The 172,917-nt window shown below is 64.7% G+C and carries 161 protein-coding genes, 4 pseudogenes and 1 riboswitch; of the genes and pseudogenes, 56 read left to right on the top strand and 109 right to left on the bottom strand.

Features of this window, described 5'->3' with window-relative positions:
- Positions 1-364: 364 nt before the first annotated feature.
- Positions 365-1,768 (bottom strand): NAD(P)H-quinone dehydrogenase, encoded by a 1,404-nt coding sequence (locus ACZI8Q_RS15760; protein ID WP_463374502.1) that lies wholly within the window; start codon positions 1,766-1,768, stop codon positions 365-367.
- Positions 1,769-1,992: 224 nt separating this feature from the next.
- On the opposite strand from ACZI8Q_RS15760, the gene ACZI8Q_RS15765 reads away from it, so the two are divergent.
- A complete protein-coding gene (locus tag ACZI8Q_RS15765; RefSeq protein ID WP_463374503.1) occupies positions 1,993-2,454 on the top strand; it encodes a gamma-glutamylcyclotransferase in 462 nt (153 codons plus the stop codon).
- Here the strand turns inward: ACZI8Q_RS15765 and ACZI8Q_RS15770 are convergent, their stop codons facing one another.
- From ACZI8Q_RS15770 to ACZI8Q_RS15780, 3 genes are read right to left on the bottom strand one after another with little or no spacing between them, the layout of a single operon-like run.
- Positions 2,455-3,618, bottom strand: a complete 1,164-nt coding sequence (locus tag ACZI8Q_RS15770; protein WP_463374504.1) for a M20 family metallopeptidase — start codon at positions 3,616-3,618, stop codon at positions 2,455-2,457. It abuts the gene before it with no gap.
- Positions 3,615-4,775 (bottom strand): M20 family metallopeptidase, encoded by a 1,161-nt coding sequence (locus ACZI8Q_RS15775; protein WP_463374505.1) that lies wholly within the window; start codon positions 4,773-4,775, stop codon positions 3,615-3,617. The genes ACZI8Q_RS15770 and ACZI8Q_RS15775 overlap by 4 nt, the downstream gene beginning before the upstream one ends.
- A gap of 12 nt (positions 4,776-4,787) precedes the next feature.
- A complete protein-coding gene (locus ACZI8Q_RS15780) occupies positions 4,788-5,486 on the bottom strand; it encodes an enoyl-CoA hydratase/isomerase family protein (protein WP_463374506.1) in 699 nt (232 codons plus the stop codon).
- 20 nt (positions 5,487-5,506) lie between these two features.
- Between ACZI8Q_RS15780 and ACZI8Q_RS15785 the strand changes: the two genes are divergently transcribed.
- The 4 genes from ACZI8Q_RS15785 to ACZI8Q_RS15800 all read left to right on the top strand — a co-directional run bounded on the left by ACZI8Q_RS15785 (position 5,507) and on the right by ACZI8Q_RS15800 (position 10,451).
- Positions 5,507-6,289 carry a purine-nucleoside phosphorylase gene (locus tag ACZI8Q_RS15785; RefSeq protein WP_463374507.1) on the top strand — a complete coding sequence of 261 codons (783 nt, stop codon included), beginning with the start codon at positions 5,507-5,509 and terminating at the stop codon, positions 6,287-6,289.
- A gap of 14 nt (positions 6,290-6,303) precedes the next feature.
- Complete coding sequence (locus ACZI8Q_RS15790) at positions 6,304-7,911, top strand: phospho-sugar mutase (protein ID WP_463374656.1); 1,608 nt, start codon at positions 6,304-6,306, stop codon at positions 7,909-7,911.
- A 114-nt stretch (positions 7,912-8,025) separates the two neighbouring features.
- Positions 8,026-8,568 (top strand): TetR/AcrR family transcriptional regulator, encoded by a 543-nt coding sequence (locus tag ACZI8Q_RS15795; protein WP_463374508.1) that lies wholly within the window; start codon positions 8,026-8,028, stop codon positions 8,566-8,568.
- A 287-nt stretch (positions 8,569-8,855) separates the two neighbouring features.
- Positions 8,856-10,451 (top strand): GMC oxidoreductase, encoded by a 1,596-nt coding sequence (locus ACZI8Q_RS15800; RefSeq protein ID WP_463374509.1) that lies wholly within the window; start codon positions 8,856-8,858, stop codon positions 10,449-10,451.
- A gap of 41 nt (positions 10,452-10,492) precedes the next feature.
- On the opposite strand, the gene upp is transcribed toward ACZI8Q_RS15800, so the two are convergent.
- Entirely contained in the window at positions 10,493-11,116 is a 624-nt protein-coding gene (gene upp / locus ACZI8Q_RS15805) for a uracil phosphoribosyltransferase (protein ID WP_463374510.1), read from the bottom strand.
- 138 nt (positions 11,117-11,254) lie between these two features.
- On the opposite strand from upp, the gene ACZI8Q_RS15810 reads away from it, so the two are divergent.
- Genes ACZI8Q_RS15810 through ACZI8Q_RS15830 form a run of 5 tightly spaced genes read left to right on the top strand, consistent with a single transcriptional unit; the run spans position 11,255 to position 14,748 of the window.
- Positions 11,255-11,575: a type VII secretion target gene (locus tag ACZI8Q_RS15810; RefSeq protein WP_463374511.1), complete on the top strand. Its 321-nt coding sequence runs from the start codon at positions 11,255-11,257 to the stop codon at positions 11,573-11,575.
- 2 nt (positions 11,576-11,577) lie between these two features.
- Positions 11,578-12,756, top strand: coding sequence for a C40 family peptidase (locus ACZI8Q_RS15815; protein ID WP_463374512.1), 1,179 nt, complete (start codon positions 11,578-11,580; stop codon positions 12,754-12,756).
- Between the two features lie 40 nt (positions 12,757-12,796).
- Positions 12,797-13,141, top strand: a complete 345-nt coding sequence (locus ACZI8Q_RS15820; protein WP_463374513.1) for a hypothetical protein — start codon at positions 12,797-12,799, stop codon at positions 13,139-13,141.
- Positions 13,138-13,449 carry a YbaB/EbfC family nucleoid-associated protein gene (locus ACZI8Q_RS15825; protein WP_463374514.1) on the top strand — a complete coding sequence of 104 codons (312 nt, stop codon included), beginning with the start codon at positions 13,138-13,140 and terminating at the stop codon, positions 13,447-13,449. Before ACZI8Q_RS15820 ends, ACZI8Q_RS15825 begins: the two co-directional genes overlap by 4 nt.
- Before the next feature lie 42 nt (positions 13,450-13,491).
- Complete coding sequence (locus ACZI8Q_RS15830) at positions 13,492-14,748, top strand: primosomal protein (protein WP_463374515.1); 1,257 nt, start codon at positions 13,492-13,494, stop codon at positions 14,746-14,748.
- 1 nt (position 14,749) lies between these two features.
- On the opposite strand, the gene ACZI8Q_RS15835 is transcribed toward ACZI8Q_RS15830, so the two are convergent.
- From ACZI8Q_RS15835 to ACZI8Q_RS15845, 3 genes are read right to left on the bottom strand one after another with little or no spacing between them, the layout of a single operon-like run.
- On the bottom strand, positions 14,750-15,832 hold the full coding sequence (locus ACZI8Q_RS15835) for an adenosine deaminase (RefSeq protein ID WP_463374516.1): 1,083 nt from the start codon (positions 15,830-15,832) through the stop codon (positions 14,750-14,752).
- On the bottom strand, positions 15,829-17,184 hold the full coding sequence (locus ACZI8Q_RS15840; protein ID WP_463374517.1) for a thymidine phosphorylase: 1,356 nt from the start codon (positions 17,182-17,184) through the stop codon (positions 15,829-15,831). The genes ACZI8Q_RS15835 and ACZI8Q_RS15840 overlap by 4 nt, the downstream gene beginning before the upstream one ends.
- Positions 17,141-17,545, bottom strand: coding sequence for a cytidine deaminase (locus ACZI8Q_RS15845; RefSeq protein WP_463374518.1), 405 nt, complete (start codon positions 17,543-17,545; stop codon positions 17,141-17,143). The genes ACZI8Q_RS15840 and ACZI8Q_RS15845 overlap by 44 nt, the downstream gene beginning before the upstream one ends.
- A 254-nt stretch (positions 17,546-17,799) precedes the next feature.
- Here ACZI8Q_RS15845 and sdhC point away from each other — a divergent pair, with 254 nt between their 5' ends.
- The 5 genes from sdhC (at position 17,800) to ACZI8Q_RS15870 (ending at position 22,837) form a co-directional block, all read left to right on the top strand.
- Positions 17,800-18,204, top strand: a complete 405-nt coding sequence (gene sdhC, locus ACZI8Q_RS15850; protein ID WP_463374519.1) for a succinate dehydrogenase, cytochrome b556 subunit — start codon at positions 17,800-17,802, stop codon at positions 18,202-18,204.
- A 1-nt stretch (position 18,205) separates the two neighbouring features.
- The gene (locus ACZI8Q_RS15855; RefSeq protein WP_463374520.1) at positions 18,206-18,661 is read left to right on the top strand and encodes a succinate dehydrogenase hydrophobic membrane anchor subunit; all 456 of its coding nucleotides are present in this window, start codon (positions 18,206-18,208) and stop codon (positions 18,659-18,661) included.
- 15 nt (positions 18,662-18,676) lie between these two features.
- Positions 18,677-20,428 carry a succinate dehydrogenase flavoprotein subunit gene (gene sdhA / locus ACZI8Q_RS15860; RefSeq protein WP_463374521.1) on the top strand — a complete coding sequence of 584 codons (1,752 nt, stop codon included), beginning with the start codon at positions 18,677-18,679 and terminating at the stop codon, positions 20,426-20,428.
- Complete coding sequence (locus tag ACZI8Q_RS15865; protein ID WP_463374522.1) at positions 20,428-21,207, top strand: succinate dehydrogenase iron-sulfur subunit; 780 nt, start codon at positions 20,428-20,430, stop codon at positions 21,205-21,207. The genes sdhA and ACZI8Q_RS15865 overlap by 1 nt, the downstream gene beginning before the upstream one ends.
- Positions 21,208-21,424: 217 nt before the next feature.
- Positions 21,425-22,837, top strand: coding sequence for a threonine/serine exporter family protein (locus tag ACZI8Q_RS15870; RefSeq protein ID WP_463374523.1), 1,413 nt, complete (start codon positions 21,425-21,427; stop codon positions 22,835-22,837).
- 77 nt (positions 22,838-22,914) lie between these two features.
- On the opposite strand, the gene ACZI8Q_RS15875 is transcribed toward ACZI8Q_RS15870, so the two are convergent.
- On the bottom strand, positions 22,915-23,403 hold the full coding sequence (locus ACZI8Q_RS15875) for an HXXEE domain-containing protein (protein ID WP_463374524.1): 489 nt from the start codon (positions 23,401-23,403) through the stop codon (positions 22,915-22,917).
- Positions 23,404-23,448: 45 nt separating this feature from the next.
- On the opposite strand from ACZI8Q_RS15875, the gene ACZI8Q_RS15880 reads away from it, so the two are divergent.
- Together ACZI8Q_RS15880 and ACZI8Q_RS15885 are read left to right on the top strand one after the other, a co-directional pair.
- Positions 23,449-24,033 carry a TetR/AcrR family transcriptional regulator gene (locus tag ACZI8Q_RS15880; protein ID WP_463374525.1) on the top strand — a complete coding sequence of 195 codons (585 nt, stop codon included), beginning with the start codon at positions 23,449-23,451 and terminating at the stop codon, positions 24,031-24,033.
- Positions 24,034-24,192: 159 nt separating this feature from the next.
- Positions 24,193-24,390: a hypothetical protein gene (locus ACZI8Q_RS15885; RefSeq protein ID WP_463374526.1), complete on the top strand. Its 198-nt coding sequence runs from the start codon at positions 24,193-24,195 to the stop codon at positions 24,388-24,390.
- Positions 24,391-24,409: 19 nt separating this feature from the next.
- Here ACZI8Q_RS15885 and ACZI8Q_RS15890 read toward each other — a convergent pair whose 3' ends face one another.
- From ACZI8Q_RS15890 to mdlC, 3 genes are all read right to left on the bottom strand, one after another.
- Positions 24,410-26,188, bottom strand: coding sequence for a molybdopterin-dependent oxidoreductase (locus tag ACZI8Q_RS15890; protein WP_463374527.1), 1,779 nt, complete (start codon positions 26,186-26,188; stop codon positions 24,410-24,412).
- A 24-nt stretch (positions 26,189-26,212) separates the two neighbouring features.
- Entirely contained in the window at positions 26,213-27,865 is a 1,653-nt protein-coding gene (locus tag ACZI8Q_RS15895; RefSeq protein WP_463374528.1) for an FMN-binding glutamate synthase family protein, read from the bottom strand.
- A 122-nt stretch (positions 27,866-27,987) separates the two neighbouring features.
- Entirely contained in the window at positions 27,988-29,610 is a 1,623-nt protein-coding gene (mdlC, locus tag ACZI8Q_RS15900) for a benzoylformate decarboxylase (RefSeq protein WP_463374529.1), read from the bottom strand.
- Positions 29,611-29,815: 205 nt separating this feature from the next.
- Between mdlC and ACZI8Q_RS15905 the strand changes: the two genes are divergently transcribed.
- Positions 29,816-31,111: a D-alanyl-D-alanine carboxypeptidase family protein gene (locus ACZI8Q_RS15905; protein ID WP_463374530.1), complete on the top strand. Its 1,296-nt coding sequence runs from the start codon at positions 29,816-29,818 to the stop codon at positions 31,109-31,111.
- An 18-nt stretch (positions 31,112-31,129) separates the two neighbouring features.
- Here the strand turns inward: ACZI8Q_RS15905 and yhjD are convergent, their stop codons facing one another.
- The 5 genes from yhjD to ACZI8Q_RS15930 all read right to left on the bottom strand — a co-directional run bounded on the left by yhjD (position 31,130) and on the right by ACZI8Q_RS15930 (position 36,314).
- Positions 31,130-32,158, bottom strand: a complete 1,029-nt coding sequence (yhjD, locus tag ACZI8Q_RS15910) for an inner membrane protein YhjD (protein ID WP_463374531.1) — start codon at positions 32,156-32,158, stop codon at positions 31,130-31,132.
- A 7-nt stretch (positions 32,159-32,165) separates the two neighbouring features.
- Positions 32,166-33,200, bottom strand: coding sequence for a tryptophan--tRNA ligase (trpS, locus tag ACZI8Q_RS15915; protein WP_463374532.1), 1,035 nt, complete (start codon positions 33,198-33,200; stop codon positions 32,166-32,168).
- A 61-nt stretch (positions 33,201-33,261) separates the two neighbouring features.
- A complete protein-coding gene (locus tag ACZI8Q_RS15920; protein WP_463374533.1) occupies positions 33,262-34,068 on the bottom strand; it encodes an exodeoxyribonuclease III in 807 nt (268 codons plus the stop codon).
- Positions 34,069-34,097: 29 nt separating this feature from the next.
- Positions 34,098-35,078 carry an esterase/lipase family protein gene (locus ACZI8Q_RS15925; protein WP_463374534.1) on the bottom strand — a complete coding sequence of 327 codons (981 nt, stop codon included), beginning with the start codon at positions 35,076-35,078 and terminating at the stop codon, positions 34,098-34,100.
- A gap of 93 nt (positions 35,079-35,171) precedes the next feature.
- A complete protein-coding gene (locus ACZI8Q_RS15930) occupies positions 35,172-36,314 on the bottom strand; it encodes an MFS transporter (RefSeq protein WP_463374657.1) in 1,143 nt (380 codons plus the stop codon).
- A 208-nt stretch (positions 36,315-36,522) separates the two neighbouring features.
- Between ACZI8Q_RS15930 and ACZI8Q_RS15935 the strand changes: the two genes are divergently transcribed.
- The gene (locus ACZI8Q_RS15935) at positions 36,523-37,191 is read left to right on the top strand and encodes a DUF427 domain-containing protein (protein WP_463374535.1); all 669 of its coding nucleotides are present in this window, start codon (positions 36,523-36,525) and stop codon (positions 37,189-37,191) included.
- Positions 37,192-37,242: 51 nt separating this feature from the next.
- Here the strand turns inward: ACZI8Q_RS15935 and ACZI8Q_RS15940 are convergent, their stop codons facing one another.
- Positions 37,243-38,466 carry an NADP-dependent isocitrate dehydrogenase gene (locus ACZI8Q_RS15940; protein ID WP_463374536.1) on the bottom strand — a complete coding sequence of 408 codons (1,224 nt, stop codon included), beginning with the start codon at positions 38,464-38,466 and terminating at the stop codon, positions 37,243-37,245.
- 428 nt (positions 38,467-38,894) lie between these two features.
- Between ACZI8Q_RS15940 and ACZI8Q_RS15945 the strand changes: the two genes are divergently transcribed.
- Entirely contained in the window at positions 38,895-40,211 is a 1,317-nt protein-coding gene (locus ACZI8Q_RS15945; protein ID WP_463374537.1) for a bifunctional o-acetylhomoserine/o-acetylserine sulfhydrylase, read from the top strand.
- Positions 40,208-41,332, top strand: coding sequence for a homoserine O-acetyltransferase MetX (gene metX, locus ACZI8Q_RS15950; protein WP_463374538.1), 1,125 nt, complete (start codon positions 40,208-40,210; stop codon positions 41,330-41,332). The genes ACZI8Q_RS15945 and metX overlap by 4 nt, the downstream gene beginning before the upstream one ends.
- A gap of 37 nt (positions 41,333-41,369) precedes the next feature.
- Here metX and ACZI8Q_RS15955 read toward each other — a convergent pair whose 3' ends face one another.
- The 5 genes from ACZI8Q_RS15955 to ACZI8Q_RS15975 are packed head-to-tail and all read right to left on the bottom strand — an operon-like array spanning position 41,370 to position 45,947.
- Positions 41,370-42,476 carry a transposase gene (locus ACZI8Q_RS15955; protein WP_463374539.1) on the bottom strand — a complete coding sequence of 369 codons (1,107 nt, stop codon included), beginning with the start codon at positions 42,474-42,476 and terminating at the stop codon, positions 41,370-41,372.
- Positions 42,477-42,533: 57 nt separating this feature from the next.
- The gene (locus ACZI8Q_RS15960) at positions 42,534-42,818 is read right to left on the bottom strand and encodes a DUF3017 domain-containing protein (protein ID WP_463374540.1); all 285 of its coding nucleotides are present in this window, start codon (positions 42,816-42,818) and stop codon (positions 42,534-42,536) included.
- Position 42,819: 1 nt separating this feature from the next.
- Positions 42,820-43,677 carry a bifunctional methylenetetrahydrofolate dehydrogenase/methenyltetrahydrofolate cyclohydrolase gene (locus ACZI8Q_RS15965; RefSeq protein WP_463374541.1) on the bottom strand — a complete coding sequence of 286 codons (858 nt, stop codon included), beginning with the start codon at positions 43,675-43,677 and terminating at the stop codon, positions 42,820-42,822.
- A 32-nt stretch (positions 43,678-43,709) separates the two neighbouring features.
- Positions 43,710-44,312, bottom strand: a complete 603-nt coding sequence (locus ACZI8Q_RS15970; protein WP_463374542.1) for a pentapeptide repeat-containing protein — start codon at positions 44,310-44,312, stop codon at positions 43,710-43,712.
- A gap of 33 nt (positions 44,313-44,345) precedes the next feature.
- Positions 44,346-45,947, bottom strand: coding sequence for a GMC family oxidoreductase (locus ACZI8Q_RS15975; protein ID WP_463374543.1), 1,602 nt, complete (start codon positions 45,945-45,947; stop codon positions 44,346-44,348).
- Positions 45,948-46,043: 96 nt separating this feature from the next.
- Here ACZI8Q_RS15975 and ACZI8Q_RS15980 point away from each other — a divergent pair, with 96 nt between their 5' ends.
- Positions 46,044-46,508 (top strand): tRNA (cytidine(34)-2'-O)-methyltransferase, encoded by a 465-nt coding sequence (locus ACZI8Q_RS15980; protein WP_463374544.1) that lies wholly within the window; start codon positions 46,044-46,046, stop codon positions 46,506-46,508.
- On the opposite strand, the gene ACZI8Q_RS15985 is transcribed toward ACZI8Q_RS15980, so the two are convergent.
- Positions 46,481-47,404 (bottom strand): LysR family transcriptional regulator, encoded by a 924-nt coding sequence (locus ACZI8Q_RS15985; RefSeq protein ID WP_463374545.1) that lies wholly within the window; start codon positions 47,402-47,404, stop codon positions 46,481-46,483. The genes ACZI8Q_RS15980 and ACZI8Q_RS15985 overlap by 28 nt on opposite strands.
- A gap of 84 nt (positions 47,405-47,488) precedes the next feature.
- Between ACZI8Q_RS15985 and ACZI8Q_RS15990 the strand changes: the two genes are divergently transcribed.
- On the top strand, positions 47,489-48,493 hold the full coding sequence (locus ACZI8Q_RS15990) for a TDT family transporter (protein WP_463374546.1): 1,005 nt from the start codon (positions 47,489-47,491) through the stop codon (positions 48,491-48,493).
- On the opposite strand, the gene ACZI8Q_RS15995 is transcribed toward ACZI8Q_RS15990, so the two are convergent.
- Genes ACZI8Q_RS15995 through ACZI8Q_RS16005 form a run of 3 tightly spaced genes read right to left on the bottom strand, consistent with a single transcriptional unit; the run spans position 48,453 to position 50,037 of the window.
- Positions 48,453-48,848 carry a DUF302 domain-containing protein gene (locus tag ACZI8Q_RS15995; RefSeq protein WP_463374547.1) on the bottom strand — a complete coding sequence of 132 codons (396 nt, stop codon included), beginning with the start codon at positions 48,846-48,848 and terminating at the stop codon, positions 48,453-48,455. The genes ACZI8Q_RS15990 and ACZI8Q_RS15995 overlap by 41 nt on opposite strands.
- A 2-nt stretch (positions 48,849-48,850) precedes the next feature.
- Positions 48,851-49,156, bottom strand: coding sequence for a rhodanese-like domain-containing protein (locus ACZI8Q_RS16000; protein WP_463374548.1), 306 nt, complete (start codon positions 49,154-49,156; stop codon positions 48,851-48,853).
- Positions 49,157-49,164: 8 nt separating this feature from the next.
- On the bottom strand, positions 49,165-50,037 hold the full coding sequence (locus ACZI8Q_RS16005) for a DUF4349 domain-containing protein (protein WP_463374549.1): 873 nt from the start codon (positions 50,035-50,037) through the stop codon (positions 49,165-49,167).
- A 69-nt stretch (positions 50,038-50,106) separates the two neighbouring features.
- Here ACZI8Q_RS16005 and ACZI8Q_RS16010 point away from each other — a divergent pair, with 69 nt between their 5' ends.
- Complete coding sequence (locus ACZI8Q_RS16010) at positions 50,107-50,733, top strand: maleylpyruvate isomerase family mycothiol-dependent enzyme (RefSeq protein WP_463374550.1); 627 nt, start codon at positions 50,107-50,109, stop codon at positions 50,731-50,733.
- 8 nt (positions 50,734-50,741) lie between these two features.
- On the opposite strand, the gene ACZI8Q_RS16015 is transcribed toward ACZI8Q_RS16010, so the two are convergent.
- Positions 50,742-54,026, bottom strand: a complete 3,285-nt coding sequence (locus tag ACZI8Q_RS16015; RefSeq protein WP_463374551.1) for an error-prone DNA polymerase — start codon at positions 54,024-54,026, stop codon at positions 50,742-50,744.
- A gap of 219 nt (positions 54,027-54,245) precedes the next feature.
- On the bottom strand, positions 54,246-54,623 hold the full coding sequence (locus ACZI8Q_RS16020) for a hypothetical protein (protein ID WP_463374552.1): 378 nt from the start codon (positions 54,621-54,623) through the stop codon (positions 54,246-54,248).
- A gap of 6 nt (positions 54,624-54,629) precedes the next feature.
- On the opposite strand from ACZI8Q_RS16020, the gene ACZI8Q_RS16025 reads away from it, so the two are divergent.
- From ACZI8Q_RS16025 to ACZI8Q_RS16060, 8 genes are read left to right on the top strand one after another with little or no spacing between them, the layout of a single operon-like run.
- Positions 54,630-61,310, top strand: coding sequence for a non-ribosomal peptide synthetase (locus ACZI8Q_RS16025; protein WP_463374553.1), 6,681 nt, complete (start codon positions 54,630-54,632; stop codon positions 61,308-61,310).
- Positions 61,307-65,152 (top strand): methyltransferase, encoded by a 3,846-nt coding sequence (locus tag ACZI8Q_RS16030; protein ID WP_463374554.1) that lies wholly within the window; start codon positions 61,307-61,309, stop codon positions 65,150-65,152. The genes ACZI8Q_RS16025 and ACZI8Q_RS16030 overlap by 4 nt, the downstream gene beginning before the upstream one ends.
- A complete protein-coding gene (locus tag ACZI8Q_RS16035) occupies positions 65,149-67,092 on the top strand; it encodes a Gfo/Idh/MocA family oxidoreductase (RefSeq protein WP_463374555.1) in 1,944 nt (647 codons plus the stop codon). Before ACZI8Q_RS16030 ends, ACZI8Q_RS16035 begins: the two co-directional genes overlap by 4 nt.
- Entirely contained in the window at positions 67,035-68,810 is a 1,776-nt protein-coding gene (locus ACZI8Q_RS16040) for an ABC transporter ATP-binding protein (protein ID WP_463374556.1), read from the top strand. Before ACZI8Q_RS16035 ends, ACZI8Q_RS16040 begins: the two co-directional genes overlap by 58 nt.
- Complete coding sequence (locus tag ACZI8Q_RS16045) at positions 68,807-70,576, top strand: ABC transporter ATP-binding protein (protein WP_463374557.1); 1,770 nt, start codon at positions 68,807-68,809, stop codon at positions 70,574-70,576. The genes ACZI8Q_RS16040 and ACZI8Q_RS16045 overlap by 4 nt, the downstream gene beginning before the upstream one ends.
- A complete protein-coding gene (locus tag ACZI8Q_RS16050; protein WP_463374558.1) occupies positions 70,573-71,205 on the top strand; it encodes an MptD family putative ECF transporter S component in 633 nt (210 codons plus the stop codon). The genes ACZI8Q_RS16045 and ACZI8Q_RS16050 overlap by 4 nt, the downstream gene beginning before the upstream one ends.
- Positions 71,202-71,894, top strand: coding sequence for an energy-coupling factor transporter transmembrane component T (locus ACZI8Q_RS16055; RefSeq protein ID WP_463374559.1), 693 nt, complete (start codon positions 71,202-71,204; stop codon positions 71,892-71,894). Before ACZI8Q_RS16050 ends, ACZI8Q_RS16055 begins: the two co-directional genes overlap by 4 nt.
- 11 nt (positions 71,895-71,905) lie before the next feature.
- Positions 71,906-73,333 carry an ABC transporter ATP-binding protein gene (locus tag ACZI8Q_RS16060; protein ID WP_463374560.1) on the top strand — a complete coding sequence of 476 codons (1,428 nt, stop codon included), beginning with the start codon at positions 71,906-71,908 and terminating at the stop codon, positions 73,331-73,333.
- A 17-nt stretch (positions 73,334-73,350) separates the two neighbouring features.
- On the opposite strand, the gene ACZI8Q_RS16065 is transcribed toward ACZI8Q_RS16060, so the two are convergent.
- On the bottom strand, positions 73,351-73,722 hold the full coding sequence (locus tag ACZI8Q_RS16065) for an Rv2640c family ArsR-like transcriptional regulator (RefSeq protein ID WP_463374561.1): 372 nt from the start codon (positions 73,720-73,722) through the stop codon (positions 73,351-73,353).
- Between the two features lie 89 nt (positions 73,723-73,811).
- Between ACZI8Q_RS16065 and ACZI8Q_RS16070 the strand changes: the two genes are divergently transcribed.
- On the top strand, positions 73,812-74,300 hold the full coding sequence (locus ACZI8Q_RS16070) for an ArsI/CadI family heavy metal resistance metalloenzyme (protein WP_463374562.1): 489 nt from the start codon (positions 73,812-73,814) through the stop codon (positions 74,298-74,300).
- Positions 74,301-74,351: 51 nt separating this feature from the next.
- Here the strand turns inward: ACZI8Q_RS16070 and ACZI8Q_RS16075 are convergent, their stop codons facing one another.
- From ACZI8Q_RS16075 to ACZI8Q_RS16110, 8 genes and pseudogenes are all read right to left on the bottom strand, one after another.
- Positions 74,352-74,753 carry an arsenate reductase ArsC gene (locus ACZI8Q_RS16075; protein WP_463374563.1) on the bottom strand — a complete coding sequence of 134 codons (402 nt, stop codon included), beginning with the start codon at positions 74,751-74,753 and terminating at the stop codon, positions 74,352-74,354.
- 14 nt (positions 74,754-74,767) lie between these two features.
- A complete protein-coding gene (arsB, locus tag ACZI8Q_RS16080) occupies positions 74,768-75,868 on the bottom strand; it encodes an ACR3 family arsenite efflux transporter (RefSeq protein WP_463374564.1) in 1,101 nt (366 codons plus the stop codon).
- Positions 75,865-76,248 (bottom strand): ArsR/SmtB family transcription factor, encoded by a 384-nt coding sequence (locus ACZI8Q_RS16085; protein WP_463374565.1) that lies wholly within the window; start codon positions 76,246-76,248, stop codon positions 75,865-75,867. The genes arsB and ACZI8Q_RS16085 overlap by 4 nt, the downstream gene beginning before the upstream one ends.
- A gap of 57 nt (positions 76,249-76,305) precedes the next feature.
- Positions 76,306-76,830 (bottom strand): annotated as a pseudogene (locus ACZI8Q_RS16090) (N-acetyltransferase family protein); the annotation flags it as partial.
- 90 nt (positions 76,831-76,920) lie between these two features.
- A complete protein-coding gene (locus ACZI8Q_RS16095) occupies positions 76,921-77,418 on the bottom strand; it encodes a DUF6069 family protein (protein ID WP_463374567.1) in 498 nt (165 codons plus the stop codon).
- A gap of 76 nt (positions 77,419-77,494) precedes the next feature.
- On the bottom strand, positions 77,495-77,854 hold the full coding sequence (locus ACZI8Q_RS16100) for a VOC family protein (RefSeq protein ID WP_463374568.1): 360 nt from the start codon (positions 77,852-77,854) through the stop codon (positions 77,495-77,497).
- Between the two features lie 62 nt (positions 77,855-77,916).
- The gene (locus ACZI8Q_RS16105; protein WP_463374569.1) at positions 77,917-78,333 is read right to left on the bottom strand and encodes a type II toxin-antitoxin system VapC family toxin; all 417 of its coding nucleotides are present in this window, start codon (positions 78,331-78,333) and stop codon (positions 77,917-77,919) included.
- Positions 78,330-78,566 carry a type II toxin-antitoxin system Phd/YefM family antitoxin gene (locus tag ACZI8Q_RS16110; RefSeq protein ID WP_463374570.1) on the bottom strand — a complete coding sequence of 79 codons (237 nt, stop codon included), beginning with the start codon at positions 78,564-78,566 and terminating at the stop codon, positions 78,330-78,332. The genes ACZI8Q_RS16105 and ACZI8Q_RS16110 overlap by 4 nt, the downstream gene beginning before the upstream one ends.
- 349 nt (positions 78,567-78,915) lie before the next feature.
- Here ACZI8Q_RS16110 and ACZI8Q_RS16115 point away from each other — a divergent pair, with 349 nt between their 5' ends.
- Entirely contained in the window at positions 78,916-79,095 is a 180-nt protein-coding gene (locus ACZI8Q_RS16115) for a hypothetical protein (RefSeq protein ID WP_463374571.1), read from the top strand.
- Positions 79,096-79,102: 7 nt separating this feature from the next.
- Here the strand turns inward: ACZI8Q_RS16115 and ACZI8Q_RS16120 are convergent, their stop codons facing one another.
- From ACZI8Q_RS16120 to ACZI8Q_RS16135, 4 genes are all read right to left on the bottom strand, one after another.
- On the bottom strand, positions 79,103-79,834 hold the full coding sequence (locus ACZI8Q_RS16120) for a (2Fe-2S)-binding protein (protein ID WP_463374572.1): 732 nt from the start codon (positions 79,832-79,834) through the stop codon (positions 79,103-79,105).
- Positions 79,827-80,612 (bottom strand): ABC transporter ATP-binding protein, encoded by a 786-nt coding sequence (locus tag ACZI8Q_RS16125; protein ID WP_463374658.1) that lies wholly within the window; start codon positions 80,610-80,612, stop codon positions 79,827-79,829. Before ACZI8Q_RS16125 ends, ACZI8Q_RS16120 begins: the two co-directional genes overlap by 8 nt.
- Before the next feature lie 44 nt (positions 80,613-80,656).
- Positions 80,657-81,667 carry a FecCD family ABC transporter permease gene (locus tag ACZI8Q_RS16130; RefSeq protein WP_463374659.1) on the bottom strand — a complete coding sequence of 337 codons (1,011 nt, stop codon included), beginning with the start codon at positions 81,665-81,667 and terminating at the stop codon, positions 80,657-80,659.
- Between the two features lie 101 nt (positions 81,668-81,768).
- On the bottom strand, positions 81,769-82,761 hold the full coding sequence (locus tag ACZI8Q_RS16135) for an ABC transporter substrate-binding protein (RefSeq protein ID WP_463374573.1): 993 nt from the start codon (positions 82,759-82,761) through the stop codon (positions 81,769-81,771).
- Between the two features lie 104 nt (positions 82,762-82,865).
- Positions 82,866-83,003: riboswitch (cobalamin riboswitch) on the bottom strand.
- A gap of 107 nt (positions 83,004-83,110) precedes the next feature.
- Here ACZI8Q_RS16135 and ACZI8Q_RS16140 point away from each other — a divergent pair.
- Together ACZI8Q_RS16140 and ACZI8Q_RS16145 are read left to right on the top strand one after the other, a co-directional pair.
- Complete coding sequence (locus ACZI8Q_RS16140; RefSeq protein ID WP_463374574.1) at positions 83,111-85,231, top strand: MMPL family transporter; 2,121 nt, start codon at positions 83,111-83,113, stop codon at positions 85,229-85,231.
- A gap of 32 nt (positions 85,232-85,263) precedes the next feature.
- On the top strand, positions 85,264-87,255 hold the full coding sequence (locus ACZI8Q_RS16145; RefSeq protein ID WP_463374575.1) for an SDR family oxidoreductase: 1,992 nt from the start codon (positions 85,264-85,266) through the stop codon (positions 87,253-87,255).
- A gap of 4 nt (positions 87,256-87,259) precedes the next feature.
- Here the strand turns inward: ACZI8Q_RS16145 and ACZI8Q_RS16150 are convergent, their stop codons facing one another.
- From ACZI8Q_RS16150 to ACZI8Q_RS16165, 4 genes are all read right to left on the bottom strand, one after another.
- Positions 87,260-88,168 carry a sucrase ferredoxin gene (locus tag ACZI8Q_RS16150; RefSeq protein WP_463374660.1) on the bottom strand — a complete coding sequence of 303 codons (909 nt, stop codon included), beginning with the start codon at positions 88,166-88,168 and terminating at the stop codon, positions 87,260-87,262.
- 15 nt (positions 88,169-88,183) lie between these two features.
- Entirely contained in the window at positions 88,184-88,510 is a 327-nt protein-coding gene (locus ACZI8Q_RS16155) for a YdeI/OmpD-associated family protein (RefSeq protein WP_463374576.1), read from the bottom strand.
- A 147-nt stretch (positions 88,511-88,657) separates the two neighbouring features.
- Entirely contained in the window at positions 88,658-89,380 is a 723-nt protein-coding gene (locus ACZI8Q_RS16160; protein ID WP_463374577.1) for an ABC transporter permease, read from the bottom strand.
- Positions 89,381-89,420: 40 nt separating this feature from the next.
- Positions 89,421-90,314 carry an ABC transporter ATP-binding protein gene (locus ACZI8Q_RS16165; RefSeq protein ID WP_463374578.1) on the bottom strand — a complete coding sequence of 298 codons (894 nt, stop codon included), beginning with the start codon at positions 90,312-90,314 and terminating at the stop codon, positions 89,421-89,423.
- Between the two features lie 193 nt (positions 90,315-90,507).
- Here ACZI8Q_RS16165 and ACZI8Q_RS16170 point away from each other — a divergent pair, with 193 nt between their 5' ends.
- Both ACZI8Q_RS16170 and ACZI8Q_RS16175 read left to right on the top strand, forming a co-directional pair.
- A complete protein-coding gene (locus ACZI8Q_RS16170; protein ID WP_463374579.1) occupies positions 90,508-91,641 on the top strand; it encodes a sensor histidine kinase in 1,134 nt (377 codons plus the stop codon).
- Positions 91,638-92,240, top strand: coding sequence for a response regulator transcription factor (locus ACZI8Q_RS16175; RefSeq protein ID WP_463374580.1), 603 nt, complete (start codon positions 91,638-91,640; stop codon positions 92,238-92,240). The genes ACZI8Q_RS16170 and ACZI8Q_RS16175 overlap by 4 nt, the downstream gene beginning before the upstream one ends.
- A gap of 165 nt (positions 92,241-92,405) precedes the next feature.
- Here the strand turns inward: ACZI8Q_RS16175 and ACZI8Q_RS16180 are convergent, their stop codons facing one another.
- The 4 genes from ACZI8Q_RS16180 to ACZI8Q_RS16195 all read right to left on the bottom strand — a co-directional run bounded on the left by ACZI8Q_RS16180 (position 92,406) and on the right by ACZI8Q_RS16195 (position 95,207).
- A complete protein-coding gene (locus ACZI8Q_RS16180; RefSeq protein WP_463374581.1) occupies positions 92,406-92,924 on the bottom strand; it encodes a hypothetical protein in 519 nt (172 codons plus the stop codon).
- Between the two features lie 36 nt (positions 92,925-92,960).
- Complete coding sequence (locus ACZI8Q_RS16185; RefSeq protein WP_463374582.1) at positions 92,961-93,932, bottom strand: R2-like ligand-binding oxidase; 972 nt, start codon at positions 93,930-93,932, stop codon at positions 92,961-92,963.
- A 62-nt stretch (positions 93,933-93,994) separates the two neighbouring features.
- The gene (locus tag ACZI8Q_RS16190) at positions 93,995-94,762 is read right to left on the bottom strand and encodes an alpha/beta fold hydrolase (RefSeq protein ID WP_463374661.1); all 768 of its coding nucleotides are present in this window, start codon (positions 94,760-94,762) and stop codon (positions 93,995-93,997) included.
- 58 nt (positions 94,763-94,820) lie between these two features.
- Positions 94,821-95,207, bottom strand: coding sequence for a VOC family protein (locus ACZI8Q_RS16195; RefSeq protein ID WP_463374583.1), 387 nt, complete (start codon positions 95,205-95,207; stop codon positions 94,821-94,823).
- A 321-nt stretch (positions 95,208-95,528) separates the two neighbouring features.
- Here ACZI8Q_RS16195 and ACZI8Q_RS16200 point away from each other — a divergent pair, with 321 nt between their 5' ends.
- Positions 95,529-96,515, top strand: a complete 987-nt coding sequence (locus ACZI8Q_RS16200; protein ID WP_463374584.1) for an ABC transporter substrate-binding protein — start codon at positions 95,529-95,531, stop codon at positions 96,513-96,515.
- A gap of 18 nt (positions 96,516-96,533) precedes the next feature.
- Here ACZI8Q_RS16200 and ACZI8Q_RS16205 read toward each other — a convergent pair whose 3' ends face one another.
- Both ACZI8Q_RS16205 and ACZI8Q_RS16210 read right to left on the bottom strand, forming a co-directional pair.
- Entirely contained in the window at positions 96,534-98,102 is a 1,569-nt protein-coding gene (locus ACZI8Q_RS16205) for a DNA polymerase Y family protein (RefSeq protein ID WP_463374585.1), read from the bottom strand.
- Positions 98,099-98,911 carry a hypothetical protein gene (locus tag ACZI8Q_RS16210; protein WP_463374662.1) on the bottom strand — a complete coding sequence of 271 codons (813 nt, stop codon included), beginning with the start codon at positions 98,909-98,911 and terminating at the stop codon, positions 98,099-98,101. Before ACZI8Q_RS16210 ends, ACZI8Q_RS16205 begins: the two co-directional genes overlap by 4 nt.
- A gap of 263 nt (positions 98,912-99,174) precedes the next feature.
- On the opposite strand from ACZI8Q_RS16210, the gene ACZI8Q_RS16215 reads away from it, so the two are divergent.
- Both ACZI8Q_RS16215 and ACZI8Q_RS16220 read left to right on the top strand, forming a co-directional pair.
- Complete coding sequence (locus ACZI8Q_RS16215) at positions 99,175-100,152, top strand: ERCC4 domain-containing protein (RefSeq protein ID WP_463374586.1); 978 nt, start codon at positions 99,175-99,177, stop codon at positions 100,150-100,152.
- 9 nt (positions 100,153-100,161) lie between these two features.
- Entirely contained in the window at positions 100,162-101,385 is a 1,224-nt protein-coding gene (locus ACZI8Q_RS16220) for a serine/threonine-protein kinase (RefSeq protein ID WP_463374587.1), read from the top strand.
- Positions 101,386-101,419: 34 nt separating this feature from the next.
- On the opposite strand, the gene ACZI8Q_RS16225 is transcribed toward ACZI8Q_RS16220, so the two are convergent.
- The 3 genes from ACZI8Q_RS16225 to ACZI8Q_RS16235 all read right to left on the bottom strand — a co-directional run bounded on the left by ACZI8Q_RS16225 (position 101,420) and on the right by ACZI8Q_RS16235 (position 105,028).
- Complete coding sequence (locus ACZI8Q_RS16225; RefSeq protein WP_463374588.1) at positions 101,420-102,079, bottom strand: LuxR C-terminal-related transcriptional regulator; 660 nt, start codon at positions 102,077-102,079, stop codon at positions 101,420-101,422.
- Between the two features lie 4 nt (positions 102,080-102,083).
- Positions 102,084-103,109: an alpha/beta hydrolase gene (locus ACZI8Q_RS16230; protein ID WP_463374589.1), complete on the bottom strand. Its 1,026-nt coding sequence runs from the start codon at positions 103,107-103,109 to the stop codon at positions 102,084-102,086.
- A gap of 542 nt (positions 103,110-103,651) precedes the next feature.
- Positions 103,652-105,028 carry an ATP-binding protein gene (locus tag ACZI8Q_RS16235; protein ID WP_463374590.1) on the bottom strand — a complete coding sequence of 459 codons (1,377 nt, stop codon included), beginning with the start codon at positions 105,026-105,028 and terminating at the stop codon, positions 103,652-103,654.
- A gap of 173 nt (positions 105,029-105,201) precedes the next feature.
- Between ACZI8Q_RS16235 and ACZI8Q_RS16240 the strand changes: the two genes are divergently transcribed.
- Together ACZI8Q_RS16240 and ACZI8Q_RS16245 are read left to right on the top strand one after the other, a co-directional pair.
- Positions 105,202-106,569 carry a PspC domain-containing protein gene (locus tag ACZI8Q_RS16240; protein ID WP_463374591.1) on the top strand — a complete coding sequence of 456 codons (1,368 nt, stop codon included), beginning with the start codon at positions 105,202-105,204 and terminating at the stop codon, positions 106,567-106,569.
- A complete protein-coding gene (locus tag ACZI8Q_RS16245; RefSeq protein ID WP_463374592.1) occupies positions 106,562-106,816 on the top strand; it encodes a hypothetical protein in 255 nt (84 codons plus the stop codon). The genes ACZI8Q_RS16240 and ACZI8Q_RS16245 overlap by 8 nt, the downstream gene beginning before the upstream one ends.
- A 34-nt stretch (positions 106,817-106,850) precedes the next feature.
- Here ACZI8Q_RS16245 and guaA read toward each other — a convergent pair whose 3' ends face one another.
- The 4 genes from guaA to guaB all read right to left on the bottom strand — a co-directional run bounded on the left by guaA (position 106,851) and on the right by guaB (position 113,117).
- Positions 106,851-108,422: a glutamine-hydrolyzing GMP synthase gene (gene guaA / locus ACZI8Q_RS16250; protein ID WP_463374593.1), complete on the bottom strand. Its 1,572-nt coding sequence runs from the start codon at positions 108,420-108,422 to the stop codon at positions 106,851-106,853.
- A gap of 57 nt (positions 108,423-108,479) precedes the next feature.
- Complete coding sequence (locus ACZI8Q_RS16255) at positions 108,480-110,228, bottom strand: GMC family oxidoreductase N-terminal domain-containing protein (RefSeq protein WP_463374595.1); 1,749 nt, start codon at positions 110,226-110,228, stop codon at positions 108,480-108,482.
- A 171-nt stretch (positions 110,229-110,399) separates the two neighbouring features.
- Complete coding sequence (locus tag ACZI8Q_RS16260; RefSeq protein WP_463374596.1) at positions 110,400-111,542, bottom strand: GuaB3 family IMP dehydrogenase-related protein; 1,143 nt, start codon at positions 111,540-111,542, stop codon at positions 110,400-110,402.
- A 51-nt stretch (positions 111,543-111,593) separates the two neighbouring features.
- On the bottom strand, positions 111,594-113,117 hold the full coding sequence (gene guaB / locus ACZI8Q_RS16265) for an IMP dehydrogenase (RefSeq protein ID WP_463374597.1): 1,524 nt from the start codon (positions 113,115-113,117) through the stop codon (positions 111,594-111,596).
- A gap of 276 nt (positions 113,118-113,393) precedes the next feature.
- Here guaB and ACZI8Q_RS16270 point away from each other — a divergent pair, with 276 nt between their 5' ends.
- A complete protein-coding gene (locus tag ACZI8Q_RS16270) occupies positions 113,394-113,798 on the top strand; it encodes a DUF5319 domain-containing protein (RefSeq protein WP_463374598.1) in 405 nt (134 codons plus the stop codon).
- A 102-nt stretch (positions 113,799-113,900) separates the two neighbouring features.
- Here ACZI8Q_RS16270 and ACZI8Q_RS16275 read toward each other — a convergent pair whose 3' ends face one another.
- The 3 genes from ACZI8Q_RS16275 to ACZI8Q_RS16285 all read right to left on the bottom strand — a co-directional run bounded on the left by ACZI8Q_RS16275 (position 113,901) and on the right by ACZI8Q_RS16285 (position 116,367).
- Positions 113,901-114,929, bottom strand: coding sequence for an anti-sigma-D factor RsdA (locus ACZI8Q_RS16275; RefSeq protein WP_463374599.1), 1,029 nt, complete (start codon positions 114,927-114,929; stop codon positions 113,901-113,903).
- Positions 114,913-115,491 carry a sigma-70 family RNA polymerase sigma factor gene (locus ACZI8Q_RS16280; protein WP_463374600.1) on the bottom strand — a complete coding sequence of 193 codons (579 nt, stop codon included), beginning with the start codon at positions 115,489-115,491 and terminating at the stop codon, positions 114,913-114,915. Before ACZI8Q_RS16280 ends, ACZI8Q_RS16275 begins: the two co-directional genes overlap by 17 nt.
- A 147-nt stretch (positions 115,492-115,638) precedes the next feature.
- Complete coding sequence (locus ACZI8Q_RS16285; RefSeq protein ID WP_463374601.1) at positions 115,639-116,367, bottom strand: hypothetical protein; 729 nt, start codon at positions 116,365-116,367, stop codon at positions 115,639-115,641.
- 199 nt (positions 116,368-116,566) lie between these two features.
- Between ACZI8Q_RS16285 and ACZI8Q_RS16290 the strand changes: the two genes are divergently transcribed.
- From ACZI8Q_RS16290 to ACZI8Q_RS16300, 3 genes are all read left to right on the top strand, one after another.
- Positions 116,567-117,178 (top strand): TetR/AcrR family transcriptional regulator, encoded by a 612-nt coding sequence (locus ACZI8Q_RS16290; RefSeq protein ID WP_463374602.1) that lies wholly within the window; start codon positions 116,567-116,569, stop codon positions 117,176-117,178.
- Positions 117,171-117,848, top strand: coding sequence for a YqeB family protein (locus tag ACZI8Q_RS16295; RefSeq protein ID WP_463374663.1), 678 nt, complete (start codon positions 117,171-117,173; stop codon positions 117,846-117,848). The genes ACZI8Q_RS16290 and ACZI8Q_RS16295 overlap by 8 nt, the downstream gene beginning before the upstream one ends.
- A gap of 583 nt (positions 117,849-118,431) precedes the next feature.
- Positions 118,432-118,725 (top strand): WhiB family transcriptional regulator, encoded by a 294-nt coding sequence (locus ACZI8Q_RS16300; protein ID WP_463374603.1) that lies wholly within the window; start codon positions 118,432-118,434, stop codon positions 118,723-118,725.
- Between the two features lie 123 nt (positions 118,726-118,848).
- Here ACZI8Q_RS16300 and groL read toward each other — a convergent pair whose 3' ends face one another.
- Together groL and groES are read right to left on the bottom strand one after the other, a co-directional pair.
- Positions 118,849-120,459 carry a chaperonin GroEL gene (groL, locus tag ACZI8Q_RS16305; RefSeq protein WP_463374604.1) on the bottom strand — a complete coding sequence of 537 codons (1,611 nt, stop codon included), beginning with the start codon at positions 120,457-120,459 and terminating at the stop codon, positions 118,849-118,851.
- Between the two features lie 111 nt (positions 120,460-120,570).
- Entirely contained in the window at positions 120,571-120,873 is a 303-nt protein-coding gene (gene groES / locus ACZI8Q_RS16310; protein ID WP_463374605.1) for a co-chaperone GroES, read from the bottom strand.
- Positions 120,874-121,451: 578 nt separating this feature from the next.
- Between groES and ACZI8Q_RS16315 the strand changes: the two genes are divergently transcribed.
- On the top strand, positions 121,452-123,011 hold the full coding sequence (locus tag ACZI8Q_RS16315; RefSeq protein WP_463374606.1) for an Hsp70 family protein: 1,560 nt from the start codon (positions 121,452-121,454) through the stop codon (positions 123,009-123,011).
- A gap of 28 nt (positions 123,012-123,039) precedes the next feature.
- Here the strand turns inward: ACZI8Q_RS16315 and tsaD are convergent, their stop codons facing one another.
- Genes tsaD through ACZI8Q_RS16345 form a run of 6 tightly spaced genes read right to left on the bottom strand, consistent with a single transcriptional unit; the run spans position 123,040 to position 128,458 of the window.
- The gene (gene tsaD / locus ACZI8Q_RS16320) at positions 123,040-124,074 is read right to left on the bottom strand and encodes a tRNA (adenosine(37)-N6)-threonylcarbamoyltransferase complex transferase subunit TsaD (RefSeq protein WP_463374607.1); all 1,035 of its coding nucleotides are present in this window, start codon (positions 124,072-124,074) and stop codon (positions 123,040-123,042) included.
- Entirely contained in the window at positions 124,071-124,550 is a 480-nt protein-coding gene (rimI, locus tag ACZI8Q_RS16325; RefSeq protein WP_463374608.1) for a ribosomal protein S18-alanine N-acetyltransferase, read from the bottom strand. Before rimI ends, tsaD begins: the two co-directional genes overlap by 4 nt.
- Positions 124,547-125,191: a tRNA (adenosine(37)-N6)-threonylcarbamoyltransferase complex dimerization subunit type 1 TsaB gene (tsaB, locus tag ACZI8Q_RS16330; RefSeq protein ID WP_463374609.1), complete on the bottom strand. Its 645-nt coding sequence runs from the start codon at positions 125,189-125,191 to the stop codon at positions 124,547-124,549. The genes rimI and tsaB overlap by 4 nt, the downstream gene beginning before the upstream one ends.
- A 50-nt stretch (positions 125,192-125,241) precedes the next feature.
- Positions 125,242-125,730, bottom strand: a complete 489-nt coding sequence (tsaE, locus tag ACZI8Q_RS16335; RefSeq protein ID WP_463374610.1) for a tRNA (adenosine(37)-N6)-threonylcarbamoyltransferase complex ATPase subunit type 1 TsaE — start codon at positions 125,728-125,730, stop codon at positions 125,242-125,244.
- Complete coding sequence (gene alr / locus ACZI8Q_RS16340; protein WP_463374611.1) at positions 125,730-126,932, bottom strand: alanine racemase; 1,203 nt, start codon at positions 126,930-126,932, stop codon at positions 125,730-125,732. The genes tsaE and alr overlap by 1 nt, the downstream gene beginning before the upstream one ends.
- Entirely contained in the window at positions 126,929-128,458 is a 1,530-nt protein-coding gene (locus ACZI8Q_RS16345; RefSeq protein WP_463374612.1) for an NAD(P)H-hydrate dehydratase, read from the bottom strand. Before ACZI8Q_RS16345 ends, alr begins: the two co-directional genes overlap by 4 nt.
- Before the next feature lie 59 nt (positions 128,459-128,517).
- Here ACZI8Q_RS16345 and ACZI8Q_RS16350 point away from each other — a divergent pair, with 59 nt between their 5' ends.
- The gene (locus tag ACZI8Q_RS16350; RefSeq protein ID WP_463374613.1) at positions 128,518-128,892 is read left to right on the top strand and encodes a cupredoxin domain-containing protein; all 375 of its coding nucleotides are present in this window, start codon (positions 128,518-128,520) and stop codon (positions 128,890-128,892) included.
- Positions 128,893-128,921: 29 nt separating this feature from the next.
- On the opposite strand, the gene glmS is transcribed toward ACZI8Q_RS16350, so the two are convergent.
- Complete coding sequence (glmS, locus tag ACZI8Q_RS16355) at positions 128,922-130,784, bottom strand: glutamine--fructose-6-phosphate transaminase (isomerizing) (protein WP_463374614.1); 1,863 nt, start codon at positions 130,782-130,784, stop codon at positions 128,922-128,924.
- Between the two features lie 110 nt (positions 130,785-130,894).
- Between glmS and ACZI8Q_RS16360 the strand changes: the two genes are divergently transcribed.
- A complete protein-coding gene (locus tag ACZI8Q_RS16360) occupies positions 130,895-131,740 on the top strand; it encodes a dienelactone hydrolase family protein (RefSeq protein WP_463374615.1) in 846 nt (281 codons plus the stop codon).
- A gap of 5 nt (positions 131,741-131,745) precedes the next feature.
- Here the strand turns inward: ACZI8Q_RS16360 and ACZI8Q_RS16365 are convergent, their stop codons facing one another.
- From ACZI8Q_RS16365 to ACZI8Q_RS16415, 11 genes and pseudogenes are all read right to left on the bottom strand, one after another.
- Positions 131,746-131,979, bottom strand: coding sequence for a hypothetical protein (locus tag ACZI8Q_RS16365; RefSeq protein WP_463374616.1), 234 nt, complete (start codon positions 131,977-131,979; stop codon positions 131,746-131,748).
- Entirely contained in the window at positions 131,976-133,940 is a 1,965-nt protein-coding gene (locus tag ACZI8Q_RS16370) for a hypothetical protein (protein WP_463374617.1), read from the bottom strand. The genes ACZI8Q_RS16365 and ACZI8Q_RS16370 overlap by 4 nt, the downstream gene beginning before the upstream one ends.
- Positions 133,937-134,233, bottom strand: a complete 297-nt coding sequence (locus ACZI8Q_RS16375; RefSeq protein ID WP_463374618.1) for a hypothetical protein — start codon at positions 134,231-134,233, stop codon at positions 133,937-133,939. The genes ACZI8Q_RS16370 and ACZI8Q_RS16375 overlap by 4 nt, the downstream gene beginning before the upstream one ends.
- Positions 134,234-134,322: 89 nt before the next feature.
- Positions 134,323-135,654, bottom strand: coding sequence for a phosphoglucosamine mutase (glmM, locus tag ACZI8Q_RS16380; protein ID WP_463374619.1), 1,332 nt, complete (start codon positions 135,652-135,654; stop codon positions 134,323-134,325).
- 147 nt (positions 135,655-135,801) lie between these two features.
- Complete coding sequence (gene rpsI / locus ACZI8Q_RS16385) at positions 135,802-136,335, bottom strand: 30S ribosomal protein S9 (RefSeq protein ID WP_463374620.1); 534 nt, start codon at positions 136,333-136,335, stop codon at positions 135,802-135,804.
- Positions 136,332-136,775: a 50S ribosomal protein L13 gene (gene rplM / locus ACZI8Q_RS16390; RefSeq protein ID WP_463374621.1), complete on the bottom strand. Its 444-nt coding sequence runs from the start codon at positions 136,773-136,775 to the stop codon at positions 136,332-136,334. Before rplM ends, rpsI begins: the two co-directional genes overlap by 4 nt.
- A gap of 524 nt (positions 136,776-137,299) precedes the next feature.
- Positions 137,300-137,827, bottom strand: a complete 528-nt coding sequence (locus tag ACZI8Q_RS16395) for a transposase (protein ID WP_463374622.1) — start codon at positions 137,825-137,827, stop codon at positions 137,300-137,302.
- A 31-nt stretch (positions 137,828-137,858) separates the two neighbouring features.
- Positions 137,859-138,659, bottom strand: a pseudogene (locus ACZI8Q_RS16400) (IS1380 family transposase); the annotation flags it as partial.
- Positions 138,660-139,278: 619 nt separating this feature from the next.
- Positions 139,279-140,664: a TPR repeat domain-containing protein gene (locus ACZI8Q_RS16405; RefSeq protein WP_463374623.1), complete on the bottom strand. Its 1,386-nt coding sequence runs from the start codon at positions 140,662-140,664 to the stop codon at positions 139,279-139,281.
- A 97-nt stretch (positions 140,665-140,761) separates the two neighbouring features.
- Positions 140,762-141,172, bottom strand: a pseudogene (locus ACZI8Q_RS16410) (TPR repeat domain-containing protein); the annotation flags it as partial.
- A 386-nt stretch (positions 141,173-141,558) separates the two neighbouring features.
- Positions 141,559-141,765, bottom strand: a complete 207-nt coding sequence (locus ACZI8Q_RS16415; protein WP_463374624.1) for a hypothetical protein — start codon at positions 141,763-141,765, stop codon at positions 141,559-141,561.
- 248 nt (positions 141,766-142,013) lie between these two features.
- Here ACZI8Q_RS16415 and ACZI8Q_RS16420 point away from each other — a divergent pair.
- A pseudogene (locus tag ACZI8Q_RS16420) lies at positions 142,014-143,366 on the top strand (ISL3 family transposase); the annotation flags it as partial.
- Between the two features lie 825 nt (positions 143,367-144,191).
- On the opposite strand, the gene ACZI8Q_RS16425 reads toward ACZI8Q_RS16420, so the two are convergent.
- The 4 genes from ACZI8Q_RS16425 to eccCa form a co-directional block, all read right to left on the bottom strand.
- Positions 144,192-144,494: a WXG100 family type VII secretion target gene (locus tag ACZI8Q_RS16425; RefSeq protein WP_463374625.1), complete on the bottom strand. Its 303-nt coding sequence runs from the start codon at positions 144,492-144,494 to the stop codon at positions 144,192-144,194.
- A 66-nt stretch (positions 144,495-144,560) separates the two neighbouring features.
- Positions 144,561-144,875 carry a WXG100 family type VII secretion target gene (locus tag ACZI8Q_RS16430; RefSeq protein ID WP_463374626.1) on the bottom strand — a complete coding sequence of 105 codons (315 nt, stop codon included), beginning with the start codon at positions 144,873-144,875 and terminating at the stop codon, positions 144,561-144,563.
- A gap of 132 nt (positions 144,876-145,007) precedes the next feature.
- Positions 145,008-146,459, bottom strand: a complete 1,452-nt coding sequence (locus tag ACZI8Q_RS16435; RefSeq protein WP_463374627.1) for a type VII secretion-associated protein — start codon at positions 146,457-146,459, stop codon at positions 145,008-145,010.
- Positions 146,456-150,448 (bottom strand): type VII secretion protein EccCa, encoded by a 3,993-nt coding sequence (gene eccCa / locus ACZI8Q_RS16440; protein ID WP_463374628.1) that lies wholly within the window; start codon positions 150,446-150,448, stop codon positions 146,456-146,458. Before eccCa ends, ACZI8Q_RS16435 begins: the two co-directional genes overlap by 4 nt.
- 273 nt (positions 150,449-150,721) lie before the next feature.
- On the opposite strand from eccCa, the gene eccD reads away from it, so the two are divergent.
- Positions 150,722-152,188, top strand: coding sequence for a type VII secretion integral membrane protein EccD (gene eccD / locus ACZI8Q_RS16445; protein ID WP_463374629.1), 1,467 nt, complete (start codon positions 150,722-150,724; stop codon positions 152,186-152,188).
- Positions 152,185-153,591, top strand: coding sequence for a type VII secretion-associated serine protease mycosin (gene mycP, locus ACZI8Q_RS16450; protein WP_463374631.1), 1,407 nt, complete (start codon positions 152,185-152,187; stop codon positions 153,589-153,591). The genes eccD and mycP overlap by 4 nt, the downstream gene beginning before the upstream one ends.
- A gap of 47 nt (positions 153,592-153,638) precedes the next feature.
- On the opposite strand, the gene ACZI8Q_RS16455 is transcribed toward mycP, so the two are convergent.
- The gene (locus ACZI8Q_RS16455; protein WP_463374632.1) at positions 153,639-154,319 is read right to left on the bottom strand and encodes a cysteine hydrolase family protein; all 681 of its coding nucleotides are present in this window, start codon (positions 154,317-154,319) and stop codon (positions 153,639-153,641) included.
- 172 nt (positions 154,320-154,491) lie between these two features.
- Positions 154,492-155,958 (bottom strand): type VII secretion protein EccB, encoded by a 1,467-nt coding sequence (gene eccB / locus ACZI8Q_RS16460; protein WP_463374633.1) that lies wholly within the window; start codon positions 155,956-155,958, stop codon positions 154,492-154,494.
- 115 nt (positions 155,959-156,073) lie between these two features.
- Between eccB and eccE the strand changes: the two genes are divergently transcribed.
- Positions 156,074-157,714 carry a type VII secretion protein EccE gene (gene eccE, locus ACZI8Q_RS16465; protein ID WP_463374634.1) on the top strand — a complete coding sequence of 547 codons (1,641 nt, stop codon included), beginning with the start codon at positions 156,074-156,076 and terminating at the stop codon, positions 157,712-157,714.
- A gap of 7 nt (positions 157,715-157,721) precedes the next feature.
- Here eccE and ACZI8Q_RS16470 read toward each other — a convergent pair whose 3' ends face one another.
- A complete protein-coding gene (locus tag ACZI8Q_RS16470) occupies positions 157,722-158,279 on the bottom strand; it encodes an NADPH-dependent FMN reductase (protein WP_463374635.1) in 558 nt (185 codons plus the stop codon).
- Positions 158,280-158,302: 23 nt separating this feature from the next.
- Positions 158,303-158,890, bottom strand: a complete 588-nt coding sequence (locus tag ACZI8Q_RS16475; RefSeq protein ID WP_463374636.1) for a TetR/AcrR family transcriptional regulator — start codon at positions 158,888-158,890, stop codon at positions 158,303-158,305.
- Positions 158,891-158,950: 60 nt separating this feature from the next.
- On the opposite strand from ACZI8Q_RS16475, the gene ACZI8Q_RS16480 reads away from it, so the two are divergent.
- Positions 158,951-160,090, top strand: coding sequence for an acyl-CoA dehydrogenase family protein (locus ACZI8Q_RS16480; RefSeq protein WP_463374638.1), 1,140 nt, complete (start codon positions 158,951-158,953; stop codon positions 160,088-160,090).
- On the opposite strand, the gene ACZI8Q_RS16485 is transcribed toward ACZI8Q_RS16480, so the two are convergent.
- The 10 genes from ACZI8Q_RS16485 to infA form a co-directional block, all read right to left on the bottom strand.
- Positions 160,076-160,627: an NADPH-dependent FMN reductase gene (locus ACZI8Q_RS16485; RefSeq protein WP_463374639.1), complete on the bottom strand. Its 552-nt coding sequence runs from the start codon at positions 160,625-160,627 to the stop codon at positions 160,076-160,078. The two genes, ACZI8Q_RS16480 and ACZI8Q_RS16485, sit on opposite strands and share 15 nt — an antisense overlap.
- Positions 160,628-160,722: 95 nt before the next feature.
- Positions 160,723-161,559, bottom strand: a complete 837-nt coding sequence (locus ACZI8Q_RS16490; RefSeq protein WP_463374640.1) for a TIGR03620 family F420-dependent LLM class oxidoreductase — start codon at positions 161,557-161,559, stop codon at positions 160,723-160,725.
- A gap of 79 nt (positions 161,560-161,638) precedes the next feature.
- Positions 161,639-162,529 carry a tRNA pseudouridine(38-40) synthase TruA gene (truA, locus tag ACZI8Q_RS16495; RefSeq protein ID WP_463374641.1) on the bottom strand — a complete coding sequence of 297 codons (891 nt, stop codon included), beginning with the start codon at positions 162,527-162,529 and terminating at the stop codon, positions 161,639-161,641.
- A gap of 5 nt (positions 162,530-162,534) precedes the next feature.
- A complete protein-coding gene (gene rplQ / locus ACZI8Q_RS16500) occupies positions 162,535-163,104 on the bottom strand; it encodes a 50S ribosomal protein L17 (protein WP_463374642.1) in 570 nt (189 codons plus the stop codon).
- Positions 163,105-163,136: 32 nt separating this feature from the next.
- Positions 163,137-164,198, bottom strand: a complete 1,062-nt coding sequence (locus tag ACZI8Q_RS16505; RefSeq protein ID WP_463374643.1) for a DNA-directed RNA polymerase subunit alpha — start codon at positions 164,196-164,198, stop codon at positions 163,137-163,139.
- A 116-nt stretch (positions 164,199-164,314) separates the two neighbouring features.
- Positions 164,315-164,920, bottom strand: a complete 606-nt coding sequence (gene rpsD / locus ACZI8Q_RS16510) for a 30S ribosomal protein S4 (protein WP_463374644.1) — start codon at positions 164,918-164,920, stop codon at positions 164,315-164,317.
- A gap of 22 nt (positions 164,921-164,942) precedes the next feature.
- Positions 164,943-165,356: a 30S ribosomal protein S11 gene (gene rpsK, locus ACZI8Q_RS16515; RefSeq protein WP_463374645.1), complete on the bottom strand. Its 414-nt coding sequence runs from the start codon at positions 165,354-165,356 to the stop codon at positions 164,943-164,945.
- Positions 165,356-165,730 (bottom strand): 30S ribosomal protein S13, encoded by a 375-nt coding sequence (rpsM, locus tag ACZI8Q_RS16520; RefSeq protein WP_463374646.1) that lies wholly within the window; start codon positions 165,728-165,730, stop codon positions 165,356-165,358. The genes rpsK and rpsM overlap by 1 nt, the downstream gene beginning before the upstream one ends.
- A gap of 236 nt (positions 165,731-165,966) precedes the next feature.
- Positions 165,967-166,080, bottom strand: a complete 114-nt coding sequence (gene rpmJ / locus ACZI8Q_RS16525) for a 50S ribosomal protein L36 (RefSeq protein ID WP_025347279.1) — start codon at positions 166,078-166,080, stop codon at positions 165,967-165,969.
- 89 nt (positions 166,081-166,169) lie between these two features.
- Positions 166,170-166,391 carry a translation initiation factor IF-1 gene (gene infA / locus ACZI8Q_RS16530; RefSeq protein ID WP_006554587.1) on the bottom strand — a complete coding sequence of 74 codons (222 nt, stop codon included), beginning with the start codon at positions 166,389-166,391 and terminating at the stop codon, positions 166,170-166,172.
- Positions 166,392-166,570: 179 nt separating this feature from the next.
- On the opposite strand from infA, the gene dtd reads away from it, so the two are divergent.
- Positions 166,571-167,008 carry a D-aminoacyl-tRNA deacylase gene (gene dtd, locus ACZI8Q_RS16535; protein WP_463374647.1) on the top strand — a complete coding sequence of 146 codons (438 nt, stop codon included), beginning with the start codon at positions 166,571-166,573 and terminating at the stop codon, positions 167,006-167,008.
- Between the two features lie 6 nt (positions 167,009-167,014).
- On the opposite strand, the gene map is transcribed toward dtd, so the two are convergent.
- The 9 genes from map to rpsH form a co-directional block, all read right to left on the bottom strand.
- A complete protein-coding gene (map, locus tag ACZI8Q_RS16540) occupies positions 167,015-167,812 on the bottom strand; it encodes a type I methionyl aminopeptidase (protein ID WP_463374648.1) in 798 nt (265 codons plus the stop codon).
- Positions 167,812-168,357, bottom strand: coding sequence for an adenylate kinase (locus tag ACZI8Q_RS16545; RefSeq protein WP_463374649.1), 546 nt, complete (start codon positions 168,355-168,357; stop codon positions 167,812-167,814). The genes map and ACZI8Q_RS16545 overlap by 1 nt, the downstream gene beginning before the upstream one ends.
- Positions 168,354-169,667: a preprotein translocase subunit SecY gene (gene secY / locus ACZI8Q_RS16550; protein ID WP_463374650.1), complete on the bottom strand. Its 1,314-nt coding sequence runs from the start codon at positions 169,665-169,667 to the stop codon at positions 168,354-168,356. Before secY ends, ACZI8Q_RS16545 begins: the two co-directional genes overlap by 4 nt.
- 194 nt (positions 169,668-169,861) lie before the next feature.
- Positions 169,862-170,302: a 50S ribosomal protein L15 gene (gene rplO / locus ACZI8Q_RS16555; RefSeq protein ID WP_463374651.1), complete on the bottom strand. Its 441-nt coding sequence runs from the start codon at positions 170,300-170,302 to the stop codon at positions 169,862-169,864.
- A 2-nt stretch (positions 170,303-170,304) separates the two neighbouring features.
- The gene (rpmD, locus tag ACZI8Q_RS16560) at positions 170,305-170,484 is read right to left on the bottom strand and encodes a 50S ribosomal protein L30 (RefSeq protein ID WP_463374652.1); all 180 of its coding nucleotides are present in this window, start codon (positions 170,482-170,484) and stop codon (positions 170,305-170,307) included.
- On the bottom strand, positions 170,484-171,137 hold the full coding sequence (rpsE, locus tag ACZI8Q_RS16565) for a 30S ribosomal protein S5 (RefSeq protein WP_463374653.1): 654 nt from the start codon (positions 171,135-171,137) through the stop codon (positions 170,484-170,486). The genes rpmD and rpsE overlap by 1 nt, the downstream gene beginning before the upstream one ends.
- A 37-nt stretch (positions 171,138-171,174) precedes the next feature.
- On the bottom strand, positions 171,175-171,582 hold the full coding sequence (rplR, locus tag ACZI8Q_RS16570; protein ID WP_463374654.1) for a 50S ribosomal protein L18: 408 nt from the start codon (positions 171,580-171,582) through the stop codon (positions 171,175-171,177).
- A 1-nt stretch (position 171,583) separates the two neighbouring features.
- Positions 171,584-172,123, bottom strand: coding sequence for a 50S ribosomal protein L6 (gene rplF / locus ACZI8Q_RS16575; RefSeq protein WP_463374655.1), 540 nt, complete (start codon positions 172,121-172,123; stop codon positions 171,584-171,586).
- A 14-nt stretch (positions 172,124-172,137) separates the two neighbouring features.
- Positions 172,138-172,536: a 30S ribosomal protein S8 gene (gene rpsH / locus ACZI8Q_RS16580; RefSeq protein ID WP_378572949.1), complete on the bottom strand. Its 399-nt coding sequence runs from the start codon at positions 172,534-172,536 to the stop codon at positions 172,138-172,140.
- Positions 172,537-172,917 lie beyond the last annotated feature (381 nt).

A 172,917-nucleotide genomic window follows, 5' to 3' on the forward strand; every position in this document is an offset into this window, starting at 1 on the left:
CAGGAGGCTGTGAAGCGTCAACCCGGCACAACCCGACCCGGGTTGATCGGACCGGGACCGTCGCCCCGCAAGAGGCGACTGCCTGATGGACGAGCATGCTCACGTTTGCTCACCACAAGGCAACGGTGAGCAGATCGCGAATCGCGGAACTGCGCATCCCGTCCATGCGGCGCGACAGACGAACAGAATTCATGGAAGCTCCCAGGACGACAGACAGAGGCGAAGAACACCCTGGCCGTCCTGGGTCTGCGGGGCGGATAGAGCGCCTGGCTGGGCGTTGATATCGCCCGTCACTCGACTATGGCACGACTCAGACCATTATGTGAACCATCCATCCCAGATAACGAGATCTGGACATGGCCACTCAATCCAGATCGTCGTGCCGAATGAGCTGGCGCGCGGCCTCGGTGATCGACCCCGTCAACGACGGGTACACCGAGAAGGACTGGGCCAGATCGTTGACGGACAGATTGTTCTGCACAGCAATGGCAATCGGCAGTATCAGTTCCGACGCGGTGGGTGCCACCACCACACCACCGATCACGACACCCGTGGCGGGGCGGCAGAAGATCTTCACGAACCCGCGACGCAGACCCGACATCTTCGCGCGCGGATTGGTGTTGAGCGGAAGCATCACCGTACGTGCCGGGACTTCCCCTTCGTCGATCGCCGACTGGCTCACGCCGACCGTAGCGATCTCGGGTCTGGTGAAGACTGCGGAGGCAACCGTTTTCAACTTGATCGGGCTGACACCTTCGCCGAGCGCGTGGTACATCGCGATACGACCCTGCATCGCAGCAACCGACGCGAGCGGCAGCAGACCCGTGCAGTCACCGGCGGCGTACACGCCCGGGGCCGACGTCCGCGACACCCGGTCCACGCGCAGGTAACCACCCTTGTCGAGCTCGAGACCGACCTTGCCCAAACCGAGGTCGTCGGTGTTGGGTACGGATCCGACCGTCATCAGCGCATGGCTTCCCTCGACGGTGCGGCCGTCCGTCAGCTTGGCGACGATTCCGTCGGCCGTCCGCTCGACGGACTCGGCGCGAGCATGCTTGACGAGCGCCACACCGCGTTCGGCAAACGCGTCCTCGAGCACGAGTGCAGCATCGGCATCCTCGCCGGGCAATACCCGGTCACGACTCGAGACGAGGGTGACCTTCACACCCATCTCCGTATACGCGGAGACGAACTCGGCGCCGGTGACGCCGGACCCGATCACCACGAGGTGTTCGGGCAGTTCGTCCAGGTCGTAAAGGTCACGCCAGGTGAGAATCCGCTCCCCGTCGGGCTCCGCTCCCGGGATGATACGAGGGCTGGCGCCGGTCGCGATCAGCACCACATCGGCTGTCAACGTGCGCTTCTCACCGTTGCCGAGGGTGGCGCACACCTGGTGTGTAGCCATACCGACCTCAGGGTCGGTGAGTTCGGCTGTTCCGGAAAGCAGTTCCACGCCGACACTCTGCAGGCGTGCCCGAATGTCGGAGGACTGCGCCTGGGCGAGGCTCTTCACACGCGAGTGGATCTGCGGAAGTTCGATGGCCGCCTGAGACGGATCCAGGTTGATTCCCAGATCATTGGCGCGCCGCATGTCGGTGCGGACTCCCGTGGACGCGATGAACGTCTTGGACGGCACGCAGTCGAACAGGACGCACGCACCACCGATGCCGTCCGAATCGATCAGTGAGACGGTCGCTCCGTACTGTGCGGCCACCAGGGCCGCCTCATAACCGGCGGGTCCGCCACCAATGATCACGATTCGGGTCATCTGTCCTCCAAGTCGACGGGCCGACCGGGGTCTCCGGTCGATGCTCACGCTATTGCAGTACGCGGTGTCATGCACCGGTAGTTCGCTACAACACTGGTAGATGTTGCGAAGACCAGATTACTCGGCATGATTCGCCCCTACTGCCGCGTATATCTGTGTATCGGCCCACAACTGTCGACCAACGCTCGAACAGCCGACAAGTGCGACGGATGTAGGCTTTCGCCGTGTCGATCTACGCGGCTTACGGGTCCAACATGCACCCGGAGCAGATGTTGCAGCGCTGCCCCCATTCACCGATGGCCGGGACCGGCTGGCTGCACGGTTGGCGACTCACGTTCAGCGGCGAGGACATCGGGTGGGAAGGCGCTTTGGCCACTGTCGTCGAGGACGCGGGATCCAAGGTCTTCGTCGTGCTCTACGACGTTCCGGAAGAAGACGAGGCACGCCTGGACCGGTGGGAAGGGTCCGAACTCGGTATCCACCGCAAGATCCGTGTGCGGGTGGACACTACGGACGGCCCGGAACTCGCATGGCTGTACGTCATGGACGCCTACGAAGGCGGTCTTCCTTCGGCGCGGTATCTCGGAGTGATGGCCGACGCTGCCGAGATCGCTGGCGCACCGGCAGACTACCTCCGCGAACTGCGGACCCGAAACAGCCGGAACGTGGGCCCCGGAACGGGGTGACTACCGGCTTTCCTGGTCCAGCACCAAGCCGGTGAGTACCCGCACACCCACCGCGAGTGCGCGTTCGTCCAGATCGAATGTGGGCTGATGGATGTCGAGTTGGGTGCCCACCCCGGACCACACGCCCAGACGCGCCATGGCGCCGGGCACTTCCTCGAGATACCAGGAGAAGTCCTCTCCGCCACCGGACTGCGGTGTATCCGCCAGCGCGTCCGGCCCGACTGCCCGGATCGTGTCTTCGAACATGCGGGTGGAATGCTCGTCGTTGACGACCGGGGGCACTCCCCTTCGATAGTTGAGTTGATACCGGACACCTGTCGGTGCCAGGAGTCCGTCGACGATCTCTCGGACCAACGGTTCCAACAGTTCCCACGTCTCGTGGTCGCCGGTGCGGACGGTTCCGGCCAGCATTCCGGTCTGTGGGATCGCATTCGGGGCCTGCCCTGCGTTCACGGCACCCCACACCATCACGGTGCTGGTGCGCGGGTCGATGCGACGACTGAGCATCCCCGGCAGACCGGTCACGACGGTGCCGAGCGCGTACACCAGATCCGTCGTCAGGTGTGGCCTCGAGGTGTGCCCGCCTGGCGATTCGAGGATCAGCTCGACCGTATCTGCCGCCGACGTGATCGCACCCAGACGAACGCCGACTCGGCCGACCTCGAGCCGCGGATCGCAGTGCAGAGCAAAGATTCTCGACACACCCTCGATCCGGCGCGCCGCCACCACGTCGAGTGCGCCGCCGGGCATCACTTCCTCGGCGGGCTGAAACACCAGGCGCACGCCGACCGGAAGGTCGGGAATCTCGCACAACGCCAGAGCGGTTCCCAACAGGATGGTGGTGTGCGCATCGTGGCCGCAGGCATGGGACACACCTGCGACGGTCGAGGAGTAGGTGGCGCCGGTGAGTTCCTGCAACGGCAACGCATCGATATCGGCGCGCAAGGCGATACGCGGCCCGTGGGCAGGACCGAGATCACACGTCAGACCCGTTCCCTTGGGAAGGACCTGCGGTGACAGCCCGGCCGCAGCAAGTCGTGTCGCGACGAACTCGGTGGTCGCGTACTCGTGACGTGCGAGTTCCGGGTTGGCATGAATATGACGACGCCACGCGACGAGGTCGTCTCCGTGCGCCTCGAGCCATGTGTCGACTACGGCGTTCACCGACGATCGACTCCTTCCAGTAGCCGCGCTCGCTGCGCCCTGTCCGATGCTGCGCGGATCACCGTCCCCGCCAGTGCGCGGGCGCCGTCGAGCACCGCCAGATCGGCCGACTCGGTGATACAGGCGGCCGTGAACGCAGGCTGATGCGTTACGGATCCGTCCGAATCGAGACCGATGACCGGATGGATACCCGGAACCACTTTCGTGACGTTACCCATGTCGGTGCTGCCCAACGGCCGAACGGTCTCCCACTCGGGCGGAACAGGTGTGCGGCCCAAACCTGTCACCTCGTCGCGATAGGCCGCGGCCAGCCAGGGGTCGGGGGTGAGCTCCGCATAGGTCGGCGAGACCGTGCGAATGCTGTGCGTGCATCCGGTGGCGAGGGCGCCCGCAGCGAAGCAAGCCTCGGCGCGTTCGGTGAGATCGGACAGCTCTTCGGAGGTCTGCGCGCGCAGGTAATACAGCATTTCCGAGTGCGCAGGAACGATGTTCGGCACCGTCCCGCCTGCACTCACGATGCCGTGGATCTGCGAGCCCGGCGGCAGGTGCTGACGCAACAGGCCGATGCCCACCTGCGCGACGGTCGCCGCGTCGGCCGCGTTCCTACCGAACTCGGGGGCCGCCGATGCGTGCGCTTCTGTTCCCGTGAACGTGACGGCGATGTCGGACAACGCCAACGATGTTGCGCCGACGATGTCGACCGGCCCCGGGTGGACCATCACGACCGCCGCGACATCGTCGAACACCCCGCGCTCGAGCATGAGCACCTTCCCGCCGCCGGTCTCCTCTGCCGGAGTACCGACCACCCGCACGGTGATGCCCAGACGGTCCGCGACGGCCGCGAGCGCGATTCCCGCTCCCACCGCCGATGCCGCGATGATGTTGTGCCCACAGGCGTGCCCGATCTGCGGCAATGCGTCGTACTCCGCGCAGACGGCGATCACCAGCTCACCGCTGCCGTACGTCGCTTCGAACGCGGTCGGGAGACCGGCCGTACCGGTGTGCGCCTCGAACCCGCGTTGCTTCAGCAGGTCGACAACCTTCGCGGCACTGCGGAACTCTTCGAACGCCAGTTCCGGCTCACGGTGAATCGAATGCGACAGCTCGATCAGGTCTGCCTTCGCAGACCGAATCGCCGCATCGATATCCGCGTTCACGAGCTCATTCTCTCACCCGAAACTGAAGTTGCTCTTGTCGGTGACGGTGGCAAGAGCGTCGAGGGTGTCGGCATGAATGCCCTTCTTCATACCCACGAGGTTGTCGCCACGTGTCGAAGCCAACGCACCGGCCCGCTCCACAGCCGAGGCCAGAACCTGATCTCCGTCGACGGCGATGTCCGCGATTCCTGCGGCCACCGCATCGTGGCCCCCGAAACGCCTACCCGTCAGCATCGCCTCCACCGCCGTCTGCTTGGGCAGACGACTGTTGAGCAGGGCGGACATGCCCACGGTGAACGGCATGTTCAGCGTCACCTCGGGAAGGCAGTAGAAGCCGCGATCTCCGCGCATCACCCGGAAGTCGTGAGCGGACGCCAGCATGGCGCCGGCACCGAACGCGTGACCTTGCACCGCCGCCACGGTCGGCATCTGGAAGGTCAGCAGACGGGAGTACACCGTGTGGACCCGGTCCAGGTACGCGGGGAGTTCGTCCAGGTTCGCGAAGATGTACGTGGTGTCGAGCCCGTTGCTGTAGAACTTGCCGGTCGCAGTGGTGACGAGGGCTGCCTGACCCTCGTGCGCCTCGACCGTGTCGAGTTCGGCGTGGACCGCATCGATCCAGTCGGGATGGAAGCGGTTCTCGTTGTCCGTCTCCCCTTCGTTGCCGAGATACAGAATGAAAACGTCACCGTCGCGCTCGAGATAAGGCATGAATGGAAGACTAACGCCCCATGGGAACGTCTGATGCCGCGGCCACGGTAATTGCCGCCCACACCGACTGCCCGAAACATCCGATTGCGGTCGTTCTCGGTTCGGGCTGGCAGGCCGCGGCCGACCGGCTCGGCGCCCCGGTCGCCGAGATGCCGATGGGTGAACTGCCCGGATTTGTACCCCCGTCCGCGAGCGGGCACTCGGGTTCCGTGCGTTCGGTCCTCGTGGGAGAGCACCGCGTATTGGTATTACTGGGACGCACGCACGCCTACGAGGGCCACCCCTTGGAGCGGGTCGTCCACCCGATCCGCACTGCGATTGCGGCCGGCGCCGAAACCATGATCCTCACGAACGCCGCCGGCGGGATCAGGCCCGAGTTCGCGGTGGGCCAACCCGTACTGATCAGCGATCACCTCAACCTCACCGCCCGTTCCCCCCTCGTGGGCGCCGACTTCGTCGATCTCGTCGACGCCTACTCCCCCGAACTGCGTGCGTTGGCCCGCGACATCGACCCCACACTGGACGAGGGCGTGTACGCGGGACTTCCGGGCCCGCACTACGAGACCCCTGCCGAGATTCGTATGCTGCGCGCACTCGGGGCCGACCTGGTCGGGATGTCGACGGTTCACGAAACGATTGCCGCCCGTGCGCTCGGTGCCAGCGTCCTCGGACTCTCGCTCGTCACCAACGCCGCGGCCGGAATCACCGGCGAACCCCTGAGCCACGAGGAAGTCTTGGCGGCCGGACGTGACTCGGCGCAGCGAATGGGCGATCTGCTTCGGGAGTTGGTGGCCCGGCTGTGAACTCCGAGGCAGGCCTGCGCGCTGCGGTCCGGGAGTGGATTGCCGGCGACCCCGATCCGCAAGCGCGCGCGGAACTCGCCGCTGCAAGCCCCGACGCACTCGCCGAACGATTCGCTGCTCCACTGACCTTCGGCACCGCAGGGCTGCGGGGGCCACTGCGTGCGGGACCGAGCGGGATGAACATCGCCGTCGTCGTGCGGACCACGGCCGGGCTCGCGACGTGGTTGCAGAACCGCTGCCTCGGCGGCGGCACCGTCGTCGTGGGACGCGACGCCAGACACGGTTCCGAGGCCTTCGCAAGCGCGGCAGCGGAAGTACTCGGAGCCGCCGGTTTCGAGGTCGTGTTCCTTCCCCGGCCACTGCCCACGCCCGTCGTCGCCTTCGCGGTACGTCACCTGAGCGCCGTAGCCGGCATTCAGATCACCGCCTCGCACAACCCCGCGACGGACAACGGCTACAAGGTGTACGTGTCGGGTGGGGCCCAGTTGATCTCACCGGCGGATCGCGAAATCGAAGCAGCCGTCGCGAATGTCGGTCCTGCCGTCGGAGTGCCGCGTACCCCCGTCGCCCCCGCCGGCGACGAACTGGTCGACCGCTACATCCAGCGCATCTCGATGTTGCCCACCGGCACCGAACGGTCGATACGCATCGCACTCACTGCGATGCACGGCGTCGGCGGAGACACGTGCGTCGCCGCCCTGCGCGCTGCCGGTTTCTCCGATGTTCACGTCGTCACCTCGCAGTTCGCACCGAACCCGGACTTCCCCACGGCACCCTTCCCCAACCCGGAGGAACCAGGAACCACGGATGCGCTCCTCGAATTGGCGGCACACATCGACGCGGACCTGGCCATTGCCCTGGACCCCGATGCCGACCGGTGCGCCCTCGGCATTCGCGACGCCGACGGGTGGCGCATGCTGCGCGGCGACGAGACAGGTGTCCTGCTCGGCAACCACATCCTCGACTCGGCTCCGAAAGGCTCGCTGGTCGCCACAACCGTGGTGTCCTCGACTCTGCTCGAGAAGATCGCCGCAGATCGCGGTGCGCGGTTCGCACGGACCCTCACCGGATTCAAGTGGCTGGTCCGGGCCGGCGACGGGCTCGTCTACGCCTACGAGGAGGCGCTCGGACACTGCGTCGATCCCGAGTTCGTGCCCGACAAGGACGGTATATCCGCGGCCGTCGTGGCGGCGGATCTCGCGGCGACGCTGAAGGCTTCCACGCGTGCCTTCACCGACCTCCTCGACGAGTTCGCGATTCGATTCGGGGTCCATCAGGGCGATCAGGTGTCGCTGCGATTCGACAACGTCGCCGACATCGCCGCCGTCATGTCAGCGTTGCGCGCGAAGCCCCCTTTGGAACTGGCCGGTTGCCCCATTTTCCGAACCGAGGATCTCCTGCTGCGCCGCGGACGGACTCGTACCGATGCCCTCGTATTCGAGGGGGACGGCATCCGTGTGGTGGTCCGTCCGTCGGGCACCGAGCCGAAGCTCAAGTGCTACCTCGAGGTGGTGGTTCCGGTATCCGAACCACGTCACGTCGAGTCGGCCCGCGACAAGGCCCGAGAACAGGTTGCCGAGTTGCGCGAGTTCGCGACTGCACTGATGACTCGACAGCACTGATGTACTGATGTCTCGGGATTGCACCCGAGGTCGCGGCTGAACCTTGCCGGCAGCACCCACACACCATGGAGGGGTTCGGAATACACCCGCTCACGCGTTTCGCATAATGGCTACATGCGCTCGCGGGAAAAGATTGTGGACGCCACGCTGAAACTGATCGGCGAGGCAGGATTTTCCGGTGTCAGTATCGCCGCCGTAGCTGCGACCGCCAATGTCTCACGCCAGACCGTGTACTCCAATTTCGGCTCACGCGACGACGTCATCTCACAGGCGCTGGCAACGTTGCTGATGCGCGTGCTCGGCGACGTCCGCAAGCGCCTGGACGCCGCCGAGACGCCCTGCGAGTACGTAGTGGAACTCATCGTGGCCGGGCGCACGGCACTGCGCATGAACCCGGTGCTGGCGACGCTGCTGGAGACCGATCTACACAACCCTCTCTTCGACACCACGATGATGGAGCGTGCGAGGCCGATTGCCCGCGAGTTGTTGTGGCCGATGGTCGAACGCGACGCGGCGGCCGAAGAGTTTCTCGATGACATCGTCGACATCGGACTACATCTGGGCATTTCGGTGGTCATCTTCGATGATCCCGCTCATCGCCCGGACGCCGAACTGCGTGCGTTCCTCACCCGTTGGCTCGAACCTGCGATGCCCTGACCTACCACTGAAACCAGAGTTGTCGAACTCACCGGCCCGGAGTAAGCCCTTGACGCTTTGCGGTCGCCGAGCTGTCCGCAGGTGAGATCAGAAAGCCCGACAGCCCCTCGACACCACCATTTCTTGACACTATTCGGCAAAAGTGTCTAATCTGTGGCTCGCTCAGGAACTGTAGTTCACGTCACATTCCATTGCCGGTACTCGGGAGCGCCCATCACCAAGGGTGCGGCCCGGCAGCCACGCTGCGACCACCGAATCGCAGCGCCATAGAAATCTGGAGGAAACGGGTGTCACAGATCTCGCGTAGGAGTTTTCTTGCCGGGGCCGCAGTCTCAGGCGTGGGCCTGGCACTGGCGCCGACCGCGCACGCGGTCGACACCACGGCGGCAAGGGTTCGTGACATACCCCTGACACGCGAGGAGCATCGCGTGATCGTGGTCGGTTCGGGTTTCGGCGGCGGCGTGACCGCACTCCGGTTGGCGCAGGCAGGCGTGCCCGTAACGCTCCTGGAGCGAGGTCTGCGATGGCCGACGGGGCCGAACGCGGAGACCTTCCCGCACGCCAGTAGCCCCGACAAGCGGGTGCTCTGGCACGAGTCGAGCCCGCAACTGTTCGGCCGCCCGGTGGCGCTCGATCCCTATGCTGGGCTCATCGAGACCATTTCCGGAGAGAACATGACGATCATGTGCGCAGCAGGTGTGGGCGGGGGATCACTTGTTTACCAAGGGATGACACTCGAACCCACGGAGGAGCTGTTCTACACGCAGTTCCCGGCCGGACTCGAATGGGATCTACTGCACCGTGTGCACTACCCGAGGGTGGCGAAGATGCTGCAACTGGAGACCGCACCGGACGAGCTGATCCAATCCCCCAACTACCGGGCGGCACGACTGTTCGCCGAGCACGTGCGTCGCGCAGGCATGCCGCTGTCGAAGATCCCGATGCCCATCGACTGGGACTACGCGCTGGCCGAACTCGCCGGAAAAATGAAACCGTCCTACACGAACGGCGACGGGGCCCTGGGCGTGAACAACGGTGGCAAGCACTCCGTGGACACGACGTACATCGCCGCCGCCGAGAAGACCGGACTGGTGAACGTGCAGACCCTGCACCAGGTCCGCGATATCGAGCGGGCACACGACGGACGCTGGACCGTACACGTGGACCGGATCGACCGCTCCGGGCGAGTCGTGGAGAACAAGATGATGACCGCGGACACCCTCGTGATGGCGGCCGGCAGCCCCAACACCACGAAGATGCTGGTGCGCGCGAACGCAACCGGGACGATCCCCGATCTCCCGGACGGTCTCGGCGAGGGCTGGGGCACCAACGGCGACCGGATCTACGTGTGGACGGACCCCGACGAGGCCATGGGTGTCGAACAGGGCGGGCCCGTGGTGTACGGCAGCCTCAACTGGGACCATCCGGAGACTGCGTTCACGGTGATCCAGGCGTCGATCCCGCCGATGGGCCTCGACGCGCACAGCACCATGCTGGTGGGTTACGGAGTGAGCGACGGGCGCGGGCGCTTCGCCTACGACTCCGCCGCCGGAGAAGCGAAGCTGCATTGGCCGTTCGAGGGCGACCGCCGACTCCAGAACGGATACATCGATCCTGCGGTGCGCCGCATCGCCGGACCCGGGAGTATCCTCACCGACACCAATGCGGTGGTACCCAGCACCTGGCACCCGCTGGGCGGGGCGTGCATGGGAACGGTGTGTGACCCGGATGGCCGCGTACACGGCCAACGCGGGCTCTACGTGCTCGACGGTGCACTCATGCCAGGCAATACCGCGGCGTGTAATCCGTCCATGACGATTGCCGCCGTTGTGGAGCACGCGCTGGACCAGATCGTCGCTCACGACGTGGGGACGATCATCTGACGCTGCGCGCCCCCTGACCGGTCCTCGGCAAGGACGGTTCTTTATCGAGGACCGAACTGACGATCTCCCGCATCCCCGAGACCCGGCACGATGAAGGCGTTCTCGTCGAGCCCCTGATCCACCACTGCCGTGACGATTCGGACACGGTGATGCGCATTCTCTACTGCAATGATTCCCTCGGGCGCCGCCACCACGCACACGGCGGTGATGTCCGTCGCCCCGCGCGCGACCAGCAGGTCGAGGGTGTGCACCATCGAGCCGCCCGTCGCCAACATCGGATCGAGCACGTACACCGGAACTCCGGCGAGATCGGTGGGCAACGACTCCAGGTACGGGACCGGCCGATGGGTCTGCTCGTCGCGTGCCATACCCACGAAGCCCACGCGAGCCTGCGGGACGTGTGCGGCGGCCTGCTCGACCATGCCCAGACCCGCCCGCAGAACCGGGACGAGAAGCGGCGGATTCGCCAACCGGACACCGCCTGCCACCCCCACCGGTGTCGTCACATCGAAACGGTCGACAGGCGCCTCACGCAGGGCCTCGTACACGAGGATGTGCGTCAGTCTTCCGAGGGCGGCGCGGAACGTGGCATTGTCACTACGCTCGTCGCGCATGGTTGTCAGCAGTGCGGCCGCGAGCGGGTGGTCGACAACGTGCGTGTCCATGCTCGACAGAATAGGGGGGCGTGGGCGTCGGCGGTGCCCGCGAGGGGATATTGTCGGTGAGATCGCACATTCGGAACCTATTCGACGTCGGCGGCGTCGAATAGGGTGACACGATCAATTCGACCAGGGGGATTTACGATGACCGACCTTTCTGTGTCGACCGACGGCGTTGTCGCCTTCGGCGCTACTGCCGCGTCGATGGCGACCGAAATGAGTGCCGCCGCTGCAGGTGCGGTAGCGGCCGGCCCCATGCTTCTCGGGCCGGTGTTCGGACTCGTCGGCGGCGACTTCGTCGCGGCATTCGCCGCAGCACACGCAGCACACACGGCGGAGATCACCGAACTCGCGGGTGTGTTGACCAGCATCAGCACCGCAGCGGGCGCCAATGCCGCCGGCTACGCCGCCACCGAGGCAGGCAATGCTGCAGGTCTGGGTGCGATCGGGACGGAACTGGCCTGATCATGATCTCCATCGATCTGCTCACCCGTCCGATGATGAATCTCCTCGAGACGTTCGGCGACGGCGTCCTCCCGACAGGCAGCCCGGCGGACGCACTTCGCTACTCCTCCTCGGCCATCGACGCCGTACACACCACGGGCAGGGCCGGTATCAGTAGTGTGAGCGGCCTGTGGCAGTCCGCGGCCGGTACCGCCGCGGTGGAGAAGACACAAGCAGTGCAGAACGCTTCGGTTGCTGCATCCGACCGTGGCAACGACATCGCGACTGTCGTGGCAGAGGCATCCGAAATCGTGCGCGCGGGAATGGTCGAGCTTCGCGGAATTCTGCAGTCGTTCATCGAACTCGCGGTCGCAGCCGGCCCCACCTTGGCCACTCCGGCTGGACAGACGATGATCATCGCCGCCGCACTCGATCACCTCGGACGAGGCTTGGCTGTGGTGGGACGGGTGCGTGCCGAACTGAGCGCCGAAACCGCGAAGATGACGGCGCTCACCCCTGCCGAGCCCACACCGTCGACTGCTGCATCTGCCTCCACGGCTGCCGCCTCTGCCTCCACATCGGCTGCCGCCTCCACCGCTCCCGCTTCCACTGCTGCTGCCTCGGCCTCCACCGGCGGCGCGATCGACGCGGTCACCAAAGCGGTCGGTGCGGTGACGAACTCCGGCGCACAATCCATCTCCGGAATGATGGGTTCGATGCCGGGCAACGGCGGGGGCTCCGGCGCCTCCCGAGCCGACTCACTGATGGGTGACCGCGGCTCCGATCGTGATGCGTCCGGCAGCGGCGAGGGTGTAGAGGTCGTGCTTCCCGACGGCAGCACCGCGGTGGCACCCAACAAGGAAGCCGCCGAAGCGGTGCGCAACGCCCTGTCCCAGCAGGGTGTCCCCTACGTCTGGGGCGGCACCACGCCGAACGAGGGACTGGACTGCAGTGGTCTGACCCAGTGGGCCTATGGCCAATCCGGCGTCGATATTCCCCGTCTCGCCCAGGAACAGGACGTCGGCACCGCGGTCGGTGCCGGTGACCTCATGCCCGGCGACCTCGCTGTGTGGGACGGCCATGTTGCGATGGTGATCGGAAATGGTCAACTCGTCGAAGCGGGCGATCCGGTGCAAGTCGGCCCCATCCGCACCACCAACGCCGGCATGGGCTTCCAAGGTTTCTACCGCCCGACAGAGTGACCCCCACAGAATGAACTCCCCACCCCGAATGACAGGAAATATGTTCCCACCCCCTCCCTCTCCAGCCGGTGCCGCTGCGGCCGCCACCAACCGTGCGGGCACCGTCACCGTGCATGCCACCGAACAGGGCCTGCCGACCGATATTCGCATCGACCCGCGCGAGTTGCGCTACGGCGGCCAGCGTTTGGCAGACGAGATCCTCGAGCTGTGTAAGCGATCGGCCATGGAGGCCGGTGCCAGACGCCGCGCCGAACTCGAAAGTGACGGCATGCCCGCAAAGGTTCTCGATCAGCTGGGCTTGCCGACACGCGCACAAGTTGCGGATGCGCAGCTGCAGCAGGACGAAGAAGAGCCCGCCCCGACGAGTTGGATGCGACCGGTATGAGTGAACAGTCAATGGATGCGATCGTCGGACGCGCGTACGCGCAGGTCGAACTCCTCGAAGGGGCACTGTCGGGCCTGCAGGACATCAAGGCACGAGTCTCGAGCGAGAACGACGAGGTGACCGCCGAGGTCGACGGAAACGGAACACTCGTCGGCCTGTGGATGAACGATTCGATCACCTCACTCGATGCACGCACGGTCGCGAGTCTCGTCACCCGAACGGCGCAGGCTGCGGCGGCCCGGGCATCCGAGCAGCGCATGCAGGTTCTCACGCAACTACAAGACTCGTTCGAAGCAGCCCAGGGATGACCCGGGTATATCTTTGGGCTCGAGCTAGATAGGCTTCCGGCCATGGCTGGAGACATCGTGCCGATCGAACTCGGTCTCACCGACGGCGACCTCGTGACCTTGTGGGCACCACGGTGGCGTGAGGGTGACGACGAATGGGAAGCCTTCCTGGGTCACGGCGACGACCTGTACGGCTTCGAGACGGTCGCCGAGCTCGCTGCCTTCATCCGGACAGACACGGACAACGACCTGGTCGATCACCCGGCGTGGAAGGTGGTCGTCGGCCTGTCCGCAGCCGAACTCGAACCCGACGAGAACTTCTGCTTCGATCTGATCGGCGTCCCCGAACTCGCCGCAGGCGATCCGGAAACGCTCACCATCAGCGAGCTCGAAGAGACGCTGAACATGGTTCGCAACATCGGCGAGATCTGCGAGCTGAAGCCAGTTCTCGAATTCTTCGGCGACAACCCCTCACTCGGGGCGCTCCAGTCCGGCACAGTCGCATTTGCGGGTCGCGACGGCGAGGAACTGTGGAACGGGATCGGGTCCGCGATCGCCAAAAGCTGGGATGACGTCCTGGACGCCGTCGACGATGTGATCGCCTCCCCCGATGTGAACGCGGATGCCGTGGCAGTTGCCGAGGCCGAGCTTGTTGCCGCGGACGAGAACACGGTCGATGTCGACGACGCGGCCGAGGATTCGGACACCGACGAAGAGTTCGTTCCCCTGAGCCTGGACAGCGACGAGGACGACGAGGACGACGAGGAGGAGGAAACCTTCTGGACGTCGGTGGGTGTCGACCCGATCAAGATCATCACCTCGTCCGACACCTACTTCACGCTGCGCTGCTATCTGGATGACGACGCCATCTTCCTCGGTCGCAACGGCACGATCACGGTGTTCTCGTCCGAACGCGCGCTGGCCCGGTACCTGGCCGACAATTCCGATCACGACTTGTCGCAGATCAGCACCTACGACGCGATCAGCGTGGCGGCGGTCGACGGATCGTTGGACGTCGAGGTCACCGACGAGAACGTGTACGTGCTCCCCGGGATCGCAGACGACCTGACGGCGGGTCCGACAGAGGTGGACGCGGACCAGTTGGATCTCGCTGTCGAACTGTTCACGGACGCGGCCGATTTCGCCGACGACGACTCGGTGGACACCGCCCTGGCAGCATCCACTCCACTCGGTTGGTATGTCTCGTTCGTGTTGAACCCGGACCCCACCCGGATGGCGCCCTCGGCGCCGTTCGACTCCGAAGCGGAGTCGTGGCGGGTTCTCGAGCGCGACTTCGAGGCGCGACTGCGTCCCGAGTAGTTCAGCCGACGAGCACTGCGTAGCCCGGTTTGATCACGTCGTCGATGATGGCGAGGCGTTCGTCGAACGAAATGAACGCCGATTTCATGGCATTGATGGTGAAGCGTTCGAGGTCGGACCATCCGTAGCCGAAAGTCCGGACGAGGCGATGCATTTCCTCGCTCATGCTGGTGTCGCTCATCAGCCTGTTGTCGGTGTTGACCGTGACGCGGAACCGTAGCCGTGCGAGCAGGTCGAAGGGATGATTCTCCAACGCGTCCACAGCCCCGGTCTGGACGTTGGAACTCGGGCAGAGCTCGAGGGGAATTCGCTTGTCGCGCACGTAGTCTGCCAACCGTCCGAGAGTGGCCGATCCGTCGCTGTTCACCATGATGTCGTCAACGATGCGCACCCCGTGTCCGAGTCGGTCCGTTCCGCAGAATGCGAGAGCTTCGTGGATGGACGGAAGACCGAAGGCTTCGCCGGCATGAATGGTGAAGTGGGCGTTACGCTCTCGCATGTACTCGAACGCGTCCAGATGGCGACTCGGCGGATTGCCTGCCTCGGCGCCGGCAATGTCGAATCCGACGACGCCACGGTCTCGGAACCGTACGGCCAGTTCCGCGATCTCACGTGAGCGCGCTGCGTGCCGCATGGCGGTGAGCAGGATACCCGTCCGGATCTGCCGCCCCTCCACCTGTGCCGCTTCGCGACCCTCCTGGGCACCGGTCAAGACGTGTTCCACGACCTCGTCGAGTGTGAGGCCGCCGTCGAGGTGCTGTTCGGGGGCGAAGCGAATCTCGGCGTAGACAACCCCGTCCGCGGCCAGATCTTCCGCACATTCTCGCGCCACTCGCCGTAGCCCGGCCGGCGTCTGCATCACGGCGACGGTGTGCGCGAACGTTTCGAGGTACCGCTCGAGCGATCCGCTGTCCGCCGCTTCACGAAACCAGACGGCAACGCCCTCCTCCGTGGACGCAGGCAACTGGTGCCCACAGTGGTTCGCGAGGTCGAGAACCGTGGACGGCCTCAATCCCCCGTCGAGATGATCGTGCAGCAACACTTTGGGTGCCCGGCGCAGCGCCGGCAGATCCACAGCGGTCATGCATCGACGTTAACGCCGTCGGGCGCGATGCGCGCGATGACGGGAGAAGTGGATGTCACCGACTCGGAGCCGAGGGTCCAGGCGTCGACAAGTGCGTCGATCGCGCGACCGAACCGTTCCGGAGTGTCGGTGTGCAGCGTGGCCAGCGGCGTGCCTGAGTGCACCGTGTCACCGGGCTTGGCGTGGAGTTCCACTCCGGCAGCCGCTTGCACCGCTTCCCCCTGGGCCGCGCGGCCGGCGCCGAGCCTCCACGCGGCGACGCCGACGGACATGGCGTCGAGAGCGGCGACCACACCATCCGATTTCGCGGTCAGGGTTTCGGTGTGACGGGCCGCGGGTAGTGCGGCGTCGGGGTCACCGCACTGTGCCGAGATCATCGCGCGCCAACGATCCATCGCGCGGCCGTCTCGGAGTCGCTCTGCCGGGTCGACGTCGATCCCAGCGGCGTCGAGCATCTCGCGAGCGAGGGCCAGCGTCAGCTCCACGACGTCGGCGGGTCCACCGCCCGCCAGCACCTCGAGCGCTTCCCGCACCTCCAGGGCGTTACCCGCGGTCATGCCGAGCGGAGAATCCATCGCTGTCAGCAGGGCGACGGTGTGGACTCCGGCCCCGGCACCGATGTCGACCATCGTGTGCGCCAGCTCGTACGCGTCGTCGAGGTTCTTCATGAATGCCCCCGACCCGACCTTCACGTCGAGAACGAGCGCGCCGGTGCCTTCGGCGATCTTCTTGCTCATGATGGAGCTGGCAATGAGTGGAATCGATTCCACGGTTCCGGTGACGTCACGAAGCGCGTAGAGCTTCTTGTCGGCCGGTGCGAGTTGGTCCCCTGCCGCACACACCACCGCGCCGACGGCTGGATCGGAGAGTATGTCGACCATTTCGCCTGCGGCGAGGTCGGCACGCCACCCTTGGATCGACTCGAGTTTGTCCAGGGTGCCACCCGTGTGCCCGAGACCTCGTCCTGACAGTTGCGGTACCGCTGCCCCACACGCCGCGACGAGGGGCGCCAGCGGCAGGGTGATCTTGTCTCCCACACCGCCTGTCGAGTGTTTGTCGACCGTGGGGCGGCCCAGCGCGGAGAAGTCCATCCGGCGGCCAGAAGCGATCATTGCGTCAGTCCAGTGCCCGACTTCCCGGCGAGTCATTCCGCGGAAGTAGATCGCCATCGCAAGGGCAGACATCTGCTCGTCGGGCACGACGGAACGGGTGAACGCTTCGATCATCCAGTCGATCTCGGCCGACGAAAGCTCTCGACCGTCGCGCTTGGCGGAGATGATCGACACCGCGTCGTGACCCGTCGTCCGGTCAGCCACGAGCGATCCTTGCCGCCTCGGCGGGACCGAAGGCATCGGGGAGCAGTTGCGCGAGCGTTCTCACACCGGCGGGGTGGTCGATGGTGAGGTCGGCGCCCCCGTGTTCCAGAAGCAGTTGTCGGCATCGGCCGCACGGCATCAGAATCTCCCCTTCCGAATCGCAACATGTGAATGCCACGAGACGTCCCCCGCCGGAGGAAAACAAGTTACCCACCAGTACGCATTCGGCGCACAGCGTTAGCCCATATGAGACATTTTCCACATTGCATCCACGGACGATGCGCCCGTCATCGGCCAGTGCCGCGGCCCCGACCGCGAATCCGGAGTAGGGTGCGTAGGCACCCGTCGAAGCATCACGCGCGTTGGCGCGCAACAGTTTCCAATCGATCGCCGTCATGGTTCACCATCCAATCACGCTCACTGAATGGATGCAGTGCCACTCCATTGTTCACCACATTCACATTGGGCAGGCAAACCTAATTTCACCAAAACGCGCGCATACGATTCCGGAGCCGAATTAGTTCCCCAGATTCGAATGGGTTTAGAGTTCAGAGAAGTCGGTTCAGGATCTCGTCGGGTCCACAGAGGTACCCCCCGCAAGGCAATGCAGGCTCGACGCGTCCGCCAATGACGTTGGAGGCACAGCACTCGATGAGTAGCACGACTGAAGCCGCTCCGGAGAAGGAGCACACACGGTCGCTTTACCGGGGCGATCCCGGCATGTGGTCCTGGGTATTGCACCGGATCACAGGCGTAATGACGTTCTTCTTCCTCTTCGTCCACGTTCTGGATACCGCGCTGGTGCGCGTCAATCCCGAAACGTACGACGCCATCATAGACACGTACAAGACCCCCCTAGTGGGTCTCATGGAGCTCGGACTGGTCGCGGCGGTGCTCTACCACGCGCTCAACGGCGTACGTGTGATGCTCGTCGACTTCTGGTCGAAGGGGCCGCAGTACCAGCGCATCATGCTCTGGTCACTCCTTGCGATCTGGTTCGTGGTGATGATCCCCGCAGCCGGACGCATCTTCTACAACATGTTTGCGGGGCACTGACATGGCGACTACCCACGGAGCCGAAGCCAAGACACTCGGCACTTCGTACGACCGTCCGGCCAGCCTGGACAGCCCGCGTGCGCCGCGCAAGCCGGCCAAGACCAACTTCGAGCTCTACGCCTGGTTGTTCATGCGCTTCTCGGGCGTTGCGCTCATCGTGCTGGTGCTGGGCCACCTCTTCATCATGCTGATGCTCGACGACGGCGTGCACCGCATCAACTTCGCATTCGTCGCCGGTCGCTGGGCCAGCCCCTTCTGGCAGATCTGGGACCTGTCGATGCTCTGGCTCGCCCAGCTGCACGGCGGCAACGGTCTGCGCACCATCATCGCGGACTACTCCCGCAAGGACTCCACGCGTTTCTGGCTCAACACCATCCTGGTCGTTTCGATGATCCTGATAATGGGCCTCGGCACGTACGTCATCTTCACATTCGACCCCAACATCACGGCGAGCTAGGGGAGCACAGACTTCATGCAGGAACACCGTTATGACGTGGTCATCGTCGGCGCAGGCGGCGCAGGTATGCGTGCTGCCATCGAGGCCGGGCCGCAAGCCCGCACCGCTGTTCTGACCAAGCTCTACCCCACCCGTAGCCACACCGGTGCGGCCCAGGGCGGCATGTGCGCGGCGCTGGCGAACGTGGAGGAAGACAACTGGGAGTGGCACACCTTCGACACGGTCAAGGGCGGCGACTACCTCGCCGACCAGGACGCCGTCGAGATCATGGCCAAGGAGGCCATCGACGCGGTACTCGACCTGGAGAAGATGGGTCTACCGTTCAACCGCACACCCGAAGGCAGAATCGACCAGCGACGATTCGGTGGCCACACCCGCGACCACGGTAAAGCTCCCGTGCGCCGCGCGTGCTACGCCGCCGACCGCACCGGTCACATGATCCTCCAGACGCTCTACCAGAACTGCGTCAAGCACGACGTCGAGTTCTACAACGAGTTCTACGCCCTCGACATCGCGATCACCGAGACCGAGGACGGCCCGGTTGCGACCGGCGTCATCGCCTACGAGCTCGCGACCGGCGAGATCCACGTCTTCCACGCGAAGTCCATCGTGTTCGCCACCGGCGGCTCGGGCCGTATGTACAAGACGACGTCCAACGCGCACACCCTCACCGGTGACGGCATGGGCATCATCTTCCGCAAAGGCCTGCCCCTCGAGGACATGGAGTTCCACCAGTTCCACCCGACGGGGCTCGCAGGCCTCGGCATCCTCATCTCGGAGGCTGTGCGTGGTGAGGGCGGAATCCTCCGAAACGTCGACGGTGAGCGGTTCATGGAGCGCTACGCCCCCACCATCAAGGACCTCGCACCACGTGACATCGTGGCGCGGTCGATGGTCCTCGAGGTGCTCGAAGGCCGCGGCGCAGGCCCGAACAAGGATTACGTCTACATCGACGTGACCCACATTCCCGAGGAAGTCCTCGACGAGAAGCTGCCCGACATCATGGAGTTCTCGCGCACCTACCTCGGCGTGGACCCCGTCAAGGAGCCGGTGCCGGTCTACCCCACCTGCCACTACGTGATGGGCGGTATCCCCACCCGGATCAACGGCGAGGTGCTTCGCAACAACGACGAGGTCGTCAAGGGTCTGTATGCTGCCGGCGAGTGTGCCTGCGTGTCCGTGCACGGCGCCAACCGTCTCGGCACCAACTCGCTCCTCGACATCAACGTCTTCGGCCGTCGCGCCGGCATCGCCGCAGCGAAGTACGCGAACGAGACCACATTCGTGGACATGCCGGAAACCCCGGAGAAGATGGTCGACGACTGGATGGAACTCATCCTCTCCGACCACGGGCACGAGCGTGTCGCCGACATTCGCCGCGAACTGCAGCAGTCGATGGACAACAACGCGTCGGTCTTCCGCACCGAGGAGCGCCTCACCCAGGCACTGAAGGACGTGCGTGCTCTCAAGGAGCGCTACAACCACATCACAGTGCAGGACAAGGGCAAGCGCTACAACAGCGACCTGCTCGAAGCTGTCGAGCTCGGCTTCCTTCTCGAAATGGCAGAGGTCACCGTCGTCGGTGCACTGAACCGCAAGGAATCGCGTGGCGGTCACGCCCGCGAAGACTTCCCGGATCGCAATGACGCCGAGTACATGAAGCACACGATGGCCTACAAGGAGGGCGATGGTCTGCTCTCCGACATCCGTCTGGACTACAAGCCGGTGATCCAGACCCGCTACGAGCCGATGGAGCGTAAGTACTGATGAGCGCACCCACAGTCGACAAGACCGACAAGCCGTCGGATCTGCCTCCGGTTCCCGAGGGTGCCGTCATGGTCACCCTCAAGATCGCGCGGTTCAATCCGGAATCGGGTGACGGCCAACGGTGGGACAGCTTCCAGGTACCCGCGCTCCCCACCGACCGCATGCTCACCCTGCTTCTGTACGTGAAGGGCTACCTCGACGGCACCCTCACCTTCCGTCGCAGCTGCGCCCACGGCGTGTGCGGATCCGACGCGATGCGAATCAACGGCGTCAACCGTCTTGCCTGCAAGATCCTCATGAAGGACATGCTGCCCAAGGACGGCAAGCCGATCACCATCACGATCGAACCGATCAAGGGCCTGCCGGTCGAGAAGGATCTCGTCGTCGACATGGAGCCGTTCTTCGACGCGTTCCGTGCCGTCAAACCGTTCCTCATCAGCTCGGGCAACGAGCCCACTCGCGAGCGGATCCAGAGCCAGGCCGACCGTGCTCGTTTCGACGACACGACCAAGTGCATTCTGTGCGCCTGCTGCACCACATCGTGCCCGGTGTACTGGAGCGACGGCAGCTACTTCGGTCCGGCGGCGATCGTGAACGCGCACCGCTTCATCTTCGACAGCCGTGACGAGGGTGCGTCCGAGCGTCTGGACATCCTCAACGACAAGGACGGCGTGTGGCGTTGCCGCACCACCTTCAACTGCACCGACGCATGCCCTCGCGGCATTCAGGTGACGAAGGCCATCCAGGAGGTCAAGCGCGCACTGCTGTTCGCCCGCTGACCCACCACCGAAAGGGAACGCGCCCGACCCCATCCTGGGGCCGGGCGCGTTCCCTTTCGGTGGTGCGGAGTTGTTCGACATGAACACGATCGGCCAACGGCGCCCGCACAGGCGCGTACCGTGACAACGGTGGCGCGCCTGGAGGCACACCCCGCGCCCCGGGGATCGAGCATCCACCCCGAGAGGCGGGAGGGAGGGCAGGCGGGAAGGAGCAGTGGTGCCCGAGTCGTCAGACCGGCACGGCGACCAGGACCGTGACTACGTCCACCAGGTTCTGGACGCGGCTCTGCGCATCGGCTCACTGCTGCTCTCGTGCAATTCCGGCACGGCCGACGTGGCGGCAACGATATCGGCGATCACCGCTTCCTACGGTGTGCGGCACACCCAACTGGACGTGACCGCGTCGACGATCATTCTGTCGGTACCGCGCGGGGTGGAGGGCGCTCCGCTGACCGCGATGTGGCATGTGAAGGGACGCTCGCTCGACTACACCCGACTGCAAGCAACGCTGGATTTCGCGCAGAAGGTGGCCGACGACCGGCCCCCGCTGGACCAGGTGCATGCACAGATCGACCGAATCGAATCCGCGTCGCACCCATACCCGCGGTGGGTGTCGACGGTGGCGCTCGGGGTGATGGCCGCGAGCTTCTCGGTGCTGCTCGGCGCCGGCGTGTTCGTGGCAGCCGGGGCGGCGGCCACCACGTCGCTGATCGACCGCATCGGACGGTTCCTGAACGGTCGAAGGGTTCCAATACTGTTCCAGCAGGCGGTGGCCGGACTCGTGGCCACCGGCGTGACTCTTTCCCTCGATGCCACCGAGAAACTACCCCACGGCGCAGACCCGTCGCTGGTCGTCGCGGCGAACATCGTCGCCCTGTTGTCCGGGATGGCGATTGTCGCCTCCGTGCAGGACGCGATCACCGGATACCACCTGACGTCGGTGGGCCGGATCATGGAGATTCTGTTGTCGATGGTCGGGATCTTCCTCGGCGTGGCGGCGGCCCTGCGCATCGGAGCCTTGCTCCACATCGAGGATTCCATCAGCCCGGGAGCTGCGGCCGACTGGCTGAGTCTTCCGGTGATGCTCGCCGCGGGCACCATGGGCGCGGCGGCCGCCGCGGTGGCGAGTTATGCGCCCGTCCGGGCGGCCGGTGCCGCCGGCGCCGCGGGAGCATTGGGCACGCTGATCTATGTAGGAATGATGCAAGTGCACGGGGGCAACGTGGCCAGCTCGTTCGTCGCCGCCACCGCCATCGGCCTGACCGGCGCGCTCGGTGCGCAGCGATTACGGGTGCCGCCGCTGGTCATCGTGATGTCTGGGATCGTGCCGCTGGTCCCGGGCATGACCACCTACAACGGTTTCGTGACCCTCGTGGAGGGCAACGCCTCGCAAGGTGTCGGCACCCTCGTCATCGCCGCCGGAACCGCGCTCGCACTGGCGGGCGGAGTCGTCCTCGGCCCACTACTGGCGCCCACGACAAGAAAGGAGGTCCGGCACCTGCGGCGTCTGGGAACCGCACTGGGACCTCGCATCGATTCCAGATGGTCGCGGACGCCTGCACTGGCCAGCATCTACCTGCGCCGACGGCACTACGCGCGAGCTCCACAGGACGGAGAAGACGGCGACTGAGCATTCGTTCCAGCGGGGATGCGTGCCTCCTCGCCCCGCAAACTGCTCCGTCAGTTCACCGCGTTCGTACGTCCCGCTCAGGTGATGCGTCGAGCAACGAGGTAGCCGACCAGGTGCGAGACGCCCAGCGCCGCCATTGTCGCGACCGGAGCCCAACGGACCGCGCGGCCCCCGTCGGGTATTTCTTCACGACCGAACTCCCGCCAGGCCGCGGCGGCATAGGGAATCACGAGGGTCGGCGCGGTCACGACGCCGGGTGAGTAACCACCCACGGCCACACTCGCCGCCAGGTGTGTGAATCCGTGCAGCCCGTAACCCGCCACTGCCGAGCGGAAGAACAATGATTCACCGTTCGTTCGATGCCCACGCCAGGTGGCAGCGCCGACAATCAGCGCCATCACCACGATCGCGCTGCGCTCGTGCACTTCCAGATATCGCATCGACGGCGGGGTGATTCCCGCACGCCTCATCCTGTCGTCCATGAATGGTGCGACGGCGAACCACTCCTCCAGGTCGTGGATCACCCACGTGCCGAACAAACCCCAGATTGCCAGTCTTCTTCTCACGACACTCCTTTACGTTACGGATCGTAATGATAGTAAGATGGATGCATGCTCGAACGGAAGGCCCAGACCGGACGACCTCGCGATCACGAGATCGACCGACGAATCCATACCGCGACCACCGAACTCCTCGCGGAGCAGGGCTACGCAGCTCTGACGCTCGAATCCGTGGCACGGCGGGCCGGAACGACGAAGCCGTCGCTCTATCGCCGGTGGGCGAACAAGGCGGAACTCGTCACGGCGGTGCTCGGCATGGCGGCACCACCCTTGCAGGAGATTCCAGGAACCGATCCACTGAACACCCTTGCCCGTACTGCCGCCGGGTTCGTATCCGCTCTGGCGGCCTCCGCTTTCGGTCCGACGATCCTGGCCGTACATGCGGAGGCCCGCCGCGATCCACGGCTCGCCGAAAGACTCTTGGCTCACTATCTGGCGCCTCGCGCCGAGACGCTCGACACGGTGATCGGTCACGCCGTCGACGCCGGCCTGATCGCACACGACCTGGATACGAATGCCGTCCGCGACCTCGTCTTCGGACCGCTCGTCTATCGACTACTCGTCGTGGGAACCCCCATGACCCTTGAAGAATCACTGGCACTGGCCACTGCCGCCGTGCGGGGAATTGCCCGCTGATCTCGCCGGGTGCGCATCGACAGCATATCGAACACGAACCGAGGACCGATCGAATCCCGTCTCATCGAATCGACGTCATCGGCTGCACAGAACTCTTAAACTTTATGCAAGGCCCCGTGTGGGGTATCCGGGGTGCGGAACCCGGTGGAAGGGGTGAGCATGTCGTTGAAGCGTCATCGCCCCGACGACGGCGAGACCGCGGTCTACAACCGGTTGGACAAGGTGGTACTGCGGGTTTCCGGCGCCGAAGTGACACTGACTCCGGCGGACGCACGGGAGATTGCAGGCCTGCTGCAGGAGTGCGCGAACCGCGCCGAGCAGACGCCGCCGGACGAGTTTCTGGCCCGCCGCCCGTAGCCGCCGGCTGTGCACCGCGTCAGATCTCGTCGCGGTACCCGTAGAACTCGTGGTCCTCGTTGTACCCACCCATGCCTGCGCCGCTGTCGCGGAAGGTGCGGACGAACTCGATCTCCTTGATCCACTTGACCTGTTTGAAACCCAACTGGTTTTCCACGCGCAGCCGAAGTGGGGCGCCGTGCAACACCGGAAGCGGTTCGTCGTTCATCTCGTAGGCGAGAAGGCTTTGCGGATGCCGTAGGTCGGTCATCGAGTGCGAGTCGTAGTATTGGCCGCCCTCACCGCCTTCGCCGAACGAACGGAAGATCACCCACTCGGCTTCCGGTTTCGGTTGCACCAGGTCGATCAACGCGTCGAACGGCAGGCCGGACCATTTACCGATCGCCGACCAGCCCTGGATGCAGTTGTGCATGGTGATCTGGTCACGATGGGCGAGAGCTTTGATGTCGTCGAGTGAAAGCTCGGCCGGGTTCTCCACCAGGCCGGTGACGCGGAGTCGGTAGTCGCGAAATTCGTTGGTGTGCAGATCTTTCCATTCGTCGGACACGGGCACGAGGCCGTTGGGCCAGAAGAAGGGGCTGATGTCCTTCTCCTTGTACTCGGCCTTGGGTGCGTACTTGTCGAAGAGCAGGTCCATCACCTTGCCGACCGTGGCGTTGGAGATGCGTTGCAGCACCCGCGTGTGCGTCCAGGAGAAGCGAACGGCCCAGACGTTGAACAAGATCACCAAGAAGATCGCCAGGCCCGTCAGGGCGACCCCGTTGAGGTTGTCGCCGCCCGCGGGTGGGACGTCGAGCGTGATGGCGTTGAGATTCTCCGCGAATCCGGTGGACGCGACCATCAGCATGTGGACGGCGTAGAACAGCACGAAGACGACCATCACGAGGAAGTGCAGCGAGCGCGCGGTCTGCCGGTTGCCGAAAATCTTCTGGTACCAGGGGAAGTGGTTGTCCAATGCCGGTGACATCGCGATCCCGGTGAGGATCGCCAGTGGTGCGAAAACGAACACGATGGCGAAGTAGCTCAGCTGCTGGAGCGCATCGTAGGTGTAGTACCCCCCGAGCTCATGAGGCAGGCCCAGCGACGTGTACTGCACCAGGCAGGAGGCCGCATTCGGGAAGATCGACCAGTCGGTGGGCACCAGCTTGCGCCAGTGGCCGGTGGAGAAGGTCAGGACGACGAACACCAGGCCGTTGAGTACGAACAGGATGTCGAAGAGGAAGTGCCAATGGCGCGCCACTCCGATGGTGTGCCGTCCGCCCGGCATGCCGACCATCGGGCTGAGCGTGATCGCGTCGTCCTTGGCCGTCCACACACGATCCTTCGGCATAGGACCGCGGAACCGCAACCACTCGCGATCGGGTGTGCAGTGCATCTTCAGATACAGGCGCGGGTGGTCGGCGAGAATCTGCCAGCCCGCCCGAACCACCATGACCATGATGAAGAAATTCAGCGCGTGCGTGGCGATGCTCCAGGCCGGGGTGCCGAAGGAACGGCCCTGATCGCGCAGCTGGGTCATCGAGGGCTCGCACGGGTGGGTGGTGGTGAAGCCGCCGGGCCCACCCACAGCGTCGGTGCCCATGAGCAGTTTGGCAGCGATCACCGCCACGATGCCGGCGATCAGCACAGCTGGGAGCACCCACCACACGGAAACGAATCGTCGGCCGATTCGCACGTGTACGCGAGTGAGCGACATGCGTGGATGAACGCCCTCCTCCCGGAGAAGTGCCACGTTGTGGAACTCGTCCTGGAGTTCGGAGCTGTCCTTGGGCCTGTTGTCAGGGCCTTGGTGTGTCATTTCCACGCCTGCCGGTGACGACGCTCAGACTGCGAGGGGGCTGTCCGTGGTGTGGACCGGCCGCCGTTTGGACGGGTCCGGAGTGACCGCTGCAGTGAGTACGAACGCGTCCGCGCGAGCGCAATCCCAATCCTCGGACCAGGACGGCGGCGGGTCGTCGAGCAGCTGCCCGGGCCGGAGCCACTCGTACAGCTCGGCGTAGGTGCGCTGGTCGTTGAAGCCCACCGTGCGCATGAGCATCGACGGATGCAGATCGTCGAAGCTGTCCAGGCCCATCGAGGCGACGACCTGCTTGGCGTTGTCGACGATGTTGCGCTGCAGGTTGTAGACCCGAGTGGTTTTGTCCTGCACGTTCAATGCCCGGTACCGCTTGGGATCCTGAGTGGTCACCCCCACCGGGCAGGTGTTGGTGTGGCACTTCTGCGCCTGAATACAGCCGACGGCGAACATCATCGCGCGAGCGGCCAAAGTGAAATCGGCGCCCTGGGTGATCCGCTTGACGATGTCGATGCCGTTGGCGACCTTGCCGGAGGCGCCGACGCGGATCTGGTCCCGCAATCCGGTGCCCACCAAAGCGTTGTGCACGGTCATCACACCGTGAGTCAGCGGCATCCCCACATGGTCTTCGAATTCCAGGGGTGCGGCGCCGGTGCCGCCCTCGGCACCGTCGACGATGATGAAATCGGGGGCGATGCCAGTCTCGCGGATTGCCTTGCAGATGCCCAAGAACTCGCTGCGGGAGCCGACGCACAGCTTGAACCCGACGGGCTTGCCGCCGGACAACTCACGCAACCGGCCGATGAACTGGCACAGCTCGATCGGCGTGTGGAAGGCGTTGTGCGAGGGGGGTGAGACGACGGTCTTTCCCACCGGAACGCCGCGCGTCTGGGCTATCTCTTCGGTCACCTTCGGGCCGGGTAGCACGCCACCCAGGCCGGGCTTGGCGCCTTGTGAGAGCTTGATCGAGATGCATTTGACCTGTGGGTGTTGGGATTTCTTCCGGAAGGCGTCCGGATCGAAATGCCCGTCCTTGGTGCGGGTGCCGAAGTAGGCGGTGCCGAGCTCCCAGATCAGGTCTCCGCCCGCCTCGAGATGATATGGACTGAGCCCGCCTTCGCCGGTGTCGTGGGCGAAGCCGCCGCGGGCCGCGCCGCCGTTGAGCGCCAGGATCGCATTCGCCGAGATGGCGCCGAAACTCATTGCGGAGACGTTGTAGAGCGCCATGTCGTAGGACTGGGTGCAGTCCGGTCCACCGATGCGCACCCGCGGGGTCTCCTGCGGCGCCGGTTGCGCGGTGATCGAGTGACGGACGAACTCGTATCCGACCGCGTTGACATTGCGCTCGGTACCGAAGGGTTCGACGTCTTTGATGTCCTTGGCCCGCTGATAGACCGTGGATCGGGTGTCCCGGTCGTACGGGGTGCCGTCCGTGTTGCGTTCGATGAAGTATTGCTGGAGCTCAGGACGGATGAATTCGAGCATGAACCGCGCGTGCCCGAGGACGGGGTAGTTGCGCAGGATGCTGTGCCGTGTCTGCAGCAGGTCCCACGTGCCGATCAGTGCCAGCAGCAGGAGCGGCACCGTAAGGAAAAGCCACCACGGCGACACCAGGAAGACGAGGAGGCACGATAACCCTCCGATCAGCCATGCTGCTGCGATTGCCAACCATCTGATCATCGCTACTCCTATCGAAGACGGGGAAGTCGAAGAAAGTGGAAACGTCGGTTTGTCAGTACATGTATCCGAGCCGTACAGGTGTCGAGCGAGCCGGGGTCGCATGCCTTCCGGCGGCGAGCGGGTCACAACAGCGGCGGCACTTTGGCTTCGATCGGCACCTCCAGTACGGTCGGGCCTTCGCGTTCGAGAGCGCGGGCGACGGCGGCACGAACCTCCTCGGCAGTCTCCGCACGCTCGGCGGTGCATCCGTATCCCCGTGCCAGTGCCACGATGTCGAGTCCGGGTAGATCCAGGCCGGGGACGCCGGGGGAATCCTCGAGGTCGGCAAACGATTTGAGAATTGCGTACTCCTCGTTGCGCGGAATGACATAGATGACGGAGAGTTTCTCCTGGGCCGCCGTGTGCAGCCCCTGCACCGAATACTGCATGGAGCCGTCGCCGATCATCGCGATGACCGGGCGGTTGCGGCCGGAGTCGCGTTCGGCCAGTGCGAGGCCCACCGCCGCGGGTAGGTTCCACCCGAGACTGCCGGAGGCGAACGTGTAGAACGAGTCCGGTTGCACGATCGGCCAGGCCGAGTGGAACTCGCCGAGGTTCGACGGCGACTCTTCGACGACCACCGTGGTTTCCGGCATCGCGTCGTGGAGGGTGGCGAACAGTTCGTCCGCGCCCATGCGTGTGTCCTCGCGGACGGATTCGCCTGGACCGTGCGGCGCCATACGATGCGATTGCTTGACCACCGTCCGGTGGGGGCGCCTGGGGATGAGTTCGGTCAGCGCCTGCGTCGCGAGCACTGCGTCACTGATGAGGCTGTCGCCGACGGGCGCCCGTGCTGCCTGCGCCGGATCTTCGGTGATGTGCAGCAACCGGAGCCCGTCGGGAAGATACTCGCCCGCGACGTACGGGTAGTAGCGAAACACCGGAGCCCCGATGACGATCGCCACGTCGTGGCCAGCCAGCTTCTTCGACAGGGGCCTAATGGCGAACGGCAGACCGCCCACGTACAGCGGATGATCTTCCGGAAACGGCGGGCGCTCCGACGCGGGTGCCGCGTACACGTGCACACCGAGTTTCTCCGCCAGGGCCACGGCCTCGTTCCAGCCGTCGCCGCGGGCAATCGATGCGCCGAAGATCAGCGCCGGGTCCGAGGCCTCGGACAGTGCCCGCGCGAACTCGGCAATCCGGCCGGGATCGGGCCCGACGCGAGTGGCGACGGTGCGCGCGATCGGGTTCGAACCGGTTGCCGGCTGGTCCCAGTCGTCGAGCGGGATCGACAGGAACACCGGCCCCGCGGGCGGCTGCACCGCCGTCGCGTAGGCACGCATGAGCGCGGCCGGCACGTCCTGTGCCCGCACCGGTTCGTAGCTCCACTTGACCCACGGCTTCGGTAGATCTTCGGGCTGGACGTTCATCAGCCAGGGCTCCATGAGCAGCATGTCCCGCGTCTGATTTCCGGCGGTGACGATGAGGGGAGTCTGGTTCATCGCGGCGGTCATGATGTTGCTCATCGCGTTGGCCACTCCGGCCGCCGTGTGCACGTTGACCAGAGCCGGCCGACGTGTGGCCTGGGCATAGCCATCCGCGATACCCACGGCGGAAGCCTCCTGGAGCGCCCGAACGTAGCGGAAGTCATTCGGATATTCCTTGAGGAACGTCTCTTCCGTGGAACCCGGGTTTCCGAAGATGGTCGTCAGGTTCAGGTCGCGCATCAATCGATAGGTGACGTCTCGGATAGTCTGGGCCATGGTCGGTGCCTCCACGTGGGGGTTCCCTCGAGTGCGGTCCCATTTGACCGTATCCGAGACCGATTCGGAATACGGTCGTATTGCCGATTCTGGCCCGTTCGAAGAACCGATGCGGCCCTCGCGATGGGGCTTCCCTCGCTTCGTCACCGTGTCGCGGGCTCGGATTTCGCACGTCGTACGAATGATCGAATACGCTGCCTCTTCGATGAGGTGGCAACGAGCAAGTGCAGTGATGGCGTCGGGTGCGGTGCTGGCGGGGTTGTCGATAGGGTCGGCGGCCGCCGAGCCGGTACCACCACCGACCGCCACAACGCGGGCGCCGTTCACCACACCGAACACCGACTCGTGCCCCCACCGGTCGGTACCGGCCCCGGCGGTCGACCTGTCCGAGGTCCCGGAACCCGGCGAAACGACTCCCCGTCCCGTTCCCGTTCCGTCGCAGCCGATCGGCGGTGAACGGATGGGTGAATGCGGTGTGGTGTTACCCGAGAATGCGCCGCCGCTTCCGGCGCACATAGCCGCACCGGGGTGGGTGTTGGCCGATGTGGACACCGGCGAGGTGCTGGCCGCGAAGGATCCGCATGGTCGATACCGTCCGGCCAGCACCATCAAAATTCTGCTGTCGCTGGTGGCGTTGGACGAGCTCGATCTGAACAAGACGGTCACCGCCACTGCCGAGGATGCGGCGATGGAGGGCAGCGCGGTCGGAATCGGCCCGCACGGGCAATACACCAACATGCAGCTGATGCAGGGCTTGGTGATGGCGTCGGGCAACGACGCCGCTCACCTTCTCGCGAGGCAGCTCGGTGGCTCCGACGAAACGGTCGAGAAGATGAATGCTCTGGCCGAGGAATTGGGCGCACTCGATACCAGAACTGCCACGCCGTCGGGTCTCGACGGCCCCGGGATGAGCAGCTCGCCGTTCGACCTTGCCCTGATCTTTCACGAGGCCATGAAAAACCCCACCTTCGCGAAGCTGATTTCCACCGAGGTGGTCTCGTTCCCCGGCTATCCGAAAAATCCGGCCATCCCCGGCGACGAGGACAAGCCGTCGTTCGCACTCGGCAACGACAACAGGCTGCTCTACAACTACCCGGGCGCACTCGGAGGCAAGACCGGCTACACCGACGACGCGCGGCACACGTACGTCGGCGGCGCCGAGCGTGACGGCCGACGCCTGATGGTCACCCTGATGGGCGGCGAGGCGAAACCGTTGCGCCCGTGGGAACAGGCCGCACGCTTGCTCGATTACGGATTCGCGCTTGATGCGGAACCCGTGGGCTCGCTGACCGAACGCCCCGACGACGCCTCTGTAGACGAATCCGCACTGATCGCCGCCCCTCCGGGCACACCAGATCAGGTGGGCGCAGGTGTGATCGCTTCCGGTTCCGACAGCCCCAACAGTTCGCTCGCGGTGCGTGCCGGCGTCGGTGTGATCGGTACCGGCGTGGTGATCGGTCTCCTCGGCTGGGCCCGAAGACTCAACCGAGGACGCCGGTAGGACCTCCGGCAGTTCCGCTCAGCTGCGCGAGTTCCTACGAGCGAACACTCCGGACAGCCCAAGAGCCGTTGCGGCGCCGACACCGACGAGCGCGGCACTCCTGCGCGCCGACGGGCGTTCGTACACTTGTATCCGAGGCGAGATGATCGCCGGATCCGGGGGCGGAACGAATGCCAGGGCCATACTCTCCTCGCTGGTTGCGGCCCAGGCAGTGGCGAAGAACAGCATTCTGCACGTCATGAAAACGAAGACGAGCAGACCGACGATCGGCCCGAACGCGGCACCGGCAGGACCGCTGGTGACCGCAGCCAGGTAGATCGCCGCCACCTGCTTGAAGATCTCGAACGCGATCGCGCCGAGCAGTCCCGCCCTGACCGCGCTCCGGAGTGCGACGGTCTCGCGGGGAAGTCTGGAGATGATCCATGTGAAGATTGCCCAAGTCGCGGCAACCGCCAGGAACACCGACAGCACCCGCAGCGCGATGCCGATTCCTGGGATTGCGTCGAGGTGCAGCAGGTTCACCACCCAGTCCATGACCGGGCCGCTGCTCAGCGCAGAGATGCCGACTGACACGACAATCGCCAGCCCGAGCCCGAGAAGGTTGACACCGTCGTCGATCTTGGTTTTGACGAATCCGGCGGGTTCGCTCTTGCTGTCCCACATCGCAGTGAGGCCGTCTCTCAGTTTTGACATCCACCCGAGGCCCGCGTAAATGGCACCGAGCAGTCCGATGATGCCCACCTCGGCACGTGAGTCGATCGCCGAATCGATCGTCTTGTTCAGAGTCTCCCCCAATCCGCCGGGGGCCGATTCGGTTACGCTGTCCTGGATATCGGCCAGCAAGCCCGGGTTACCGGCGAGGACGAAACCGGCGATGGCGAACGCCACCATGAGGATCGGGACCAGCGCCAGGACGCTGAAGTACGTGACACCCGCAGCGTAGTAGTCACCTTTCTGCCCCTGATACCGCTTGGCTCCCCGCACCACATGATCGAGCCACGGGCGTACCGCCCGCTGACGCTCGAGAAAGCTCGGGCTTTCGGCCATGGATACTTCATCCTTTCGAAGTCAGGAATCCAACCTTGTCGTACACCGTGGCAAGTGTCTGCGACGACACTTCCCGCGCCCGGAGCGCACCGTTTGCGATGATCCGGTCCAGTTCTGCCTCGTCGGCGAGGAACTGGTTCACATGTTGCTGCAAGGGAGTCACGAAATCGGCCAGGACCTCCGCCGTGTCGGACTTCAGGTCGCCGTATCCCTTGCCCTCGTAGCCAGCCACGAGCTCGTCGACAGGGTTTCCGGACAACGCCGATTGGATGGTCAGGAGGTTGCTGACGCCCGGCTTGTTCTCCGGGTCGTAGCGGATCTCGCGCTCGTTGTCGGTGACGGCAGACTTGATCTTCTTCGCCGACACCTTGGGATCGTCGAGAAGACTGATCAGGCCGGCCGGGCTGGGCCCGGACTTGCTCATCTTCGATGTCGGATCCTGCAGGTCGTAGATCTTCGACGTGCCCTTGATGATTTGAGCTTCCGGCACCACGAACGCCTTGCCGAAGCGAGAGTTGAAGCGGCCTGCGAGGTCGCGCGCCAGCTCGAGATGCTGACGCTGATCCTCACCGACGGGCACCCGTTGCGGGCGATACAGAAGGATGTCCGCGGCCATCAGCACCGGGTAGGTGAACAGACCGACGCTGGCGTTGTCACTGCCCTGCTTCGCCGACTTGTCCTTGAACTGCGTCATTCGGCCGGCTTCACCGAAGCCGGTGATGCAGTTCAGCACCCACGCCAGCTGCGCGTGCTCCGGTACCTGACTCTGCACGAACAGCGTGGCCCGGTCGGGGTCGATACCCAGAGCCAGCAGCTGCGCGACGGCAATCTTCGTACGACGGCGTAGTTCCTTGGGATCCTGGGCGACGGTGATCGCGTGCAGATCCGGAATGAAGTAGAAGGCGTCGAAGTCGTCCTGCAGCGGAATCCACTGCTGCAACGCGCCCAGGAGGTTGCCGAGGTGGAACGAGTCGGCGGTGGGCTGGATACCGGACAGCACCCGAGGCTTGGCGGTGGGTTTCGTTTGTGCAGGAGACGACATGGTTACCGATCTTTTCATGCCGACCGAAGGCTCATCGAGGCGCTACCGGGTGGCGCGCCGTTCAGCGGTAATGCACCGTGACCGGAGCGTGGTCGGACCACCTCTGGTCGTACGAATCCGCACGCTCGACGACGGCCTGTTTCGCCCGGGTGGCCAACCGTGCTGTGGCCAGGTGATAGTCGATTCGCCATCCGGAATCGTTGTCGAACGCCTTGCCGCGATAGGACCACCACGAGTACGGCCCCGAAACGTCTGGATGAAGCTCACGTACCACGTCCACCCACTGTGGTTCGCCTGCCAGCAGGTTCCCGAACCATTCCCGCTCATTGGGCAGGAACCCGGATGACTTCTTGTTGGTCTTGAACGCTTTCAGATCACTCTCGGTGTGGGCGATATTCCAATCCCCGCACACCACCACGTCTCGATCGTTGCCGACGGCACTCGAAGCGAGTTCACCGAGACGCACGGCGAAGGAAGACATGAAACGCTCCTTCTCCTCCTGCTTCGGGGACTGGGCCTCCCCCGACGGCAGATAGAGACTGGCAACCGTCAGGTCACCGAAATCCGCCTCGATGTAGCGGCCGGCATCCGCGAACTCGGCGTCGCCGTGGCCGATGCGAACGGCATCAGGCCGCGTGCGCGACAGAATCGCCACCCCGTTTCGTCCCTTGGTGCCCGGCTCGGCCGACACGAGATGCCAATCCTGCTCGAGCGCCGGCGCCAGCGCGTCCTGGAGCTGCTCGTCCGAGGCGCGAGTCTCCTGCAGGCAGACGACGTCTGCAGGAGAGTTCGCGAGCCATTCGGCCATGCCTTTGCGTACTGCTGCGCGTACGCCGTTGACGTTGACTGTGGTGATGATGTGAGACACGCAGAGCACCGTAGCCGACGCCGGCGACGTCACCAGTTCCCGGGAAAGATGAACCCTTGAGGCATACACGGGACCGGTGTCGCATTCTCCGGATCGAGTGCGTTGAGCACGAAGCGCAACGACCGCTCGTTGTACATCGTCGAGACGTGGTCACTGCGGTCCTGCGGGCAGTCTTCCTGCAGCAAGATGTTGGTGACGTTCGGTCCCTCGAGGAACTGCTGGTCGTACGGTGTGACGATCTCGTCGTACTTCGTCACGATCGTCGTGTAGGTCACGCCAGGACGGGTATCACCGTTTCCGTAGACTATCTCGCTCAGCTCGTGGTCGAGCGCCTGCTGAATGAGAGCCGGGGTGGCCTGCTCGAGTCCGTCGTACACTGCCGGCCCCAACGGCGGGAACATGGTGCGCATGAACACGATTCCGTTGAGGTGCGTGCCGTGGTTGGACGGCGATATGCCGATCATCTTGTCGACGTACTCCGCGCCACCCAGCACGTTGATGTAGTAGAGGGGAACGATTCCGCCGCCCTGCGAGTGACCGACGATGTCGATCTCCTCTGCGCCGGTCAGCGCAAGTACTTCCTGGACCCTGGCAGCGACCTTCCTCGCGCTCGTAGGGATATCACCGAGGGCCTGGAACGGGATTTCGGACACCCACTCCGGGTTGCCGTAGTTCATCGTGAAGACGCAATATCCGTTGTTCTTCAGAAAGGGAGCGCCGGCCTGCCACGCCAACGACTGGTTGGTTGCCGTCGGGTGCAGCAGGAGGACCGGATTGGGATGTTCCTCCGACGGCTTGCAGTTCGGATCGTTTGCACCCGGTGGTGAAACCTCGGGCAACATGCCGATCCATATTCCCGAGCCCAGATCGAACGGAACCGGCAACGGCCCGAACTTCACCGGGCCGGCGGATGCCGTTCCCGCGCCGATTCCTGTTCCTGCTGCGACAGCCAACGCGGTGGCAAGAGTCCCCAACAGAAGACGGCGCACGATGCTCGATTTGATACTCACCAAAACCCCCAGAATGTGATCTGCGTAACCGGATGGCAACCTAGCATGCCCCTGCGGTACACGCCGCATTGGCACCCCGCCACGAAGGGTCGATCAGGCAATTCCGCGTCGCCGCTCCAGCAACACAGCGAACGTGAGAACCACGAGTCCGGCGACTGCGAGCACAGCACCTACTGCTGCGGGCGCGGTGTATCCGTAGCCGGCCGCGATGACGACACCACCGATCCAGGCACCGAAGGCATTCGCGATGTTGAGCGCCGCATGGTTGAGAGACGCCGCCAGAGTCTGTGCGTCGGCCGCCACGTCCATCAGCCGGGTCTGCAGCGCCGGCACCATGGACGATCCGGCGGCGCCGATCGCGAACACCAGCATCAATGCCGTGACCACGTTGTGGGAGGCGACCACGAACGCTGCCAGCACCACGACCAATGTGGTCATCGACGCGAACAGTCCGGGCATGAGTGCGCGATCCGCGAGCCATCCGCCGACGAAGTTGCCGACCACCATGCCGATTCCGTAGATCATCAACGCAACCGGCACCAACGACCGGGACAGTCCGGACACGTCCGTCAGGGTCGTGCTGATGTACGTGTATACGGCGAACATTCCGCCGAAACCGACCATGCCGACGATGAGCGTCATCCAAACCTGTCCCCGGCGCAATGCCCCCAACTCGGTGAGAGGGTTGGTGACCTGCATGGCACCCAGTTCGGGCACCCATCGCCAGATGGCGGCAACGGTGGCGACGCCGATCACAGCGACGAGCGTGAAGGCGCTGCGCCAGCCGAGGTGTTGCCCGAGCGCCGACGCCACAGGGACACCGACCACGTTGGCAACAGACAACCCCATCATGACGAGGGCGACCGCTTTGGCGCGCTGGCCGGGCGCCGCGAGATGTGCCGCCACCAGGGACGCAACACCGAAATACGCGCCGTGCGGAAGACCTGCAACGAACCGCGCAAGCATCAGGGTCTCGTAGTTGGGCGCGAACACCGACGCGGCGTTACCGACTGTGAACGCGGCCATCAAACCGAGTAGCAGGAACTTGCGCGGGACCCGCGCAGTCAGCGCCGCGATCAACGGCGCCCCCACGACGACGCCCAGTGCGTAGGCAGAGATGACATGACCGGCCGTGGGTTCCGAGATGTTCAGCCCCGCCGCCATCTCCGGGAGCAGACCCATCGCCACGAACTCGGTGGTGCCGATCCCGAATCCACCCAACGCCAGCGCGATCATCGCCGCACGCCTGATCGACGAATGGTGCGAGGCAGCCGTGGACGGCTGCGCGGTAGCAGTCACTATCGGTGCAGAAGTGGTCAACAGAGATTCTCACGATCGATCGGAAAGGTTCGGGCGACGGAACTACGAACAGTCGATTGTCCTCACCGCATTCCCGAATCGCCCACCTGGTGACAGTGAGCCGTCTCACGAGCAGAATCGAGGCATGGCAGTGCTGATGCAGGGATACCTGTCGACGGTCGCCGATCAGTTCCGCTACCAGCCGACCCCCAAGCGGGTGCGAGCGAATTCGGACGGCGCCACGGTGGCCGACTCGGTGGACGCGATCCTCGTATGGCAACCGGGTAGCCCGGTTCCCGAGTACGCGTTCCCGGTCGACGACGTCGAGCTTTCGCGAGTCGGCGATCACGCGGAAACACTGACCGACGAGGATCTGACAGGTTTCGTGATTCTCGATTCGGACGCGTTCACCTGGTGGGAGGAGGACGACCAGGTGATCGGTCACCCACGAGACCCTTTTCACCGGGTCGATGTCGTGCACAGTGTCCGGCGCATCACGATCCGATATGCCGACACGGTTTGCGCCGATTCACATCGGTCGGAGATGCTGTTCGAGACCGGGTTCGCTGGCGCTCGCCATTACCTGCCCCGCGGCGATGTGGCTGTCGAACTTCTGCCGAGCCGCACCCGGACGGTGTGCCCGTACAAGGGTGAGGCCACGTACTGGTCGGCGACCATCGGTGATCACCTACTCACCGACATCGCGTGGAGTTACGAGCACCCACTCCCGGAGGCCGTGCGCATCCGCAGCCTCGTCTCGTTCCACGACGAGAGGCTGGACCTCACGATCGCCGAACCGCAACCGCCCCTGTGAGGGGTTGAGGAGTCTCTGGACTCGCTCACCACTCACAGGGGTTTGCGCGTTCTACTTCTCCGAGATCGCCTTCTGGAGGTTGATATCCAGGGCGCCGAGGAATTCCTCGGTGGTCAGATAGCCCTGGTCGCCGCCGACCAGCATGGCGAGGTCCTTGGTCATCTGACCACCTTCGACGGTCTTGATGACGACGTCCTCGAGTTGCTGCGCGAAATCGATGACAGCGGGCGTGTTGTCCAGCTTGCCGCGGTGCTCGAGTCCGCGGGTCCACGCGAAGATCGAGGCGATGGGATTGGTGGACGTGGGCTTGCCCTGCTGGTGCTGACGGAAGTGACGCGTGACGGTGCCGTGCGCGGCCTCGGCCTCGCAGGTCTTTCCGTCCGGAGTCAGCAGCACGGAGGTCATGAGTCCCAGCGAACCGAAGCCCTGGGCCACTGTGTCGGACTGGACGTCACCGTCGTAGTTCTTGCACGCCCAGACGTAGCCGCCCTCCCATTTGAGAGCCGAGGCGACCATATCGTCGATGAGCCGGTGCTCGTAGGTGAGTCCGGCCGCGTCGAACTCCGGCTTGAACTCGGTCTCGTAGACGTGCTGGAAGATGTCCTTGAACGCGCCGTCGTAGGCCTTGAGGATCGTGTTCTTGGTGGACAGATACACCGGGTAGTTCTGCTGCAGGCCGTAGTTGAGGGAGGCCCGAGCGAAGTCTTCGATGGACTTGGTGAAGTTGTACTGCCCTTGAACGACACCGCCGCCCTCGGGGAAGTTCACCAACTCGTGCTCGATCGGCTCGCTGCCGTCCTCGGGTGTGTAGGTGATCATCACCTTGCCGGGGCCGGGAACCTTGAAGTCGGTGGCGCGGTACTGGTCACCGAACGCGTGGCGACCGATGATGATCGGCTTCGTCCAGCCGGGCACCAGGCGCGGAACGTTGGAGATGATGATGGGCGCGCGGAAGATGGTGCCACCGAGGATGTTGCGGATGGTCCCGTTCGGGGACCGCCACATCTTCTTGAGGCCGAATTCCTCGACACGCGCCTCGTCGGGGGTGATGGTCGCGCATTTGACGCCCACACCGTGCTTGTTGATCGCGTTCGCGGCGTCGACGGTGACTTGGTCGTCGGTCTGGTCCCGGTGTTCGACACCGAGGTCGTAGTACTCGAGATCGATATCGAGGTATGGATGGATCAGCTTGTCTTTGATGAACTGCCAAATGATGCGTGTCATCTCATCGCCGTCGAGTTCGACGACGGTGCCCTCAACCTTGATTTTGGACATGGGTGCTTCGCGTCCTCCTAGGAAGTTTCCCTGGTTACACGGTTGCGGGCGCACTTTGTGAGTGGTCCGCGAACGGTTCGCTTATTCAAACCTAGACGTTCCGAGCCGCTCTCGGGAGACCGGATCCAAACAAGACGAGCGTACTGCTACGCAGCACCGCCGCAACCGGCGGGCCGTGAAACACGTTCTTACCGCCGGGTAACTTTTTCCTGATAGGACCCTGGATCAGTGCCGCTTCGGGATGTTCGACGCCAGCCGCTAAGATTCACCGAGAGGTATTGGAAGATCATCGCGAGCAGGATCACCGCGACGGGATTACACGGAGGTTGCACATGCGTTGTTGTCGTAGGTGAGAGCGAACCGGTCGCAGGCACAGGTATTCCACCGACTGGCCGGCCCCATCACGCCATCTCTGATCGGAGACAACCATGACCGACAACACCGACGCAGCCGCTACCGACCCCACGGCGAACTGGTCGTTCGAAACCAAGCAGGTCCATGCCGGGCAGACCTCGGACGCCACCACCAAGGCCCGCGCGCTGCCGATCTACCAGACCACCAGCTACACCTTCGACAGCACCGATCACGCGGCCGCACTGTTCGGCCTCGCCGAACCGGGCAACATCTACACCCGCATCATGAATCCCACCCAGGATGCGGTGGAGCAGCGGATCGCCGCTCTCGAAGGCGGTGTCGCAGCCCTGCTCCTCGCTTCCGGTCAGTCCGCAGAGACTCTCGCGATTCTCAACCTCGCCGAGGCCGGCGATCACATCGTCTCCAGCCCGTACCTCTACGGCGGAACCTACAATCTCTACCACTACACGCTCCCCCGGCTCGGGATCGAGGTCTCGTTCGTCGACGACCCCGACGACCTCGAGCAGTGGCAGGCCGCAGTCCGTGACAACACCAAGGCGTTCTACGCGGAGACCATTTCCAACCCCAAGAACGACATCCTCGACATCGAGGGCATCTCCGGGGTCGCGCACCAGAACGGGTTGCCCCTGATCGTCGACAACACCGTCGCCACCCCGTACCTGATCAGGCCGTTCGAACACGGAGCCGACATCGTCGTGCACTCGGCCACCAAGTATCTCGGCGGTCACGGCACTTCGATCGCCGGCGCGATCGTGGACAGCGGCACCTTCGACTGGACGCAAGGCCGTCATCCGGGCTTCACCACCGCCGACCCGAGCTACCACGGCGTCGTGTACGCAGACCTCGGCGCGCCCGCCTACGCACTGAAGGCGCGCGTGCAGTTGCTTCGCGACCTCGGACCGGCTGTATCGCCGTTCAACGCGTTCCTGATCTCGCAGGGCATCGAGACGCTGAGCTTGCGCATGGAACGTCACGTGTCCAACGCGCAGAAGGTTGCCGAGTTCCTCGAGAACCGCGGCGACGTCACGTCCGTCGGCTATGCGGGCCTCCCCTCTTCACCGTGGCACGAGCGCGGACGTGCGGTGGCCCCGAGAGGTACCGGCGCGATCGTGACCTTCGAACTGTCCGGTGGACTCGAGGCCGGCAAGAAGTTCGTCAACGCGCTGACCTTACACAGCCACGTGGCGAACATCGGCGATGTGCGCTCCCTCGTGATCCACCCTGCATCCACCACCCACTCGCAGCTCAGCCCGGAGGAACAGACGGCTGCGGGCGTGACCCCCGGACTGGTTCGCCTCGCCGTGGGCATCGAAGGTATCGACGACATTCTTGCCGACATACAGGTCGGACTGAAGGCGGCAGCATCTTGACCACCAGCCCAGTGACTTCGCTACTGCGTCCGGACGGCCGGCTCGGCTACGTCGACATCGGCCCACTCGAGCTCGAAAACGGGGCGATTCTGCCGGCTGTGACCCTCGCCGTACAGAAGTGGGGTGAGCTCTCCCCCACTCGCGACAACGTCGTGCTGATCGAACACGCGCTCACCGGCGATTCTCATGTGTCCGGGGAGATCAGCGACGAGCATCCGTCGCCCGGTTGGTGGAACGGCATGGTGGGCCCCGGCAACCCGGTCGACACCGACGAGTGGTGCGTCGTCGCCACCAATGTGATCGGTGGCTGCCAGGGCAGCACCGGGCCGTCGTCGATCGCAGACGACGGTAAACCGTGGGGCAGCCGGTTCCCCGAGATTTCGATCCGAGACCAGATCGAGGCCGAGCGTAAGTTCGCCGACCTCCTCGGCATCGAGAAGTTGGCGTCGGTGATCGGCGGTTCCATGGGAGGGATGCGCGCTCTCGAGTGGGCGATCGCCTACCCCGACCGCGTCGCGTCCGCCCTCGTACTCGCGGTCGGTGCACGCGCCACCGCGGACCAGATCGGCACCCAGACCACGCAGATCGCGGCCATCAAGGGCGACCCCGACTGGCAGGGCGGCGACTACCACGGCACCGGACGCATCCCCCGCCACGGGTTGGGGATCGCCCGCCGTATCGCACACCTCACCTACCGGACCGAGGTCGAGTTGGATTCACGGTTCGCCAACACCGCCCAGACCGGCGAGGATCCCTGGAACGGCGGTCGCTATTCAGTGCAGAGCTACCTCGAGCATCAGGCTGACAAGCTGGTCAAACGGTTCGACCCGGCAACATACGTGCTGCTCAGTGAGGCCATGAACCGGCACGATGTGGGGCGTGGACGCGGCGGGATCGCCGCAGCTCTCGCCACGATCACCGCGCCGGTGGTCGTCGGCGGTGTCGATTCCGACCGGCTGTATCCCCTGCACCTGCAGGAGGAGCTCGCGGCCGGAATCCCCACCTGCGACGGACTGCGGGTCCTGGCGTCCAGGGACGGCCACGACGGCTTCCTCACCGAAGCCGACGCGGTGTCGAAGCTTCTCGTCGAGACAATGGACCTCGCCCGCGCCGGACGCTAGGACCGTGCTTGGAACCGGTCGCGAAAAGTGGACTCGGTCAGATCCACCGCTCGTATTTTTCCGCAGGCATCAGCTTCGGGAAGAACTCGTGCCGCAGATCCGCGATCAATGAGACATAGTTCGAGTCGTCGGTGGTCGCTGCGATGTCCAAACAATGGAACGCCGCATTCATCGGATCTTGCTGCACCGCTGTCGAAATGGCAGACATTGCACGCATCGCAGCAGGAACGACACGGTTCTCCACGTCACCGGTGACAGTGGTTTCGATGGCGGCATCCGCCTCGAATGCCTGCCACAACGCCTTGTGGTGCTGCTCGCCGAAAGGATGAGGTAGCGGTTCTCCTCGATCCAGAGCAGACAATGCCGGACGGATCCACTCGATAGTTGCGATCCCCGCCACCGTGTACGCGCGGCGAGCAGACCAGGCCGCGATGCGACGGAGCTTCGGCGCCCGGGTCCTGGTGATCGCGTCGGCAAGCGCCCGGTCCCGACCGGCGATACCGATCGCGTAGGAGTTCGCACGTAGCTTCTCCGAGGGTGGACGCCCGCCCCACCGGATCGCTTCTTCCTTGGCCCACTCGGCCATCTGCTCGTAGCCATATTTGAGGTACACGGTGGCATCGGCAGCCGGATCAGGATCCCACCAATTGCGTTTGGGATGGGTGACGATGCCCTGTTCCCAGGCGCTGTCGGTCTTGTGCAGCCGGACCATCTCTCGCGGTTGGGCTGACTTCCAAACCTGAAGCAGGTATTCCTCTGTAGGGGCAGGGACTGCCAGGTCCCCGTGGGTGTCACGTCCTCGCGCCGACACCCGAAATCGATGCAGGCCCCCTCTGATCGGCAACTTGTCGAAGTCCGGGGACTGCTCTCCCTCCAACGTCAGCACGTATGCGGGTTTGGTGATCCTCGTGGTGGCTTCCTCGATGATCTCCCACTCCGGAACCTCGCCGATCGTCGCCGGTTCACCATCGAGAACGACGACCGTCAATGCCACGGGACCGTGGGCAATGCCGGTAATGACCGTGACGAAGTCAGGGCCGACCTCGATCACGCTGCCGGTTTCGTCCGGTGAGTACGTTTCACCGGTGGATGAGCCCACCACGAATTGGTGATGGTCTGCGATTACCTCGCCGCGTTGGGTCACGACAGCGAACGTATCGCACAAGAATCGCTATTCCGGAGCGTTGCGGATAGCCGACTGTCAGTCAGTACCGAGGGGGTCGATCGACACCGCCAGCCACACGATCGATCCGCCGACCGCCAACATTGCGGCAACGTCGAAGGTTTTGCTGCGCACCACGAGCAGGCCCGCTCTGTCGTCACTGAGGATCAGCCGGAATCCGGCGGCAAGCAGCGCAGCCACACCGAACACGAAGGATCCACGCCGCCACCGCTCGGCCAGCACGAAGCCGACGGCGATCAAGATGACGAAGCCGATGGCCACCATCGGCAGGTTCCTCTTCGCGAAGCGCGCCAAATCGGCCATGTCAGAGCGATGCAGCCATACGCTCGGCCCGCTCGACGACGTTGGTGAGGAGGAAAGCGCGCGTCAACGGTCCGACGCCTCCGGGGTTCGGTGAGAGGAAGCCCGCCACATCGTCAACACCTGCAGCGATGTCGCCCCGGAGTCCCTCTTCGGTGCGGCTGACGCCCACGTCGAGCACCGCGGCACCGGGCTTGATCATGTCCGGAGTGATCAACCCGGGAACGCCTGCTGCGGCGATCACGATGTCGGCGCGAGAGACTTCGGCGGCCAGATCGCGCGTGCCGGTGTGGCAGAGGGTGACGGTGGCGTTCTCGCTGCGCCGAGTGAACAGCAGCCCGATGGGCCGTCCGACGGTGATACCGCGCCCGACGACGACCACGTGCGCACTCGCGATCGGCACCTCGTAGCGGCGCAGCAGGTGCAGGATCCCCCGCGGCGTGCAGGGCAGCGGTGCTTCCTTGCCCAGCACGAGGCGGCCCAGGTTGACCGGGTGCAGGCCGTCCGCATCCTTGTCGGGATCGATCCGCTCGAGGGCGGCGTTCTCGTCGAGTTGCTTCGGCACCGGAAGCTGCACTATGTAGCCGGTGCACTCGGGGTTGGCGTTGAGTTCGTCGATGGTGGCATCGAGCTGCTCCTGCGTGATGTCCGCAGGCAGGTCGCGCCGCAACGACGTGATGCCGACCTTCGCGCAGTCGTTGTGCTTGCCGCGCACGTAGGTGGCCGATCCCGGGTCGTCTCCAACCAGCACGGTGCCGAGGCCAGGGGTGATGCCCTTGGCCTTCAGTGCACTCACGCGAGTCTTCAGGTCTTCGAAGATCTCGTCACGGGTCGCTTTGCCATCGAGGATCGTTGCAGTCACCGCGCCATTGTTTCAGGTCGCGCCTTGCGGCGTCAGCTGCCCTCCACTGCGAGTCCGTGCGCAGTGGCGTAGGCAACAGCCTGAGTGAGCTCGATTTTAGTCTTGTTCACGGAGGCCGCCGTCCAGAGTGCGGCGTCGACGTGGGCGCCCCGCAGGTCGGCGCCGTCCAATTTCGCTCCCCCGGTGCGCGCCCCGAACAGATCGACCGAACGAAGCACACAGTCACGGAAGTCGGTGCGGACCAGATTCGCTTCGCGGAAGCGACAATCTGTGAAGTCGAGACCACGCAGATCCGACCCACTCAGCGAGGTGAGGGTGAAGTCGCATTCGTCGACGCGCATCGGACGCAGCCGCGAATTCTCGAACGTCGACCCGAGAAAGCTGCAGTTTCTGAACTCGCTGTGCCACAGAGTTGTTCGAGTGAACGTGCATGAGCGGAACGCGGTCGCGAGGTGGGCCGATTCACCGAGATCGGCGCCGGTGAAGTCGCAGTCGGTGAACACGACGTTCTCGGTGTGCAGTTCGGACAGATCCGCGTCGCGGAACGTGCAGTTGGTGAAGTGCCGGTGGGTCCAGCGTTGCCCCGGTAGTCGTGCATCTGAGTAGTCCTCGCCGACCACTTCTTCTGAATCCATCACTCCATTGTCTTCGATGCCACCGACATCCGCTCACCCCCTGATGAGGTCTGCCGCCCGCTCCCCGATCACGACACTGGGCGCGTGGGTGTGCCCGCGAATGATCGTCGGCATCACCGACGCGTCGGCAACCCGCAGCCCTTCGACGCCGCGAACCTTCAGCTCGGGGGTGACGACACTCGCCGGGTCCTTCCCCATCCGGCACGTACTCACCGGGTGATACAGGGTGTGCGAGTGTTCTGCCAGTGCCGTTTCGAACGTCTCCTCGAGAGAGGTCGACCCCGCGGACGGCTGGAGGAATGCGCCCAGCTTCGCCTGCAAGGACTGCGCCGACGCGATGCGATGGGTGATGCGCAACCCTTCCATCATTGCCGCGCGATCCACGCCGTCACTGTCGGACAGGTACTGGGGGTCGATCACCGCCTTGGCCTTCGGGTCGGCCGAGGCCAGCGTGACCGTGCCGCGACTGCGCGGACGCAGCAGAATCGGGCCCATCGCCACGCCTTCGCCGACCGGGTCGCCGAGACCCTCGTTGTAGAAGGGGGCGGGCGCGAAGATCAGCTCCAGGTCCGGCAGCTCGAGATCGGGTGCGCTGCGGACGAAGCCGTAGGCCTCGCCGACGTTCGATGTCAACATTCCCCGACGGCGCACCAGATAGTTCAGTAGTTGCAACGGCTTCTCGGCCGTGAACAAGGACCCCGATTCGACGCTGTATCCAAGGGGACAGACCAGGTGATCGGTCAGGTTCCGGCCGACTTCCGGCGCGTGGTGTACGACGGGAATTCCGTGCCGGACGAGATCGTCTGCGTTTCCGATTCCCGACAGCATGAGCAGTTGGGGCGAATTGATCGCACCCCCACTCAGCACGACTTCCTTCCGGGCCGTGACGGTGGTCCGACGACCGTCCTTCTCGAATTCGACCCCCACCGCACGGGTGCCCTCGAAGACCACGCGCGTGACCTGCGCTTCGGTGAGAACGTGCAGGTTGGGGCGCTTCCGGGCGGGAACGAGGTACGCGTCCGCGGTGCTCCAGCGGGAACCACGCTTCTGGGTCACGCGGGTTTCGGTGAAACCCTCCGGCCCGGGCAAATTAGCCCGTTCGCAGGTGAACCCGACCTGTTCCACCGCGGCCAGAAAGTCCGCGGTCAGCGGGCGCGGGCTGCGTTGACGGGAAATGTGCAAGGGCGTGGTGGCAATGCCTTTGGCTACCGGTATGTCTCCCACTTCGCGGAGGTCGCTGTTCTCCTCGATCCGCCGGAAGTAGTCGGCCACCCTGCCGGCGGACCAGTCGTCACCCGCAAGGGTCGCCCACTCGTCGTAGTCGGCGGCGAACCCGCGCACCCACATCATGGCGTTCATCGACGACGATCCGCCGAGCGTCTTGCCCCGAGGCCAGTAGATCTCGCGGTTGCCCAGCTGGGGCTGCGGAGTCGTGGAGTAGTCCCAGTCACGTTCGGTTTTGAACAGCTGCGCGAAGCCTGCCGGAATGTGGACGAATTTGTCCTTGTCCTCCGGGCCGGCTTCGAGCACCATGACCTGGTTCGGCGGGGCCGCACTGAGTCTGTTCGCAATGACGGATCCCGCGGAGCCGGCACCGACCACGACGTAGTCGACCACGGAAGGATGTGAATTCATTGAACAGCTCCACTTTTCGAGTAGTGCGACCTGCTGTCAAACTACAACTGCCGCCGAAATCTGTGGTGCATATGCGCGAGACGTATGCTCGTGCAGATGTTCAAGGTGATGTTCCACGAGCCCCGGATTCCGCCCAATACGGGGAATGCCATTCGCATGGTGGCGGGCACCGGCTGCGAACTGCACCTGGTCGGCCCTTTGGGGTTCGAATTGTCCGAGCCCAAGCTCAAGCGGGCGGGGCTCGACTACCACGATCTGGCGTCGGTGTTCGTACACGAGAACCTCGAGGCTGCCTGGGCTGCGATCGAACCCACCCGCGTGTTCGCCTTCACGGCACATGCCACGACGTCGTATGCGGACATCTCCTACGAACGAGACGACGTACTGATGTTCGGCCCGGAGCCGACGGGCCTGTCCGCCGAGACCCTCGCCGACCCACACGTCACCGAGCAGCTGCGCATCCCCATGCTGCCGGGGCGGCGGTCATTGAACCTGTCGAACGCAGCGGCCGTGGCCACGTACGAGGCGTGGCGTCAGTTCTCGTTCGACGGCGCCGTCTGACTGCGGCTACCGGCGAGCGCGATGTCGAGGAAATCGCGGGCAGCACCGTGCAGTCCCCGATCCGGATCCCACACCGCCGTCAACTTGCGTGGCAGTTCCAAACCGTCCACGCGCACGGACGCCAACCGCCCGTCCGTCAGATCGGCGGCGACGGCAAGTGACGACACCACGGCGGGGGCGTTGCCGGCGATCACGGCCGCCTTCACCGCGGTACACGACGTCAACTCCAGTAGCGGGGTGACCGACTGCGGTACTGCGTTCTCGAGGGTGGTCCGGGTTCCGGAACCGGACTCTCGTTGAATCAGCGGAGTTTCGGTGAACTCCTGCACCGAAATCGCCGATCGCCGCGCCCAGTCGTGATCGGGGGGCACGATGACCACCAGGTGATCGCGCGCAACCTCCCGCGATCGCAGTCGTGCGGGGATCTCCGGGCCTTCCACGAATCCCAGGTCGGCGTCACCGGACAGGACCGTCGCAGACACCTCGGTGGAGTTCAACAGCCGCACCGAGGTGACCACGTCCGGATACTTCCGTCGCATGGCCACGGTCCAGCTGGGAACCAAGTACTCCGCGATGGTCATGCTCGCGGCAACCGTGAGACCGGCCTGCCTCTCACCACGAAGCGCAGCGACACCCGAGGCGAGTTCGTTCGCCGTCTCGAGAATGTGGCTGGCCCACTCGAGAATGAGTGCACCTTCCCGTGTGGGGCGCACTCCCCCTGCACCGCGGTCGAACACCTTGATCCCGAGAAGGCGCTCCGCGGACCGGACGCGGGCGCTCACCGCCTGCTGACTCAGGCCGTGTTCGCGTCCTGCGGCACCCATGCTGCCCAGTCGCTCGACGGACAACAACACGTCGAGCGCCCCGAGTTCGGGCACGCGTGGAGAGATCGGCACACCTACAGGCTACAAACTGTATTTGTGGGCCGCCAAGCGCAAGCCGTCTACCGGCGCGTCGGCCGCCCAGACAAGCTGGTCACCATGACTCCGAACTGGTTCGCAGCGGTGATGGGCACAGGCATCATCTCGGTGGTCGCTGCGGCACTACCAGGCGACGTGACCGGCGCCCGGGCAATCTCCATCGCCTTCGCCGTCCTGTCGGCACTGTTGCTCGCTGCGCTGACCACGGCACTGATCGTCACGTGGGTCCGCGACCGTGAGCGAGCCGTCGCCGACGCACGCAGCCCCCAGATGTTCCCGTTCTATGGTGCGGTTTCGATGGCACTTCTCACGGTGGGCGCGGCTGTACATCACCTGGCCCCGGCCCCCGTCACTGTCGTGATGTGGAGCGTCGGAACAGCCCTCGGGCTCACCACCTACGTCGTGATGATCGTGCGTCTGCGCGGTGGCTATCCCACCGAGCCCACCATGGCATGGCTGCTGCCGATCGTGCCGCCGATGGTGTCGGCAACCGGAGCCGCGGCGCTCGTCGAACATCTTCCCCTTGGCGCGACCCGAGTGGCCGTTCTCGGCGCCGGCTACGGGTTCTTCGTGCTCGCATTGGTGGGGGCGCTTCCCCCGATGCTGCTCGTGGGCCGCCACTTCTTGCGAACGGGCCTGCCCACGGTTGCGGCAACCCCGACTCTGTGGATTCCGCTCGGCGTCGTCGGACAGTCGGTGGCGGCCGCCAACCTGCTTGGTGGTGCCAGCGGCAGCGCAATGCTGCGCGGATTCGGCGTCGCGTACGGGTGCACGGTCGGTGCGGTCGGAGCGTTGGCTCTCATCACTACCGTCGCGGTCACCGTTCGCGGGTTCGCCAACGGACTGGTGTTCGACCCCGGGTGGTGGAGCTTCACCTTCCCTCTCGGCGCCTGTGCCCTCGGGGCGAACAGCCTCGGTGTGAGCACCGATTCAACCGCGCTGCACTACGCCGCATTGGGCATGCTGTGCGCGCTGATCGTCATCTGGTCGGTGGTGGCACGAGGGTCGTTGTGCCACCTTCTGGCTACGCGAGCGAAGAGATCGCGGCTTTCAACAAGGCCGTAGCGTCGGCGACGACCGGTTCGAGGCCCGGAGCATCCGCAACGGACGACATGATCTCGGGATTCATGGCCTCGACAAGCACACCGCCCTGGTCTGCGGTGTCCGCCCGAACCACCACATTGCACGGCAACAACAGCCCGATCTGCCGTTCGACACCGAGAGCTCGATGGGCAAGACCAGGATTGCAGGAGCCCAGGATCAGATACGGCTCGATGTCTTCGCCGATCTTCGCCTTCAGTGTCGATTGCACATCGATCTCCGTGAGCACCCCGAACCCCTGCTCTTGCAGGGCGGCTCGTGTCTTCTCGATCGCTTCCTCGAACGGCACATTCAGACGCGTCGCGATACCGAGTTCCATGACTAACCTCTCTCGACGGCCTTCCCGGAATGCAGCCAGGCGTCCGTTCCGCCGGCCACCGAGACGGCATTGATTCCGCGGGCATTCAAGAACTGTGCGGCCTGCAGGCTTCTGCCGCCCACAGCGCAGATCAGGTAGAGAGTTTCGACGTCCGGCAGCTCGTCCATCCGGGCGACGAACTCACTGAGCGGCAGAAGGGTCGCACCGGGGACTCGAACCTGTGCGAACTCGTCGGCTTCACGCACATCGATCACCGGGGCGCCCCCGGCCATCGCATCATCCAGTGCGTGCACGTCAACTTCGATCATCACGGTTCCTACCTGTTCTTGTTCTTTCGCCTGCGCAACAATCGGTACGCACCGAAGACGATCGCAGCGATGACGCCGATGAAGACCAGCCAGGGAATCACTGCACCGATCACCACGATCGTACCGGCGAGAACGGACAACAGGGCATTCCAGCCGGAGACGATCCCGTCCCAGAAGCTTCCTGCGTCGCCTGACCCATCCGTCTCCCCCGTCGTGATGTCGATGGAGAGGGTGGCGAGTTCGATCTGGTCGTCGAGGTAGCGCTTGCGCGCCTCGAGGCTGTCCAACTCGCCCTGGCGGTCGGACAGCGCCGTCTCCGCCTCGATGAGGTCTGCCGTCGTGGTGGCCTCGGCGATCAACTCCTGCAACCTGTCGATGGACGCGGTCAGCGCGCCGATGCGTGCGTCGATGTCCTGCACCTGCATCGTCACGTCCCTGCGGGACACGCTGACGCTGGTGACCTCACCGAAGTCGCGCAACTCGTCCAACGTCTCGGTGAGCGTGGCTGCCGGGACGCGGACGGTGAGCGAAGTGCTCGGATCCTGATCGTCGGTTTCGGGCCGTTCCGTGATGTTGTCAACGCGGCCACCCTCCGCCTCCACCATGGCGACGATGCGCTGGCCGACGTCGATCGGGTCATCGGCCGTCATGCTCACACTGCCCGTGACGATCTCTTGCCGCTGCGCGGAACTCTGGTCCGGGGCCTGACGCCCGAAGGCAGCACCGGATTCGGCCGAGACCCCCGGCGGCGCCGGTTGGGGTGCCGAATCCGACAGTCCGCCGTCGTTCCCGCTGCACCCAGCCAGCACCAACCCGACGAGCGCGAATGCGGCCAGAACTTTCGCTCGTTGTGTGTGTCGCCCCAGTGTCTGTAACCCCATGGTCGAACCATAGCGCCCGATCGGGGCTTTCCGGTCCGGTCTATCGCTGCCGGGTGCTATCACAGAACCATGGGTACGAACGTGATGGCATTGGCGCGGGCAGAACGAAGCGACCTGGCCGACTTCCTCGACACGCTGACCCCGGAACAGTGGCGACAACAAAGCCTCTGTTCGGCATGGAGTGTCCACGACGTCGTCGCCCACATGATCAGCTACGAAGAACACAGCCAGGCAGAGGTGTTTCGGCGCATCCGTAAAGCAGGGTTCCGGCCGGGTCGAATCAACGACGTGGCCCTCGAAGGCTATCGAGACATGACCAACGAGCAGCTTGTCGCCTTTCTGCGGTCGCATCTCGACCCGAAGGGGTCGACGGCCAAGTTCGATGGACGCGTGGGGTTGGCCGATGCGGTAGTCCATCATCAGGACATTCGTCGGCCGCTGGGACTGCCGCGCGACATTCCGGAGGATCGGCTTCGCACCTCCCTCGACTTTTCGGTGTGGGCGCCGCCGTTGCGCGGTTTCTGGCATGCCCGGGGCGTTCGGATGGTGGCCACCGATCTGGACTGGGCGCATGGGCGCGGACCCGTCGCCGAGGGGCCGGCAGAGGCCGTTCTCATGGCGATGGTCGGTCGCGCCGGTGTGGCGCACGAACTTTCCGGGCCGGGTGCGGACATTCTGGCGCGACGGCTGGGCTGACCACAGTTCTATCGAAAGTCCCTCGACCGGCTGGCCATGCGCAGATCCATGAGTTGCATCCGGTCCGCCACCACGGTCACCGCGCCTTCGGCGTTCTGCACCTTCCCTCGGATGAGCAGGGCGGGCGCGCTGTGTGCGAGTTTGCGGTAGCGCGCCCACAAGCCCGCCGAGCACACCACGTTCACCATGCCTGTTTCGTCTTCGAGGTTGATGAACGTGACTCCCCCCGCCGTCGCGGGCCGCTGCCGATGAGTCACGGCCCCGCCGACGAGCACACGGTCGCCGTCCGGAACCTGCAACAGCCCCGACGCGGGGATCACCCCCAGATCGTCGAGTTGCGGACGCAGAAACTGGGTGGGATAGGTGTCCGGTGACACCCCGGTTGCCCATACGTCCGCTGCCGCCAACTCCACATCACTCATGCCCGGCAACGTCGGAGCCCGGGTCGATGCGCCCAGACCGGGCAGTCGATCCGGCCGTTCCTGCGCGGCGGCCCCTGCCGCCCACAACGCCTCGCGGCGGGTGAGACCGAAACAGGCGAGCGCGCCGGCGGTGGCCAACGATTCGGCCTGTGCCGTAGTGAGTTCCACCCGTCCGGTGAGATCGAGGAAGGAGGTGAACGGACCACCGAACTCGCGGGCGTCGACGATCTTCTCCGCGAGGGTCTGGCCGATGTGCCGAATCTCCGCGAGTCCGAGTCTGACCTCCATACCCTTCGCCTCGAGGGTCGCGTGGGCGAGGCTGGCGTTGACGTCCGCACCGTGCACTTGTACCCCGTGTCGGCGGGCGTCGGCCACCAGCGATTGCGGCGAATAGAACCCCATCGGCTGTGCCCGCAGCAAACCGGCACAGAAAGCCGCCGGGTGGTGCAGCTTGAACCACGAAGAATAGAAGACGAGTGATGCAAAACTTTGCGAGTGACTTTCGGGGAAGCCGAAATTGGCGAACGCATACAGCTTCTCGTAGATGCGATCGGCCACCTCCCCCTCGATGCCATGCAGCTCGCGCATCCCCTCGTACAGCCGTCCGCGAAGTCGTTCCATCTTCTCGGGCGAACGTTTCGAGCCCATCGCACGACGCAACTTGTCCGCCTCTGCCGGCGTGAACCCGGCGACGTCCACCGCCATCTGCATCAGTTGTTCCTGAAACAGCGGCACCCCGAGTGTCCGCTCCAAAGCATTCTCCAAGCTGGGGTGGTCGTAGACCACGGGCTCGAGCTTGTTGCGACGCCGAATGTACGGGTGCACCGAGCCACCCTGAATGGGTCCCGGCCGAATGAGGGCCACCTCCACCACCAGGTCGTAGAAGTTGCGTGGTTTCAGTCTGGGCAGTGTCGCCATCTGTGCTCGTGATTCCACCTGGAACACCCCGACCGAGTCGGCGCGCTGCAACATCTCGTAGACAGCTTTCTCGGTCAGGTCCAGCTCCCACAGATTCACGTCGAGGCCCTTGTGCTCTGCCACCAGATCGAGCATGTAGTGCAGGGCGGACAGCATCCCGAGACCGAGGAGGTCGAACTTGACCAAACCCACTGCCGCGCAGTCGTCCTTGTCCCATTGCAGAACGCTGCGGTTCTCCATTCGGGCCCATTCCACCGGGCACACGTCGGCGATCGGGCGATCGCAGATGACCATCCCGCCGGAGTGGATTCCGAGGTGTCTGGGGAAGCCTTCGATCTGCGACGCGAGTTCGAGCACCGGTGCCGGAATGTCGGTGCCGGTCTCCTTCCCGATACCAGTCCACCGGCTCACCTGTTTGCTCCACGCATCCTGTTGCCCTTGCGAGAACCCCAGGGCGCGAGCCATGTCCCGCACGGACGACTTACCACGGTAGGTGATGACGTTGGCCACCTGCGCCGCATACCTGCGGCCGTACTTGCTGTAGACGTGCTGGATCGCTTCTTCGCGGCGGTCGGATTCGATGTCCACATCGATGTCGGGTGGTCCGTCCCGCTCCGGCGAGAGGAAACGCTCGAACAGCAGTTTGTTGGTCACCGGATCGACATTGGTGATGCCAATGGCGAAGCACACCGCCGAGTTGGCCGCCGAACCACGCCCCTGACACAGGATGTCGTTGTTCTTGCAGAACGACACGATGTCGTGGACCACCAGGAAGTAGCCGGGGAAGTTCAGTTCGGTGATGATGCGCAGTTCGTGTTCGATCTGCCGATACGCATCCGGTCGCTGCTCCGGCGATCCATATCGGCGCTGCGCACCGTCCATCGTGAGCCGACGAAGCCAGCTCGCCTCGGTGTGGCCTTTCGGCACATCGAAGGGCGGTAGCTGCGGCGCAATCAGTTTCAGATCGAAGGCGCACTCTCGGCCCAGTTCGGCGGCGGCTGTCACCGCGTCCGGATACTGGGCGAACAGTCTGGACATCTCCTCACCTGAACGCAGGTGCCCTCCCCCGGTGGGCGCCAGCCATCCGGAGGTGTCGTCGAGGCTGCGGCGGGCACGAACAGATGCCATCGCCATGGCCAGGCGTCTGCGTTCCGGGTTCGCAAAGTGTGCCGCAGTGGAGGCGATCATCGGAAGGTTGTGCATCTCGGCCAGTTTCGCGAGCGAGGCGTTGCGTTCGTCGTCCTCTGGTATCCCGTGGTGGGTCAGTTCGACGGTGACCCGCTCGGCGCCGAAGAGCTCGATCAGTCGGCGTAGTTCGCGGTCCGCGGCCTCGATCCCGCCGGCTTCGAGAGCCCGTCGTACGTGCCCTTTGCGGCAGCCCGTCAAAATCTGCCAGTGCCCACCGGCTGCTTCCGCGAGTTCTTCGATGTCATAGTGGAGTTTGCCCTTCTCCCCGCCCACCATGTGCGCGTGTGCGATCTCTCTCGAAAGTCGCCGATACCCCTCCTGCCCCCGGGCCAGCACCAGCAGATGGGAGCCACCCGGGTCCGGTGAGCCGGCCCGCGGCACGGAGTCGAGTGACAGCTCGGACCCGAACACCGTGGGCATACCGAGCGCCTGCGCCGCCTCCGCGAATCGGACCACGCCGTAGAACCCGTCGTGGTCGGTGAGCGCAATGGCCTCGAGTCCGAGCCGGACCGCTTCTTCGACCATCTCCTCCGGTGACGAAGCGCCGTCGAGGAAGCTGAAGGCCGAATGCGCGTGCAGTTCTGCGTAGGGCACCGTCGCACGTCCGGCCTCGACGTCCGCTTGATATTCACCACGTTTACGGGACCAGGCCGGGCTGTCATTACCGTCGCCGGGAAACAACTGCTCCGCGGGAATCCTGCTCGGTTTACCCGAGAGCACCCGCTCCATCTCCGCCCACGTCGGCGGCCCGTTCTCCCAACCCATCTACCTGCACCTCTTCACACCAGACACGGGTCTGGTCGAGCCGAAGATGCCACCGGGGAAGACGCATCATCGAACTGATGTTCGATGCCCCAAGTGTGCCACCCGAAAGCTCAGCAGGTCAATCACTCCCTACCCCCAACCAGAGAACGAGGGTGTGTATTGTCAGTCAGCATAACGATAGTCATTTTCATTAAGATGACGGTTCGGACCACATGTTCCTCAGGAAGACAAGCCTGACCCCAGTTGCAGATCATGTCCCCCAGACGAATCGGGTGATCGACCATCAGCACCACGACCAGCGCCGACCACGACGAGGATAAGACGAAGAAGCTCACGCTTCCGACGACCCCGACCCAGTACGCCTACCTCACCGGGCGAGACCCTGCGCAGCCACTCGGCGGCATCGACTGCCTGGGCTACGTCGAATTCTCCGAGAGCGGTGTTACCGCCGAGCAGCTGCAGTCCGCCGTCGACGCAGCCTCCCGGCATCCCGCCCTGCGCTCGGCCATCCCTACTCCCGATGCGCTCGTCGACATCGACCGTCCAGCGCCGACGGTGCGGGTCCACGACCTCACCGACGAGGACGACGATGGCCAAGCCGCGATGACGCGGATCCGGGAGCGGATGGCGGGCATCTACTTCGACCTCGCCGACGGTCACACCTGGGAGGTCGAACTCTCCCTGCTGGATCCTGGACGTTCGGTGATCCATCTCGCGGTGGCCCTCTCGGTCGCCGACCTGGTCGGCATCACCGTGCTGTGCACCGAGATCGCCACTCACATCGCCGCGCTCCGCGCCTCCGACAGCGAACCCGAACCCGGACCGCGCATCGACTATGCCGACGTCCGCGCCGCGCTCGACGGCCGCACGCCGCACCTTCCGAGCGTGCCCGGACACGTCCTCGCCACGCGCGTAGACGAACTCCTCGACCCGCCGACCCTCCCAGCACCCACCGCGGGGACTGCCCCGCCCGATCCGAAGGTGACACGCCTGGCCACGACGATCGATGAGCAGGCGTGGACCAGACTGGGCGACCTCGCGGACGAACTCGGCGTCACCCGCGCCGCCATACTTCTCGCCGTATACGCCGAGGCGCTGCGCCGATGGACCGATGACGAGAACCGCGACTTCATCGTCACCGTGCCAGGCCTGTCCGTGGCAGGAACCGAGTGTCACATCCTCGATCGCACCCGTATCTACGCTGCCCGATGCCTCGACCGACCCGACCGCAACGCCGCCGAATCCTTCACCGACTCGGCCGCCGAACTGCGCTACCGGATCGCGAGAGGAGTCGATGCGGTGGACGAACTGCGGCACGCCGTCGCCACCGGGTCCGGCCATCGCGGCCTCGCCCCCTATGTCCTCACCTACAGCGCCGACCGTCCGGTCCTGCCCACCGCAGCAACCGAACTCCTCGGACACCCGACGATGATCCGATCGTCGACACCCCAGGTGATCATCGACTTCCAGGTCTACCGATTCGTTGCAGAGGAGGTGAGCCTGTCATTCGACGTGCGCGGCGGTGCGCTCGCCGACGGTGTCGCCGAGCAACTTTTCGCCACCACGGTCGAAGCCGTCACAGCACTCGCGGAGTGGACCCCGGAGCGGGCCCGCTCGACGAAGCTCACCGACCTGGTGGCCTTGCCGACCCGGGTGCGCCGGCACCGCGATCTACTGGCCGGCACCGAACGGCTGTCGCGCGGATTTCTGCACGAGGACGTCCGGGCGACAGTAGCCCGGCACCCGGACCGCGTGGCGCTCGTGTGCGCCGACCGGAACGGCGACCGGTTCACCGCAGTACACGAGCAGTTGACCTACGGGGAAGTCGACGCGCTCGCCAAAAACCTGGCCGCCGATCTGGTGCGGCGGACCGACGCCAACGACATCGTCGCGCTCGACTTGCCGAAAGGCCCTGCCCAGATCATCGCCGCGCTCGGCGTGCTGTACGCAGGATGCGCGTATTTGCCGATGCCGGAGGGGCTTCCGGCTCCGCGACGAACAGCGATCATGGAGGCTGCGCGGCCGGTCGTCGTGCTGGGTACCGACGATGTTCCCGGTCCTGACATTCCTGCCGTCTCGGACGAGTTCGTCGTTCGCGAGGTCGGGCTGGACGATCCGGCCTACGTCATCTTCACCTCCGGTTCTACCGGCACCCCCAAGGGCGTGGTGATGTCGCACGCGGCGGCCACCAACACGGTGCGCGATGTCCGTGGCCGCAACCGCATCGAGGAGGACGATGCCCTCATTCCGGTCGCCGCAATGGCCTTCGATCTCAGCGTCTTCGACGTCTTCGGCGTGCTGGGCGCCGGTGGTCGCCTGATCTGCGTGGGCGACCTGGACTCGCGGGACCCGTTCTCCTGGCTCCGTCTGATCGACGAGCACCAGGTGACGATCTGGAACAGCGCCCCGATGCTCGCCGAGATGCTGGTCGCGGCCGCCGGTCCGGAGACGCCGCCGCTACCGTTGCGCCGCGTACTGTGCTCCGGCGACCGCATCGATCGGGGGCTCTACGAAAGACTCGCAGCGATCGCCCCCGAGGCGACGCTGGTGGCAATGGGCGGCGCGACAGAGGGCGGCATCTGGTCCAACGAGTTCCTCGTCGACACCGACACGGTACTGCGGCCGGACTGGGTGTCAGTGCCGTACGGCGCGCCGCTGACCGGCCAGAGCTATCGGGTCGCCGACGCATCCGGCCGAGACTGTGGCGCCCACGTCGTCGGTGAATTGTGGATCGGCGGGGCGAGCCTGGCCAGCGGCTATCTCGGCGACCCGATACTGACCGCCGACCGATTCGTCGAGCACGACGATCGACGCTGGTACCGAACCGGCGACCTGGGCCACTGGGACGGCGACGACGTGCTCGTAATCCACGGTCGCAACGACGCGCAGGTGAAGATCCGTGGTCACCGCATCGAACTCGGTGACGTCGAGGCGCACCTGAGGAGGGTGCCGGAGGTCGCAGACTCCGTCGTCTTCCCGTTCCGCGACAACACCGCTCTCGGTGCCGGAGTGGTCCTCACCGACAACGCATCGCGACACCTCGACGGCGAGGATATCGTCGCAGCAGCGTCCGGCATGCTGCCCGCGCATATGGTGCCGACTCGAATCGATATCTGGGACAGCCTGCCGGTCACCGGCAACGGGAAGGTTGATCGGGCCGCGGTCGCCGCACACGCCGCCGACGCTCATCGTGTGACCGCCGACGAGGACCGGCCGACCAGCCCGGAGACCGTGCTGGTCGTCGGTGCGTTCGCAGATCTGCTGCCCGGCGATGTGAACGAGCAGACGAACTTCTTCGCCGCGGGCGGTGAGAGTCTGGCCGCGGCCCGGCTGTGCCGCGTCCTCGCCGACGTCGGCTACGCGGTGACGGTTGCCGATGTGCTCGAGGCACCCACCGCGGGTGGGCTGGCAGAGGTCCTGGCCGCCCGTGGCCCCGCAACCCCGAGCAGCAGCAGTCCGGTCACTTCCGCAGATTCGGTTGACGACTCCGTCGAACGCTTCCCGCTCGCACCCCTGCAGCGCGCTTACGCGCTCGGCCGCGACGGCCTCGACGGCCAGGTGCGGTCCGACACCCTGTTCGCGCTCGTCCTCGCACTCCCGGGTCACCTCCGCAGCGACGACGTGCATCGAGCCGTCACGCGGCTCACCGATGCCTGGGACGGACTCCGATGCCGACGAATCGGCGACGGCGAGCAAGGTGTCGCCCACGCCGCCGAGGTCCCACTCCTGCAGGTGACGACACCGTTGCGCGAGTATCTGCCACGACACCGACTGGACAGCGTCTGCTCGGTCGTCGTCTCCGACCTCGATCCGGACGAGGTGGGGCTGGCCGTCGACTACCTGGCACTGGACGCCCGCAGCCTGGCGACCTTCATCTCGGCCGTGCTCGAGGTGGCAGACGGCGGCGAGATCCCGCCCCACGTGGACCCTGGGCTGACCGCGTTCGCGACACACGCCCGTACCCTCCCGGCCAAGGCCGCCGCCGCCGACGCACCGAAGACCCCCGCAGACCTGCGGTTACCAGTCCACACCGTCTCGTCGGACACCACACCGTTCACCTCGCGACGCATGCTGGTGACCGATGTGGACGGGCTCAGCCACACCGCTGACCGTGCCGGGGTGACGACGAGCGTGCTGCTACTGCACACCTTCGGTGCGGCACTGGGCGATGCGCTCGGCGCCCCCCGCGTCCGGGTCACCGTCCCGGTCTCGTACCGGCCGCCGGAGAGCACCCCCGGCGCGGGTTCGGTGGAGCTACTCGGCAACTTCACCCACCTGGAAACAGTGACTGTCGGGGCCGACGACGTCCCGGAGCGAACCGGAGCGCAAGTGTGGGATCGGGTCGGCCAGGGCGCCGGAACCGCACCTGCGCCCGTCGCCGGGCGCGGTGACCACCGCATCGTATTCACTTCGACTCTGGGGCTGGACTATTCGACGACCGATGCCGCCCTCGAGCCGGTGTGGTCGCTGACCGCGACACCCGGAGTCCTGATCGACTGCCAGGTGCTCGACCATCCGGAGGGTATCGAGATCCGCTGGGATCACCCCGAATCCGTGCTCGACGAGGCGTTCCTGGACCACGCCGAGCGACGGTTCACAGAACGGCTGGGTTTGATCACTGCGCCCTCTGAGTCCCCTGCGCCCTCTGAGTCCCCTGCGCTCCCGGAGCCGCCGACGAGCGGTCTGCTGACCACCGACGAAGTGCTCGACGCTCTGCACCGACGCTTCGGCTCGGGGACGGCCGCCGACGGTGGGCCGAACACGACGCTGTTGCGCGTAATCGCGGATCGGCATCGCTCCGGTCTGTATCCGGACGACGGCAAGCCGCGCTGGACCACCGGTGACATCGTCGATCTGACAGCGATCCTCGACGGATCGGCACCGGAGACCTCCCTGCTCGAGCACCCACGTCTGGCTCCCGACGCCATGCTCGCCGCGATGGATGCCTTCGCGTCGTTCATCGAAGACGTCACCGGCGAGATCGTCGACCGTGCGCGGACTCTGGGTCGAGAGGTGCGGGTCGTCGAACTCGGCGCCTCGATCGGCGACACGGTGAGCCGCCTGCTCGTCGCGTCCGGAACGGACCACCGCTGGCAGTGCGTGGAACCGGACCGACTGCTCGCCCACATCGCCCATAGGCGCGGCCTGCCGGTGCGGACCGACACGCCCGCTACGGAGGCCGACGTCGTCGTGATCGGCGCGGCCGCACACCGCGACCCCCGGATCCTTCGGCTGCTCGCCCGCGTGCCGCGCAGTGCCGACACCGTGCTCTGGGTGTGCGAGCCGACGCTCGACAGCCGAGCGATCCTGCTCTCGGCGGCGATCCTGAACCCCGGTGTGCTGAATCAGCGCGTCGACGCGCCGCTCTGGCACTGGTGCTCAGCGCTACGGGAAAAGGGATTCACCCCGGTGCGCGCCGTCGAACAGGGCGGCCTGGTATCCGTTCGAGCACACGTCTGTGCGCCGTCGCCGCGCACACCGGAACCCACCATCGAACCTGTTGTGCCGCAGGTGAACGTGTCCTCGATCGACGCGACACGGATCGCCATCGCCTGGCGCGACTGCCTGGCGCTGCCGACCGACCCCGAACCGGACACCGACTTCTTCGAGGTCGGCGGCGACTCGTTGAATGGGACCCGGATGATCTCCCGGTTGACCGCCGACGGTTTCACCGACGCTCGGCTGGTGGATCTGTTCAATGCCCCGAGGTACGGCGACTTCTGCGCGAGACTGCTCACCGATCCGGCGGTCGACGACGTCAGGGGCGATGCGAACCGGTTTCCACTGACCGCAGTCCAGCGCGCCTACCTGGCAGGCCGCGACCCGGAGCAGATCCTCGGTGGCAACAGCGCCCACTGCTACTTCGAGTTGACGGTCGAACACCTCGACATGGCGGCCCTAACTCGTGCGGTGACGTTGGTCGTCGCACGTCATCCGTCACTGCGTTCGCGGGTGATCGAGGCCTGGACAGGCGAAGTGGTCGCTGGACACGCGAACTCGGCGCCGCAGTCGTGCACGGATCCGCGCGCGGCAACCGAATCCGAGTCGATCGACCCGACCGTGCCCGGTGCGCTGCGGGTTCGCGTCGGCCCCGCAGTCGACGGCACATCCGTGGTCGGCATCGGGATGGACAACCTCTGGCTCGACGGCCAGTCGATGTTCCTCGTGCTAGACGAGCTCAGCCGCTCTTACCGCGGCGAATCCCTCGCGCCGCCGGTCGAACTCACGCTGGCCGGCTACCTCGCCGACCACATGGAACTCGTGCGGCCGACGGTGCCGGATGCGCGGCTGGCCGCAGTCGTCGCGCAACTCCCGCCGCCGCCGAAAGTCTGGAGCAGACCATTGACCGACGTCGTCGCACCGCGCTTCGACCGCGTCGAGACACTCGTTCCGGCGGCTCAGTGGACCCGGATTCGACGCTGGGCAGCCAGTCGGCGAGTCTCGTCGAACGCCGTCGTCCTGGCGGCCTACGTCCGCGCCATCGGCCGGTGGGCGTCGACCGACGCGCTGACGGTCAACGTCACCCAGTTCGACCGCGACCCAGGGGTACCCACGGCTGCGGGCATCGCGGGCGACTTCACCCGCCTGTTCCTGGCTGGAATCGACGACGTTGCGGCCGACTTCCCCGTGCTGGTCCAGACCGTGCAGAGGGCGGTGGTCCAAGGGATGAGCGAGCCCGAGTACGCAACCACCGAGGTCTGCAGGCACCTGCTGGCGTCGCGCGGGACACCGGTCGAGGCACTCTTCCCGATCGTCTTCACGTCGGGCCTCGGCCTGTCCCCGACGGGCCGCGTCGACATCGAACAGCATCTGTTCGGACGGCTGGAACACGTGCGATCGCAGACCCCGCAGGTCGCGCTCGACCTGCAGGTCACCGACAACAGCGCGGGACTGCGCCTGACGGCCGATTTCGTCACCGAACTGTTCCTCGCCGACGATGTCTGTAGTTGCCTCGACGAACTGACCGCTACTCTGCGCGACTGCCGTGTCGACGACGCGTCCCCCGTCGCCGGTGAATCCGCGATCGCCGAACGAGTCGCACGCGCCTGGTCGTCGATTCTCGGGGTACCGGACGTCGTCTCCGATACGAACTTCTTCACTTCCGGCGGTGACTCGCTCAAGGCCACCGCACTGATGCGACGCCTCACCGAGGACGGCGTCGACGGTCTCTCGCTGCGCACGCTTCTGGAGAACCCTCGGTTCGGCGACTTCGTCGACTCGATGTCGACCGAATCGATCACGTCCGCTGGATCGTTCACGACATTCGAGGAGGGCGTCCTGTGACGATCGACCGTCTTCATCGACGACTCACCGCCGCGGGCATCGAGCTGTGGCGCGAATCAGGACGGCTGCACTACCGGGCGCCGTACGGGGCGTTGACGGACGAATTCCGGGCGGCGATCGTAGCCAACCGCGATGCACTGCTCACCGACCTGTCGCGAGAGAGCTTTCCTCTCACCGAAGTCCAGGCCGCCTACCTGGTAGGCCGGACCGCGGCGTACGCAGACGGCGGAGTCGGCTGCCAGGGCTACCACCAATTCGACCTGGATCTGACCGCGGCCGGAGTCCTGGCCGCCGACCGCGCCGGCGCGGTCCGTGCGGCGTGGAGCCATGTGGTCGATGCACACCCCATGCTGCGGATGCGCATCGACCCGGATCGCTTCGAACAGTGGGTGGACCCGACGTTGGACGTGCCATTGGAGGTGACCGAGTACCCCGACCAGACATCGGCCGACGAGGCCGGCGACCGCCTCGCAGACCGACTGGTGTGGCACATCTACGACCCGTCCGAGGACCGACCGCTGCTCGACGCCGCCGTAGTGCTCGGAGAGAACACTGCAGTGCTGCACCTGTCGGTAGATCTGCTCGTCACCGACTACGTCGGGATCCGGACCATCCTCGACGACTTCGACCGCGCTCTGGGCGGCGGAGCCGTCCGTCGGCCGGCAGCCACCTTCAGGGAGTATCTACAGGCGGACCGTCGCCATCGCGCGACGTGCGAGTATCGAGCGCTACGACGGAGCGCCGAGGAATACTGGTCCCACCGAATCCTCGATATGCTGGCGCCCCTGCGCTTTCCACCCGCACCGACACAAGAAGCGGTGCGCGACCGCCACATCCCACCGAGCTATTCACGACGCTCGCAGCAACTGTCCTCCGGCGAATGGGAACGCCTGTGCGGGAACGCCGCCCAACTCGAGGCGACGCCCGTCGCGCTGATCTTGGCCGAGCTCGGCGCGGTGGCGGCCGCGCACTCACCGAACGCTGCGTCGACTGTGATGATGACGCGGGTCGACCGTCAGCCGCTCGTCGCAGACGTCGAGCGGATCGTCGGTGACTTCACTTCCACCCTCGTGGTGAGCCTCCCATCGGGAAATGATCGGGACGCGGCCGTCCGAGCCGTCCGCGACGACGTCTTCGCAGCGTTGGAGTATTCCGCGTTCTCCGGGATGGAGGTGGCGCGCCGGTTGGCCGACGACGCTCGCACCGAAACCGTGATGCCCGTGGTGGTCACCTATACCGTCGACGCCGCCGGCTCGCGGGCCCCGCGCTACCTGACTCCGCGCCCCGGAACCGGACGCAGCCGAACCCCACAGGTTCTACTCGACATCCAAATCACCCCACTACCCGACGGCGTGGCTATCGCCTGGGACTCGCGCGACGACGGTTTCGACCCCGACGTGCTCGACGCCGCCTTCGTCGACTTCGTCGCGCGGCTGCGTCGTACGGCGGACCCCGGCGAGCCCGATGTCGTGACAGATGTCGAGACCGCGCTCGCCGCCGCCCACGCACGACTCGCCCCGACCGGCCGAGCGGTCGCGGAGCTGGCCGCTGACAGCGAACAGACGGTCCGGCAGATAATGGCCTGGCATCTCGCCCGCGCCGGGATGCACCGACCGCTGCCGGCGGAGGAAGTGGCCCGGCGCCTCGGCGCCGGGCGACACACCGCGTTGGTGCGGCGTTGGATCGACGAACTCACCGCCACGGGCATGGTCGCTCACGGTGACCGCGGCGTTTACCTGACCGGGTCGCCGCCACCGCTCGACGAGAGCTTCGAGCGGTGGCGGCACGTACGCCGACGGGCCGCCGACATCGACTACGGTGACCGCCAGCTCGCGTACGTGGAAGAGTGCCTGCGTTCCATGGAGGGCCTGCTGAACGGCAGCGTCGATCCGCTCGCGCTGCTCTTTCCCGACGGCGAGTTCGACGTCGCCCGCGCCGCGTACGACGACAACCTGGTCGCCCGCTACCTCAACGGACTCTGTGCGACCGGTATCCGCGCCGCCGCGGAATCTGCGCGGTCTCCCCTGCGGATCCTGGAAGTAGGCGGCGGGGTCGGTGGCACCACACGGACCGTGCTCGCCGAGCTGGCCGGGTACCGCGTCGACTATTTGTTCACCGACGTCTCCCGCTTCTTCCTCGACGCCGCGGCTCAGCGCTGGCCGCAGATCCGCACCGCTATATTCGACGTGAACGACGACGCGGGCCCTCCCGGCGAGACCGGCGACGGCTTCGATGTGATCCTGTGCGCCAATGTGCTGCACAACGCACGCGACATTCCGGCCGCCCTCGACCGGCTCCGCCGACTCCTGAACCCGGGCGGCGCGCTGGCAATAATCGACTCCACGGCACCGTCGGCGGCGCTGATGGCGACCATGGAGTTCAAAGAGGGTCTGGAAGACAGACGAGACGTCCGCGCCGAATCGTGGTCACCCTTCCTGCTGCTGTCTCAATGGCGCGAGGTCCTCGCCGGCGATCCGGTGATCGTCTATCCGCCGACCGGTCACGCCCTGGAGACCGCCGGCCAGCATCTGTTCTGGGTAACCGGGAACACGTCGCCGTCACCCAACGCATTGCGGCAGGTCGCCCAGATCTGGTCCGAGGTGCTCGACGTACCCGTCGACGAACTGCGGCCCGACTCCGACTTCGTAGAGCTCGGCGGCGACTCGCTCCTGTTGGCGCGATGCGTCGGGCGGTTGCGCCGTGAACTGGACTGGGCAGAGCCCTCGGCATGGGACCGGGTGTATCGCCAGATCGTGGCGGATCCCACCGTCGCGGGTTGCGTAGCCGCCCTCACCCGCCGGTTCACGGACCACCACGAGACATCGAACGCCGACCGATCCGACACCGAACCGGCTCGCCTGGACGCACCGCAGTGGGCCGCACCCGTCGAACCGGCGTCGGCCGACGCGGACGTTCGACTGATCGAACTCGTGGCGCCGGTCGACTCTTCGGCTACGCCGATCGTGCTCTTCCATGACGGCTCCGGAGGGCTGGGCCCATATCGGGATCTCATCGGTCAGCTGACCGAGCACGTCGACGGCGGGGTCTACGGCATCGAGCGATCACCCGGCGACGGCTATCTCGATATCCCCGTCGAACAGCTCTTCACCGTCCTGCAGCGACGCTATGCCAGGACCCTGCTCGACCTCGGTCCCTCGTCGTTCCACCTGGTCGGATTCTGCATGGGTGGACTCATCGCCGCGGGAACGGCGGCGCTGCTCGAGTCGCACGGAACCACCGCGGCTGTCACCGTGATCAGTTCCTACCGCATCCCATTCCAGTTGGCCGACGAGGTGCTCACCGATTACGCCTTCGCCAAAGCTCTCGGATGGCATCCTGCCGACTTCGGGCTCGCCGTCGACGACGAGCAGATCGGGCAGACTCTCACCGCCGCCCGCGCCGCAGGTCACCGAACGATGAACGCCGCGGTCATCGGCGACCACGCTCCCGCGAGCCTGACCGAAGCACTCCGCGCAGCCCCACCGACCGTCGCCGAACGCGTCCGCACTGCCCTGAACGCCGGCGAGCGCGACGGCATCACCGACGAGGTCCTGCTCGGCATGCGCGAAACCTTCGTCCACAGCGTCGCCGCGGTCGCCGCCTGGCGTCAGCCGGTGATGCTGACTCCCGCGACCTTCCTTCGACAGGAGAAACCGATGAGCTATCTACCGTCCCTCGGTGAGGACATGTCCGTGTTCTGGCGGTCGCACTGCGTCGGCGGCCTCGGTGTCATCGATATCGCCGGCGATCATTTCACCTGCCTGACCGGTGAAAACGCACAAAATGTCGCGCAACTGCTGGCGGAGCTGACGCCGCTCGCGAGCGAACGGGAGGTCCGGTGAAGATCATCGTCTTCGGAGCCGGCGGAACCGTCGGTCGCGCGGCCGCGGAGTGCCTGAACTCCCGGCTTGGCCCGGGTGACGAACTGCTCCTCGTCACCCGCGGCGGGCCACCGGACATCGACACTGCGACAGCACCGACGATCACCGTCCGCGATCTGCGCCTGCCGTTGGAGGATTGGCCGGCCGACTTCGACGACGCCGACGCGGTGCTCTCCTGTGCCGGACCGTCGTATCGGTTCACCGAGGAACTCGCTCTCCTGTGCAACACCCACGGTGTCCCCTACGTGGACGTCGGCGGCGACCGACCGTGCCTGGACGTACTCGACGGCCATGAGCCGACTGTGCCGATCCTTCTCGGTGCAGGGGTGCAACCGGGGCTGCTGGCGTGGCTGATCAGTGAGGTCGCCGAACCTGGTGCCGACGTCCTGGCACTGTGCGGCGGCGCGCAACCGTTGTCCCAGGCCGCGATCGTCGAGTACGCCCACAGCGTGAGCGATCCGGACGGCTGGCCGGGCCGCGCCTGGGTCGACGGCGCACCGGTCGCAGACACGTCTCCTCCGCCGGTACCACCGACCCAGTCGGCGACAGTGCACCTGCACCTGGACGCCGAGTCCGCGGACACCGCCGCGCGCATCGGACCGGCCCGACTGCGTTGTTTCAACGTCGTCGACGCGCCGACCACCGCCGACGCGATCAGCCGTCTCGTCTCCGGCGAGACCACCGTCGACGAGGTACTCGCCGTCGCCCGCGACGACGAACGCAATCGCGATACCGAGCCGTATTTCACCATCGCGGTGACCGGTCGCGGCCGAGCCGGGACCCGCCGCGCCCGTATCACTGTCACCGACAGCTACGCCCTCTCCGGCGCCATCGCAGCCGCCACCGTGATCGCCGCCCCGGCGGAGGCCGCCGGGGTCCGCTGGGCATCGACGAGTGCGGCCGCCGAGACCTGGCCGGAAGTCGTCGACGTCGACACCACCGAGACGGTCGAATCCATCGTGATCGGCGGCACCTTCGGACGCGTCTACGCCCAAGCCCTGGCCGACGGACAGAGCCCGATCACCCTGACCGGTGTCGGCGGCGTCGGCGGTCCGCGCTCGACCGACCTCGCTGCCACGCTGGGCGTCCCGGCGCTTCACGGCACCGTCTCCGGTGTCGACGCCGCGGTGGTCGCGGTCCGCAGCGAGATCGTCGGAGGGTCTGGCGATGCCGTGGTCGACGACCTACTGAAGGCCGGAGTGTCGGTCCTCCAGGAACATCCGGTCGACGCACAGGCGATCGGGCAACATCTGCGCCTCGCCGCCGAACACGGGGTCCGGTACGCACCGACCGGCTTCTACGAGCATCTGGCTACCAGCCGCAGCTGGATCCGGGCGATGCAACGACTGCGCGAACGCGGCGACCTCACGCATGTGTCCGTCCGAACCAGCATGCAGGTCCTCGAACGCGCGCTGCTCATCCTCGCCGCCGGCCTCACCGCCATCCCGCTCGAACCGGGACGGATCGTCGAGGTCCGACCGGGGCGATTCCTGGTCTCCGCCGACTGGGGCGGGGTCGCCGTCGACATCGCGGTGAACAATCGACGCGACCCCGACGATCCGGACGCCAACAGCCATCCACTGTTCTCGGCAGCCGTGGTCACCGGCGACGGCGAACTGTCCTGGCCGCACATCCACGCGCCGCTCCGGTGGACACCGCATCCAGAGCGTGCCGTCGACGGAAGTGCGCCCCCACTCGACCTCACCGACGACGAAGATCCCGACGCAGTGGAGGACACCACCCAGTTGTGGGCGAACGCCGCCCACGCGTCCGTCCGATCTGTACTGGAGGCCGACGCGACGCTCACCCCCGTCTCCCAACAGCATCTGGTGGTCGTGGACTGGTGGCAGCAGCTGTGCGCGCGGGCACCCCGGCCGGAACCGATCGGCGCCCTCCGGTGAGCGCCGGCGCTTTCTGGACCCTACTGACTCCGGTGCGCTGGCGGATCATGACAGCCCTGGTGGTCCAGGTAATCGCGTCTCTGCTGTCGATCGTGCCGTACTGGGCGCTGGCGATCCTCATCGATCGGGCGCTGTCCGGCCGCGTCGACGACCTGACCGGTCCGATCGTCGCCTTCGTCACCGGTCTGGGATTGTCCGCCGGGCTCGGTGCACTGGCCTTGTTCATCTCCCACCTCGCCGATGTGCAGCTCCAAGCCGAGCTGCGGCTGACGCTCGCCGATCGGATCGGTCGCCTCCCGCTCGAATGGTCCGCCGACCGTTCCTCCGGCAGCATCCGGCAGTTGTTGAACGACGACGTCAACGCCCTGCACCAGCTGGTCGCCCACACCTTGGTGGAGATCGTCGCCGGTGTGCTCACCCCGACCGCCGGTCTGATCTTTTGCTATGCGCTGGACTGGCGACTCGGGCTCGCGGCCACCGCACCAATGGTCCTCTACGCGGTGCTGTTCTCCGCGCTCGCCGGGAAGGAAGCGAAGACCGGCATGGCCGCAATCAACGACGCGCTCCAATCCGTTTCGACCGCCGTCGTCGAATACGTCGACGGCATCTCGGTCCTCAAGGTCTTCACCCGCGACGCGCAGGGATTCCGCCGCTTCGCACGTGCCTCCGAACACTTCCGTCGCACGTTTCGCGCGATCGCCGAACCTCAGATCCGCGCGCAGTCGATTGCGGTCAGCGCGCTGTCCGCGCCGGTCGTCGCCGCAACCGTGCTGGGCGTGGGCATCTGGTCCCACAACCGCGGGTGGTCGTCGCCCGGTGAGCTGGTCGTGGTCGCGACGGTGGCCATGCTGGTCCCGGCCGGCATCTCCACCGTGGCGCTCAGCACCCAGGCGCGCCGTGCCGCGCAGGAGGCGGCCATGCGCATCGCAGACGTGTTGCAAGAACCGGTCCGTGTCGTCGCCGAACCTGCGGCGGAACCGATGGACGGGTCGTTCGAGCTCGCCGGGGTCCGCTACGCGTATCCGGGTGGAGCGGAGGTGCTGCACGACGTCACCCTCTCGATCCCGAACGGCGCGACCGTCGCGCTGGTCGGTCCCAGTGGCTCGGGCAAGTCCACACTAGCCGCGCTGATGGCAGGTCTGCGCGAACCCACCGCCGGAACCATCACGATCGGCGGCGTCGACCGTCGACGAATACCGGAGACACGGCTACGGCGCCATCTGACCGCCATGCTGCAGAACTCGACGCTGCTACGGCTGTCCTTTCACGACAACATCGCGCTCGCCGCACCCGGCTCCACCCGCACCGAGGTGGAAAACGTCTCCCGCGATGTCGGCATGTACGACCGGATCGTCGCAACACCCAGCGGATTCGACTCGGTTGCGGGTGTTGACGCCCACCTGTCCGGCGGTGAGGCTCAGCGGGTCGTCGCGGCGCGCTCGATCCTGGCAGGCAGCGCGATACTCGTCCTCGACGAGGCGACTTCTGCTGCAGATCCGGAAGCGGAGCACCGCGTCCAACAGGCCGTCGACCGTGCGGTCGTCGGCCAGACCCTCGTCATGGTGACGCACCGATTGACGACTGCCACCGGCGCCGACCTGATCGTCGTCCTCCAAGACGGCCGAGTGGTCGAGACCGGGCGGCACGACGATCTCCTCGCCGCGGGCGGGCTCTATCACCGGATGTGGTCGTCGGCGATCGTGGGAGCAAACCGATGATCCGGGCGCTGATCCGACTCGCCGGACCGGAGGGGCGCGGACGGATCCGTCGCACGCTACTGCTCTCGGTTCTCGCCGGCGCCTCGCACGGGCTTGCGGTGGCTCTGATGGTCCCGGTCCTGCAGTCGTTACTGGGTTCGGAGCAGCATCTCGGACGCTGGTTCGGTGCACTGGTCGCAGCGTGCGCGCTACACGCCGCCACCCTGGCGGCCGCAACCGTCGACGCTTTCGGGTCATCCCTGAAGGTCATCGAATCGATGCACACGCGGCTCGGCCGTCGACTGATCGCACTACCGGTCGGCTGGTTCTCGGCGACGAGTGCCGGACGCGCTTCCGATCTGGCGGTGCGCGGCACCCTGTTCGTAGCGCAGACCTCGATGGACGTACTGGTTCCGATGATCGTCAACGTGACCTCGCCGATCGTGCTGGTGATCGTCGTGACCGCCATCGACTGGCGGACGGGGCTGGCGTTGATGGTCGGTGGCATCGTCATCGCGGCGGTCGCGCGCTGGGCCTCCTCACGCGACAGCCGCAGCGAGACCGCACTCGCGCAGACAGCGGCCGAGACCGACTCGCGGGTGCTCGAGTTCGCACACCACCAGGCCGAGCTGCGGGCGGCCGGTGTCGCCGACCGCGAGTACGCGCCGCTGCGTGCGGCGATCGAGGAACGACGCCAAGCCGCCCGAGCTGCGCAGTGGGGTTCGGTGCTCGGGATGGTCGCGCAGAGCACCGCGGTCCAGACGACGTTCGGAGTGGCGGTTGCGTTGTCGATGTGGAGGCTGACCGGCTCCGACAACGGCGCGGTGGTCACGGCCGTAGTCCTGTTGGCGGCCATCACGCAGGTCGTCGGCCCATTACGAGTGATCGCGTCGATGAACACCGCGCTGCGCGCCTCCACGGAACAGATCTCGCAGGTCTCCGAACTGCTGGAGACGCGACCACTGCCCGAGCCGGACCGGCCCGCGTCACCGACGCCGTCCACAGAGGTCGTCTTCGACGACGTGAGCTTCGGCTACGACCGTGACGAACCGGTCCTGAAGCGCCTGTCGGCGGTGCTGCCCGATCGGCAGGTGACGGCGGTCGTCGGGCCGTCCGGATCGGGCAAGACCACCTGTGTCAGGCTCATTGCCCGACTCTGGGACGTCGACTCGGGTGCGGTGCGCATCGGCGGTATCGACGTGCGGAACCTGCAGACCCGCGATCTCTACAGCTCGTTGTCGCTGATCTTCCAGGATGTCTATCTGTTCGACGACACACTGCTCGCCAACGTGGTCATCGGCGACCCCGACGCCGACCGCGGCCGCGTCGAATGGGCCGCATCCGTGGCGCGACTGACCGAGGTCGTCGAGCGTCTGCCGCATGGGTGGGAGACCCCGCTCGGTGAGAACGGGGCGCGCCTGTCAGGCGGCGAACGGCAGCGAGTAGCGATCGCGCGTGCGCTACTGCGGCAGGCCCCCCTCGTGTTGTGCGACGAGCCGACGAGTGCTGTCGACCTGCCCACCAACCGGGCCATCACCGAGGGTCTGATGATGCTCGCCGAGTCGTCGACGGTGGTGATCGTCGCCCACCAACTCGAGACGGTTCGGAACGCCGACCACGTCCTGGTGATCGAAGACGGCGCCGTGGTCCAGTCCGGCGATCACGACACGTTGATGGCCGGCGACGGCGCGTACCGCCGTCTGTTCGCCGACCGTACCGCCGCCGAACAGTGGCGACCCGGAGCCGCATACGCAGCCTCGGAAACGATCGAGAGGAATGAACTGTGAGCACGGAACCCATCCAGGCGGACTCCCCCGCCGAAAGGGCCGCCGCGGCAACCATGACCGCCCGTAACCTGATCTCCGTCGGGGTGTTCGCGGCCCTGTATACAACGATCGTCTTCGCGTTCAACTTCCTCGGATTCCTCAGCCCTATCACGATGGTGATCGGGCTGTTGGGCGGCTTGGTGACCGGCGGGATCCCGTTCATGTTGTTCCTCACCCGCGTGGACCGGCCCGGCATGATCCTTCTGCTCGCCGGGCTGTTCGGGGCCATCCTGCTGGTGACGGGGCATCCCATCGTCGCAATCGGCTGGCTTCTGATCCTGGCCACCGTCGCCGAGGTGATCGTGTGGGCGGGACGCTATCGCTCGCGAGGCGCGGCCGTCGCGGCGTACACCGTGTTCTCCATGTGGGCCGCGGGCCAGCTCTTCCCCCTGTTCTACGATCGCACCGGCTTCCTCGAGGGCGCGGGTATGCAGGAGATGAGCGCCGAGTACGTCGATGCGCTCGACAGACTGCTGTCGGTTCCGGTGCTGATCGGCGTCGAGTTGGCGACCATCCCGTTCGGACTGATGGGTGCGCTGCTCGGGCTGCGACTGCTCGACAAGCACTTCCGCCGAGCCGGCCTGTCGTGAAGCTGGATCCGCGGACAAAGTTGATCCTCGTCGCCTGGTCGAGTCTGTTGCTGTTCGCGCCCGGCGGCGCCGTGTGGACACCAGCTGTATTGATTCTCGGCTGCGCTCTGGCCCTGTCGATCCGGGCATGGGGTCGCGCACTGACTCTGAGTGTCACCGCGGCGACACTCGGCACCGTCGCCTACGGGCTTCCCGCGGTCACCGACTCGGTTGCGGCCGGGGTGGTGGCGATCCTTGCGGCGTTCGCCCTCCGGTTGGCGGTACTGGGTGGCGTCGTCGCGCATCTGTTGTCCACCACCGATATCGGTGATTTCACGGCTGCGCTGCGGGCTGCGCGGATACCGAAGATCATCCTTGTGCCCGCGACCGTGATGCTGCGCTTCTTTCCGATCGTCGCCGACGAGACCCGTGCGGTATGGACCGCGATGCGCCTACGGCGTCTGACCGGAGCCGACCAAGTGCTGAAGCATCCGGTGCTCGTCATCGAACAGTTCGTCGTCCCCACGATCACGTCGAGCTTGCGGATCGCCGACGACCTGACAGCGTCTGGCCTGCTCCGCGGCCTGGCGGACACCGGGCCGACCACCACCTTCCGCGCTCCTCGACTCACCGCCGTCGACGGGGTCACCCTGGCTCTCGCCGCATTCCTGTTCTATTGCAGTTTCGTCGCTGTAGCGGCCGTGTCATGAAAGGGTCGACGATGATCGACGTCCGAGACTTGAAGTGGAGCTTCCGCGTCGCCGATCGCGCGAGTCTGCGAGGTGTGGACCTGCTGGTGCCACCGGGCCAGACTCTGGCCCTGTGCGGGGGAAGCGGCTCCGGTAAGAGCACCCTGCTGCGCGCGTGCAGTGGACTGGTTCCGCATCTACACGACGGGCATCTGTCCGGGTCGGTGTGCATTGCCGGCATCGATGTCGCGACCGCCAGGTTCGGGCACCTGGGCCGACGCATCGGCGTGGTATCTCAGCACCCTCGCCGTCAGTTCTTCGCCGATACCGTCATCGACGAACTCGTCTTCGCGTCGGAGAACTTCGGTATCGAGTCTTCACAGATCGCTGCGAACCTCGATACCGTCGTGAGGCAGCTGTCGTTGGCACCGTTGCTGTATCGACGGTTGTCGACACTCTCCGGGGGTCAGCAGCAACGGGTGGCGATCGCGGCCTCGCTGGTTCACCAGCCCGACCTGCTACTCCTCGACGAGCCCACCTCGAATCTGTCGGCCTCCGCAGTCAGCGAGGTACTCGATGCCCTAACCGCCGTCAAGGCCACCGGCACCACGATGGTGATCGCCGAGCACCGGCTGAATACCATCGCCACGATCACCGATCGTCTCATGGTGATCTCCGACGGGGTCGTAGAGCGGGAGTGGAACCCCTTTCTCCCAACAGCGATCCACGACGGTGAGTTGGCTGCGCACGGTGTGCGGTCACTGTCGGTGCCGGCTCCGACGATTCCGTCGGCCATCGCGTGGGGTGCCGGAGTCGTCGGATCTGCGGGCTCCGTATCCGAACCACGGCCGGGCGTGACCGTCCGGGATCTGACCTGCACAGCGGACGGCAGACCCATCCTCGACCTCGAGTACGCGGAGTTTCCGCGGGGTGCGGTGACGGCGGTGGTCGGCGAGAACGGGGCAGGAAAATCGACGCTACTGCGAGTGCTCGCCGGACTCCAGCGTCATCGCGGCCGAGTCGATCTGGACGGGGCCGTGGTCTCACGCCGTCGACGGCGCGCACTGACGGCGATGGTCCATCAGGACGCGGGCCGTCAGTTGTTCTTCGCGTCCGTCGCGAGCGAGATAGCAGAGTTCACGACAGGGATCTCCCCGGAGTCGGTGGCCGAGGTCCTCGACCGCTTCGGTCTGGGCTCCATGGCAGATCAACATCCGCTGGCACTGTCTGGTGGCCAGCAGCAACGCCTGGCGATGGCCGCGACCAGCTCGAGTGACCGTGACGTGCTCCTCTTCGACGAGCCCAGCTCCGGGGTGGACCGACGAAATCTGGACGCACTGGTCCATGTGATGGTCGAAGCCGCGCGACGAGGCGCCGTCGTCGTCTTGGTGACCCACGACGACGACCTGCTCGCTCGTACTGCCGATCGTCGACTGGAGCTAACGGCACCGTCCAACTGATGGAAACGCGGCCGCGGTCACTCACACGCGGGCGCGCAGCAGTTCGGATCGAGCACCAAACGAAGCGCGTCGAGGCATTCGGGACGAGCACTGTAGAAGACGTTCATCCCCCTACGGGTGGACGCCACCATGCCCGTCTTCTTGAGCTGACCGAGGTGATGACTCACCGTCGATTCGCGCAAGCCCACACCTTCCGCCAAATCGCAGGTGCAGGCCTCGCCGCCGTCCGCCGCCAGCAGCATCGACATCAGCCTGATCCGAACCGGGTCGGCCAACGCCTTCAAGCGCAGCGCAATCTCCAGAGCCGCCTCATCCGACACCACCCCCGCAGACACGGGGGAACAACAGATCGGCGAGTTCATATCCACTACCGGCAGTGTCTTGGGCATACCCCGATAGTACCCACTTATTGACATATGTCGAAAAGGTGCCATTCTGAATCTGTCAGTAATTCGATATATGCCACACAGGAGCAGTCATGTCACGCACTCAACTTGCACTGAACGTCGACAACCTGGACGAGTCGGTCGAGTTCTACTCGAAGCTGTTCGGCACCCAACCGGCCAAGCTCGAGCCCGGCTACGCCAACTTCGCGATTGCCGAGCCACCCCTGAAGCTGGTGCTGCTGGAGAACCCCGGCAAGGGCGGATCGATCAACCACCTGGGCGTCGAGGTGGAATCCAGCGAAAAGGTCCACAGCGAAATCGCTCGCCTGACCGACGAGGGCCTGTTCACGGACGAAGAGATCGGCGCCACCTGTTGCTTCGCCACCCAGGACAAGGTGTGGGTCACCGGCCCGGCCGGCGAGAAGTGGGAGGTCTACACCGTTCTCGCCGACTCCGACACGTTCGGTTCAAGCCCCCAGCACCCCGACCCCCAGCACGCCGACTCCGAGAATTCCGAGGCCGGAACCTGCTGCGGCACGGCCAACGCAGACAAAGAACCGGCAGGCTCATCCTGCTGCTGAACCGCCGGAACTGATGGTGTGCGCCCGAGTCGGGGGCGCACACCATCGGCGTTACGAGGCGAGCTCGGAGATGAGCGCTTCGACTTTCGCCTTGATCTCGTCACGGATCGGCCGCACGGACTCGATGCCCTGACCAGCAGGGTCTTCGAGTACCCAGTCCCGGTAGCTCTTGCCGGGGAAGACCGGGCAAGTATCACCACAACCCATGGTGATCACCACATCGGAAGCCTCGACCGCGTCGACGGTGAGGATCTTCGGAGACTGATCCGAAATGTCGATCCCCAACTCGTTCATGGCTTCGACGGCTGCAGAATTGATGGTCTCGGCCGGAGCGGAACCTGCGGAACGGACCTCGATCCGATCCCCCGCAAGGTGGGCGAGGAATCCAGCGGCCATCTGAGAACGACCCGCGTTGTGGACACAGACGAACAACACACTCGGCTTCGTGGACATGCAAAGGCCTTTCTTCAGGCGCGGTCGGATTGGGCGGCGGACTCAGCGGATTGAGTGAATCGTTTGCGGAGCGCCAGGGACACGTACACGAGGCCGACCAGGACCGGCACCTCGATCAGCGGTCCCACGACACCCGCCAACGCCTGTCCGGACGTGACGCCGTAGGTGGCGATCGCGACGGCGATGGCGAGTTCGAAGTTGTTGCCCGCTGCGGTGAACGCGAGTGTGGTGGTGCGTTCGTACCCGAGGCCCATCGCCGCGCCGAGGGCGTAGCCGCCACCCCACATGATCGCGAAGTACGCCAGCAGCGGGATCGCGATCCGCACGACGTCGAGCGGCTGCGACGTGATCTGCTCACCCTGCAGAGCGAAGAGGATCACGATCGTGAACAGCAATCCGTACAGCGCCCAGGGGCCGATCTTCGGGATGAACGTGCTCTCGTACCAGGCGCGACCCTTGGCCTTCTCGCCGAAGTGACGAGTGAGAAAGCCCGCGAGCAACGGGATGCCGAGGAAGATGAGCACCGACTTCGCGATCTGCCACGGCGACGCCTCGATGGTGGTCTGTTCCAGTCCCAGCCAGCCCGGCAGGACCGAGAGGTAGAACCAGCCCAGGACGGCGAACATGATCACCTGGAACACAGAGTTGATCGCCACCAGGACTGCGGCAGCCTCGCGATCACCGCAGGCAAGGTCGTTCCAGATGATGACCATCGCGATACAGCGAGCAAGCCCGACGATGATCAGGCCGGTGCGGTATTCGGGCAAGTCCGGAAGCAGCAGCCAGGCGAGCGCGAACATCAGGGCCGGACCGAGAACCCAGTTCAGCACCAGCGAGCCGAGGAGAAGTTTGCGGTCTCCGGTGACGGTGTCGAGTCGGTCGTAGCGCACCTTCGCCAAGACCGGGTACATCATGATCAGCAGGCCGAGGGCGATCGGCAGCGAGATGCCGTCGATCTCCACGGCGCCGAGCGCGTCGCCCAGGCCGGGGATCACCCTTCCGAGGAGCAGGCCCGCGGCCATGGCGACGCCGATCCAGACCGGCAGGAACCGGTCGAGGGTGGAGAGTTTGCCGACGACGGCAGGATGTTCCGTGGTGGTGGTTGCCTCACTCATGCGGGCACCTCCGACCCGCACGTCTCGGATGGCACCGCGACATCACCTTCGGTCAGCAGAACTGCCGACAACTGTTGCAGCGCGGAGGGGTTCACCCAGTAATACACCCAGCTCCCACGCCTCTCACAACCCAGCAGACCGGCGGCGCGCAGCACCTTCAGATGATGGGAGATGGTCGGCTGGGACAGGTCGAACGTGTCGGAGATATCGCACACGCAGGCCTCGCCGCCCTCATGGCTGGCCACCAGACTCAGAAGACGGAGACGAACGGGGTCGCCGAGAGCTTTGAACATGCGGGCCAGATCGCCGGCCCAGTCTTCGGTCAGGGGTTCGCGCGCCAGCGGCGAACAGCACGCCTCTTCGGGCGATGGATTCGACATGCATCGATATTGACAGATGTCGAATCAGGCGGCAAACCGAGCCGTCCTAGCCGAGTCCTAGTCGACGACCGTGCTGCGCCGCTCGAGTATCACGGTGTCGCGCCACACCCCGTCGAGCTGAGCGATGCGCTCACGGGTGCCGATGGTGCGGAAACCTGCCGCACGATGCACCGCAACCGATGCGCGATTCTCGGGGAAGATCGACGTCTGCAACGTCCACAGTCCACCTTTGTCGGCGTCGATCACTTGGGCACGCAGCAGAGCCTTGCCGACGCCGCGGCCACGCATCCCGTCCGCGATGTAGATCGACACCTCCGCCACCCCGGAGTAGATGGCCCGAGTCGAAACCGGACTCAGTACCGCCCACCCGACCACGACACCGTCGATCTCCGCGACCCACCGGTGCTTCGGCAACCACCGCGCGTCCAGTTCGTCCTGGGTGGGAACTTCCGTCTCGAAGGTGGCGTTGCGGGTGGCAATTCCCTCGCCGAAAATGCGGCGAACGGCATCCCAGTCGTCATCGCGCATCGGCCGGACGGTGACGTCGTCTGCAACCGACGGTAGGCCACTGACCAGGGCTGGCGATTCCTGAGAGCTCATCGACCCATCGTATCGGCGCCTACCTGCGTGGTGGACCTGCCTTGTGCGGCAGGCCCACCACGACTTCGTGCACTAACTTTTCGCCAGAATGCGTCGCCGCATCAGTTCCAGTCCCACGACGACGAACCCTGCGACCACCACGTGCATGAGCGCGAGCCCCAGCTTCGTCGCGACATCGGTGTCGGCAGACAGCGATCCGGCGATTGTGACCAGCGGCAGAGCGGCACCGATCACCTGCGCCACCCTGATCGTCCACACCCGGAAGTAGGACAGAAGTGCAGCGAGCGTCACGCCGATCAGCACTGGAATCCCGGCACTCATCGCCACACCGGTCACCCCTACCGCATGAACCGACTTCCCGTCCATCACCTCGAACGAGGCACCGAACGCGGTGAACAGCGCCCACACCAACACACTGAGGACCACCGCCCCCGCCGTCGCGAACGCAACCGCTTCCCAACGAGACAAGTTGCGTACGTACGGATGGGCTGACACGGAACGGTCGCCGGCCCCGGATTTATCGGCTGCCCCGGATTTATCGCCTGCACTGAGATTCGCTGTGGTAGACATTCGACTCTCCTCGGTTGGATTCACCTGCGCCTGTTCGCGGTGTCACACAACCGTGCAACCTCAACAATAGTTCAGGTCAAGAGTCGATCTGGTGTGCAAGCACGTTGATCACGGTGCCGCTCGGATCTTCGACGAAGAAACGGCGGATGCCCCACGGTTCGTCGGTGAGCGGGTATACGACACGTAGGCCGCGGCGCACGACCTCGTCGTGTGCCGCGTCGACTGCCGCAGGCGAACCGACGTCGACACCGAATTGTGGTCGCGGCTCTTCCGTCCCGCTCGGCGGAATAATGATCTGGGCGGTGGGGTTGGTGGGCGAGCACAATCCGAGCACGGGATCGTCCATCCCAACCTCGAGCCCGAGAACCTCGACGTAGAACTCTCGGGACGCGGCAATGTCGTCTCCACCTGCATAAGGAATGATTCTCTTTATCACCGCTTCAGGATCGCATCGCAGTTCACCGCACGCTTGGAAAAATGGGTGCTTGATGCAGCTGACTACTCCGGTGCGCGGCGAGTGTCGAGGGTCGGCGACAGTGCGCCTTCGAGGACAGTGATGTCACTGGTGGCGAGGGTAAATGCCCGCCGCGCGGCCTGGGTGACAAGCATCCGATCGAAGGGGTCCCGGTGTGTCCACGCGAGGGCGCCGGCCATGATCGCGTCGGCGGTCTCGATCGGTATCGTCTCGGCCCGCAGAACAGACATGTGCTGGTCCCATGCCGACAGCAGCGCGTGGCCACCGGGCAGCTTCCCGCTGTGGGTCTTGATCGCCACCTCCCAAGCGGACACTGCGGACACCATCAGCGCCGTCGAGGGCGCGGCCAGTATCTCGAGCTTGTCCGGTGCGACCTTCTCCGGCGCCGCAGTCAGCCACAGCAAAGCGTTGGTATCGAGCAGTACGGTGCGCTCGATCACTCCCGGCCCTCCCACAACTCCAAGTCCTCGCCGGCGAGAGGGGCATCGAAATCCTCCGGGATAGTGATCTTGCCGGCGAGCTGCCCGAAGGTGCGTGGCGTCGGGGTCGGCGGCGACAGAATCGCCGCCGGACGGCCGTGATTGGTGATCGTCACCGAACTTCCGGTTGCTTCCACCTCCGCGAGCAGGGCGTTGAACTTCGCCTTCGCCTCGGTGCTGCTGATGGACTTCATATCATGAATTCTACGCCCGAAACGCGAATTAAGACTAGTAGCACTAGTCCTACCGGTCATATGTGAACATCGCGTGAGTTTCACGCCACTCGAGTACGCTGCTCCGGTGAGGAAGAAACGGATCCGCGCAGGTTGGCTGCTCGTGACTCTCGTTCCCGTCCTTCTCGGTGCCTCGTGCAACCCTCAGTCTCACGCGCCGGAAGGTTTTACGAACCGGCCGCCACTCTCGAGCTGCGGTGAAGTGCGTACACACGGACCCAGTCCATCGCTGAACGAACAGTTTCCGCGGAGCGTGATCGACTGTTTGAACGTTGGCCGAGCCACCGGGGGCGCCGAGTACGCGCTCACTATGTCAACCACCGACGGCGATCCGATCACCACATACTTCCGTGTCACTCCGGGATCGGACGCTGTCGAACTTTTCGTCGACAGCACCGCAGACGAGTACGGCGGTGGATGGCAGCACAAGACCTGTCAGGTCGACACCGTCTCTGCGGAGTCGCTCCGAAACTGCCGGTACGCGGGCTAGAACTCCGTCACAGCACCAGCTTCCGTAGATCGGCAAGCCGCTCTGACGGGCGCCGTTTGGGACAGCTCGTGCACTTGCGTTCACGAGCTTCGTAGATCAGGCAGCACGACGCTCGCTTCGTGAAACATTTCGTCCGCCCGCCTCGCTCTACATCGACGAACCGTGGCATCGGCATCGGGGCACCGGCAGCCTGCATGGCGTCCACGAGACGTAGCGCGAAGTCCCTCCCGACGGCGCGATCGCCGCACGCATCACCTGCGTCGAGCGCACGGTTCGCCACCGAATCCGTGGCGATTGCCCACAACGGACGGGCCCGCACACCCGACGCCTCCCCCAGTGCGTCGATGAGCGCTGTAAGCGTCGACGTGAGCTCGGTCGCCACACTCGAAAGGCCCTCCCCTACCGGAAGAAACACCTCACTCGTCATACCGCCGAAGTAGCCGTCGGGACGCAGGAAAGCTGTCGCGTCCGCCAAGCGCGGATGCGCCGCGAACCCCGTGACGAGGGACGTGGCCACAGGGATTCCGGCCAGAGTCGAACTCGCCGAGTACCACCAGAGCGTTCCGTTCACGCGCGGGTCTGCGCTGCCCCAACGTCGCCCGGTATCGGCGACTCGTTCGGCCATCCACCCTGGGTCCACCATCATATCGGCAGGAAACGTTGCGACACCGGGGCCCGGCCGAACCTGATCGGCAATCGCCGGAACACGCTGCGCCGTAACGCCGTACACATCAATCATCGGCCAACCCCAGAATCTCCATCGACCGTCTCGGATGGGTGTGAACTCGGGCCTTGATCCCGAACACACCACCAAGCAGCGCCTCGTCGAGCACGTCCGCCGGCGGCCCATCCGCCACCAGGACGCCCCCGCTCATCACGGCCAACCGGTCACAGTATTCGACCGCCATCCGCAGATCGTGCATGGTGACGACGACCGCGAGACCGCTCGCGGCAAGATCTGCGAGAACCTTCATCACTGTCAACTGCTGGCGCAGATCCAGGTGGTTGGTGGGTTCGTCGAGGAGCAGTATCCGCGGCTGCTGCGCCAATGCTCGCGCAATCGAGACACGTTGCCGCTCACCCCCGGACAACGCTTGCACGTCACGCGAGGCCAGGCCGATCAGATCGACCCTGCGCAGGCATTCTTCGACAATGACGCGATCCGCCTCGGTCGGGCGATCGAGGAGGCCGCGATGCGGGACGCGGCCCAGTGCCACCGATTGCCGCACGGTCAACCCACCCGATGTGGTCGGCTCTTGGGTGCTGACACCGATCGTGGTGGCGAGAACCCGACGGCTGACGTGTTCGGTGTCCGCCCCTTCGACCCACACAGTCCCGCTGTGCGGACGCAACGCACGATAACCGCACCGCAACGCCGTGGTCTTCCCGGATCCGTTCGGCCCAACCAGGCCGAGGATCTCACCCGGACGTACCGAGAAATCGATCTCCCGAAGCACCTGGCGCGAGCCGAGCACCGCGGATACACGCTCGAGCGCGAGGGCACCCTTTCCGGGCACTTCTGCCGTCACAGTCTCGTCGATTGTCTGCGCCTCTTTGAAAGTCACTGCTCAGCCTTCCGATACTGGCGGTACAGCATCCATACGAAGATGGGTGCACCGATGAGTGCGGTGATGACACCAACCGGAACCTCCGTGTTCGACACGATCGTGCGCGCCACGGTATCGGCGATCACCAAGGCAATCGCACCGACGAGCATCGCCACTGGGAACAGCCGCACGGCCCGCGTGCCCACCAGATAACCCGCCAAGTGCGGAATCAGCAGTCCGATGAAACCGATACCGCCCGCCACGGACACCGCAGCGCCGGCCAGCAGCGAAACTCCGAGCAGTGACACGACGCGGAACCTGCGCACATTCATGCCGAGTGCGCTCGCGCCGTCGTCACCGGTCTTGAGCAGATCGGTGCGGTTCGCCCCGAGCAGCACCGCTGTGCCGACGAGCGCGAGAACGAGCCCGGGAAACATCGACGTGGACCAGCGGGAGCCGCCCAAACCGCCCGCCAACCAGTGCATCACGGCACTGAGCTCATTGTTTTCGGCCACCACCAGCAAGGTGAAGGTGATCAGCGCCGAGAAGACCTGCGCCAACGCGACTCCCACCAGAATGATTGCCGTGGGCTGCGGGTAGCGGCCGCCGATCGCCAGCGACAGAAACAACGGAATCATCGCACCGACGAACGCGGCCGCCGGAATCGTGAACGCTCCGAGTGCACCCGCACCGATGCCCAACACCATCACCAGAACGACACCGAAACCGGCACCCGAGGACACACCGAGCAGATAGGGGTCGGCGAGCGGATTGCGCGTCACCGCTTGAGCTACAGCACCCGCCAATGCCAGCGCGGCACCCACCACCGCAGCGGTGACGGCACGGGGCAGTCGTGAATCCATGACGATCGCTTCACGGGCATCGGACCACCACGTATCGAATCCGCCACCGGCGATCGCGTGCACGACGATGGCCCACACGTCACCGACGGGGATGTGCACGGAACCGAACGACACGGCCAGGCCCATCCCGAACAGCAAACTCACCGCGAGTGCGACCAGCAGTGCTCCGAAGCCGAACCGTCGGCGCCGGTACTCGACGGTTTCTTCTCCTGCTGTGTGCGAATCTCCTGCTGTGTGCGAATGTTCTCTTTCGAGTGTGCTCGTCACGACTGCGGCACCCGGTCAGGATGAAGCGCGTGCGCAATCGTTCGGGCGGATCGCAGCAACCGCGGGCTCTCGAAGAAGTCACTCAGTGGGACCACAACGAAGTGATCGTTGCGTACGGCGGGAGTCGTCATCATGATCGGCTGCGATTTCAGGAAGTCGATCTTCTGCTCAGCACTCTTGTCCCCGTAGTCGAGGACCACGATGGCCTCCGGGGCACGCTCCCCGATGGTTTCCCAGGTGGTGTCCGGATACGGCTTCTGCCCCTCCGAGAACAGGTTGATCGCACCCGCGTAGTCCGCGATCAACTGGCCGGCCCCCTCACCGCCGACGGTCATCGGAGCGTCTTCTCCCGAGTCGTAGAAGAAGGTAGGAACAGGCGGGGCCTCGCCGATCTGCTCCCGCAGCTTCGTCAACCCGTCGACCACCCGGTCGATGATCTTCTGTGCGGCCGCCTCTTCGCCGAGGATGCGACCCAACTGCGAGTAGTCGGTGCGCAGCAGATCGAGATCGGGGAATCCGGTGCCGCAGTACTCGGAGAACATGAAGGTGGGAATCCCCTTGCTCTCGAAGAATTCGCGGGATCGGCCCTCCTGTTCGTTGAACGCGCTCGTCATTCCGCCGACCACGAGGTCCGGGTCGAGGTCGAGGATCTGTTCGGAAGTGGGGTGCTGGTCCGACAAACTCGGAATCTGTGCGTACTCGTCCGCAAACTCGGGCAGTGGCGTGTCGTCGGCGTCCCCCATACCGACGATTCGGTCACCGACCCCCATCTCGATGAGCACCTCGGTGACATGACTGTCCATGGACACGATCCGTTGCGGCGGCGCCTCGAATTCCTGGGTGCGATCACAGTTGGTGATCGACACCGGCTCGGCGAAGGGTTGCGCGGACGCGGCATCGGCCACGCCGTCACCGCGGGAACAGCCACCGACCAGAAGAGCAGCGGCCAGAACGATCACACCACCACGGGGGAACGACAACAAACGCATGTAAACCTCATTGCGGGCTCAGAGCCACGAACAACGACCAGCTCACCCCACCGCGCACCGCGGCGGCGCGGGCAGGACTCCGTTTCGTAGACCACGACGAACAGGGGGTCACACACCGTCCGACGGGTAATCGGGCTCGTGACCGACCGTGGTCGACCACCTACCGTTGCGGGTCAGCGCCGGATTCGGACCGGCTTCCCCCATCGAATGGCTGCACGTGCGCTGTCGAGTATGCCCGATTGCTCGCGACGTCCTGCGGGGAGATCCCCGTCACGCTCACACCCCATCCGCCCCACCCGCATTACAGTCGACAAGGTCGCAACCGCGCCGATAGATCCGGGGAGAACGCATGACACGTTGGGCATCGCTAGTCGTCACACGAAAATGGTGGGTGTTGATCATCGCCGTTCTCGCGGTGGTGGTGAGCGGTGTATGGGGCGCCGGCGTGTTCTCGAAGCTCAGCCAGGGTGGGTTCGTCGACCCGAACAGTGAATCCGCCGAGGTCGCTCGCATCGTCGAAGACACTCTGGGCCCCCAGACGCCGAGCATCATCGCGATCTACACGCCCCCCGAGGGCGAGACCGTCGAGGATATCGGGCCCGCGGTCACCGCGAATCTGACCGAGTTCAGCAGCGAAGTACCCACGCACTCGGTCACCTCCTATTGGACCGCAGATCCGATGACGAAACCGTCGATGCTCTCCGAAGACGGCACCATGGCGTCGGCAGCGATCACCGTCGATCCGGACGCCGACATCAACATCGCCAATTTCAACGACCTGCTTCCCAAACTGGAGGTCGAGGGCGTCGACGTCCAGTTCGCCGGCAATTCGACGGTCGGGGTCTCCTTCAACAACCACCTGCAGAGCGACCTCGTCCTTGCCGAAGCCATTGCCCTACCGATCACCCTCGTGCTGCTGGTGTTCATCTTCGGCGGCCTGGTCGCCGCAGCAGTCCCGGTCTTCGTCGGCATACTCTCGATTCTCAGCGCCCTGGCCACATTGCGCGCACTGACGCTGTTCACCGACGTCAGCACGTTCGCCATCAACGTCGCGTCGCTGCTCGGACTGGGACTCGCCATCGACTACGGGTTGTTCGTCGTCGGGCGGTTCCGCGAGGAACTCGATGCGGGTGCCTCGCCGATCGAGGCCACCCGGCGCACCATCCTCACGGCCGGACGCACTGTCGCGTTCTCAGGACTACTGCTGATCTGCGCGTTCTCCGGCATGCTCGTGTTCCCGCAGGACGTGATCAAGTCGCTCGGATTCGGCGCGATCGCGGCCGTGGTCGGTGCCGCAGTCCTGTCACTGACGGCAGTTCCCGCCCTGCTGGCGATCCTGGGGCACCGCATCAACGCACTGAGCTGGCGTAAAGGCGCAGCTCAGCGGGGTGAAGAACGGGCCCGCAAGTTCTGGGGCACCGTCGTGACCCGCGTTATGGGTAAGCCGATCGCCGTCGCCGTCACGATCGTCATCGGCCTCCTGGTGCTGGCCGCTCCCCTGACGAAAGCCACCCTCGGCGAGGTCACGTACACCGCTCTGCCCGAAGGCGACCCGGCGCGCGTGGCCACCGACGTCCTCGTGAACGACTTCCCCACCACCGGAAACGGTGCGACCGTCATCCTGCGCGGGACGGACGGCACCGCCCCGACTCCCGCGGACGGACAGGCCGTTGTCGAGTCCGCGAGCGATATCGACGGGGTCGGTCAGGTGACGCTGGTCGGGTCGAATGCCGAGTTCGCGGCCGTTCAGGTGACGTATTCGGAAGGTGCCGACGGCGACGAGCAGAGCAGTGTCGTGTCGAGTCTGCGCGCACTCGAGCCACCGGCAGGGACCGAACTTCTCGTCGGCGGTGGGCAGGCCACGGTGGACGACAGCAACGCCGCGATCACGGAGTGGTTGCCAGTGATGGTGGCGATCATGGTGATCTCGACTCTCATCCTGTTGTTCCTCGCGTTCGGGTCGATCGTGTTGCCGATCAAGGCGGTGTTGATGGCCGGCATCAGCCTCGCCGCCACCTTCGGTGTGCTGACGTGGGTCTTCCAACTCGGACACGGCGCCGAACTGCTCAACGTGAGCCCGTCTGATCTCGAACCGACGTTCGTGGTGCTCATCATGGCTGTGGTGTTCGGTCTCTCCACGGACTACGAGGTGTTCTTGATGTCGCGCATGGTGGAAGCCCGCGCCGAAGGAGCGTCCACCGAGGAAGCAGTGAGGTTCGGCGCAGAACGCACCGGACGCATCGTCACTGCGGCAGCCTTGCTGCTCATGATCGTGACGGGGGCGTTCGCGATCTCCGGTCTGTCGGTCATGCGGTTCCTCGGAGTCGGCATGATCGTCGCCCTCATCGTGGATGCAACAGTGGTGCGCATGCTGTTGGTGCCGTCGTTGGTCAAGCTGATGGGTGAGGCGAACTGGTGGGCGCCGGGATGGATGAAGCGCCTGCACGAGAAAGTTGGCATCGGACACTAGCCGCCAAACTTACCCCGGAGTAAGTTCAGGTCATGGCGACGTACATCGTGACCGGCGGAACCGGATTTCTGGGCCGCAACGTACTGGCCGAACTGCTGCGGCAGGACGAGAACGCCCACGTCCATGTCCTCGTTCGGCCAGGCTCGGCGGAGCGTTTGGCTGCGATCGCACAGCTGTTTCCGGGCGGCGACCGGATCGAGCCGCTCGTCGGAGACCTGACCGAACCGAATCTCGGTGTCGAGAATCCACCCGCAGCCGAGCACGTACTTCACCTCGGCGCGATCTACGACCTGACGGCCGGCGAGGAGCAAGCCGACACGAACGTGCGTGGCACCCGCTCGGTGATCGAGTTGGTGCGGCGGTTGGGCGCCACCCTCCACCACGTGTCGTCCGTTGCGGTGGCGGGCGACCACCGCGGCCATTTCGACGAGGACGACTTCGATCTCGGTCAAGGCTTTCCCACCGCGTATCACCGCACGAAGTTCGAGGCCGAGAAACTCGTCCGAGAGGCGGGGGACATTCGCACCCGCATCTATCGGCCCTCTGCGGTGGTCGGTAGTTCGGTGACAGGCGAGATCGACAAGATCGACGGCCCCTACTACATGTTTCCCGCAATCGCGGCGTTGTCGAAACTCCCGACCGCATTGCCTCTCCTCATACCGGACCTGGGCACCACCAACGTCGTTCCCGTCGACTATGTGGCGCGGGCGCTCGTGCAGTTGATGACGCAGCCCGACCTCGACGGCCGGACCTTCCACCTGGTCAACCCGAAGCCACAGCCGATTCGTGAGATCTACTCGGCACTCGCAAAGGCTTGCGGCGCTCCACGTCCCGTTGCGGAGGTACCGCGCAGCCTTGTTCGCCCCTTCATGGAACCGACGTCGATCGGGCCGATCGATGCCGGGCGCGCATTCGCACTGAAAGCGATCGGCATTCCACCCGCATTGCTCGGCACCATGACGCTGCCCGCCCTCGGCAGCGAAGCGACACGGAACGCATTGAACGGCAGTGGCATCGACGTACCCGAGTTCGGCGAGTATGCGGCGACCCTATGGGGGTACTGGCGCGAGCACCTCGACCCCGACCGCGCGCGACGCGACGACCCGCACGGGCCGCTGGTGGGGCGCCGCGTCGTGATCACGGGGGCCTCGTCGGGAATCGGCCGCAGTTCCGCCCTGGCGATTGCCCGCAAAGGTGCGACCGTGCTGCTCCTCGCACGACGGGCGGACGAATTGGCGGCCGTGGTCGAGCAGATCCGTGCCGACGGTGGGAGTGCGCACTGCTACCCATGCGACATCACCGACAGCGAATCGGTCGACCGGACAGTGGCTACCATCCTCGACGAACACGACCACGTGGACATGTTGGTGAACAACGCCGGCCGGTCCATCAGACGCGGGATTTATCACTCCACCGACCGACTGCACGACTACGAGCGGACCATGGCGGTCAACTACTTCGGCGCCGTGCGGATGATCCTGGCCCTACTCCCCCAGATGCGGGCACGACGCTTCGGACACATCGTGAACATCAGCAGCGCCGGAGTGCAAGCATCCACGCCACGCTTCTCGGCATACGTGGCCAGCAAATCCGCCCTCGACGGATTCACCAATGTCGCTGCAGCAGAAACCCTGTCGGACGGAATCACCTTCACCACCATCCACATGCCGTTGGTGCGTACGCCCATGATCGCACCGACAGCCCAGTACAACGCCGGGCCGGCGGCGAGCCCGGAGGACGCGGCCCGCACGGTGGTACGCGCCCTCGTCGAACGCCCGAAGCAGATCGACGCACCACTCGGAACACTCGGTGAGTTCGGATCCTTCTTCGCGCCACACACCAAAGACCTGATGCTCCACCAGTTGTACAAGATGTTTCCGGATTCACCGGCGGCCCGTGGCGAACAACCGGCAGACGCGAGTCCGCGCAAGCCCACGAAGCGGGGTAGCACCATCCCTACCCCACCCCTGCTCGGGAGCGTCGGCCGGCGGGTGGGCAACCTGATCCCCGGCGTGTACTGGTGACTGTCTAGTGGTGACGTGTCAGCTCGTGCACGTCGCGAGCCACGAGCGGCCTGACGGCCTTCGGCACCGCACCACAACTCGCAGGGCGAGGTGGCAGCTCCACCTCGTCGATATCCACCGACCACTGGCGACCGTCCGTGTGGACCACCGTGTCGCCGACGACGCTCAGCCCGTTCACACCGGCGTCCACCCGCTCACGAACCGCCATCTCCGCGACCTGGCCACGCGGATTCCACACGCTACGGCCACGTAATCCTTCGAGTTGCACCTCGCCGCGGCCGGCCGCCTGCATCGCCGCAACGCTTGCGGCGTCACCGAGCCGGCCATACGAATAGCCGCTGGGTAGCAGAATCATCGACGGTGCGAATCGGTGTCCCCCAGTGTGCGAGCACTCCCACACGCCCCCACCGAACTCTGCGCCGTCGAACTCTGTGGCCAGGGCGGCAGCCACCGGGCGGCCGAGCACGGCACAGCACTGGTCACGCTTGCCGTGCGCACACACCAACGCGATCGGGCCGTCCACACGAGCACCGATTCCGGGCGCATCACCGCCGACGAGAGAGAAGTCCACGTCGAGCAGCTCCGCAGGCTCTGAAACTTCCAGTCGCTCACACCACGATCGGTTCGGGTGCGATTGCGCGAGCAAGACAGTGTGCGCGGGACGCTCCGGATTTCCCCCGGTCAGTGTGCTGCGGCCCGGGCGTCTGATGAACATGATCCGAACCCCGGCAGCGTCGGCGCGGACACGCAATGCTTCGGCCAGGTCGGTCCCCAGCGCCGCCCCGTCCAGGACGTCCCGGCCCCAACCGCCGGGAAACTCCAGACACACCCAACCGCTGACCTGCGCTGCTGTACCGGCGAGCGGCTCGTCGCGCGCAGACATGGCGGAACACGTCGTCACCCCAGCTTCCATCACGACGACATTCTGTCAGTCGTGGAACTTCCGCCTCTCGGCGAGTTGTTGCACGAACTTCTCGATCCGGCGTGCGCGGGTTTCCGCCCGCTTGGCGTCCTGTAGTCGGTAGAAGATGGCATATCGGTTCTGACTGTTCAAGGTTTCGAAGAAGGCAGCCGCCTCCGGGCTGCGGGACAAGGCCTCGAGGAAGCCGTCGGGCACCTTCGCGTTCTTCGGCCCCTTGTAGGCCCGGTCCCAGTAGGCCCGGTCCCAGTAGGCCCGGCCCCAGCGACCGTATGCCTTGGTTCGTTCGACCTCTGATCCAGCCGAAGCGCAAAGCGACTTCGAGTACCTGCACATAATCGATGGACGTATGGGCGGACGACTTCTTCGCCATCTTCAACTCGAGCCCTGGCGACGAATCGTGATGTGCCATCATCCAGGAACAAAACTCGGCCTGGTCGGCGAACAGCTCGACGGGCAGATCCGACGGTGACTGCCATCGCCTCAGCGTCGCGGTTCCCAGCGGAAGAGTGCGCGGGCCAGCAGGAAGGCGACCGCCACCCAGCCCAGCGTCGGGAGCAGGAGCATCAGATTCTCGACGAGTTCTCCAGTTCCGTTCCACGCGTTGATGTTGAGCTCGGTGGCCGCACCGCCGGGGAGCAGTCGTTTGAGCCAACCCAGGCTCTCGGTACCGGTGATGCCCACCCAGAACGCGACAGCAGAGGTGCCCATCGTGATGGGAAGGGTCGTGACCTGGGCGTGCTCGGGGGAGTTGGTGATTCCGGCGGTGGCCAGCGCGAGCCCGACCATCATCAGCACCAGCGTGAGTCCTGAGACGATCAACAGCGGGATGTTCGCCGGCGCTGCATCGACGTAGGCGAGCACCCCGAGGACCGCGGTGACCTGCACGATGCCGATGATGGCCGGCGGGCCGACGATGCCCGCGAGCGCGCCCGGGTCGCTGACCGCCGTGGAACGCAGGCGTTTGAGGAACAGGGTCTGACGGCGGGTGGCCAGGGTCGTCACGGCGGTGGAGTAGAGGCCCATACTGATGAGGATCATCATGAAGAAGCCGGCCAGGAGCCCGATCCCGGTGGGGGCCTGCACAAAGGTCTCCCGCTGCGCGATGAAGAGCAGGCTGAGTCCGAGGGGGATGACGGTGGCGCTGAAGAACACCATTCGATTGCGGTAGATCTGGAGGAATTCGCTGCGGGCGATGGAGAGCATGATGTGAAGTCCCTTGGGTGTCGTGGCGAGCGGGTGTGTTCTAGTTCCGGGTGATCGAACGGAAGATGGTGTCGAGGCGGGTGGGTCCCGATTCGAGGCCGCCCAACTCGATTCGTTGTTCGCCGGCCCACGCCAACAGCGCGTGGAGATCGCGCTGCATCTCGTGGGTCTCGATCAGGTAGCCGCCGTCGGCAGTACTCGTGGCGTGTATCGGTAGCGGTCGGGCGCCGCCGGGGAGAGTGAAGCGGATGGTGCCGGGCAGTGTCCGGGTGAGCTCGGCGACGGTGCCCTCCATGTGGAAGGTCCCCTCGTGCATGAGCCCCACACGGTCGGCCCGCTGCTGGGCCTCCTCCAGGTAGTGGGTGGTCAGCACCACCGTGGTGCCGTTCTCACGGAGTCTGTCCACCGAATCCCAGAGGGCGTCCCGGGACTGGATGTCGAGGCCGGTGGTCGGCTCGTCCAGGAAGATCAACTCGGGTTCCCCGTAGACGGCGGTGGCGAAGTCCAGTCGACGCTTCTCTCCCCCGGAGAGCTGGCTGACCCGGGTGTCGGCTTTGGCGCTCAAGCCGACGAGGTCGAGTACCGTGTCCGGATTGTCCCGCCGTTTGGTCAGGCCGCCGATGAGGGCGACGGTTTCCAGGGCGGTCAGGTCGGGGGTGAACCCGCTCTCCTGGAGCATGATCCCCAGCTTGGGGCGGATGCTGCGGTCGAGTGGGCTCTGGCCGAAGACCCGGACGCTGCCGGACGTGGACTGCCGGTGCCCCTCGATGACTTCCAGGGTCGAGGTTTTGCCCGCGCCGTTGGTGCCCAGGAGCGCGTAGAGCTCACCCCGCCGGACCTGGAAGGAGAGGTCCTTGACGGCGTGGAAGTCCCCGTAGCGGACGGTGAGGCCGTCGACGTCGATGACAGTGTTCGATGTGGTCGTGTGTGGCATGACTCCATCCCATGCCACCGCGCCGGTGCGCGGTAGTGCGAGGGGGTCATGTCCCGGTATGACATTTCGTCACTGGTGCCGATCGTCGCCGACTGTCAGTGTTGACCTGTCAGTGTTGACGTCAACGCCTGAGTCGGCCGGGCGTAGACGGCAGGGCACCGACAGGCCGGCGGTCGAGGAGTGACGAAGTCAGGTGTCTTCCACAATCGAGGCAAGGCGGCGGATGCACCGCGCGACCGTGCTCACGGCCGTGATCGCGATCGCCCCCCTGACTCTGGTGATCGTGGCCATGACCTCGGAGAGTTGGCTACATGGCCTACTTCTCGGTGCCGGTCTGAGTGTCGCGTTCCTGGTCTTCTACGACTGGAAGGACGACCGCCCCCCGTCGGTCGTCAACGTGACCCTGGCTCTCGGGTTCTCCTACCTGGTGTGGGTCTTCTGCGTTGTCCGCGGCCTGAACCCGCTGGGCTTCTTCGGAATGGCTCTGCTCGGAGGGATCCTGGTACCCCGCGTCCCCGAGCGGCAGATCCCCGCCGTGATCGGCCTGGGGGGCCTGTCGTCGGTCACCGGCCTCCTGTACTTCGTGGACCACCCCTTCACCTGGTCGGACGTCGCGCTCTACGTCCTCATGCCCGGTGGTCTGACCGTCTTCATCGCGGCGGTGATCGTGACGTTGGAGCGGCACCGGATGATCCTGCTGGATCTCGAGCGGGCACAGTCGGCGGAGGCAGAGCTTGCGATCATGCGCGAGCGGGTACGGTTCGCCGGCGATCTCCACGACATCCAGGGCCACACCCTGCACGTAGTGAACCTCAAGGTGGCGCTCGCCCAGGAACTGTTGATGTCCGACCCCGAGCGGGCAGCCGCCGAACTGCGCGAGGTGTACGCCCAGGTCGAGGACACCATCGCGCGCTCCAAGGAGCTGGCGTACGGGCAACGCAGACTCAATCTCTCGGCCGAGCTCGAGAATGCCCGGAACCTCTTCGACGCGGCGGGTGTCCGGGTGGCCCTCGAACGTACGGGCGACGTCGAGGACGGGACCAGTGAGCTGCTGGGGCAGGTGCTGCGCGAGGCCACCACGAACATCCTGCGACATTCCCAAGCGACGCAGGTGAGAATCGCCGTGTCCGAGTCGTCGATCGAAATCACCAACGACGGGGCCGGGGCATCGTCGACGCCGGAGCTGAGCGGGCTGGCCGTGCTTGCCGACCGGCTCGTCACCAGTGGTGGCGAGCTCACCGTGAGGCAAGAGGACGGGCAGTTCGTCACGGCCGCGTCGTTCCCGGCCGGGTCGCACACCGGTGCGCGAGAGGAGCCGATCCGATGATCCGGGTCGTGCTGGCCGACGACGAGGCGTTGCTGCGCTCGGCCCTCGCGGCGCTCCTGCCCCGCAAGGCGAATATCAGCATCGTCGGCGAGGCACAGGACGGCGCCGAGGCGATCGACCAGGTGCTGGAGTTGGAGCCCGATGTGCTCGTGATCGACCTGGAGATGCCCGGGACCGACGGACTCGAGGCAGTCGCGGCCATCCAGCGACAGCGACCGGAGCAGACAGTTCTGATGCTCACCCGGCACGCCCGACCTGGGGTCCTGCGCCGGGCACTCAAGCTCGGAGTCCGGGGATTCGCCAGTAAGTCGGCCCGGCCCGAGCACATAGCAGAGGTCATCACCAGCCTCCACGAGGGTCAACGCTGGATCGACCCCGAGATCTCCGCCCGCGCAGTGATAGACGATTGCCCGCTGACGGACCGAGAACTCGACGTGCTGCGAGAGACCTACGCCGGGCACTCCGTCGCCGAGATCGCGGACATCCTCTACCTGGCCGAGGGAACCATACGGAACTACCTCTCACAGGCCATGCAGAAGACCCAGACCCGCAATCGCCGAGAGGCCGCCCGGTACGCACGCGAACGTGACTGGCTGTGAGGGAGTGCGCCTCCAATTTGCTCTCGCGGAACGACGAAAGAACGCGCTGTACGACCTCGTCGATCCGATACCCGACGACGTACCGTGATTCACCTCCATCCAGGTGCGAAACTGCGATTCGTCGTCGAACAGCACGGCGGGCAGATCCTGCGGCATGAACCGAACCTACCGACGGCGCAGTGCCTTCGCCCAGACTCGAACGAATCCTTGGGACAGAAATCCCAAAGTACCCAATGCCAGAACCCATTTCGTGACGCTCACCGTGGACGTCGTGCGCACGGTCGTGTCGGTGATGGCGTCTCGGTGGTCGAGGAGATACAACCCGACCGCGTTCTCGAGGTAGTCGCCGGCTGCCGACACAACCGGTGCGGCCATGAACACTCGGCGAGTCGTCGGCGACATCGGAGTCAGTTCGGCGAGCCGCTTCGTTCCGGTCCTCAAAGCAATCGCATAGATCGCCGGGTGCACGAAGTCCGGGTAGTAATGACTGCGATACCGCGCTGTCTCTTCGGCGTCCATCGTGTCGAGCACTTCGGTGTATGCGCGCGCCGAGAACGCGGTCTGCACCTCGAGCACTCGGGGTGCGGCCGGTCCCAGAAGCCGAGCAATGTTCGCCTGCGACAACGCGAACAGAACCGACCAACCGATCAGCTTGCGGTCGAGAGATGTGAACTGGTTAAACATCGTTCGATCCTGTCAGGCTTGGTCGGTGTGGCTCCCCTACCCCGCTGCGTCGGTCAGTGCGGCTGCGTCCTCCTCGCCGAACTTCTCCTCCAAAGTCTCCGGCGAATAATCCAGGTCGATCTCCTCGACCGGCCGACCGCGCGCAGACTCGATGGCCGACAGCCGCCGCTGAGCACGATCCGCCGCGTAGGTGATGAATTCCTGTTCGTCGAGACCGAACGGCTGCTCCTCGAACTGGTTGTTGACCCAATCGATCATGCCGAGCGCGAGCGGCATCAACTCGCCCATCCGCTCCTGCACGATGTTCCAGTTGCTGTCGTCCGCTGCCACATGCCTGCGGCAGGTGAACGTACCCCAGGCCATGTGGCGGCGCTCGTCGTCGCCGATCCTCTTGATGAGTTCCTGCATGCCCGGGAGAATCCCCCGAGTCGCGCACACCTTCTGCCAGGCGTAGTAGCCGGTGAGCGCGAGGCTGCCTTCGATGACATGGTTGTAGGTGACGCTGGCCCTGATCTGGTTGGCCGGGCTCGGATCGGTTTCGAGAACACCGAGCGATCCCGGCAGTTCCTCGTAGAACAACTGGCGGTAGTACGGGTTGTCGGCAACATACGGGTGCAGATCTCCGGTAAGGCCGACCGCGTCCATCCACAGGCGAAACACCTGAGTGTGCTTGGCCTCCTCGAAGCAGAACTGCGTCAGATACATCTCGTCGCCGAACCTGCCCTCGGCGGCCATTGCCTTCATGAACGGTTGAATGTCCTCGGTGACCGCTTCCTCTCCAGCGATGAACTGGGCGCACAGAAAAGTGGAACTGCGCTGCTGTTCGCTGTTGAGCTCGGCCCAGTCGGCCGCATCCTGAGTGAAGTCGATGTCGATCGGATTCCAGAACTTGGCGTTGCCCTTGGTGAAGAGCCGGAGTGGAAACGCGTCCCAGTTGAATCCCCCGGACCGAAGGGACGTGAACCCCTCCCTGCTGTGAGGGGGACTGTGCGGAGTAATGGCCGTCATTGTGTGCCTTCTTCCCGACGTGCAGAACCGCATGAGGCCGCCCTGCGATCTCTGCCTCCACGCTAGTCCCGATCGGCCTCTCTGAACTCCGATTCCACAGACTGATCGGTGTCCACCATCTCCGACATCAGGAACGGAATCGTGACAGCAGCGAACTCACGAAAACGGTCGCGGTGAATGCTGTGCCCACACGAGAAGGACTCGACGCGGCACTGCGGAATCGCCGCGACAAGCGCCTCGAGCCGCTGCGGATCGACCATTCCTCGCGGCCCGCCGCGAAGGAGCAACACCTGCGATCGGATGGCACTCAGCCCCTCCCACCACTGCGGGTCGGGACGCCGGAACTGTTCCATCGCCGTACCGGTCATGCTTCGGTCGAATGCGAACACCGCACGCGGGTGACGCACCAAGCTCGTGGTCGCGTGCCACAATTCCGGGACGGACGGGAGCCTGCCGGCGAAAACCTGTTCGGGATCTCCCGGCCGCAGTGGAATCGGCGCCTCCTCGACGACGATACGCCGAACCAACTTCCAGCGGCCCTGCGCAGCAACCGTCGCCGCGTGTCCGCCGAGCGAATGTCCCACCATGTCGACCCGATCGAACCCCAGTTCGTCACACAGACCCACCAGGTCCTCGCCGAACTCGGCGAAGCGATAGGACGCCGCGCGGGCACTACGCCCGTGCCCGCGCAGGTCCGGTGCAATCACACGCCGACCGTGTTCGGCCAATATCCGCGCGAATCGTTCCCAGGTACTGCTGTCGCCACCCATACCGTGCACGAGGACGACCGGGACATCCGCCGAATCCGCACCGAACTCGCGGTAGGCCATGTCGATGCCGGTACTGGTCCTCGTTGTTCTCACGAGTTCTCAGGGTAGGCGCAGATCCTCAGGAGCCCCAACCTCCATACGGCCGGGTGATGATCTCCATGTAGTTGCCCGACGGGTCGAGGAAGTAGACGCCCCGCCCACCGTCGTTGGTATTGATGGTGCCGGGTTCGGATCGGCGCGGGTCGGCCCAATGGTCTTGTCCGCGCTCGACAATCTTGCCGTAGATGCGATCGAAATCGTCCTCACCGACCAAGAATGCGTAGTGCTGCGGCGGGAAGTCGGTGGGCGGCTCGGCATAGTCGAGCGTCACTCCGTTATCGAGTGTCACCGCCAGGAAGTGCCCTGCCGGCACCGGTGACGGTAGGTCGAAGAGCTCGGTCAGAAACCAGGCCGATTCCTTCTTGTCACGCGCAGCGACAATGGTGTGATTGAACGAAATACTCATGTGTCCCCTTGGGATACGACGCCAGTGGTATCACGAACGGCAGTGGTATCACGAACGGCAGTGGTATCACGAACGGCAGTGGTATCACGAACGGCAGTGGTATCACGAACGGCAGTGGTATCACGAACGGCAGTGGTATCACGAACGGCGTCGGTGCGCCTCCATGCCTGACGCAGTCCGCCATCGACACGCGACGCTGCAGTCAGGAAATCATTCCTGCCCGGTCCCCGCAAACAACCTGTCACCACCATAGCGCCGACATTTGGTTAGGCTCAGTTTAATAAACAACCACTTCGAAAGAGAACATTCATCGTGATCGCCATGCTTCATCGCCGCTCGGCACTCGCTTCCACCCTCGCCATAGCCACAACACTGACCCTCGTGGCCTGTGGTTCCACAGACTCCGACACCCCGACGAGCGAAGAAGCCGATAACGGTGCGTTCCCTGTCACGATCGACCACGAATACGGATCCACGACGATCGAATCGCAGCCGACCCGGGTGGTGACAGCCGGCTTCAACGGCCTCGATTTCGCACTCGCTCTCGGCGTCACACCTGTTGCCACCCGAGAATTCACGGGATACGACTACCGCGAACGCCCGTGGGCTGCCGACTATCCGACCGACATCCCGGAAGTCGGAGGTATGGACCTCGATTTCGAGAAGATCGCCGAAGCCGAGCCCGACCTGATTCTCGGCACCTACGCCGTGATGAAGCAACCCAACTACGAAACACTGTCCGCCCTCGCTCCCACTGTCGGCGACCTGAGCGACGGCAACGGTGGGGCCGCGCCGTGGGACGTCCAACTGGAAACCATCGGACGCGCACTGGGCAAGTCCGACGAAGCCCAGCGCGTACGAGACTCGGTGATGGCGCAATTCGCCGAGGCGAAGAACTCGAACCCACAGTTCGCGGGGCGCACCGTTGCGGTCGCCATGGTCCTGAACGAGGGCTTCTACATTCTCGAGCATGGCGATCCACGCAACAGGTTCTTCAACGAACTCGGGTTCGCCGCACCAACCGAGACCGGCTCGGTGAGCGATGAACGGCTCAACCTGCTCGACCAGGAAAATCTTGTGATCCTCGGTGCAACCAAGGAGGACCTCGCGACCAATGCACTGTTTTCGGAGTTGAACGTAGTGCGTGAAGATCGCACCGTGTATCTCGGCGACTTCGACACCGCGGTGCCGGCTGCTCTCGGTTTCGCGAGTCCGCTGAGCTTGCCCTATCTGCTCGATGCCACCGTGCCTGCACTGGCCGCAGCATCCGACGACGATCCTGCAACGGTGGTGCCCACCGTAGGCTGACCTCCTCAGTAGCTGAGGTCACTCGTAAATGCCTTCGACCGACCACCCGCCCTCCGCCCAGATCAGCAACAACGCTCGTGACTCCTCGAGCAGCACTTGCGCTCTGGCGGCGGTGCGCGAATCAGCAGGGTCCCACCAGCGCTCGTCGACCGGCCAAGGGCCCGCCCAGCCCGTCACCGCCCACTCACGGCTACCCCACCGCAGCCGTTCCGGTGCGGCATCGAAGAAGCCCCGCGCCGTGACCGTCACCGGAACGCCGTGCGCGCCGGTCACCGACACCGACGGCGGCGATTCCAGGACGGCCGTGGGCGAGGGTTCGGGAAGCCTGCCGGGCCACGGCTGCGCGGGATCACGGGCCGGAATGCATTCGTCCCCCAAAGGCAGCAGGGTGACGCGCTCCGAAGGTCCTCGCCCTCCGCCCAGCACACCAACCTGAACTGCCTCCCCGCCGAGTAGCCCTTGAACACGGACCAGCGCTCGCCGAGCTCGCTCTTCCTCCTCACCGATGCCGCCCCACAACCCCTGCTGCAAAGCCCCCGACGTCACTACTTCCACCGGCTCGAGACGGAGCACCTCGATACCCGCGGTGGGGCGCGCTTCGGTTCGCCCGGTGAGCCAGCCGTCCAGCTGCCACCGCACCCGGTCCGCGGTCGCTTCCGGAGTCAACGGTTGCGCGCACCGCCAGGTACGTGCCATCTGCTCCCCGTTGGCGGTGGTGGCCGACACCGTCAGTCGCGTGCACGCCACCCCGGCCGCCGACAATGCGCGATGCAGTTGTTCCGCAAGTGTCCGGCCCGCGAAAGCCGCCGCATCCACTCGGTCGACGATGGGATCGCAGTGATACTCGACGTCCAGATCCGGTGGCAGGGCCCGCGCCGACGGCGGCCGCTCCGGATCACCGCGAGCTGCGCGATGCGCCAGCACCGCATCCGTTCCGAATCTCGAGACCACGTCCACAGCGGGCAGTGCCGCGAATGCGCCTATCGTGCGAATTCCGAGCCTGTGCAGCAAATCCACCAGTTCACTGCGACGCGGGTCAGACAGGCTGGGCTCGGCAGCCAGCTCCCGCATCGGAAGCGGCGCCAGGAATTTCGCGCTCTTACCGGCCGGAACGATCACGCCGCGCCGCGCCGCGATCACGGACGTGGACAACTGGTCTGCTATACCCACCTGGCATTCGACACCCCGTGTAGAGACCTCGTCCACCAATCGTTCCGCCGCCACCTCTTCCGAGCCGAAATATCGGTGCACGCCACGCGCAGAGAGCACCACCAGCCCGGATCTCAACACCTCCGTGCCGGGCGCCACAGCATCGACGGCCGCAGCCACAGGTTCGAACAATCGCGCATCACGATCCGGGTCTGCCTTCGCCACGCACAACTGCGGGCAGCGGGACTGTGCTTCACGCCGGCGCAGACCACGGTGCACTCCCTCCGACCGTGCCTTCGCGGAGCAGGCAACCACTCGGTTGGCCGATATCACCGCCACTGGCGTCACCGGAGACAGATCGACGGCAGCCGCGGCGGCAACGGCCGGCCAGTCCGGACACCACAGCGCCAGAACCCTACCCTCTCCCGCCTCGCTCACAGCCCCGATACCTCCGCCGAACAGCCCACCACGGTTCGATCGATGTTCGGTACCGCCCATTCCACTTTTCCGCGCGCCGAGGACACGTCCACTCTCGTCGACCGAGGCTGAAAAGAACGACCTCGCGCATGCACGTCCAGTCCGATCGATCGCAGGCGCCCACATCCCTGCTCACCCAGCCCGGAATATCCCTGCACCCGAGCGTCCAATCGCACGTCGGCACCGTCCCAGCGCCCGTCCGTCACCACCAGAGTGGAGTTCTTGCTCCGTGCACGCGCCACCACCGCGCGTGCACGCGAGGGCGACACGGAGGCACCTCCCAGCCCCAGCACCACCAGATCCATGCCGTCGAGAAGAACAGCGGCAATCTCCACCGGATCGGTTCCTGGGTCGGGGATCAACGCCAACCGCTCCAAGCGGGCACCCATCTCGACAGCCGCCAGCAACCCCAGCCGAGGGTGCCCGATCACCGCGACGTGCCCACCGCTTGCCGTCACCGATGCGATCACCCCGAGCAGCAGCGAGGTGGCGCCCGACAGCGACACCACCGAGCCCCGAGCCAACCCGCCCCGGGGAAGAATCCCGGCGAGCGCAGAAGGGACCGGCAGAACCTCCACAGGGGCAACTCCGGCAAGGGAAACACCGTCAGCGGAAACGCTGCCGGACGTTGCCTCGAGCCGCTCCGCGACCGACTCGCCACGGGACGGCACTGCTGCGATACGACGGCGAAGTTGTTCGAGCCGCTCCTGCCGTGACAAGCCCGACAGATCTCGTGACAACCCCGACAGATCTCGTGACAACCCCGACAGATCTGACGACACCGAGATATCCGATGATTCGGGGACGCCGATCACTTCGGCTGCTACATCAGCCACACCACACCCCTACAACCAGCACTGATCAACCGTTTCCGGCACTCCAAGCGGTCGGTTGCCACGGGGAAGACGCGGCTCGAACTCACTGATTCGAACGTATATTCGAACTGTTCTCAGTAAAGCTGCCTACCACCTCGACGTCAAGCGAGCTGGTCGCAGCGTCAGCGGCGACGCATGAAAAGTGAGACCCTACGAATGTGGAGCTACTCATTGCCGCCAACCCGGACCCGGATTCCAAGCTGCCCTATCTGCTCCGGCTGCCGATCGACGGCGGTCTGGTGCTTCGTACTGCGGGAACGTGGCCGCGACTGAAGGCGCTGTACTGTCACCCGGTCCCGGCCAGCGAGTGGCCCGAGCATCCCGAACTGGTCGAACGTGTCGGTCTGCGGTCCTGTGCCCGGCGCGGCGCCGCGATCGACCTCATCCTCGACCGGGGTAGAGAGAACCGGTCCCAGATCGTGTTCACCACCGCCCGCGGCCGGGACATGGTGTTCTGGCAGTCTCCACGCACCCGCAAACAAGCCAGACCGAAGGTGCGCACCACCACTGCTCGCGCTGCCGGGCTCCCGAACCTTCAGATCGTCGTCGACTCGCACGAGCGATACGCGTACCGGTTCACCGACCAGCAGGTCACCACCGTCAAACGGGCACTACCCTGCGGGGACTACGGGCTGATGCGCGACGAAACCCTGGTCGCGTCCGTCGAACGCAAGTCCTTACCCGATCTGGTAGCCAGTCTCACCAGCGGGAAACTGCGCTACGCCATTGCCGAACTCGCCGCACTACCGAGGGCGGCGATTGTGGTCGAGGACCGATACTCGGCGATATTCGCCCAAGATCGAGTCCGGCCCGGGATCGTGGCCGACGGGATAGCCGAACTCCAAGTTCGCTGGCCGAACGTACCGATCGTGTTCTGCGAAACCCGCGCCCTCGCCCAACAATGGACCTACCGGTATCTTGCTGCTGCGCACATCTGGACCGACGCCGACACCGCTGCAGAACCCACACCGAGCGCACCATCGGAGGGTACCTCCGCTCTCTCACCCGAGACGCACACAGCCACGGTCCGCGCCTGGGCTCGCGAGCAGGGAATCCCCATATCCGACCGTGGCCGGTTGCGCCCCGACGTCTGGGAAGCCTTCACCGCCGCCAACCCCACTCGCAACATCCTCTAACCTGAACGCGTGACTGCGCAGGAACAGAGCGAGAGGGGTATCGGACCCGAGTATCTGCTGGCCGGACGGTACCGATTGAGAGTCAAGCTCGGCGGCGGCGGCATGGGCGCCGTGTGGCTCGCGCGCGACACGCTGCTACACCGCGACGTGGCCGCCAAACAGGTCACCAGCACGGCCGGCCTCGACCCCGACCAGGCCCGCAAAATGCGTGCAAACACCCTGCGCGAAGGCCGGAACGCAGCCAAACTCACCCACAAGCACTCCATCGCCATGTACGACGTCGCACTCGAAGGCGGCGAACCCTGGCTGGTGATGGAGTACCTACCGTGCCGCAGTCTCGCGCAGGCGATGAACATCGCCGACGCACTGCCACCACTCGAGGTCGCGCAGATCGGCGCCCAGGTCGCCGACGCTCTCGCCGAGGCCCACGCCGCGGGCATCGTCCACCGCGACATCAAACCCGGAAACATCCTCGTCGCAGACCGGGGCAAGGATCTCGGTGTCGTCAAGATCGGCGACTTCGGCATTGCACGAGCCAAGGGCGACACCTCGGACAACTCGAGCAGCGTCATCACCGGAACCCCGGCATACTTCTCCCCCGAAGTCGCCCGCGGCGAAGACCCCACCGAGGCCAGTGATGTCTTCTCCCTCGGCTCCACGCTGTACACCGTCGTCGAGGGGCAACCGCCGTTCGGAATCGACTCCGACTCCATCGCACTGTTGCATCGAGTCGCGAAAGCCGAGATCTTTTCCCCCCGACACGCCGGTCCCCTCACCGATGTTCTTCTTCACCTGCTCGAACCGGACCCGGCCCGTCGCCCCACGATGGCGCAAGCCCGCGACGAACTGGCAAAGGTGGCACTCGGCGAGCAGGGACGATTCCCGCAACTTCTGGGATCTCCCGTGTACTCCGCCGAAGGGACCGTCCCCGTCTGGGCCCAACGGTCCACCCCACTGCCCGACTCACGACGCGGTGGGCGATTCGTCGGTTCCACCCTCGCCGGACTACCCGCCGTACAGCAGGCCACACCACTCGACAACGTCGCGCGACCGCTCGACCGGTTGCCATGGCCACCAGGTCCGCGTTCTGCCGGACGACAGGGCCCCAACACCGGACCAACGAGCTTGCGCGATCAGATCGTCGCGTGGGCACCACTCGCCATGGGCGTGATGATCGCGATTCTCGTGCTCGCGGTGATCGTGGCGATCATCGTCCTCCTGGGTCAGCCCTGATCGATCCGATCCGGTCACTCGGCCGACGGGGCGCTCAGTCGATCCGGCGACTGTGCGCCCACCTCGTCAACGCATTGCGATTGGACTGCTGTGTCTTGCGCAACACGTTCGACGCATGGGTCTCGACCGTCTTCACGGAGATGAACAGTTCCTCTGCGATCTCCCGGTACGTGTATCCACGCGCCAGCAGCCGAAGTACCTCGAGTTCACGCGGCGTCAACGAATCGAGCTCCGGATCGAGTTGCGGTTCGGGAGCATTCGAGCGTCCGGTGAACGAGTCCAGAACGAAACCGGCAAGCCGGGGACTGAACACCGCGTCGCCGCCGGCCACCCTGCGCACACCATCCGCGAGTTCGGACCCCGAAATCGTCTTGGTGACGTACCCCCGTGCACCCGCCCTGATCACGGCAATCACGTCTTCGGCAGCATCGGACACGCTCAACGCCAAACAGACCGGCCCCGAGCCGATCCCGCGGAGCACAGCTACTCCGCCACCATCAGGCATGTGCACGTCGAGAAGAACGACATGCGGATCGGTCGCGTTGATTCCGGCAACGGCCTCAGCCACGCCTCCGGCCTCACCCACGACCCGCATATCGAGTTCGCGCCCCAACTCCGCGCGCACCCCCGACCTGAACACGGCATGATCGTCGACGAGAAAGACGCGGTACGGCGGTGTTTCGAGAGAACTCACCCTGTCAGTACAACACGGACTCGAACATCGGCCAGGACTTGTGCAGATCTTCCTGCCAGTAGCCCCACGAGTGCGTTCCGGGCCGATACTCCACGTGAGCGGGAATATCGAGCTCCGCCAACCGATTCTGCAGACGATGCGTGCACTCGTTGGTGGCGGCCTCGATGACGCCACCCACGACGACCTGGTTCGCAAGCACATCCAGTTGTCCGTCGATGTTCTGCCCGTTGGGGTTGTCCTCACGACCAGGCAGACCGGTGCCGCTGGAAATGTACAGCGCGGTGCCGCGCAGCTTCTCCGCATTGACGACGGCGTCGTGCTCCACCCAATCGGCGTCGGTGTCGGGTCCCCACATGTTCTCCACGTCGCCACCGCCACGCGCCACCACCGTCTTCACGTAGGCCTGACCGAGGTCGTCGGAGGTCGAGGCGCATCCGCTGAACGATCCCACCGCGCGGTACAGGCCGGGGCTGGCCATCGCGAGATCGAGCACCGAAGTGGCAGACGAGGAGAGACCCGCGATCGCATTCACACCCGTGGTGTTCAGGGCGGAGTCGATGATCGGTGGCAACTCCCTGGTCAGGAAGGTTTCCCACATATTGCGCCCCAGAACCGGGTCTTCCTTCTGCCAGTCGGTGTAGTAGCTGAACGCCCCTTCCATCGGGACAACGACATTGACGTTCTTGTCGACGAAGAAGTCGACGATGTCCGTCTTGTTGTACCAGGTCGCGGCATCCTCACCGCCGCCGGCGCCGTTGAGCAGGTAGAGCGTGGGCCGAGGTTCGCTGGAGTCGGCTGGAAGCATGACCTTCAGCGGGATCACACGGTCCATCGACGCCGAGTACACGTATGCCGTGATCTGACGTTCGTTGGTCGTCTCGATCCGGTCGAGGTAGGAACCGGTGGACACTGCAGCCGAATCAGGTCCGGCAGGCTGCGCAGAGACGAGCTGCGGAGTTGCAAGGGGAATCAGCGCTGCCGCGCTCGCGGCGACGGCGATACGAGCGCCTCGGTTGTTCAACAGTCGCATGTGCATCCCTTGCTCGAATGGCCCCGTCACGGGAGACCATGATCTCGAGGCCTACGAAAATACAGGCCCTTTAGTTATCAAACAGCTAACATCACGAAAGCGACTCGGTCGCGAGCGCATTGCTCATACTGCGACCGAGCCGCTTCGACGAGAAAGCCGTTACTCAGCGGCTGACGAACCACCTTCAGCACTACCCGAGCCGATATCGGCGATGAGCTGGAGCAGAGGGGTGATCATGTCGAGGAGGTCGACGATGGAAGACATGCAGTACTCCTAAGTATGTGATGGGTTGGAACGACTACGCTATGGCGTAGTGGGTGTTTCGGCACTGCCGGAGCTCAAGCCGTCGAGCTCCATCAGGAGGCCGAGGTTCTCGATGAACCAGGGAAGTGCGTCGGCCAAAGATCCCATCTGATGACTCCATTCATGTAGTGATAAAGATAACGGCCATGCCGTCGTGATCTTTATAGCACCGTTACATCAGATCTGTAACGAAAATGAGAAGTTTTTAATTTGAACTAACTCGACGTTCACTCGCGGGATCACGCGGGCCTCGTCACCCGGGCCTCGTCACCGTCGTTCTGTCCTGCGTCATGACGCTCCGAAGCGCCCTTCACCGGTCGCGGCATGTGTATCCGGATCTCGGTGCCCTTACCGGGAGTCGAGCGAACACCCACGCGCCCGCCTCGCCGCTCGACGCGTGCTCGCACCGACTTCGCGAGCCCCTGCCGATCAGCGGGCACTGCGGTCGCATCGAACCCCACACCCCGATCCCGGACGAACACACCAACCTCCTCTGACTCGACCTCACAGTAGAGATTGATCTCGTTTTCGCCGGAATGCTTGGCAGCGTTGACCAACGACTCCCTCGCAGCACCGAGCAGTGCGGTGAAACTCTCCTTGGGCAGACCGTCGCCGTCGTCACAACGGTCGAGTTGGACATCTCCCACAGTGACGGGTCGAACCGTGACGCCGTGCTGGTCCTCCACTTCACCGGCGATCGTCCGCAGTGCTTCCGCAAGGCTCGAATGATCCGTCTCACCCCCGCCGAACAGCCATCTCCTCAGCTCCCGCTCCTGACTGCGAGCCAACCGTGCCACCTCGGCAGAGTCACCCGACTGCTTCTGAATGAGCGCCAACGTCTGCAGAACCGAATCGTGCAGGTGCGACGCGATCTCGTCCCGTTCCTCGGTACGAATCCGCGCGGCACGCTCGGCACCCAGCGCGCGCCACATCCGTAGCCATAACGGAACGGTCAGTAGCACCACCCCCACGAGGGTGACCAGCACGGCCAGCAAAGACGAACGCAGAGCGTCGATATCGACCTGAGCCAAAATCACGACACCGAGGCCCAGGACGATCAACGTGATCCCGCCGAACACCCGCGCCCACGTGAGCACCGTGGGACGCTGAGGCAGCCCTATCGCGCTACGAGGACCATCCGAATCGAACTCACGCCACACCAGGGCAGCACCGACAGCGACCACGACGACAGGTCCGACAACCGCCCCCACGCTGCCACTGAACAGCCACGACAGCGCAACCGTTCCACCCAGTCCTATCGCAATGAGACCGAGGGCCTTGCGCCGTTCCTGAGCGCTCGGAGGTTTTTCATCCGAGCCAGGGGGCGTGAAGATCCACAGCAACCCGTACGCCAGAACACCCGCACCCGCGAGGGCCGTCAGGAACGCGAACGCGACCCGGACCTTCAGAACGTCGATGTCCAGATGGTCCGCGATGCCACCGGCCACGCCGCCCACGATCCGGCCGCCGACCCGCCGTTCGAGGCGCCTGACCGGCACCCCATCGACCGGAGCCGGAGGTGAGTGCTGGACCGAGGCGGCACTCGTCACGCCTGGGGCTTCGTTCGACACGGGTTGCACACCCTCGATACTGGCACGCACCCTCGGCCTGGGCATCAGGGTTACACCCTGAGTTGCCCGTAGCCCCTCTCGGGGTCAGCGTTACCCCTTCTCCGCCCCGACCGATGTCACACACGTTCCCGTGAGTCGAACGTGTGTGACATTCGCCGGGGTAAAGATCAGGGTAGTTCCCGATGTTGCCGCCGCCCCTTGTCCGCCAGCATGGGTACATGACCAATGGGAGCTTCCAAGAGCAGATCAGCGACCTGTGGCGGACCCGGCCGGTGCGCCTTCCCGGCAGCGGCCACGTTGCGGGAGTGTGTTCCGGAATCGCGTACCGCTACAACGTCGATCCGGTTCTTGTACGCGTCGCCTTCGTCGTCTCCACCATCTTCGGCGGCGCCGGCATCCTCCTCTACCTCGCCGGTTGGCTCGTCCTCACCCGTTCCGGCGATCCCGCGTCCGCCGCCGAGTCGATGATGGGTCGTGGCAGCAGCTCCGAATCCGGGACCAAAACGGCAGTTCTGCTCGTCGCACTGGCCATCGCCGCCAGCACCATCGGCCCGTTCGGAGTGGGCATGGGGGGCTCGGGACTGATCAGCCTGATCCTGATGGTCGGAGGGCTCTGGTTCCTCTACCAGCGCTGCCCCGTTCCTCCGCCACTACCAGCCGGGCAGCGTTTCGGGGCCGGCAATCCGGCCGGATACGCGCGAACGTATACCCCGAACCCGTTCACACCCAGCGCGTTCACCCAACCGACATTCACACAGCCGGATTTCGCGCAACAGCCCTACAGCCCATACACAACACTTCCGGACACCTACGTCCCGTCCGAGCCCCCGTCTACCGAGGCGGCTTCCGAACCTGCACACCCAACGGATCCCACCCACACTGCTCCCACCGGCCCGGCTCCGACTCGAACTTCGCAGTCCACACCGCCTGCGTGGGACCCGCTCGGTGTCGCACCGTTCGCCTGGGACCTGCCGGAACCAACCGTCTCCTCCCCGCCACCCGACCTTCCCGAACGGACGCGTTCGAGACTCACCCCCACGTTCATCGGCCTCGCCATCCTGGCCGTCGCAGCGGGTGCCGCCGTCGCAGCCGGCACCGACTCCGAATGGCTCACGCCCGGACGTATCGGCGCCATGGCGCTCGCCGTGATCGGCGCAGGTCTCATCGTCGGCGGACTGACTCGCCGCGGCTACGGACTCCTCGTCGTTGCCGGGCCGTTGGCAGGATTCGTCGTACTCGCATCACTCGTCGGCCCGATCGACTTCCAGAACGTCGGCGAAAGGCAATGGGCACCCACCACTGCAGCTGCCCTCGAATCCGAGTACAGCGGCAGTTTCGGCTCGTTCGAACTGGATCTGACCGGCCTGCAACTCACCGACGACACCGAGATCGACATCACGAACCGGATGGGCGAGTTCATCGTCATCGTCCCATCCGAGCTGAACGTGCAGAACGACTGCGCCACAACGTTCGGAGAGTCGGTGTGCCTGCCCGCCGGGGTGAACAGCGGGGACAACGGCGAAGGTCCGCTACTGACACTCGACGTGGACAATCAGTTCGGAAGTGTGGAGGTGCGCCGTGGCTGAGAACGAGAATTCCTGCAGCGAGAACTCCGACACCGAGCACACATCCACCAACGGCCGGGCACGACATCGGCCCTCGATCCTGCTGATCCTGGCAGGGCTGACGGCCCTGTTGGTGAGCGGCTGGGCCCTCGTCGGCCCCTTCACCCTCACCCCCGTGGGCGAGAACGCCTTCCGCTGGATATTCGTCGCACTCGCTGTGGTGGTAGGGCTGGTGCTCGTCTTCCTGCCGAACCACCGCAGAAAGTAGCTTCCCAGGAGCTCATTTCCCTGCTAGCCCCGAGTCATTCCCATTCGATGGTTCCCGGCGGCTTGCTCGTCACGTCCAGAACAACACGATTGACATCACGAACCTCGTTGGTGATCCGGGTGGAGATGCGCTCGAGCACCTCGTACGGCAGACGCGTCCAGTCGGCGGTCATGGCGTCCTCGCTCGACACCGGACGCAACACGATCGGGTGACCGTACGTACGACCGTCACCCTGCACACCCACACTGCGAACATCGGCCAACAGCACCACCGGGCACTGCCAGATCTGACCGTCCAGCCCCGCTGCGGTGAGTTCTTCGCGCGCGATCGAGTCGGCGTGACGGAGAATCTCCAACCGATCGCGTGTGACCTCACCGATGATGCGAATGCCCAGGCCAGGTCCGGGGAACGGCTGGCGTCCGACGATCTCCTCGGGAAGTCCTAGTTCACGTCCGACAGCGCGAACCTCGTCCTTGAACAGCAATCGCAGCGGCTCGACGAGCGTGAACTGTAGATCCTCGGGCAGCCCACCGACGTTGTGGTGGCTCTTGATGTTCGCCGTTCCGGTCCCACCGCCGGACTCGACGACATCGGGGTAGAGCGTTCCCTGCACGAGGAAGTCGACGGTGTCGCCGTGGACCGCGCTCTCACCGAGCACGTCACTGACGGCACCTTCGAAGCTTCTGATGAACTCACGACCGATGATCTTGCGCTTGGTTTCGGGGTCGGCAACACCGGCAAGTTCACCGATGAACGTCTCCGCGGCGTCGATCGTGATCAGCTTGGCGCCGGTTGCGGCCACGAAGTCCTTTTCGACCTGCTCTCGCTCACCGGCACGCATCAGACCGTGGTCGACGAACACACACGTCAGACGGTCGCCGATCGCACGCTGCACGAGCGCGCCCGCGACGGCGGAGTCCACTCCGCCCGACAGGCCACAGATCGCCTTGCCGTCACCTACCTGCTCGCGCACCTTCTCGACGAGGGCATCGGCGATGTTGGCAGCCGTCCACGCCGGCTTGATCCCGGCAACCTCGTGGAGGAAGCGGCTCAACACCTGCTGCCCGTGCGGCGAGTGCAGCACCTCCGGGTGGTACTGCACACCGGCCAGCCGCCGAGCCCGATCCTCGAAGGCAGCGACGGGAGCACCCTCACTGATGCCGGTCACCTCGAAACCCTCGGGTGCCTGAGTCACCGCGTCACCGTGACTCATCCACACCGGCTGCGTCACGGGCAGTCCGTCGTGCAACAAACCGCCTTGCACGCTCAGATCGGTGCGCCCGTACTCACGGGTACCGGTGTGCGCGACGGTGCCACCGAGAGCACCCGCCATCGCTTGAAAGCCGTAGCAGATACCGAACACTGGAATGTCGTGCTCGAACAGCGCCGGATCCAGTTGCGGAGCACCCTCCGCATACACACTGGCCGGCCCTCCCGAGAGCACGACCGCGAGCGGCTTTCGCGAGACGATCTCGTCGACGGACGTGGTGTGGGGAACCACCTCGGAGTAGACGTTCGCCTCACGCACGCGCCGCGCAATCAACTGGGCGTATTGGGCGCCGAAGTCGACTACGAGTACAGGACGCTGCTCTTCGATATCTGACACCAGGTCAGTCTAACGGTGCACGCCCGAGCAACCCACGCCGCTCGGGCGTACCGAAAGCTACGCCACGCCGTGCTTGCCCACCGGCGCCGTTTGCTCCCCGCTCGTGATGCCCACGATCGGCAACACCAGGGCGCCCGGCGCGTTCGCCGGAACCACGGGATTCTTCGGAGTGGTCGGCTGGACCCTCCGGTACTTCTCCCCCTGCGCCGGACGCTGATCGGCTTCACCCTTGTTGGGCCACAACGATGCCGCCCGCTCGGCCTGCGCCGAAATGGTCAGCGAGGGGTTCACACCGAGGTTCGCCGACACAGCCGCGCCGTCCACCACACTGAGCGTTGGATAATTGTGCACGCGATGGTAGGGGTCGATGACACCTTGCGACGCGTCTTCGCTGATCGCGCAACCGCCGAGGAAGTGCGCCGTCAGCGGTATGTTGAACACATCCCCCCACGTGCCGCCGGCCCAGCCACCCACCTTCTCCGCGATGCGCCGAGTGGCCTCGTTACCCGACGGGATCCAGGTGGGATTGGGCTCTCCGTGGCCCTGCTTGCTGGTGACCTTGCGCCGACCGAACAGACCCTTCTTGGTGTAGGTGGTGATCGAGTTGTCGAGATTTTGCATCACCAGCGCAATGACAGTCCGCTCACTCCACCGGTACGGAGTCAGCGCACGCAGAGCCTGGGGCTTGTCCTTGATGTTGCGGAGCAGTTTCTGCCAGCGTGGTGTGTCCCCACCGCCATCCGTGATCAGCGTCTGAAGTAGCGCCATCGAGTTGGACCCCTTGCCGTAACGCACGGGCTCGATATGGGTGTCGGAACTGGGATGGAAGGACGATGTGATCGCGACGCCCTTCGTCAGATCCAGGTTCGGATCCACCTTCGCTGCCGCAGCACCGAGGATCGACTCGGAGTTGGTGCGGGTGAGCACGCCCAGCTTGTCGGACAGCTTCGGCAGCGCGCCGGTGTCCTTCATATCGAACAGCAAGTGCTGGGTGCCCCACGTCCCCGCCGCCAACACCACGTTGGCAGCGGTGTACGTTTTGCGGCCACGCTTCTTGATCGGGCCTGTCCGACGCGTGAATACGTCCCACGTTCCGTCCGTTGCCTCACGCAAGCCGCTGACCGTCGTCATCGGGATGATCTCGGCACCGGCCTTCTCGGCAAGGCCGAGGTAGTTCTTGAGCAATGTGTTCTTGGCGCCGTGGCGGCAGCCGGTCATGCATTCACCACACTCGATGCAGCCCGTTCGATCCGGTCCGACACCGCCGAAGTAGGGGTCGGACACAGTCTTTCCAGGTTCCCCGAAGAACACACCAACCGGTGTCTGAATGAACGTATCCCCGGCACCCATGTCGTCTGCGACCGACTTGATGATGTTGTCGGCCGGGGTCATGTGCGGGTTCTGAACGACACCCAGCATCTTGCGGGCCTGGTCGTAGTACGGGCTCAGCTCGTCGTGCCAGTCGGTGATGTGTGCCCACTGCCGGTCATCGAAGAACGGGGCCGTCGGCTTGTACAGCGTGTTCGCGTAGTTGAGTGAGCCGCCACCGACGCCCGCGCCGGCGAGGATCATGCAGTCTCGGAGCATGTGCACGCGCTGGATGCCGAAAAGCCCGAGAGCGGGTGCCCATAGGAAGTTCTTGAGATCCCAGCTGGTCTTGGCGAATTCCGCATCGGCGAAACGACGGCCGGCCTCGAGAATGCCGACCTTGTACCCCTTCTCCACAAGCCGTAGGGCTGTCACACTGCCCCCGAAACCGGAGCCGACGATCAACACGTCGTAATCGGTTGCTCGCTTCGTGCCCATGTTGGGATACCTCCACCGTCGAAATCGGAACGTACCCACGAGTATGCCCTGCTCCGTTGTGACTCTTGCCACAAGGGTTGCCTTAGTGTTACCGGCGGCCACACACAATATCGAAGGAACGCCGTGCCAGCCGGCTCCACTGCTGGTACGGCGTTCGTCGCGTACTGCCCGTCAGGCCCGGACTGTGAGCCCGACCTTCTGGAATTCCTTGAGACTCGAGTACCCCGCCTTCGCCATCGAGCGCCGGAGGCCACCCACGAAGTTGAGCGAACCGAACGGATCCTCGGAAGGACCGATCAGCACCCGCTCGAGGGTCGGACGATCCGCACCGAACGACACCGGAAGCAGCGCACCTCGCGGCACCGAAGGATGTGCGACGGCCGACGGCCAGAACCAGCCGCCGCCCGCAGCCTCCCGCGCAACGGCAAGCGGCGCACCCAGCATGGCTGCATCCGCGCCGCAAGCTATGGCCTTCGCAAGGTCACCGGAGGAGGTGATGTCGCCATCGGCGATCACGTGAACATAGCGTCCACCCGTCTCGTCCAGGTAGTCACGTCGAGCCGCCGCGGCATCGGCAATGGCCGTGGCCATCGGGACACCGATGCCCAGCACCTCGCCGGTGGTGGTGGCGCCCTCCGTCGACCCGTATCCGACGATCACACCGGCAGCACCGGTCCGCATCAGGTGCAGCGCCGTGCGATGATCACTCACTCCCCCGGCCACGACCGGAACGTCGAGCTCGGAAATGAAGGTCTTCAGATTCAGCGGCTCGCTGTCGTTGTTGGCGACGTGCTCGGCAGAGATGATCGTGCCGTGCACCACCAACAGGTCGATACCTGCCGCGATCAACTCGGGTGCAAGCGCACGCGCATTCTGCGGACTGACCCGGACCGCGGTGGTCACACCGGCATCGCGCACTTGTGCAACAGCGGCCGCGAGAAGACCCGGCTGCAACGGTGCGGCGTGCAGTTCCTGAAGCAACTTCACCGGCGCATCCGGATCGAGATCCTTCTCCGCCAGCTCCACGACCTGCGCGAGCTTCGCCTCCACATCGGGATGACGGCCCCACAGACCCTCACCGTTGATCACACCGAGTCCGCCGCGGCGGCCGAGTTCGATGGCGAACTCCGGCGACACCAGGGCATCCGTCGGGTGCGCCAACACAGGGATATCGAAACGGTAGGCGTCGAGCTGCCAGGCCGTGGACACCTCCTTGGAGGAGCGAGTACGCCTCGACGGAACGATGTCGACGTCGTCCAACTCGTAGGTGCGTCGGGCCGTGCGGCCCATGCCGATCTCAACGAGGTCGCGCACGCGCGCCCCTTTCTCGTGACTGATGTGACTCGTGACTGATGTGACTCGTGACTAGCGGGCGACGTAGTTGGGCGCCTCTACCGTCATCGTGATGTCGTGCGGATGACTCTCCTTCAGTCCCGCCGCTGTGATCTGCACGAACTGCGCATTCTGCAGCTCCTCGATGGACGATGCACCGGTGTATCCCATTGCGGCGCGCAGTCCGCCGGTGAGCTGATGAGTGACCTGCGAGAGCGGACCACGGTAGGCGACACGGCCCTCGATACCTTCCGGCACCAGCTTGTCCTCGGACAACACATCGTCCTGGAAGTACCGGTCCTTCGAGTAGGACTTCGCGGAACCCCGAGTCTGCATGGCCCCGAGAGATCCCATTCCCCGGTAGCTCTTGTACTGCTTGCCGTTCAGGAGGATCAGCTCACCGGGAGACTCGGCGGTGCCTGCCAACAACGAGCCCAGCATCGCAGTGGACGCTCCGGCAGCAAGTGCCTTGGCGATGTCTCCGGAGAACTGGAGTCCACCGTCCGCGATGACCGGCACACCGTGCGGCTTGGCCGCAGCGGCGGCCTCGAGGATTGCGGTGACCTGTGGTGCACCCACCCCGGCAATGACTCGCGTGGTGCAGATCGAACCCGGACCCACACCCACCTTGACCGCGTCGACACCGGCCTCGATCAGTGCTGCAGCACCCGCCCGCGTCGCGACGTTGCCGCCGATGATCTGCACGCGCTCGTCGACCTCGGCCTTCAGCTTGGCGATCATGTCCAGGACACCCGCCGAATGTCCGTGCGCACTGTCCACGACCAGGACGTCCACGCCGGCGTCGGTCAACGCCATCGCGCGACTCCACGCCTCGTCACCGGCACCGACCGCGGCACCCACGAGCAGGCGACCGTCGCGGTCCTTGGTGGCGTCGGGATGCTGTTCCGTCTTGACGAAGTCCTTGACCGTGATCAGGCCGGTGAGCTTGCCCTGCCCGTCGACGATCGGCAGCTTCTCGATCTTGTTACGACGGAGCAGACCGAGCGCAACGTCCGCCGTCACACCCTCACGAGCCGTGATGAGCGGCGCCTTCGTCATGACCTCCGACACGGGACGGTTCATATCGACTTCGAACCGCATGTCGCGGTTGGTGATGATGCCGACCAACTGCCCGGCCTCGTCGGTGACCGGCAGGCCCGAAATGCGGAACCGGGCGCACTTCGCATCGACCTCGGCCAGCGTGTCCGACGGTGCACACGTCTCCGGGTTCGTCACCATCCCGGCTTCGGAACGCTTGACCGTCTCGACCTGACCGGCCTGGGCTTCGATGGCCAGGTTCCGATGGAGGACACCCATGCCACCCGCGCGTGCCATGGCTATGGCCATCCGCGATTCGGTGACGGTGTCCATGGCCGAACTGACCAGCGGAACCCGAAGACGAATGTCACGAGTCAGCTGACTGGAAGTGTCGACCTGATTCGGAGTGATGTTCGATGCCGCCGGTAGAAGCAGGACGTCGTCATACGTCAACCCGAGCATGGCGACCTTGTTCGGGTCGTCGCCACCGGTGTGTACCTGCCCTGTGGAACTAGTCATGCGGTTCGGGCCTCCAGATAAAGGTGAATACGATAAATGCGGCGGTAGTCCGTGAGTTCACGTCAGTGGGATCCACATCTGTGGAGTTCACACCGGTTGGGGTTCACATTAGTGCCCCGAGGATGCGACCACTCCTGAACAAGGCATGCACAAGGCGTGATATTCCCAGCACTTGCACCATCGTATCGGCCTCGGCCACGCCGAGGTCACGCCACCCACGCTGCACGTACGCCGAACGGCTGGCGCAGACCGCCAAGAACTGAGTACCGTGGTGCTGTGCGTGATCAACTGCCTCCCGGTCTGCCCCCGGACCCCTTCGCCGGCGACCCCGCCGACCCGTCCGCAGCCCTCGACGCCCTGGAGCCGGGTCAGCCACTCGATCCACACGAGCGACTCGCAGTGGAAGAGGACCTGGCCGACCTCGCCGTATACGAAGCCCTGCTCTCACACCGAGGCGTCCGCGGGCTGGTCGTCTGCTGCGAAGATTGCCAGCAAGACCACTACCACGATTGGGACATGCTCCGCGCGAATCTGCTGCAGCTCCTCGTCGACGGCACCGTCCGACCTCACGAGCCCGCATACGATCCCGTCCCCGAGGCATACGTCACGTGGGACTACTGCCGTGGATACGCCGATGCCTCGATGAACGACGCCGTACACGGCGACGGGTTCGAATCCTGAACCGTTTCGAGTCCTGCACTAGCGCATCGGCGCCCGAACGAAAACTGTGGCCCGACACTTCGGAAGTGTCGGGCCACAGTTTTCGTTCCTTGCGCCGGTCTTTCAGCCCACGGCGGGCGGCGTGGTGGTAGTGGTGGTCGGCGGCGCCTCGTGCTTCTGCGAAGGTGGCGTGCTGTCGTCAGGGTTCGGTGGACGCAACATGACCGTCGGATCGACCGGCGACGGGGGCGTGGACGGGTCCGTCGTCGGATCGACCGGAGACGGGGGCGTGGACGGGTCCGTCGTCGGATCGACCGGAGACGGGGGCGTGGACGGGTCCGTCGGCGACTCGACCGGGGAGGGACTCGTCGGCGGTACCAGCGGTGGGATCTGCAGGTCCGTCGGCACAAGGTCCTGCCACGGGACGGTTTCGAGCCCGGGAAGCCCTGGCACGGGAACCTGCGAACCCGGAGTCGGCGGCGACGTGGTACCCGGCTTTTGTGCCGAACTCACAGGCGTCTCGGGTTCCATTTTCTCGACCTCGTTCGACAGCCGCTCACGCCATTGCTGCAACTCGCCGCGAGTATCGGCATCGCGCACGTCGTCGGCGCGCGCAGACGCTGTCTCGAGCACAGCCTTGGCGCTGCGTGCGTCACCGGAAGCGATCAGCTTCTCGACCTGCTCGAGCTTCGACGTGGTGTCGATCTTGGCCACCGTGGAATCGGCCTGCTGACTGAACACGACCTCTTTGATGTTCCACAACGGATCGCCCGGTTCGGCATTGTACGAGAAGATCGTGGCGCCGCCCATCACGACCGCAATGGCGGCAGCCGCACCCGCAATGGGACGAATCAAACGCAGCCGGCTGCGAGTGACCGCCGTGCGATTGTTCTTCTCGATGGCCTCGACGACCTCGTCGAGGTCTGGCCCCTCGGGCATGGGCTCGGCGACGATGCCCGAACGCCAGTCTGCGAGGACCAGAGCAAGTTGATACTGCTCGGGTGTGTCCGTCTCTACATGTCCATTACCGGAAAGCGCCTCTATGAAGGCGTCGTCCCGGCGAACTGCCGCGATGTCCACGGGTGCGTCGTCTCCCGGGAGATCGGCGTGGGAACCACCGTCGCGCTTGTTCCCCTCAGCCATATCTCTCACCTGCTCTCGCGACTTCCTTCTTCAGTTTCGCAATGGCTCGGTGTTGAGCCACGCGTACAGCGCCTGCCGTGCTTCCGACGGCTGCTGCCGTCTCCTCTGCCGACATTCCGACCACGAGTCGAAGAACGAGAATCTCCCGGTGCTTCTCCGGAAGCGTGCTCAACAGATCTTCCATCTGTCGCCCAGCTTCCGAATCGAGCGCCCGCTGCTCAGGGCCGTCGCCGGTAGCGATGACATCAGGTACGTCGGCCATCGGCTCCGATTTGTTACGCGCGGAGTTTCGGTGAGCGTCGGCAACCTTGTGTGCAGCGATTCCGTAGACGAAGGCCATGAAGGGGCGACCCTGATCCTGATAACGCGGAAGGGCGGTCATCACAGCCAGGCACACCTCCTGCGCCACATCGTCTGCCGAGAGCTGACCTCTCTCCGCAGCGCCGACTCTGGCTCGGCAATACCGCACAACCAGGGGTCGAATACTTTCGAGGACACGAGCTAGAGCGGCCCGATCACCCTGCGTTGCCGCAGCGACAGCGGAGTCCAACTCCTCGCTCGTGTTAGTCATCGTGAGTGAAATTCCTGGCGTTACAGTGGCACCCCCGACGGGTGTGCTCCCGCTCTCAGCGGAACAAATGTCAGCGTAACGGTCCGCATGGTTCGCTTCGCGTCCGCATCCGCCCTGCCGACGATCCTGGACGCTTGACCAGGTGAATCAGAGATTGAAGTGCCCACCTCGCCGACGGATCAGCAACTCGCACGCCTCACGTTCACCCCCCCACGACGAGTCGAACGTCACACCGGAGAGCAACATCGAAGCAGCCCACTTCAGCGGCACCAATCCGTGACGATCGGCACGATCGAGCACCCTCTCGGCAAGCTCGACGGCCGGCCGTACGTCCGGACCACCTGTCATGGTCGCGGCAAGCAACAGGTCCGACTTCACCTGATGCCTCACCGAGGTGAAGGCTTCCGCAATCTTCGATGCAGCCCGGGCGTGGCGGCCCGCCTCGCCGAAGTCGGCCCCCGCTAGCGCAAGCTCGGCACCCACCCAATGGAGACGAAGGTGCTGCCGCCACAACACGGGGCCACCGACACGCGCGTCGTACACCGCCAGGTGTTCTCGGCATCGGCCGAGCAACCGCCAGCCGAGGGGCAGGCGCCCGCATCCCAACGCATCCGCAGCCAATCCGGTAATCGCATCACACCAGGCTGCCGCGACGAGCTGGTCGCCGTTCACGTCATCCAGGCCTGCGAGTGCGGCCAGGGCACGGCCGTCCCACGCCGACGCCTGCATGTGCCAACCCGTCTGCCGCAGCAACGAGGCGCGCGTGCTCGACGCCAACGACGCGACCGGTCCGGCGCTCACCATCCGCAGCAGATCGTCCAACACCGCACGGGCGGCGGCATACCGGCCTTGCCCGCCGAGAGCAACCGCATACATCCATCTCTCCTCGAGACCCACGGGTGCGGGTATCGGAAGATCGCCAGGCCGGTCCCCGAACGCATACCGGGCAAAGGCAATTCTGGGGGCACTACTGGAGTGGAGAGTCCTCGACACCCCGAGATCATCCCACTCCTGCACTGCCCCACCGACCCGACACCAATTGACTGACTGCTCAATTAATTATTAACCTGAAAGTATGGCCCGCACCGTAGACCCCGAACTCCACGCACAACGCCGAGCCGCGATCACCGAAGCCGCCGCCCTACTCTTCGCCGAACACGGCTTCGACACCACACCCGTGACCGCCATCGCGAAAGCAGCCGGAGTCAGCTCAGGCACCGTATTCCACTATTTCGGCGACAAACGCGGAATCTTCCGCGGGATCTTCGAAAACGACCTACCCGAGTCCCGAGCGCTCGTCGAACGCCATCGAGATGGCGACGATCCACTGGCCGCGATCCTCGACATGGTCACCGAACTCGTCGAACCCGCCACTCACCCCGTCGCCGCAGGCCTGGTGATCGAAGTGATGCGGCAGGCGAGCCGCGATCCGCAGCTCGCACAAGTCCTCGAGGAGACCGACACCATCGTGAACGAGGGCCTGACCCACCTACTTCATCGCGCACACGATCAGATCGACCCCGCGCTCGACCCGGTCACCACCGCCACGTGGATCCATGCGATCACCGACGCCGCATTCCTCTACGCGGATACCCCGAACGCAGTCGCTCCCGTCCACACCATGCGCACGATCACCCTCCGTTATCTCACCGGACATCGAACAGGACCCGACCATGACGATGCATGACGACGCAACCCGAATCTCACTCCCTCGAACCATCCCGTGGATGCTCGCAGTAGCATGCGCACTCACAGGATTCGCGCTCGGTTTCGCTGCTCCCCCTCTCGCCCGATGGGCCGTGAACACGCTTCCCTCGGTCCCTGGCCCACTCGAGATCCTCGCTGAACTCACAACGGCGTGGTCGGTGCCCATCCTCACCGCCCTCGGTCTCGCCGCCGGCGTCGCGCTCGCGCTGATCGCGCTGAGCGAGGCCCTCACCGTCACCGTCGATTCCGACGGCATACTCCTCACCCAAGACGACGAAGAACTGTACGTTCCGCGATCCGGGGTGAACTCGGTGTTCCGCGACGGCGAAGACCTCGTCCTCACCGATCCGACACACCGCGAACTCGCCCGCCGAAACAGCAGCGACCTCGACGCAGCCGCCATCGCCGACGCGTTCACCTCACACGGATACCCATGGACCGGGAATCCCTCATCCCTCACGACGTTCACGCGCTGGATCGACGGGCACCCCGACCTCGACAACGCCACGCACGCTCTCCTTCGTCAGAGGCGCAGGGAACTCTCCGACAAGAACATACATACCGTCCGCGCGGTACACGAAGAGTTGCAGGCACTCGGCATCGTCGTGCGCGACCGCGACAAACATCAGGAATACCGCCGAGTGCGCTGATGCTCCGACGAGCGCCGGGATCACGTCCACCAATTTCGGGGCGATTTGCCCCATTCGTCCGGCGTTCACTCCAATGTCGACAAAAATACGTTTGCCGTTTTCATGTCCATTTCCTTACGAGCAGGTGGCTTTCAGTTCAACAACACGCTGCACCATCTCGGAGACCACTGGAACCGACGCCATGCCAACCGCGGGCACGAGACAATTCGTGCACGAACTGACAACGGTGGCGCTTCATTCCCATAACCAGCACCGATACCGCTCCATACCAGAACAGGCTGGTCTACACGGACTCGGGCAGGTTCGACCACTGTCATCGGACATGGTCACTCGAGCTGGGCACTTCTGCAACACGAACGGCAAGCACGAAATCGCGCGAAAGTAAATAATGCCTCGGTTAATTCTGGAGTTCAGCGTATGGAAATCGCCACTCCAACGGCCGTTGACGCAATTTCGAATGCAGGCATACGGTGGGTCGCAGTGAAACCGATCGAACGCCAGGCGCGACCGATTCGTTTCCGAAAGACCCGCATCTACGGTCCGCTCGCCGGCACAATGACGAGCGTGCAGCAAAGGAGTCGACATGCCTGCACCGAACACACTTCCCGGACCCAACGCCGATATCTGGGATTGGCAGATGCACGGACTGTGCCGCGGCGTCGACTCCGCAATGTTCTTCCACCCTGACGGTGAACGCGGCCGGGCACGAGTTCAACGCGAAATGCTCGCGAAGGAAATGTGCCGCCGCTGCCCCGTGCTGGCCCAGTGCCGCGCACACGCGCTCTCGGTCTCGGAGCCCTACGGCATCTGGGGCGGGATGTCCGAGGCCGAGCGTGAAACCCACGCCCGCCTGCGCCGGGGACGCATCGCAGTCTGATTCGCCAGAGAAGCGTTCAAGCAGACGAAAGGGAGCTCCCGCATCTCGTCGGTGCGGGAGCTCCCTTTCATCGAAGCCGAAACTGTGTCGAAGCCGAAACTATGTCGTGGCCGAAGCTTCAGGTCAGTGGCTGTGCCCGTGACCTGCTTCTTCGTCCTCCTCTTCCGGCTTTTCCACGACAGCGCTTTCGGTGGTGAGAACCATGCGCGCCACGGATGCGGCGTTGACCACTGCAGAATGCGTGACCTTGACCGGGTCGACGACACCCTCTGCAAGCAGATCGCCATATTCCAGGGTCGCGGCGTTGAAGCCGTGGCCCTTCGGAAGTTCGGCGACATTACTGGTCACGACCGAACCGTCGAGGCCGGCGTTGGCCGCGATCCAGTACAGCGGGGCCTTCAGTGCGTCGCGAACGACCGCAACGCCGGTCGCCGCGTCACCGGTGAGGCCGAGTCCGTCGGCCAATTCGGTACCCGCCTGCACGAGTGCAGAACCGCCTCCGGGGACGATCCCCTCTGCAACTGCTGCCTTGGCAGCGTTGACGGCATCCTCGACGCGGAACTTGCGCTCCTTGAGGTCCGTCTCGGTGGCCGCACCCACACGGATGACAGCAACGCCACCAGCCAGCTTCGCAAGACGCTCTTCGAGCTTCTCACGGTCCCAGTCCGAGTCGGAGTTCTCGATCTCGCGACGCAACTGGGCGACGCGAACCTCGATGTCGGCATCCGTGCCGGCACCGTCGACGATCGTCGTCTCGTCCTTGCTGACGACGACGCGACGGGCACTGCCGAGCAGCTCCAGACCGGCTTCCTTGAGCGTCAGACCCACATCGGCGGTGATGACGGTGCCGCCGGTAACCACTGCGAGATCGTCGAGGAACGCCTTGCGACGGTCACCGAAGAACGGTGCCTTGACCGCGACGGCCTTGATCGTCTTGCGGATGGAGTTGACGACCAACGTCGACAGAACCTCACCCTCGACGTCCTCGGCGATGATGAGAAGCGGCTTTCCGCTTTCAGCAATCTTCTCGAGCAGCGGCAGGAAGTCGGGCAGCGACGAAATCTTCTCGCGGAACAGCAGAATGTGCGCGTTCTCGTAGACTGCCTTCTGTGCGTCGAGGTCGGTCACGAAGTACGGCGACAGGAAGCCCTTGTCGAACTGGACACCCTCCGTGATGACGAGCTCGGTGGCGAGAGTGGAGGATTCCTCCACCGTCACCACACCGTCGGCTCCGACGCGGGTCAGGGCCTCACCGACCATCTCGCCGATCTCCGAATCACGTGAGGAAACCGTGGCGACCTGGGCTATGGACTTCTTCCCCTCGACGGGAGTGGCAGCCGCCTGCAAAGCCTCGGCGACCTTCGCCGACGCCGCAGCAATACCCTCACCGAGAGCGATCGGGCTGGCACCGGCCGCGATGTTCTTCAACCCGCCGCGTACGAGAGCCTGAGCCAACACCGTTGCGGTGGTCGTACCGTCACCGGCGACGTCGTTGGTCTTGGTCGCGACACTCTTGACGAGCTGCGCGCCGAGGTTCTCGAACGGATCCTCGATCTCGATCTCGCGTGCGATGCTGACGCCGTCGTTGGTGACCGTCGGCCCGCCGAACGCCTTCGACAGCACGACGTGGCGGCCGCGTGGTCCGAGCGTCACCTTGACCGCGTCCGCCAGCTGGTCGACTCCGCGCTCGAGTGCACGGCGTGCGTTCTCGTTGAACTCAATTTGCTTGGACATGTGTCTTACGTCTACTCCTGCAATATCGGTGAGCACGATTTCGTGCCTACGCGCGTGAACGCACTCCGCCCCGGAATCCTGTACGGGACGCCGGGGCGGAAAACGTATGGCTTACTTGGAGACGACAGCCAGCACGTCACGTGCCGACAGGATCAGGTACTCCTCGCCGGCGTACTTGATCTCGGTTCCGCCGTACTTGCTGTAGATGACGACGTCGCCTTCCGTGACGTCGAGCGGGATGCGCTTGTCGCCATCCTCGTCCCAGCGGCCGGGGCCGACGGCGACGACGGTGCCCTCCTGGGGCTTTTCCTTCGCCGTGTCGGGAATGACCAGGCCTGAAGCAGTCGTAGTCTCAGCCTCGTTGGCCTGGACGAGGATCTTGTCCTCGAGCGGCTTGATGTTGACGCTCGCCACGATGAGCCCTCCACTTTGGGGTGTTCGGTCCGAGGCCACGCTCGGACTCTGTGTGAATGTTTCGGTATACGGCACCCCACGCAACCCCGTCGTCGCGGGTGCCGGAGCTCGAGCGGCGCCACTTGGCACTCTATACGTGAGAGTGCCAACGCTCAAGGTCGAGTGAGGGCGACAAGCTCTGTGAGTGAGTGACGAGCCCCTGGACTCCTCGGCCACTCACGGGGCCGTGGCCCTCACTCTTGTCGTCTGCCCCATCTTTCTATTACAAAGTGACACCCGACTCATCGCCGAAGCGTTTCGTCGAACCGATTATGGACATTTACCCCTACGGCTCCGTTGTCCCGCCGGATTTCGAAATGCTTTCGATTTGGGTGCCGTGCAGGTGACGCCCGCGATCAAGCACACAACGCACCACGCCGGACCAAAATCGATGCGCGAAATAGCACAAGATTCTGTAACATTCGGGTAACAGCACCCGATTAACGGGCAACGTCACGCTGCGAGCAACACGAAATCTCGCAACTGAAGCGCCTGCCAGGGTGCCGACGCGACCAGGGTCAGACGCGAGGAGGTGAGCAATGAGCATTTCGCTGGGAATGGCAGCCGGATCAGCGGGAGTCGGCTCTGCTCTGCTCACGCGTCACACCAACGGCGCCCAGGACATCGAGTATCGCTACATGTCGGCGGATCAAGCGCATACCGACGCTGGAGACCTCGTCCGCTCCTCCATCGCGCTGATGACCAAACAGGTGCCGACCAACCCGACAACGCCCGACGCCATCGCCGTCACTTACCGCACGAACGAACAGCACCTCGTCATCCGAAACGCGCTCGCCCGTAGTCGACGCCGAGTCCACCTCGTCCCCGAGACCGAGGCGACCCTCGCATACCTTCGACACACCGGCGAGGTGGCGCAGTTTTCGACCGTCGCGATCGTCGACGTGGGCGCGTCCGGAACAGGCGTGGCGGTCATCGACCAGATCGACGGCACCGTCCTGCATTCGACACGAACGTCAGCGGTGAGCGGCGATGTCGTCGACGGCCTCGTCTACGACCACGTTCTGACAGCGCTGCGTCCGTCGGGGCGCCGCCTCGTGGACGAAGGCGACCTACGAGCCCGGTCCCGCGGCGCAAAAGAGCAACTGTCGATCGATTCGACGTGCTTCGTCGACGTGGACCATGCCGGTGGCGACCCGGTCGAGATCACATCCGATACCTTCGACGAGATCATCGAACCCGTCTTACGGGACCTCACTCGCGTGGTCCGCACCTCCATCTTGAACGCACCCCGGATGCCGGAGGCAATCGCACTCGTCGGCGGTGGCGCTCGCATTCACCGCGTCGCGCGCACCATGGTCGATTCGTTCGACGCCCACATCATTGCCGTCGCCGAACCGGACACCGCCACAGCCAAAGGTGCGGCACTGCTGGCATCCACCGGTACCGTCACGGCATACCCTGCGGCCGGAGCGGCAGAAACGGTCAGCACCAGTCCGGCGGCGAAGGCCACCGGGGCTCTGATCGGCGCGCTCATCGTCGGTGGGCTCGTGTTCGGCTACAGCGTGAACGCTCTGACTCCGGCGCAGGATCCGAACATCTCGCCTGCGAGCACCGAATCCTCGCAGACAACCGCGGACCCGATCTCGGCCACATCAAAGTCGACCGACACACCTCCCCAGGACGACGTGACACCGGTCCCCGCGGAATCCAATGTCATCGTGACGACGACGGTCATCCCGGACCTGCCGCAATCATGGACGGCCGATCCGCTTCCGACCACGCAGGACTTCACCACCACTACGCCGACGACGACACCACGCACGTCGTCGACGACGACACCGGAATCGACACCACCCTCGACCACGACGACACCGTCCACGACGGAATCGACTCCGCCTCTACCTGGCTGGCCGGAGTTCGAGTGGCCCGACATCCCGACGTTCTGGCCGGAACCCCCAGAAGGCAGACCGTCGCTTCCGGGCCCGAACACCAACGGTTCTTCCGGTGCGCGGTCGCAAACTATCGACCCCACCTCCAAAGAGCCAGGAGCGGGACTCGTGCCGGGTGCGTATCAGCAGAACTCCATCCCCACCACGAGCCTGCCGCCCGAATCGGACACGCCCCCACCACCCGGTTGATCCGGTACGCCGTTCGAGTCGACTCCGGTCAGACGACTTGGCTCGTTGCGACCGACAATCCTGGATCGCTTCCCGCTGTCAGCGGTGACGGCACAGCACCACCCGCGATGAGGTGGGCACCGAGTGATGCGATCATCACGCCGTTGTCGGTGCACAGTCGTGGTTTCGGCACGCGCAGCGTCAATCCGGCGGCTGCGCAGCGCTCCTGAGCCAACGCTCGAATTCGCGAGTTCGCGGTTGCGCCACCGCCCAGCACCAGGGTGTCGACACCCACGTCGGCCGCGGCGCGAACAGCCTTCATCGTCAGCACGTCCGCGACGGACTCCTGGAACGCTGCGGCAACATTCGGAATCGAGACCGCCTCACCGGCACGCTCTGCGGACTCGACGTGCCGTGCGACGGCCGTCTTGACACCCGAGAACGAGAAGTCGTGACGAGAATCCTGGGGCCTGGTCATACCGCGGGGAAAGGTGATCGCCGAGGCGTCTCCTGTCTGTGCCGCGGCATCGAGTGCAGGTCCTCCCGGGAATCCGAGCCCCAGCAACCGGGCCACCTTGTCGAAGGCCTCGCCGGCGGCGTCGTCCACCGTCGTACCGAGTTCGACGATCGGTGCGGCGAGGTCGTCGACGTGCAGGAGGTGTGTGTGCCCGCCGGAGACGAGGAGCGCAACGCACGGAGGCATCGGGCCGTGCTCGAGAGTATCGACGGCAACGTGCCCACCGAGATGATTCACCGCATAGAACGGCACATCCCAGGCCGCGGCATATGCCTTGGCGGCCGCCACACCGACCAACAGAGCACCGGCGAGACCCGGCCCGATGGTCACGGCCAGAGCATCGGGCTTGCTGATCCCGGCGACGGCGAGCGCACGTCGCATCGTCGGCACGATCGCTTCGAGATGTGCACGCGATGCAACCTCGGGAACGACGCCCCCGAACCGTGCGTGCTGATCGACGCTCGAGGCCACCTCGTCGGCAAGCAATTCACAGGTGCCGTCGTCGTTCCAGCGGACGAGACCGACTCCCGTCTCGTCACAAGAACTCTCGATACCCATGACGATCACGATCGAACCTCCTGAGCTGAAGCCGGGCGCCGCATCGTGAATGCGTCGGCGCCGCTCGGCTGGTAGTAGTGCCTTCTGGTCCCGACGATGTCGAAACCCTCACGTCGATACAGGGCGATGGCGGCAGTGTTGTCGGTTCGCACCTCGAGAAACACCGGTCCACCTCTGCGGTCTGCTATGCGCAGAAGCTCGTCGAGCAATGCCCCACCGACGCCTTGTCGCTGAACGGCGGGATCGGCACCGATCGTGTGGACCTCGGCCTCGGGGTGAGAGTCGTTACCCAGAAGCGCGATTCCCCCGTAAGCGATCACCCGGTCCGCCGCGTCCCGCGCAACGACGTAATGAATGTGCGGAGCGGCGAGTTCGGCCCGGAAAGCGTTCGCGCTCCACGGGCCGTCACCGGCGAACAGCACATCTTCCAGTTCCGCGCATCGCTCTGCGTCCGCAGGAACCATCGGAACCATCCGAAACGTCATTTCTTACGATCCGCCAGCGCAACGGCGTCCGGCCTACGCAAGTAGAGCGGCACGAGAGGCTCGGGGTCGGCCGAGGAGAACAACGCCTGCCGAGCAACGGTGACAAGCCCTCCCGGCGACGGCGTCTCCACCGGCTCGACGGGGAGATCGAAGAAGTCGACATGTGACGGCGAGCCGGCGATGACCTCGGAAGGAGCAGATTCGAGTTCGGCTGGTTTCACCACGCCTGGCCCTTCGACCCGAATGCCGCCCGAATAGCGCGCCCAGTACACCTCGCGACGACGCGCATCCGTGACCACCAGCAGGTCGCGATCGCTGCCCACCTGAACGGCAATTGCGTCGAGACTGCACACACCGTGGACGGGGATGCCCAGTGCATCCCCGAACGCTGCCGCAGTGGCCATTCCCACGCGCAAACCGGTGAACGGGCCCGGGCCGACACCGACGACCACCGCACCGAGATCCACCGGGGTCGCCGACGCCTCGGCCAGGCACTCCATGATTCGCGGCGTCAGAACCTCCGCATGAGCTCGCGCATCAACGGTGATACGCGTGACGACGACCTGCACGGCATCGGGTGACACGTCGACGACACCGGCCGTCACCGTGGGTGTGGACGTGTCGATCGCGAGAACAAGCACGGTATCTGAGAGTACCTGTCCGTCAGAACCCGTCCGACCCGCGCACCCCGTCAGGAAACCCACTCCCACCGGGCAGTACGCACATCGGATTCGGGTTCGCGTTGCAAGGTGATCCGCAGATGGCGTTCCGCCAGGTGCTCGACGACCCCTTCACCCCACTCGACGACCACCACGGCAGCGGTCAGGTCGGTATCGAGGTCGAGTGCGTCCAACTCGTCCAGCGCGTGTGGTCCGCTGTCGCCGAGTCGGTACGCGTCGACGTGCACCATCCCCACTGGGGTCCTGCCGTCTGACCGCTCGCCGGGCGCATGGGTCCGCGCGATCACGAAGGTCGGCGAGGTCACTCTGCCCAGCACCCCCAACCCGGCAGCAATGCCGCGGGTGAGGGCCGTCTTTCCTGCACCCAACGGACCCGCAAGAACCACCAGGTCACCGGCAGAGAACGAATGCGCGAGCCGACACCCGAACGCTTCCGTGTCCTCCACTGTGCCGAGGACCACCTCGCCCGAATCCGGAAGCGGAATCCGATCGGCTGACATCACGAATCACTCTTCGCAGCCGAATCGACGTAAGTGCGCACCGTCCGGCCCCGCACTCCCGTCACGATCTCGTAGTGGATCGTCTCGAGCTTGTCCGCCCATTCCTGGGCGTGGGGTTCACCGAGGTCGCCGTTTCCGAAGAACACAGCGGAGTCGCCTTCCTTCACGCCTGCCCCGTCCGGACCGAGATCCACGACAACCTGATCCATGCACACACGCCCCACTCCGGGCCGGCGGTCGTCGCCGAGTTGCACCTCGAACCGACCGCTCAGAATCCGTGGCAGACCGTCGGCGTACCCGAACGGCAGCAGTGCCACCGTCGTGTCACGCGGCGCGATCCACTGGTGCCCGTACGAGACGCCTTCACCCGCACGGACCTTCTTCACCAACGCGACACGGGTACGCAGAGTCATCGCCGGCCGCAGACCGAACTCGCCCTGTTCAGGTATCGGCGACAATCCGTACATCGCAATTCCGGGCCGCACCATGTCGAATCGCAGATCCGGCCGCGTCAAAGTGGCCGCCGAGTTCGACATGTGCACCACCTCGGGTGCGAGACCGATTCGCGACAGATCCGCGACCGCACCTTCGAGACGCTCACGCTGGGAGGCGGTGACCGGGTGATCCGGTTCGTCGGCGCACGCCAGATGCGTGAAGACACCGCGCAAACGCACACTCCCTTCTGCCTGTGCCCGGGCGATGTCGTCGCAGACCTGATCCCACTCGAGGGGCGAGACCCCGTTTCGGTTGAGTCCGGTGTCGACCTTCACCGTGATCGTGGCCGTCCTGCCCACCTCACGCGCGGCGGTAATCACCGACGCCAGGTGCCGGGGTGAGCAGATACCCAACTCAACATTCGCGTCGATCGCCGGACCGAAATCTGCGTCGACCATGTGCAACCAGGCCAGCACGGGCACGTCGATTCCTGCAGCGCGCAGTTCCAATGCCTCCGGCAACGTCGTCACCCCCAACTCACGGGCACCCGCGCGCAGAGCAGCCTTCGACACAGCGACCGCACCGTGGTTGTAACCGTCGGCCTTGACGACGGCCATCATGGCGGCGTCACCGGCCTTCTCACGGAGTACCCGCACGTTGTGTTCGATGGCGGCGAGGTCGACCACCGCCTCTGCCTGCGGCAACGTTTGAGTTCCGAACGGTGGTCGAGGCGAATCCCCCGACGAAACGGGCCGAGCAAGCGTCATGGTTTCGATCCTGCCACTGCACCCGAAGTCGCCTGCTGTGCGGGTCCACCCTGCTGTGCGGGTCCACCCTGCTGTGCGGGTGCGCAGCCCACGCGGAGAATACGAATCGATTCTCTCAGCTGAGACAAGACGCCGCTCGCCGAGGCGGGCGCCGTACCGCTGCCGGCCGTGAGGTCCAGCCCACCACCATGCGCTGCCAGATTCGCGGCTAGCGAATGCGCACGCGCGCCCATGGCGACCGCCGTACCCGGCGTCAGACCTGTGGACAGCAGCGCACCGATCACACCGGACAGCACATCACCCGCTCCCGCCGTCGCCGCCCACGAATCCCCGGCGTCGTTCACCCAGATGCGACCGTCCGGGTCGGCGATCACCGTCGCATGTCCTTTCAACAGCACCGTGGCATTCCAGGACATAGCCAATCCGCGTGTGCTCCCGACCCGGTCGGGCCCGGGCCCGGTTCCCGCCAGCCGAGTGAACTCACCCGCGTGCGGTGTCAACACCGTCGGCGCGGTGCGCATGCGCACAAGTTCCGGGGACTGCGCCACCAGTGTCAGCGCATCGGCGTCGAGCAAGACCGGAGCGTCCGCTGCCAGTACAGCCCGGACCGCGCGCTCCGCAGCCGGATCGGTGCCGATCCCCGGCCCGACCACCCATGCCTGGACCCGGCCCGCGCTCTCGAAGTCCGCGGTGGCAACCACTTCCGGCCACCGTGCCAGCACCTCGTCGCTGCACGAACCCGTGTACCGCACCATGCCGGACGTGGCCGCCACGGCAGCACCGGTACACAATACGGCCGCCCCCGGATACCCGGCACTGCCTGCAACGATGCCGACGACGCCCTGCGAGTACTTGTCGTCGAACGGGCCGGGCACCGGCCACAACGCACCCACCTCATCAGGATCGAACGCTTCGAGGCCCGGTGCCCCCAGGTCCAAGCCGATCTCGACCAACTCGACCCGCCCACACTGCGGCGCCGCGAGTACGTGCACCGGTTTGCGAGCCCCGAACGCCACCGTGACCGAAGCCGTCACCGCCGGACCATCCACCGCGCCGGTATCGGGGTCGACCCCACTGGGCAGGTCCGCCGAAACGATCGGCGCACGAACGGTGTCGACGAGGGCCGCAGCCCCCGGACGCAACGGTCCCCTTCCCGAAATACCCACGATGCCGTCGATGACCACATCGGGCTCCCCCACCTCGTCGACGATCCGCCCACCGGCACGGCGCAGAGCAGCAAGCCCCGCAGAATGCGCTCGTTCGGGTTCGAGGAGGACAGCCCGCACTGCCACACCCCGCCCCCGCAGCATCGCCCCCGCCCACAAGGCGTCACCACCGTTGTCCCCCGAACCCGCGAGCACCGTGACCGTCCGACCGGCGACACCGCCGGTAAGTACCCGCAGCTCTCCTACCACCACGTTGGCGAGCCCGTACGCAGCCCGTCGCATCAACGCGCCCTCGGGCTGTACGGCCATCAGCGGCGCCTCGGCTGCGCGTACCTCGTCGGACGTGTAGTAGCAGCGCATCACTGGTCCCTCACGGTCGAAGCTCTGGCAGGCGTGGCCGTCAGACTACGCTCGACCCCATGACAACACCTGCCCGAACACGCACCCTCACGTCAGTGGCGGCGCTGTCACTGAGCCTTGCCGTGACAACGCTGAGCGGCTGCGCCGAACAGCAGCCCGACCCTGAATCCACCGCCACCGGCCCGGTAGTCGAGGTCGCCGGGATGGCATACTCGCCGTCCACCCTCACGGTAGCGGCCGGTACCACGGTGACATGGGAGTTCAACGATCGCGGCGTCACCCACAACGTGCAGAGCGTCGACACGGAAGAATCCGTCCTACGCAGTCCGTTGATGAAAACGGGGTCGTACACGTTCACGTTCGAGGAACCGGGCACGTACAACTACACGTGTGAGTTGCATCCCGACATGCGGGGCACCATCATCGTCCAATAGGCCTGCCGCCGACTACGCCGCAGTCCGAACTATTCGACGGTGACGGATTTCGCCAGATTGCGCGGTTTGTCCACGTCGTAACCACGCGACTGGGCAACCTCCGCGGCGAACACCTGCAACGGCACCGTCGACAGCAACGGCTGCAACAGTGTCGGTGCCGCCGGGATCTCGATGAGGTGATCGGCGAACGGACGCACCGCCTCGTCGCCTTCCTCCGCAATCACCACGGTGTGTGCCCCCCGCGCCTGGATCTCCCGGATGTTGCTCAGCAGCTTCGAGTGCAACACCGCACGTCCCTTCGGGGACGGCATGACGACGATGACCGGCAACCCGTCTTCGATGAGCGCGATCGGGCCGTGCTTGAGCTCGCCCGCAGCGAAACCCTCCGCATGCATGTACGCCAACTCCTTGAGCTTGAGCGCACCCTCGAGGGCCACCGGATAGCCCACGTGCCTGCCGAGGAAGAGCACAGTGCTCGACTCCGCCAGCTCGCGGGCCAGCGCGCGCACCGGCTCGACCGTCTCGAGCACACGGCTCACAAGTGCGGGCATCGCCTCGAGATCCTCGTACTCTCGCGCAACCTCGTCCGGGTATTTGGTTCCGCGAGCCTGAGCCAACGCCAGACCCACCAGGTAGTTCGCCGTGACCTGCGCAAGGAATGCCTTGGTGGACGCGACACCGATCTCGGGACCGGCCCGCGTGTAGAGAACTGCGTCCGCTTCGCGCGGAATCTGGGCGCCGTTGGTATTGCAGACCGCGAGTACGCGCGCCTTCTGGTCCTTGGCGTGCCGGACCGCTTCCAACGTGTCGGCCGTCTCGCCGGACTGCGAAATGGCCACGACCAGCGTCGAGCGGTCCAGAACCGGGTCGCGGTAGCGGAACTCGCTCGCCAACTCCACCTCGACGGGCAACCTGGTCCAGTGCTCGATCGCATACTTCGCGAGCAACCCGGAGTGATAGGCGCTGCCACAGGCGACCACGAACACCTTGTCGACGTCACGAAGTTCTTGATCCGACAACCGCTGCTCGTCCAGGACGATCTTGCCCTCGGCGAAGTGGCCGAGGAGCGTGTCGCCCACCGCCGCGGGCTGCTCCTCGATCTCCTTGAGCATGAAGTAGTCGTGGCCGCCCTTTTCGGCGGCGGCGAGATCCCAGTCGATACGGAACGGGCGCCCCGATGCCTCCGAACCGTCGAAGTTTCGGATCGAGTATCCACCCGCCGTGATGATCACGACCTGGTCCTGACCGAGCTCCACCGCATCACGGGTGTGCTCGATGAACGCGGCAACGTCGGACCCGAGAAAAGTCTCGTCCTCACCGACCCCCACGACGAGTGGGGTGGAACGACGAGCCGCCACGATCGTGTCGGGGTGGTCGGCATGAGTGAAGACCAGGGTGAACGCACCGTCGAGCCGGCGAAGCACACTCAACGCACTCTCGACGAAGTCTCCGGCGGTTTCCCCGGAAGCGTACGCCCGCGCCACGAGGTGCACAGCGACCTCGGTATCGGTGTCACTGGCCAGGTCGACCCCGGCCTGCTCGAGTTCTGCCCGCAACGGAGCGAAATTCTCGATGATGCCGTTGTGAACGACCGCTATCGACCCCGCCTCGTCCCGGTGCGGATGCGCATTACGATCCGTCGGACGGCCGTGAGTTGCCCACCGAGTGTGACCGATACCGGTGGTGCCCACGAAGGTATCGGTACCGACTTCGGCCAGTTCGGCCTCGAGATTGGCGAGTCGGCCGGCCTTACGCTCGACGGCCATCCCACCGTTGCCGTCCAGGACTGCCACCCCGGCGGAATCGTAGCCGCGGTACTCCATTCGTCTGAGCGCCTCCACCACAACGGACAGAGCGTCCCGGTGGCCGACGTATCCCACGATTCCGCACATGGTTCAACAGGTTACTTGGATCGGAAGGCTGTGCGAACTCGACGCCGCAGCAACGCCACTCCAGCGCGCCTTCTGTCGGGGAGAACGGCCAATCGGTTAACGTCTTGGGCGTGGCGCCGAAACTGAAGTCCCTCGCCCGCGCACTGTCGAAGCGCGGCCCGAACCGCGTACTGCGCGGCAATCTGGCCATCGCTGGTCAGCCCGGGGTGGTCTACACCCCGGAATCCGGATTCAACCTCCCGGCTGTCGTCTTCGCGCACGGGTGGATGAACGGGGTCGGCCACTACGCCAAGACACTCGAACACCTCGCGTCCTGGGGCATTGTCGTTGCCGCTCCGAACAGCGAGCGTGGACCCGTGCCGTCGCACTTGGGGCTCGCCACCGATCTCCGGTCGACACTCGACATCTGCCTGGGTGTCCGCCTCGGCCCCGGCCAACTGAGCGTGCAGGCCGATCGTGTGGGATTCGTCGGACACGGCATGGGGGCCGGCGCCGCCGTGATCGCTGCCGCTGAGCGTGACGTGCAAGCCGTCGCCGCACTGTTCCCCGCACCCACCGCCCCGAAGTCCGAGGAGTACGCACCGCACGTCACCTCACCTGGGCTCATCGTCGCCGGTGAGTTCGACGTCGACTCGATGGGGTGCAACGCGACCGCACTGGCGACAGAATGGGGCGGCGAGGCCGTTTTCCGAACCGTCGACGGCGCTTTGTCGTCCGGTCTTGTGGAAGGACGACGCCTGCTCGGCGCGATGGGCGCACCCAATGGTGAGAAGAAGACGCAGGCGACCACGCGCGCGCTTCTCACCGGGTTCCTGCTGAGCACCCTCACCGAAGACAAGACATACAGCGCGTTCAGTGAGCCGGACGCCGAAATCCCGAACACCACACTCGTCGACCCGAACGAACGTGAAGTCGAAGAAGGCGCCGAACCCACCAGCCTGCTACCGAAAGCCTGATCTACTCAGACGAGCCAGGTTTTCGGTCGACAGTTCTCGGCCGTGTGCTCTTCGAGGACGTAGGCAGCGTCGTCGGTGTGGGCCTCGTTGTCGGTGTGAGCTAGGGGCATCGGTTCGGACGCGGCGCGCGCTGCGGCCTCCGATGCCTCCTGTACGCGAGCGATGCGTTCTCGAAACCTTTCGAGATCGACGCCCATGCCCGTCCTCAGTTCGCGGAGCTTCTCCACGCCGGACGTCATCGATCCACACTCTCGAGCGGCCCGGCTTCGGCCAACTCGGCACCCGTGTCGCCAACTCCCCCTACCGGCGCCTGACTGTTCACGCTCGTATCCACCGGATCGCTCGGGGGCTGATCACCGTCCGAAGACACGCTTTCGGGTGATGCGCTGATCGGCGGCTCGGCATCTGTGGATACGGCCTCCGGTGACACCGAGGCAAGCTCGGGCTCGCCCGATGGCACGTTGTGTACGTCGCTTCCCGTTGTGTCTGCCGCAATCGGTTCGGTGAGTTGTTCCGGCGATCCGGCCGGAGACTGGGTTGCATCCGAGCTTGCCTCACCGTCACTGGTTGCCTCGACCCGATTCGACGCATCGGCGTCACACCCGGGGTCTTCGGCTGCAGCATCGCCGGATGCTGTGTCGTCGGGTGCTGTGTCGTCGGGTGCTGTGTCGTCGGACACAGTGCCGTCTTCCACCACGATTCGTGGAATTCCGTCGGAACCCATTTCGATCGCGTATCTCGTCGACTCGCCGTGGCCGTCGTCGATCTCCAGAGAGATACCCTGCCCGTCCTCGTTCACGGAGAGGGTCCACGTCTTACCATCGGACTTCAACTGCACACTGTTCTGGTCGTCTCGCGACTCGCCTGGCCCAGGAGTCGGGGCCTCGTCGTCGCCGGACGGTTCTTCGCCGACCGGTTCGGCCTCACTTGCGCTGTCGTCGAGTGTCAACGCCGAAACGACGTCCTCGATCACCGGTTCGACCAGAGAGCGAACTTCTCCCAGAAGGGAACTGAGACTCCCCGTTGCTCTCCCGCGGTCATCGAACTGGTGAGAGTCTCGGACGTCGTCGCCGGGGAACCCGCCGTAACCCGAGTCCGGAACCTGCCGCGGCCCCGTGCGGTATTCGGGTGGCGGGCCGTATTCGGGTCCAACGGCGTAACCGGGTTGTGCGTGCGGGCTCGTGGACTGTGGCAGTGAACTCTGCACAGCAGGAGCCGGTGCCGGCGCGTAGTTCGGTACCGGAGCAGACGATGCTGCGGATGGCGGCTGTGGTGCGGGTGCGGGTGCGGGTGCGGGCGCGTTCACCCATCCACTCGGTGTCGGGTACGCGTCGGTGACGACCTTGCGCGCCTCGTCGGCGACTGCGCAGTATGCGGCCCGCACGGTCGCGGCGCACTGTGTGCACGCATCATCGAACAGTGTGCGCATCCTGCGATAACAAGGCGCGAACCAATCACGGAGCCAGTCTCGCGCGATACGCGCGAGGGTGGCACGAAGCTCCGGAGAATCCAGGGCACGACCCATCTGCTCCACACTGTTCGCGGACAGGTGTACCGCCATCACCGAAGCAATTCTCGGAAACCAGCGTGCAGCATCGGTGACTAGGTGCTCCACCTGGTATCCGCTGCCCTCCGCGGCGAGCTCGGCGATATCGACCAAAGTGTCGATCTGGTGGGCCGTGTAGCCGGCCACCACCATTTGGCGGAGCGACGCGACCTCGAACGACTTGGTCTGGACGGCCTGCCGCAGCGTATCGGGTAGTTCTCCCAACGCATCTGCCACGGCGGCAAGCTGCGCGGCAGTGTCGTCGCCCCGGTCGCGGACGGTCCCGGCGAACGCAACCGCATCAGGGCCGGCGCCGCCCCACCACGCGGACGACAACATGTTGACGCCTCTCCGGTGCTCCTCGCTCGCCGCCTGCGCAGCGGATGCGATCGCCCGTGCAGACACCGCATCGGCCTCGAGGGTGTGTACGTCGAGTCCGCGCTCGGAATCGAATGCGGTGGAGTAGTCCGAGTACTCACGGTCCTCGATGCCTACGCGCCGCGCGGCGGGAAGAAACTGTTGGAAGAACACCAGCCCGCTCGCCCCCGCGTCGAGTGCGTCATCCGGCGACATCAGCGAACCCGGCACCGGGTCGAGGTCCGCCAGGTTCGGCCCGTAAGCCTTTCGCTCGAAATCACTCACCGGGCCCGTCACGGTGCAATCCCGTCGAGCGTCCTGGCGTTCATCGCGTCGGTATGCACTGTCCGGGCGGTGGCATCGTGCACGGATTCGCCGAAGCTCCGCGAACCCGCCGACCAGGCTTCGAGTGCAGCAGCCATACGCTGCACGCTCTCGCGCAGGGTGTCACCCTCGGCCGAATAGTCGCGGCCGGCTCGCGGGCCCCCGAAACTCATCGTCCTCGCGCTTGTCGCAGCCCGGACCAGCTCATCAGCGGTATCCGCGAATCCGCTACCCGCCCTGTTCACCGCTTCTACGTCGAGTTCCACTCTGCATCCCACCCCTTCGACACGGACAACCGACCCCGGTTACCGACTTGGACGCACCCGGCGGTCATTCGGTTCCACCAGCTACGCCATCACACCGCGGAGACTGTGCTCGCCAACTCGTCTGCGGTGCGCTGCGCAACTGCAAGGTCGGTCGCCTCGACCATCACACGCACCAATTGTTCAGTACCCGAAGGACGGAGGAGGACCCGCCCGGAATCGCCCAGTCTCGCCTCGGCATCACGGACGGCGGCGAGAACAACTTCCGAGCCCGCCACGGCCGCCTTGTCCGCCACCTTCACGTTGATCAGCACCTGCGGCAGCGTCGTCATCACCGCAGCCAGGTCGGCGATCGACTTCTTCGTCTCCGCCATCCGGTCGAGCAACCGCAGTCCGGTGAGGACACCGTCACCAGTCGTGCCGAACTCGGGCAGCACGATGTGCCCGGACTGCTCACCGCCCAGCGCGAAACCACCGTCACGCAGTGCTTCCAGCACGTACCGGTCGCCGACACCGGTGGTGGCCAGGATGATTCCCGATTCCTTCATGGCGAGGTGCAACCCGAGGTTGCTCATCACCGTGGCAACCAACGTGTTGTGGGTCAGCTCGCCGGCGTCGCGCATGCCCACCGCGAGGACCGCCATGATTGCGTCACCGTCGACGACAGCCCCCGTGGCGTCGACCGCCAGGCACCGATCTGCGTCACCATCGTGACCGAGACCCAGATCGGCCTCGTTCTCGATCACCGCCTTCTGCAGCCCCTCCAAGTGGGTGGAGCCGCAGTTGTCGTTGATGTTGTAGCCGTCCGGCTCGGCGTTGATGGTGACGACCCGAGCTCCCGCCGCCTCGTACGCTGCGGGCGCGACCGCAGATGCCGCACCGTTGGCGCAATCGACGACAACGGTCAGCCCCTGCGCCGAGCGAGTCGATGCGGATGCGAGATGCGCGAGGTACTTCTCCGCGGCATCCGTCGCGACGTGAACCCGGCCTATTGCGGATCCTGTCGGCGCGACCCGCTCTCCGGATGTGATGGCGGCTTCGATTCGATCTTCTGCGTCGTCGGAGAGTTTGTGCCCACCGGCCGCGAAGATCTTGATCCCGTTGTCGGGCATCGGGTTGTGGGATGCCGAGATCATCACACCGAGATCGGCGTCGAGACTCGCGGTCAGATAGGCGACTGCAGGGGTCGGCAGTACGCCCACGTTCAGGACGTCCACCCCGGCCGAAGTCAGCCCGGCAACGACAGCGGCCTCGAGCATCTCCCCGCTGGCCCGCGGATCGCGCCCCACCACCGCAGTCGGACGCACGTCACCCTGCGATGTCAGGACGAAGGCAGCCGCAGAGGCAACCTTCAGCGCCAGTTCCGCCGTCAGATCCGCGTTCGCCAAACCGCGAACGCCGTCCGTCCCGAACATCCGACCCATCAATCATCCCTTCGTACCTCGTACATTGACCTCGTGTAATGACCTCACATATGCCTCGAGGGCAGGCGTCCGGTGATTCTGGACGCCTGCCCTCGGGGAGAACAGGTGCCGAGATCCACCTCGTCGCGAGGTGACCTCGGCGGCGCATCAACGCTTGGAGTACTGCGATGCCTTACGGGCCTTCTTGAGGCCGTACTTCTTACGCTCGACCGCGCGGGCGTCACGGGTGAGGAAGCCAGCACTCTTGAGTGCGGGACGGTCCTCGGGCGTGACCTCGATGAGCGCACGGGCAATGGCGAGACGCAGGGCGCCGGCCTGTCCGGAGGGTCCGCCACCGTGCAGCAATGCCACGATGTCGAAGGACTCGGCGCGCTCGACGGTGACCAGCGGAGCCTTGATGAGCTGCTGGTGCACCTTGTTCGGGAAGTAGTCCTCGATGGTGCGGCCGTTGAGCTTGAACTCGCCGGAACCGGGAGTCAGGCGGACGCGGACAACCGCTTCCTTACGACGACCGACGGTCTGGATCGGGCGATCGATGACGATCGGGGCCTGCGTGGCAGCAGACTCGATGTCCTCGGCGACGCCGGGCTCCTCGACGGACACGTACTCGTCCGCGGCAACCTCGACGGTCTCGTTGATCTCTTCGGGGTTGGACACGTTCTGCTCCTCCGGCGCCGTCACTGGGCCACCTGCTTGATCTCGAATGGCACCGGCGACTGCGCGGCGTGGGGGTGGTTCGGTCCGGCGTACACCTTCAGCTTGCCGCTGATGGCGCGTCCCAGCTTGTTCTTGGGGAGCATGCCGACGACGGCCTTCTCCACGAGTCGGTCGGGGTTCTTCTCGAGTACCTCGCCGACCGAGCGGGACTTAAGACCACCCGGGTGTCCGGAGTGGTGGTACAGGAACTTGCCATCGCGCTTGTTTCCGCTGATGGCGACCTTGTCGGCGTTGATGATGACGACGAAGTCGCCGCCGTCAACATGGGGGGCATAGGTGGGCTTGTGCTTGCCGCGCAGCAAGTTGGCTGCCTGTACGGCAAGGCGGCCGAGCACCACATCGGTGGCGTCGATGACGTGCCACGTGCGGGTCACATCTCCGGCCTTCGGGGTGTACGTAGACACAGAACTTCCTCGTCTTGTTCAATCGCTGCTGGCCAGGCGCATCGTTCGAACGATTCCCGGCGGCCAGTTGAGACCCGAGAACCGCCTGCCACCGCGACACGAAAACGCAGCGACGTACGGCACGCCAACGAAGAACGATACCGGGCAGCCACGACTGCAGTCAAAACCGAGGTCGACGCATCCGTGTCGATCCGGATCGGGCAAGCGAGCCCGAACCTTCGACAACACTTTCTGCAGTTGGAGTGCCCGGGCGCGCCCGGGTGGTCGCGGCGGTACGAGGATCGTCATCCGCACCCGCAAGTAGTGGCGAAATCACGAACCCCGTGTCCACGCCACCTTGAGTGAGTGGTTAGCCTCGATCTTTCGTGGGTCCCCTGTGTCGGCTTGAGCGATTTCGGATTGGTGGTTGAGGCCGTCGATCCGGTGTTGGGCAACGGCAGGTCGCCCGACGCGGTCGGGTGGCGCAGGGGTCCACGGCCCCGGGGTGGTGTTCCTTTCGTCTCGTGTTGTCGTCTTGATGCCGGTCAGGTCGGTGCTCGCAGTGTGGTGAGGCAACCGAGTCCGTGGGTGAGCAGGTCGACCCAGGGTGATCGGGCGGCGAGTTTGAGGTGAGTCCGGCGGGCGTGGCGGGTGACCTTGCCGGCGATCGACCACAGCCGCAGGCGTAGGCGTTTCGGCTCCCACCGCCGGGCGGGATGCTCGTGTAGCGCGAGCATCTGGGTCCATGCCGTCAGCTCGCAGGCGAGCTGCACGACCGCGAGCCAGATTCGGTTCTGGTCGAACCCGTAGAGCGGAAGATTCTCCAGGCCAGTGTCTTTCGCGTTCCGGATGCGGTCCTCGCAGCGGGCGCGGCGCCGGTGCCGGAGTTCGAGGTCTGGGAGCTGACCGTGGCGGGTGTTGGTGACGAACGCCGTCAGGCGCAGCCCGTCGTGGTCGGTGAAGCGCAGTTGGGCGCCGGGGTGTGGACGTTCCTTGCGCACGATCAGCCGCATCCCCGTCGGCCAGGTCGAGAGGTCGATCAGATCGGTGAGTTCGGTGACCCTCCCCCGCAAGCGGGCGGTACCCCCAGCGCCGTCGCGGACGTTGTCGTCGGCGTCGTAGGCGGGGGGTCCAGCCGTCCTCGGGGATCGAGGAGATCTCGGCGACGATCGTGTCGGTCAGCCCGAACCCGATCGAATACGACAGGTGCCGCTTGGTCAGATATTCGATGAAGGAGTGGCTGCCGCCGGCGCCATCGGTGCGGATGAGAACCTTGCGGCCGACTCGGTAGCCCGGATCGGCCGGGAGTTGTTCGAGCGCCTGCTTGACGACGGTGATGTGGTCGGCGGCGGTGTTGGAACCGGCGTTGCCCGGTCGCAGCAGCATCGCCACCGGTTCCCCGGTGCCCTCGCCGCCGTGGTCGACGAACGCACACAACGGGTGAAACCCGAAGCCGTGTTTGAACGTCGGGGCCGCGTGTTCCTTCTCGGAGTGTGCCGTGACCAGGGTGGCATCGACGTCGATGACCAGTGGGTGTCGTTCGTCGATGTCGTGGCCAGGTGCCCGGACCCCGGCCGCCGACCACGCACTCCTGCGGGCCGCGGATCGTGCGGCGTGGACGGCAGACAGGGCAGCGTCCGCGTCGGCAGCGAGAGCGGCAATCAGGCGGGAGACCGTCGGATCGGAGGCGACCGGGCCGAATACCTCCGGATATCCTCTTACCTGACCGATGTCCGCGAGGCAGTCACCACCGAGCGCCAACGCTGCCGCGAGGTCGACGATGACCTTGCCGGGATCGTGACGGGACAACGGTTTCCGCCACGGCGACAGTGCCGCCGACAAGGCGCCGATCAACCCGGTCTTCTCGGCGGTCCGCAGCAGCAGAACCGAACCGGCGTGCGACACGACCCCGGTTCCGGAGGCCGATGCGGACAGATGTGGATACTGGGACGTAGACTTACCCGCCTGAAAGGTGCTCCTTGATCACGCGATTGTTCAACCCTAGACAAGTCGAATTATCGCAGGTCGGAGCGCCTTTCTTCGTGACCGACACAGGATGCAGGCGAATTACCGTGAAAGCCCGAGGTTAGCCACCGCAAGTGTCGGCTAGTCCGACTGCTGCCCAGAGCGATCTCGATTCCCCTGCAGTAAGGGCGATCTCATCAATCTGGCGATCGGGAACTGGACTGTTCTCCTTGGTCGCAGACAACGCCTCAGCGACATCCTCGAGACCCTTTGCGACCTCACCGATTTGGTCGCGGACCACTTGGCCGTCCGACTGCTGTGCGAGGCTTCGAACATCTTCTGCGGCACGATTCCATTGCGCCGGATCGATACTCGATCTGACTTCCACAAGCGTTCGAGCCACCTCTTGCGACGCAGCGCTGCAGGATTCGGCGGATTCTCCCGCGCATCCCGCAACGGAGAGACTCAGACACAAGGCGATCGTCGCGAACCAGAACCGTGTTGTTCTCACCCAAACCCTCCCGATAGCCCGCCCGCCATGACGCTCCACACCATTCGCCTACCCGTCCTTCCGCGTGACATCCGCATAGGCGTTTCTCATGCGACTGCCATCTCCTTGCGATGCAATCTCATTGAACATCGAAGTGAAATCTCCAGTCTGTTCCGTATTGTTCTCTGTGATTGACTCGATCTCCTCCCAAGGAAGCAAATTTCCTGTCGAATCAAAGGCCCAGTCGTACCTAGTCGGCCAATCCGCCGGCAGTTGCGGCGAGGCACTTAGGATGCTGTACTCCAGGTGTGTGAACGACGGTCCACGAAGCTCAGCGGATTGCGCTGCCTCGGGAGGCTTTCCGATTATCGCTTCCTTCAATGGATCGCCAGAGGCGTCAATCATTGTGTTTATGAAGTTGCCCCCAGGGAGTCTTCCGATTCCCTCGGAACCCAAGCTTGTGAGTGCCTTGTAGGCATTCGACTTTCGATCGTATTCTTCCTTCGCCCGCGTTGCTTCGTCGTCGTATTCCTCCTGCAGGGCTTGCGTTACTCCGTTATCCATCAAACCACTCAAGCGGCCCACGCGGTCCAAATAGTTGCCTGCGCTGTCGGCTCTTGGATCCAGTGCATATTGGCCCTGGGCGGCCAATTGCCCTTCAATCGCCGCACGAGTGAAGATCTCGCCGGCTTCTGGGTCTGTGTTCATAACTGCGAAGACGTTCGACGACCCTCCGAAACTATGATTTTCAGGAGGGTCGGCCCACCCTCTCGTGTCGAACCCAGGCTTGTTCACTTGATCACCGCCCGCAAGGTCCGTCATATAGGGGGTCATACTCTGCGAGACAGACCGCAATAGTTCTGGATTGAGCTGACCGACCGATTCGCCATTCGTTTCCGGAATGTTGGAAAGAGTCTCCCACGCATCGTCAGTGCTCATACCGCGAGCCACTGCTTCCATGATGTCTCCGGTGCGGGTGGCGGTCGCGACATCACTCGCATCATTGGAATCCTGGACCGAAGCGTCCTGGTCTTCGAACTGGAAAAGTGTCGACGCAGCCTTGCCGTCGTCGGACCAGTTGTGCGTCAGCACGTCGCTGACGAAGTCCTGCCCATGTTCGGGGTCGGTGACTGCCTCCTGCACAGCGATCTTGTCCGGACCCACCGCCTCGAAGATGCTTTCGGTGAAATCCGTCGCCTCGGTACCCTTCCCGTCGACCGTGAAGTACTCGAGATGACTCTCGGGGTTCTGTTCGTACTCGACCTGCACGTCGAGATACTGGCGTCCCACGTCCATCAGATGGTGATCGAGGCTGCTCCCCATCTGGAATTGCGGATCGCCGGCAGCGACGATCTGCGCAATCGCCTGGTTGTCGGCCACACCGTTGAGCGCCGTGCTCGGCGCAACGGAGTACCCGGCCCTCTCGAATCCTGTCACCACCAGATCGTCCCGCATCAGGGATTCCTCGATCTGGTCCGGCAGCAATCCGATTCCCCCCCTTGGTGGGCACCTCGGAGTCACCCTTGACGGATGCGGTCACCTTCTCGTTCGACACGAGTTGGAAGGAGTTCGCCACAGCGCGTTGCGTGTCCGGCGGCAGTTTTTCCACCAGTTGCTGAATTTCCTGGGGGCTTTTGCCGTCGAGGGACCGACTGAGTTGGTTCAGGTACTCCATCTGCGACGCGGGAATCGTTGCAGGAATGCCGCTTTCGAGCGCATCAAGCTGTTCCGGTGTCAGCGTCGCGGCTTCGGTGATGCGGGTAATCTGCTCGGGCGTCAGTGACTCTGGGTTCGCGGCCAGATCTGCCGCGTCCGACCGGCCCTGATCTGCGCCCAGCGTGGCCGCCGAAGTGAACTTCGCCCCGAGGTCTTCCCTTCCGGCATTCAGCGCATCTTTGACGGTCTGATCGGCCTGCTCGGCCGCGGTGGCGGAGTCTGTGATCTCGCGTTGCCAGTCCTTCATGTCCTGGACTCGTTGTTCGTCCGGGTCCTTGGCGGAATCGGTGACGGCCAGGGTCTCCGACACAAGGAAGCCCGCAGCCTCCGCCCCGTTGATGGCATGACGGGCACGTTGCAGTGGTGCGTCCACCTCGTGGAATCCCTGCTTGGCGCGTTTGGCAAGCGCCTCGAGCGCGTCTACGACGACCACCGCGGTCTTCTTGTCAGCGGTGGCCCGATCCTGGGCTGCCTCTGCGGTGACACCCTCCCAGTAAGTGTCGTTCACCTTGGTCACGCTGTTGACGTATCGGGTGAACAGATCCTCGACTTCGCCTCCGAGAGCGATCCAGGCGTCACCGATATCGGTCAGGGCGGTGGGGTTCCACGAATTGATCTGGGTACGAGTCAGGCTCACGGCTGCTCACTCCAATCACCTGTCGCGTTGGTGTACGCCGTAGCCAACTTCTCCGCGTTGGATTCGTCCTGATTCCGGTATTCCTTCGCGGTGTTGACCATGATCTCCCCGGTTTCACCCAGGCGCTCCTTGATCGCCGGCACCAACGCCCCGTCCACCAAACTGGACGAGATGCTCGACGCCTCGAGGACCGAACTCATCATCCCATCAGGTGTCGAACAGAATGGGCCAGCAGCCGGGCCGGCGCAAACCACCAGCCTCTTCGGCGAGACTCTGGAGCACACCTCCCAATTGATCCAACTGGTCCAAATCAGCACTGAACGAGCCCACAGTTCCCCTTATATTCCGATAACGCGAAATCGGAACCACCTTACGGCTCTTCCGACTTGTTGGGGGGTCCGGTGTGGCCGATCGGGATCGTGTCGGTGATTGATTGAGGGCTCGCACCCTTGTGAACTGGGTGTTCTTCACGCATCCAGCAGCAACAAAGGCGCGAGCATGTCCAAGAGTAGTTCAGTGCTGTTCGGTCTCGACGGTGTCGTCGTCGAGACCGTGCAGATCGGTCCCGACGGCATTCGCACCGTCCACATCGAGACCGCCCCGCAGTGGGTGGGCGTCTGCCCGTCGTGTGCGGTCGTCTCGACGCGGTCGAAGGGGTGGGTGATCACCCGACCCCGTGATATCAAGATCGACCGCGGCCGCCGGCTGACGACGTGGCACAAACGGAAGTGGCTGTGCATAAACAGTTCCTGCGATCGGACGAGCTTCACCGAATCTGTACCGCAGATCCCACCCAGGGCGCGGGTGACAGCTCGCGCGAAGACGGAGATGGCGCTCGCCGTCCTCGACGACGACCGCTCCGCCTCGGCGGTCGCTGCTGCGTATGGCTGCACCTGGAACACCTGCCACCAGGCGGTGGTCGCCACCGCCGACCCGGTGCTGGCCGCCGAACCCGAACCGGTTCTTGTGTTGGGTATCGACGAAACGCGGCGAGGGAAAGCGAAATGGGAAACCTGCCCGGAGACCGGAACGCGGACGTGGGTGGATCGGTGGGGCACCGGCCTGGTCGACATCGGCGGCAATCAGGGCTTGTTGGCGCAGGTCAACGGCCGCACCTCGGGGTTGGTCACCGACTGGTTCGGTGAGCGCGACGACAGGTGGAAGGCCGCCATCACCCATGTGGCAATCGACATGTCGGCCGTCTACGCGAAGGCGGTGCGCGAAGCGCTGCCGCACGCGCAGCTGGTTGTCGACCGGTTCCACCTGGTCAAGAAGGCCAACGAGATGGTCGACACCGTCCGCCGACGGGTCACCCAGGCACAACGGGGTCGCCGTGGCCGCAAAAGCGACGTCGAATGGATCAATCGGCACCGGCTGCTGCGGGCCGGCAGAGCGACTCACCGACGACCAACGAGCGAAGTTGTTCCAAAAGTTGACTGCCGCGGACCCGAACGGGGACATCGCCGCTGCTTGGATCACGAAGGAACTGCTACGTGACGTGTTGTCCTGCACCGACCGTGGCGGTCTGCGCTACGAGATTCGGGAGGCGTTGCACCGGTTCTGCGCCGCCTGCTCGGTCCCGGAAACCACGAAGCTCGCCACGACGATCTCGGCATGGCAGCAGCCGATGATCCTCGCCATCGAAACCGGATTGTCGAACGCCCGCAGCGAAGGCTACAACCGGATCGTCAAACACGTCGGCCGGATCGCGTTCGGATTCAGAACACCGGAGAACCAACGCCGCCGAGTACGGTGGGCCTGCACCCGCCAATCACGGCGGGCGTCATCCAGTACCAGGCAGCGAGCTCGGCCACTATCTGTGGCATCGAGTGTGGAAGTGGCTGCGGCGCAAACATCACCGCTGGCGCTCGAGATGGCTCGCCCGGACCTACGGCGCGCCCGGCAACCGGTGGGCGTTCGCCGCTGGGGAAACGGTCCTGTTCGAACCGGCGAAAGTAGCCATCGTGCGCTACCGCTACCGGGCAGATCAGATCCCGACCCCATGGGGACACCGAACCGGAGTCCCTGCTGCCTAAAGGAACTCGTGGATAGCCCGGTGCCGGGAAACTAGCACGACGGGTTCGGAGGAGCGGTCACGGAAAATACCCGGCAGGAACGCCGGGAACCGCGCCCTTGGCCGACTCCAACAAGCAACTGCATTGGGTCCGTGACGTCACTTTCGGGGAGGACTTGTCCCAGGTCCGCACGGGCCAGACACCCCGACCTGACTTGCACAGGTTGAGGGCGATCGCCGGATCCGGTTGATATTTGTGCTGGTAGCACGATTGCGGGTCAGCCGATTGGGGCACTAATCGGTCGGTAGGATCGCCGATCGTGGCAGCTTACCTCGATCTTTCGTGAGTCCGGCGTGCCGGCCTGATCGGTTTCGGATTGGGTGTCTGAACCGAGGAATCGGTGCTTGGCCGTGAGGGGGCGCCCGACGCGGTCGGGTGGCGTCGGGCACACCGCCACGGCCGAACACCGGATCGACGGACGAAACCACAAATCCGAAACCGATCAGGCCAGCAAACGGAACTCACGAAAGATCGAGGCTAGGACTCAGATCGGCGATAAGCCGAATGCCTCAGCAAAGCGCTCGGCTACTGAGGCATTCGGGGTGTTCCTGAAGTCAGAGCCACGCCGCAGCGTTCTGCGCTTCCTTCGCCTGCATGTCGATCACGCCGTCCTCAACCACCTTCGTGATCGTCTGGAGTACGTGGATCAAATCCTCGTGAGCCATGTCCCACTGCTGCTGGACGGCGTCGTAGTTGTTTTTTGCGCCGTTCTCGTCTGTGCTTCCCCACTGCTGAGCCAGGCCGCTGACGTAACCTTTGAGCTCGTCGTGAGTCTCGGTCAAGGCTCTCACGCGACTACGAAGATCTTCGCCCATCGTCATCAAGTTTTGAAAGTCGTAACTGATCGGACCCGTCATTGTTCACTCCCTCGTTGAAGATTTAAATTTGCCACCCTGAACTGAGTGGAACGAAGTGGCTTGCCGCTACATATCCAGCGTTGCGGATGCATCCGCGGCATGAATCGACTGGAGAACCTGCTGTTCTGTGTCGTCGTAACCCTTGTTGTTGGACCGGATCTTCTCGACGATGGTGGCTAGCGCTTCACTCTGTTTACGGGCCGATGCGTCGTAGCGCTCCATCAGGCTGGCGAAGGCAGCCTGGGCACCACCCTGCCAGTGGGCCCGCGAACCCTCGACCAGATCACGGATCAGCACGATCTGACCATCGACACTCTCTTTCACCGTCTCAACGTGACTCGCCGATGCCTCGACGGCGGCATTATCGATTGAGAATCCCACTACGTTCCTCCTAGACGTTCTGGTGCGGTGGTCCAGCGCGGACCACACCAATTCACCCCTGCACAGGGTTGGACGCATAGGACGCCCAACCGGTTCCACCTCGGTGGAAGATTTTTTCCTGTCGCAAATCGTTCATTTGCCGGACTCTCGATCGCTGATCGACAACGATCGAACAACGTGCTCGCACGGCTCGACAATGGCGGCCCACTCCGCGCGCTCGAACTGGCACCCGACGCTCACCTGAACACCGTGCTCGATGAGAACATGCCAATTCACTTGCGACTTGTCCTCTGGGAACTCCGAGTACGCGATACCCGACCGTCCCCCGAACGCCACACCACGCTCGAGTTCCGAGAATCTTCCCTGGTCATTCCGCGCGATCTGCTCACCGAGTGTGGCCGCAACGTCTTTGTATCCCATGCCGTTTCGAACCTCGTTCTGAACGAGCACGATTCGGCTACCCGAACCGGTGACCGGAACCAATTCGACCCGGTCGGGTGACACTGACGCACCATCCACCACGGGACTCCGCTGCCAGTTTTCCGGCATCTGAATTCGAATCCATCCGAATTCTGTCACGTCACCGCGCTCCGGAGTTTCCACCGGCACCGAAACCGTCGGAGGTGATTCGACGGACGGGGGTGCAACGGACGAAGTCTCGGCAGCCGCCGCAGTCCCGGCACTCTCGGGCACCGCTGTGTCGGCGGCACGCACCGACTCCTGCGACTGTCCGCCATTCATGAAAAGAGCGACAACGCACACCGAGACAACCGCTGTCACGGCTACAGCCGCTATCAGGGCCGGACGAAGGCGACGTTCCGGGCCCGAATCCTTCTGCGAGGCCGACAACCACTGCCTACGAATCGGTTCGGGATCGAGCATGGGCGTGAGAGCGCGGCCGACATGGTCATCGAGCGCCTTCGCCACATCCTCCGCTGACACGGACCGGACGGGCAACTGACGCCCGAACTCCTCTGAAAGTTCTGCCGCGAAGGCATCCATGTCACTCACAGCATCGTCGTCGCACACGATGGCCGCGTCCACGATCCGACCGTTCGACACACGACACACTGCTCCAGTGAGCGCACCGTCGCCGTGCTCGGTATCGCAACCCACCACCCGGTACTCGTCCTTGAAGCCGTCGACACACGTCGTAACGACCCCGGCCTCGGAGGACTCCAGAACGACGTAGTGCGGTACCGCAGTGTGAAGGTCGGCACGTTGCTGCGCGGCCGCCCGCGCGGCGACCGACGCCAGCGCAACCATTGTCACGTCGGACGCGAAGTGGCGGGCCGCTTCTCGGTACACGCGAATACGTGCGGCACCCCAATGCGTGGGGTGCGTCATCGCGATTGCACTCACGGGTGGCGTCGACCCAACTCCGACCAGCGCAGTTTCGATGACAGCCCGCACCGCATCGGAGGTGGACGCAATTTCGGAGCCGAGCGCCGAGTAGTCGTCTTCCGCCGAAGCCAGTGACTGCGAGTCCGCCTCGCCGAACCAGTACTCACCTCGTGAACTGGCGTGAACACCGTTTTCCGTCAGATGAATCGCCAGTGCGTTCTGATCTGCGGTGGATGTCATATCTGCGGCGGCATCCAAGCGACCTGAACCAAACCTGATCCTGACCGACTGACCAGGGTGCCTCGACCGGGAGGCATCGCGCTGGGGCGCACGGTACCGAGAAGGTTTCCCTCTTCCCTGTTACCGCTCATCACGAGACCGGGCGATACCAGATCTCGCAGGCGTGAAATGACGGGCTCGTACATCGCACGACCGGCACCACCCGACCGACGCGAGATGATCACGTGCAGGCCGAGATCCCTGGCGTGCGGAAGGTATTCGAGAAGCGGTGCAACGGGATTACCGCTCGAGGTGACCACGAGGTCGTAGTCGTCGATGATGACGAACACCTCTGGCCCCTCCCACCAGGACCGATCCCGCAGCTGTTGCTGCGTGATGTCGGGTCCGGCCGTACGCGCTTGCATCCGTCCGGCGAGGTCCTTCATGAGATCACTCATGACAGAGGCGGACGGTGCATACCCGGCGAGGTACTCCTTGGGGACGACACCGAGAAGCGTTCGGCGGTAGTCACACAGAACGATCTTGACCTGTTTACCGGTGTTGGACTGCATGATCCCCTCGCAGATGTTCTGCAGCAGGGTCGTCTTACCGCACTCGCTGTCACCGAAGACCATGAAGTGTGGCTGTTCCGCGAAGTTGAGGTAAGTGGGAGCCAACTCCGCCTCGTCCAGACCGACAGGAATACGCAGATTTGTTTGCGACCGGTCGACCGATGCAGGCCAATTCGCGTGGGCGAGCAGTTCGTCCCTTTCGATGCGTTCGGGCAACATGCGGACAGCAGGCGCGGGGTTCCCCGGCGTGGACGCTGCGATCGCGTCGACCGCGTGTGCGACGCCGGACGACAGGTCTTCGAGATTCGAGCTGCCGTCGACACGCGGAAGTCCGATCAGCAGGTGGAGGCTGTCGCGGGTCATACCGCGGCCAGGACGGCCTGTCGGGACGAGCGCTGCCACCTTCCGGCCGAGGTCCGAATCGGACGGATCACCGAGACGCAACTCGATTCGCGTACCCAGCTGGTCCTTGAGCGCGGGCCTGATCTCGCCCCATCGTCCGGCACTCACGATGAGGTGGACGCCGTAGGAAAGTCCTTGCGCTGCCAGATTGTTGATCGACTGGTCGAGACTCTCGAAATCCTGCCTGATGCTGGCGTAACCGTCGATCACGAGGAAGACGTCACCGAACGAATCGTCCCGGGGCGCACCTTCGTACGCCTGGTCTGCCTGGCGTCGCCGAAACTCGGTCATCGATTCGATACCGAGGTCGCGGAAACGCAACTCACGTTGCCGGACGATCGTGGTCATCTCGGCGAGTGTGCGGCGCACCCGGTCGACATCGAGTCGGTTGGCCACGGAGCCAACGTGTGGGAGACCACTCAGGCCCGCCAGGGTGCCGCCACCGAAGTCGAGGCAGTAGAACTGCACCTGCTCCGCGGTGTGCGTCATCGACATCGACATGATGAGAGTTCGCAGGGCGGTCGATTTACCCGACTGCGGACCACCGACGATTGCCATGTTGCCCGTGGCACCCGAGAGGTCCACGACCAATGGATCACGACGCTGGTCGTACGGGCGGTCGATGATGCCGATCGGCGCGCGAAGCGTGCTGAGTGGGTTCACCGGTTCCGTGAGAATCGAGCGCGGAAGCAACTCGTCCAGAGGGGACGGGGCGTCCAACGGCGGCAGCCACACCTCATGTGCGGGGTTGCCGTGGCCCTGGATCCGCTCGACCACGACATCGATGGTCGTTCTGGTTTCGGGTGGACCCGAATTGATCTCCGCCAGCGGCGTGTACTCGGGTTCTTCGACGACATCCGCGGCAACCGGCGACGCGGTGAAGATCTTCGGTCGCAGTTCCACAGTGGCCGAGTCGCGCTCTTGGATGCGGTCGGCGCGGTCGCCTTCGTAGATGCCGGACACGTACGACGCCTGGAAGCGCACGATCTCGGCGGAGTCGCACTTGAGGTATCCCGCACCCGGGCTCGCCGGAAGGTGGTACGCGTCCGGCACGCCGAGCACGCTTCGGGATTCGTTTGCGGAGAAAGTCTTCAGACCGATGCGGTACGACAGGTGGCTGTCGAGACCACGCAGCTTGCCCTCTTCCAGTCGCTGGCTCGCGAGCAGCAAGTGGATGTGCAACGAACGGCCCAGACGTCCGATCGCGACGAACAGGTCGGCGAAATCGGGGTGCTGGCTCAGCAGTTCGGAGAACTCGTCGACCACGATGAACAGTGCAGGCAACGGGTCGAGCGCTGCTCCGGCGACCCTGGCCTTCTCGTACTCTGTGACGTTGGCGAAGTTGCCGGCAGATCGCAGGAGCTCCTGACGACGGTTCATTTCGCCGGCGATCGCGTCCCTCATGCGCTCGACCATGTCGAGTTCTTCGGCAAGGTTGGTGATCACTGCGGCAACGTGCGGCGCCCCGTCGAGACCGAGGAACGTTGCACCACCCTTGAAGTCGACGAGGATGAGGTTCAGTGCGTCCGGTGAGTGCGTCGCGATGAGTCCGAGAACGAGTGTTCGAAGGAACTCCGACTTACCGGAACCGGTTGCACCGATACACAGACCGTGCGGACCCATGCCGTTCTCGGCGGACTCCTTCAGGTCGATGTCGACGACGGTGCCGTCCACACCCAGACCGATGGGTATGCGCAGGCGGTCGCGGGCACTTCGCGGCAGCCACACGTGCTCTGGATTCAGTCGGCCGACAGCGCCGACGCCGATCATCTGCCCCCAGGATTGAATCTGCTGATCGTCGTCGTCCACGGCATCGACGGCGGTCTGGCTGGGCGTGCGGAACGGAGCCAGACGGCGCGCAAGGGTTTGCGCCTCGGCCGCGTTCATCAGGTCGGCGTTGGCGAACATCTCGACACCGCTACCGCTACGCGCACCCAGTGAACCGTTGTCCGCCACAAGCTGAAGGCCGCGCGTTGCGGTCAGCCTCGGGCAGTACCCACTGATGTCGAGAACGGTCACGGCATCGATGCCGCCGTCGGTGATCATCCCGGATTCGCCGTCGAGGATGCCGCCGTCGACGACGATGACCATCTGCGGGACACCCGGCGTCGCCGGGGCATTACGCGAGAACCGGCTGCGCATCGTCAGCATCGGACCCAGTGCCGACTCGAGTTCGAGGATCGACCCGTACACCATGCGTGACGTGCCGATACCGTCCGCGACCTCCGGATGCTGGGCGTGCGGGAGCCACTTGGCCCATTCCCATTCCGGTTCGGTGTCCGGTCCACACACCACCGCGACCAGCAGGTGGTCCGGACCGTGAAAGGTGCAGAGCTGCATCAGCATCGACTGAACCAACGACCGGGCCATGGATCGCTGGCCTTCGATGGCGATGGATGCGAACCCCCGGATCGAAACGGCTGTCGGAAGATCCTGGACCACCGAATGCGCGCGGACGAAGCGTCGCAGCGACACAGCTGCCACGGGTTCGAGATCGTCCACAGGTCCCGTCTCGGGCGCGATCAGTCTGGTGGCGAGACGCTGGCTTCCTCGGCCTACGCGAACGTGGCAGAAGTCCGGATCGTTTGCGCGACGCTCCCACATCCTCGAGGTGCCGGCGAGCGTCCACAGCAGACGCGGCTCGGGGTGGCTCCATTCGAGGGACTTGCGCTGCTGATCGCCGGTTTCGTCGACGTCCTTCCGAAGCTGATCGAGGTAGCGCAGGTAGTCCTTGCGATCCTCGTTGGCCTCGGATGCTTTCGGCCCGCCCTTGCCGCCACCGGCAAGCATGCCGAGCATCGAGACCATCATCATGATCGGAAACAGCATCGACATCGGGCTGCGCCCCATGCCGGAGGTGAACATCAACGCCATCATGCCGACCATCGCGACGACCATGACGAGCGGAAGAAGCTTCGTGATCAGGTTTCCCGGCACCGTGCGAGGGATTTCGGGCGGAGCCTGCAGGCTCACCTCACCACCGGGGATGCGTGGTACCTCTCGTCGTGCTTTACGCACGAACCGGCTGGTGCTCACGTTTGCCGACCCCCTCCGAGACAGTTCACGACCCGTACCCGGAATTCCCGGCGGCCCCCCAGGGCGGGTCTCGCAGTCACAAAGGCTAGACCATTGCGCACGGTTCGGTACAGCGAGGGCTTCGTCGAATGCGGATCGAACCCCGGCCGGTGGAGGGTGACACCCACTTGTAATAGAGTGCCCATGGTCCGAAACACACAGCATCCGACGGACGCTCATTCGTAACGTATCGGCGCAGGTGGGGCAGTGCGTCGCAGAGTTGGGGGAAGTGCATTGACCATCACCAGCGGCGAGTCGCGTCACTCGCACACGTCCGGGACCAGTGCAGCCACCGACCTGTGCAGGCTGACCGTCCTTTCGACGCATTCACAGGTCGACATGGCGGTGCCGGCCACCATCCCGCTCGCGCTCCTCGTACCGGGCATCGTCGATACGATTCGTAGCCACCGCGGCAGCAACGACTTCGACGACGTCGTCGAAGAGTACGAGCCGAACGAATGGGTCCTCGCCAAGATCGGCCAGGCCCCGCTCGCCTCCACGCTGACGCTCAACGAACACGGCATCCGCGACGGAGACCTTCTCGTACTCGAGAGTGCGCACGCCAGTGCTCCTGCTCCCCTGTTCGACGACATCATGTACAACGTCGCAACGGCTGGGTCGGAGCAGGATCGCGAGTGGACTGCCGATTCGGCTCGCACCATGGGCTCGGCCGTCGGCCTGCTCGTGACCTTGGTCGGCTCGTTCGCATTGCTGTGGTCGGCACGGGACGGAGAGAACCTCGTCGGCGCCGGTTTCGCACTCCTGATGGCGTTACTCTTCCTCACGGCCGGAGCATTGACGAGCCGCATCTACGGCGACGTGCGGAGCGCCGTCGTGCTCGGATGCGCTTCTCTTCCCCTTGCGTTCACCGGTGGCGCGCTATTCGTTCCCGGCGAGTTCGGTGCCCCTCACCTTCTGCTCGGATCGGCGCTGACCGGGGTCACCGCGATTCTCGGCCTTCGAGCCAGTGGTGTCGGTCTGTCACTGTTCACGGCCGCCGCTTCCCTGTCACTTCTCGCAACGCCTGCAGCCCTCGTGGGCACCCTGAGTGATGCGAGCACACACGAGATCGCAGCAGGGACTCTCGCCGTTGCTCTCATCGGTCTCGCCTTCTCGGCGCGAATCTCCATGTTGATGGCCAAGTTGCCGCTACCACCGGTGCCCGCCCCGGGCACGTCGGTGGATCCCTCGGAAGACGATCCGGATGATCAGGTAGCGCGACTGTCGTACAACGAACTGCTGGACCGCTCCACTCGGGCACGCCAATACCTGACCGGGCTCGTCACGTCGATGGCTCTCGGCACGCTGACGTCCGCCCTCGTTGCCGCACAGTCGACGGCCGAGGGAATCTACTGGCCCGGAACTGCCCTCGCCATTTCGGCTGCTGCCGTTCTCATGTTCCGCGGGCGGACATACAGCAGCATCCATCAGGCGGTCCCGCTCATCGCTTGCGGTGCGACAATTCTCGTTCTGTTGTTGACCGGGGCGGCTGTCACCGCCTCCGACTGGTCGGTCGCCGTATTCGCAGCGGCGATGCTGCTGGTCGGCGCGGCCCTCGCCCTTGGGATCCTCGCTCCGAAGCAGACCTTCTCTCCCGTGATGCGGCGGGTCGCCGAGTTGATCGACCTCGCCTTCATCGCATCGATCGTCCCGTTGGTGTGTTGGGTCACCAACCTGTACTCGATGATGCGCGGACTGTGAAGGGCACTGTCGGCCGCGTAACCCTCGTCTCGGTTGTGGTCGCCCTCACGTCGGCGATCGGCCAGCCTGCAGCGATGGCCGCGGAACCGCCACCCAATAATCCGTCGATGCTCCCGCCTGCAGAGACGACGAAATGGGAGCGGAAGAACAACATCCCCTGCAATGGGGCCGCAACCGCACCGGATGGGCCCGAGGTGCCTGTCTCGCAGCAGTTTCTCGACTTCCGCTCGGCGTGGCGATTCACCCGAGGTGAAGGGCAGAAGGTCGCGGTGATCGACACCGGCGTCGCCCACCATCCGCGACTGCCGAACCTCATCGGCGGTGGTGATCTGGTCGGCAGTTCCGACGGCACCGAGGACTGTGACGTTCATGGAACCCTGGTCGCCGGTCTGATCGCCGCACAGCCCGCGCCGGGTTCCGGTTTTGCCGGCGGCGCACCGGGCGCCCAGATCCTCAGCATCCGCCAGTCGAGCGAAAAGTACGGTCCGGCGGGCCGCACCCCGGTCGACCCCGAGAAGGCAGCCACCTCGAAGGGCGCGGGAACCGTGGTAACTCTCGCACAGGCAATCCGGGACGCAGCCGATCAAGACGCCACTGTCATCAACATCTCCGTGGCCGCCTGCCGAAGTGCCGGCCTGGGTATGGGCGACTACGACGTATCTCTGGGCGCAGCGGTGAACTACGCAGTGACGGTTCAGGATGCGGTCGTCGTCGCAGCAGCAGGTAACCTCGGAGATGGTGGCTGTGACACCCAGAATCCATACCTGGACCCACTGGACCCGGCCGATGACACCTCTGACTCCGTGCGCACACTTGCCAGCCCCGCCTGGCACGACGACTACGTCCTCACCGTGGGCCGTGTGAATGCCGACGGAACACCAAACGAGACCAGCCTCGCCGGGCCATGGGTGGACGTGGCAGCGCCGGGCACCGACCTTGTGTCGCTCAAACCAGGTTCGGGCGAGTTGACAAACGCGGTCACCGACGGCAGGACCGGCCAGCGCAATCCGGTGAGTGGCACCAGTTTCGCGGCCCCGTTCGTATCGGCCACGGCCGCCTTGGTGCGGGCACGGTTCCCGGAACTATCTGCGATGGAGGTGATGGCACGTATCGAGGCGACGGCACACGCCCCGGCGGAAGGGTGGAATCCCATGGTCGGTCACGGCGTCGTCGATCCGCTGGCCGCTGTGACCGCGAACCTTCCGCGTGAAGGCGTGCCTCCCGACGCCCCGAAATCCGTAGCCATCGCGGCGCCCACTCCGCCCGAAACTCCCGATCCGCGGCCCCGCACAGTGGCACTCGCATCGGTGGGAACTCTTGCTGCATTGCTCGTTCTGGGCGTGCTCGGATCGTTCCCACTCCGCCGACATCTACGAAGGACTGCCGACCGCCGCACAGAGTGAGTCCCGACCCTGACACCGGCATTCCAGACCCATCATCGCGAGTCGGGTCAATGCTCCGCGACTGCGCGGAACGCGCAAGTGACCGATGACGCGTCGGCGGTGAACCCGAAACACTGACGGACGTTGTAGAGGGTTGCCCGATGGCAGAACGGCGGTGAGGTGGTCGCGCTCGCACCGTCGACCAGAACGACGTCGTACCCCTGACACGCCGCGTCGATCAATGTCGTGTATACGCACTGGTCCGAGTTGACTCCCGACAGGAACAGCGTATCCACGCGAAGGTTACGCAGAATCGAGTCCAGTGCAGTGTCCCAGAAACCACTCATCCGGAACTTGTCCACTGTCAGGTCGCTGTGAGCAACCTCGAGGTCGTCGACTACTGAGGTTCCCCACTCTCCCCGGATCAACACCCGCGAACCGTTGGCCAGCGACGATCCGATACCCACCCCGGACAAATCGGGATCGTAGACGTGGACGACGTTGGGAGGCAGGTTTGCACAGTCCACACGATTGCCCCAGTTCAACCAGATCACCGGAATATCGACCGCACGTGCTGCCGGTATGAGCCCGGACAGGGCTTCGATCGCGCCGGAGAGTACTGAGGTGTCGATCCCGATGGAGTGCAGCCAACCACCTTCCGTGCAGAAGTCGTTCTGCATGTCGATCACCAGAAGGGCACTGCGGGTGGCGTCGAGGACCAATGATTGTGGCTCCGCCGCGATATCCACCCGGATTGTATGGCGGCTGAACCTCCGAAGATCGATCGACGTCCCGGTCGGTGTCCAGCGGTTGGGTATCATGCGTTCCTCAACTCACGCAGTGTCACCGATCGTTGCACCCACCCCAGTGCCCGCGGTACGTCTACACAAATTCCGAGTCCGACTGCCGCATACCCGCTTCTCAGCTACCGGAAACCGATGCTCCCTTGGAATCGGGTGCCACACCGTCGTGGGCGACAAGGGCCGCCTTCTGACTCAGCGCAGGGCCCGGCCCGAGCAGTTCCATCATCTGCCACGGCGCACGAGACGGCGCACCTTCCAAGCCGAGCATTTTCGCGGTCTCTGCATCCTTGATGCCGAAACGCACACCGGTGTCGGCAACGTAGAAGATGCCGTCTTGTCGTGTGCTGCTGGGCTCGAGTCCGGTGGCCTGAACGAAGCCGCCGTTGCCGGACTGTACGAAGACCTCGTCGGCGTTGTCTCCCCCACCGTCGGCCTGTGCCAGCCGCACCGGCTTCGCGTCCGCATCGATCGGCAGAGTGCGACCGGCGACGAGTTGCAACTCCGCGCCTGGAACACCCTCCGACGCCTCGGACGATTCCGTCAGCGGTCGCCAGCTCAGGCAACTGACCGGATTCTGTTCTGCCCCTATGACATCCGAGACGGATTCCGGGTAGTGGCCGACCGACAGCCCCTCCGACGCAGTCGGGTACCCGCCCATGGTGGACGCACCCACGGTCGACATCTCGGTGTCACCTTGATCGTTGTCGAAGAAGATCAGGTTCGCGACCGCTTGACTGACTTTCTGGATGCCATCCGCGAGCACCACATAGTGTTCCTTCTCGCCACCCACATTCACCTGGAACACGGATCCGATTTCCATGCCATCGGCCGAGAAGTCGGGGCGCTCGCCCGCATCGCGGATCTTGGGCGACACGATCTCACGAACCTCCGGAATCGAGTTGATCAGGCCTTGACTGACCGACCTCGGTCGTGCCTGTTCGATTCCCAGTGCTCGCGTGATCTTCGTATCGGTCAGGTCGATTTCGGCTCGCTTGCCGTCGTAAACCAGGTAGTCCTTGTCGGAGTTCGACACCAAAAGCACTTCCGAGGTGGCCAATTCGTTCACACCGTCGCGCTCCGGGGCTTCACCCACCAGCACCGACGTCTTGGTGATGGAACCGGTGCCGTTGTCGATGGTGTCACACACGGTCCACGGCGCCTGACTTCCGTGGTTGAGCGTGGACGGCGCACCGGGTATTCCGACGAGTGCGCCGCGAGGCACGGTGTCGAGTTCCGATTCCTTGACTTCGGCGGGCTGTTCCGGACCACCGGCGATGAGTCGGGCGGACGCAAGATTCAGTACGGGGCGCAGCGTCCCCTCGTACTTCACATACAGGGCACCGGTGTCTCTGCCCATGACGATCGCCGAGTCACCGAGCTTGTCCTGTGGCTTGAACAACGCCAGCGCACCGCACGCACCGAGTCCGAGTGAGGCAAGGACGATGCCGACGACCAGAGCGCGGGACTGCGAGCGCATCGGGTCGTGAAGCATTCGCACGTCACGACGTACCAGCGCGTGTTCCATGCGCCGAACCAAGAAGCGGTATCCGTTGACCTGCCACTTGGTGGTGGGTGTTACAGCCATTGTTCCTCCCCCGTACTGCACGGCTCTCGACGTGACACAGTACAGTTCCCCTCAAACGTCATTGCAGTGGACGGGGTACCGAACCGCTGGGTTCGGGTAGTTGGGGAGGGAATTCGTGAACCGGTTTCGTAGAAGTCGTTCGTCAGCTCTGTGGTTCACCACCGCGGATCTGGTGATCGCTCAGGTGGTCGGGCTGGTTTTCGCGCTCGTTGCCGGCGTCTGCGGGTTGTCGATCTGGATCGCTCTTGCGATCGGCTTCACGTTCATGGCGGTTGCCTTGATTCGGGTGCGCGGTTGGTCGACGGTCGATTGGATTCGCACGGCGTGGCACTACTCGGCCAAGCCGGAGTACAGCATCACCCGGGCGGTCGACTACGAAGCTCCCACCGATCAGAACATCGGCCTTCGATGGGACGGCACCAACGTCGTGGCCGTGGTGGAAGTTCTCCCACCGCACGGCAACCTGACCCAGATCGCCCCGGGCAGTTTTCAGTCCACCCACCTGCTACCGACATCGGCTCTGGCGTCGTGCCTCACCCAGCACGATATTTCGCTGAGCGGTATCGATATCGTCAGTCACGGATACCGGGCGGCGGCAGGCAGCCCCGCGACAGAGGTGTACGACCGTCTGGTCGGCCCCCTGCCCGCGACCGCTACCCGCACCGTCTGGGTGGTGCTGCGCTTCGACGCCTTGGCCGGCAAGGATTCCGTCGATCGTCGCGGTGGTGGCCGAGAGGGTGCTGCGCGATGCATCACCATGGCCGCCAACCGGATTGTCCGTACGCTCGACGACAACGGATGCCGCGCACGAATCCTGACCGCTCCGGAGGTCGATTCGGCAGCGCTTCAGGTCAGCCGTGGTGTCGTTCCCACCGCCCTCGAAGAGACGTGGCACGACGTCACCTTGCCGGGGGTGTCGAACACCGGATACGAGATCGAACCCCGCGCTCTGACGAAGGAACTGTTGGCAAAGCTGTGGGTTCCGTCGAGCTTGGGCACCACGGTGACGGTTCGCCTCCGGCCCGGTTCGATCGAGGACCAGGTGCAGGTTGCTGCCGGCTTCCGGATCACCACGCCCACTCCCATCGACCCGTTGACGATTCCCGGACTGGTCTCGATGAGCGGACGTCACCGCGACGGGCTCCTTGCGAACCTTCCCATTGCCATCACCGATGCGGATGGCCGTTCCCTCTTTCGGAATGTCCCCCTGCAGGCGCTCGATGCGCTGTCCCTCCCACCCGCGGGTTGCGGTCAGCTCGTCGGGTCCGATGACGGGGGTCACGGAATTACGGCGCGTATCGCCGGTTTGGGCATCTCGACGGTCTACGTCGCGGGTGAGATGTACTTGGCTCAACAGTTGCTGTTCCGGGCCATTGCGACCGGAGCGCGGGTCCTCATCCACACCGACCGTCCGGACGCCTGGGCGCCGTTCATCGGTTCCATCGCCACCGACGACAGGCTGCGCCTCGCAGGCCAACACCCGCAGACGGAGAGCCGCTTCAACACTGTGGTGTTCGACGGAGTCAGTGCACTGCCGTCTCGTGCCGGTGTGACCGCGATCTACCTGTACGGCGACGCGAGTCAGTGGCCCGCGTCCGAGCCGGATCTATCGATCGTTCAGCCCAATGCGATCGGCGATCGGATCATGTTGTCGACGGCCGGTACGAGTATCGAACTGACGCTGGTGACCATTTCGTCCGAAACCGCATACATCGGTCGGCCACGCACGCTCGACCACTTCCAGTCGGCTTACTGAGCCCGCCTCACCCTGGATAGGGCGATGTTGTGGCGTATACCTTGGCTGCGTTCGCCCACCACGCCAACTGGCCCAGCATCCGCTCGGCGGCATCGCTGATCATGGGGTCGACGTCGGGGCGCTCGAGTTGCTTGCGCGCGCTCTGAAAGCCCACGGACTGCCGGACCGACACCATGTGCACTTCGGCGACCACCTGCCGCAATTGTTCGACCGCCCTCACACCGCCCGCTGGTCCTCCGTAAGAGACGAACCCGATCGGCTTTCCACGCCATTCGTACTTCAGTGTGTCGAAGGCCGTTTTCAATGCGGCCGGGTAGCCGTGGTTGTATTCCGCAGTGACAACGACGAAGGCATCGGCTTGCTCGATGCGCCCCCGGAAAGTTTCCGTCGCAGGGGTGAGCGAAAAGTCCATCGGCAGTGCAGCGTCGACAAGATCGATCACACCACAGTCGAACTGGGGGTGAGCGCGAACGCGGTCGACGATCCAGTCCGCGACACGAGGTCCGATTCGGCCCTCCCGGACCGACCCGATGATCACTTCCACTCGTAACCGCTCGTCGGACATCGCCATGCTCCTTCCGTCGGTCGTTATCGGCATTCCAATCCTGCCGTGATCAGGGCCGCCAGTTCACGGTAGGCCTGGGCGTCGTCCAATCCAGTCGACCCGAACACGTCACGCTGCGCAATTCTGTTCATCGTATTCGCGGCGACGTCGGCGACGAAGCCTGCATGTACCGAGCGAAACGTTCCGGCCCGGACGCCGTCGTCGATCAACTCACGCACGCGCTGGGCTGCGATGCGCGTGTTCTGCGCATAGATCTCCCGCCCCACCGGAGTGGTCTCCACATCGATCATGAACTGCAGCGATGCCGGCGCCAGATGATCCCCGACCGCCGACAGATAGCGGGTGATCCGTTCCGAAAAGTCCTCGATTCCCACCAGGGCTTCCTCGACCGTCTCGGTGGCTCGCCTGAAGAAGGTGATCGCCACGACTCGTACCAACTCGTCCTTGTTCTCCGCCAGCGCATACAGCGTCGTCTTCGAGCAACGGACTGCGGCAGCCATGTCGTCGAGCGTCGTGTGTGCAAATCCCTCGGCGAGAAACAATGCAACGAGCTTGTCGAGCAGTTCCTTCTGCCGTTTGGTGGTGCCACTCCGTCGATCGATTCTTGCCATACCGAAAACGATACTGCAGTATCGGCGTCAGTACTATTGCAACGAGATCGGAGTACACACATGGCTGTCGACCGCCTTCTTCCCACCCGTGAGGCATACGACCTCATCGATCTGACGCGCGACGTGGCGGACAAGGTTCTCGAACCGGCAGTCGACGAGTGCGAACGATCGGAAACGCTGCCCGGTGACGTGTTCGCACAGTTGGGAGCGGCAGGACTGCTCAGCCTGCCGTATCCGGAGGAATTCGGCGGTGGCGGTCAGCCGTACGAGGTATATCTCCAAGTCATCGAAGAAATCGCGGCACGGTGGGCTGCCGTCGCAGTGGCGGTGAGTGTGCACAGCTTGTCCTGCTTCCCGCTCAGCACACGTGGCACCGCCGATCAGAAGCGACGCTGGTTGCCGGACATGCTGGGCGGGAACACCATCGGCGCCTACAGCCTGTCCGAACCCCAGGCAGGCTCGGATGCTGCCGCACTTGCCTGCCGCGCCGTCCCGACAGACGACGGGTACCGCATCAACGGCACGAAGGCGTGGATCACCAATGGTGGCAACGCGGACTTCTACACGCTCTTCGCGCGGACAGGTGAAGGATCCAAGGGGATTTCGTGTTTCCTCGTGGACAAGAACACCGACGGCCTCACCTTCGGGAAACCCGAAGAGAAGATGGGCCTGCACGCCGTACCGACGACGTCCGCGTACTACGACGATGCGCTCGTTTCGGCGGACCGAATCATCGGCAACGAAGGTGACGGTCTGTCCATCGCATTCAGCGCGCTGGACTCGGGACGACTGGGCATCGCGGCCGTGGCGGTCGGTCTTGCGCAGCGTGCCTTGGACGACGCAGTCGCCTACGCGAAGGAGCGCTCGGCATTCGGTAAGCGCATCATCGACCATCAGGGGCTCGGATTCGTACTCGCCGACATGGCTGCGGCTGTCGACTCGGCACGTGCGACGTACCTGAACGCGTCCCGGCGCCGGGACGCGAACCTTCCCTACTCGCGCGAAGCGAGCGTCGCCAAACTGGTCGCCACTGATGCCGCTATGAAGGTGACGACGGACGCCGTGCAGGTCCTGGGTGGATACGGCTATACCCGGGACTTCCCTGTCGAACGGTACATGCGCGAGGCCAAGATCACGCAGATCTTCGAGGGCACCAACCAGATTCAGCGCTTGGTGATCGCTCGGTCACTCGCCGACTGACCGCCGAGCCGCCGTAGCCGACAGCGCACGCAACGATTGTTCGAACTCCGCCAACAGGGACGCAGAGGTAACCACGCCCTTGTTCACGTCCGTGCGCGCCATCGGCACTCGCCTACATGCCTCTTCCACGATCTCGGCTTGCACGTAGCCGAGCACGGTGCGGAGTTCGCCGTGCGCGCCCGCACCGCCGTTCGGCGCGGCAACGGAGGACACATTGATCCAGGCCACGGGCAGATCGGTGAGCACGACGTCACCGACCAGCCAGTCCAGCAGGTTCTTGAAGCTACCGGGAAGCGCCCCAGCGTACTCGGGTGTACAGAAGAGAACCCCGTCTGCGGAAGCGACAGCTTTCCGGAGCCGATCCACCGACTCGGGCAGCGGGTCACGGTCGGCGTCGGGGTCGAACGCCGGCAGTGCCGCCAGTTCCGAGTACAGCTCGAGGACGGTGCCGATCGGCGCCATCTGTTGCACCGACCGGAGCACCGCAGTGTTCGTGGATGCCTGTCGGGTACTACCGGAGATCAATATCAATCGCATGCCAACCGCCTGGTGTCGGTGTCCGTCCGTCTACGGAACCACGATCTGCAGGACAGTATTCCGCACATTCGACACCTGGTGCCGGACCGCGACGATCATGGGATCAGCCGGTCGGCCAGAGCATTCGCGCTGCCGAGGAACATCTCGACATCCGTCTCGCCAAGAAGGTTGATCGACACATGATCCGCACCGGCGAACTGCTGTTCGAGCACCTTGTTCGCGAGCTGATCTGCATCACCCCACACGACGAGTTCGTCGACCAATCGGTCCTCGAGGTCGGCGATCTCCGTATCGCTGAATCCCATCCGTCGCGTATTGAGCCGATATCCAGGAACGTTCCCGAACAGGAACTCCAGGGGCTCACGCGCCGCAGCACGAGCCCGGACAGGATCGGTGTCGAGCACCATCATCTGATCGACCACCAATGCCGGATCGGGACCGAGAATCTGACGGGCGCGAGCGGTGTACTCCGGAGTGACCAGTAGCGTGATCGCACCGCCGAAGCGATCGCGGGCCAGTGCCAACTTCTTCGGACCGAGCGCTGCCAGGAAACGTCGTTCACGAGGGACCGCTGACTCGGCGGCATCGACCCGATCCAGGAACGTATTCATCGCACCCATCGGACTCGGACCGCTCTGTGGAGCGCCGAGCCCCACGACGAACCTTCCGGGATCAGTGCGCTCGAGATCGGCATAGGCGGCGACGACGGCTTCGTCGTCGTGCACATCGAGCGAGATGATCCCCGTGCCGACCTGCACGGCATCGGTGGCAGTGACGAGTTCCGCCACGGGCCCCAGACGTTGTAACTGGCCGCCGGCCAGCCAGATCGTCGAGTAGCCCAGCCGCTCGAGTTCCTTGGCCGCAACAATGTGACTGCCGTCGGTGAACAGCGACAGACCGATCCCGATGGGCCCGAGGTCGAAGGTTGTCATGGTCTACCCCTTTTCGTCGTATCTCAGCCGGACGCTACGACCTCGAGTCCAGTTGAGATCAAGACGACGAAACGGTGGATCAACAGCAGCCGGGGCCGGGCAGCGCTCGCATGTCACGGGTCGTGACGTTGCGGGCAGCAAGGTCGTCGTCCGACGGGTAGTCCACCTGCACCAGCGACAGACCGTGTGCTGGGGCCACGAGGACAGAACTCGAGCGCGAGGATTCGTGCAGGAGATCGTCGATCCAATCGGTCGTGCGCCGGCCCTCCCCCACGGCCAGGATCGCGCCCACGAGGCTGCGCACCATCGACCAGCAGAACGCATCCGCGTCGACGAAGGCAGTGAACAGCTCACCCTCGCGTTCCCAGTCGAACCGCTGAAGATCGCGGACGGTGGTAGCTCCTTCGCGTCGCTTGCAGAAGGCGGCAAAGTCGTTGAGCCCCACCAACCGCGATGATGCTTCCCGCATGGCGGCGAGGTCGAGGATCTTCGGAAACGACACGACATCTCTCGCGCGCAACGGGTCGGCGCCGTAACGGGCTGTGGTCACCCGGTACTCGTAATGTCGGCGCAGTGCCGAGAATCGTGCATCGAAATGTTGCGGAGCGAACGACACCTGCTTGACGCGCACATCCTTGGGCAGGAAGCGCGCGAGTCTACGAACCAAGTACGAAGGATCCTCCGGTACTGCGTCGGCGGGCACGTCCACGTGCGCCACCTGACCTGTGGCATGCACGCCCGCATCCGTGCGGCCGGCGACGGTCAGCTGCAACGGAGTTCGCAGTACGGCGGACAGTTTCTCTTCGATCTCACCGCACACGGTGCGCAGGTTGTTCTGGCGGGCCCAGCCGGAGAAATCGGTGCCGTCGTACGCGATGTCGAGCCTCAATCGGCGGGTCTCATACGAAACGGGCCCGCCGTCCCCAGCGGGGACAACGGGCTCGTTCGATTCAGCGTGTGCCGAAACCAAGTGGACTAGTCCTTCTTGGCCTCGTCGGCGTCGGTCGCGTCGGCGGCCGAAGCATTCTCGTCTTCGATCCCCTCGACGACGGCATCGGCGTTCTCGACCTCGGCATCGGTGGCTTCCGCCTCGACCGCCTCCACGACGTTCTCGTCTGCAGCAGGAGCGGCAGGCGCGTCCTTCGAAGCCTTCACGCGACGTGCGCGATCTGCCTCGGAGGTCACTGTCTTCTCCTTGACGAGCTCGATGATGGCCATCGGAGCGTTGTCACCCTTGCGGGGCACGGTCTTGACGATGCGGGTGTAGCCGCCGTCACGATCCGCGTAGAACGGACCGATCTCCGCGAACAGGGTGTGCACGACATCCTTGTTGCGGATGACCTTCAGAACCTCACGACGATGAGCCAGCGTGCCGGCCTTCGCGTGCGTGACGAGCTTCTCGGCGTAGGGGCGCAGTGCCTTCGCCTTGGCCTCGGTGGTGGTGATGCGACCGTGCTCGAAGAGCGCGGTTGCCAGGTTGGCGAAGATCGCCTTCTGGTGCGAAGCCGACCCGCCGAAGCGGGCACCCTTCTTGGGCTTGGGCATGATCAGTATCTCCTAGTAAGGACTGTGAGCTGCTACAGCTGTTCGGTCTCGGCGTAGTCCTCGGTGCCCTCGGCATCGCCGAAAGAACCGGCGTCCGTGTCGGTCCACGTACCGGTGGCCGGGTCGTAACCGGCAACGGTCGAGGGGTCGAAGGACGCGGGGCTGTCCTTGAGAGCGAGGCCGAGCGAGTGCAGCTTGACCTTCACCTCGTCGATGGACTTCTGTCCGAAGTTGCGGATGTCGAGCAGATCGGACTCGGTACGACCAACCAACTCGCCGACGGTGTGAACACCTTCGCGCTTGAGGCAGTTGTAGGAGCGGACCGTCAGGTCCAGGTCCTCGATGGGGAGTCCGAAGGAAGCGATGTGATCGGCCTCGGCGGGCGAGGGTCCGATCTCGATGCCTTCTGCTTCGACGTTCAGCTCACGGGCCAGCCCGAAGAGCTCAACCAGGGTCTTGCCCGCAGAAGCGAGCGCATCCCGAGCGGTGATGGAGTTCTTGGTCTCCACGTCGAGAACGAGCCGATCGAAGTCGGTGCGCTGCTCGACACGGGTGGCCTCCACCTTGTAGGTGACCTTGAGCACCGGCGAGTAGATCGAGTCGACCGGGATACGGCCGATCTCTGCGCCGGACGCCTTGTTCTGGACGGCGGGGACGTAGCCGCGACCGCGCTCGACGACGAGCTCGATCTCCAACTTGCCCTTGTCGTTCAGGGTGGCGATGTGCAGATCCGGGTTGTTCACGGTGACGCCGGCCGGGGGCACGATGTCGCCTGCAGTCACAACACCGGGGCCCTGCTTGCGGACGTACATGGTGACCGGCTCGTCCTCTTCGGAGCTCACGACGAGACCCTTGAGGTTCAGGATGATGTCGGTGACGTCTTCCTTCACACCGGGGACGGTGGTGAACTCGTGCAGGACACCGTCGATGCGGATGCTGGTGACAGCAGCGCCGGGGATCGACGAGAGCAGCGTGCGCCGAAGCGAGTTGCCGAGGGTGTACCCGAAGCCTGGCTCGAGGGGCTCGATGACGAACTTCGAGCGGTTTTCAGCGATGACCTCTTCGGCCAGTGCGGGACGCTGAGAAATGAGCATTCGATTTCCTCCTGTACGGGCGTCCGCTATTTGACGCCCACGATGGGAAAGGCCTTCGGCCTGTGAGTGGCCCACGAGTCTCTGGACTCGTCAACCACTCACAGGCGCGGAGCGCCTTACTTCGAGTAGTACTCGACGATGAGCTGTTCCTGCAGAGGAATGTCGATCTGCGCACGCTCGGGCAGCTGGTGAACCAGCACACGAAGACGTCCACCGACAACCTGCAGCCAACCCGGGATCGGGCGATCGCCCTGGGTCTCACGTGCAACCTGGAACGGCAGCGTCGCCAGCGACTTCTCCTTGACATCGATGATGTCGTACTGGGAGACGCGGTAGCTGGGAATGTCGACCTTCTTGTTGTTCACGAGAAGGTGACCGTGCGTGACCATCTGACGGGCCTGTCGACGCGTGCGTGCAAGTCCGGCGCGGTACACGACGTTGTCGAGACGCGACTCCAGGATGCGGAGCAGGTTCTCGCCGGTCTTACCGGGGCGGTTGTTCGCCTCCTTGTAGTACAGGCGGAACTGCTTCTCCATGACGCCGTAGGTGAAGCGAGCCTTCTGCTTCTCCTGCAGCTGGAGCAGGTACTCGCTCTCCTTGATCCGCGCGCGGCCGTGCTGGCCGGGCGGGTAAGGACGACGCTCGAACGCCTGGTCGCCTCCAACGAGGTCGACGCGCAGACGACGCGACTTGCGGGTGATGGGTCCGGTATAACGTGCCATTTTCTTCTACCTATCCTTCCCGCTAGACCCGACGCCGCTTGGGCGGGCGGCAGCCGTTGTGCGGCTGTGGAGTGACGTCAGAGATGGTGCCGACCTCGAGGCCAGCAGCCTGAAGCGAGCGGATCGCGGTCTCACGGCCGGAGCCGGGACCCTTGACGAAAACGTCAACCTTCTTCACACCGTGCTCCTGCGCCTTGCGGGCAGCGTTCTCAGCGGCGAGCTGAGCGGCGAACGGGGTCGACTTGCGCGAACCCTTGAAGCCGACGTGTCCCGAGGACGCCCAGGAAATGACGTTTCCTGTGGGATCCGTGATGGACACGATGGTGTTGTTGAACGTGCTCTTGATGTGTGCAGCGCCGTGCGGGATGTTCTTCTTGTCCCTGCGACGCGTCTTCTGGGTCTTCTTCGGACCGGTGCTACGTGACTTGGGGGGCATTACTTCGCCTTCTTCTTGCCGGCAATGGTGCGCTTCGGACCCTTACGGGTGCGGGCGTTGGTCTTGGTGCGCTGACCACGCACGGGCAGACCACGACGGTGGCGCAAGCCCTGGTAGCAGCCGATCTCGATCTTGCGACGGATGTCCGCCTGGACCTCACGACGCAGGTCGCCCTCGACCTTGAGCGACTCCTCGATGTACTCACGAAGCTTCGACAGGTCCTCGTCGGAGAGGTCCTTGCTCCGCAGATCGGCCGAGACGCCGGTGGCGGCCAGGATTTCCTTGGCGCGGGTACGGCCGACGCCGTAGATGTATGTCAGTGCGATCTCCATGCGCTTTTCGCGAGGAAGATCGACACCTGCGAGACGTGCCATGTGGCATTTCCTATCGGTGTGCGGAGGTCTGCTCCCAGTCCGTCCCCTGTGCCTCTTCAAATCCCGGCGGCCTTTCGGCCGACGACATATCGACTAACTCAGTGGGGCCCCGGCCTCCGTGCCGGGGGTAGACCAGTACCTGCCTGTGGATCCTTCGGATCCGGCGGCCGTGGGTGCTGGCTGGTGCTGGAAGGTCTTCTTTGCTTGTTGCCAAGCAGATCTTCGAAAAGCTGTGATCAGCCCTGGCGCTGCTTGTGGCGCAGGTTGTCGCAGATCACCATGACTCGCCCGTTACGGCGGATCACCTTGCACTTCTCGCAGATCTTCTTGACGCTCGGCTGAACCTTCACGTCTTCTGATCTCCTGTTTTGTGGCTGCCCGTCGCACAATTTCCACGACGGACCTCGTTCTCCCGAAACTGGTCAGATCCGGGAAGTCTTTACTTGTACCGGTAAACGATGCGGCCGCGCGTCAAGTCGTAGGGCGAGAGCTCCACGACAACACGGTCTTCCGGGAGGATGCGAATGTAGTGCTGACGCATCTTTCCGCTGATGTGGGCGAGAACCTTGTGGCCGTTTTCGAGCTCAATGCGGAACATCGCATTGGGCAGCGGCTCGATTACCCGTCCTTCGACCTCGATGGCACCGTCTTTCTTAGCCATATCCTCCGCGATCCATGTGATTTGACGTGCTTATTGCATCGGTGGTTACCGTGACGCACACTGGTTTCGTCACCGGCCTCGCCTGTCTGGACACACGAAAAACCGGCACGCAGAGCGCACCGTTGATCTATGTTACGGGAATTTCACTACCAGGCCAAATGCGCTTCGAAGGAGTGTGAGTGCGGGCACTCGTCCAACGTGTGACATCCGCTTCGGTTCGATGTCGCGAAGAAGTCGTCGGCAGGATCGACCCCGGTCCGGGAAAGCACGGACTACTCGTACTGGTTGGCGTGACCCACACGGACTCAGCGCACAGCGCCGTACTCCTCGCCCGCAAGGTCTGGACCATGCGCATTCTCGAGAACGAGAAGTCGGCCGCAGATCTGGACGCACCGATTCTGGTGATCAGTCAGTTCACCTTGTACGGCGACACGGTGAAAGGTCGCCGTCCGTCCTGGACCGCCGCCGCTCCCCGTCCGGTCGCCGAACCTCTCGTCGAATCAGTCGTCGCAGAATTGGAAAAACACGGTGCGACTGTCGCCACCGGCCGGTTCGGCGAGCACATGCACGTCGAATCCGTGAACGACGGGCCGATCTCCCTACTCGTCGAGGTCTGAGCCTGCCTACTCGGGACGCTGAGTCAGAATTCGAGGGCCGTTCTCGGTGACGGCAACGGTATGTTCCCAGTGCGCGGCTCGGGTGCCGTCGGTGGTGACCACTGTCCAGTCGTCCTCGAGGGTCAGTGTGTCCTCGGTCCCGAGCGTGAGCATCGGCTCGATCGCCAGCACCGACCCCACGACCAGTTCGGGACCCTTGCCCGGAGCGCCTTCGTTCGCCAGGAACGGCTCCATGTGCATTTCCCGACCGATGCCGTGCCCACCGTAACCGTCGACGATGCCGTACTTGCGGTCGTGCGCTTTCTCGGCCGCCCGCGTGCCCAGTTCGATGGCGTGGGAGACATCCGTGAGGCGGTTGCCAGGCAGCATGGCGGCGATCCCGGCTTCCATGGACGACTTCGTTGCCTCACTGAGCTGACGGTCTGCCTCGATCAATGCACCGACCCCGAACGTCCAGGCCGAATCGCCGTGCCAGCCGTCCAGAATCGCACCACAGTCGATGGAGATCAGGTCCCCCTCGACCAAAATATCCTCTGCCGACGGGATCCCGTGCACCACGCGATCGTTGACGGAGGCGCAGATCGATCCGGTGAAGCCGTGGTAGCCCTTGAAGGATGGCACCGCGCCTGCGTCGCGAATCGTCGCGTCCGCCACCTGGTCGAGTTCGAGCGTGCTGACACCTGGCTTCGCCGCGTTTCGCACCGCTACCAGGGCAGCCCCGACGATGGAGCCTGCCGCCGCCATCGCGTCGAGTTCACCGGCGGTGCGAAACGGAACCACCTTGCGCTTACGCCCGAACCCCATTACTTGCCCAGGGCTGCCAGAGCGCGGGCATTGACCTCGTCGACCTCGCCGATGGCGTCGACCGATACGATCTCGTCCTTGTAGTGCTCGAGCAGAGGCGCCGTCTCGTCGCGATACACGTGGAGGCGGTTACGGATGACATCTTCCTTGTCGTCCTCGCGACCGCGAGCCAGCATGCGCTCGACGACGACGTCCTCGTCTGCGACGAACGACAACACCGCGTCGAGCTTGGTGTTCAGTTCCGCAAGAATCGACTCCAGTGCGCGCGCCTGATCGACCGTACGCGGAAATCCGTCGAGTAGAAATCCGTTCTTGGCATCGGGTTCCGCCACTCGCGCCTTCACCATGTTGTTGGTGATCTCGCTGGGAACGAGGTTGCCGGCGTCGATGTACGACTTGGCTTCGAGACCGAGCGCGGTCTTCTGACCTATGTTCGCACGGAAGAGATCACCGGTGGAGATGTGCGGGACACCGAGCTTCTCGGACAGAATCGCGGCCTGGGTGCCCTTGCCGGCACCGGGAGGACCAAGCAGAACAAGTCTCACTTGAGGAACCCTTCGTAGTTTCGCTGCATCAATTGGCTTTCGATCTGCTTGACCGTGTCGAGTGCAACGCTGACAAGAATCAGAATTGCCGCACCACCGAAGATGCTGGTGGCGGTTTGGCTACCCGACAGGAACAGAGAGGGCACCACTGCGACGGCACCGAGGTAGATGGAGCCGGGAACTGTGATGCGGTTGAGAACATAGCTGAGGTAGTCGGCGGTCGGACGTCCGGGACGAATGCCGGGGATGAACCCACCGAACTTCTTCATCTCATCGGCACGCTCTTCAGGATTGAATGTGATGGCCACATAGAAGAAGACGAAGAACACGATCAGCGAGAAGTAGATCGTGATGTACACCGGATTCTGCGGGTTCACGAGGTACTCGTTGATGATGCGCTGCCACCAACTGGGTTCGGTCGCCGTCGTGGCACCGGTGAGCTGGGCGATGAGGTTCGGCAGGTACAGCAACGAGGACGCGAAGATCACCGGGATGATGCCGGCTTGGTTCACCTTCAGCGGCAGGTAGGTCGACGATCCGCCGTACATCTTGCGCCCGACCATCCGCTTTGCGTACTGGACGGGAATACGGCGCTGCCCCTGCTCCACGAACACGACACCGGTGATGATTGCGAGGGCCGCAAGACAGACGAGCGCGAACACGAGGCCGCCGCGGCTGTCGAGAATCGACTTGCCTTCGGAAGGCAGACGCGACGCGATACCCGCGAAGATGAGCAGCGACATACCGTTACCGACGCCACGTTCGGTGATGAGCTCACCGAACCACATGACGACTGCGGCGCCTGCGGTCATGACGAGGACGATGACCACCAGACCGAAGATGCTGTCGTCGGCCAGGATCGGCTCCTGACAGCCCTGCAACAGCTGACCACGTGCGGCGAGTGCCACGATGCCGGTGGACTGCAGCACTGCGAGCGCAACGGTGAGATAGCGCGTGTACTGCGTCATCTTGGCCTGGCCCGACTGGCCCTCCTTGCGAAGTTCCTCGAACTTCGGAATCACCACGGTCAACAGCTGCACGATGATGCTCGCCGTGATGTACGGCATGATGCCGATCGCGAATACGGAAAGCTGCAGTAGCGCACCACCCGAGAACAGGTTGATGAGCGAGTAGATGCCGGCCTGGTCGCTACCGGAGAGCTGATCGACACACGCGCGAACGTTGGCGTAGTCGACCCCGGGAGACGGGACGACCGCACCGACTCGATACAGCGCCACGAGGCCGAGGGCGATGAGGATCTTCCGCCTCAGGTCCGGGGTCCTGAGGGCCGAGACGAAGGCGGAAAGCAAAGATCCTCCTGGCTGGGCGGTGAGGTGACGAATCGAGCTCGATCCGGCAACGAGTGAACTCTAGAACTCTAACAGTGACAGTTGAATCGGCTCGGGTGGGAGACCTCTTGCAGCGGCCCCACAGCAGAGCGACCGATGGCCGCAACCGCAGCGTGATGCTGCGGCTGCGGCCATCGTCGATCAAGCCGGATCGCTCACAGCTCGGTGGCGGTACCACCGGCAGCAGCGATCTTCTCCTTGGCGGAGCCGGTGAACTTGTTCACCGTGACCTGAACGGCAACGTTCAGGTCACCGTCGCCGAGAACCTTCACGAGCTGGTTCTTGCGAACGGCACCCTTTGCAACGAGCTCCTCGACCGTGACCTGCCCCCCTTCGGGGAACAGACGGGCGATGTCGCCGACGTTGACGACCTGGTACTCGGTGCGGAAGTGGTTGTTGAAGCCCTTGAGCTTGGGCAGACGCATGTGCAGCGGCATCTGTCCACCCTCGAAGGCGGCCGGCACGTTCTTACGAGCCTTGGTGCCCTTGGTACCGCGGCCCGCAGTCTTACCCTTCGAGCCTTCACCACGACCGACACGAGTCTTTTCGGTCTTGGAACCCGGCGCCGGGCGCAGGTGATGCAGTTTGATGGTCATGGTTAGACCTCCTCAACTGTGACGAGGTGGCGCACCACGTTGATCAGACCGCGGTTCTGCGCGTTGTCCTCGCGAACAACCGACTGGCGGATGCCCTTCAGTCCGAGGGTACGCAGGGAGTTCCGCTGGTTCTGCTTGGTACCGATGGTGCTCTTGATCTGGGTGACCTTGAGATCGGCCATTACTTCACGCTCCCTGCCTGTGCGCGCGCACGCAGCATGCCGGCCGGGGCAACTTCCTCGAGGGAGAGGCCGCGGCGTGCGGCGACTGCCTCGGGATTCTGCAGACCCTTGAGAGCAGCAACGGTCGCATGCACAACATTGATGGCGTTGTCGCTACCGAGCGACTTCGACAGAATGTCGTGGATGCCGGCACATTCCAGCACGGCACGCACCGCACCACCGGCAATGACACCGGTACCGGGGCTTGCCGGACGCAGCATGACGACGCCGGCTGCGGCCTCACCCTGAACAGGATGCGTGATGGTGGTGGCGATCATCGGGACGCGGAAGAAGTTCTTGCGAGCTTCCTCGACACCCTTCTGGATGGCCGCGGGAACTTCCTTGGCCTTTCCGTAGCCGACGCCGACGAGTCCGTTGCCGTCGCCCACGATCACCAGTGCGGTGAAGCTGAAGCGACGACCACCCTTGACGACCTTCGACACGCGGTTGATCGTGACTACGCGCTCGATGTGGTTCGACTTCTCGGCTGCGTTGTCGCGACGGTTGTCGCGACGGTCGCGGCCTCCGCGGTTGTCACCACGGTTGTCCCCGGTGTTGGGGCCATTCTGTCCGGCGGGTCCGCTTCCGCCGTCACGCCTTTGACGTCCCGGCATCAGGCTGTCCTTCCGTTCATGTACTGGATCTTGGTCATCAGAACTTCAACCCGCCTTCGCGAGCAGCGTCCGCAAGGGCCGCGATACGGCCGTGGTAGCCGTGTCCGCCGTGGTCGAAGACCACCGCCTCGATACCGGCTGCCTTCGCGCGCTCGGCGATCAGCTGACCGACCTTTGCGCTCGACGCCTTCTTGTCGCCTTCGCCGCTGCGCACGTCGGCTTCGGTGGTCGACGCTGCGGCCAACGTGTGGCCTGCGAGGTCGTCCACAAGCTGGACGTGGATGTGGCGCGACGACCGGTTGACGACCAAGCGAGGACGCTCGGGCGTACCGGAGATCTTCTTGCGAAGACGGAAGTGACGACGCGTCTTCGACAGGCGACGCTTCGTGGATGCATCCTTGCCCAGCGGAATTCGCTTGGCTTTCTGGTTTGCAGTCTGACTCATATCACTTACCCGTCTTTCCGACCTTGCGGCGGATCTGCTCACCCTCGTACCGCACGCCCTTGCCCTTGTACGGGTCAGGACGACGGAGACGGCGGATGTTGGCAGAGATCTGTCCGACCTTCTGCTTGTCGATGCCTGCCACCGAGAACTTGGTGGGCGACTCGACTGCGAAGGTGATGCCTTCGGGAGCCTCGATCACAACCGGGTGGCTGAAGCCGAGCGAGAACTCGAGGTTCGAACCCTTCAGCGCAACGCGGTAACCGACACCGTGGATCTCCAGCTTGGTGGTGTATCCCTCGGTGACGCCGACGATCAGGTTCTGCACCAGCGTGCGAGAGAGACCGTGGAGCGAACGGCTGCGACGCTCCTCGTCGGGGCGAGCGACGACCAGTGTGCCGTCCTCGGCCTTCGAGACGGTGATGGGCTCCGAGATCGTCAGGCCGAGAGACCCCTTGGGCCCCTTGACTGCGACGTCCTGGCCGTCGATGCTGACATCGACACCGGCCGGAACCGTAATGGGGTGCTTTCCAATTCGCGACATTGTGGTGGCCTCCCTTACCAGACGTAGGCGAGGACTTCCCCGCCCACTCCTTGATTGGCCGCCTGGCGATCGGTGAGCAGGCCGGTGGACGTGGAGATGATCGCCACGCCGAGGCCGCCCAGCACCTTGGGCAGGTTGGTGGACTTCGCGTACACACGCAGACCGGGCTTCGAGACGCGGCGCACGCCGGCAAGGCTGCGCTCACGGCTGGGGCCGTACTTGAGGTCGACGACGAGGGTCTTGCCCACTTCGGCGTCCTCGGTTCGGTAGTCCGAGATGTAGCCTTCGCGCTTGAGGATCTCGGCGATGTTCGCCTTGATCTTCGAGTGCGGGAGCTTCACCTCGTCGTGGTACGCCGTGTTGGCGTTGCGCAGACGGGTCAAGAAGTCTGCGATGGGGTCGGTCATGGTCATGGTTAGACCTCGACACCTTTCTCGCTGCGGTTCCCATGCAACACAGGCACGTCCCTCACGGAACCCGCCGATGGTGGGCCTTCAGCAATTGGGCTGGCCCGGACGACCGTTGTCGACCGGGATAAGTATGTCGCCAGCGGACACAGCTGTGCCAGGCAACTGGTCCAGTGTAGACAAACCTGCAGCGTGAACCAAATCCGAGCAGCAACGATCCCCCGCCGCCCCGACGAGTGTCACACTGCATCGCGTGAACTGAACGTGTGATGCTCCTATGTTTCGTCAAGGGGTGTTTTGGGGGTTGGGGTGGGTCAGGAGTTGGTAGATCTCGCGGGCGACGGCGCGTTTGAGGCAGCGGATGATCTCGCGTTTGGTTTTGCGTTG

The organism is Rhodococcus quanlei (assembly GCF_055231015.1).

What these genes read in the sequence shown, in the direction of transcription:
- ACZI8Q_RS16485 (WP_463374639.1), bottom strand. Translation starts at nt 160,627, where the DNA reads ATGCGATTGATATTGATCTCCGGTAGTACCCGACAGGCATCCACGAAC.
- ACZI8Q_RS16425 (WP_463374625.1), bottom strand. Translation starts at nt 144,494, where the DNA reads ATGACGGGTCCGATCAGTTACGACTTTCAAAACTTGATGACGATGGGC.
- ACZI8Q_RS16075 (WP_463374563.1), bottom strand. Translation starts at nt 74,753, where the DNA reads ATGTCCACGAAGCCGAGTGTGTTGTTCGTCTGTGTCCACAACGCGGGT.
- ACZI8Q_RS16095 (WP_463374567.1), bottom strand. Translation starts at nt 77,418, where the DNA reads ATGTCTACCACAGCGAATCTCAGTGCAGGCGATAAATCCGGGGCAGCC.
- rplO (WP_463374651.1), bottom strand. Translation starts at nt 170,302, where the DNA reads ATGACCATCAAACTGCATCACCTGCGCCCGGCGCCGGGTTCCAAGACC.
- ACZI8Q_RS15795 (WP_463374508.1), top strand. Translation starts at nt 8,026, where the DNA reads ATGCGCTCGCGGGAAAAGATTGTGGACGCCACGCTGAAACTGATCGGC.
- ACZI8Q_RS16140 (WP_463374574.1), top strand. Translation starts at nt 83,111, where the DNA reads ATGACACGTTGGGCATCGCTAGTCGTCACACGAAAATGGTGGGTGTTG.
- ACZI8Q_RS16045 (WP_463374557.1), top strand. Translation starts at nt 68,807, where the DNA reads ATGATCCGGGCGCTGATCCGACTCGCCGGACCGGAGGGGCGCGGACGG.
- ACZI8Q_RS16480 (WP_463374638.1), top strand. Translation starts at nt 158,951, where the DNA reads ATGGCTGTCGACCGCCTTCTTCCCACCCGTGAGGCATACGACCTCATC.
- ACZI8Q_RS15885 (WP_463374526.1), top strand. Translation starts at nt 24,193, where the DNA reads ATGTCGTTGAAGCGTCATCGCCCCGACGACGGCGAGACCGCGGTCTAC.
- ACZI8Q_RS15825 (WP_463374514.1), top strand. Translation starts at nt 13,138, where the DNA reads ATGAGTGAACAGTCAATGGATGCGATCGTCGGACGCGCGTACGCGCAG.
- rpmD (WP_463374652.1), bottom strand. Translation starts at nt 170,484, where the DNA reads ATGGCCGATCTCAAGGTCACCCAGATCAAGAGCACCATCGGTACCAAG.
- ACZI8Q_RS15960 (WP_463374540.1), bottom strand. Translation starts at nt 42,818, where the DNA reads ATGGCCGATTTGGCGCGCTTCGCGAAGAGGAACCTGCCGATGGTGGCC.
- ACZI8Q_RS16285 (WP_463374601.1), bottom strand. Translation starts at nt 116,367, where the DNA reads ATGTATGCGGTTGCTCTCGGCGGGCAAGGCCGGTATGCCGCCGCCCGT.
- ACZI8Q_RS16120 (WP_463374572.1), bottom strand. Translation starts at nt 79,834, where the DNA reads ATGATTGATGTGTACGGCGTTACGGCGCAGCGTGTTCCGGCGATTGCC.
- ACZI8Q_RS15845 (WP_463374518.1), bottom strand. Translation starts at nt 17,545, where the DNA reads ATGACGGCGATCGATTGGAAACTGTTGCGCGCCAACGCGCGTGATGCT.
- ACZI8Q_RS15895 (WP_463374528.1), bottom strand. Translation starts at nt 27,865, where the DNA reads ATGATCAGATGGTTGGCAATCGCAGCAGCATGGCTGATCGGAGGGTTA.
- ACZI8Q_RS16070 (WP_463374562.1), top strand. Translation starts at nt 73,812, where the DNA reads ATGTCACGCACTCAACTTGCACTGAACGTCGACAACCTGGACGAGTCG.
- ACZI8Q_RS16015 (WP_463374551.1), bottom strand. Translation starts at nt 54,026, where the DNA reads ATGGGTTGGGAGAACGGGCCGCCGACGTGGGCGGAGATGGAGCGGGTG.
- rpsD (WP_463374644.1), bottom strand. Translation starts at nt 164,920, where the DNA reads ATGGCACGTTATACCGGACCCATCACCCGCAAGTCGCGTCGTCTGCGC.
- upp (WP_463374510.1), bottom strand. Translation starts at nt 11,116, where the DNA reads ATGGACACGCACGTTGTCGACCACCCGCTCGCGGCCGCACTGCTGACA.
- yhjD (WP_463374531.1), bottom strand. Translation starts at nt 32,158, where the DNA reads ATGGCCGAAAGCCCGAGCTTTCTCGAGCGTCAGCGGGCGGTACGCCCG.
- ACZI8Q_RS16435 (WP_463374627.1), bottom strand. Translation starts at nt 146,459, where the DNA reads ATGACATCCACCGCAGATCAGAACGCACTGGCGATTCATCTGACGGAA.
- ACZI8Q_RS15855 (WP_463374520.1), top strand. Translation starts at nt 18,206, where the DNA reads ATGGCGACTACCCACGGAGCCGAAGCCAAGACACTCGGCACTTCGTAC.
- ACZI8Q_RS16110 (WP_463374570.1), bottom strand. Translation starts at nt 78,566, where the DNA reads ATGAAGTCCATCAGCAGCACCGAGGCGAAGGCGAAGTTCAACGCCCTG.
- rplF (WP_463374655.1), bottom strand. Translation starts at nt 172,123, where the DNA reads ATGTCGCGAATTGGAAAGCACCCCATTACGGTTCCGGCCGGTGTCGAT.
- ACZI8Q_RS15880 (WP_463374525.1), top strand. Translation starts at nt 23,449, where the DNA reads ATGCTCGAACGGAAGGCCCAGACCGGACGACCTCGCGATCACGAGATC.
- sdhA (WP_463374521.1), top strand. Translation starts at nt 18,677, where the DNA reads ATGCAGGAACACCGTTATGACGTGGTCATCGTCGGCGCAGGCGGCGCA.
- ACZI8Q_RS16345 (WP_463374612.1), bottom strand. Translation starts at nt 128,458, where the DNA reads ATGCGCTGCTACTACACGTCCGACGAGGTACGCGCAGCCGAGGCGCCG.
- ACZI8Q_RS16150 (WP_463374660.1), bottom strand. Translation starts at nt 88,168, where the DNA reads ATGGAAGCTGGGGTGACGACGTGTTCCGCCATGTCTGCGCGCGACGAG.
- ACZI8Q_RS15830 (WP_463374515.1), top strand. Translation starts at nt 13,492, where the DNA reads ATGGCTGGAGACATCGTGCCGATCGAACTCGGTCTCACCGACGGCGAC.
- ACZI8Q_RS16350 (WP_463374613.1), top strand. Translation starts at nt 128,518, where the DNA reads ATGACAACACCTGCCCGAACACGCACCCTCACGTCAGTGGCGGCGCTG.
- ACZI8Q_RS16405 (WP_463374623.1), bottom strand. Translation starts at nt 140,664, where the DNA reads ATGCGGGACGATCTGGTGGTGACAGGATTCGAGAGGGCCGGGTACTCC.
- ACZI8Q_RS15995 (WP_463374547.1), bottom strand. Translation starts at nt 48,848, where the DNA reads ATGGAACTCGGTATCGCGACGCGTCTGAATGTGCCGTTCGAGGAAGCG.
- ACZI8Q_RS16060 (WP_463374560.1), top strand. Translation starts at nt 71,906, where the DNA reads ATGATCGACGTCCGAGACTTGAAGTGGAGCTTCCGCGTCGCCGATCGC.
- ACZI8Q_RS15865 (WP_463374522.1), top strand. Translation starts at nt 20,428, where the DNA reads ATGAGCGCACCCACAGTCGACAAGACCGACAAGCCGTCGGATCTGCCT.
- ACZI8Q_RS16005 (WP_463374549.1), bottom strand. Translation starts at nt 50,037, where the DNA reads ATGGGGTTACAGACACTGGGGCGACACACACAACGAGCGAAAGTTCTG.
- sdhC (WP_463374519.1), top strand. Translation starts at nt 17,800, where the DNA reads ATGAGTAGCACGACTGAAGCCGCTCCGGAGAAGGAGCACACACGGTCG.
- mdlC (WP_463374529.1), bottom strand. Translation starts at nt 29,610, where the DNA reads ATGGCCCAGACTATCCGAGACGTCACCTATCGATTGATGCGCGACCTG.
- map (WP_463374648.1), bottom strand. Translation starts at nt 167,812, where the DNA reads ATGGGGTTCGGGCGTAAGCGCAAGGTGGTTCCGTTTCGCACCGCCGGT.
- ACZI8Q_RS16475 (WP_463374636.1), bottom strand. Translation starts at nt 158,890, where the DNA reads ATGGCAAGAATCGATCGACGGAGTGGCACCACCAAACGGCAGAAGGAA.
- ACZI8Q_RS16490 (WP_463374640.1), bottom strand. Translation starts at nt 161,559, where the DNA reads ATGACAACCTTCGACCTCGGGCCCATCGGGATCGGTCTGTCGCTGTTC.
- ACZI8Q_RS15970 (WP_463374542.1), bottom strand. Translation starts at nt 44,312, where the DNA reads ATGGATTCAGAAGAAGTGGTCGGCGAGGACTACTCAGATGCACGACTA.
- ACZI8Q_RS16185 (WP_463374582.1), bottom strand. Translation starts at nt 93,932, where the DNA reads ATGACGGCCATTACTCCGCACAGTCCCCCTCACAGCAGGGAGGGGTTC.
- ACZI8Q_RS15945 (WP_463374537.1), top strand. Translation starts at nt 38,895, where the DNA reads ATGACCGACAACACCGACGCAGCCGCTACCGACCCCACGGCGAACTGG.
- eccB (WP_463374633.1), bottom strand. Translation starts at nt 155,958, where the DNA reads ATGGCTGTAACACCCACCACCAAGTGGCAGGTCAACGGATACCGCTTC.
- ACZI8Q_RS16085 (WP_463374565.1), bottom strand. Translation starts at nt 76,248, where the DNA reads ATGTCGAATCCATCGCCCGAAGAGGCGTGCTGTTCGCCGCTGGCGCGC.
- ACZI8Q_RS16240 (WP_463374591.1), top strand. Translation starts at nt 105,202, where the DNA reads ATGACCAATGGGAGCTTCCAAGAGCAGATCAGCGACCTGTGGCGGACC.
- trpS (WP_463374532.1), bottom strand. Translation starts at nt 33,200, where the DNA reads ATGTCGTCTCCTGCACAAACGAAACCCACCGCCAAGCCTCGGGTGCTG.
- ACZI8Q_RS16115 (WP_463374571.1), top strand. Translation starts at nt 78,916, where the DNA reads ATGTCAACCACCGACGGCGATCCGATCACCACATACTTCCGTGTCACT.
- ACZI8Q_RS16505 (WP_463374643.1), bottom strand. Translation starts at nt 164,198, where the DNA reads ATGCTCATTTCTCAGCGTCCCGCACTGGCCGAAGAGGTCATCGCTGAA.
- ACZI8Q_RS15840 (WP_463374517.1), bottom strand. Translation starts at nt 17,184, where the DNA reads ATGCCTTCGGTCCCGCCGAGGCGGCAAGGATCGCTCGTGGCTGACCGG.
- ACZI8Q_RS16315 (WP_463374606.1), top strand. Translation starts at nt 121,452, where the DNA reads ATGAGCATTTCGCTGGGAATGGCAGCCGGATCAGCGGGAGTCGGCTCT.
- ACZI8Q_RS15780 (WP_463374506.1), bottom strand. Translation starts at nt 5,486, where the DNA reads ATGCCTTATCTCGAGCGCGACGGTGACGTTTTCATTCTGTATCTCGGC.
- ACZI8Q_RS15930 (WP_463374657.1), bottom strand. Translation starts at nt 36,314, where the DNA reads ATGATCGCGCTGGCGTTGGGTGGATTCGGGATCGGCACCACCGAGTTC.
- ACZI8Q_RS15815 (WP_463374512.1), top strand. Translation starts at nt 11,578, where the DNA reads ATGATCTCCATCGATCTGCTCACCCGTCCGATGATGAATCTCCTCGAG.
- ACZI8Q_RS15935 (WP_463374535.1), top strand. Translation starts at nt 36,523, where the DNA reads ATGGCAGTGCTGATGCAGGGATACCTGTCGACGGTCGCCGATCAGTTC.
- ACZI8Q_RS16200 (WP_463374584.1), top strand. Translation starts at nt 95,529, where the DNA reads ATGCTTCATCGCCGCTCGGCACTCGCTTCCACCCTCGCCATAGCCACA.
- ACZI8Q_RS16195 (WP_463374583.1), bottom strand. Translation starts at nt 95,207, where the DNA reads ATGAGTATTTCGTTCAATCACACCATTGTCGCTGCGCGTGACAAGAAG.
- ACZI8Q_RS15760 (WP_463374502.1), bottom strand. Translation starts at nt 1,768, where the DNA reads ATGACCCGAATCGTGATCATTGGTGGCGGACCCGCCGGTTATGAGGCG.
- rpsH (WP_378572949.1), bottom strand. Translation starts at nt 172,536, where the DNA reads ATGACCATGACCGACCCCATCGCAGACTTCTTGACCCGTCTGCGCAAC.
- groL (WP_463374604.1), bottom strand. Translation starts at nt 120,459, where the DNA reads ATGTCCAAGCAAATTGAGTTCAACGAGAACGCACGCCGTGCACTCGAG.
- rplR (WP_463374654.1), bottom strand. Translation starts at nt 171,582, where the DNA reads ATGAGTCAGACTGCAAACCAGAAAGCCAAGCGAATTCCGCTGGGCAAG.
- ACZI8Q_RS16135 (WP_463374573.1), bottom strand. Translation starts at nt 82,761, where the DNA reads ATGCGTTTGTTGTCGTTCCCCCGTGGTGGTGTGATCGTTCTGGCCGCT.
- ACZI8Q_RS15905 (WP_463374530.1), top strand. Translation starts at nt 29,816, where the DNA reads ATGAGGTGGCAACGAGCAAGTGCAGTGATGGCGTCGGGTGCGGTGCTG.
- ACZI8Q_RS16165 (WP_463374578.1), bottom strand. Translation starts at nt 90,314, where the DNA reads ATGCCACACACGACCACATCGAACACTGTCATCGACGTCGACGGCCTC.
- ACZI8Q_RS16000 (WP_463374548.1), bottom strand. Translation starts at nt 49,156, where the DNA reads ATGATCGAAGTTGACGTGCACGCACTGGATGATGCGATGGCCGGGGGC.
- rpsM (WP_463374646.1), bottom strand. Translation starts at nt 165,730, where the DNA reads ATGGCACGTCTCGCAGGTGTCGATCTTCCTCGCGAAAAGCGCATGGAG.
- ACZI8Q_RS16190 (WP_463374661.1), bottom strand. Translation starts at nt 94,762, where the DNA reads ATGGCCTACCGCGAGTTCGGTGCGGATTCGGCGGATGTCCCGGTCGTC.
- ACZI8Q_RS16145 (WP_463374575.1), top strand. Translation starts at nt 85,264, where the DNA reads ATGGCGACGTACATCGTGACCGGCGGAACCGGATTTCTGGGCCGCAAC.
- ACZI8Q_RS16280 (WP_463374600.1), bottom strand. Translation starts at nt 115,491, where the DNA reads ATGACTAACACGAGCGAGGAGTTGGACTCCGCTGTCGCTGCGGCAACG.
- ACZI8Q_RS16295 (WP_463374663.1), top strand. Translation starts at nt 117,171, where the DNA reads ATGCATGACGACGCAACCCGAATCTCACTCCCTCGAACCATCCCGTGG.
- arsB (WP_463374564.1), bottom strand. Translation starts at nt 75,868, where the DNA reads ATGAGTGAGGCAACCACCACCACGGAACATCCTGCCGTCGTCGGCAAA.
- ACZI8Q_RS16300 (WP_463374603.1), top strand. Translation starts at nt 118,432, where the DNA reads ATGCCTGCACCGAACACACTTCCCGGACCCAACGCCGATATCTGGGAT.
- ACZI8Q_RS16175 (WP_463374580.1), top strand. Translation starts at nt 91,638, where the DNA reads ATGATCCGGGTCGTGCTGGCCGACGACGAGGCGTTGCTGCGCTCGGCC.
- ACZI8Q_RS16365 (WP_463374616.1), bottom strand. Translation starts at nt 131,979, where the DNA reads ATGACGTCCGGCGTGGAGAAGCTCCGCGAACTGAGGACGGGCATGGGC.
- glmM (WP_463374619.1), bottom strand. Translation starts at nt 135,654, where the DNA reads ATGGGTCGGATGTTCGGGACGGACGGCGTTCGCGGTTTGGCGAACGCG.
- ACZI8Q_RS16470 (WP_463374635.1), bottom strand. Translation starts at nt 158,279, where the DNA reads ATGTCCGACGAGCGGTTACGAGTGGAAGTGATCATCGGGTCGGTCCGG.
- ACZI8Q_RS16065 (WP_463374561.1), bottom strand. Translation starts at nt 73,722, where the DNA reads ATGCCCAAGACACTGCCGGTAGTGGATATGAACTCGCCGATCTGTTGT.
- ACZI8Q_RS16010 (WP_463374550.1), top strand. Translation starts at nt 50,107, where the DNA reads ATGGGTACGAACGTGATGGCATTGGCGCGGGCAGAACGAAGCGACCTG.
- alr (WP_463374611.1), bottom strand. Translation starts at nt 126,932, where the DNA reads ATGACGCTTGCTCGGCCCGTTTCGTCGGGGGATTCGCCTCGACCACCG.
- ACZI8Q_RS15820 (WP_463374513.1), top strand. Translation starts at nt 12,797, where the DNA reads ATGTTCCCACCCCCTCCCTCTCCAGCCGGTGCCGCTGCGGCCGCCACC.
- glmS (WP_463374614.1), bottom strand. Translation starts at nt 130,784, where the DNA reads ATGTGCGGAATCGTGGGATACGTCGGCCACCGGGACGCTCTGTCCGTT.
- ACZI8Q_RS16160 (WP_463374577.1), bottom strand. Translation starts at nt 89,380, where the DNA reads ATGCTCTCCATCGCCCGCAGCGAATTCCTCCAGATCTACCGCAATCGA.
- ACZI8Q_RS15940 (WP_463374536.1), bottom strand. Translation starts at nt 38,466, where the DNA reads ATGTCCAAAATCAAGGTTGAGGGCACCGTCGTCGAACTCGACGGCGAT.
- ACZI8Q_RS15785 (WP_463374507.1), top strand. Translation starts at nt 5,507, where the DNA reads ATGGGAACGTCTGATGCCGCGGCCACGGTAATTGCCGCCCACACCGAC.
- ACZI8Q_RS16415 (WP_463374624.1), bottom strand. Translation starts at nt 141,765, where the DNA reads ATGATGAGTTCGGTCCTCGAGGCGTCGAGCATCTCGTCCAGTTTGGTG.
- infA (WP_006554587.1), bottom strand. Translation starts at nt 166,391, where the DNA reads ATGGCTAAGAAAGACGGTGCCATCGAGGTCGAAGGACGGGTAATCGAG.
- ACZI8Q_RS15975 (WP_463374543.1), bottom strand. Translation starts at nt 45,947, where the DNA reads ATGAATTCACATCCTTCCGTGGTCGACTACGTCGTGGTCGGTGCCGGC.
- ACZI8Q_RS16235 (WP_463374590.1), bottom strand. Translation starts at nt 105,028, where the DNA reads ATGCCCAGGCCGAGGGTGCGTGCCAGTATCGAGGGTGTGCAACCCGTG.
- ACZI8Q_RS16180 (WP_463374581.1), bottom strand. Translation starts at nt 92,924, where the DNA reads ATGTTTAACCAGTTCACATCTCTCGACCGCAAGCTGATCGGTTGGTCG.
- ACZI8Q_RS16155 (WP_463374576.1), bottom strand. Translation starts at nt 88,510, where the DNA reads ATGTGCAGGTACTCGAAGTCGCTTTGCGCTTCGGCTGGATCAGAGGTC.
- ACZI8Q_RS16230 (WP_463374589.1), bottom strand. Translation starts at nt 103,109, where the DNA reads ATGCGACTGTTGAACAACCGAGGCGCTCGTATCGCCGTCGCCGCGAGC.
- ACZI8Q_RS15810 (WP_463374511.1), top strand. Translation starts at nt 11,255, where the DNA reads ATGACCGACCTTTCTGTGTCGACCGACGGCGTTGTCGCCTTCGGCGCT.
- ACZI8Q_RS15835 (WP_463374516.1), bottom strand. Translation starts at nt 15,832, where the DNA reads ATGACCGCTGTGGATCTGCCGGCGCTGCGCCGGGCACCCAAAGTGTTG.
- rpsK (WP_463374645.1), bottom strand. Translation starts at nt 165,356, where the DNA reads ATGCCCCCCAAGTCACGTAGCACCGGTCCGAAGAAGACCCAGAAGACG.
- rpsE (WP_463374653.1), bottom strand. Translation starts at nt 171,137, where the DNA reads ATGCCGGGACGTCAAAGGCGTGACGGCGGAAGCGGACCCGCCGGACAG.
- ACZI8Q_RS16290 (WP_463374602.1), top strand. Translation starts at nt 116,567, where the DNA reads ATGGCCCGCACCGTAGACCCCGAACTCCACGCACAACGCCGAGCCGCG.
- rplQ (WP_463374642.1), bottom strand. Translation starts at nt 163,104, where the DNA reads ATGCCCAAGCCCAAGAAGGGTGCCCGCTTCGGCGGGTCGGCTTCGCAC.
- ACZI8Q_RS15980 (WP_463374544.1), top strand. Translation starts at nt 46,044, where the DNA reads ATGTTCAAGGTGATGTTCCACGAGCCCCGGATTCCGCCCAATACGGGG.
- rimI (WP_463374608.1), bottom strand. Translation starts at nt 124,550, where the DNA reads ATGACGTTTCGGATGGTTCCGATGGTTCCTGCGGACGCAGAGCGATGC.
- ACZI8Q_RS15990 (WP_463374546.1), top strand. Translation starts at nt 47,489, where the DNA reads ATGACTCCGAACTGGTTCGCAGCGGTGATGGGCACAGGCATCATCTCG.
- ACZI8Q_RS15890 (WP_463374527.1), bottom strand. Translation starts at nt 26,188, where the DNA reads ATGACACACCAAGGCCCTGACAACAGGCCCAAGGACAGCTCCGAACTC.
- tsaE (WP_463374610.1), bottom strand. Translation starts at nt 125,730, where the DNA reads ATGTCAGCCGATCGGATTCCGCTTCCGGATTCGGGCGAGGTGGTCCTC.
- ACZI8Q_RS16025 (WP_463374553.1), top strand. Translation starts at nt 54,630, where the DNA reads ATGACGCGGATCCGGGAGCGGATGGCGGGCATCTACTTCGACCTCGCC.
- guaB (WP_463374597.1), bottom strand. Translation starts at nt 113,117, where the DNA reads ATGACTAGTTCCACAGGGCAGGTACACACCGGTGGCGACGACCCGAAC.
- ACZI8Q_RS16255 (WP_463374595.1), bottom strand. Translation starts at nt 110,228, where the DNA reads ATGGGCACGAAGCGAGCAACCGATTACGACGTGTTGATCGTCGGCTCC.